Source organism: Ruegeria sp. YTSA168 (assembly GCF_059610045.1).
Genome location: NZ_JBXWMW010000002.1, coordinates 1 through 230,686, shown reverse-complemented (window position 1 = coordinate 230,686; position 230,686 = coordinate 1). Strand labels below are relative to the sequence as shown.

Sequence of the window (230,686 nt, the reverse complement as noted above, 5' to 3'; positions counted from 1 at the left end):
ACGGACGCCTGAAAAAGCTGAATGCAGACCACTCGCTTTACGGCGAGTTGTTGCAGATGGTTGCCGCTGGCAAGATCACGCAGGAAGAAGCGGACAGCCACCCACGCCGCAATGCCTTGCGCTCGGCGCTGATGGGGGACCGGATTTCTCTGACTGACGTCAATGCGATCAGCCTGAAACCGGGTGATGTGGTTCTCTCCTGCTCGGATGGGCTGGATACCCTTTCGCAGCCTGAAATCCGGGATATCCTTCAAGGTGGCAAAAGCCGCGATATGCGCGGTGTCGCCTCGGATCTGTTGAACGCGGTCGAGGCGAAAGGAAAGCCGAAACAGGATAACACAACCGTTGTCGTCTACGCTCATGTCCAGGAGGGCATGAGCAGTATGCTGCGGGGAAGCCAATGGGCGTTTCACAATACCGGCGGCAATGGGAATACGCTTAAATATGCAGCTATTGGTCTGGGCGCATTGGCCGTTGTTGCTGCTGCTGGCGCATGGTTGCTGCGGCCTGATCCAGTCGAAGTCACGCCAGAGCCTGAGCCCGCCCCAAATCCGCCATCACAAGAGGAACGCAGTATCGGTGACAGCACAGTCGATGATGATCCAATTGTTTCCGACCCCAGTATCGAGGGGGAACCCTTAACTGAGCCGGAAGCGCAGGTGCCCGAAGCTGAGGGTGCAACCCCAGAAGAGCCCCCTGCACCCGAGGAAACGCCCCCACAACCCACCAAGCCATCTGCGCCTGAAGAACCAGAAAGCACAGTGCCGGTGGAGCCGGAAACGCCTGCACAGCCTCAGGAAGAGGATGATGTTCCAGTCGAAAACCCTGAGGGCGAAGGAAGGTAGTTCTGACCGTGTCGGTACATTTGCCAAAAGGAGAAACCTTTGCCGGTTACGTTCTCGGGGACGTATTGGGGCAGGGGGGCTTTGGCATCACCTACCGTTCGCGCAACCGCGAAACCGGCGAGCGGTTTGCGATCAAGGAGTATTTCCCCGCTGACTATGCAGATCGGGGTCCCGACAACGCTGTCTCGCCCACGTCCGAGGGGCGGCAGTCGTTCCACATGGGGCTTGAGGCCTTTCTGCAAGAGGCCAACCTTCTGCGCGATCTGCCTCAGCAACAGGGCCTGATGCGTGTGCGGGCCGCATTCCGCAAGCATGGTACGGCCTATTGCGTGATGGAGTACATTCACGGCGATCCACTGGATCGAATGCTGGCGCGCATGATTGAGGCCCGCGGATCAGTGCCGCCCGATCTGGTCACCACATTCCTGCATTCCATGCTGAATGCTTTGGATGCCGTGCATGATGTCGGTGTGGTTCACCGCGATATGAAACCGGCAAATGTCATGATCCGCAAAGACGGGCAACCCATCTTGATCGACTTTGGCGCGGCCCGCCTGATGGGAAAATCCAACGGTCTGGCGTCGATGTTCACCCGCAAATACGCCGCGATTGAGCAGTTTCCAGCGGACAAAACCGGATTGACTGGCAGCGTTCAGGAAGGACCCTGGAGTGATTTGTTTGCCCTGTCGGTCATCCTTTACGAAATGGTCTCGCAAAGCCTTCCGCCCAACGCCGAGGAGCGTTGGAAAGAAAAGCGGGCGACAGGCCGCGATCCTTACGTCCCCGTGCGTCACAACCTGAAACGCAACCGCGTTCAGGAGAAATATGACGACGCCTTGCTGAATGCTATCGATCTTGGCTGTAGGTTGCTGCCGCGTGATCGCATCCGCACAGCGCGTGACTATGCCCGGCTTGTGGGCATCGACCTGCATGGAGCGGCGCCGGGCCCAAGCCGACCGAAGCCAGAACCCCGTGCAAAACCTGCTAGCCGCCCGAGGCAGCGCTCCAAGAAAAAAGCCGGAGGCCGCAAGGCTTCTATATTTGTGTTGCTATTGATCCTGATCGTGGCAGTGACCGTCATTGCATATGGAATACTGACGTGAAAGTTGTGACTTTAACCCGTTCCCTTTGTCTTACAGCTGCCTGGCTGGTCGCGACGGTCTGTGCTGCCATTGCACAAATCGCGCCGGATATCGTGGCTGAAACGGACAAGGCCGTCGGGCGAGCCGTCGTGGATCTCAGCGGCGGGCAAGCGACTGGTTCGGGTTTTGTCCTGTCGGAACTGCCCGAAGGTGGCGGTTACTACTACATCACCAACCATCATGTGATTAACGGCGGCCTGAACATACAGGTCGGGTTCAAACAGGATGACCGGGTTTTTCTGTATGATGCAAAGGTCCTGCATGCCTCGCGCGAGCTGGATTTGGCCGTGCTGCGGATTGTCCCGCAGGAATCCAGCGGACATCGGCCCGGCTTTCTGTCTCTGCGAGAAGGCAAAGCACTGAAGGGTGAACAGGTGGCTGCCATCGGCTATCCCGGCTCCTCGGACCAGATCAATGCCGGGCGGGATATGTTGCCTTTTTTTGAAACAACAGTGACTCAGGGGGCGATCAGCAAGGTTGCTCCGGGGTCGTTCAATGAAACGGGGCGAACCCTCGAAATCGTACAGCACACCGCATCGGTCAACCCCGGCAATTCTGGCGGCCCCCTGATCGACTATTGCGGATCGGTTCTGGGGATCAACACGGTCATCTCGGTTTGGAACTCAGATGGTCGCACGCCAACAAACAACACATTCTGGGCCTCGTCCGCAAACCCAATATCCGGTTTTTTGCGGGATGCGGGCATACCCTTTAACGCGCACCAGCAGGAATGTGATCCTGACAACCCGGACTTTGTGGGCGGTGGCGCGAAAGACAACGGCCTGCTGATCATCCTGGCCGTGTTGGCTGGCGCCAGTGCGGCCGTAATCGGCGGCATCTATTTCGTTGTCTCGCAAAGCAAAAGCGGCGGCGGATCGAATTCTGCACGGGGGGGTGGATCGGCGAAATCCTCAGGAAGCGCCATTCTGGCCGTCAGCATGGATGGAAAATCCGAACGGTTCAGCGCCGCCCAACTCCAATCGGGTGTCACGATCGGGCGCGCCAGCGAGAACACGCTGACCATCACCGATCGCAACCTCAGCCGCCGCCACGCCAGCCTGTCCTTGCGGGGGCGCAAGATGATGCTGACCGATCTGGGCTCGTCCAACGGCACCAGGGTCGATGGCCGCCGTCTGAAACCGAATGAACCGGTGCAGATCAACACCAAATCGAAAGTCGAGCTTGGGGGGGTTGCGCTTGTCCTCAAACGCCCCTGATACGGTCCTGTCGATCCGCAACCTTGGGATCGAACGCGCGCCCGGTTTCTTCGTGGTGATCGAAGAGCTGGAGCTGAGCGCGGGCGAAACCATCGTTCTGGATGCGGTCAGCGGGGCGGGCAAAAGCACCGCGCTGGGGCTGATTGCCGGGGCGCTTCCGCTGACGGACCTGCCGGATATGCTGCATGTGATCGACGGAGTGACCGTCACACCTGAAACCCCAAGGGCCGAGTTTGCCGGGCCGGATAAACTGGGCTTTGTGCTGCAAACCAATACGCTGGTGCCGTATCTGAGTTTACAGGAGAATATTGAACTGCCCGTGCGTGTCGCGGGGCAGGTGCCAAATGTCGAATGGCAGGATCACCTGATCCGCGCTATGGGGCTAAGGGACCTGACCGCCCGCAAACCGGGTCAGTTATCGGTGGGTCAACGCCAACGCGCCTCGGTCGCGCGAGCCTTGCTGGGACGACCCGCGTTGCTGTTACTGGACGAGCCGGTTTCCGCCCTCGATCCCGCCAATGTAGCCGAGGTCGAAGGGTTGATCGTACATCTTGCTGCCGAGGCCGGGTCGGCCGTCGTGCTTGCCAGCCATCAGGCGCAAACGGGTGAGTTTGCGGATACCCCACGTGCCGATCACCGACTTCTGGATCATCAGGGGCAATCCTATTCGATCTTCTCAACAGCGGGCCGCGCGGCGGCGAGGGTGGCGTGATGGTTCGGATACCAGCCATGTTGGCCCTGCGCGAATTGCGCCATGACTGGCAGTCGGCATTGTGTTTTGTCGCCGCGCTGGCGGGCGTTCTGGGCCCGCTGCTGATCATTCTGGCGCTGAAGAACGGGATCATCGGCACCATGGTAGGCCGATTGATCGAGGACCCGTCGAACCGCGAAATCCTAGCCATCGGGGCCGAGCAGCATGATGCAGCCTTCTTCGCCGCCCTGGGCGCGCGGCAAGATGTCGGGTTCATCGTGCCTGCTACGCGCTCGATCAACACATCAGCCAACGCGGTGCGACATGAGGCGCAGCGCAAGTTGGAGCGTGCGGTGCCTCTGATCCCCTCAGCTGCGGGTGATCCGCTGATCGACGGCGAAGCGGTTGCGCCGGGTCGCGTGTGGGTCTCGGACAAGCTGGCGCAGGACCTTTCGGTCTCGGCCGGGGATACAGTTGACATGATCATCGGGCGCGAAGTGGATGGGCAACGCGAAAACGCCCGCCGCGATCTGCAGGTGATTGGCGTATTGCCCCCCGAAATTTGGCCGCGTCCTGCCATCTTTCTGTCGCTGCCCGATCTTCTGGCGGTCGAGCGGTTTCGCGACGATCTGACCTCGAACCCCGCAAACTGGACCGATCCGGTTGCCGAGCCCGAAACCTATGCCAGCTTTCGGCTTTATGCGCGTTCGCTTGAAGATATCGGAACCTTGTCGGCCCATCTGGCTGAACAGGGGCTGCAATCGCGCCCTCGGGCTGAAAACGCAGCCCTGTTACTGTCCTTCCGGCGCAATCTGAACATCCTGTTCACAGCTATTGCTGCACTCGCCATGTTTGGCTTCTGGGCGGCGATGTCCGCCAATCTGCGCGGGATGGTCGAACGGCAGCGTGTCATTTTCAGCCTGTTTTCCATGCTAACCATGCCCGACCGACAACGCTGTGTGATCCCGGTGGTCCAGAGCCTTGCGTTGGTGCTGGGCGGCGTGATTGCGACGCTGATCATCATCCTACCCTTCCTGCTGGCCATCAATGCCACGTTCGAAACCGCCCCGGGCGAATCCGTTGCGCGCCTCTATGCGGGCGATGTGATTGCGACGCTGGTTCTTGGCACCGTGACGGCAGTGACCGCCGCGATCTGGGCGGTGTTTGCCGTGCGTAATGTCGAACCTCAGGAGGTCTTGACCCATGCCTAAACTGACCCACCTCGCGCTCGCTTCACTGATTGGTCTTCTGACCCTGTCCGCAACCGCGCAGGCGCAGGAGATCACTTGGCGAGAGAAATACTTTAATCCACAGCCTGCCGATGGCGACCTGTCCCTGCCCATGCCTTGCGGCGGGGCGATGACGTTCCGCAAGGTGGCAACGCCCAACACCGATGGCGTCATCGGCGATGTCTCGGTCGTGTTGGGGCAGGAGGGCAGCGATCAGCCTTATCTGAACGGATTGCGCCGAGCATTTGTTTCTGGTGCCTTTGCCGATCCCGAAGGCGCGGCTAAGGGCTATTTCTATATGGCCAAGTATGAGCTGGCGCAGGCGCAATGGGATGTGGTCATGGTTGGCTGCCCCGACAAGGAACCGCGTCGCCGGGGTTTTGTCCCGGCGGTTGGACAAACCAAGCTGGACTATCAGCGCTTTGCGGAAACCTACACGCTATGGCTGATGGAAAATGCGTCCGACAGTCTGCCCCGCGTCGATGATACGCGGGCCTATCTGCGCCTACCCACCGAAGAAGAATGGGAATACTCCGCCCGTGGTGGTTTGGCGGTGGATCAATCCCTGTTCCGTGCCCCCTTGCCTCCGGTGCCCGAAGGTACGCCGCAGGATGAATACATCGCCCATGGCGGTACGGCCTCCGCCGGGGGTAAGCTACAGGTCGTGGGCTCATTGCGTCCCAACCCGTTGGGTCTGCATGATATGCTGGGCAATGCAGCCGAGATCGTTGGGGATCCTTTTGCTCTGGTCCGCCACGGGCGCCTGCATGGTCAGGCCGGTGGCTTTGTGAAACGCGGTGGCGATGCGCGGACGCCTTTGGCAGACATCACATCCTCGACCCGGTTCGAGGTTCCGCCCTTTGACATCCTGTCCAATACCGCCTCGGCGGATCGCTTCACCGGTACCCGATTGGTACTGCAGGGCCTGGCCATCACCTCGGCGGATCAGGATCAGGCGCTGAAGGACGGGCTCGCCGAACTGGCGCGTCCGGATGAAGGACTGGCCTCGGCCGCAAGCGAACAAGAGGCGATGGAGTTGCTGGATGAGATATCCGCGGAAACCCTGTCGGATCGAACCAAGACGCAATTGGCGGTGATCAAGGACACGCTGAACAGGGGCCGGGTTGAGCGCAACGCACAAAGGGATCAATCGGTCAGGCTGATCCTGACCTCGGGCGTTCTGGTCTGCGGCCAGGCGCTGCGCCGCTATCTGAACGCTCTGATCTCAATGCTGACAATCCAGCCCGAGCTTGACGCCATCGAACGCGAGGCGCGCGCCGCCGGGGATCAGGAGTTGTTGAAGGAAATTGAGATCGCCCGACAAGAGGCCGCCGCAAAACTCAGGGAAATCGAAGAGAAAGCAAAGGCGGATGTGGTTGAATATGCCAACCTGATCGAAGGGTTGGTCGATCAATACTCGCCCGTGCTGCTACGCAAACAGATCGATTTCATCTACCCCACCGAAGAAAGCCGGGGACGTGAGCGGGCAAACTGTCTGGCGCTGGTGCAGGATCATATCGGCGCGCGCAGCGTCGCGGGATATTCGGATTTGGATCAAATAGCGGACGATATTCAGGGGCTGGCCCTATCGTTCATGGAAGAATGACTTGGAAAGGTTGAAGAATGAGGGATGTATTGAACAAATCGCTGGAGGTTCTGGTTTGGATCACCACCGCGCTGTCGATTATCTTTTTCTGTTTCACCGCTGTGACCATGCTGCGTCTGTCGCCGCTCGGTCCGGATACAACCACGATCATCGCCGCTTTCCTGACGGTGGTGTTCGGGATCACATCGTCGCTGGTATTTGCCGGTATCTGCTTTCAGATCATGGATATCCGCACCTTTAGCAAGCACAGCGCCATCAGCCTGAAAAACCGGAGGTAAGGACACCCATGGAACATTCGGTACTTGGCCTGAAACCCGGCAGCGTTCTGCAGGATACGTATGAGATCAAATCCCTGCTGGGCGAGGGCGGCATGGGGGCCACATTTCGTGGCCTGAACCGGGCCAGCGGGCATGAGGTGGCGATCAAGGTCATGACGCCCAGCTTTGCCAAGAACCAAAAAGCGGTTGATCTGTTCCGGCGCGAGGCGAACCTGCTGCGTACCGTGCGCAGTGATGCCGTGGTGCGGTTCGAGACCTCGATGCTGGACAAGGATGGCCGTCTGTTCCTGGTGATGGAATTTGTGCCCGGTCATCCGTTGGCGCACTACCTGAAAAAGGGGGCAAGGCTGTCCTCGGACGATGTGTTGAAACTGGGTCTACGCCTGTCGCAAGGGCTTGAGGCCATTCACAAGCTGGGCATCGTCCACCGCGATGTGGCCCCGGATAATGTGATGATCTCACATGATGATATCAATCAGGCCAAATTCATTGATTTCGGCTTGGCCTCAGACAGTGTTGGCACGGACAAATCCATCATTGGGGACAGTTTTGCAGGCAAGCTGCGCTATTGCGCGCCGGAACAGTTGGGCCTGTTTGGCAATGAGGTGTCTACCGCCACGGACGCCTATGCGCTGGGGCTGGTTCTGATGCGAACCTCAGGGCTGGAGCTACCGGGTGAGGGCAAAGGGTTCGCAGCGGTCGAAGACCGGAAAGCAGACGTCAAGATCACCGATCCCAAGGTCGCCCCTGGTTTGAAATGGGCGCTGGAGCAGTTGCTGAAAGCCAACCCCAAAGACCGCCCTTCGGACCTGCCCGGATTGTTCCACAAAGCCTTGAGCGGTGAGGTGAAAAAAACGCCCTCGGCACGGGCGACCCCCGCCAAGGACGCAGCACCGTCGGATAAGACCTCAGGCGGCAGCAATATGCCCATGATCGCCGCAGGTGTGGTGGCGCTGGCGGTCATAGCAGGCGCTGCGTGGTATTTTCTTGCAGGACCCGGTGGTCAGTCGGCCAAGGTCAACGAGTCCGTTGTCGTTGCGCAAGAGGCGGTCGCCGCAGACAACCCGCTGACCGCAGCGCGCGATCTGCTGGCGGCGGGTGGCGCACAGAACCTTGATGCCGCCCTGGGCGCGCTGATTGCCATCAGCAATGATCAGGAACTTTCGGAACAGGACCGGGCGGACGCCAATATCCTGATTGCCGAAATGTATGACCCCGAGACCCATAGCACTGTGACTTCCCCTTTCCCGCGCCCCAACGCCTCGGCGGCGCGGCGGTATTACCAGCGTGCGGCTGATCTGGGATCAGACCCGGCACGCGAGGCCCTGAACAGGTTGGGCGAGTGAGGAAACGGATATGATGTTGAAACGGATACTCCTTCTTGTAACGGCACTGGCGCTGGCGGGGCCGGTTCTGGCGCAGTCGAAATCACCATTGCCGATCGAGGGCAAAACCAGCCTGTTCCAGCGCGTGCTGATCCGCGAGCGGATCGAGGCGCGAACAGAGCCTGAAAGCGAAGCTCCTGGCAAAGCCCTTTCGCCGCTGCAGGTATTCTTTGTGTATGACCGCGATGGCGACTGGATGCAGATCGGGGCCACTGATCGGGGGGAAGACCTGATGTGGGTGCCTCAGGCCGCGACGGTCGACTGGAACCAGAACATCGTTGCGACGCTGGAAGGCAGTGACAATGTGAGCCGGGTTTTGTTCTTCAACGATATCGACCCGATTTACGACATCATCGAAAGCGAAAACCCCGCCAATCTGGCTGCGGATGCGCGGGATGAAGCACTGGCGGCCGAGCAAGGCGGCGAACCGTCGGAAACCGTGATCGCCCTTGGCCCGCGTGAGACGATCGATCAACGGCAGAACCTGTACGTGATGCCGATCCTGTCGACCGAAGAGGCGGTGTTCGATATCGGGCCCTTCGTTAACCTTCTGCAAGTTGCCGTCGCCAGCGCAAATGCGCCGAACCCACCAGCCGCCCCAAGTGGTCAGGCTGCGGGTGACCTTAAAACCGGGGTGGTCTTTGTCGTCGACACGACCATTTCCATGGAACCCTATATCCGCGCCACCCGCGATGCACTGCAGGAAGTGTACCGCGAGGCAGCGTCCTCCGACGCCGCCGATGCGGTTAGCTTTGCCCTAGTGGGTTATCGTGACAGCCTGCAAGCTGCACCCGAGCTAGGTTATGACGTCAAGACCTTTGTGGATTTGCAGCAGGGGTTGAATGTCGAAAACTTCCTGGCCGGGATCGACCAGATGCAGGAGGCAAAGGCCAGCAGCAAGAATTTCCGCGAAGACAGCTATCGCGGGATTGAACATGCGCTACAGGATATGGATTGGAGCGACTTTGGAAGCCGGTTCATCGTTCTGGTGACCGATGCAGGTCCGCGCGAATTTGATGATGAATACTCCTCGACCGGTCTGAGCGCTGAAAGCCTGAACCGCCTTATTCGCGAGCGGATCGGGGGCGCCATGGCCGTCATGCATCTGCGCACCGCGCGCGGAGCCAAGGATCACCCCTCGGCCGAGGCGGCCTATAAACAACTAACCGCGTTTCCGAACTCGGCGCCGCTGTATTTTCCCATCGAGAACGGCGATCCCACCATCTACAAGGACACGGCCCGCCAATTGGGTCAGTTCGTGGCGCAACAGGCGTCATCTTATCGCGGCAGCGACGGGGACGCCCTATTGGATGAAGATGCAATCGTCGATGAGGCCGAAGGCGGGCTGTTCAGCGGGCTCAACACCGCCAGCCGCACGATGCAGCTGGCCTATCTTGGTCGGACCGAAGGCGCGCAAGCACCCGATCTGTTCGAGGCTTATGTCGCCGACCGAGATTTCGACCGCACCGGTTTGAAACCACTGTCTATCCGTCTGCTGATCTCGAAAGCCGACCTGAGCAATCTGGAAGAAGCGTTGCGGATCATCGTGGATCAGGCTGAACGGAACGTGGTGAACCCTGATCAGTTCTTTACCCAAGTTCTAGGTGTCGCCGCTGATATGAGCCGTCGCCCTGATCAGGTGTCACGCCAATCCGATCCAAGCCTGGCCGTGGCAGTGGCTTTGGACGAGTATCTGGCCGATTTGCCTTATAAATCACAGATTATGGCCATTACCGAAGACGATTGGGTTCGTCTGCCCATTTCTGAACAGCAGACCATCGTCAATGGCCTCTATGACAAGATCGAACGCTATCGTCGCTACAATGAATCGACGGATCAGTGGGTCGACTATCTGGGGGCAGGGCCGCAGGCGGGCAATCTATTGTATCCCATGTTGTTGGACGATCTGCCCTAGAACAGGTGAACAATCCAATAAAAACCGGGGCCTCGGGATACTTCCGCTGCCCCGGTTTTTTTTATTCTGCGACCTTAGTTTTTTCAGCACTCTTTTTAAACTGTTGGTCATAAAGCCTGCGGAAGCTGCCGTTGCGGGCGATCAGCTGATCCAGATTGCCTTGTTCGACAACGGCCCCGTCCTGAATCACCATGATATTGTCCGCTTCAAGAATCGTGGACAGACGGTGCGCGATGACGACCACTGTCATGTCCTTTGTCAGCGCATCCAGCGCTTCGCGCACCAAGTTTTCGGATTCTGCATCGAGAGCGCTCGTGGCTTCGTCCAGCAACAGAATCTCAGCCTTACGCAAAATCGCGCGCGCAATAGCCAGACGCTGTTTCTGACCCCCGGAGAGGAAGGCACCGTTCTCACCGACCAGAGTATCATAACCATTCGGCAGCTCGGAAATGAAATCATGTGCGTGTGCGGCACGGGCCGCGTCAAAGATTTCCTCATCGGTTGCATCAGGCGCGGCAAAGCGAAGGTTCTGCATCACCGTCGTCGAGAACAGGAAGGTATCCTGGCCCACGTAAGAGATTTTCTTGCGCAGCGACGCAAAACTCGCATGGCGGACATCATGGCCATCGATTTCGACTGTGCCTTCATTGGGGTCGTAAAACCGCATGATCAATCCGAAAATCGTAGACTTGCCACCCCCGGACTGGCCGACCAAAGCAGTGGTTTGCCGCGCTGCAAAGGTTACGCTCATATCTTCGATCACTGAAATTGAGCCCTGATAGCCAAAGGTCACATTGCGCAGCGCGATCTCACCTGGACCGTCCGGAATATCCTCTGCGTCGGGACTCTCGGTCATCGTGTCTTCTTGATCCAGCAACCCGAATACCAGGCTTACGCCAACCATCGCTGCTTCGATCTGAACGCGCATCTTCGACAGGCGTTTAGCTGGCTCATAAGCCATCAGTAACGCGGTGATGAACGACATCAGTTGACCTGCAGTGGGTTGCTCAGCCCCAGCAATTCCCAGTGTGCTGACGATCAGAACGCCCGCAATAGCCAGACCGGCCAGAAACTCCATCAACGGGCTGGCAATCGCTTGCAGGCGTGCAATATCGTTGGAGCGTGCCTCGACCTTTCGGATCGCGGTATCCATTCGTTTCGTCATCAACTCTTCGAGCGACAACACTTTTATCACTTTGATTCCAGCTGAGGTTTCTTGGAGCACGCGGATAATCTCAGCAAGCGATGTGAATTCCGCTTGCATGATCTTTCGCACACTTTTCAGCAGTTGACGAACTCCGAGCAATGCTATCGGACCGACAATCAGAAACATAACTGACAAAAGTGGCTGCTGATAAACCATAACAGCGATCAGACCCACGAGTGTGAGCAGGTCTCGTACAAAGCCGGTTACGAGCACATCGATCAAAGTACGGGCGGCTTGTGCACCGTGCGTCGTTCGCATCAAAAGTTCTGATGATTCGTTTTGGCCAAAAAAATCGACACCGTGCCGAAGGAGTTTACGAAAAACTTTATCTTGCTGCGCAGCAACAATCCGATTTCCAGCCCGGGCGAGGTAAATCGCCTGAATATAGGTTGCCGCAGCTTTTAACAGGAACAAGCCAACAACTGATAGTGCGATAATCGGAGCCCACCCACGCATCTCCGGGCTGGTCATGGCATCGACGATGTACTCCATCATATAGGCCGCGCCCGCAGTGGTGGCAGCGACCAATATCATCGCCACGATTGCGATCCCGTACATCCAGCCTTGTGCATAGAAGCTTTCGCCAATCAGGCGGCCCATATAGCCGGACCGCCACTTGTTCCAGGCGCGCTTAATCATTGCATTCTCCAGATCATGAAACCATGCGCTCGCTCAGATAACCTAAAATCATTTTGGCCAAAAGGGCAGATACCCAAGCGTGACAGAGTGACCTTTCAATTGGTCGCGTATGGACGACGACAACGCGCCATCGGTTAGGCGTGCACAGTTAGGCACGATCCAGGCACGATGCAACAGCAAGCAGAACAAATGGAGGCAATTCGGTACTTCGATAGCCCTGATCCCAACGGTTACATCCTTGAGGGATATCAGAGTTTGTGCAACTGAGCGGATATTTGCCGCCGGGGCAGGGCAGGCAGTTCGCACAGGTTTAGCCTGCGTTTATCGCTTGTGATTGTTATACTTGGCCCTTAGAACCCTGCCAGATTTCGTTTAGGTAAGCCGCCCGTGTCGATTAGAGCCGTCATTCTAAGCCTTCCAAAGGACGTTGATCGGCGTAACGCATGTCAGACGGAATGTACGCAGCTGGGACTACCGCACTCAGTTCTTCGACGCAATCTACGGCGATCAACTGTTCGACGCGGATGTATCGCGCATTTACGATGCCAAAAGGAACCGGCGCGCGTTCAAGCGTCCGCTCAGCCGCAATGAAATAGCCTGCGCCTTGGGCCATCTGAAAATCTGGCAAGCAATCGCTGAGACCGAAGATACCCTGACCCTTGTGCTGGAAGATGATGCGACATTCATTCAGAACCCGATGCAATTTCTGGATGCATTGTCCAAGTCATCGGGGCGCTATCAAGACGTTATGATCAAACTGGACGGCGTGGCAGGGAGTGGCGAGCAGGTTTTGGGGACGGTCGCAGATCAGAGCCTGGTCCTGTCGGATCGGCTGCCTCCTAGAACAACAGGCTATATCATTGGCCGCACGGTGGCGACACATCTGGCGGCTGTCCATGCCCCGTTTGCGCGCCCCGTTGATATCGACCTCAAATTCTACTGGGAACACAAAGTGCCAATTCTGACCTTGGCGAACCAAATGGTTGCAGAACGCGGAACTTTTGACAGCACGATCGAGGCCAACCGCAACAGCAAAAAAAAAGCGGTTCCTCTCCGGGGCGCTTTCTAAGCAATGCGCTCTACCAGATCAGATATAGCTACGGGCGACTCAGTCATCCCCTCAAACCCACCGAAATTGCGGGGCTCGCACCCCTGCTAAACAGCCAAAGCGGCGCTCAGGACAGATCATGAAAGAAAATCTTGTTGTTGTCCGTGCAGGCGGAAAATCCTTGCATCCCCGCTGGCAAGAGATCGCGTACGAAGATCGCAACTATGATCTGCTAATCAGCTTTTTCTCGGATGAGGCATTTGCGGCGTTCAAGCCCGAACCAGGGGGCGATGCCGTTTTGGTCAAAGGCGGAAAATGGGACGGCCTGTTTCTGACGCTTTCGAGCCGAGACCTTGAGGCATATGATTACGTCGGGCTGCCAGATGACGATCTGGATATTGCTGCCGAGGATGTGAATGCTCTGTTCGACACCATGGATGCCCATGGGTTGAGGATCGCGCTGAGCCTCCCCAACTGAACTGGTCCACCGTTATGTTTAGGAAACGGAGGAGCACGAATGGCAAACAAGAGACCGAAGCCCGAAGAGATTGTCTTGAAGTTACGGCAGGTTGAGGTTCTGCTGGGTCAAGGCATGTCTCGTTTTGATGCGATCAGGCTGATCGGCGTTGTTGAACAAACCTATTGCCGCTGGCGAAAGAAATGAGCCGTTGAAGGCACCATTGGTTCGAGCCCAACGGCGAATGCGGAATGGGTGTAGATCAGTTGAAAGAACTGAAGCGGCTTCAGAAAGAGAACGAGCAGCTAAGACGCGCGGTGTCTGATCTGACTCTGGACAAGCTGATTCTGACGGAAGCCGCAAAGGATGAAGGGCGTCAAGGAAACCATCCAGTGGATGTTTTTCAGCCCTGAACGCGAAGCCCTATTGAGCCCCGCTCGTCGTCGTGCCTGCATCAGCCATGTACGCAACCAGCTGAACGTTTCCGAGAGACGCGCCTGCCGCGTGCTTGGGCAACACCGGTCCACGCAACGGCACGTCGCACAAGGTCGCGCAGACGAAGACCGGCTGGTGGCCGACATGATCGAGCTGACCCGTCAATACGGCCGATATGGCTATCGCAGGATCGCAGCGCTGCTGAGAGAGGCTGGGTGGTCTGTCAGCGACGGACGGATTGAACGGCTTTGGCGACGAGAGGGGCTGAAAGTGCCAGTGAAACAACCGAAGAAAGGACGGCTCTGGCTGAACGATGGCTCGTGTGTCCGGCTTCGACCAGAGCATCGCAACCACGTGTGGAGCTATGACTTCGTTCATTGCCGAACTGACGATGGCCAAGCCTTTCGGACGCTGAACATCCTTGATGAGCATAGCCGGGAGTGCCTGGCGATTAGAGTGAAGCGCAAGCTGAACTCGACCGATGTAATCGATGTCCTGACAGACCTGTTCATACTTCGAGGAGCACCCCGTTTCATACGTTCAGACAATGGGCCGGAATTTGTCGCCCAGGCTGTCCGAGACTGGATCGCCGCCGTTGGCGCCAAGACGGCTTACATCGAACCTGGCAGCCCGTGGGAGAACGGATACTGTGAAAGCTTCAACGGTAGGTTCAGAGACGAGCTGCTCAACGGAGAGATCTTCTACTGCTTGCGCGAAGCTCAAATCCTGATCGAACAATGGAGGAGACATTACAACACAAAACGCCCACACAGTGCTCCGGGCTATCGCCCGCCAGCGCCCGAAACCATCATCCTGATGGATCAAAGGCCGATGATGCACCAAGACCGCTTACTTCTGTGCCTGGCTCTCGCTCTATCAACGACCTGATGTGACTTGGCGGGTGAGACACTTCACCGTTTGGTCGAATTGTTAATCATTCCGTCTACCGTGATCTAAAGAAGCGCTTGAGCCGACGCTGATGCGCGTCAAAGTATTGCCACAACTCGACCTTAGATTGCGGCGAGAAAAGTACTCGACCGCACCATATGATTCGTAAAGCAACACTTAGATGAACCCCTTCTCTTGTCAGATGCCGATACAACACTGTGCTACCGCCAGTTTCGAACTGTGCCTCTGCAGTAACCGGGGTCGATTTCTAACCTGAAACCGATGCCGCGTTAACACACTGGTATTGCATTCCCGCGCGCAAACCAGCCATCTAGTGAAAAACATATAACAAAGTAAGACTTCGAAAGCAGTAAAATGTTCACCTACGTAGCTCCTCCCTCGTCCTCGTCGCCTCTTAGTGCCATTCAGGGCAACTATGTTTTTGGCGATGGGAATCCAAACACAGTAACGACCATCACATATAGTTTTGGCGAATATCTGGACACGGGTGATTGGACACCAACGCTCAAGGCCCAGTTCAGAATGGCGTTGAGCGCGATTGAAGCGGTGGCAAACATAAACTTTGTCGAGATAAGCAATACCGGCAGCGCGGACCTCATCGAGGTTGTGGCGCCCAGCTCGTTTTTTAGTCGCCCGACGACACTGGGCTTTCACCAAGTGCCTGGCCCTGGGGGCGGCGCGCCTTTGTTCGGCGCATTCAATACAGATTACTGGAATGCTGCGAATGGGTCGCCGGGCGGTTACTTCTTCACGACAATCCTGCACGAGATCGGTCATGCTTTGGGGCTGGGGCACCCCCATGACAACGGGCTAGGTACGACAGTTATGGCTGGCGTGACCAACCCCTTCAACTCCTTTGGTGTGTCGAACCTGAACCAGGGTATTTTTACCGTCATGTCCTATAATGACGGATGGACCAGCCAAAATGGAATTCTACCGGTATCCGCAACCTATGGTGGCTCTACCGGATTGGGTGCGTTGGACATTGCCGCCCTGCAAGCCATGTACGGCGCCAACACGTCGACCAACTCTGGCAACAACACCTACACGCTGGCATCCTTTAACACCGCGGGTACCGGCTATCAGGCCATCTGGGATACCGGTGGGATCGATACATTGTCCCACACAGGCGCCAACAGCGCTGTCCTCGACCTTCGTCCAGCAACGCTTGACTACACCGCAACGGGTGGTGGCGCGGTTTCGCTTGTCTATGGTATAAAGGGCGGGTTCACTATCGCGCATGGCGTCGTGATCGAGAACGCGTCCGGAGGATCCGGTGACGATGCGATCGTCGGTAATACTGCGGTGAATGGGCTATCTGGCAACGGGGGCAACGATACCTTCTATTCTGTGTCCAATGGCTCCAACAACAACGTGATCAATGGCGGCAGCGGCAATGACACGATCCATGTCGCTGCAGGAACTGGTGCCGACATAGTCGACGGTGGGGCCGACGACGACATCGCTATCGTATCCAGCAATGCTGGGTCATTCACTGGTGGCACAGGCATTGATACGATCCGCTTCATCAGCGCCACGTCTGGCTATCTGTTTCTAGACAACGGGGCAACTTTCGGGTTCTTGAATGTTATCACCCGCGTCGTGTTCACCGTTTACAATGATGTGGAACTATTCGAGTTCTCCAATGTTGGGCAAGCATTCACGCAATCGCAAGTGATGCAAGCCATGCAGGTCAGCGACGTCGAAACCAACGGGACAGTTCTGCAACACGCAGCGCAGGGTATTTATGTCTTGGACGGAGGAACCGACAATATCGCTTTGACCTATAATGGTCAGGTCATGGGACAGAACTCTCTGGCAGGTTGGAACGCCGTTCAGGCAGAAGAAACCGCTTCTGGCTATCGGGTGCTATGGCAGAACGTAGATGGCAGTTATTCCGAGTGGTTCCTGAACAGCCAAGGCCAGTTTGTCAGCAATGTGGTTGTCGGAAATGTTGTTGATCTGGAAGCCGTATATGGCGCGGATATCAATGGCGACGGCACGATTGGCCATACGACCACGACCGTCGAAAATACCGGATCCATCACGCTTCAGAATTCGACGCAAAACGGCTACATCATCGACGGCAACAAAACGCTGAGCCTGAACGGTCAAAACATTGGCGAAAATACTCTGCCCGGTTGGTCCGCAGTGCAGGTAGAGGCCTTTGGTGATGGCTACAAAGTACTGATGAAAAACATAAATGGCACCTATGCTGAATGGGAGCTGAATAGCGCTGGTGAGTACGTCGCAGCCACGCTGATCAACAATGTTGTGGATGTCGAAACCTTCTACGGCGCCGATATCAACGGCGATGCCAATATCGGCCATGTCCTCCTCGCTAACATTGATACCAACGGGGCCGTAAACCTGGCTGTTTCAACGCAAGATGCTTATGTGGTGGATGGCACCAAGACATTGACCCTGAATGGTCAGAAGATCGGCCCCAACAGCATCCCCGGCTGGCAGGCCATACAGGCAGAAGCGTATTCAGGTGGATATAAGGTTCTGCTTCGCAACTCAGACGGCACGTATGCCGAATGGACGCTGGACAGTACCGGAGCTTACGTCAGCAGCGCGATCGCAGGTAACGTATACGACCTTGAAACATTCTATAGCGTAGAGCTGAATGGTGACAGCACAGTGGGTCATGTCACGACAACTGTCGAAAACGCCGGCACCGTCACACTTCAGAGTTCGACGCAAACCGGCTACGTCATCGATGGCAACAAACCGCTGACTCTGAATGGCCAAAATATCGGCCCGAATACACTGCCGGGTTGGACGGCTGTACAAGTAGAGGCCTTTGGTGATGGCTACAAAGTACTGATGAAAAACATAAATGGCACCTATGCTGAATGGGAGCTGAATAGCGCTGGTGAATACGTTGCAGCCACGCTGATCAACAATGTTGTGGATGTCGAAACCTTCTACGGCGCTGACATCGACGGCGATGCCAATATCGGCCATGTCCTCCTCGCTAACATTGATACCAACGGGGCCGTAAACCTGGCTGTTTCAACGCAAGATGCTTATGTGGTGGATGGCACCAAGACATTGACCCTGAATGGTCAGAAGATCGGCCCCAACAGCATCCCCGGCTGGCAGGCCATACAGGCAGAAGCGTATTCAGGTGGGTATAAGGTTCTGCTTCGCAACTCAGATGGCACGTATGCCGAATGGACGCTGGACAGTACCGGAGCTTACGTCAGCAGCGCGATCGCAGGTAACGTATACGACCTTGAAACATTCTATAGCGTAGAGCTGAATGGTGACAGCACAGTGGGTCATGTCACGACAACTGTCGAAAACGCCGGCACCGTCACACTTCAGAGTTCGACGCAAACCGGCTACATCATCGATGGCAGCAAACCGCTGACTCTGAATGGCCAAAGTATCGGCCCGAATACACTGCCGGGTTGGACGGCTGTACAAGTAGAAGCCTTTGGTGGTGGCTACAAAGTACTGCTGAAAAATACGAACGGAACCTACGCCGAATGGGAGCTGAATAGCGCTGGTGAATACGTCGCAGCCACGCTGATCAACAATGTTGTGGATGTCGAAACCTTCTACGGCGCTGATATCAACGGAGACAGCGCAACTGGCCATACAACAACAACGGTTGAAAATGACGGCGCTGTTGCGCTGCAATTGTCTACGCAAACAGGCTATATCGTCGACGGTAACAAAGCCTTAAGCCTGAACGGTCAATCGGTGACACCCAACACATTGCCGGGCTGGAGCGCCATTCACGCCGAAGCCTTCGGAAGCGGGTACAAAGTTCTGCTTAAGAACACTGACGGCACCTATGCCGAGTGGACATTGAACAGTGCCGGACAATACGAAAGCGCTTCAATTATCAACAACATAGTGGATTTCGAGACATTCTACGGCGCTGATCTCAATGGCGATGCCACTGTTGGCCATACGACAACTGTGATTGAAAGCAACGGCAGCACGACGCTGTCTGTATCCACCCAAACGGGTTATATCATTGATGGCGATAAGACACTGACCTTGAATGGTCAGGTTGTCGGCCCCAACAGCTTGCCCGGCTGGGAAGCTATTCACACCGAAGCGTTTGGCGGAGGTTTCAAGATTCTGCTGAAGCACACGGACGGGTCTTATGCGGAATGGACTTTGGATGGAAACGGTGGCTACTTGAGCGCAGAAATCATCCCTAATGTGATTGATGTGGAAAATTTCTATCAATACGATATCAACGGTAGCGGAACGGTTGGCTACGCTCTGCCCAAACTAGCTCAACAGCAAAAGACAGCGCCGGCACTGGCTGGGTTCGGCGAAGCCGACGAGATTCTTTTTGCCGACATTCAGAATGACCCGTCGATGCAGATCGAGCAGGATATAGCTTGGATTTCCCCGCAGAGCGCTGACAACTTGGGCACGAATCTGACACCAATCGGAACCGCCAACGTTGCCGAGTTGGGTTTTGTGGATGGACTGCTAGACGACGACGTCTTCTTGATTTGAACCAGGTAGTGGAGAGCATACGCTGGCTATGCCTCTCCAATTCCTGCGCTAAACTAGGTGTTTAGTCCCGGCATCTGGTGGATCGGATTGACAATGAATCGACCCGGTTCTGAAGTCGAGATTTTGCAGATGTATTCGTACGGCGTGAGTCCGCTTAGTGTCTTCAATCGACGAGCGTAATTGTAGGCATCGAGGAAGTCAGTCAGATGCGAACGAAGTTGGTCGTGGCTCTCGTAGCGATACCGCTTGACGGTTGCGTCCTTGATGGTGCGGTTCATGCGTTCGACCTGACCATTGGTCCAAGGGTGGTTCGGCTTTGTCAGGCGATGCTCGATACCGTTCGCGTCGCAGATCATATCAAAGCGCATAGGCCGGGAATGGATTGTGTTCCTGTTTCGGGGCTATTCGGCGCGCAGGATACCGTTGTCGGTTAGGATAGTGTGGATACGATAGGGCACCACTTCAAGCAGGTGCTCCAGAAACTCCCAGGCAGTTTTCCTGTTTGCCTTGCCCACCAGCTGGGCCACGGCAAACTTGCTGGTGCGGTCAATGGCCACAAAGAGAAAGAGCTTGTCTTCAGCGGTCCGGAGTTCGGCGATGTCGATATGGAAGTAGCCGATTGGGTACCGCTTGAACTTCTGCCGTTTCGGCTTGTCTCCGCCCATGTCGGGCAGGCGTGAAATGCCGTGCCGCTGCAAGCAGCGGTGCAATGAAGATCGTGTCAGATGAGGAATAGAGGGCTGAAAAGCACAGAGGCAATCATCAAGCGGCAGCAAAGTATGACGCCGGAAGGCAACAATCATCGCCTCTTCATCTTTACTTAGCACAGTCGAGTTCGGCTCCTTTGGGCCTGTCTTTCTATCCTCGACCGTTTGACGCTTTCGTCACTTGGCAACGGTCTTCACGTTGATGCCAAGCTCGCGGCTCAGCTTAGCGTTCGAAGCTTGCGATCGCTGTATTGTTGCTCGGATGGCGTGCGTTGTCGTGGCGCAGCCGTGACGTATCTGTCCCATAAGGCATCCTTCCGGCTTTGTTGCACAAACGCGGTTGTGACCGGAACTCCCCTTTCCCCGGACGGATTTATCCTACGGGCTCTGTGACGGGTATGCCAAGAGCAGTGCAGCAGTTGAGCACAGCAACCTGCCGCTCGAAGTCCCTCGCCATGAGGCTTTGCCACAGCAACTTGATACAATGCATTTTGGTTTCGACGCGGCTCCAGCGATGGTATCCGCTCCACCGTTTCCAGATGGTTCGAACGAGATAGCGTGAGGCACTGATCGCATCGTTCCGGGCGATGGCTCCAGGGCTCGTAGGCTTCCACGGCCTGGCACTCTTATGCGGTGGTATGACCGGGTGGGCACTGCGGGCGGCAATCGCGTCATGACATTTGCGCGTGTCGTATGCCCCATCGGCGGTCACTGATCCGATGTCCTGATCTGGTTCAGTGGTTCGGTTCCCCCGCGATGGGGCAGGCTCACATTCAGCGTATTCTGGCGACGGCACAGTGTACTGTAATCGGGCACATCCCAATCCAGGCCGACCATCTGCAACAAGTTCTGAACGAAGCCGGTTGTTTGCCTCAAGGGCAACCCAAACAGAACTTTCATGGTTAGACAGGTCTGGATCGCGGCATCGCTGAACTTGCATTGGCGGCCGCGCCTGCCAGTCGGGGGCGGCGTCCTAGCCATCTCGGGATCAAACCAGATCGCCAACGATCCGCGCTGCTTCAGGCTATCATTGTACGACGACCAGTTCGTGGTCTTGTATTTCGTGGGGGCCCAACTGCTCATGCCTTCCGGCTATCTTGCTGCATTCATACAGTGAATCCCTGACGGGATTTGTGCAACAAAGCCGATGTAAGAACAAAACGTTTGTTTGTCTCACGCACATGGGCAACGAGCTTGTTGCCAAAGTTTGACATATGCAGCAGGTCAATCTCAGCGGTCAGTTCAAGTTGCCTGATCTGATCAAGTTGTTCGTGAGTGCAATTTGTCAGTAGTTGAAAGCAGCTATAGATCTCTTCCAGCGAGACATCCTCGCGGTTATGTTCTGCAGCGTCTTCTCGCGCCAGGTTTTCAGCTGCCACGCGATAGTCTTTGAAATGCTCCGTGACCTGCCTCACAGATTCGTGCGTTGACATGAAGTCGAACGCGTCAACCGGGGACGCACAATGCCGAAACAAGACAGTATCGAAGATATCGACGGACAGAAAATGATAATTCTTAATCTTTTCAAAAATTTCGCTGCCAGAGGACACGTTAATAGCCTTTTTGAATTTTTCTGTACGCAGAACTTTCCCGTGCTGTTTGGGCTGCCTGCTACGATTTCCGTCTCGCAAGTGGTCAGACGCGCTTAACAATTTCTTGAAGCGTTGCCAAGTTGGCGCCACAAGGATAAGTGGACCATCGCTTGTCCATTTAGTTGACCAGCTAAGGTATCAAGACCCAAGTAAAGGGCGACTTCCGGTGGCAGAGGAACAATGCGAATTTTGTTGCCGAGGTCCAAAACACTGAGAAACGCGGCATCTTTCGTTGAGGCCCGAACCGCCAACTTGGGTTCAAGCTTGGCTCTGAAAAAATTCAGAATATGTGATGAAAATCCACTAAGTCTTCGCCCTGTCTCGGGCGTAGCCTATCGGCACAGACATTGCCCAGCCAAGAGCGATGTAAGACGTTAGCGTTACGTTACAGCATGACTGGGCAATTGGCGGCGCGCGTTAGCTCTGCGCTTCTTCCTGCAAATAGGCCAGCAGGTTCACGATGTCTTCGTCCTTCTTAAGGCCTGGGAATTGCATTTTGTTGCCCGGGACCGTACCGCGTGGGTCGGCGAGGAAGCCGGACAGGGTTTGGGCGTCCCAGGTAATGCTAGAGTCCTGAAGCGCTGCTGAGTATTTAAACCCGTCAACCTGTCCCGCTTGTGCCCCTAGAACACCAAACAGCGAAGGGCCAACACCATTGCGCCCTTCTTTCAACTTGTGACAGGCGCTGCATTTACGAAACACTTTCTTGCCAGCTTTCGCATCCCCCTCGACGGCCACCGCTGCAACCTCGGTTGTGGCCACAGGTTCTGCATTGGCGTGTTCACCATCCAGTTCGAACATAAGCCGCGCAGTGACAGGGACGGTGCGGGTGATACCTGACAGATCGGCCAGCTCCATCAGCTTGTCGATCCCGGCATTCACACCAGCATCTTCAGTACTGATAAAGACCATATCGTTGGTTGTGACCAAGACTGATTTTTCCGTCAGGCGGGCCACGAACAGTTCAGCGTCAAATTCAACATCCGTCCCAGCCAGCGACAACACTGCCTCGCTGTCGACAGTTGTGGTTTGCCCAACGTCAAGGGCGGTCAATGCGCCCATGTCGACCTCAGCCGTCAACGTCGCGCTGCCTGCCTTGCGGAAGACGTACTCGACCATGCGTTCGTTCCGGATATCGATATTGGTCTCGACCGAGGACAGGTTGATTTCAATAACGGCCTGACCATCCGGGCTGACCATCCCGCTCAGCGACGTGAAGCTGTTGATCTCACCCACCGTGTCTTTCTTGATGCTGCCATAGGCCAGGTGCGAGCCGTCCTGCACCAAGGTCCAGCCTTCGGCCAGGGCAGGGCCTGCAATAATTGCCGACGCGATCGTGACCGCATGTATCAGATGTTTCATTTCATTCCTCCTCGGGTTATGCCAGTCCTGAGCGCGCGGGCCCGGTCCGTGAACATGAAACACACACAGGTCGCATTTTATTCGATGGCGGGTGAAACAAGCTCGGAACAGGCGGTCAGAACCGCAGTGCAGACGCATTCCAAACGCGTCTGGCGTTTTGCTTTGGCGCTGTCGGGTGCGTCGGATGTGGCCGATGATCTGGTTCAGGCCACGTGTCTGCGCGCGCTTGAGCGTCATCATCAGGTGACATCGCATGATCGACTGGATTCGTGGCTGATGACCATCTGCCGATCAATCTGGCTGAACGAGGTTCGATCTCGCGCCGTGCGCAGGGCACAGGCGCTGTCGGTGACGCCCGAATCCGAATTGGTTGCAACAGGCCCGGATTCAGAAACGAATATTTTCGCCACTGAAGTGTTTACCCAAGTGATGCAGCTGCCAGAAGCGCAGCGGGAAACGGTTATGCTGGTTTTTGTCGAGGGCTACAGCTACCGCGAGGCCGCCACGTTGCTGGACGTTCCCATCGGCACAATCATGAGCCGGCTGTCCAGCGCCCGGCAAAAACTGAAAACCGTAATGCAGCAAGATGCGGCAAGCGCCGCACAACGGAGTGGCAAATGACGTTTTCCGACGAGACGCTTCTGGCGTATCTGGAAGGCAATTTGGAAGAGGCCGAGGCCGGTCAGATCGAGCAGGCGGTCGAAACGGACCCAGAGCTTGAACAGCGTCTAATGGCGCTGGATCCGTTTGCCGGTATGGTGCAGGGGGTTTTTGAAGCTATTCCTGCGCAAGCGCCCGAAGTGGTTCTTCCTGAACCTGCCGCTCAAACCTCCGGGCCTACTGGTATGGGTTTGACGCGGCTTGCCGCTGTTGCGGCCAGTGTTGCGATTATTGCCGCATCTGCGACCTGGTGGACCATGCGACCCGCACCGTTGGGCTGGGCGCAACAGGCCGCAATTTATCAGTCACTCTACGTGCCCGACACAATCGCTCCGCTGGATGCGTCGACCGAAACTTTGGACAAGCAGTTTGCAATGGCCGAAGAACAACTAGGCCGTTCGTTGAATCGAGATACGTTGGAGGCGTTGCCGGGGCTTGAGTTGAGGCGGGCGCAGGTTTTATCGTTCAAGGGTAAGCCGCTGATCCAGATCGTGTTTGCAGATGAACAAGGGCAACCAGTGGCCTTTTGCGTGATCCGGCAAGGACCTGACGCCGCGAACAAACCAGCCAAATCGGCGGTGCTAAGCGGTTTGGCCACGGTGACATGGGCTCAGGATGGATATGGCTACATGCTTTTGGGCAGCAATCCACAAACCGATCTGACCGGTGAACTGGATGTTCTGTCCCGGACATTTACGGGTTAGAAAAATCCACTTGTGAACCGCCCGAAATGCCCAAAGAATGCGGGCATGAAGTCCAAGTCTGTCATACCGCTGCCCGAGGAAGAGGTCGAAGAGGCCACACCGCCAAGCATCTATGACTCTGATCCATCCGACGAGGATGACCTTTGGTTTCTCCCTCCTGAGGATGAGGACGCAGCAGAGGATTTTCTGCCTCCCGGCCCCCGGCAGGACAATCGGGTTTTGTTCGACCCGCGCGATTGGCGGGCCGCCCAGGCTACACTGTCCGCAGAGTTGGCCGATCTGGCCCTGACCTTTGGCGCGCTGGATGAACGTTTGCGGGCGGGACCCGATGGGTGGACCCACCGTCTGGCATTGATGGACGTCTCGGATCTGGGCTGGTGGACAGGCGACCGGATCGGTGTCGACCGACTGGCCCTGTGGACAGGCTTGCGCATTGGGGCGACCAGCGATGACGCACAAGCCCTGTACCGGGCAGGGTGGGCCGTGCGCCGCCTGACCTCGGGCGCGGGTCCGTCGGTTGGTGGATGGCAGGCCGGGTTAGGCGCATTTCTGGACCGAATGGCGCAGGGGATCGAAGAGGTTCCGGAGGCTGTAGCTGATCTGGCCGAGGTCATGGAAAATGTCGAAGGCCTGCATCCGGTAACACAGGCCGCAATTGCCTTTCACGCCTGGCGCGCTGTCTCGGACGGGATCGGGCAAGATACCGAAGCCGCGATCATCGCCGCACGTCATGCGGCCTCGATGGGTCGTGGCGGGGCCATGTTCATGCCGCTGGCCCTATCCGGGCCCGGCGCACTGCGCGGGATGGGCGAACCCGAAGAAAAACTCGCAGCATGGATCACCGGGGCTAGGCAGGCAGCCTTGGCCGCATTGCTGCATCTCGATCGCGTCAATGCGTGGGAGGTACGGGCCCGCGAAGCGACAGAAGGTTTATCAGGTCGCACCCCGCCCCTGTTGACTGATGTGCTGACCGCATGGCCGATGGTCTCGGCCCCATTGGCCGAAGAATTGACGAAAGCATCGCGTGCAACAGTACAACGCAATATCGACCGGTTCAGCCGCCGCGGCCTTCTGCGCGAAGTGACAGGTCAGGGGCGGTATCGCGTCTGGACAGCAGCGCTGTGATCCGGCAGCCGTACTTGCCGGAACGTGGCCACTGCGCACCGTGACAAAGACAATTTCGGTTCTAAGCACGTGGTTATTACAGGCAACATAATGTCGCTGAAGGGCTAGGCATATGGGCCGAACCAACCGTAGCCTTACAGTCAAGTAGCGCTGTTTTGGGCGGTGCCCCAGCAGGGCTTCTATCGGAACACAGCGACAGGTGCCGGGATGTCAAACGCTTATAAACTGACCCAGGAACAGTCTGACCAGTATTGGCAGGATGGGTTTCTGTTCCCTCTTTCGGTCTTTTCCGAAGACGAAGCTGCAGAGTTCCGCGCAGAACTGGAACAGATCGAAAAAGACTGGCTGGAAGCAGACCTGCCATTGCCGCTGAACACCTATAAGCGGGTCAACGCCCATCTGGTGATTCCCCTTGCAGCCCGGATCGCACAAGACAAGCGCATTCTGGACGCGGTCGAAGGTGTTCTGGGCCCAGATATCATGATCTGGTCCGCCGAATTTTTTATCAAGGAACCAAAGACCAAGCAAACGGTTGGCATGCATCAAGACCTGACCTATTGGGGCATGGGCGAAACGCCTGATCAGGTGACGGCCTGGATCGCGCTGTCACCCGCCACCGTTCAAAGCGGGTGCATGGATTTTGTCCGCACTAGCCACAAGAACCCGATCCTGCCGCATACCGACACCTATTCCGAGACAAACCTGTTGTCGCGCGGTCAGGAGGTGGCCGTCGACGTTTCTGAGGACGAGAAAACTCATATCGAACTGAAACCCGGCCAGATGTCATTGCATCACGGGCTGACAATCCATGGCTCGGGCCCAAACGCGTCAGATGACCGACGGATCGGGTTGGCGATCCGCTATCTCAGCCCCGGAGCGCAGCAACTGGTGGCAGATCGTGACTATGCCATGTTGGCACGGGGATCGGATGCGCACAGCAACTTCGTACCCGTCCAGGCCCCGGACGCGCTGTTCTCGCCCGAAGCTCTGGCGCTGTATGGACAAGTGCGGTTGGACCAAAGCAAAGCGTTGGCCGAAGGGGCGGACAGCTCTGTTCCGCTTTATTCCAAGATGTAAGCTTGAAGGGTCAGGCACTTAGCGCCCGACACCAACATAGGTCTCAAAACCGGATTTCAGCGCTTTGCTTTCAGTATAGATATTGCGCAGATCGACCATGCGAGGTGTGTTCATCGCTTCTGCCAGATCCGTCAGATTCAGCGCCCGGAATTCATTCCATTCAGTCAGCAGTACGACCACATCGGCGCCTTTTGCTGCGGCATAGGGATCATCGGACCATTCGACGCCAGGTAACAGGGCCTCACCTTCGGATTTACCCTGCGGGTCCACCACACGCACTTTGGCCCCACCGCCGATCAGGGCCGGGACGATGGTCAGCGACGGCGCATCGCGCATGTCATCGGTGTTAGGCTTGAACGTCACACCCAGCATCGCAACGGTTTTACCGTTGAAACTGTCGCTACAGGCTTCGCGGATTTTCTCGATCATGCGCTTTTTGATCTCATCATTCACGCGAATGACGGTTTCGGTGATCTGCATCGGATACGCATGCTCTTGACCGATCCGCGCCAGCGCGGCGGTATCTTTGGGAAAGCACGACCCGCCGTAGCCCGGACCGGCATGCAGGAATTTGTTGCCGATACGACCATCCAGGCCAATGCCACGCGCGACCTCTTTCACGTCGCCGCCGACCCGTTCGCAAAGGCCCGCGATTTCGTTGATGAAGGTGATCTTGGTCGCCAGAAACGCGTTGGCTGCGTATTTGATCATCTCAGCGCTTTCCAGATCGGTGGTCAGGATCGGGAAGTCACGCAGATAGAGCGGGCGGTAGATTTCGGCCATTACCTCAGCCGCGCGGTCGCTCTCAACGCCAACCACAACGCGGTCTGGGCGCATGAAATCGTCAATCGCCGCGCCTTCGCGCAGAAATTCCGGGTTCGAAGCGACATCGAAATCCGCATCGGGATTGGCTGCTGAAACAACCGAATGCACCTTGCGGTTTGTGCCGACTGGTACGGTCGATTTGGTGACAATGACGGTGTAACCTGTCACGGCCTGCGCGATCTCTTCCGCTGCGGCCATCACGTAGGTCAGATCCGCATGACCATCGCCGCGCCGTGTCGGCGTGCCCACGGCGATGAACACCGCATCTGCACCATCGACGGCGGCAGCCAAATCGGTGGTAAAGCTCAACCGCCCAGCGGCCACGTTCTTGGACATCAACACATCAAGGCCCGGCTCATAAATCGGAACGTCGCCAGCCTTTAACATGTCGATCTTTGCTTCGGCTTTGTCGACGCAGATCACGTCATGGCCAAAATCCGAGAAACACACGCCCGACACCAGGCCCACATAGCCAGTGCCGATCATCGCAATACGCATTCTTAAAAATCCTTCTCACCAATTACCGCCTGCGGCGCGCATACAATCAAAGAAACTGCGAAGGGTTTCAATGCCTGACTCGGGCCTGCGCCTGCATTACACAGTTTCTTGCTGGTTTTTGAGACAGAATCAGACGATGCGACCCTGTGGAGCACAGAAGGGTGGGACGTATCTGGTCAAATTCCTGTTGGAACACGAGCGTGAATGCATGGTTTCAAGTTGCGCGCGCCATCGTTTGGCACGAACCGCTTGCGTTGAATTATTTAAGAAGCACGCGAAACAAACCCAAATCTCTGTCTGTATTATCGCAATCTAACGGACATTGAAAAACGCCGCGAATCGTTCTGCAACAGCAACCGGACAAGGTGCACCCAAACATCGGGGCCTTGTCCGATCGGTCTTAGACGGACTGGAACACTGGCGCTTGCGCTCCCTTATCTGGTCTGCGCGCCAGTGGCTTCAATCAGAACCAGCGGCCTATGGCGGTAACTGTCGGCGAACGTGTCGAAGCGTCAGAGGCGGTCGACAGCACTTGGTAGCTGACCTGAGATGTGGACGGCGCATCAAATCCAACAAAGCGCGATGTGGCTCCGCCGCTGCCGCTGAGGGCAGGGGTATCAGCGAATGTGGCCGGAAAGGCCCAGGTGGCTGCGGCGTTTGCAAACAGCGCACCTTCGGCATTTGTGCAATCCGTTGCAGGCAACACGGCAGTACAGATTTGCGTGCCGTCAGCAAAGCGGATGTAGTCGCCATTTGCAGTGCTGCCCCGTTCGATCACGGCCCCTGTGGGGGTGCCCGAAACCTCGGAAACTGTGCCCAGCAGATTGCCCGGACCATAACCGTAATCTGCGCGCATCAGGCGTCCGGCGGTTGTGTCGTCTGCGCTGGTCTGGACCGCCGCGCCCGTGGCCGTTCCGGTGGCCGGATCAATGCTCAGCGCGTCAGTCCAACTGCCGCCATCCGGGGATACCTTGATCGAAAAACCCGTGCTGCCGTTCAAACCCATCTCGGCATGGCCAGTCCAGTTGGACTGAAACAACAACGATGCGGTGTCAGAGGCACCGGATTTGTTGATTTTCAACTGATGCCCACCGCCATCATGGCTCAGCAATGTGGCCGCGCTGCGCACGGACAGGCGATTGGTGGCATCTGAACTGGTGCCCACACCAACACCATCCAGATTCTGCGTCGGGATAGGAGGGGTGATCCAAGCCCCACCATCCCAGACTTTCTGCTGGCCAGCCGCTAGGTCCCAGGCGCGCCAACCCGTCTCTGGCGTGACGAAATTCCAGCTATTGTCCAGCCAAGCCGCCAGCTCTCTGCCATGACCGGCCCAGTCGCCGGAAGGGCTTGCACCCAGTGCATGAATCTCACCCTGTTCCGGCACAGCCGGTGGCGTGGTTGCATCTGTCGAAGCGACAGCCAGCTGCACCACAAGATCCAGACGGCGCAGCGCTTCGTTATGGGTGACATGCTTTTGCGCCTGCGAGGGTTGCAGGAATGGCAGGTTCAATCGGGGTGAGTTCTGTGACACGGGGCGCGTCCTCCTGTAGCTGTCGGTCCGACATTTCTATTGCGCGCCACCCTGCCGCGATGCACATGAATCCTGTCTGACCGGGCAGATCGCCCGATTTACCCTGCGTTAGGATTTTGTTTCCATATTGGAAATAATAATGCCGAATTCGGCACATCGCTCATAAATCCGAGGTCGCGCGCGTGATACCTCGTGCTACGATCTATGTTCAATTGCGCGCGTAGATATCTTCGTACCGGATGATGTCATCCTCACCCAGATAGCTGCCGGTTTGCACTTCGATCAGAACCATGGGCACTTTGCCCGGGTTCTCCATCAGGTGAACCGCACCCAGCGGGATATAAACTGACTGGTTTTCCGATACGAGCTGCACCTCATCATCAATCGTCACCTTGGCCGTGCCCTTGACCACGATCCAATGTTCCGAGCGATGGTGGAGGGACTGCAGGCTTAGTGCGGCGTCGGAGTTTACGTGGATACGTTTGACCTGGAACCGATCATCGATCACAAGGCTTTCAAACCAACCCCAAGGACGGTGGTCGACGGGCAGCGATTCCGCCTGCCTTGCACCTTTGGCCTTCAGCGCACTCACCGCCTGTTTGACATCTTGCGCCCGGTCCATACTTGCCACCAGAACCGCATCGGGCATGGCGACCGTGATGACGTTTTCCAAACCCATGGCAACTACCTCTTGCGCCGGGGATTCTGAACGGATCAGAACGTTCTGGCAATCGATGGTTGTAACCTCTCCGGTCGTGGCCACATCGCTCGGGTCGGGTGCGCTCAGCTCATGCACGGCGGTCCAGCTGCCTACATCGGACCAACCATCGGCGTAGGGGACAACACTCAGATTTGCCGCCTTTTCCATCACCGCGTAATCAATCGAAATGTCATCGACCTTGGCCCAGGCGCTGGCATCCAGGCGCAAAAATCCCAGATCGCTTTGGGCCTGTTCCACCGCTTGCCGGACAGGTTCAATCAAATCGGGCGCGTGTAGTTCGAAGGCAGCGATGATGTCACGTACAGCAAACAGGAAGATGCCCGAATTCCAAAGATAGCTGCCATCCGTCAGCATCGCCTTGGCGCTGTCCAGATCAGGTTTTTCAACAAACCGATCCAGCGGAATGGCCGCGCCCGAAGCGTCTGGCGTCTGGCTGAGTTTCAAATAGCCATACCCGGTTTCAGGCCGGTCGGGCGTGATCCCAAACGTAACCAGATCTCTGCGTGCAGAAATCGCTTCGATTCCGCATGCAACGGCGGCGTGAAAGGCGGTTTTGTCGGGAACCACATGATCAGACGGGGCCACCAGCATGATGGCCTCTGGGTCACTGTCGGATAGCTGCAGGGCAGCCGCCAGAACGGCAGGCGCAGTGTTGCGCCCTTCGGGTTCGATCAGGATCGGGCCAGGACCAACACCCACGCCCATCAACTGTTCGGGCAACACAAAGCAGAAGGCTTAATTGTTTAGAATCAAGGGTTTGACATAGATTGCGGCCTTCGGTCCCCTGAGCCGCACCGCGCAGTCCTGCAGCAAACTGGTCTCACCCACCAACGGCACAAACTGCTTGGGATAGCTTTTGCGGGACAGGCGCCACAAACGGGTCCCTGACCCACCGCAGAGAATGACGGGATAGACGGTATTGATGATGCGCATGCCTTTGAGCTTCAGCTATCTGAATGTATCGCCTTAATCGCCGTTAAGGGGATGGGCCAGTGCCTACTGAGCCGCTTTTCCCGTGGCAACGATGTCGTTCAGATACTGGCTCAAATCGCCACGCAAATCGTCGCGCGCCAGTGCAAAGGCCACAGTAGCCTGCAGGAATCCGGCTTTTGAGCCGCAATCAAAGCGCTGACCGTCGAACTTGTAACCAAAGACTGGAACACCGTTCCGGATGTCTTCTGCGATCGCATCGGTCAGCTGAATTTCGCCACCGCTGCCGGATTTCATTGAGTTCAGATTATAAAGCACCGACGGGCCCAAAACATAGCGCCCTATTACGGCAAGGTTCGAAGGCGCTTCTTCCGCTTTGGGCTTTTCCACCATACCGCGCGTGCGCACCACCGTGCCCACATTGTCACCCACGTCCAGCACACCGTATGAACTTGTTTTTTCATGCGGAACTTCCATAGCAGCAACCATGTTGCCACCGGTTTCCTCGTAGGCTTCGATCATCTGCTGCAGGCAGGGTTTGTCGGCTGCAATAACGTCGTCTGGCAACATCACGGCAAAGGGCTCGTCTCCGATCAGACGACGCGCGCACCAGACGGCATGCCCCAGGCCCAACGCTTTGTGCTGACGGATATAGGCAATGGCCCCGCTTTCCATATTGGTCGCGTTCAGCGTCTCCAAAAGTTCATCTTTACCCTTGGCTTTCAGCTCTTGCTCCAGAACCAGGTTGTGATCGAAATAGTCCTCAAGCGCAGATTTCCCGCGCGAGGTGACAAAAATGAACTCTTTGATCCCGGCGGCGCGCGCCTCGTCGATGGCATATTGCACCAGCGGGCGGTCAACCAAGGTCATGATTTCCTTGGGAACAGATTTTGTCGCAGGCAGGAATCGTGTTCCCAGCCCCGCAACAGGAAAAATCGCTTTGGTGACCTTGCGTGTCATGGTGCCTCTCAAATCGTAAACATGCCGGTAGATTGCAGCCTGACCGGTGTATCCTCATAGGCTGCGCAACCGGATCAATCAATAACGCCCGAGAATTCGGGAACTAATAGGTCAAATCGTGCCATCTAGTGGAGGCAGAGTCAAAATCCGATCTTCAATCTGGCTGAATTGTCACGCACTGTTCACCGAACGGGCAAAATCCTGATCACTGTCAGTTTTTCAGACGTGATTTCATCGTTTTCTCGGGGAAACAGGTGGGGTCTTGGCCCGTGGCCTCCTGCCATCGCCCGATTGATCGGCGGGTTTTGAACCCCGGCAGCCCGTCGGCGCCGCCGACATCGTGTCCCTGTTGTTCCAGCGCTCGCTGCATTGCTGCGATGTCTGATCGATAGAGGCCCCCGACCGCGCCCCAACGGCCCCGGAAATCTCCGACACCATACTGAATCCGGTCTCCGACATGGCCCACAAACAGGGCATAAAGATCGCTTTTGTTGTACTCCTTCAGCACGTAGAAATTTGGTGTCACAAGAAACGCCGGACCGTTGCGACCAGCAGGCATCATCAGATAGCCCTCACCCTTGAGTTCGTGGTTTGGGAAGGGTTTGCCCGAAACGCGACTGACACCCAATGCGGCCCAATCCTGTATGGCACGCCCTTGGTCTGGTCCTTCAAGCGCACAGGATAGCGAGGTTGGCACCGTCACCTCAAACCCCCAGTCGCGACCTTCAACCCAGCCGTGCCGGTCCAGATAGTTCGCAATCGACGCGATTGTGTCGTCGGCAGACCCCCAGATATCGGCCCGACCATCCCCGTTTCCATCCGCAGCATAAGTCAGAAAGTTGGTCGGCATGAATTGCGGCTGCCCCAAAGCTCCGGCCCAAGAGCTTTTCATTTCGCGCACATGCCCTGCCTCGGCGATTTGCAGCGCGGCGATCAACTCGGTTGTGAAATACTCAGATCGCGTGCTCATGAACCCTTTGGTCGCCAGAACCTGAAACGCATCATGCAGAATTGGAACCTGACCATACCCGCTTTCGCGACCCCAGATCGCCAAAATGATGCGAGCTGGGACCCCCGTTTGCGCCTCGACACGAGACAGGGTAGCCGCATGGCGGCGCGCCATTTGCCGACCCACAGATGTGGCCCCCTGAACCGACCCCGCATTAAAGTACCTCCCGGGAGAGCCAAACTCTGCCTGCCTTTGGGCTTTGGGTGTCTTCGCTTTGCTTCCAGGAGGGATAAGGTCGGGCAGGTCCCAATTCAGCGTAACGCCGTCAAAGGCCGCATTCATCGTCTTGCGCGACACACCCTTGGCGCGAGCCTGCGGCCAAACGGTCTGATCCAGCCAGGACTGGAACTGCCGTTCAACTGATGCACGATCCTGCGCGGCCGCGCCACTGGCCAAGCATAGGCAAAATAGAAGAAAAAGCACCTTGCGCATCTGAAATCACCTGCTCTGAGCCTGTTTAGGCAATTTGTTATCATTTATGCCAAGGATGACTGAAACCCGCATCAAAATCCATGGCATTGAACCACCTCCGCGACATGCCGCCTTGCATTCGAAAAAACCTTGAGAAATGCGCGGTCTCTGCCGATAGTTGTGACCAGGATAAAATCAAAAGAGGGCAGGCATGACCACGAACAGAACGTCCCTTGTGGCAAATGTGGTTCTGACGGCCCTCGGAATTCTGGCCACGTCGACCCAGATGGCGGGGGCCAGTGACAGCTTCATGGACCCCCAGGGCCCTATTGCGGCAGTGCAGAAAACGCATCTTCTGCGGGCAACAGCGCTGATCCTGATCGCCGTTATCCCTGTTCTGGTTTTGGTTCCAACGATCGCACTGCGCTATCGACGTCGAAAAGGCGGGAACGCGGCGTACAGGCCCGATTGGGATTTCTCCGCCCGGCTTGAGATGCTGATGTGGGGCATTCCGGTGGCCATTGTCGCTATCCTGTCCTTCTATCTGTGGAAAACCACTTATCGGCTCGACCCGTATTCAGCCCCATTCGGTGATGAGCCAGCCGTGCGAGTGCAGGTTGTTGGACTGGATTGGAAATGGTTGTTCATCTATCCCGATCTTGGCATCGCCACAGTCGGTGAGCTTGGAATTCCCACCAAACAACAGATCGCCATGACACTGACCACCGATACGGTGATGCAATCTTTCATGATCCCAGCTTTGGCCGGGCAGATTTATGCGATGCCGGGCATGACAACCAAGCTGCATCTGGTTGCGGACCAACCCGAAGTGATGCAAGGCGAAAACACCCAGTATAACGGGCGCGGCTTTACCAAGCAGAAGTTCGAAACCCTTGCGATGAACCCTGATGATTTCAAAGCCTGGGTCAACAAGGTCCGGCAGAGCGGTATCCTGCTGGACCCGGAAACGTATAAAACCCTTGCCATGCGCACGGACCGGGATGAGGTTCAGGCAGCGCTTGGCACGCCAGAGATGCCTGACCGTGCCTTGTATTTCAAACTGGATGACGGGGATCTGTTCCATACCATTCTCCACCGATACCATGGCGGCAAAGCGCTGCCACTGGATCAGCAACCCGGAACAGTTGCATATGGGCAGGAGGTCGACCAATGACATCAGAAAACGGTTTCTTTGGTCGCCTGAGCTGGGATGCATTGCCCATCACCGGCCTGATTCAGGACTCCAACGCAAACGAAATTGTAGCCAATGCCGCCGCAGGCATTGTCATTGTTGGGGCGATCGCCGTGGTTGGTCTGCTGACTTGGTTTCGGCTTTGGGGGCCCTTGTGGCGCGATTGGCTGACAAGCGCTGATCACAAGAAAATCGGCATCATGTATATCGTCTTCGCCATCGTTATGCTCGCGCGGGGCGTTCTGGAGGGCGTTGTCATGCGCGCCCAGCAAGCCGCCGGACCGGGCGAGGGTTTTCTGGAGGCCGAACACTTTGCCGAGCTGTTCAGCACCCATGGCACGATCATGATCTTCTTCGTCGCCGTGCCGTTTGTGTTCGGAATCGCCAACTATGTTGTTCCGCTGATGATCGGCGCGCGCGATGTAGCCTTTCCTGTGATGAACCAGATCAGCCTCGGCCTGACGGTATCATCCGGCATGATGCTGATGGTGTCGCTGGTTGTCGGGCATTTTTCAACCGGAGGCTGGACGGCTTATCCACCCTATACTGGGGCCGCGTTCAACCCAGGCGTCGGGCCGGACTATTGGATTTGGGCCATCGTTGTCTCAGGGATCGGAACAACGCTGACGGGGATTAACTTCGCCGTCACAATCTACAAGCTGCGTGCGCCGGGGATGACGTTCATGCGGCTACCGATGTATTGCTGGACGATCATCTGCAGTTCTATCCTAATCGTCTTTGCGATGCCGCCCTTGGGCGTAGCGGCGCTGTTGCTGGCCGCTGACCGCTATCTGGATTTCCATTTCTTTACCAATGACCTTGGCGGTAATATGATGAACTACGCCAACCTGTTCTGGCTTTTTGGCCATCCCGAGGTCTATTTGCTGGTTCTGCCCGCCTATGGCATCTATTCCGAGATCTTCTCGACCTTCTCGGCCAAACGGCTTTACGGCTATACCTCACTGGTCATCGCCACAATGTCGATAGCCGTGCTGTCCTTCACTGTCTGGTTGCATCACTTCTTCACCATGGGGCAAAGCGCGCTGATCAATGCGGTATTCGGCATCGCAACCATGCTGATCGCCATCCCAACCGGCGTGAAGGTCTATGATTGGATGGCTACCCTCTGGCGTGGGCGCATTCGGTTTTCGGTGCCCATGCTATATGGTCTTGCCTTCTTGATGCTGTTTGTCATCGGTGGCCTCAGCGGTGTGATCCTGGCCAATCCAACCATTGACTACCAAGTGCATAACACTCTGTTCCTGGTGGCTCATTTCCACAACGTCCTGTTGCCGGGCGTTCTGTTCGGCTTGCTCGCCGCCTACAATTACTGGTTCCCCAAAGCCTTCGGGTTCCGCCTCCACGAAGGCTGGGGCAGGGTGACAGTCGCACTCTGGACGGTTGGCTTTATGCTGACATTCATGCCGCTCTATTTTGTTGGCCTGATGGGTATGCCCCGCCGGTCCTACAGCTGGGAAGACCCGAGTTTTCACCCCTACATGATCGTCGCCGTGATCGGAGCATTGGTCATCACGGCAGCGCTGTTTTCAGTGCTGGTGCAGCTATGGGTCAGCATCCGCAACCGCGACAAAACCCGCGTTCCCGTTGGTGATCCATGGGATGCGCGCACGCTGGAATGGTCTATCCCAGCACCACCGCCACCCTATAACTTCGCCATCATCCCGCAGGTAACTGACCGAGACAATTTTGCTGCCGCCAAGGAGCGCGGCGCGGCCTATCCGACGCCGGATGCCTATGAGGATATCGAAATGCCGCGCAACACCGGAATTGGCTTCATCCTGTGTGTGGCCAGCGGCATCTGGATGTTTGCGCTGGTCTGGTGGATCTGGTGGCTGGCTGCTCTAATGACGGTGGTGATGATCCTGGCGTTCATCCTCTGGACTTTCGACACCAGTACCGAAATCACCATCCCGGCCGAAGAGGTGCAGCGCGAGCATGAAGCCTGGCTGGCACTGGTGCACAGCGAAACCGCCATAGATCGCGACCACGAGACGGCCCCGGAGAACCGCGGCCTTGCTCGCCCCGACATGGAGGTGGTGACTTGAAACGCGCGCCAACTCATAGCTATCCGGGCATCAATCTGGGCGATCGCCATGCCAGCGCTCACAAGGCATCCGAGGTCGTGACCTTCGGCTTCTGGGTCTTTTTGATGAGCGATCTGGTCTATTTCGGCCTGATGTTCGCCATCTATATCACCATGATCGACGCTCAGGCAGGCGGGCCTGGCCCACATGAGCTGTTCGACCTGACCAGCATCTTTGCGCAAACCATGATCCTGCTGACCAGCAGCCTGACCGTTGGATTGGCGATGCTGGCCCTGAAATACAATCTGCCACGACCACGGATCATCCTGTGGTTTGGGGTGACGCTCCTGCTGGGGATCAGCTTTCTTTTTCTGGAGATCCGAGACTTCATCGCCATGGCCGAAAAGGGCGGCATCCCGCAGCGTAGCGGGTTCCTTTCGGCCTTCTACGGCCTTGTGCCGCTGCACGGTCTACATGTTGCGGCGGGGTGCCTGTGGTTGATTGTGCTGGGTATCCAACTGCGGGTTATGGGCATGACCGATGTCGTCAAATCACGTGTGGTCAGGCTAGCGCTGTTCTGGCACTTCCTTGACCTGATCTGGATCGGCATCATCACGATCGTCTATTTCGGAGGGTTAACTTATGGATAAACGCTCTGAAATGCATCGGCGCGAGCGGCGGCGTTACGTGATCGGCTATGGCGGTTCGCTGCTTCTGACTTTCGCGATGTTCGGCGTGGCCTATCTCTGGGGGATCGAAACGACCGGTGTTTATCTGACCATCGGCCTGCTTGCGCTCGCTCAGCTGATCTTTCAACTGATCTATTTCCTGCATATCGACCGCAGACGCAGCAGCCGAGAGGATTTGGACCTGATCCTGTTCTCAACCCTTGTCTTGCTGATCATCATCCTCGGCACGGTCTGGATTCTGGGCAATCTGGCGATCCGCATGCACATGCATCCGATGTAAGCGAGGCGGCCCGTCGGCTATCGGGTTAGCTCCAACCCTAGCCACAAGGCGCCCCAGCACAGGACAAGGCTGATCATGATATTGCCCGCCGCCAGTGCAAGCGTGCGTTCGCGGCGCAATTCCAGCGTTTGATAAGCAAAGCTTGAGAATGTGGTGAACCCGCCGCAAAAGCCAAAAACCAGGCGCTTCTGCTCTTCCCCCATCTCAACGGGACCGCCCAAATAGCCGATCCAAAGGCCCAGCAGCAGGCTGCCCATTACATTCACGATCAGGGTCGATAGCGGCAGTGCGTGGGTGATCCTCAATGCAAGCCAATGGCGCAGCACTGCGCCCAGCCCGCCACCCAGGCCAAACATTGCATGCAGGTAGAGATCAGTCATTACTGGGCCTTCCTGCATGAAACCGCCGGCCGAGCGCTTCGCCTGCCAAGGCTGCGGCCAGACCGAACACTATCTCCAACCCTGCAGCGGCAGATGCAGTCCAAAACGCAACTTCGGCCAAACGCTCAAGCTCGGCCACGAAAGAAGAAAAGGTCGAAAGGCCGCCACAGAACCCAACTGCACCCAGATGCAGAACATGGGCATGAACCCGATGGCGGACGGCATAGAGCCAGCCCAGCACGAAGCACGCAAAGACATTGATGCCAAAGGTTGCCGTCAACAAAGGCGCGCCGGGGATCTCGAATGCAAACGCCTCGCGCAGCAACGACCCAAACGCACCGCCGATAAACACAGAAAGAAACATAAGGGCTTGTTCGTGTCGTCCGCGTTTGGTGTCTGGTCTCGCCAAGTTAGCTGCCCTTTAATGTGGTCTGATCCGAATACCGCCTGCGAAACGCAGGATCAATCAACGCCTTAACAAGGTTTCACATACGCGTCCGGTTTGATTTCCATGAGCCGAAGGGCTTGCAATCGAAAGCCAAACGGTTTCACTTTGGCTTCAACACCTTTGGTACATACTTCACCCACGGAGATCAGAAATGGTTGTACGCAGGCTTTATTACTTTCTGAGTTTCGTCTGTCTGCCCTTGGTGGCTGTCTGGGGCTTTTTCTGGTCACCGGCGCATTGGCTCCTGGTTCTGCTGATCCCTTACGCCGTGGTTGGGATGTATGACATGCTGACCACCAAGCACAACGTGCTGAACAACTACCCCGTTTTGGGGCATTTCCGCTATATGCTGGAATTTGTCAGCCCCGAAATCCGCCAGTATTTCGTCGAAACCAACGAAAGCGGGCGACCGTATAATCGGATCATTCGCAGCCTTGTCTATTCCCGCGCTAAAGGCCAGGTCGACACACAGGCGTTTGGCACTCAATATGACATCACGACCGTGGGCTATCATCGCTCCAACCACTCTCTGGCCCCGAAAGAAGTGGATAAGAGTGAAGAACGGGTGATGCTGGGCGGACCGCAATGCGAAAAGCCCTATAACGCATCACGCTTGAATGTTTCGGCCATGAGCTTCGGCGCGCTCAGCGCCAATGCGATCCGGGCGCTGAACGGCGGAGCCAAGGATGGCGGTTTTGCGCATAACACCGGTGAGGGCGGATTGTCGCCGCATCACCTTGCCGAGGGTGGAGATATCATCTGGCAGATCGGTACCGGCTATTTTGGCTGTCGTACTCCCGACGGAGGCTTTGACAAAGATTTGTTCGCCGAAAAGGCCAAGAAGGATGTTGTCAAAGCAATCGAGATCAAGCTGTCCCAAGGGGCTAAGCCCTCGCATGGCGGCGTTTTGCCCGCCGCAAAGGTTGACAAAGAGATCGCCGAAATCCGTGGCGTGCCCGAGCATCAGGACGTGATCTCACCACCCATTCATTCGGCTTTCGACGGTCCAACCGGGTTGATGGAGTTTGTACAGCACTTGCGCGAAATGTCAGGTGGCAAGCCCATTGGTTTCAAACTGTGCATCGGGCAACCATCCGAATTCATGGCGATCTGCAAAGCAATGCTTGAAACCGGTATTCTGCCCGACTTCATTACCATCGATGGCGCCGAAGGAGGGACTGGCGCCGCCCCGGTCGAGTTCACCAACCGCCTAGGCTTACCTGTAAATGAGGCGGTGGTCTTTGTGAACAACTGCCTGCTGGGGGTTGGGTTGCGCGACAAGATCCGGATCATCTGCGCAGGCAAAGTGGCCACAGGTTACGACATGGTCGAGAAATTCGCCCTGGGTGCGGATATGTGCAATGCCGCCCGTGCGATGATGTTTGCGGTAGGCTGTATTCAGGCGTTGCATTGCAACACCAACCGATGCCCGTCAGGCGTAGCCACCCAGGATCCGATCCGGGGCAGGGCGGTCAACGTTCCGCAAAAACGCCAGCGGGTGCACCGATATCACGATGCCACACTCGAAAGCTTCCGGGAACTGCTTGGCGCAATGGGCAAAGCCACAGTCTCGGACCTGCACCCCGGCGATATCCGCCGTCGCATGGCAGATGAGACTGAGCGTTCCTATGCCGAAATCTACACTTTCGTTGAAGAAGGCGCGCTTTTGTCTGGCACCGCGCCGGACAACTACACAGCGGATTGGAACCGCGCATCCGCGGCGCGTTTCTAACGGCGTCAATTGATGGTCGAACTGGACTGACTGTTGGCGTGCGTATTGATCCGACGCACGCTCCATTCCACTGAATCTCGCATTGCTCGACCCAGCGCAAGGTCAAACGCATTGATCAGATCCGGTGTCTGATCGCTAGCTGAAACCACGTTTTCCTGGAACGAGCTGGAGGCGATAATCTTGTCCTCAAACGCATCGACAATCTTGATGTTCATCCGAACGTCAACGCGCACGGTTTTCGAGTTCTCAGTCTCGGCTGTCACGATGCCCTGAAACTCACGCAAATCCGGGACGATGATATAGTCTGCGCGTAAGCCTACGGTAGACCGCCCGACTGCGGCCACCTTGCCTGAGTTCTCATAGCTTTCGACCAACAGAGCCTGCACAATCAGCGGTGCGCGATCCACCCACCGGGCGCGAGGCAGATACTGAACCTGTAGCGGTGTCGGCTGAACCGCAATCTGGTCGGTGTTCACCGCCGCAGTTGCAGTTGGTTCTTCTACGACGATCTGCATCTGAATACGCGGCAACGAGGACGCAAACGTACTTTTGGGGGTCAAAAGATACAGGTCATTGGGTTTGGATGCTTGTTTTAACGTACCCAAACCCGCGCAGCCACCAAGGGCTACCGTCATCAGAATAAGAAAGTAAGGCCTGATCATTGACGGAACTCCGATGCTTGGGTGCCCAACAAAAAGCGTGCCGGGTCGCGCTCAACCTTGTCGACAAGACGGTCAAGACTGATGACCAACCGCTGGGATTCTTCAACAAAGCGCACGAATTGCGGCAATCCGACCCGCAGGAAATCTGAAACCTGTCGGCGATTGTCCCGGACAATGCCATCGACGGTTGCCATCAGTTCTTTCGCCGAATTCGATGCACTCAGGACATCGTCCGAAATCTGGTCGATCTTAGCGGTGATACCTGAGACGGTCTCAGTCACCTGATTGGCGGCGCGGCTGATATCCTGCGCAACCGGGGCGACCTGCGTTTCGATGATGCGGTTGGCCGAGTCAAAGGCCCGTTCAGCCGAGGCCAAAGCCCCTTTGGTCGAATCCATGGCCGATGTGATTGAGCCCAGCGTTGTATTGGCATTGGTGACCGTTTCGGTAATCACGCCCAGTGACACGCTGGCTTCTTCCGACAACCGCGTCAGATGATCCGCAAGGTTCGACCCGCGCTGTATAAACGGGCGCACATCTTCTTCGATGGTCCGGTTCGTTGTTGCCAGTGTAACCTTCGCCTCTTCCAGCGCTTCTTTGGCAGTGTCGGACGCTGATTTGACGGATTTCAGCGTCTCGCTACCCGTCTGTAACGTGGATTCCGCGGCACTGATCAACGGGTCCAGCTTTGTTGTGAAATCGCCGATTTGCTTGGCGGCCTCTCCGATATTGCCTGAGACGGATTCAAAATCTGAAAGTGTCTTGTCCAGCCGCCCGGTGGCCGAAGCCAGATTGGCCAGGATATCAGACACTGCCTTTTGGTTCTTCTCATCAACGATGGCGTTCAGCTCTTGCAGCAGGCTGACGGCCTCGTCCAGAACCTTGGGTGCCCCTTCGAAAAGCGATTGAATGGTGCTGCGTTTGCTTTTGATGACGCTATTGTTAGACAACCGTTCTGCCGTGCTGGACCCGCCGGTCAGTTCCACATATCCAACCCCGGTCACGCCCAGAGATTGCAGCTGCGCTATGGTCTCTTTTGTAACTGGGATATCGGCATCAACCTCGATCCGGACCCGAACTTTCGACGGGTCGTCCTCATCAAGGTTCAACGAGATCACCTGCCCGACCGGAAGACCATTGTAGCTTACGCCACCAGCCGCAGACAGGCCCGACACATTGTCGAACAACACATCATAGTAGGCGTATTGGCGCGTCACTTCGAACTTCGCGAGCCACAGGAAAAAGCCAAAGGCACCCAAAATACCCGCAAGAGTAAACGCACCGATCAGAATGTAATTCGCTCGGGTTTCCATCGCCTCTACCTGTCCTGCCCTTTATCTTGCGCCGCGCGGGCGCGGGGGCCTGTGAAATACTCCTGCACCCAAGGATGATCGACCTTGGTCATCTCTTCTATCGGACCTTCAACCAGCACACGCTTTTCTGCAAGCACGGCGATCCGGTCGCAAATCGCATACAGACTATCCAGATCATGCGTCACCATGAAAACCGTCAGCCCTAGCGCCTGCTGTAGTTCTCGGATCAGATCATCATAGGCGGCGGCCCCTATCGGGTCCAACCCAGCTGTGGGTTCGTCCAGAAACACAATCTCGGGGTCCAGCGCCAAAGCCCGCGCTAACGCCGCCCGTTTGCGCATGCCGCCTGACAATTCCGATGGGAACTTACCGCAACTCAACTGCGGCAACCCTACAAGGCTGATCTTGAGGCCACCCAGCGACTCCATCAGTTTTTCGCTGATCCCCGTATGCTCGCGCAGCGGGGCCATCACGTTCTGTAAGACAGTCAGAGATGAAAACAATGCCCCATCCTGAAACGCCACGCCCCAATGGCGTTCGATGCGCCTGCGATCCTGTTCAGGGCCGTTCAAGACATCAACGCCCAGAACCTCGATACTGCCAGCAGCAGGTTTGTTCAGCCCCACGATAGTCCGCAACAATACGGATTTACCGGTACCCGAACCGCCAACAATGCCCAGAACCTCGCCGCGCCAGACGTCAAGGTTCAGATCGTCGTGAACAACCTGAGGGCCAAACTGATTGCGCAATCCGCGCACACGGATCACGGCCTCTCGCTGCGTGTCTGCCGGCGTTGAATGATGCTGCACCGTACCGTCCATCTCAGATCCCCAACTGCGAGAAGAAGATCGAGAACAGGGCGTCAATTGCAATCACCATGAAGATCGACTGAACCACCGACGCGGTCGTGCGCTGCCCGACACTTTGCGCCGATCCTTTGACCTGCATTGCCTGCCAACAGGCAATCACACCAATGACCAGAGCAAAGAACGGCGCCTTGATCAGACCGATAGCAAGTTGCCAGACCCCCGTGCTTTCGTTCAGGCGGGTCAGGAACATGCCCGGGCTGATCCCCAGATCAATCCAACTCATCAGCGCGCCACCGAACAAGCCGGCCATATCGGCCACGAACCCCAATATTGGCAGCATGATCAACAGGGCCAAAACGCGCGGGATCACCAGCACTTCTATCGGGTCCAGACCCAGGGTGCGCATGGCGTCAATCTCTTCCTGCACCTTCATCGAGCCGATTGAAGCGGTAAAGGCCGATCCGGACCTGCCTGCGACGATGATCGCGGTCAGCAGAATGCCCAGTTCGCGCAGGATCGAGATCGAAATCAGTTCGACCACAAAAATCTCGGCCCCAAACTGTTTCAACTGCGTGGCTCCTTGAAAGGCCAGCACTACACCGATCAGGAACCCCATCAGCGCAACAATCGGCAACGCCTTGAGACCGGTTTCCTCCATATGGGTCACAAGCGCGGCGCGGCGCAGCCGCCACGGCATCACGACAGTTCGGGCCAGACGGTGCAGGGTCAGCCCCAGGAACCCGAGGATCGACATTGTGTCCTGCAAAGCGCCGTATGTGCCGCGACCCACGCTTTCGACCCAATCTGCAAAGGTTCTGGGCGGGTCCAGCCGACCGGGCTGTTTGGGGATGCTATGTGACACTGTATCGATCAAAGCGGCGTGGGCAGGTTTGAGGCCCAGAAACTGGAGCCGGGCGCCCTGCGCGGTGAACCGCTGCGACAGGTCGGCCACCAGCCAGGCACCGCTTGTGTCCAATGCCTCGATCTCGGACAGGTCGATTGTCACATCACCCCCAACGGCTTGAATAGAACCAAAGTCACGTTCGACATGTTCCACCGACTGCGTCAGCAATGCGCCCGAAACATGCACAACCGTGCGGCCGCTTTCCTGCGAAGACGATATCTGAGGCGGTGTCATGCCTGCATGTGACGGAAAAAGCGGATCTGCTGCAACGGGTTTGTACGATTGTGCCCCGATTTGAAGGATTGGGATGGCGCACGTGTGACACTGGTTGGCGCCAGTGGATGAATTTCCCGAAGGTGAGTGACCTAATTCACTTGTTTCAACCGAGGGTAATGGTATCTTCATGGCCGTAATTGTTTGTTGTTATTCGGTTGTGTTTCATGTCTGACCATCAAGCCAATGTAGATGTCGAAATCGGATCCGAACGTGGGTTCGGATTTGTCTTTACGGCAGTCTTTCTGATCATCGCACTCTGGCCCCTCTGGGGCGGCGGTACCGTGCGGTGGATACCCCTTGCTATCGCGGGGGCCATTCTTGCGGTAACCTTCCTTGCTCCGCAGGTTCTGACCAAGCCCAATCGGCTTTGGTTCAAATTTGGAATGTTGCTGGGGGCCATCGTGGCGCCCATCGTCATGTTCCTGGTTTTCATCACGACATTTGTGCCCTTTGGACTAGTGGCGCGCCTGTTGGGAAAAGACCTTTTGTCTGAGAAATTAGACAGTTCCGCAGAAAGCTATTGGGTTGTTCGCAAGGATCAGCCCGGCAGTATGAAACAACAGTTTTAAAGAAGGGAGTACCAGACGTGACATTCGTTTCCGAGCTCTGGTCATTTATGAAGATCAGAAAAAAGTTCTGGCTGCTGCCCATCCTTGTGGTGCTGGGCATCTTCGGTGGCCTGATCGTTCTCAGCCAAGGTTCGGCAATCGCGCCGTTCATCTATACGCTGTTCTGATCCATGACGTACATTTTGGGCATTTCCGCGCTGTATCATGACAGCGCCGCAGCACTGCTGCGCGACGGCAAGATCATTGCCGCCGCGCAAGAAGAACGCTTTACCCGCAAGAAACACGACCCCGGATTCCCGGAAAAGGCGATTGAATACGTTCTGGCCGAATCAGGGATCACCCTAGCCGACGTGGACAATGTTGTCTTCTACGACAAACCGTTTCTAAAATTTGAACGCCTGATCGAAACCTACATTGCGGTGGCGCCACGCGGTTTCAACTCGTTCCGAATGGCGATGCCGGTCTGGCTGCGGGAAAAACTGTTTCTGAAAGATCTGTTGAACAAACAGCTTCGCAAGATCGATCCCGATTTCACCGTCGACAAGATTTTGTTCTCGGAACACCACGTCAGCCACGCGGCCAGCGCCTACTATCCGTCTCCCTTCGACGAAGCGATTGTACTGACGGTGGATGGTGTTGGCGAATGGGCCACCACGACCGTCGGGATCGGGCGCGGGAGCGAGCTGACCATGGTCAAAGAGCTGCATTTCCCGCACTCGCTGGGCCTGCTCTATTCTGCTTTCACCTACTACACCGGCTTCAAGGTGAATTCCGGTGAGTACAAGGTCATGGGTTTGGCCCCTTACGGCGTGCCGCAATTCAAGGACTTGATCCTTGAGCACCTGGTTGATTTGAAAGAGGACGGCTCATTCCGCCTCAATCAGAAGTATTTCAACTATACGGCCGGTCTGACCATGACCAACAAGGCGCTGGAGGATCTGTTCGGCCAACCGGTGCGCAAGCCTGAAACCGACCAGCTGACGCAGTTCCATATGGACATCGCCGCATCCGTGCAGGCCGTGACCGAAGAGATCATGCTGCGCATCACCCGCAATCTGGCGCAGGAACACGGCATCCGAAATCTGTGTATGGCAGGTGGCGTGGCGTTGAACTGTGTGGCCAATGGCAAAATCCTGCGCGATGGCGCGTTTGACAATGTCTGGGTGCAGCCTGCTGCCGGTGATGCCGGCGGGGCACTGGGGGCGGCCTATGCAGCCTGGCACCAGGAGCTGGGCAATCCGCGTGCAGCCACATCGGGCGATCAAATGCAAGGCTCCTACCTTGGCCCGCGTTACGAAGATCACGCAATTTCCGCAGAACTGAGCCGCGCAGGCGCCAAGTTCACCACCTATGAAAACGGTGAGTTGGTCAATCAGACGGCGCAAGCATTGGCGGATGGCAAAGCCGTCGGTTGGTTCCAGGGGCGCATGGAATTCGGACCACGTGCCTTGGGCGCGCGCTCAATCCTGGGCGATCCACGATCCGAGTCGATGCAGAAGACCTTGAACCTGAAGGTCAAATACCGCGAAAGCTTCCGCCCATTTGCGCCATCTGTTTTGCGCGAAGACGTAGCCGACTGGTTCGAGCTGGATGGCGACAGCCCCTATATGCTGATCGTGGCCGATGTTCAGGACAAAATCCGCCGTAAGATGACGGATGAGGAAAATGCCCTGTTTGGCATCGACAAGCTGAACGTCAAACGGTCGGATATTCCGGCTGTGACGCATGTGGACTATTCGGCCCGTATCCAAACGGTGCATGAAGACACGAACCCAGCGTATCACGCGCTGATCTCAAAGTTCAAAGACCTGACGGGTTGCTCTCTGGTGGTGAACACCTCGTTCAACGTGCGGGGTGAGCCAATTGTCTGCACGCCCACCGATGCGTTCCGCTGTTTCATGGGCACCGATATCGAGGTCTTGTCGATCGGCAACTGCCTGTTGCGCAAAGAAGATCAGGACCCCGCGCTTAAGGAAAACTACGAGACCAAGTACGAGCTGGACTAAACCCTTGCGAGGCTAGCCGTTCCGCGACACAGTCCGCACCTGAAACTCGGGTGCGGATTCGGAGTGCGCGACATGGGCCAGGCCGGAAAAGTTCTGTTCATTATCATTGATCAGCTGCGGGCGGATTGTCTGTTCGGTGCGTTGGCGAATCATGTTGATCTACCCCATCTGCGCGCGTTCATGGATGTTTCTGTGACGTTCAAACGTCACTATTCGGTGACAAATCCCTGTGGCCCATCGCGCGCTTCATTGCTGACCGGGCAATATGCGATGAACCATCGATCTGTCCGCAATGGCACCCCATTGCGGCACGACATTCCCAACATCGCCACCGAGATGCGCAAAGCAGGCTATATGCCAATGCTGTTTGGCTACACAGACACCTCGGCAGACCCGCGGGTTCATGATGCAAACGACCCGGTGCTAAAATCCTATGAGCAATCAATGGAAGGGTTTCTTGAAGTCGTCGAGATGCGGCTGGAGGAATCCTATCCCTGGCGGGCGCATCTGATGAAACAGGGCTATGCGTTCGACACCTATATGGATGTCTATAAACCGGTCTCGCCCTCTGGGGAGGCGCCAAAGCTGAATGACCCTGCGCTCTATCGTGCTGAGGACAGCGATACCGCCTTTCTGACCGACGCTTTTTTGGACGGCATCGCGCCTTACCAAAATCAGAACTGGTTTGCGCATCTAACCTACATCCGCCCGCATCCACCGCTTGTCGCCCCGGCACCCTACAATCGGATGTATGACCCTGACACTTTACCTCTGCCAAAGCGGTTCAAGACGCCCGAAGCCGAAAAAGCACATCACCCGTTCTTTGGTCCTATGTTGGACTTTCCGACACCTACCGATTTCGTTCACGGCTTTGACGACATCGCACCGACGGACAAGAACATACAGACCTTGCGGTCGATCTACTTCGGGCTGGCCACCGAGGTCGACCATCACATCGGCCGCGTTGTTCAGTATCTTAAAGACAGTGGGCAGTATGACGACACGCTGATCGTTATCACCGCCGATCATGGCGAAATGCTGGGCGACCGTCACAGCTGGGGCAAGATGACGGTCTATGATGCAGCCTACCATACACCGCTGATGATCCGGATGCCCGGCAACCAGGCCCAGGCAGGTGTCGAAATCACTGTACCGACAGAATCCATCGACATCACACCAACGATCCTCCATTGGGCGGGGCAACCAATCCCAAATGAAATGGATGGGCGGTCTCTGATCCCGCTGCTACGGGGTGAGGCGCCTGAAGATTGGCGGGATTATTCGTTCAGCGAACTAGATTTTTCCGAGCCTGAAAACCCGACCCTATGGCAACAACGTCTTGGCACCGGAAACAGCGATTCCTGTCTGGGTATCCTGCGCGATGATCGCTTTACACTGGTCGAATTTGCAGCCGATCTGCCGCCGCTTTTGTTCGATCATCAAGGAAAAGGCGAGTTTGAGAACGTGGCAGAAGACCCCGCCTATGCCGCTGACCTTGCACACCTGTGTAGGCAGATGTTGCGCCATCGGATGCGGAACATGGACCATACGCTGTCACTGCATTCCAATACGCCCGATGGGCCCAAGATGCGCACACGGCATTGATCCCCTCTACACCTGCTGTTCATCAGGTGATACGGGTAGGATAGGGGAGGGTGGATTTGCGCATCACCGAACAACGGATAAAGGCGATGACAACCGCCGGGCTGAATCTGATCGGCCAGGCGCTTTCCATCTATGACAGCCAGTTGCGCTTGGTCCTTAGCAATCGGCGGTTTCAAGAAATGTTCGACCTTCCCGATGCATTGGTGCAACCCGGCGCCTTGTTTCGGGACACGATCTATTTTCTGGCGAGCCGTGGAGAGTACGGTGATGAGGGCAGTGTCGAAGACATGGTCGATCTGCGCGTCGAACAGGCACTGGCGTTCGAGCCCCACTATATGGAACGCAAGCGCGCAAATGGTCAGGTAGTCTCGATCGAAGGCGCACCGCTGCCTCAGGGCGGTTGGGTGGCGGTCTATACGGATATCACCAGCGCAAAACGTGCCGAAAACCTGCTGCGCGCGCGGTCCGAGGAATTGTCAGGTCAGTTGCTCACTCATGCCGAAGAGCTTTCGACCACCAACCGGCAACTGGCCGCTACCATCACCGCGCTGGAAGAAGCCAAACGTGAGCTAACCGAGATTGAGGCCCGCACCCGTCTGACGACTGAGATGATGCCGGCCCATATCGCACACCTGAACAGCGAGGGGCGATATGATTATTCAAACCGGCGGCTCAGCTCTGTCATGCCAGGGCGGCCATCCGAGATTTTGGGCCTTCACATATCCGAGGCTTTGGGGGCAAGCGCCTTTGCCCGGGTCAGTGATCATCTGCAAAATGCCTATAACGGAAAAACATCCGTGTTTGAATTCACCGAGGATCAGGATTCGCGCCGCATCCGCGTGTCTTTCACACCGGACGGGGCAGGGGGCGTTTATGTGATGTCAGTGGATATCACCGAAGAAACCCAGGCCCGTGTCGCCCTGCAACAAACCCGCCGCCGTGAAATGGCTGCACAGATGACAAATGGCCTGGCGCATGATTTTTCCAATCTGCTGACAATTATCCTGGGCATGCAATCCCAGCTCGACAAGATGGAGTTACCCGACGACGCCCATGCGCTGATCGCAGCGACCCAAAAAACAGCGCGGCGGGGTGGGCAGTTGTTGAACCGAATTGCTGATATGACAGGCCATCGAACACCTCAGCCGAAAGCCACCGATCTGCGCCGCTTGCTCGAGGACTTGCGGCTTGTGGCCACCCCGTCTTTGCCGCGTGGCGTTGGGCTATCGGTCGTGAATACTTTGCCGGATCAGGCGCTTATGCTTGATCCAGGGATGCTTCAGGATGCGCTGTTGAACCTTGTTCTGAACGCGCGTGATGCCTGTGGCACAACCGGGCAGGTGACGATCAGCGCACATGCAATCGGCGATATCTGGATCGAAATCACAGTTTCCGATACCGGTTCTGGCTTTTCGTCTGAGGCATTGGAGAAGGCTTTGAACCCCTTTTTCACAACGAAAGGCAGCGATGGATCGGGCCTTGGTTTGCCGATGGTATATGACACCGTGAAGCTGGCAGGTGGTGACCTGAACCTGCGCAATACACCCTCAGGCGCATCGGTGATTTTGCGCTTGCCCTACCGCCCCGCGCCACCCGCGCAAGAGGGGCTTGTGCTATTGGTTGAAGACAGCGACGATCTGCGCGGCCAATTCCGGGACATGCTGATCGACCTCGGTTTTTCGGTAATCGAGGCAACATCTACAGATGAGGCTCTGGCTCTGACCGAGAACGTTGAAGGGATTGTCATGGTGCTGTCCGACATTCGACTTGAAGGCACGGCGACGGGGCTTGATCTGTTATCTCAACTCAAATCTCGCTTGCCCTGTATACTGATGACATCATTACCATATACCGATCCTCTGCACCGACAGGCATTGGCCATGGCACCCGTACTGAGCAAACCATTTTCCAAGGCACAGTTATCCGCCCTTGTCCGAACCGAGGCCGCCTGATGACCCAGCCGTTGGTAACCATATTGGATGATGAACCTGAGATTCGGCACATCCTGACATATGCTTTGGAAGAGGCTGGGTTCCGCACCCAAAGCTATTCCCGAGCCCGCGAATTCGAGGCCGCGCTGAACCAGATAACACCTGACGTCTGCTTGGTGGATCTTTCCCTGCCGGATACGGATGGCCTGGCCTTGGTGCATCGATTGGCACTGGAACAAGGTGCGGCCGTGATCATTGTGTCGGGCCGCGCGCAAGTTCAGGATCGCGTGACCGGGCTGGAATTGGGAGCGGATGACTACATCACCAAACCCTTTGATCCAACAGAGGTTGTGGCGCGTATTCGCGCGCGGTTACGCACGCCGCGAAGTCAAACCTCGAACACCAATATTGCCGAGTTTAACGGGTGGGCAGCATATTTTGATCGGTATCTTCTGAAGGACAAATCCGGGGCCGAAATACCATTCAGCCACGCCGAAGGAGAGGTTTTACGCCTGTTTCTGGAAAGCCCCAAACGCCTGATCAGCCGTGCACAAATGCAGGATTCTCTGGGTGGCGCAGCTGGGGACAGCTTTGACCGCGCCATGGATGTGCGCATCTCAAGGCTACGAACCAAGCTTGGTGAGGACCCCAAAAACCCGCGCTTGATCAAGACGATATACGGGGCGGGCTACATCTTTCTTGGCGATGTCGCTTGGAAATAGGCTGCACACTGGTTGGCCGATCGGGTAGCCCCCGCTACTCTCGTAAGGCCTGGTCTTTGATCTTCACAACGGGCTGTAGGATATAGTCCAGCACCGACTTCTTGCCGGATAAAATATCCACCTCTGCGATCATACCTGGAATGATTTCAACGGCAATTCCTTGCCCGTCGAGCATGGTATTGCTAGTGCGAATCTCAACGACGAACACCTCTTCATCATTTCGCTCAGACCGGGTGATGGTATCTGCGCCGATGCGCAGGATTTCACCGTCCAACCCACCATAACGAGCAAAGTCATAGGCTGTGATCTTCACCTTTACCGGCTTGCCCGCACGCAAGAAGGCGATAGCCGGGTCAGGTTCGTCTTCACGGCCGTTTCGTCAATAAAGACAACACGCTCAGGCAGGGCGGCAATGGCAGGAAGCCGGTGCCTGAACCAATCGGCGCGCTGCTGCATTACCTTCGCGCGACGGCGTTCGGTGGCGACCAGCGACTTTTTTGCACGTGAACCCGAGCCGGGACAGCTGGTTGGCGATGGAAGAATGGTGCACACGCACGCCCTCTGCATCGGCCAGCGCATCGCGCAACTCAAAGAGCGTGATGTCGGGGTCCTGTGCGGCCAGCTCTTCAAGGAAAGCCTGATGCGGTGCCAGCTTCCCCTTGCCGCGTGGCGGACCCTGGGGTGTCGGTTCTACATGACCCTTGGTTCGCACCTGTCGTGCCCACCGAGCACCCGTGGCGGGTGATACCTTCAGACGCAACGCGGCCGCACGCCCGCTTAACCCTTCTTCAATGTATCTCAGAAACGACGCCCGAAGCGCCAATGGCAAAGGTGCTGACATAATCCATCCTCCCAAACAGGATGAATCACAAATCGGCCCTCATGTGAATCCCACGCGATTCAGGTTCAAACCGAAACGCTTTAAAGAGAAAATGGGACGGTCGGGTTCTCTTCTGATATCCTCAATATGCCGTCCTCCATTGGTTCAAAAAGTCAATGACCTTAGGCTCCCGACTCATTGATTTACAGCCAGAATAGGACTGTAGCATCGAGAGCGATGGCCGAGAGGAATACCTTCGGGCATCTGTCATATCGGGTGGCGACGCGCCGCCAATCCTTCAGGCGTCCGAACATTATCTCAATGTGGTTGCGTCGTTTGTAGCGGCGCTTGTCGTATCGGACAGGCTTGTCGCGTGACTTTCGACCTGGGATACAGGGCTTTATTCCCCTGCCATTAAGGGCTTCACGGAACCAGTCTGCGTCATAGCCTCGATCTCCCAGCAGCCAGTCAGCCGATGGCAGCCTATTCACCAAAGCTCTGGCCCCCATATAATCGCTGACCTGCTCGGCGGATATGAAAAAGCGGATGGGGCGTCCGAGACTGTCGGTAACGGCATGCAGTTTCGTATTCATGCCACCCTTGGTGCGTCCGATCAGCCTGCCACGCCCCCTTTTTCAACCGCAGGCTGGAGGCCGTGCGGTGCGCTTTGAGGTAGGTTGCGTCGATCATGATGGTCTTATGATCGGTTCCCTGCGCAGCCAGCCCGGTCATGATCCGAGCGAACACACCCATATCGCTCCACCGCTTCCACCGGTTGTACAGCGTCTTTGGCGGCCTATATTCGCGAGGCGCATCCGACCAACGTAACCCATTGCGGTTGATGAAAATAATCCCGCTCAGTACACGCCGGTCGTCAACCCTCGGCTTGCCGTGGCTCTTTGGAAAGTAAGGCCGAAGCCGCGACATCTGCTCGTCGGTCAACCAGAATAAATTGCTCATGTTATACCCCTGAAACTCGCGGGTATGAATCACGCAGGCGGGATGGCGACAACCAAATTAATAGGTCCGGAACCTAGAGTTCGAAAGCTACGCAGGGACCACCGACGCAGGCTCTGGCTCGACCTATGGGCTGTTTGCCAATCGTCTGGGCTCGATCTTGACGGCGGTCTCGCTGTCGACCGGGGCGGTTGCTGCCGATTATGACTATGACGCCTTTGGCGTGCAGAGCCAGACCGTCACCACCATCGAGCAGCGCTATGGCTATACCGGCCGTGAGCACGATGCCGAGACCGGCCTGATCTACTACCGCGCGCGCCACTACGACCCGGCGACCGGACAGTTCCTGCAACGCGACCCGATTGGGTTCGCGGCGGGGGATCTGAACCTCTACGCCTATGTCAGCAACGATCCGTACAACTGGACCGATCCGAGTGGGTTGACATCAAACAGCGAAGCCCAAGTGCAAAAGAAGGGCGAACAGGCCATTCGCAAAGGCGTGATCGGGAGCGTCGCTGCAGGCACCGCCAATCTGGCTGCTCGGATCAATCAGGCGCTGTCCTGCGCGTCTGCTGGGGTCAACGCGGCGCACGGGAACTATGCGGATGCGGCGGCGGATGGGTTCGATTGTCTGACGGGCGGGAAGAAAGGTACAGCAAATGCACTTCCGAAACCGCCACGGGGAGCCCAAAATAACTGATGCTGCGTCTTGCCTTGACGTCGACCTTGTTGCGCAAAATCGACTTGCACCGAGTCCGTTTTGCAAGGGGGATGTCGCGAAACCAATGCGGAGTCGAATGAGGCTTGCCCGTTTCGGGCGATGCTGCAAATGGGCGTGCACTTGATGTCGTTTCGCAAAACCTTGACGTGCAGGCGCAATAAATTTGTGCGGCGGACTGCCAAGTTGAATGCACATGCAGTGCTTCAAATAAGCTCAACTGAAAGGAACTAAGATATGCAAAAGGTAATGATCACAGCCGCCACAGTGTTCGCGCTTGTTATGAGTACCGGAGCGTCCATGGCCAGCCCATCGTTCGGCCACGGTCAGCGTGGGATTGCAAAGCACAGTATCTCAACAAATACCCAAATCGGGAATGTCGCCAAGAATGCAGATAAGTACAAAGGTACGACTCAAATGGTTGGTTCAAGCCCAAGCACGTACTTGCCCGAATTTGAAGTCATCGAGATGGATGAAGATGGTTCTATGACCTTGATTATTGGTATGGATTCGGATGTGCACATAGATGAAACTATGTTCTATGGCGACTACTCAAGCTTACTAAATAACAGGATCTGTGAATTGCACTCGGACGCGGCAGGATCGTGTTGATCCAGGCATGGATGCCCTATGAAAACGCGATGTGCTATCAACTCAATGCCATGCCCCGGCTGCCAACGTCGGGGCTTGGTAGTACTCGTCTCTGAACACCAACAGGTCAGCATATTCTCGCTGAGGAAAGAATGCGCTGAAATCAATGCTGGTCCGAGCCAGACTATCCGCGCAGCCGCGCAATACTCAGATACTGGGCTAAATTCAAACGGCTTAAAGTTATTGAGAAAGAGTTCGCGTTGGGTGCCAAAGGCAAGGATGGCGAAGCCGTATCTGAGACCTTCCGCTTCTTGCGTCACGCACTGACCATAGGCTTTGCCATCACACGCGCCAAGCCGACATTTGCCTGACAAAGAACGCCCGGCTGCAAGATACGCGGAATCGGGCGTTCAATTGATGCGTTTTCTCAAAACCTTGACCCGCCAGCGCAATCAATTTGACCAGCAGCGCATCACATTGATTGCACACACAGCGTAACAATCACGCTCAGTTGAAAGGCGGTCAAAGATGAAAAAGGTAATGATCACAACGGCTACGGTCATTGCACTTGCCATAGGCGCCGGAACGTCCATGGCTGGCCCATTGAGTGATCACGGCCAAATCAACTTTGCACCGGATGTCCGCTCATCTGTTTCGCAAGCCAGCAACTACGTCGATGTAAATGCCAATCGCAGTGTATCCACGTACAGCGATGAGCAACGATATGATCAGGACATTCTTTCTGGCGAGGTCGCAGGCGGACAGCTGTTTGGCGGGTTGGAGATTGGTACCAGCATCCTGACATCTAGCGTCAGCTCTCGCTTGGCCAACGCCAATGTTTCAGCCGACGCCTTCGACACCACCCTGAGCGCGCTTTGGGTTGCGGACAGCCAGTTCTATATCGACGGGCAGTTTCGGTATGGGGAATTCGACAGCAGCATCGGTTTGAATGGCCAGGATGCATTGTATGTCGACGGCAGTGGCTATCAGATATCTGTTGAACTCGGTAAGTCGTTCACGCTGCAGAATGAATGGACGCTGACCCCACAAGTGCAGGTCATGTACAGCGATATCAACTTGGACAATGTCGCAGATCGGGCTGCGGTTGCGCGGATCGGCTCCTTGGCGGATGATGACGCATTGACGGCTCGGTTAGGACTGCGTGCTGAACGTAGCTTTGCAGATAACTCGCTGCTTTATGGTCAAATCGACCTCTACCAGGGGTTCGGCAATGCACCATCGGTGGCGTATGGCGAGGACAGCGCAGCCATGAGCATAGGTGGCATTGCCGCTCTGTCAGATCACTCGCAGCTTTATGGTGAAATCACCGATGAAACCGGATTGGGCAGCAATTCGGGCGACCATAACGTCAGTTGGAACATCGGTTATGAGCTCCGGTTTTAAGGCCTTTCCCGCCAAGATCTGCCAATATGAGCGGCAATCCCGTATTTGGATCGCGCTCAATAATAACGCCTGCATTGTTGTGTTCATTCTCAACCCACGCCTGTGGGTTATTGGTGAACCCTTCGGTTTCCAAAGAGAGAATATTTGCGTGATGACCATAATGTGCGTTCTGCGCTGCCGTAGCCAGGACTCCGAGACCTGTCACGGGTGCCGTGCTATTCGAGAAGGTAAGCGGCACCTCGGCATCTATCATCGCTTGCTCGAAGCTAGGCACGACATGTGACATGACATCGTGCTTCCAGAATGCTTCTGCCAAGGTGGTATCGGTCAGTTCCCGTTTGGTGATTTTCTCTGACCGGGATGCTCGCATCCAATTAACAAGGACATTGTATGCCTCAATGATGAAATCATTGGTCATCGGTTGACCTTGCTTGCCGTGCAGGCCGAGCGCCTGAACGATTTCTGCCGCTTGATCAAAGTTCCATGGCTTAAAGAACGGGACAGGGGCGCCGCCTTGATTATCTGGCGGTTGCTCTTCCCATGAGCGATTGAACGCATCTAGCGAATTGCTAAACCGTTCCGCCGCCAACATTGGGATAAAATGCGCCTCTAGCCAAAGTTATTCCGCTTGATCAACCTATTGTTGCTTTGAAGGTTTTTCAATTCCTCTCGCATGATCTCGGCCTGCAATTTCTCGCGTTCCGCATCGATTTGGCGTTGCTTTCCATTAAAAAGCGTATCTATCGCACCGCCGATACCCTGCCCGATCAGTTCACCTGATCTGGACAGGGGCGGGGCAGGGGTCGAAGCTTGCGGTACACCGCCGGTTCCACTTGCTCCCCGCAACAATGTCAGGGGGTTAAACCCTGAGTTTTGTCCCGCATTGCGCGTTAACCACGGGAAATCCATGACCCATTGACGCTGACGCTTCCAAGCATCCGAAGCGGATTGATTTGCTTGATCGTTAGCTAGCTGTTGGGCCCGAACCGTAGAATCTGCGTTTTTATCGCTGTTACGCTTTCCGAACAATCCGCCTATTAACGCGCTAAAGATACCCATTACAGGAGCTTTCGCGAAAGCAGATCGGCACCAACACCGAGCAATAGCACAATAGCTGCCGTGACTTGTTCTTGCCCAGCATAAGTGCTAACGCTGGCAATGAACGACCCCGCAGCCGTGCCAAGGCGATGAATGCCGGGTTTCAGCATTTCTTGAACAATAAAGTTTCGCATTTTCTTCCCTTTCACGTTAGGGCAGAAAAAGTCGCATAATATAGATTATGTTTAATTAATAATGGTACGCCGGAAAGGAACAATCTAGAACCTTCCGAATGCGTCCGGCTTTGTTGCACAAATCGGTGTGTGAGTGCACCTCCCCTTTCGCTGGCCGGATTTAACCGTAGGAGATTCGCAATGGCTGAACTGCTTAAAGAAGCTGCACGGTATCAGGCTGGCATCGTGCATCAAAGAACCGGTGAGACAGTTGACTATCGTGCGGTGGTGCTCGATCACCCCGCGACAGGCAGATACCTTATCCAGCATTCGCACGTGGCTGTGCCTGTCGAAGGGGGTAAACCTCACCCAACCCATCGGCAAGCGTGGCGTGCAAAAAGCAATAGAGGACGTTCGGACGGCTATTGGGATTATGCGAGGGGAGAATCGTCTCGTACCACATGGATGGCGCTATACAGCCGCGCGCCTCTTGGCTAAGGCGGGTTGCACCGACGCAGAAATCCAATCCGTCACCGGACACAAGACATTGGCGATGGTCCAGAAATACCGCGCTCAAGCAAATCAAAAGGCAAACTCAAGACGTGCTCAAGAAAAGAGGGAGAGGTGAAACGAAACAGAAACAGAACGTGAAAGTGCGAAACTCGACAATTCAGACAAAGAGGCCAGAAGAGCAAAATGGAAGAAAATCTAGTTAAATCTAAATGGTGCGGGTGGAGGGACTTGAACCCCCACGCCTTGCGGCGCCAGAACCTAAATCTGGTGCGTCTACCAATTTCGCCACACCCGCAACCGGGCACATTTGTGCCGGACTGGAGCGCTCAATAGCAAAGCTTCCTTCGGAGCGCGAGAGGTAAAATTCACCCCAACCCAAGATTTTGATCAAGAGACCCCACGCGTTTTAGAAACCCTTGGGCCAGATCGCCAGAAAGGCATCAGCCTCAGGATGTTTCCGTTCATATCCTATGGGTACTGGAAGGCTGGTTTGTCATCCTTAGATTTGCGCACCCAAAACCCAGATATCCAGTGCCAATTCACCTGATCGGACCGCTATTTTTCAACCAACAGGAAAAACGCGCTTACGTTGTATCGATCGGACCATGGTGTGCAAAACAAATTCAGCTGACTTCGTCGGTTCAAGTTTTCTGCGTTTGCGCAATCAGCCCAAATCCAAATACCTCGCAGAACAGCACTAGCCGCACCTGAACTTTGTATAGATACAAGGCATTTACGGATTTGCGAAGACCGCAATGGGTTGTTTGGCAATTGCCCACCGCACGGCACCTGCGCAATATTCAAACCACAAAACACTACGTGCCCGTTAACCATTCGCCTCAAGGTTGAGGCATTCCTATGCACGTCACTTCATATTTACGCCACAATTCAAGCACCAAAATATCTTATTCGCGTCAAAATAACACCGCCTTGGCCGGGCTTCTTGGTCAAAGGAGTTAATGAGTCCTTTTTCGCCATTTTGGCACCTGTACGAGTCTTCCGCTCAACTCCAGTAACAAGGGTCTTTGATGTGACCAGCATGAATAACTCCGCCGCTGCCGAGCAAGAGGCCGTTTTCTTCGCTCGCGAAAGCTTCATCGGTGAGCTGAAGTCTCTGAACCGGGATTATCCCGATACAGGCTTCGGTATCTCCCTTCGCACCCATTCGGGTGAACACTACCTGTTAGCAAACGCACGTATGCCCCTGCCCGCAGTAAAATCGGACGGGTTTCCAACCGGCCGGCGTTTGGCCTGCCTCGAAAATGGTGATCGCTTCCGCGCAATTGAGGTGCTGGCTGATTCCCATGCGTATGAAACCATCTCTCCTCGGGACGAGGCAGAAATTCTGGGCAATGCCCTGGATCTGATCGCCCGTATCGACACCCTGACCAACATGCCCGCAGGCCGCGTTTCGCAGGCTCCGCAAATCGCTGCGACTGGCACCGGAGGCTAACACATGGCGCGCAACGACCACCTTTTGTCTGTCGGAAACGAGGCACTTGCCCCGATGACGTCGGCAATGTCGTTATTAACGGCTCAGATCGACCAATTGACAGAAGTGGCCGATGCGCGGTCAACGGCCCGACTTGCGACGTTGAAAACGCGGATCGAGAATTTCTCTGCCAGCATCACCATGGTTGGGCAGGTCAAAGCGGGTAAATCATCGCTTGTGAATATTCTGGCTGGTCGCCCTGCCCTGCTGCCTTCGGATGTGAACCCGTGGACCTCGGTTGTGACCACGCTGAACATCAACACCCGCACGCCGGGCGATACGCGGTCCAAGTTTACCTTCTTCGAGCAAGAAGAATGGGACAACCTGATGGTTGGCGGTGGACGTCTTGGTGAACTGGCCAATCGCGCCGGCGCGGATGATGAGATGGAAGACATCCGCCGTCAAGTCGCTGAAATGAAAGCCAAATCAGAGGAACGGCTGGGCAAGCATTTTGATCTGATCCTGGGGCAAAGCCACCAATACGACTATTTCGACGAAGAGCTGATTCAGCGCTATGTCTGTCTGGGTGACGAAGACGACCCGGATATCGACCCCAAGACCGGCCGTTTTGCGGATGTGACAAAATCTGCAGAACTGTACATGGACATACCGCAATATCCGATCTCGCTGAAGCTGTGTGATACGCCCGGTGTGAACGATACCTTCATGGTGCGTGAGCAGATCACCCTGCGCAGCCTGCGTGGATCCGAAGTTTGTGTCGTGGTACTGGCTGCAAGTCAGGCGCTGACCACGATGGACATGGCGCTGATGCGGATCATCGCGCAGTTCGAAAACCGGCAGATCGTTTTGTTCGTGAACCGGATTGATGAACTGGCTGATCCGGTCAATCAGGTCCCAGAAATACGCGATCGCATTCAGGAAACCCTGAAGCAGAACAATATCGATGCAAATACCAGCATCGTGTTTGGCAGTGCCCTGTGGGCCGAAGCCGCTCTGACCGGGAATCCAGACATCCTGACCGATGAATCCCGAAAGGTGCTGAACACCTTCTATCTGGCCGCCGGTTTTGGCGATCAAGCAGCGTCTTTGGATAAAATCTGGGCGCTCTCCGGGCTTCCTGATTTGCTGCTGGCGATGAACGAACGGATTGCCGATGGCGCAGGCGCGCGGCTAGTGGATCGCGTCCGCCATCGTGCACGCAATATTGCAAGCCAGATTCGCGCAACGGCCGTTGCGAAAACCCTGTCCGGCAACGAAGGTGTTGTCCGCGATCTGGGCGGCGCATCCCCGGAAGAGGCGATCTCCACCGTCTCCGATGAATACGACAAGAAAGCCGCTGAGCTGACCGCCGCGTTACGCGACAAGGTGATTGAGCGCTTGAATTCGGCCGAAGCCAATTTTGTCAAACGTGCAACGGATTCGCTGATTGCGCATCTTGAAATGAATGGGGAAGAAGGCACCTGGCAATATGATCCCGCGGGTCTACGGACCTTGCAAAAGGCCGCCTATTTCAGCTTTGCCCGGTCGATGAAGAAAGAGGCGGGCGCGCTTTATGCTTCGGCAGCGGCGGATGTCGAAGCGCTTTATCATAAGCTTCTGGGCAACCATCTGGGTGAATTCAGCATCGAAGCGCCCATTGTGCCGCGCGTCCCGCCCCCCTTGGGAATCGGGCGCACCATTGCATTGGACTTGCAAAGCACATGGTGGCGCAGATGGTGGCAAAAGCGCAAAGGATTCGAAGCCTATGCCGCTGACTACACGAGGCTGATCGCGACCGAGGCGAATTCGATCACCAAGGACATCGAGGAAAATCAGGTCGCAGCGGTTCTGGAAAACGTACGTGCCGGGCTGTCTGATTTTATGCGCGAACAGAAAGAGACATTGCTGAACATCTCGGCCTCGGCCGAAAAAGGTGGCAACCAAGCTCCTGCTATGGCGGCGAATCTGCAGTTGCAGAAGTCGCGCGACGAAATTCTGGGCGACATCCTGAAAAACCTTAGCAACGAAGCGGCGTAAGTAGAAAAATGGCAAAAGACACACAAAACCGTTTCGTTTCTCCCCAGGCATGGGAACGGATTGAGCACTGGTCACGCCGGAAGCCCGTTTTCGCCCTTATGGGTGAATTCAGCGCCGGGAAATCCACCCTGATGAACTTTCTGTTGCGCACCCATACGCTGCCAACACAAGTCACGGCGACGCAATTGCCGCCCGTCTGGTTCAGTTGGGGCAATCAGTCAGCCTATGTGAAGCGCCATGATGGCAGTAAAGAACTGATCGATCTGGACCAGCTTGAATCCGTGGGCGTGAACGATGCGCAGTTCATTCGCATTTTTCTTGAGGCCGATATTCTGGAAGCGGTCGATCTGATCGACACACCCGGTATTTCCGATCCGAAAATTTCAACCGATGTCTGGCAGCGTGCGGTTGGTCAGGCCAATGGCGTTTTATGGTGTACCCATGCGACGCAAGCCTGGCGCGAAACCGAGCGTGCAACCTGGGTCTCCTTGCCGGAACGGCTGCAACACAACTCATTGCTGTTGGTCACCCGCGCGGATGCGCTGGGTCAGAAAGACCGGCAAAAGGTGCTGCGCCGCGTAAATCGCGAGGCGGGCCATCTGTTTAATCGCTCGATCTTGTTCTCGGCCCGCGATGCGATTGAGGCCCGCGACAAGACCGGTGATGCCGAGATGTGGGCGCGTAGCGGTGGCGGCAAGATGATCGACAGCTTCCTGGAGATCACCGAGAATATCATGGATGCCCGGGCCGACCAACTTGCGCGGTATCAGATCGACAAAGGCCTGTCAGGCGAAACCAAGATACAGCCCTTGCGGCCTGCAAGAAACTCTGAGGCCTCCAATGCCTCGCGACCGAATGCCGAGACACCCGCACCGCTCAAGCTGGTGAACCCGGTGGACGAGGCGGAGAGTGACGCCTCGGTTGTCACCAGCTTCCCGGTGCGACCTGCCCGTGTTGAACGTCGCGCCGATGAGGACGAACGTCCGCGTATCGATCCCGCCGAGGCGGATCGTTTGCGGGCCGAAATGACCCCGGAGCCCGAGGCAAGCCCAGAGGTTTCCGAGACGCAGGATGACGACCTGCGCGCGTTTTTTCGCGATACCGCCAAAGATCCGTTGGAACTGGACGCGGTCCCGAAGCCGACATCTGAAATCGATGATTACGACCTTCTGGATGACGAAGACACTGATGACGAGGTCGAAAACATCCTGATCGTATCAGATGCCGAAGTTGGTTCGGTGGACGCGGCTGATGACCCCTCCTCTGACGATGTGCTGGCATCGCTCAGCAACACGCTGAATGGGACGTCTGAAACCTCTGAGGAACCCGCAGTTGAAACGCCGGAAGCCGACATTCGGGATGCTGAGGTTTCCACCTCTTCCATCGCAGCCCTGATGGCAGAACAGCAGGGAGCGCCGTCGGAAGACTATGAGCCCGAACCCGAAACACATGGTTTGGTCGAGCTCTCTCCGATCACGGCACCCGCAGAATCAACCGAACCACAACTGGTTGAACTGGATGCACTGACGGAAGATCGCTCCGCTCCGATTAGCGCTTACGCGATGTGGACCGAGGTGACCAAGAACGAAATCTTGCCGGATGACCCAAGTGAGCTGATGCGGGTGTTTCAAGCGTTCCTCAAGGAATTCGACCAAATCGCGTCAGAGCATACTGAAAAACAAACCAAAGAAGCGTTGCGTTCGATCCCCAAATCCAACGAAAACAGCGGGATGGAATGGCATGTCTTGTAATCGAAACCAAATCCGGGTAACCGGCTATTAGCGAAGTAAAACAGTTAGTTACATGTCGATATATGATGCGTTGAACGCTGCTATTGATACAATACCCGACTGCCTTGCAGCCGGGTATATCGACATGGAAACGGGGATGTTGCTGGGGACCTGCATCAAGGGGTCGGACGACACGATTGATCTGGATGAACTGGCTATAGCAGTGGCCAACCTGTTTCAGGGGCGCGGCGTTTCCGCCTTCGAAGCATTGTTGCGCGAGGCGGATACAGACTCTGACGCCGATGGGTTCGGCGAGATCGCGGTGTTTTCAAACGACCGGCTGAACATCTTCCTGCGCACGCGGGAATACCCCGATCATGTGGTCTGCTATATCTGCCGCAACAGTGCGAATGTGGGTCTTGCGTTGACGAAATCACATCTCAGTCTCGCGCCCGTTGCGGCCGCGGTTTGAGCCAGAGTGATGAGGATCACGGTATGATGGATACAGACATACTCGCGATGCTCGAGGATATTGGGCGCAACTCGGTTGCCAGGTTGTCGCCGTCTGTGATGATTGTCGGCGACACGCCCGAGGCGCGCCGGACCGAGGTTCTGCGCGTGATCCGCAGTACGATTTTGCCACGCCGCCTGGAATTCACCGCTGCCAATGGCGACTGTCTTGCACTAGAAGTGAACAGTTCGCGCGTGACGGATGTGTTCCGCGTTATGTCCGGCCCCGTCCCAGATTTCGAAACGGCACCGCGTCCAGAATTGATTGACAACCTGGCACAGCTTGTCTCGGATATCGCCCTAGCCCCCGCCCCGCTCGAGCTGCTGTCTCTGAAACCCGACAACGTGCTCGAAGCGGATGACGTGGGTGTCACCCTGCGTGAGATCCGAACCGCCTGCGCCGCAATTGAACTGGCCGCGGAGCCCACAATTTCGGTCGTGCCGGAAACACAGGAGCCGGTGCCGGAAACATCGGAAGACGCACCAGAGGCTGATGGTAATGGTTCGCTGGCACAGGCGTTCTTTGACGGGACAGATAGCTTTGCTCTGGGGCGCGTTTTAGCTGCTGCCAAGGATGGCGCCTTGGTACTGGCCGCTGAAGATTGCGCGCCAGATGCCAAACTGCATCCCAATCAGGATTTGTTGACCCGCTTTGCAGCCGATCTGGCTGGCTGGGACAAAGATACCAAGACAGGGTTGGGCTTACCCCAACTGATCGTAATGCGCCCTTCCGGTGGAAAGGGTGCAGGACTGGCCGTTGTCAATGACGGTCAAAACATCGCCTTCGCTGTACACGAGGCGCGCAAACTGGGGGCCGTGGTCAACTTGTGGACCACGTTGCAGGAGGCAGAAGAATGACTGCCTTCTATGTTTTTAAACCACCAAATTTTTTGAGTAATGTGTTGTTAGGATACCCAGTATGAGTGAGTCCAATCGTCGTGAGTTAATCCGCATAGCCGAGGACATGAATGAGACGAGCAATGACGAAACCCGTCAGTTCATCTCGCGTATTGTCGGCGATCTTTCAAATCTGAAACCGTCCATTGCCTTTGTCGGACAAATCAAGGCTGGTAAATCCCGCCTTATCAATGGCTTCACAGGTCAGGCCGAATATTTGCCATCTGATGTGAACCCGTGGACCACGGTGATCACCGATATGCATTTCGGGCACCCTTCGGGGCGGACCGAAGGGGCCGAATTTCATTTCTTCGACAACCACCAATGGCAGTCGCTGATCGCCGAAGGTGAAGAGTTGCGCAACATGTTCCCGGATGACGAGGACAGCTATAAGCGCGAAATGATCGAAGAGCAGGTCGAGGCGATGAAAACCCGCGCGCAGCGGCGTCTGGGCGACAGCTATGAACAGCTTTTGGGTCAACACCATGATCTGGAACAGCTGAATTCCGACGATCTGGCCCGGTATGTCTGCGCCGGCGACGACCCGACCGAGGACGGCCCTTTGGATCCCGGCAGTGACCGGGGGCTGTACAGCGACATCACCCGCAAGGCTGAGGTCTATTTTGACATCGGCCATTTCCCGTTCCCGTTGACGGTGACAGACACGCCGGGTGTTAATGACCCTCTCTTGATCCGCGAAGAAATCTCGCGCCAGTACCTGAAAGAATCCGATTTCTTTGTGGTGGTTCTGTCGGCGCATCAGGCGCTTTCTCGTGCCGACCTGAAACTGTTCCGCCTGATGCAAGCGCTTGAACTTGGTCAGATCGTGGTTTTCATCAACCGCGTGGATGAACTCAGCGATGGCGCAGAGGACGCGACAAAAGTACGCGCCGATGTGCTGGACGGATTGGAACAGGCCCTGGGCAACTCGGATATCGACGTGCTGATGGGCAGCGCGCAATGGGCGCATTATGCGCTGACAGGCGATGAAACAGGTGTTAACCACGACCATGTTTTGTCCTGGTTGCGGGCGCATCCGGAACAGATGCGACAGTATCTGGACGGTGTGAAAGAGATCAAGCAGGGTCCCGGCCCGATCAGCCGCGAGGCGGTGTTGCGTTTTGCCGCCATGATCGCCTCAGGCTTGCCAGACCTACGCCGTCATGTGACGCAGGCCCTGATCGAAGGACCGCATGACGAACAATTGCGTATGGCCTGGCAACACCTGAACAGCTTTGCCCAGGCCGAACTGGAACGGTCGCAGGCTGATCTGCGAGTCCTCGAGGCTGATGCAGAAGAAACAGCTGTCAGCGTCGAGAAAAACGACAAGACGCTTGAGGATCTGCGCGCACTGATTGCCGAGAAGAAACAGACTATTACCCATGAAATGGACGAGGTTTTGTCCAATCTGCGCGGGGTAATGGATGACACCGTTTCCGAGGCCGTCTCGGCTGTTGTGCGCGGTCCTGAAGGAAAGTCTCCCTTGCTGGCCAAAGGGGATACAGAACTGAACTTCACGCCTTTAAGGGATCGCATGCGGGAACTGGTTCAAGGTGCCTCGCAAGTGGTGCGGCAACGGGTTCTGAGCGAGCTTTACACAATCGACATGCAAAGCAACGCGGCGTTGCGGGCCCTACCCGGCTGGCAGGAACCGGTGGATAATCGCATGAACACCAGCGCCGTGCGCTGGTTCCGCCCGGACACCACGGCGCTAACCCGTGGCATCACGGTCGAACTGCGTGTAAACTGGTTGTCGAGGCTGATCTCGCGCAACAGCGTTGTCTCGCGCGCGGAACGGATGATCACGCAGGAATTCGAGCTGATGGGTGACGATCTGATCGACACTGCGCGTGACGATCTGCTGGAACGGCTTAACACCGTGTTGGATCATTATCTGGCCTTGCTGGCAGGCCATCTGCAGCATCGCGCCGGGACAGACGATACCAACGCAAAGGCGATAGCACAGGACGCGCTCGACCGTGCACGCCGTATCAGTGATGATCTTGGGGCTATCTTTGGCACCGGACATCAGGAAGACAGACTGGCAGAGGCTGCTGAATGATTGAATTTCCAGGGACCGAGCAGGAAGTGCGTCAACTCGAACGCTTCCTGACCGCGACAGAGAAGATGGAGGCGGACGCCGCGCTAGAGGATCTGCGCGCGCGCGCATTGGCGCATGCCGAACGTCTGTCGAATGCGGTGAACATCGGTTTCGCAGGGGAATTCGGCGCAGGCAAATCCAGCCTTGCCAATATGTTGGCTGGTGCAGATATCCTGCCCACTGGTCCGCAGCATCTAAAATTGCCTTTGGTCATCGTTGCTTATGCCGAAACGCCCGAAACAACAGTGGGCTGGTGGAATAAAGAGCCCAAGACCTACTCGGGTATCGCATTGGAAAAGGCAGCCGCTGATGAGCCCGATTTTATCTCAGTTGGATTGAACACCCCAGCGCTCAAAGAAATCTCGCTGTTCGATCTGCCCGGATCGGGGGCGCTAGACGATACATATAAGCAGACCCTGGACCTGCTCAAATTCGTGGATTGTGCGATCTGGTGCACCAACGGCACAAACGCCTGGCGTGAAACAGAACGGCATTTGTGGGCGCAGGTACCCGCTGAGCTGCGCCAGAATAGCCTGCTTGCAGTGACCCATGCAGATTTGCCGCCTGTTGAAGAGGCAATCGACCGCGTTCTGGCACGTTTGAAAAAAGAAAAAGACGGGATGTTCCGTGCTGTTGTCCCGATTGGCACACCCGTGGCTGTTCGCGCAATGGCGCAAGAACCCGAGCCGGATTTTGCTCTGTGGGAAACCTGTGGTGGCCAAACACTGGCTGAACACGTGCTGGAAGTTGCATCAAGCCGCCGCCAAAGTGATCTGGACGCCGCGCGAAAAGACATCGAACAGGAGTTCCTGCCTTTCCTTGAAGCTCTGAAAGAGTCTGAACCGAAAGCATCCGGAACAGAAAACGCGGATATGCAATCGACCTTGGGCGCGGCTCTACCCCCGTTGAACAATCCCATCCTAGAAGACTGGCTTGCCGCAATCGCGAGCATCTATGAGGATCTGCGAGAAAACGCGGATATGGAACCAGCGACGTTCTTGCAAAGCTGTCAGGAAATTGTCGAGGATTTTGCCGAGCGTCTGGAACAGGGCGGCGAAATCGACCCCGAGGCCGACTGGATTCCGGCTGAATTCGAGAAGGCCACAGACCTTCTGTTGTTGCTGCAATTCGAAAGCGGCAACGCACCGCTGAAAGATGCCATCAGCATCCTGGCTCAGTTGAGCGACAACCTGGCCTGGGCAGGTAGCACTGTAGTCACGGCGCAGACAAAAACCGGCACCTAAACGACTCCCGTGAAGATTGAGCTGCATCGCAGCGATTCGTTGTCGCCCAAATCCGATTCTTAACAGTTTCGGAATCGTCGACCAGAACGCTCCAATCCGGGTAAGAAGCTTTGGATTGACGATCTTAAAAATCAATATCTTGATCTCTGAAATATAGGAAATCAATATATTGATATACGTCCGAAACGATCCATAGTGAAGCCATCGGGCGGCCCCAATAAAGTCTAATTTGAAACGTCTAACCGTTCTCAAGTGACCTGCGGTTGTTTTGGGTTGTAAGTTTCGGGCGGTTTGCCCGGTTGTTTTACCGCAAAAATGTGTAGAACGGGCGGATTGAAATGAGCCACAACCAGGCAGTCGGTGCATCGCACGACGAACCACATATCGAAGGATTGGAACCCGGCGCAAAGCTGTTGCGCGGACAGTACGAAATCCTTCGCTTTCTCAGCAATGGTGGGTTTGGCATTACCTACCTTGCGCGGGATAGCCTTGAGCGGGATGTGGTGATCAAGGAATGTTTCCCGGGCGCCCTGTGCCGTCGCAATGGCGATCTGGTTGAACCAAATGATCCCGCCCTCAAAGAAGACTTGCGCGCCATTATCGACCTGTTCATTCAGGAAGCACGCAACCATGCCCGCCTGGTACATCCCAACATTGTCGATGTGCATCAGGTCTTCGAAGACAACGATACAGCCTACATCGCCATGGACCTGATCCGTGGATGCGATCTGCTGGACTATATGGAAAACCCCGACACAGAAAGCGGCCCGGACTTCATCGTCCAGGTAACCGAAAAGATGTTGTCGGCGGTGTCGTTCATTCACCAAAGCGGTATGCTGCACCGGGATATCTCGCCCGACAACATTCTGATTGATGAAAACGGCGATCCCGTCCTGATCGACTTTGGCGCGGCCCGCGAGCAAGCAGCAAACAAATCCGCAGCCTTGTTGACCCTGCGGGTAATCAAAGACGGGTATTCCCCCCATGAGTTCTATGTGCGTGGGGCGGAACAGGACCCGAGCAGTGACCTCTATGTACTGGCAGCCACGCTTTATCACGCGATCAGCGGAGAGCGCCCGGTTGATGGCCAGTCCCGCCTAAATGCGTTCAACAACGGCCAGGACGATCCGTATGAACCGCTGACCGGCCGCTTCGAAGGCTACCCTGATGGCTTCCTTGAAGCGATCGACAAGGCGATGGAGGTTCACGCTACGGATCGACTGCAAACTGCCCTGGACTGGCTGCGGATGTTCCGTGGCCCAGGTGTGATGTTCGATACGTTTGCTTACCGCCCCATCTCGGTCATCGTGGGCATGGATCGCAAGGACAAAGAAGAAGAGAAAGAGCGGATCAAGGCTGAGACCGAGAATGCCGAAGCCGTCGTCACCGCACTGCTGGCGGGGAATTCGGATATCGCGCTTGGCAATGACGACAAAAAAGAAGACGAACTGGCCAAGTTTACCGCAAAGGAAGACGGGCCGATCGCGGTCGACACCGTCGTTCAAAGCGGGTCGGGCGGAAATGGCAAACTACTGGTGGGCGTGGCTGTCGTAGCCTTGGCCATTGCCGCAGGTGGCTACTTCGTTATGTCCGGCGGCGATAAAGCGCCCGAAACAACCGCAACGGCGTCAGTGGCAGAGCCAGCAGTGACCGCAGCTGCTGCACCGGAAACCGCCGCTACACCTGCAACAGAAGACACTTCAGAGGCGCCTGTCGAGCAGGCAACCTCCGTTCCTGCGGAACCGGCTGCCACAGAAGCAGCCGCCGCAGAACCGACCACAGATGCTGCAAAAGAAAATGCAGCCGCAGTTGACACAACCAACACAGAACTAGCAGCCGCCGAAGCCGACACAGCACCCGAAGTTGCAGCCCCTGCCGAGCTGGCGGATCCTGGTGAACTTGTTCAGGATCAGGTCGCCTTCGCGCATTGGGATGTCGACATCCCCTTCACCGTCTCGCGCCGCCGTGCGGTTACCGGCGACACATTTGCCGTGACCGCCGTGAACTCGGGTCAAGACATGTCAGTTATTGGCGACTGGATTCAACGCGGCGCGACGATGTTCACGCTGAACGGTGATCAAATCCGCTCTGACGCATCATTTGCTGGGCAGGTTCTGGACGGCTTCAAGGTTGACCCAGACGGATACATCCGCGTTGCGGCGCGGTACCGCGTGCGGGGTGAGACCCGTGTTCAGAACGGTTTGATGGCGCTGCCCGCAATCCGTGCGGTCGGGCTGCAGAACGGCTATGAATTCACAGTGCGCAGCGATGGGACCGACGGATGGCAAACCGTTGTTTCCAGCGTGCCTGGACAGGCTGCGGGCGATCTTCGTGATGGGGATGTGTTGCTGAGTGAAACACAAACCGGAACAAGCCTGAACACCGCCGAAAGCCTGGACGAAACACTGGCTGCACTTGTGTCCGAGAACAAAACCGAAGCGCGGTTTTCCGTTCTGCGCGGCGGGGCCGAAACAGCTGCGACGATGCCGCTTGCACAGGAGTGATCAGACCGGTTCGCAAAAATTCTGCCAGCGTTGTGTTTGCTGAGAATGGCCCAGTCTCGGGCCGAACTGACGGGGACCGGACCGTCGCAGAGAGTTAAGAGTTCTTGTGGTCTTCCAAATGATAAGTGCCGCTGCGCCTATAGCGCAGAGGTAAGTTCCAGCCCCAACGCACGTAGTTCGCGTGCCGTTCAAATGAAGGTGTCGACGCCATGTTCAAATACAAAAGCCCTCTGAGCCGGCTTCTAGAAGGCGCGGGCAAAACAGAAGAAGAAAACGCTACCGAAAGCGTGGCACCTGCCGAGGAAACTGCAGAACCCATCGCCGATTTCAACGCCCTGCGCGAAGCGCTGGCTGGTGGCAATGCGACATCCGAAACCTATGAGGAATCGGATGAGTTGATGCCCGAAGAAAAGATGCCGGACTTCGCAGAAGAGGCCACGGTTGAAGCGCCCGAAGTCGAGGCCGAAGAACCTGTCGAGCAGCCGGTTCAAGAAATTCAAGCGGCCGAGGTAAAGATCGATGAACCAGCACCTGCCGAAGATGATCAGGTTGTAACACTGCGCCTTGGCGCCGAAAACGCTGTTGATGTCATCGGCGAGGCGCCCGAAGCACCCAGTGCACAGGTAGCAGATCCAGCCCCGGCAGCGCCGATCGAAGACGCAGCGCCAGCAGCAGAGATCGCAGAAGAGGTTGCAGAACCTGCACCGACACCTGCGGCAGCGCCTGCCACGGATCGCCGGTCGCGCGTAAAAACAACCTTCCTGGGTTTCGAACGTGCCGATACCCATGTACAGGACGTGATGGAGTCTGCCGAACCCGTCACCAAGACGGAAACCGCGCAGGGAACCTTCCCGGTCGGCTGGCTGGTCGTGACCGGCGGGCCTGGCCGTGGGGCCAGCATAACTCTGACCGAAGGCCTGATGCAGATTGGCCGGAATGACGATCAGGCAATCCAGCTTGATTTCGGCGACACCGGCATCTCTCGCGAAAACCACGCCGTGATCGCCTATGACCCCGAAGATCGCAAATGCTATCTGGGTCATGGTGGTAAGGCAAACCTGGTGCGTCTGAACGGCAAACCCGTTCTCAGCACCATCGCCCTGACCAACGGTGATCTGATCCGTATCAGCGAAACCTCGATCCGGTTCATGGCCTTCTGTGATGACGGTTTCGACTGGAGGGATTCGTAACTGATGTTGGCGACTCCGGCATATGACATTGCCCTGATCCTGAATCAGGGTCAGCGCGACTCGCAGGAAGATGCTGTCGCCGCGCGGACCTTTGACGCCGTCGATGCGGGCTATATTGCGGTCGCCGACGGCATGGGTGGTCACGAAGCGGGCGAGGTCGCCTCGGAGCTGGTGATCAACGCCTGGCGTGATGCGCTGGATGACGAGTTGGATGTTGAAACACTGTCCGAACGCGCGCTTGTTGATGCGCTGCCTCTGGCGGCAATGCAGGCCAATGCATCCATTGCCAGCCACAACGAAGAAAAGGGCCTGGGCTTTAACATGGGCTCAACGCTGCTGGGTGTGCTGCTGCTGGGCCATCGCGTCTATTGGATTTCGATCGGTGACAGCCCGTTCTATCTGTTCCGGGACGGCGCGCTGTCGCAAATGAACGAAGACCATTCGATGGCGCCTGCGATCGATGCACAGGTTGCACAAGGGAAACTGACCGAAGAACAGGCCCGTGCGCATCCGGATCGCAATCAGCTGACCTCGGTGGTCATGGGCGGCGCGATCCCAAAGGTAGACTGCCCCGAAGATCCGCTGAACCTGACCGCTGCCGATATCGTAGTTCTCGGCAGCGATGGGTTGCAAACCCTTACGGACAGCGAAATCCAAGGCGTGCTGTCTGAACATCAGGACGCGTTGGCGCAAGACATCGCCGACGCCTTGCTGCAGGCCGTTCTGGCCAAGGCCAACCCCGATCAGGACAACCTGACAATCGCGGTCGCGAAACCAAACAAATCATAACAGGCAAAGCAACCAGACCATGAGAAAACACCTTATCATATCCAGCCTTGCACTTGCCGCTGCCACCGGCGCGGCCTGGGCGCAGGAGGCGTGTTCGACTTATGAAATTCAACGTGGCGACAGCCTGCGTGAATTGTCCATCCAGGTCTATTCGACCGAAGATTTTCGCGTCATCTATGACGCCAACCGCGACGTTATCGGGACCAACCCCAACATCATCCGCGTTGGTGATGTGCTGACCATGCCATGTCTTGAAGATATCGGTCGTGCATCGGTTCTGGTCGATACCGAAGAAGGGCGTCTGGCGACTGAAATGGCCGCTGAACTGGTAAAAGCAGCCGAAGAACGTGCAGCCAAAGCCATTGCCGATGCCGAAGCACGGGTGGCCGCCGCCGAAGCCGAAGCCCAAAAAGCCAGCGAAGATGCCGTGATCGCCGCAAAGGCTGCAGCTAAGGAAGAGATTGAAGCCGCACGCGCCGAAGGGGCCGCGCTGATCCGTCAGGCACAAACTGGCGAACGGCCCGAGATCCGAGACCGGCAGCTTCTGCTGATCACGGGCGGTGGTTTCATGCCCTTCACCGATGAATCGCTGCCGAACCGCGGGCTGTACACCCACCTGGTGGAAACCGCGATGCTGCGGGCCGCGCCCGAGCAAGGTTACAAAATCCAGTTCGTCAACGACTGGTCCTCGCATCTGGACCTGTTGATGCCGACGCTGGCGTTTGACGGCACGTTCCCATGGTCCCGCCCAAATTGCGAACAGGCAGAAGCTCTGTCTGAAAGTGACCGGAACCGTTGCGAAACCTACAACTTCTCAAACCCGTTCTACGAGGTTGTGGATTCCTTCTTCGCACGCGAAGGCTCTGGCTACGAACAGACGCTGAGCTATGCGGATTTCGCCGGAACAACGATCTGCCGCCCCGAAGGCTGGTCACTGTCGCATATGGATGCCGTCAGCCTTTACGAGCCGGTTATCACCTTGTTGCGCCCGGTCGACCCGGATGATTGTTTTCACGCTGTGATAGAAGGCCGCGCCGATATCGTAGCCATCGAAGCTCATCTGGCGGAAGAGGCTATAGCGCGCCTGGGATACCAACACCGTATCATCGAGAACCCCAACCTGGCGGCGGTAAAGTCGCTTAACGTCATGACCCATAAAGATAACCCTGATGGGGAAGCGATCCTGGAGACGCTAAATCAGGGACTGGCAATCATGCAGCAATCCGGAGAGTGGCGCGATATCGTTTCGACCGCTCTGCGACATCAAATGGAAAATGGATAAGGCCCGGCACGGCCTAAGAAACCTACAAGTCTGGAGGAAGTGGACATGTTTGAATTCAATATTAAGAAAGTGGTGATGTCGGCCACTGCCGTCACTGCGCTAAGTGCTGGTGCAGCCGCCGCGCAGCAGGCCTGTACGAATTATACGGTTGCAGATGGCGACACAATGGCAACCATTGCCATCGCGGCATACGGCACTTCGAACTATCAGCCCATCTTCAACGCAAACCGTAACATCATCAGTAACCCGAACTCGCTTGAGCCTGGCCTGGTATTGGCCCTGCCCTGTGATGATGGTAGCCTGCCCAACGGTCAGTCTGCACAAGAAATCATTGCAGCGGAAGAACAGCGTGCAGCCAATGTTAAGCGTTCGAACGTTTATCAGCCGCCAATCAAACTTGTAACTGGCAACGGCTGGGCACCGTTCGCAGATGAAACGCTGAATGGTGGTGGTGCAATCACCCGCCTTGGAACCACGGCTCTACAACGTGGCGGCAACGCGGTCGATTACTCGGTCAGCTTTGTGGACGATTGGAATTCCCATCTTGAAACGCTGCTACCCCTTGGAGCGTTTGATGTATCAATGGCGTGGAACATGCCCGACTGCACCAACCGTACATATGAGTGGTCTTGGGAAACTGAGGTTCGTTGTACTCAGTTCGACTCATCAGTACCTGTCTATGATATTGTCGTAGGTTTCTACAGCATCCCGGAAAGTGAATACGCCAGCGCAACAACCTTTGATGAGTTGAAAGGCGCAACCATCTGCCGCATGGATGGCTGGTTTATCCACGACCTGGAACAGGAAGGCCTGCGAGATGGGGAAAGCATTTCGCTGATGCAACCGATTACTGCGCGTGAGTGCCTTGATGCAGTTCTGACCGGCACTGCAGATGTTGCAACATTCGAAGTTCAGCTTTTCTCGGACACAATGTCTGAAATGGGTTTGAACCAGAATGACCTTGTCGAAAACTCGTATGTAACGAGCTTGTCGTCACTGCGTTTCATCGCACATCGCAGCAACCCATTCGGCAAAAAGTATCTGACAATGCTGAACAAAGGCCTGAATGAAATGCGTGAATCCGGCGAATGGTATGCGATCGTTTCGGACACGCTTCGCGAACACAATGAAAAACTGATTGCAGCTTCGAACTGACCCTCGGTTCAGCTGACACTATGGGGCCGATCCGATGATCGGCCCCTTTTTATTGAGCGACAAATTGATCCAGCCGCCCAGACAACCCTTCGGGTGGCAGCAACCGGGCGATCTTGCGCAACAATCGCTTGCCACCCAACCGCAGCCACTGATTTTGCCGAAGCACCCAATAGGCGGAAGTTTTCGCCCCCAGCGCAGCCAGTTCCTGCCGCGATACGCGGAACGCCTGGTGGCCTGATATCTCATACGGATGCAGATAGATATGGGGTGCCAATCCGTTGGTGGTTGCCTGAGCAATCAGATCCTTCGCCACCTTATCTGGTGCAAGTTTCAGATAGGTACCGCCCAGACGTATTTGCGGCCCCCTGCCCTTGTATTGAGAGGAAAACAGCGGCAGCACGCGCAGCTTTGACAGCTGCATCTTCTGCGCAAAGTCCCGACATTGATCGGGCGATCCAAAGAAAGACGAACTGTCATAGTCGAAATGCCGTTCGATCAACCGGTATTGTTCAGGCGTATCCCGGTTCACATGGAACTTCGGAGCACGAAAGCCTTTGACCGGGGCATTTGCGGCTGTTTGCAGATGATCTTTCGCGCGCGCCAGCATGGTATCGACGGTCTGCGCCGACTGTCGGTTCATGCTGTCGTGATAGTGATAATGGCAGGCAATTTCATGCCCCTGCCCCGCGATACGCGCAATCAAATCTGGGGCATGTTCCGCAACCACGCCTGTGCAGAAAAAAGTGGCCTTGCGTCCGCCGGGGCCACCGTTTTCCTGTAAGAATCCTTCAATCAGCTCATAGCTCTGCCACAGGGCGTCTGCGCGCAATGGACCGGTTTCCCAGATACCAAGATCGCGCTTCAGGTCGTGCGCGAAATCCTCGAAATCTATGCTCAGATACACGCGGTCACGCCACTGCTTTGCTGGGGCTTTCCTCTTTCAACGCCTCGCGCAGCACGACGAAATCGCCGATGACCAGCGCATCCACACCCGAAGCCGCGAAGGTCGCGCAGGCATTGAGCGGCGAATAGACAATCGGTTCCTGAATGTTGAACGAGGTATTCAGCAGGACCGGCACACCAGTCTTTTCACCGAACTTCGTCAGCAAGGCGTGATAGATCGGGTTGGCCGTTGGCGAAACCGAATGTACCCGCGCGGTCTGATCCGTGTGGGTGATGGCCGGGATGTCTTTTGCCCGGTCGTCACGTACACGGGCCACGATGTTCATGTAAGGGCTGGTTTGGTCGATCTCGAAAAAGTCCGCGGCAGCCTCTTCCGCAACGCTGGGTGCGAAGGGGCGGAAATGCTCACGCTTCTTGATCTTAGCGTTGATGTCGTCGCGAATGCTGTCTTTGCGCGGATCAGCCAGGAAAGACCTTGTGCCCAAAGCCCGTGGTCCGAATTCGGCCCGACCCTGGAACCAGGCGATGATCTTGCCATCTGCCAACAGGTCCGAGACCTTTTCGAGCAGCTCATCCTGTGGCAGCGCGATTTGAGGCTGCGCGCAATAGTCGTTCAGCGCCATGGTGATCGACGCCTCATCCCATTCGGCCCCCAGATAGGGGTTGCGCACCGAGGCCATGTCGATCTGATCATGCGGAATACAGGCCAGCGCCGCCCCAACAGCACAACCGGCATCATGTGGTGCGGGCGGGATGATGATCTCATCAAACGTGCCGTTCGAAATCAACGTGCCATTGGCCGTAACATTCAGCGCGCAGCCGCCGGAGATAACCAGTTTGCGCAGGTCAGGATTGGCTTTACGGACCGGCTCCAGCACGTGGTGCAACGCGTCCTCAAACGCAGCCTGAACAGACGCGGCCAGGTCGATATGGCGTTCATTCGGTACTGTACCAGGCTCACGCGCTTTACCGAACAGCTCTTCCAAACGGGGGTGGAAGACACCGCGCAGCGCCGAGTGATAGTCGCACAACGTGGTGTTAACCCGGTAGCCGCCATTGTCTTCCAGCAGCAGGATCTCTTTCAGGATCGCATCGCGGTAGATCGGTTTGCCATAGGGGGCCAGCCCCATCATCTTGTATTCGCCTTCCAGCATCTTGAAGCCCAGGAAACCGGTGAAAGCGGAATAGAAGTGACCCAAAGAATTTGGCCAGCGGTGATCGGCAATCTGCTCACGCTTGCCATTGCGCATCGTGGTCACGATGGTCGAGCTTTCTTCGCCGCCACCGTCGTAAGACAGCGATACAAAACTGTCCCAATCGCGCATGGCCTCGGCATACAGTTGGTGGGTCAGGTGGTGATTGATGTAATGCAATTTGAAATCGCAAGGCCCATGTTCCGAGGTCAGAATCTTGCGGATTTTGAAAAGGTCCATCCAGCCGCTGTCCTGCGGCGTTTCTCCACCACTGCTTGACGAGAACAACGCGCCGATTCGCGCGGTCACGCCTTTGGCGGCTGATGGGCTTTGCAAAATCTTGCGGACCGTGCCCATACCTCGCCCGGCCATGCGCCAAGGCTGCCAATACACGGCGACCTCATCAATATCCGCGAATTTCAGAGCGCCGATCCGAAGCACTTCCGAGATTGCATGATGGGGAAAAGCACCGTCATTCTTGACCCGAGTCAAACGCTCTTCTTCAACTGCGGCAACCAGTTTTCCGTCCAGAAACAACGCCGCTGCGCTGTTGTTCATCGTTGCCAAACCCAAAATTACTGACATAACCTAAAACACCCTTGGCCAAATAAACTGCCGTTAACGCGCACACCGTAACGGCCTTCGCGTTCGCTGTGCAAGGATGTAGATCACACAAGCGTGGTAGAAAATACGTAAGTCTGCGGAAACTGGCTGAACGGCCTGAAAATCAAGGCATTTGTTTAAGGTTAAGTGCAATACACCGCAAATATGCCTTTGAGCGAACTGGTTTTGAACTGCGAACAATCGGTTCATTTTACCGAATCCGTTTACGATTTTATCCTGCACTCGGCCAAACAAGGCGCTGTCGGAAAAGAGTGTTTACAAGACCCCTGTTCGGTCTGATAGGTTGCAGCCGTTGAGTTTGGCATTTGGTTTGGTTTTTGATTTTCAGGTTAGCGTATGTTCCCAATCCGCCAATGTTCCAACCCGTTCGATTTCGCGGGATTATGGAAAGAGCGTAGCAAGAACAAAGTGTTATGACGGGCACCGCCCCGAAAACTGCCTTTTGAAGGCGGCGCATCCTGATGAACAAGACACCAACCCGATTTACGAGGTACAAGGGATGAAGATTCTGTCGTTCAAATCTGGCCATGATGGAACAGTGGCGGGAATCGATTGTACGAGCAAAAGTCTTTTGTTCTCGTATGAGGCCGAAAAGAACAGCTTTCCCCGCTACACGCCGGTCACTCCTGACACGTTCATTGATGCCGGGCTTTGGTTCAAGGATCTGCCCGAGGTTCTGGCACTCAGCGGCTGGTCCAGCAGCGGGATGGATCATGTCACCACCTCGGGTGCGGGGTATTTCGGCATCGGCCAGGGCTCGGAAAGCGTGGGCAAACGCACCTTCTTTGGTAAAACAGTCGACTACTACTCTTCGACCCACGAACGGGCACATATCTGGTGCAGCTACGCGCTGTCGCCCTTTGCGCAGGGCGAGCCCTGCTACGTGCTGTTGTGGGAAGGCGCCTTGGGCGATTTCTATGAAATCGACCGCGATCTGAACATTCATCACCGAGGCCAAGTGATGACCGCACCGGGCAGCCGATTCGCGTTTCTTTATGCTCTGGCCGATCCCGAGTTTCCCATTTCGGGCGGCGAGATGCGCCCGTCGGACCCAGGTCGCCTGATGGCCGCCTGCGCCTTCGGCGAGGCTGGTCCGGTAGATGAAGATGAACAATCGTTTATCGATCAGATCCTGTCGGTTGATCTGGCGACGCACCCCTTGCGCAAAAGCTCGTTCGTAAACTCCCCGTTCTTCAATATCGGCACCGACAGTCAGAGGCTCAAGAATCTGGCGACCAAACTGTCAGATGCCATATTCTCGCGCTTTCACCATTTCGCCGAGGAGAACCTGAAAGAGGGTTTGCCGCTATTGATCGCCGGCGGCTGCGGCCTGAATGGGAATTGGAACGCACAATGGGAAAACAGCGGCCTGTTCCGAGAGGTATTTGTACCGCCGACCACGGGAGATTCGGGTTGCGCAATTGGCACGGCGGTCGATGCAATGCGACACTATACGGGGCAAGCCAAACTGGAATGGTCTGTCTATTCTGGTCAGTCTTTCTCTGACGACAAGGTTGAGTTGGAGGGGCTGAAGGCCTCGGAACTGAATCTCAAGACCGTCGCGCAAGCGCTTTACGACGGTAAGATCATTGGATGGACGCGAGGCAATTGCGAAATCGGACCGCGCGCGTTGGGCAATCGGTCGATCCTGGCGGCTCCGTTCAAGGCGGAGACGCGCGCCAGGCTGAACCGGATCAAGGGACGCGCAGAAAACAGCCCCGTTGCCCCGTCTTGTTTGGAAGAGGACACGGCGCTGCATTTCGCGATGAAGGGCCCATCGCCCTACATGCTTAGCTTTCATCAGGTGACTGACCCGAAACTGGCAGCGGTGACCCATGTGGATGGCTCGGCCCGCGTGCAGACCGTTCGGCGCGACCAGAACGCGTTTTTCTATGACCTGCTGGCCGAATTTAAATCGATCTCGGGCACCGGAGTTCTGTGCAATACTTCACTGAACTTTCGAAATTCGGGGTTTATCAACACCTCCAGCGATCTTGCGCATTATGCGCGGCAGGTCGGGCTGGATGGTTTTGTAGCAGGAAACACGTTTTACGAGGTTGTCGACGGTTGAAAGTATCTATGTTCGGGCACCCGGACAAACAGTTCAATTCCGAGTAATGTGATGAAGAGTAATGAGTTTGTGTTCAGCACGTATCAAGGGAGGCCGGCAATGAGAACGGCCGATACTATTCACGTAGAAAAACCAGATATCATGTGGTGCGCGGTGATTGTGCTGCTGGCCGTGGTTTTGTTCTTTGCCGCAACACCGTGGGGTATTGGGGTCCGTCCGGATTCGGCCTCTTACCTTGGGTTTCCATTCTATTTTCAGGGGCATTCGCCAGGATATATCTGGGCGATCGACATCGTCGAAAGTCTTGGGATGGGTCCATTGACAGCAGCCACCGTGGTCAACCTTTCTTTCCTTTGTCTGAACGCCCTGATGACATTTACACTGGCGCGCGGGCTGGGGGCATCCCGGCTGATCGCCGGTTTTGCGGCGCTTTTGATCGTAACGTCTCCCTTGGTGTTTGAACTACATGTAACCGTCCTGTCCGAAGGGATGTTCATCTTTCTGATGCTGCTGACACTGGCGCTGCTGAGCGTCTATGCTGGCACGGGTGCTGTGCGGTTTCTAATCCTGGCCGGGCTTGTGTCGGTTCTCGTGTTCCTGACGCGATTCAACGGCGCGCCTATCTGGGTTGTTGGGGTTTTGACAGCTCTCTTCCTGGGACCGCAGGGTGTAAAACCCCGACTACTGCATGCAGGAGCCTTTCTGGCCGCGGTGATCGCCCCGCTGATGTTGTGGTCGTATCTTGAGGCCGCCGCCGGAGGATCGGGGCTTGGACGGGAATTTGCGTTTCTGGGCAACGCGACATGGGCCATTCTGATACAGGGCGCAAACTCGATCTGGGTGTCGTTCTTCCCAAATGTGGTGCCCGATATCCTGAAGATCGCTGTCAGCCTGGTTCTGATCGGTCTGCTGATCTGGATCGTCTGGTACGAAACCATAACTCGTGTTGTCACACGCGCGCCGGATGCGGATCACCGATGTGCGGCGTTTCCACTATTGGCGACTGTCTATATCTTCGGCCATTTCGCGCTGCTGCTTTTGTCGATCCTGATCGAGCCAAATCTACCGTTGAAACCCTCGTATTTTGCGCCAGTCTATGTGCTGCTGATCATCATGGGAGCCCACTACTGCGCATGTTTTGTGGTAGGCGACGGCCTACAACGCTGGACCGGGCTGGCTCTGATAGGGCTCGGTGCATTGGTTCTGATCTCAAATATAGCCAGAACCGGAAACCTGATTACCGAGTTCCGGGAAGAGGGCATCTTTTTCGCAGGACCGAAATGGTATCAATCGCCGCTGGCGGCTGAGATTAGCAAACTGGACCCCGAGACATTTGTGTATTCCAACGCGCCAGACGTGGTTCATCTGGTCACCGGGTACAAAACCACCTGGTTGCCGATGAAATTCAACCGACGCACGGGGTTCGAAATCCCCGAACGCCCCTACGCCAAAACGCTGGGTGAAATGCGGGAAGGTTTGGCAAATGGAACGGCCGTTGTTGCCTATTTCGATGATGTGACGTGGCGGTTCTACCTGCCCACACAGGACGATTTGACGCAAGAACTGAACCTGACCGAGGTCATCCGTACAACAGATGGAACTCTTTTGAACACGTTGGGCAATTAACGACGTGCCGACGGGCCTGCGCTGCGGTTACACTTCCTCAACTGAACTAAGCTGAGGGGCGCGTCATGCTTATGACGAAAGCCGAAAATGAAGTTGGCACCAACGAAGCGCTCTGGCCGCGGGGGCTTGAGATTGCGGTGATCCTGCCCTGCTATAACGAGGCGGTCGCCATTGGTGAAACCATCGCGCAATTTCGGGCGGCCCTTCCGGACGCGACGATCTATGTTTTTGACAATAACTCGACCGACAACACCACGCAGGTCGCACGTGAGGCGGGCGCCGTGGTTCGCACCGAAAATCTGCAGGGCAAAGGCAATGTCGTCCGTCGGATGTTCGCGGATGTCGAGGCCGATGTCTATGTGATGGCCGATGGGGATGCGACCTATGACAGCGCCGCCGCGCCACAGCTTGTTCAGCTGTTGGTATCGCAGAACCTGGATATGGTGAACGGTGCGCGCGTGAACAAAGAGACTGAGGCGTATAGGCGGGGCCACAAGTTCGGCAACGCGCTGTTCACCGGCTTGGTCAAGTTCTTCTTCAGCGACAAGATCAACGATTTGCTGTCAGGCTATCGTGTATTCAGCCGTCGCTTTGTCAAAAGCTTTCCCGCTTTGTCGAACGGATTTGAGATCGAAACAGAACTGACGGTCCATGCGATGCAGATGCGTATGCCCATTGGCGAAGTTCAGACGAGCTATTTCTCGCGCCTGCCGGAATCAACCTCGAAGCTTTCGACCTTCAAGGATGGTTGGCGCATTCTCAAGATGATCAGCCTGTTGATCAAAGAAGAAAAGCCGATGGTCTTTTTCATGTCACTGGCTCTGATCTTCTTTCTGCCGTCGTTGTCAGTGTTCCTGTCGGTCTTGAACGAGTTCCTGCAAACCGGGATCGTCAGCAGGTTCCCATCTCTGATTGTGGCAGTTGCAGGGTTTGTGGCTGCAATGTTGTCGGTTGTCTGTGCCTTGATCCTGGATTCATTGGCGCGCGGACGGCGCGAGATTCGGCGCCTGTCCTATCTGCAATTCCCCGGTGTCACTCAGACAAAGGCATCCAAAGACTGACTTTGGGCGCGGTGCAGGTTCAGCCCAGAAGCTGGTCGTAGATCTTGCACACGCCGTCGATGTGAATGGCCATCCCGAAATTCTCTCGGGCATAGCGTTGGCCGGCGTCGATGATCCACTCCTTCAGCGCTGTGTCACTGTGCATCCGTTTGACAGGTTCGACAAACGCCTCGGCGTCGAAGGGATCAACGAGAAACCCGTTCTCACCCTCCACAATCGCCTCAACATTGCCGCCGTGCCGCGTGGCCACCACAGGGGTACCCAGATACATGGTTTCGATCAGTGTGCGCCCAAAGGGTTCGTCCAACGCGGTGACCAGATTGGCGTCCATCGCGGCCATGTAGCCGTCAATCGGCTGGCAGAAACCCATGAAATGAATCTGACTGTCCATCCATGCCTCGGATGCCAAGTCTTTACAGGTTTTCTCCAGTTCACCACCCCGTTCACCGACGCTGCCGAACAGCAGGCCGTGCACCGGCACATCGGGCATGGCCTTTTGAATCGCGGCGACCGCTTTGACAAAATGATCAGGGCGTTTGCGCGGAACATAGTTTCCAAAATACCCCAGTAACAGTGTCTCGGGCGGTAGATTCAGTTCGTCCAACACGTCCTGCCGTGCTTGCGCAGGATCGGGTGGGTTGGGGTTAAAATCGAACGGGCTACGGATTACGGTGAATTTCTTGTCCACAGACCGCACCGGCTTTCTAGGCTTTGAGAAATGCGAGACGCTGATGATATGGTCCGACAGGACCGGGGCCAGCTTATTGATCCCAAAGGCAGTTGGGTCCTGGCGGTGGTGCCAGATATGTTTGCGACCCGACAGTTTTGTCGGCAAGGCCCAGTTAGAATGCATGCGGCCTTCGTTCGTATGGACGATATCCGGTTTGATCCGATTCAGAACCGAGATGAACCCCGGAACGCTGGACATCAAATACTTTGCGGGCCCGCAATCCCCGTCATATTTGATCTGCCCCGGCGACATAAGCGCCGGTTGCTTTAACACCTCATAATCCAGGCCCAGTGATTTGGCGTATTCCCCCGCCAGACCATCCTGATAATGAACGATGATATAGGGTTCGTATTTCGATCTGTCCAAGCCCGCGGCCAACTTCATGGCAGAGACATGGCTGCCACCGATGACGGTGTCCCCTTCAAAAGGAAACAGGATTCGTTTGGTCATTTGTTTTCTCGTTAATCTTAAATCACTGATGAATCGGGGTCTTCAAACGTGGTTTCATATTGTGTGGGCGATCCCCTATTGCCGCGCCAGATGAGATCGGATGGCAAAGATGCACCCTGTCGTCCAGACGATGTTGAAAACCACATGGGACAGAGCGACACCCTCGATCCCCAAAACATAAAGCAACGGTATGAACGACAGCGCAAATATGCCGGTCGCCACCATTGTCGTCTGCACCAACGCCCGATCCAGGCCCATGCTCAGCATGGTTGGATTTAACGACAGCCCGCCCAGATAGATCACCGCCGCAAACATCAGGATTGTCATAACAGGAGCAGCGTCCGCAAATTCAGACCCGAACAGCAAGATCGCCAGATCAGACATTTTCCACGCCAGCGGGATCGAAATCACCAAAGACACGCTCAACATTACCAGCGAAACATAGCGCACAAGTTTCCAGAACCTGGTGTACTCCTCCGCGGACCAAAGTCGCGTCATCTCAGGGTACAGGACCTGCCGGATCGGGCCGCCGATACGCACGATATTCGTCATGATACGTTTACCGACTTGATAGAAACCAACCGAGGTGACATCCAGCAGCGCCCCCACGACCAGCACGTCAAGCCGTTGGGTCGATTGCCGCAACACAACGTTGAAATTCGAATTCCACAAAAACCGCAGGAACCGGGGGTTCTGCTTTAGCGCCGTTCTGAGGCTCAGCCCCATGAAGCTTTGAACACCTCGCCGTTTCAGCTCGCGCAGCGCAAGGCAAAAGGCAACAAGACCGGTCAAAACCTGATGCATCAGCATCAGGGCCAAAAACGCCCAAAGCCCCAAATCCAGCAGGAACACGATGATTGTGCCCACAAGGCGCAAACCGGCGACCACCATGTCTGACACAGCCAGCAGGTCGAACCGGTCATGCACTCGCAGCACCGCAATACCAGTGGGCCGCAGCGACAGGAACAATCCCAGGGCAACAAGAACGATATAGGTTGATCCGCCATCTTCGGGCAGGCCGATCAGCGGGGCTACAAACGGGGCCAGCACGATGGCGACTGCACCTGCCAGAATGCCCCCTAAAATGTCTATGACAACAGACAGTTTGATCAGATGCGCAAAGCGGTTGGTGTCTTCCTCGGTCAGCGCGTCGCTGCCGTATTTGATCACGGCCTGCCAAGGTTCCAGCCGACACAAGCGGTCCAGTACTTGCACATAGGCATCAACCAAAGCCAAAATCCCCACCGCAGCAGGGCCCACCGCACGTGCGGTGATGATCAGGGTCGCCAACCCAAATACCGCGATGAGTATCTGGGACAAGAACAGCCAGGACATGTTCTTTGCAAGCCGCCCAATCAAGGATTTGGCATCAAAGCGGGTCATAGTTTTGATGGATGTTCTAACCGGGTTTTGCCCCGGGCACCTGAACATAACATGGTGCAAAACAACCTTGGCACTCGTCTCAGGTCAAATACCTTTCGTCACTCACTAAACTTCAAAATTTGGCGATTCCAAACTGTCACTAGTTCTATCATTTTGTTTTTTGGACTTGTATCCTTTTACGAAAGCGCAGTTTGATATCGAAATCCAGCCCTGTTTTTGGAATCCTGCTTTCCACATGGGGAGTTTACAATAGGGGCCGGGGAATGCAGAGGGGAAAAGTCGCGAAGACTTGCCTTTTTGGTGCGAACGCGTTTGGTTGCGATTTGAGTTTGGGTATTGATTAACACCATATGGAACAAGCAAAAGTTCTCATACACATTGGCTACCACAAGACCGCGACCTCTGCGTTGCAGAAACAGCTGTTTTCGGCAGCTGATGGGCCATTTGCCACCCCGCCGGATGAGCCAAAATATGTCTTGTCGAACAGATTCGTATTGCCGCAGCCTCTGACATTTGATCCGGAAGCGGTTCGTGAACAATACGCTGATTTCCTAGATACTGCGCATGGATCAGGGAAAGTAGCCGTGTTCTCGCATGAGCGGTTTTCGGGCTATCCGGCAACCGGAGGATTCGACAGCCCGATGATCGCCGACCGCCTGAAGAAGACATTTCCGGATGCGCATGTGCTGATCGTCTTCCGCGAACAGCTATCCAGTATCCTTTCCATGTACAGCCAGTATATCACCGATGGTGGGCATAAATCGTTCAAGCGATACATCGCTCAGGTCGAGCCGATGATGCGCCGCGTGCCCATGTTCAGCCCGGAATTCTATCACTACCACCGCCTGTTCAGATATTATCAAACGCTGTTCGGAGAAGACCGCGTGCATGGGCTGACCTATGAACAATTCGTCCGGGATTCGGACGCATTTGTAGCTCAGCTTTGCGGCGGATTGGGTGTTTCTGCCCCGAAACAGCGGTTCGACCGTACCAATACCAAACGGTCACAAAGTTTTCAGGTGCTTCAGCGGGTCGTCAATAGGACGCTCAGCAGAAACCAGCTCAGCGCCGGAGCATTTCTTCCTTTGCCGAACGCATCCCGTAGGTTCGGTAAGCTTAGCAGCCCACTCAGCCGGATTTTTCCAACCGCTCTGGACAATATGATTGAACGGCGCACGGCCAAATATGCTGCTGAACAGTTTGATGGGGCCTTCGCCGAATCCAACTTAGCTTTGCAAGAACTCACAGGCCTGGACCTTGGCCAATACGGGTATCAGATGCCTGATCGCCAAACAAACTGACCCTATTCAGACCCCTGAAAAAGCAAATGACCAGCACCCCAAATGCTGGTCATTTTTTCGAGTGAGTGATAGTGCCCGAAGGCGCCACCGGTAGTTATCTCAGGTTGCACCTAACTTACCAAAGCTTGAGGGCCGCGGATATTAGGGGAATCCCGTAGGTTTGCTGATTTTCGCAAAAATACCGATTATCATGTTGTAAATAATCAACTATTTCAACATTCCGCATGACTTTACGCGCGGGTCAGATATTCACTCGGAAGATGAGTAGAGCTGTTGGTCGGGTCGCAGCAGTCCCATTTTGCGCAGCAGAATGGTGTTGATACGCCGGACATCAAAAACAGCCTCAGCCCGGCTGCGGGAGGCCTGCCCCATCTGCGGAATCAACTCGGGGCTTTTCAGAAATCGTGCCATGGCTTGGCTCAACGATTGCGGATCACGCATCGGAACCACAAAACCGGTCTCTGCTTCGATCACCGGGTCGGCGCATCCAGGCGCGTTTGTCGTTACAACCGCGCGCCCTGTCGACATCGCCTCCAGGATCGTGCGTGGTATTCCTTCGCGATAGGCCGATGGCAGCACAAAGACCGAGCAATTGCGCAGGTAAGGTCTGACGTCATCTGTTTCGCCCAGATACTCCACCACACCTTCGCGCTCCCATTGATCGATTTCTGCCTGCCCCACGGAATCTGGGTTGGCATCCATCGGGCCCAGCAACTGGAACCGGGCCTGCGGGTAATCCTGTTTCAAAAGCCGGGCGGCTTCAACGTAGTCGAAAACACCCTTCTCTTTCAGCAAGCGAGAGATCATCAGAAAGACCGGCGGGCCATCTGATGGATCAGACGGAGCGTATTTATTCAGATTGACACCCGACCCTGGCACAACGCTCAGCCGCGTACCCTGCCCGACCATACGACGGTCTTTGAACTCCTGTTCGTCAACCGTGTTATAGACCAGCAGTTCATCCACACCCCGCAAAGACAGTCGGTACATATTGGCCGACAGGGCGCGGACGGCACAGCGTTTCAGGCTGGTGTTCTGCGCATTGAATACATAGCCTAGGCCTGTGCACATCGCGTATTTTTGCGGAACCCCAGCCAGGCGCGCGGCCAGACAGCCATAGATGATAGGCTTCATCGTATAGGCAAAAACGGTATCCGGTGCGAAATCGGCAAAGATCTGGCGCAAGCTGAGTAGCGTTTTCAGATCCGCGATCGGGTTCATCCCGGTCCGTGCCAAAGGAAAATGTACGAATTTGACTCCGATCCCGCGCAACGCCTCTTCACTGGGCGCGTGACGTTCCGGGCCGCAGGCGATCACCTCCGCGCGCATCGACAACTCGCGCAGCAGATCATAGCGGAAATTGATCAGGGACGAGGTCAGATTGGCCACAACCGCGATCTTGCGCATCGGAACGTCTTGTTCAGCTGTCATGGTATTCACACTTTGCAACACGGCACACTCCGATCCACCGATGTAAGGATCGGGCTGGTCCTAGTTGATTTGGTGCTAAAATAACTCACCCGGTGAAACCTTCGCTGTGTCAGTGCGTAGAATGGGCCTTAGGCCACATCGTCAATTGTTTCGTCCCACTCTGCAAGGATGTTGTCGGGGGCCAGCCAGACCCTGCTTTCCAGATCCGCATCGCGCATCTTCTGCAACAGATCGGGCGATGCGGAGAGACGCAGAACGGCCTGCGCCAGACCATCCACATCCTCGGGCGGAACCAGCAAACCGTTTTCTTCGTGTCGGATCAGTTCGCGCGGACCATAGGGACAATCGAACGAAACCAAAGGCAATCCTGTGACAGTGGCTTCGGCCAGAACATTGGGAAAACCTTCGTAACGCGATGAAAAAACCAAAATGTCGGCATTATCCATCCATTCCCCCGGCGCAGCACTGGAACCGGGCATTGAGATGACATCCCCAAGCTGCAGCCTATCCCGCTGCGCCTCCAGCGCTTTGCGCGCGGGACCTTCGCCATAGATGGTCAGCCTTACGCTGGGATTGCCCGCCAGAATTTGCGGCATGGCATCAAGCAGTAAATCAAATCCTTTTTGGTGATCCAGACGCCCCACCGCAACAAGATTAGACGATCCCGAGCCCAGATGTTCACGCGCACCGGTGGGCAATGCGCACGGGTTTGCGATAATCCGCGCCTTACGCTGTATCGCGCGCGGCAAATCCTCGCTGGCGCGCTGTGTCTGCATCACAACCGTCCGGGCCCGCCGTGCAAGCAGGTTCTGAGCGTGACGCCAGACCGGATTGGCGGTCTGCGCGCGCGGGTTGTTTCGTTCGGATATGATCACCGGGGTCGCACGATCCAGCGTCGCAATCAAGGTCAGCACGTTGATCTTGGTCAGGAAGCTGACGATGACATCTGGGGCAACCTGCTGGATCACTGATCGGATGTGGCGCAGCCGATCCAGTTGCCCGCCACCCGCCTGCGCCACGTGAAGCGTAACCTCATCGGGAAACGGGAAATACGACCCACCGGGTGGCATGGTCAGACCAGCCACGTGAACCTTGTCCCCACGCTCGGCACGATGCGCGGCCAAAATCGATACGATCTTCTCCGCTCCGCCCGCGCCAAATCCACCCTGAATGATAAGGATCTTCACGCGGTGTTATCCTGACATCTTCTTGCGCGGTTCTTCAGTCTCGCGCAGGGGCTGTGTCAGAGGCTGTTCGCTGGGTCCCGGTCTGTTGAGTTCATGTTCGATAATAGGGCGATTCAGGTCTTTGGATTGCAGGAAGATACGACCGATGTATTCCCCCAAAATACCCAGGAACATGGCGTTCAATGTCATCGACAACAGCAGCAAGATGGTGGTGGTCGCAAAACCAGCTGGCCATTCGGCACCAAAAACCAGCTTGGCAATCAGATAACCTACCATCAGCAGGAACATCGACAGACCGACCGTCAGGCTTATCATCGACGCCAGCCGTAGGGGCAACAACGAGTGGTTGATCAACCCGTCAACAGCCAAAGACAGCATCGCGCGGAACGGAAACTTGGATTCACCGGCGGTACGCGCCACTCGGTCATATTCAAATCCAACCTGGTTGAAACCCATACCGCTGATCAGACCCCGGACATAGGGTGAGCGGTCATCGACCCGGCGCAGCTCCTCCAGAATTCGGCGGTCGGTCAGACGGAACTCCCCGGCATTGCGTGGCAGATCATCATCGCTGATCATGTCTATCAACGCATAAAAGGCGCGCCGGGCCCAGGCCACCAACGGCCCATCCGGCAGGCTGCGGCGAATGCCATAAACCACGTGATTGCCTTGACGCCAAAGATCCAGCATCTGTGGAATCAACTCGGGCGGATCCTGCATGTCACAGTCCAGCTGCACCGCACACGCTCCGTTGGCCGAGCGATAGGCCGTCAGGACCGACGCCTGATACCCCATGTTTCGCGCAAACCGAATGACGCGAACGCGCGAGTCCTCTTTGGCGATCTCGGACAGCAGCTCGAATGTGCGGTCTTCCGAATGATTGTCGGTAAAGATGATCTCGGGCTCATACCCGTCGAGCCCTTCGAACACTTGAACGACCCGGTCATAGGCCATCCGCACGTTGTCTTCTTCGTTGTAAGCCGGGATAAGGATGGAAACGAGTGTCATGAGACGGATCCTGTCAGTGTCGCATCTGCTGAGCGCATAGCCCATTCGACCGTCTGTTTCAGCCCGTCTTCCACATTGGTTTCGGGCGCCCAGTCATAGCTGGATTGCATCAGGCCGGGATGGTTGATCAAATCGATCGGCGCCCCAGCGGGAGAGCCAAACTGCAGCAAATCCTCAGGTGCGTTCGAAAAACGCTGCACTATCTTGGCCACATCCCGCACCTTTGTCGCCACGCCGGTGCTGATATTCACGACCGGGCCGGCGGCCTTTGGGTCAGACCCCAGCATCAACAACCCACGCACGGCGTCAGATACATAAAGCAAATCGCGCGCATCATCTGGGCGGCCGATCTGGGCGGGTTTGTTGGTCAGCAAGCTTTCAACCAAGTAAGGCACCAATTGCTGCCCGGTTTGACCGGGACCATAAGTCAGCGACAAGCGCGCCGTCACCGCTGGAAATGGCAGGCGGGGCTGCAACATCGCAAGATACTTTGTGCCAGTCAGCATCGAGGTGCCATAGCTGTCACGCGGCTTTTCACACTGCGTTTCGAGATAGGGAACCGGGTTGTCCCCATATTCCGCAATGGTGCCCAAACGCACAAATGCACCGGGGGGTGTTTCACACTCTGCCGCAGCACTCAGAACTGACAGAATGCTGTCGACATTTTCATTTAGGCTATCGGGCGCATCACTCAGATCCGGACTATTCGGAATGCGGGTATTTGCAGCCGCGTGAAACACCAGATCAGGCTGGGCCTCGTGAAACGCGCGCGCGACTGCGGCAGTGTCGGTCAACGCTACCCGAGCCAAATGGATATTCGCAGCCACATCAGCCAACCGATCAATGCCTGATCCCGGGCGGACCAATGCGGTCACCTCATCCCCACGAGCAACGCAGGCCCGCACCAGATGCGAACCGATAAAGCCGTTTGCGCCGGTGATGAGCACACGCATCATAACTACTGCGCGCCCCGGTAATGCGAGACCGCCTCTTTCGGTTGCAGGACCGCATCGGACTTACGCCCAAGGAAAAACACGCCACTGGCCCCGTCAACACGATAGGGTTCAGGGATCAAGCGATCCAGATATTGCGCCCAGAAGACACAAAGCTTGGCAATCTTGCCCGCCGTGCGAGACCGGAACAGACCCCGGAACAGGTAGTCGACAGACCACATGAACTGCACCCCCGGACCCGCGCTGGCGCCCGAATCGATCCGATCGAACGCGCGGAACAAATAACGGTGGCCGCTTTCGGTGAAGCGGGTGAAATCATAGGCCCCTTCGTGGACCTGCTGCAGAAACGGGGTTTCTGCATAGATCAACCCACCTGGTTTGAGCACGCGATGAATCTCGGTCGCGACCTGGCGGGGGTCCAGCACATGTTCCAAAACCGCCTGAACGATCACGCCATCAAATACGTCATCCTGCATCGGGATGTCATGGGCATCGGCAACGAACTGGATGTTTGGCGACTGGTAGATGTCGAAGGCAAAGATTTGAACGCTGGGGTCATCGTAGAGTTTCCCCATCCCCTGCCCGACGCTACCGCCGCCCACGATCAGAACACGCGGGTTTGGGTTCAGTGACTTAATTTCAGACAGGAACCGATCCACATTGCGCAAGGTCACCTGTTTGATGGGCGATGCCAGCCGTTTTAACAGCTTCACCGGCCCGCGATAGCTGCGCCGGTGAATCTGCGATTCCACTTCGATATCCGTGGGCTTGGGTGGCTCGATGACCGAGGTTTCATAGTTCACAAAGACCGGTACCCCGCCATTGACGGCACAGGGGCCGGTGCCCTGTTTGAAATCATCCCGGATCAGATCCCGGATCGCCTCGGTCGGGGCCAGTGGCATCAGGACGCCTCCCGCGAGAGCCCTGCGACATGAGGCTGCAGGAATTCTGTCAGCTTTTCATGCATGAAGTCGATCTGTGCCTGAACCAAGCCATGATGGCACGCCAGCAGAACACCACCGCGCATCACTTCGTCCGAGACCGGATAACCCGCCGGGTCGGTGCGATATTCAACACCTTTCATGGCCGGTTGCCGCAGGATGTTGCCGGTAAAGACCGGACGGGTCTGAATATCAGCGGTTTCCAGGAAGATCTGCATCTCGCGGCGCGTAAACGGCGCGCCATCGCGGATCGTGACCGGGAAAGACAGCCAGCCAGTACGCGAACCGGGCAGCTGACGGGGCAGGATGAACCAGTCTTCATACTGCTTGAAGAACTCCAGATGAGCCGCGAACGCCTCTTCGCGTAGACGAATATTGGTATCCAGTTTGCTCAGCTGTACCAGGCCAAAGGCAGCACTGATCTCAGACGGTTCAAGATTGAAGCCCAACGCTTCGAACAGGAACTTGGCATCATATTCAATACCATCCAATTGTACATTGAACCGATTTTCGATGGCCTCAGATTCAACAAACAGGGACGAGCTGCGCCCCCAGGACCGCATCAACAGCGCCTTGCGCGCCAACTCGTCATCGTTGACACACAGCATGCCGCCATTGCCAGCCCCGTTGATCACGTGGCTGCCATAAAAGCTGGTGGTCGAAACGTCGGAATACACGCCCGTGCTGGTGCCATCCATCTGCGCGTCCAGCGTGTCGGCGCTGTCTTCGATCACTTTCAGACCATGCGCATCCGCCAGTTCGCGGATTTTGCGCCAGTCCGGCAGGTTGCCGATCAGCGAAGGGATCATCATGGCCGAGGTGTTCGGCGTGATCATCCGTTCGATCTGATCCACATCGATATTATAGGTGCCCACGGCGGCATCCACGAAGGCCGGAATCAGACCCTTGCGCACTAACGGTGCTACGGTGGTGGCAAACGTCAGGGCGGGCGTAATGACTTCACTGCCTTCCGGCAGGTCCAGAATCTCAACCGCCAGATAGTTTGCAGACGAGCCCGAATTGGTCATGATGCCGTGGTTCTTGGCAAAAAGCTTGGCAACCTTGGCCTGCATCTCGCGCACCTTGGGCCCCATTTGGGTCGATGTTTTCAGAACCTCGACAACGGCGTCGATCTCTTCCTGGCCATGGACGGTTTGCCCGTAGTTCACTCTCATAAAAGGCGCTCCTTAAAAATACGCAGCTTACTGTGCGGCGACCGGGGTCGCGTCATGTGTGTCAGATGCTGTCAGGGTTTCGAAGTATTCGATTTGTGTCGCGGTGACCTGCGCCATGTTCTTCCCCGCTGCATGGGCTTTGTACCAATCCGCAGTCAGGTTGATGGCCCCTTGCAGCGTCAACTGAGGGCGCCAGTTCAGGCGAGTTTGCGCTTTGGTACTGTCCAGGCGCAGGATACCGGCCTCATGCGGGGCGTGGGCAACCTGATCGGGGAAACTGAACATAGGCGCCCCATCGCCCCAGGCCCGTTGGATCATGTCCGCCAGTTGGCGCACATCCACGGTGCTGGACACATCCGGACCAAAATTCCACGCCCCGGCATAAGGCGCACCGTCGGTCAGCATCTTTTCAGCCACGCGCAGATAGCCCGAGACAGGCTCAAGAACATGCTGCCAGGGGCGCACGCTGGCGGGGTTGCGAATGACAACCGGTTCACCCTTGCCCCAGGCGCGGATGATATCGGGGACAAGACGATCCTCGCCCCAGTCACCACCGCCGAACACGTTCCCGGCGCGCACCGTCGCCAGCTGCGGACCGTTCGGGTCAGAAAAGAAGGAATGCGCATAGGACTGGGCGACAAGTTCGGTCGCCGCTTTGGATGCGCTATAGGGGTCTTTGCCGCCCAGCGGATCGTTTTCGCGATAGCCCCAGACCCACTCGCGATTGTCATAGCATTTGTCACTGGTGATCACGATCACAGCCTTGAGCGACGGCATCTTGCGCGCAAGCTCCAGCACATTGGCGGTGCCCTGCACGTTGGTGGCAAAGGTCTCTGCCGGTTCCCGGTAGGATTTGCGCACCAGAGGCTGCGCAGCCATGTGGAACAGAACCTCGGCATCTACTCCCTCCAGCGTGCTGGCAAGGACATCAGGCTCGCGAATATCTGCAAACCGGCTGTCGGTGGCCTGGGCCAGATCACAGCTGTCATAGAAGTTTGGGCCAGGCTCGGGTGGCAGCGACAATCCGGTCACCTGTGCGCCAAGCCGTTGCAGCCACAACGACATCCAGCCGCCCTTGAACCCGCTATGACCGGTCACAAGGACACGGCGGCCATTGAACTGACCACCGAACATCTGATGCTGATGTGCAGTCATTTTGCCCTCAGATTGCAACCGGGTATTCGGCTGAAGATTGATCGCCGAACTGCATCCATGGAGGCGTTTCCTCTTCGCTCAGCGCGTTCAGCGCGTTGCGATCACGGATCGTATCCATCGGATGCCAGAACCCATCATGACGGTAGGCCATCAGTTCTCCGTCCCGGGCCATTTGTGACAGAGGCGACTGTTCCAGCGGCTCGTTGTCGTCAACCATGTAGTCCATGACCCCCGGTTCGAACACGAAATACCCGCCATTGATCCAGGTCTCGCGGCGGCGCACTTTTTCGGTGAACGCATCGACCCGGTCGCCCTTAAGTTCAATGTTGCCGAACCGCGCAGGAGGCTGCACCGCTGTGACAGTAGCCAGCTTCCCGTGGGATTTGTGGAAATCGATCAGAGCGTTGATATCAATGTTGCCCAGACCGTCTGAATAGGTGCACATGAATGTCTCACCCGGGTCCAGCCATTCCTTCAGACGACGAATGCGCCCGCTGGTCATGGTGTGCGCGCCGGTGTCAACAACCGACACATTCCAACCACCCGGTGCCGACGGCACCAGCTTCAGCTCACCTGTATCCAAAGCAACCGAAATGTTGTTAGCGATCAGGTGATAGTTGGCAAAAAACTGTTTCAACAAAAGGGCTTTGTACCCTGCGGCGACAACAAAATCGCGATGGCCGAAATGGCTGTAAATATCCATGACCCGCGCGATAATCGGTCGTCCACCAACCTCAACCATTGGTTTCGGAATCGCAACCGTTTCTTCGGCCAAACGCGATCCCAATCCTCCTGCCAGAAGTACTGTTTTCATCTGTGCTACTCCCTCAAAATACCTTTAACTAAACTTCAATGTTACATCGGGGTTAAGGCGGATTGCCTGTTGTTGCTGGGGCGGGGTGGGTGGTGCATTCGTATCAATCTGCCACTCCCGCGCGCTTGGAGTATATCACACCTTTTCCGTAGCGGTTACTTAACCCGTCTTTTGGCACCACAGCGTAGCCATTTGTTTCCGCATAGCGCAACAATGGTGCCTCAAGCGTGGAATCATATCCCAAAAGGAAAGCGGAGGGCGGATTGGAATCAAACAGGGCCACAAGATCATCTGCCCCGGCCATGACATAGTGCTGTGCCAGATCCGGGTCGGTATAGGGCGCGATGCGATATGCGAAGGGACCCGTGGCCAGTTCAGCATAGACCGGCAAATGGGCTTCCAACGGATATAGCGGCATCAAGGTCGCTACCGGGCCATCCGGGATCGCGCTGTCCGCGACCACGTCCTGCAGTGCCTGCGCGCCTTGCGCAATGCGGGCGGCTGTAAAGCTATCGGGATTCGCAAGCTTCAGCAGCCCTGGTGCCAGTCGCGGCGCGCCCAGCAACACCATCAATGCGAAACCCGCCGTGCAAAGAGGTACAATAGCCGCAGATTTTTCAGCGGGAACAAGGCGATAGATCAAAGCAGCCAGAAGTGGCACAGCGATCAGCGGCTGGATAAAATATTGAGGAAATCCCGGAGTCGGTACAAAGCTAAACATCGCCGTTATGCCCAGCAGGGCCAGAACCGTTATGATCTGACCTGTTCCATGGCTAAAATGCAGAGCTGTGTTTCCAGCCAGTACAGCAATGAAGAACAGCGCCATCAATCCGATCAAGGCCGCACCCCCAAACCAGGTTGCATAGGCCAACAGGACCTTACCACCGATCCCCATGGCCAGCCCCGGCTCGGACCCGGCGTTCGCCTGCCAATAGGCTACATGCGGGCCGGTGTGAAATTTAAGTATATGCGCCAGAAAATCCGAAGGGTCAGAGGCCAGATACCAGAACAGGGGAATGGCCCCGATCAACCCGCCGATCAGCACTGGCAGAACGACCCCACGCAGTCGAGCCGCAAAGGGCAGATGCCAAGGCAGCAGGAATGCGGCGATGGCAACCGGTGGGATGAACATCGCGGCACTGACCTTCATGCCCGCAGCAATCGACAGACAAAGGCCGGACAGCACCAACCAAAGGAAACCCGGACGATCCTTGAGGGTCTGAACTATAAACAGGCCAAGCCCCCATGCAGCAAAGGGCAAAGGCAACAGGTTGTTGCTGGCGGCCATACCGGCCTGGGCTTGCAGTGTTTCATTGACCACAAGAGCGACAACAAAGAACACCGCCAGAAGGCGCGAGCCGGAGATCCGCCAGGTCGCCCAGCCGATACCCGAGGCCAGCAACAACCAGGCGCAGAACTGTCCAGAACGGGCCGAGGCTAGCAGGCCATCGCCTCCGAACAACAGGTAGAAGCCCCTGTAATACCACGCAGAATTCGGAACGTGGTTATAGAAGAAATCGCTGTAGAGGCTCCAATAGCCCAAAAGTTCAGCTGGGGGTACGAACATCAACTCGTCCCGACGCAGGCCGTATCCCATGATACGCCCGTAAAGTGCAGCAAACAGGACGACCAAGACGCCAATAGTTGCAAACCGTGCCAACATGCCACCAGCATAGCGCCGGGTGACACGGGCGTCCTGATCAATATTCAGACCGGGGTCGACGGAGTGGGTCATTACACCCCTTTCTGCGGGCTGGGACGCAAAGCGCGTGAGATCAGGACATAAGACAAAACAACAGTCGGCCCGAGTGCAACGGCCTGTGCCAGATAGGCATCAAACCCAATCTGCAAAAGACCCGACAATAGCGCCGCGTTGAACGCATAAACGATGATGTAGGACACTGCGTAATGCGGCAGCCGCCCATAGCCCTGAACATAAAAAACGAACCGACCATGAACCTGAAAGTTCCAAAGAACCCCCACACCGAATTGGATGGCCAGCGCCACCTGAGGGTGGGCTCCAAACCACACCAGTACCGAAAATACGGCATATCCAAACAGCGTGTTGATCACACCGGCCCCGATAAACCGCAGGATCCGGTCCCACCCGTGCCGGGTGGGGGTGATCACGCCAGATTGACTCAGTTCTGACATTTTAAGAAACGCTCGCAAGAGCCCTTATTTACTCGTAACACACACGGCTTGGGTCAAAGCCGACACATCAATAACTTCAGACAATACCCTTAATGGCCACCGACGGTTTCCAAAGCATCGGATTTTGCAAAGGTGCCGACCATCTTTTCGGTTGGGATCGCGGTGATCTTCGACTTGGTTCGAGGTTTGATCAGATCCTTGGTTTCAATCGGACGCAAACCGTTGACACCATAACCCGGCACCAGCTCTTTCAGCAGCTTTTTAACGCCTAGATCATCGCCATCCAGCGCAGCCTGTTCCAGCTTGAGGATCATAGCACGCAAACGCGCGACCGAGACACCTTCGGGGATCGCCGATGCCACACCCGGGATGCCGCTTTCGCGATGCTCCTCGGTCACATCGAACAGTTCCTCATACAGCTTTTCGCCTTTGCGGATACCAATGAACTTGATGTCGATATCCTTGTAAGGAACCAGACCGGCCAGACGGATCATACGCTCGGCCAGATCAACGATTTTCACCGGGCGACCCATGTCCAGAACAAAGATTTCGCCGTGGCTGTTTTCCAGGTTCAGACCTTTGGCTGCCGCAACCAGCGTCAACTGGACGGCCTCACGAATGGTCATGAAATAGCGTTCCATCTTCGGGTCGGTGACCGTCAGCGGGCCGCCTTCCGAAATCTGGCGCTGGAACAGCGGGATCAGCGAACCCGACGAGCCCAGAACGTTACCAAACCGGACCGAAAAGAAGCGCGTGGCCTCATCAGTGCCATTGGTTACACGGTCCTGCGCCTGAGCGTAGAACTCCGCAACACGCTTGGTTGCGCCCATGACGCTGGTGCTGTTCACGGCCTTGTCGGTTGAAACCTGCACCATCGCAATGGCACCCACGTTGCGCGCGGCATCGGCCACGTTACGCGTGCCGATCACGTTGGTCAGAACACCTTCACAAGGGTTCAGCTCGACCATCGGCACGTGCTTCAGCGCGGCCGCGTTGAACACCAGTTCGGGACGATGACGTTGAAAGATTTTGTTCACACGGTCAGCACTACGAATATCGGCAACATAGATGCGGCGCGGGACTTCGGGGAAGTTCTGACTCAGGTCCATGTCGATCGAATAGGCATTGTATTCCGTGTTTTCGATCATGACGATTTCCGCTGGCTCGAACGAAGCGATCTGACGGGTCAGTTCGCTGCCGATCGATCCGCCGGCCCCGGTGATCAGCACACGGCGATCCTTGAACATCTCTCGCAGCATCGAACGCTCAACCGCCTTTTGCGGGCGATCCAGGATGTCTTCGGGGTTCACCGTGCGGATACCGTTGCTTTCGGTGCCCAGTTCTTCAAGACCGGTCAGACGTGACACGGTAATACTGTTGGCTTCGGCCCAGCGGGTCAGTTTGCGGATGCCATCGCTTTCAAAATGGGTGACCGGCTCGGTCAGCAGAATACGCTGAGGCAGGTTGTCATCAAACTTCAGCCGCTCGATCACGGCGTCCGAATCCAGCAGCGAGCCGATGATCTTCACGTCGTGAAAGTACAGGCCTTGCGTGTTGCGCGCGTCATCGATGATGCCCACGGGCTCATATTTGGATTCCGTGTTGCGCAGCGAACGAACAAAAAGGTCGCTGCTGGCGCCAGTGCCAACAAGGATCACCGGGATTTTGCCATTTTCACTTGCGGTGCAGCCCTGAACCTTGCGCTTGAACTCGGTGCTGCGGGCAATGATGCGCAGGCTGCCCAGTGCAGGCACGATCAGGAAGAATTGAATGACATAGACAGCAAGCGGAACATGCGAAGTGACTGCAGCCGCCATGCCAAACAGGGCCAGCGTTGCGACACAGAAGAACGAAGCGCGCACGATCAGCGCCACATCACGTAGCGACGTGGACCGGGTGTGACGCTTATAGATGCCCGACATCGGCAGGATCGCCAGTGCGATCAGGCAGGACATCAGAACCAACGGGATCAGTGCCGCAGCCGCAGCCGCAGGCAAAGCGCCTCCATTCGCCAGCACCACAGCCATCACAACGGAAACAGCCGAGGCGACAACATCGCCAATAACCAAGCGGCGGTTTGCGCTCAGCTCAATAAGTTTTTGCTTCAATGTGGATCCGATGTCGCCCAGTTTCAGATCGGGTTCGATCGCAGTATCTTTAACAGACCCATTCTTGAGCTTAACCAACTCACGCTCATACATACTCAGTACTCCGGCGTACAAATTGCCCACTACTACCCGACTCAGCTGGACAGATCGAAAACAGACGATCAGCCGTCAAAGCCGCACTCACGCGCCAGCAGAAACCACTTGCTGGCAAGTTTGATTAATTTTGTAAGGTCCCCCTAGACCGGCTCAGGTTTGAAAATCATCAGACCTTGCGCCACAACCCTTTCTCACTCGTACAAACCAAACTACAATGTTTAGCAGCCAACGTGACCGCTAAGGTTTCAATATGATTAAAATCTAGCATAGCCAACACCGGAGCAAAACGCTTTTTTCACCTTTCCGGCATCGTTCGACCAAAGAAATGTCTTATTTGCCAATGTTCGCACAGCATTCGGTCTGTTTGAGAACTTTTTGTAAACATCTGATCGAACGAGACGCGCTACGCGATTTGGCGCCTTTGTTTCCAGACCGGAAACGCAATGTGACTTATGACACACAACAAAACTCAATTGATTCGAGCCATTTCAAGCGGTTTGGCACTGCTCCAGGCGTCGGTGATGCCGGGATCGATTTCGGCGATGCGGGCCATGTCTTCGGCGTAGAACTCGGCCAGGCGCCGCGACAGATCGTCTGACAGTGGCGGATACTGAACCTGACGGGCGACAGCATTGCGCAAGGACCGAACCGGCCACGTATGCCGAACAGGATCAATGACAGAACGAACCGGTCCCAGGATTTTGCGCAGCGGCAAAGGCACCATCGCAGCGTTCTTGTCCTTGACCTTTTTCTTCACCGGCGCTTCCAGTTTACCGGGCAGGTTGAGATGCGCGCGTACCTTTTCCAGGTTCCCGGATGGATTGCGACGAATATCCTCATAGGCCAGCAACAGGATTTGCTCGGCCGGGAACAGATCATAGAACCGCGCCACATGATGTGCATAGCGCCCATCAGACAGGAACCGTTTGTCCGCCGCACGCGCCGGATTTAGGTAGTCTTCGATCCGGTCCGAAACCTCTCCACGGCGGAACAGCATGCAGTAATCCGAATAGGCGCGCTGAACCGGATCACGCATTTGCAGGATCAAACGCGCATCTGGCGCAAAATCCCGAATGCGCTGCGCGGCCTCAGGTACTGTCAGATAAGAATTCGACTTCTCACCGATTAGCGCAGCCTGTTCACATCCGTCGAACTGATCCCGATACCAACCCAAACCTTTGTCGTATTCACGAGAAAAGAAGTGTAGCTCGGGCCCGGGCATATAGATGGCCGGGGTTTGTGTCAGCGAATGCTGCAACCACGTAGTCGCACATTTTGCAGCACCTATGATCAGAAAATCGACGGGTCTGTCAGCGGGCAATGTCATCATGAAACTCGTTAACTAAACTTCCCAAGGGCCTGAGCCCGAATACATTTAACACTCAATTCGACGTAATAACCGTTTTCCTGACGACCTCGATCGTATCACCCGGTTGCACCGGATCGGTTCCCTTTACACGCTGCGTTTGAACATTTCCGCCGCGAGTGACGATGAACTCGATCGTTGTCTCGCTGGCAATGTCATCCTCGCTCAGATAACCGGCGGCGGCCAGTTCACCATGCAGGGTCGACGCGGTTTGCAGTCGGGTCTTCAGCGATGCCAGTTGGCTTTCAACCTCATTCAATTTCACCAAAGCATCCGAACGCGCCGTGTCATCAAGTTGCAACTCATCTCGCTGCGCACGGTTGAGGTCCTGACGCGCGACCAGTAAGGCGACCTCCTGATCAAGGCGCTTTGACTCCAGATCGTTCAGCGCATTGGTCATCGCGGTAACACGGTTCGACGCGGTCAGGCCCTTTTCCCTCAGAGAATTCAGATTCTCCAGTTCTTTCGATACGTTAGCGATCTGCGTGTCGCGCAACTCAAGCTGTTGTGTCAGGCTTTCGATCTGTTCTTTCAGCAGCGCCTGCAGATCCCTGATCCGTTCGCCCTGCCCTTCGCGCGCGGCCAATGTGGCCTGTAGGATTTCGCCTTCCAGCCCTTCGGGCGCGTTTGTCAGATCAGCGCCTTCGTCATCGCCTTCCAGAACGGACAGATCCGCAATCAGTCGCTGGCGCTGTTGTTCCAGCTCATCAATCTGCGTCGCCAGCAGGCGAATCTCACCACCCATCCGCAACACCTGGATATCATTGCCCGTTGCCAGTTGAATCGGCGGGCGGATTGGCCCGCCGGCCAGCGCCAGAATCTGTTGCGCAGTCATACCCACGTGGAAATCGTATGCGCCTGGGGAATTCACGTCGCCCAGTACATAGACCGGCAGATGGCCAATCACCTCCAGCGCGATGCGCGGCGGTTCAACCATGCCGATTTGACGGCGGAATTTCAACTCCAGCGCCGCTGCCAGCTCTGCCGGGGTGTGCCCCTCGGCTTCGACCTGGCCGACAAGTGGAATCATCAAATCACCATCACCGGTGATGGTGTATTCGCCGGTCACACCGGTCCAGCTTATGTAAGTTGTGGACTCCGCATCCCAGCGCATCGCCTTCAGAGACAGCCGATCCTGCGGCAGCAGGCGATATCCCTCGGCCCAGACGGTGCTCGCCGCCAGAGTGAACATCACCAAAATTACTTTGAAACAGGCTTTCAAACCTCTGTCTCCCAACTCACTAACTCTACGATCTGTACTACAAACCAACTGGTGGTTCTGTGATCTTCGATACACAAGAAACGCAAGCTTTTTTAGCGGTACGTCAAAAAATGATTGGGCCCGGATCAGACATGCACAAGCCCACAATCTCAAGCTAAGCACTCCTGTACAACGTGACAAGGGAAACGGCCCGTCGTTACGGGAATCCCGCGCGCTGCCGCAAATCCGAAACAATGCTCTGCGACCCACCAAACCGTTCACGGAATTCGCTGTGATGCCGGCACCAAATTCCCGACTTTCTACGCAACCGGCTTGATTCGATCAAAGCGCCGCAGACTTCTTGCAAAACACATCCAATTCGAACAGATTGAGGCAGTCGCTGCCCGGCTGATCTACTTATTGCCGCTGGCGGGTGATTTGTTTGTTGATTTCAAGTGTTGCGGTGCGCCGCGTGTGTTCTGAGTTGGATTGAACTGTGAATAGAGTACCCGAAATTCTGCTCTGCCTCCTGTTGGGTCTTGTTTCTCTGCCCTTCTTCCTGATTGCATGTCTGATTGTCGCAACCTCTGTCGGGTTGCCATTGATGTTTTCCCAGCGCCGCTGTGGTCTGGGCGGACGCGAGTTCCATCTGTTCAAACTCCGCTCGATGTCCGAAGAACGCGGCCCGGATGGCGCGCTTCTGCCCGATGATCAAAGACAAACCCGTGCCACAGCCCTGATCCGCCGCTTACGTCTGGATGAAATCCCGCAATTGCTGCTGATTCTGCGCGGTCACATGGCGCTGGTGGGTCCGCGCCCCCTGCTGCCCGAAACCATCGAAAGCTTTGGGCCCGAGGGGCAGTATCGCTGTTCGGTTCGGCCCGGCCTGACCGGTTGGGCGCAGGTGAGTGGCAACACAAATCTTAGCAACTCCGAAAAACTCAGCCTTGATCTGTGGTATGTGGCACATCGGTCTTTAGCGTTGGATCTGCAGATCATGTCAGAAACCGTTGGCGTTGCGCTGCGCGGCGAGAACCGTCGCACAGACCGGATTAAGGCTGCCGCGGATTGGTTGCAGCAACATCCGCCACAAAAATCTTCGTTCCAGGGGTCACCCGCATGAAAACTGTATTTGTCGGGGCTGTCGAAACCTCACACGCTGCATTGGTGTCGATATGTGCTGCGGGGCATGCCCCCGACCTGGTTATGACATTGCCGCCCCATCTGTCACATCGGCATTCCGATTTTGTTGATCTAAGCGTTGTGGCCAATCGCTACGGCGTCCCCGTTGAACATATTGAGAAGACCAATGCCCCCGAAACCATCGCACGGATTGAGGCCCTAAAGCCCGACCTGATCATGGTTATCGGCTGGTCGCAAATCTGCGGCCCAGCCTTTCGCGCGATCCCCAAGCTGGGGTGCATCGGCTTTCATCCCTCGGCCCTGCCGAAGCTGCGCGGGCGTGGGGTTATACCCTGGACCGTGTTGCTGAGGGAACGAAACGTCGGATCGTCTCTGTTCTGGCTTGGCGAAGGTGCCGATGATGGGCCCATTGCGGCTCAGGCGCGCTATGCCGTTGATCCAAACACCGTCACTGCGCGCGAGCTCTATGATCGCTCTTTGCGCGCCATCTCGGGCCTGCTGCCCCCGTTGCTTGAGCAGATTGCCGTGGGAGACATACCGCGCGAACCTCAGCCCAACGCAGGGATGAGCATTTGCGCGCGTCGTCGGCCCGAAGACGGCCTCATTGACTGGACGCGTTCGGCCGAAGAGATCGAATGCCTGATCCGCGCCTCTGGTCCGCCCTATCCAGGGGCATTCACGCAGGGCTCGGATGGTCGGCAGATTGTAATCACAAAGGCCAAATTCTCGGAACCTGACGGTTACTATATCGGCCTCCCCGGTCAGGTGCAGGACATTGATGGCCAAAACTTCACCGTCGCCTGCGGGGATGGGCGCAGCCTTGATATTCTGGAATGGTCCGGGGCGGATATTCCCCCGGCCATACATTCGAAATTGGGAAAAACGTCATGATAACCACCGATCTCATAAGCGCCGGGGCCGGACCTGCCTTGGTCATCGCCCCTCACCCCGATGATGAGGTGCTGGGCGCGGGTGGTACAATCGCCCGGCTTGCCGATGCGGGCCGCGAGGTACATGTGGTTGTGGTGACACGTGCAAAGCCACCGAAATTCCGGGATGAGGACACCGAGGTCACCCGCGCTGAGGCGCGTAAGTCCCATGACTATCTGGGCGTGACGCAGACGCACTGGTTAGATTTCACCGCGGCTGAGCTATCGGAACAGCCGCATTCCGATCTGAATGGCGCTTTGGGCAAACTGGTGCGTGATCTGGGGGCCGACCTGATCCTTGCGCCGCATCCGGGCGATATTCACATGGATCACCAACTGACATTTCTGTCCAGCCTCGTGGCGAGCCGTCCGCATCAGGACAAATACCCGGCGACCATTGCAGCCTACGAGACGTTGTCGGAAACCAACTGGAACGCGCCGTATCTAACCCCGCCTTTCGTGCCCAATGTATTTGTAGATATCTCGGACACGCTGGAACGCAAGCTTACGGCTTTTGCGATGTTTGAAAGCCAGGCCAAACAAGCCCCGCACGAACGGTCGGTCGACAGTCTGCGCGCGTTGGCGACCCTACGCGGTGCAACCGTTCATCGGCATGCGGCCGAAGGGTTTGTTCTGGTCCGAACCGTAGTCTGACAGGAGAGTTCGAAATGGCATCTTGGCCCATATACGATCAGGAACAGATTGATGCGGTTAGCCGGGTTCTGGCGTCGGGCAAAGTCAACGCCTGGACCGGACCGGATGTACGTGCGTTCGAAGATGAATACCGCGCCTATACGGGTTCTGCCCATGCCATCGCCATGGCCAACGGCACGGTGACACTGGATGCGGCACTGCATGTGCTGGACCTCGAGCCCGGCGACGAAGTGATCGTCACGCCCCGCAGTTTTATTGCCTCGGCCAGTTCCGTGATGCTGGAGGGTGGAGTACCGGTTTTCGCGGATGTCGATCCGGTCACCCAGAACATCACCGCCGAAACCATCGCGCCGCTGATCACGTCGCGCACACGCGGGATCATTCCGGTGCATCTGGGCGGCTGGCCCTGTGATATGGATGCGATCATGGATCTGGCAAAAGCGCATGATCTTTGGGTGATCGAGGATTGCGCGCAAGCCCATGGCGCGATGATCGGTGACCGCCACATGGGCACTATCGGCACATTCGGGTCGTTCTCGTTCTGCCAAGACAAGATCATGACCACGGGCGGTGAAGGTGGATTGCTGACAACCAATGACGATGAGCTTTGGTCGCGAGTCTGGAGCTACAAGGACCATGGCAAGGGCTATGACACGGTGTTCAACACCGATCATCCCCCAGGGTTCCGCTGGCTGCATGATTCCGGGCCCGGCACCAACCTGCGCATGACTGGCCCATCGGCGGCTTTGGGCCGTGTTCAACTGCAACGTCTGAACGATTGGCGCGCGCATCGCACGGCCAACGCCCGAATATTGGGCGAAGCGCTGGCAACCTGCCCCGCCTTCATCGTGCCAATCCCACCCGACAGCATGACACATGCCTATTACCGGTTCTACGCCTTCGTGCGCCCGCAGGCCCTGGCCTCGGGCTGGTCGCGCGACCGCATTATTGCCGAGATCACGCAGGCCGGATTCCCCGCCTTCTCAGGCAGTTGCTCTGAAATCTACCTTGAAGATACGTTCCGCAAACATGGGCTTGGCCCCGCTGAACGCCTGCCGGTGGCGCGTGAGTTGGGCGAGACCAGCCTGGCGTTTCTTGTTGATCCCGGCTGGTCGCAAGAAGACATCGCGCGTCTTGCACAGGTCATCGTTGACGTAGGCAATCAAGCCCTGGCAGGGCAAAAGGCGGGATAAATGATCCTGCACGTGGTCACAGATTTCTCAACCCAGGGCGGCGCGCAAGCGATGCTGGCGCGGCTGCTGGCGCATTCCGGCGAACGCGCGGTTGTGGTGGCGCTGACTGAAGTGTCCGACCGTTGCCGCGCAATGGCGGGAAATGAGAAGGTCGAATACATCTCGCTGCGGGCCCGGTCGCCTTTGTCTTTTCCCCGTGCCATCTGGCAGATCGCGCGGTTGATCCGGACCCATAAACCCGATGTGGTACTGTGCTGGATGTATCACGCCATGGTTGTTGGCCTGATCGCGCAGGTTTTGTCACTGCGACATGCGCCAGTGATCTGGACCGTTCGGCAGGCTTTGGATGACCCCGCCGCCTTTACCCGCAGCACCCGGATCGCCGTGCGCCTTTCACAAAAACTGTCGCGGTATTGCGATGGGATCATCTACAACTCGACCCGAGCGTTGGAGCAACACGGCAAATACGGATTTGCACAAAACAATGCTTCGGTCGTGCCGAACGGTTTTCTTTTGCCCGACGCACCAACCCCCAGACCTGGCCCTGCGCGCGTGATTGGTCTGGCCGCACGGTTTCATCCGCAAAAGGATTTTGAGACGTTTTTCCGCGCTTTTGACATCGCGCGCCAAACGATCCCAGATCTGACCGCCCGGTTGGCCGGGGATGGTGTGACAGCCGAGAACGAAGCCCTTCGCGCACTGATGGCCCAGGCCGGCGTTCCCGAAGACAGCGTGACGCTTTGCGGTGATCTGCACGACATGACCACGTTTTATAACAGCATTGATCTTCTCGTTCTGTCCTCGCGCACCGAAGGTTTCCCAAATGTCATAGCCGAAGCAATGAGCTTTGGCCGCCCTGTTGTAACTACTGACGTCGGAGACGCGGCAAAGATCGCAGGTGATATTGGCTATGTCGTACCTGCCCGTAATGCCAAGGCACTAGGTCAGGCCCTGACAGATGCCGCGAACTGGAGCGCCGAAACCTACGCGCAACGCAGCGCGGCAGCCCGGCAGCGCATCGCCTCGCAGTACTCACTTGCCGCGATTGCAGCGTCATACGACGCGGTTTTGTTCGGCAATGCACCAAAGGCCGGGACGTCGACCGCCCCGCATACCGGATAGGAAGACAGGGCCATGTGCGGCATCGCCGGATATCTTGCATTCAACCCAATCGGTCGTGACGCAGGCACCGCCGCATTGAAACAGATGTGTGACAGCATCGCGCATCGCGGCCCCGATGCGGATGGCATGTTCGTAGACCCCGAAACAGGCGTGGCCTTGGGGCATCGCCGTCTGGCCATTGTCGACCTTTCTGAGACCGGCGCGCAACCCATGAGCTCGCCCAGCGGTCGCTACTGCATTGTTTACAATGGGGAAATCTATGGCTTCCTCAACCTGCGCCAGAAGTTGATCGATCTGGGCGTAACGTTCCGGGGCACCTCGGACACCGAAGTTTTGCTGGCCTCAATGGACCAATGGGGCGTGCGCAAAACTCTGGAACTGGCCCATGGCATGTTCGCCTTTGCCGTGTTTGACCGACAACAGAACCGGGTTATCTTTGCACGGGATCGGCTGGGTAAAAAGCCACTTTATCTGGGCGTCAAGGGTGGCAATCTGCTGTTCGGCTCGGAACTCAAAGCGCTACGCGCCCATGCGGCTTTTGGCGTGCCCGAGGTCGACCGCCGCGCGCAGGAGCAATATGCGCGCTATGCCTTTATCCCGGCCCCTCTGACGATCTACCGCGATGTGATGAAACTGCCGGCGGGCACGATGGTTGAGGTTCAGCTGGATGCACCCCCATCCTCTGCTGAGGATTTGGTTACTGGTCTGCACAGGTTCTGGGATCTGCGGGATCGGGTCGAAACCTCTCGGGCTGATCGTTACGCAGATGAGGCCCAAGCACTAGAAGGCATCGAAGAAGCGCTGATGTCGGCAGTAGGTGAGCGTATGGTCGCCGATGTGACCGTCGGCACGTTCTTGTCCGGCGGCATCGATTCCAGCCTTATCACAGCGATGATGCAGCAGCAATCCGAGCGCAAAGTCACCAGCTTCACCGTTCGTTTCGACCATGACGCGACAAACGAGGCTGATCACGCTGCCGCGATTGCCAAACATCTGGGCACTGACCATCATGAGGTCACCGCGACGCCCGAGATGGCGTTTGATCTATTGCAGACGCTGCCACAGGTCTATGATGAGCCCTTCGCCGATCCCTCGGCCTTTCCGACGCTACTGGTATCGCAACTGGCCAGCGAAAAGCTGAAGGTGGTGATGTCAGGTGATGGTGGAGACGAGTCCTTCGGCGGTTATGAACGCTATGCCCGCATGATGGCAATGGAGCGGATCAGTGCGAAACTGCCCGGTCCAGCGGCCTCGGTTCTGGCGGCCTCACCTGCGGCTGTGACGCAGGCAGCCGCAACACTTCTAAAACCGTTGGCTCCGGCCTCGATGCGGGATCAGATCACGCCCGATCGGTTGTCGAAAGTAGCCGCGATTGCCCGCCACCCGGATTTCCGCAGCCGGTATGATGCGCTGTTTACCTTGTGGACCCCTCCATCTGCATCCGATCAGGGCCTGTTCCGATCACATTCGTTGCCGCATGGACTCGGCCCCGTTGATACGATGATGCTGCTCGATTCCGAGCTCTATCTGCCCGAAAGCATTCTGGTCAAAGCCGACCGTGCCTCGATGTCAGTCGGGCTTGAGATCCGCGCACCACTGTTGGACTACCGCGTGGTCGAGGCCGCTTGGCGCGCGCCAGATACCCTGCGCTATGATGGTAAATCAGGTAAAGTCGCCCTTCGCCGCCTGTTGGACAAACGTGTGCCGAAAGCGTTGTATGACCGGCCAAAACAAGGCTTTGGCATCCCGCTTAATGATTGGTTGCGGGGGCCGCTGAAATCCGTTGCCAATGATGTCTTTGCCTCAAACAGCGGTACTTTGGATGCAGTCGACCGGGCGCAGCTGAACAAACGCTGGTCCGAGCATCTGTCAGGCCGCCGCAACTGGGGTCCACATTTGTGGGTGGTGCTGATGTACCATTTCTGGCAGCAGGAATGGATGGCCTAGAGCACTTCCATTTTCATTGAGTGGTCACGCTATCACCAATGTCCCGAGAGCGCGCAGCGCGGCAGGGTATTGGTGATTCAATATGAACTGGAAGTGCTTCATGGCAGCAGATCACCTGCCAGAACACTCAGATATTCCTCAAGATTTGACCAGCCATCGCCATCGCGGTCTTTCCAGCCGTCGCTGCGGTCATCTGGGTCCAGACCTTCACGGGCCTCTTCCCATGCGTCCGGCAACCCGTCCAGATCGCGGTCATTCAGAGCGGATATCTCGGGTAGATCAGGCCAACCTCCGGCCTCATCTGGGTGGTCGATCCTGTGCCCGTCACAGCCCCGGACATTTTCGATGATCAATCGGTCCAGGCTGTCCAACTCTTGATCCGGCCCTGAGCGCGCACCAACGTTGTTCAGCACATGCTCCAATACGCCCGAGACAGGTTCCGGCGTGAGCGACAAAGGAAAGGCGGGACGAGAGACAACACTGGCTCGGGCCGCAACATCCACCACACGCCCCTGTTTCGACCTGTCGCAAAGCAGGTCCAACCGATTGTCCAGATAGAGGTTATCGTCAGCAAAAACCTCAAGCTTATTATTAGGCTCGACCGGAAACACTTCAATCGCAGCAGGGCGCGGGCGGTTTCTTGTACTCGGCCCGGGCAGAATTACGTTGCCGACATAGTTGATCCATGTATCGCCATAGAGGTTCCGAAATTCACCAAATTGCGACGAGGCGTCATAAAACACGTTGTTCACGATATCGACGGGGCCCAGAGCGGTGGAAGATACATCGGGGTTGCGGTCGCGGTTATGGGCAAACAGGTTCCCCGTAAGGGTGATCCGCCCACAGTCTGAGACCGCCCCATCCTTGGAACAAATCAGAGCGCCTTTGGAATGCCGCCGCTCTGTATGGCTCGATTTGTCCAGACCATAGGCTAGGATCGTATTGGCGATGGTGATGTCATGGCTGGCATAGCGTTCACTGCCGATCCCAAGGTTTTCATCCACGCCAAATGCGACCGAGACATGGTCGACATAGACATCCGTGCTGCTTTCAATGCCCAGCCCATCAACACTCGGCGAGGGTTTCTTGCTGGGGCCTGGTCTAAATTTCATAAAGCGCAGCAACACGTTATGTGAATCGTACACCATCAGCGGTGATGACTGCACATTCCCCACGCGCAGCTGTATCCCCTGCCCCGGTGCAGTTTGCCCGGCAATATAGGTATTGGGCGAAACACGCAGCTGTTTATCGACGACGATGGTGCCAGACACGGCAAACACACAGACTCGCCCGACACCCGGATGCTGCACGCATTCGCGCAGGCTGCCACGGCCGGAATCGGCCAGAGTGGTCACGTAATACACGCTGCCGCCACGCCAGCCATTGGCGTATTTTCCGTACCCCACGGCTCCGGGAAACGCGATCTGCCCTTTGTCAGACTCATCTGCCACCGCGCCTGTTGTGAAAGGCATAGTCGCCGTGAGAAAACTCAGAAACGCGAGGTGAAAACTGCGAAAAACATGCATGCTGGACCTAATCATGTCGAAACCGAAATACGAAACACAAGGGATTGTTCAACCCTCCGGAACAGACCCTAGCGCAGCTTGTCGGGTATAACACCCCAAACCTGTCGCATCGGCGCTTTCCGGCAAAGAATTGATCGAATTGAAAAACTCCTGTCACTTCGCGGCAAATTCACTGTGGTTTGGCACCAACCAGCGCGAAGGAGCAAGGATTCCGGCCTTTCCCTTTCACATCGTATCGGTGCAGGATGCCCACACGAATTTCCAGGCGGAGCCAGCACGTGATTTCAAGTGAGACATACCGGCATATGTTGGCCTTCGCAGTTGTAGGGTCCCTGGCATTTTTCGTGGATGCCGGGGTGTTTACGGCCTTGGATACGCTGGGCGCGGGCACGTTTCTGTCACGCTGCCTGTCCATCCTGACATCGGTGACCTTCACCTGGTATCTGAACCGAACGTTTACATTTAAAACCCAAGCCCCACCCAGTTTCATCGAATTTCTAAGCTATCTGGGCGGCATGCAGTTGGGCCTGATCACCAACTTCACCACGTTCTTCGTCGTGCTCTACGTCTCAGAGTTCGCGAATGCATATCCGATCATCGCGCTGGCGATTGCAACACTGGCGGGGATGACGATCAACTTTCTGATTTCCAGAAAGATTTTGCAGAAATAACCAAGCCGCGATAAAAGTCAGGTATTACCGCGCAGTTGCACCAAATCTACTTGAATACGCTGTTTATCGGTTGGACTAAATTTATCAGTTGGGGAAACCCGTTCGTGCTCAAAAACTTCTTCCTCATATGCCTCAGTACGCTGATCAGTCTGGCTGTGCTTGAGGTGGCATTGCGCCTGTTTGACCCCTTGGGCTTTCAACCGCATATCAGCCGCGATCTGGCAAATGTTCCTCTGGTCAATGACGAGAATTATTTCTGCATAGGTGGGCCAAAGCGTCTGATCCCGCATCCTGTGGTGTACTCACGCGAAACGCCCAATCAGTCTTATTTTGAGTTCCGCAACGATATCGCCACATTCGTCAAGATCAACGAACAGGGCTTTCGCGGTGTGTTCGACCCAGGTGATGAGCAAGAGCGTGTGATCGTGCTTGGGGATTCTTTCATTCGCGGCAGCTTATCTGACGAGACGGAAACCATCCCTGCCTTTTTGTCCGGATGGTCGGAAGATACGCATTTTGTCAATCTGGGTACCGGCGGCCACGGCACGCTGCAACACGCGCTGACCTATGATGAGTTCAAAAGCCAAGTACCGCACGAAACGGTGCTATTGTTCATATTCAATCGCAACGATCTGGTCGATAATGTGCGGTTTCGGAAATGGCAGCAGGCGCCCAAGCCAAGCTCGCGTGAACCCACAGCCACACAGCGATTGAAACGCGCCTTTGCAAAGCTCTACGTCGGCAAACTGGTGCTGAGTTTCAAAAGCGCGTTGTTTGATCAGAACCTGTACCCGTCGGTCCCGACCGATATGGAAGAGGCGCTTTTGCTTCAATCCCTTGCGGACCTTTCGCAGTCAGTCGCGGATCAAGGCGCAGAGTTGATTGTGTTTTCTCTGCCCGATATCTCGGAATTCCTGGGCAAGGATACGATCACCTTCCGGGATGACCCGGTTGGGTATTCTGACGCGGTGCGTCGCCTGATTGCGGGGGCCGCCGAACAGAATGGATTTGCCTATCTGAACCTGAAACCGGGCCTTGTCGCGATATCCGAAGATCTGAACCGTCCGACAGCAGAACTGTACGGCACACCGGACCACCATCTGCAAGAGATCGGCAGTTTCGCTGTGGCAAATTTGGTGGCACAGTTCCTTCAGGACAACAGCGTTGCCGCCTTTACCCCGGATGCTGAATTTGTGGATCGCATGCATGTCGATCCAGCCAATGTAGCCTGCCCCTAAGCCTCATCCGCTTCACCCAGCAGTGCAAATTTGCGCCCATGCAAAACGATATGCAGCGGGTATTCCGGCAGATGCATCGAGTGCAGGCGGCGCTTGAACTCCTCAGCGCCGATATCCAACGGCAATTGCTGCATGGCGGAAAGCTCTTTCATCCTGCGTGCCTCACCGCGCCAGGCTTCGTCGCCCGAGGCTTTGATTTGATCTGTCAGGAAGGATTCGCCACCGGTTGCGATCCCACCGATCACCTCCTGCAACAGGTGATAAAGATACAGATGCGTGCGCGCCAGAACAGACCGCAATCCATCCTTTGGCAATATCGGAAACCGCAGCGCTTTTATGATCGCGCCGTTATCGACTTTGGTGTTGATCAAATGGGCCGTCACACCGTATTGATCCGCCCCTTCATATAGCGCGAAATTGATACACCCACTGCCCGGGTATTCCGGCGGAGCCGGATGGAAGTTGATCGCAGCAACCGAGGCCGCGTCGATCATTGCCTGATCCAGAATAAAGTAGCTGCGAAAGCAAAAGATATACTCACCCCGCCAGTCCCGTACCCAGTCGGGCAGGCCATGCCCGAGACCTTTGGATTCAACATAACTGACGTCAAAGCCTGCATAGTTCAGAAACTGCAGCGCCTTTTGCGTGCCGTCACAATCCTCGCGGCCAAAGAACAGGACTTTGGCGCCACTGGTATGGGTCTTTTGCTGAGTTTCGTTCGTCATCACGTCCACGCGTCCAAATCACGCCCCGCCATTATTGGGGTCTGGTTGGTCGAGACTATGACATACAAAAATCGCCTGCTCTAGGGCAGGTTTGGAAAGGCCCGCACCGATGTGGCGCGGGCCTGTTCGTTTAGTCAATGATGGCGTTCAGCGTGACGCTGGGGCGCATCACTGCTGCCGCCTTTGCCGGGTCGGTGTGATAGTATCCACCCAGATCAGCTGCAGCACCTTGGGCCGCTGCCAGTTCAGCCAGGATCTGCTCTTCTTTGGCCGCCAGTTCTTTGGCAACCGGTGCAAACTCTGCGGCCAGATCGGCATCGTTGCTTTGCGCAGCTAGCGCGTCCGCCCAATAGCGGGCGAACCAGTAGTGACTGTCGCGGTTATCAGGCTGTCCGACTTTGCGGCTGGGCGATTTGTTGTTGTCCAGAATGCCCTGCGTTGCAGCTTCGGCGGCCGCGCCCAACACGCCCGCCTTGGTGTTGCCCTTGCTATCGGCCAGGAAGTTTAGCGATTCACCCAAGGCGCAGAATTCACCCATGGAATCCCAACGCAGGTGGTTTTCCTCAACCAACTGCTGCACGTGTTTCGGGGCCGAGCCGCCAGCACCTGTTTCGAACAGACCGCCGCCATTCATCAGCTTGACGATCGACAACATCTTGGCCGAGGTGCCCAGTTCCAAAATCGGGAACAGGTCAGTCAGGTAATCACGCAACACGTTGCCTGTGATGGCAATCGAGTCGTTGCCCGCAGTAATGGTTTCCAACGACTGACGGGTCGCCTCTCGCGGGGCCATGATCTGGAACTTGTCGGCCACGCCCGCCGCCTCGAGCACGGGTTTGACGTATTTGATCAACTCAGCGTCATGGGCGCGGTTGGTATCCAGCCAAAAGATCGCCTCGGACCCCGTCAGGCGCTGACGGTCCATCGCCAGTTGGATCCAGTTCTCGATGGGGGCTTTCTTGACTGTGCAGGACCGCCATATATCGCCCGTTTCGACGTCATGCGAATGCAGCACCTCGCCATTGGCCAGAACGATGCGGATCGTGCCATCGGCAGGGGCCTGGAATGTGGTCGGGTGTGAGCCATATTCCTCGGCCTTCTGAGCCATCAGACCAACATTGGCCACAGCTCCGGCAGTCGCCGGGTTCAGCGCGCCGTTGGCTTTGAAGAACTTAATGGATTCATCATAAACCGGCGCATAGCAGCGGTCGGGGATCACGCAGTTGGTGTCGCCTTTGGCACCGATCTCGTCCCAGCCCTTGCCGCCCGCACGGATCACCGCAGGCATCGAGGCATCGATGATCACGTCCGACGGAACGTGCAGGTTGGTGATGCCTTTGTCGCTGTCCACCATATACATGGACGGGCGGTCGCCCTTGATCGCGTCGATGGCCGCCATGATGTCAGCATTGCCCTGAACACGCTCCAACAGATCACCCAGACCCGAGTTTGGATTCACGCCCAGTTCATTCAGCTCGGCACCGAATTTCTCAAACACCGGGGCCAGCCACGCCTTGACCGCATAGCCAAAGATGATCGGGTCGCTGACCTTCATCATCGTGGCCTTCATGTGCAGCGAGAACATGGTGCCGTCTTTCTTAGTGTCTTCGATGGCCTCGGCGAGGAAGGCGGACAAGGCTTTGACCGACATGAATGTTGCGTCGGCTACGGTGCCTTCGGCCAGCGGCCAGCCGTCTTTCAGAACGGTGACACTGCCGTCCTTGCCGACAAATTCGATCTTCGCATCACCGGCCTGAGCCGCCGTGATGGTCGCCGATTTCTCATTTGCGTAGAAATCATTGCCCGGCATCGAAGATACTTTGGTTTTGCTGTCCGACGCCCATTCCCCCATCGAATGCGGGTTCTTCTGAGCATAGTTCTTCACCGCCCGCGCCGCGCGGCGGTCGCTGTTGCCTTCGCGCAGAACCGGGTTCACGGCCGAGCCCTTGATTGCGTCATAGCGCGCGCGGATCGCTTTTTCTTCGTCGGTCGAAGGCTCTTCGGGGTAGTTCGGAATGTCATAGCCCTGCGACTGCAGCTCTTCGATTGCCGCCACCAACTGAGGGACAGACGCCGAGATGTTCGGCAGCTTGATCACGTTCGCATCGGGTGTTTTTACCAGCTCACCCAGAGCGGCCAGATCGTCGGTGATGCGTTGAGTGTCTGTCAGGTTTTCCGGGAAGGTCGCCAGAATACGGCCCGCCAACGAAATATCCTTGGTGCCAACGCTGACACCCGCCGCCGATGCGAACTTGCGAATGATGGGCAGAAACGAGGCGCTGGCCAGCTCAGGCGCTTCGTCTACAATGGTATACAATATGTCGAAGTTCGATTTATCTGCCATATTCTTTTACCTTTTTTAAGCCTTTCGGGGCGTGCGATCCAAGAGTTAGGCCACATCAGTGCGGCGCGGGAGGGGTCGGCGTAAGCTAACGCCCCTGGGTGACTCTGTTTTGACAGGGCCTCCCTTAAATGACCTTGGAAAGGGAATCAATCATCTAAGAAGGCGCGTTTTGCCACGGGTTGGAGCAGCCAAGAATAGATAAGTGGTCAAAGCTCGGGCGCGGGCAGCCACTTGAGCCTTAGATCTTTGTGTTCCAGATATTGGTCAATCAACGCGTCTAAGGTCTGCCTTGGGACATCTTTAACTTCACCGTCAGCATTGTTCAAAAGTCTCTTCATTTCGATAACACCGTCAATGTCCGCAGTTTCAAAGTATACATGAAAAGTGTGCCGTGCGAGGTCGCGACGGCCCAATCGTTCAAGAGTATTTGCTCGAACAACAGAACTTAGCATCAATTCGAAATCTGCCGAACCAAACAACATCCATTCAAATCGGTCAATCAAACTGATCTCAGCGATTTCCTGGGATACCAAGTACTGGACGAATTTTTCGACGAACGCGAGACCTTCGCGATCACTTCCGATGTTCAGATGAATAAGCGCATAAGGCAGCCACTGATCTTCAGTATCGGCATCCAAGGTTTGAATGGCGTCTGCCGCGCGAAGAGCTGCTTCTAAGTCCTTTGTGTGAACAATGTGGAGTGCGCCCAACTGCGAATGCAGCCATGACTTATCCGCCCAGCGATCACGATTCCCTTCCAAAAACTCAAGCGCCTCCTGAAACGCTTCGCGCTTGAAGAGGATCCCAGCTAACCGCTGTCCGGCTTTGTCGTGGTCGGGATCAATTTTGAGGATCCGTTCGTACCCCTCAATTGCATCACTCTGATTGCCATTTTTTTGGTCGAACTTGGCCTTATTAAATAGGACATGCGTGCTGTCAGGAGCAATGCGCATCGCTTGCGCATAGTCACTTCGCGCCGCGTCCAAGTTCGTCATAGCCGAGTGTGCGTAAGCTCTCGCAACCAAAACCTTCGCGTCGTCAGCGCGCAAGCGAAGCGCATGGTTGTCGTCTGCAATAGCCAGTTCATATTGTCCGTTGCAGTAGTACGCCCAACCGCGTTCCCTAAGATAGGTGACCAGTTGTTCGGCTGTAACGTCTTCCGATTCAATAAGTTCGGTGCACGCCTTGATGACGTTCGATAGTTTTGCCGAGTTACTTTGGCAAACTGAGGCCAAATCCGAAGCGCTGAGCGCTGATCTGGAAGGTCCACCAAACGACAAAATAAGTGTCGCTACGATGATAAGCAAAGCAGCAAGACGAACGTGCATACAATCTCCTATGTAACAGCAATACACACTTTAAAGTGGTATTCAGCTGTCACTACACAAGAGAAAACCGCCCAACTGTTCCTCAGCGATGCAGAAAGGTCACAATTACTTACCTAAACCTCAGCCCGGACTCAGGATCAAACACCATCATGCGTGCAGGGTCGACCGAGATGCCGATGCGCTCACCCGTGGTGCTTCGCTGGTCATCGCGTTCTTCAACGATCAGTTTGTCGCCATTGGGTGTCAACAGATAGGAGTAGGACACACCTCCCAATGCTTCGGTGAGGTCGACAGTGCAAGTTTCGGCGGAACGGTCGATGTGGATATGTTCAGGACGCATGCCCAGAGTCACATTGGACAGCCCAGCGGGCACTGCGGCCGAAACCGGCAACGGTCCGCTAAGTGCCGGGTGCGTAACATGGCCGTCGGCGTAGTCACATTCCAGAAAGTTCATCGCGGGCGATCCGATGAACCCAGCCACAAAGCGGTTGTCGGGATCGCGGTACAGGTCCATCGGGGCGCCCACCTGTTCGATCCGTCCGTCTCGCAGCACGACGATCTTGTCGGCCATGGTCATCGCTTCGACTTGATCGTGGGTTACATAGATCATCGTAGCGCCGATTTCCTGATGTAGACGAGCGATTTCCACGCGCATCTCAACCCGCAACTCGGCGTCTAGGTTCGACAAAGGCTCGTCAAACAGAAACACCTCGGGGCCGCGCACGATCGCACGCCCAATGGCCACGCGCTGACGCTGCCCCCCGGACAGGGCCTTGGGTTTGCGTTTCAGATACTGGTCCAGCTTCAGAATATTCGAGGCTTCTTGTACTTTCCTGTCGATCTCACCCTTGGCCACGCCGTTCATGCGCAGGCCAAACCCCATATTCTCAGCCACCGTCATATGCGGGTACAGCGCGTAGGTCTGAAACACCATTGCCACGCCGCGCTTGGCCGGATCCATATGGGTCACCTCGCGTGCGCCGATATGGATTTGACCTTCAGACGTTTCTTCTAGCCCCGCAATCATCCGCAACAACGTGGACTTGCCACAGCCTGATGGCCCGACAAACACACAGAACTCTCCATCTTCGATCTGCAGATCAATCCCGTGGATGACCTGGGTCTGGCCATACCGTTTGATCGCCTGGTTCAGAGTTACACCTGTCATGTCCCTTGCATCCTGTCGTCCAGAGTGTTCGGGCGGGTCTCGGGGAACCGCCACGCCTGTGCCTCGGCCCCGATCTGTTCGGCGACGCGCCGAACCCGGGGAACCCAGGCTTCCAATTGTTCGAAATTCATTCGATCGGTTGAGCCAGTCACAGAAATCGCGCCCAGCATACGCCCACCGGTGGTGAGGATCGGGCAGGCGATACAGATGATTCCGGGCTCATGTTCTTCGTCATCGACGGCAAAACCGCGCGCGCGAATACGGTCGAGATCAGCACGCAGAGCTTGCTCCGAAGTCAAAGTCTTGTCAGTGAAACGATGATAGCTTTGCTGTGACACTGCTTTGTTCAGCGCGTCCTCACCCAGAAACGCCATCATCGCCTTGCCGACGCCTGTGCAATAGGCGGGACCAACCTTGCCGGCCTGCGAATACATTTCGACCGGCTGTGCCGCATTTCGTTTATCGACATACAGGACCTGGCTGGAATCGAGTTGGGCCAGATGCACTGTCTCACCTGTTTCCCGGCTCAGCGCATCCAGAAATGGCCGCGCGATTGGGGCCAGAGAGCTTTGCGTCCAGGCCACATGGGCCAAACGAACCAATCGTAAACCGGGCGTATAGGTCTGCCGATCCGGGTCATAGGACAGCATGCCCTGATTGGTCAGGCTTTGCAAAAACCTATACAGCGTCGCCTTGGGAAAATCGCTGCGATCCAGCAGTTCCGCAAACCGAACCGGGCGTTCGAACGACGCCACCTGATCCAGCACATCACATGCTTTGCCTATTGTTCCGTCACCTGCCACGGGTGCTTGATCTCCTCCGTTTGACCCTCCCCATCCTCACGAGGGTCTTGACAAGACTAGCCGAGTCGATGTGTAGTTTTCAATATATAAAACTAGGTTTCAATATATGGAACCCGAATGGAAGCTTAAGGGAGGAAACCATGCATTCCATGTTCAAGCGCACTGCGGCTGCTCTGGCGGCCAGTGTGGCACTTGCTGCGCCCGTTGCGGCCGAGCTCACCGGCGAGCTGCGGATTTTCCTCGATACATCGAACCCGGCGCCGCGTGCGACGATGGAAGCGATGATCGAGCGGTTTGCGGCCGAGCACCCAGGGCTCGAGATTGAAACCACCGTGATCGACCGCGAAGCCTACAAGACTCAGATCCGAAACTTCCTGACGGCGGACACACCGGACGTGGCCACATGGTATGCCGCTAACCGGATGAAACCTTACGTCGAAGCAGGCCTGTTCGAAGACGTCTCGGACCTTTGGGCCGAGCCTGAGATTGCGGATAACCTAGCCTCGACCAAAGGCGCGATGACCATCGACGGCAAACAATGGGGCGTGCCCTATACTTACTACCAGTGGGGTGTTTACTACCGCAAAGACATCTTTGATGAGCTGGGCCTGAGCGAGCCGACCACCTGGGAAGAAGAACTGGCAAACTGTCAGAAGATCGTCGATTCCGGCCGTGCCTGCTATACCATCGGCACGAAGTTCCTTTGGACCGCTGGTGGCTGGTTCGACTACCTGAACATGCGCACCAATGGCTATGACTTCCACAACCAACTCGCCAATGGTGAGATCAGTTGGGAAGACGACCGGGTCAAGCAGACCTTCGCCAACTGGAAGCAGTTGATCGACATGGGTGCCTTCATCGACAATCACCAGACCTATAGCTGGCAAGAAGCCCTGCCCTTCATGGTCAACGGAGACGCCACCGCGTACCTGATGGGCAATTTTGCCGTAGCACCGCTGCGCGAGGCAGGTTTGACGGATGATCAACTGGACTTCTATCAGTTCGTTGCCATCAACCCCGATGTCGAACTGGCTGAGGACGCGCCGACCGACACGTTCCACATTCCGGCCAATGCCTCGAACAAGGAAGCCGCGCGCGAGTTCCTGCGCTTCGTTGTTTCGGCGGATGAACAGACCGAGATCAACAATGGCGCAAACCTGGGTCAGTTGCCGGTGAACGCGCAATCAACGGTGGATGACGACAAGTTCCTGCAGCAGGGCTTTACCATGCTGTCGTCGAACAGCCCCGGTGGCGTTGCTCAGTTCTGGGATCGTGACGCGCCTGCGGAAATGGCCAAAGCGTCGATGGAAGGCTTCCAGGAATTCATGGTCAAACCCGACAACGCTGACCGTATCCTTGCCAAGTTGGAACGGGCGCGCCAGCGCATCTACGACAACTAAACCGATCGGGCCGGGCTAAGACCCGGCCTACCCAATACGCAATCGCAAGGCGGGCTTCAGCCCGCCTTTACCCCACCAAACCCGGAATGTCGCCATGACCATCGCCGCAGACACCCCAGAACAGGAAAGCTGGTTCCACCGCAACCAACAGCGCATTGCACCGTGGTTGTTTCTGGCCCCGGGTCTGCTGTTCTTCATGGTCTATGTGATCATCCCGGTTTTCCAGTCCTTCAACCTGTCGCTTTATGAGTGGGACGGTTTGGGCGCGGCCGAATATGTCGGCTTTCGCAATTACGAGGACCTGTATTGGGAATGGGTTGATCGGGATGCGTTTTATATCTCGCTGAAGAACAACCTGATCTGGTTGCTCCTCTATCTGGCTGCGATCCCTGCGGGCCTGTTTATCGCGCTGTTCCTGAACCAGACAGTCTGGGGCATCCGACTGTACAAGTCGTTGTTTTTCTTTCCTTTCGTTATCTCACAGGTTGTCGTCGGCCTTGTTTTCACATGGTTCTACGACCCGACATTCGGCTTGTTGAACGAGTTTCTAGGCTTCTTTGGCATGGGCCCTCTCAACGTGCTGGGCGATGAGAGGTTTGTAACATACGGCATCATCTTCGCAGGTCTCTGGCCGCAAACCGCATACTGCATGATCCTCTATCTCACCGGCCTGAACGCTGTGGACCCTGAACAGATTGAGGCTGGACGGCTGGACGGCGCCAAAGGTGGGCGGATGCTGTGGCACATAATCCTGCCGCAACTGCGCCCGGCCACCTTTATCGCCTTTGTCGTCACCATCATCGGCGCGCTGCGGTCGTTCGACCTGATCTCGATCATGACTCAGGGCGGGCCGTTCGGATCGTCGCGCGTGCTGGCCTACTATATGTTCGAGGTCGCCCTGTCGGAATACGGTTTCCGTATGGGTTACGGCGCCGCCATCGCGGTGATCCTGTTCCTGATCATGCTCTGCTTCATCGCCTACTTCCTGTGGTCGATGTACCGCGAAGAAAAGGGGCACTGAGATGTTTCCCAAACCCATCGAAAAACAACCCCGCGCGGCGCAGATCACCTATCAGGCCATGCTACCATTGGCGCTGCTATTGTGGCTAGGGCCGCTGCTGGCGGTAGCCTTGTTCTCGGTCAAACCCGCTGCTGACTTTACGAATGCCAACTACTGGGGAATGCCATCCAGTTTCGAAGGCGCGTTCAACTATGGGCAGGTCTTCTTCAACTCGGACATGCCACGCTATCTGATGAACTCGTTCCTGATCACGGTGCCAACGGTGATCGGGTGTGTCGCGCTCAGCAGCATGACCGGCTTTGCGCTGGGGATCTACAAGTTCAGATCGAACCTCTGGATCTTCTTCATGTTTGTTGCAGGCAACTTCGTGCCTTTCCAGATTCTGATGGTACCTGTACGTGACCTGACGCTGGAGCTGGGTCTCTACAACACCAAAACCGGCCTTGTGCTGTTCCACATCGCCTTCCAGACCGGGTTCTGTACCCTCTTCATGCGCAACTTCATCCGCGCGCTGCCCTTCGAACTCATCGAGGCGGCGAGGGTTGAAGGCATCAGCGAATGGCGCATCTTCTGGTACGTGGTGCTGCCGCTGATGAAGCCGGCGATTGCAGCGCTCAGCGTGTTGATCTTCACCTTCATCTGGAACGATTACTTTTGGGCCGTGGTATTAACCCAAGGCGCTGAAAGTCAGCCTGTCACCGCAGGGATTACAAGTTTCAACGCGCAATTCCGCGCCGCCTATCAATTGATGAGTGCCGGTTCCATCGTAGCGGCCCTGCCGCCGGTGGCCATGTTCTTCCTGATGCAAAAACACTTCATCGCGGGTTTGACCCTCGGTGCCGTAAAATAACGTCAAACCAAAGGTTTGCCTCAATGACAAAGATCGCCTTCATTGGTGCGGGCTCCACGATCTTCATGCAGAACATCGTGGGTGATACACTACTGACCCCTGCGCTGGCCGATAGCCATTTCGCGCTGATGGATATCAATCCCGAACGTCTGGCTGAAAGCGAATCCGTGGCCCGTGCTATGATCCGCTCGGTCGGCATGGGCGCGACCGTTTCAACGCATACCGATCGCCGTGCCGCGCTGGACGGGGCCGATTTTGTGATCACCGCCTTTCAGATTGGCGGGTACACGCCCTGCACGGTCGCCGATTTCGAGATCCCCAAACAATACGGCCTGCGCCAGACTATCGCTGACACACTGGGTGTTGGTGGAATCATGCGCGGATTGCGTACGGTTCCGGTCCTATGGGATGTCGCTCGCGACATGATTCAACTCTGTCCCAACGCGACACTGCTGCAATATGTGAACCCGATGGCGATCAATACATGGGCGCTGGCCAAGCAATTCCCGATATTGAAACATGTGGGGCTTTGCCACTCGGTCCAGAACACGGTCGAGGAACTGGCCCATGACCTGGACCTGCCCAAGGATGAATTCCGCTACAAGGTCGCAGGCGTCAATCACGTCGCGTTCTTCCTAAAACTGGAACATCAGGGCCGCGACCTTTACCCTGCTCTGCGACAAGGATATGCCAGCGGGCGCTTGCCCAAAGCCCCGCTTTTGATGCCGCGCTGCCCAAACAAGGTGCGGTACGAAGTCATGGATCACCTTGGTTACTTCTGCACCGAAAGCTCCGAGCATCTTGCCGAATACGTTCCGTGGTTCATCAAGGACGGGCGCGAAGATCTGATCGAGCAATTCTCGATTCCTCTGGACGAATACCCCACCCGCTGCGTCGAGCAGGTTGCAAGCTGGAAAGAACAAGCCAAGACACTGACCGATGGTCGGGATATCGAAGTCTGCCGCAGCCATGAATTCGCCGCCGATCTTATGAACGCCATCGTCACTGACACGCCCTATGTGGCCTACGGCAACTTGCCCAATACCGGCCAAATCCCACAATTGCCCTTGGGTGCTGCGGTGGAAACCCCCTGTTTGGTAGACAGCAACGGCGTGCAGCCATCGGTGGTTACCGATATCCCGCCTCAATTGATCGCCCTGATGCGGACCCAGATCAACGTCCAGGAACTGACGGTGCGCGCACTGGTTGAGCAAAACCCAGAACACATCTATCACGCCGCCATGATGGACCCGCACACCGCCGCCGAACTGGATTTGCGGCAAATTCGCAGCCTTGTCACCGATCTGCTGACCGCCCATGCCGACTGGCTGCCCGATTGGTGCCGCCCGGCCCGCGCCGCTTGAAAGGCCCCGCATATGACGAAGAAACGCCGTTCACAGCATTGGTACGGAAAACTCGACAAGGATGGCTTCATTCACCGATCGTGGATGAAGAACCAAGGCTTTCCCGACCACGCGTTTGACGGGCGTCCAGTTATTGGCATCTGCAATACATGGTCGGAGCTGACCCCCTGCAACTCGGGCCTGCGCGATCTGGCCGAGGGCGTCAAACGCGGTGTGTGGGAGGCCGGAGGCTTTCCGGTCGAATTCCCGGTCATGTCGCTGGGTGAAACCCAGATGAAACCCACCGCCATGCTGTTTCGCAACCTGCTTGCGATGGATGTCGAGGAATCGATCCGTGCCTATGGCATCGACGGTGTCGTGCTGCTGGGCGGGTGTGACAAGACCACACCGGGGCAGTTGATGGGCGCGGCGTCAGTCGATCTGCCCTCAATTGTCGTCAGTTCAGGCCCGATGCTGAACGGTAAGTATCGCGGTCAGGATATCGGCTCGGGTACCGATGTGTGGAAGTTTTCCGAAGCCGTGCGCGCAGGGGAAATGACCCTGCAAGATTTCATGAACGCCGAGTCTGGCATGTCGCGCAGCGCCGGGGTCTGCATGACAATGGGCACGGCCTCAACCATGGCCTCACTGGTCGAGGCGATGGGCATGTCTCTGCCCACCAATGCTGCCCTGCCCGCCGTCGATGCGCGCCGCATGGCGCTGGCGCATCTGACCGGCAAGCGAATTGTCGAGATGGTGGACGAAGACCTCAAACCATCGGACATTCTGACCAAGGAAGCATTCGAGAACGCCATTCTGGCGAACGCGGCGGTCGGTGGTTCGACCAACGCTGTGGTCCACCTTTTGGCGCTGGCGGGCCGCGTCGGCGTTGACCTGACGCTGAAGGATTTCGAGATCGGATCGGAAATCCCATTGCTGGTAAACTGCATGCCTTCGGGCAAATACCTGATGGAAGACTTCTGTTACGCAGGCGGCGTGCCGGTTGTTCTGAACGAACTCAAATCCTTTTTGCGACCGGCCAAGACAGTTTTGAACAAGGATATCTCGGCCCATTACGATGGGGCTGAATGCTTCAACACAGACGTTATCCGCCCCTTCAACGATCCGGTAAAACCTGCCGCAGGCTTGCGTGTCCTACGCGGCAACCTTGCGCCCAACGGGGCCATCGTGAAACCCTCGGCGGCCACCGACGCGCTGCTGGAGACCGAGGCCGAGGCTTATGTGTTCGAGAACATCGAAGACCTGAAAGCCAATATCGACCGCGACGATCTACCGGTGACACCCGAGACCATTCTGGTCCTGAAAGGCTGTGGTCCCAAGGGCTATCCCGGTATGCCCGAGGTTGGCAACATGCCGATCCCGGCGAAGCTGGTGAAACAAGGCGTGCGAGACATGATCCGCATTTCCGACGCGCGCATGTCGGGCACCGCCTATGGCACCGTCATCCTGCATGTCAGCCCCGAAGCGCAGGCCGGTGGCACATTGGCGCTGGTCAAAACCGGTGACCGCATCCGTATCTCGGCCAGCCAGGGCGAGATGGATCTGCTGGTTGATGAAGCGGAACTGGACGCCCGCCGCGCGGTATGGCAACCGGATAATCCGCATTACACGCGCGGATATGCAAAACTCTATATCGATCACGTGCTGCAAGCCGATCAGGGTGCCGATCTTGATTTCCTTGTCGGCAAAGATACCCGCCTTGTGACCAGAGAGAGCCACTGATGACCCAACCCGCGACATTCCACGATTTGAACGGGGCCTCGGTCTATATCACCGGCGGCGGCTCGGGTGTTGGCGCCGCCCTGACCGATGGGTTTCTGGCCCAAGGCGCGAATGTGGCCTTTATTGGCCGCTCTGATGCCAGCGGATTTGTCGAAGAGATGCGCGACAAACACGGGCGCGCACCGCTGTTCATGCAGGGCGACATGACCGATACCGAACTGCTGCACACCACGATGCAGAAGGCAGCCGAGACACATGGTCCCTTGGACGTTCTGATCAACAACGCGGCCAATGACAAACGCCACTCGCTGGAAGAGTCCACCACCGAATTCTGGGACTGGATGATCGAGGTGAATCTGAAGGCCTACTACTTTGCGTGTCAGGAGGCGGCACGCCAGATGCAGGGCAAGGGCGGCGCGATCGTCAATTTCAGCTCGATCAGCTATATTATGGGCAATGCGGGCTATCCGATCTACACAACCTCGAATGCCGGCATCACCGGCATGACACGCTCGTTGGCGCGCGAATTGGGGCCACAAAACATCCGCGTGAACGCTCTGGCCCCAGGCTGGGTCCTGACTCAGAAACAACTGGATATGTGGGCCACGCCCGAGGACCTGGCCGCCCATTTGGACCGCCAGTGCCTTAAAGAACATCTGACACCGGAGGACATGATTGCTCCAACGCTGTTTTTGGCCTCAAACGCAAGCCGCGCCATGACGGGTCAGTGTATGGCAGTCGATGGCGGCGTGGTGGTATCGGGGTGAGGATATGAAGGCGGAGTGGATTGCTGTCGACTGGGGAACCTCCCATCTACGGGCTTGGGCCATGCAGGGCGACAGGGCCGTGGATCAAGCGCAGTGTGACAAGGGCATGTCGCGCGTGGCCAAAGGTGAGTTTCAGGCTGCACTTCTGTCACTGGTCGAACCATGGTTGAGCGATGGTCCGATCGATGTCATCGCCTGCGGCATGGTCGGCGCACGCCAGGGTTGGGTTGAGGCCCCTTATGTTGCCGTACCCTCAGAACCGGTGCCCAGTGTCCCGGTGCGCGTGCCGGACACAGATCCCCGCATTCGCGCCTTTGTTGTACCCGGCCTGAAACAGACGGCACCACCAGATGTCATGCGTGGCGAAGAGACACAAATTGCCGGTTTTGTGGCTGCGCGACCCAATTGGGATGGGGTTTTGTGCCTGCCCGGCACGCACACCAAATGGGTGCAGCTTAGCGCAGGCGAGGTTGTCAGCTTTCGCACCTTCATGACCGGAGAGATGTTTGAACTGCTGGGCGGGCACTCCGTGCTGAGGCACTCGGTCGGTAAGGGGTGGGATGACGCGGCCTTTGCCGAGGCGCTGGCAGACACGCTGTCAAAGCCCGAAAACCTTGCCGGGCGTCTGTTTGGTCTGCGTGCTGCAGATCTGTTGCAGGGGCAGGACGGAGCCATTGCACGTGCACGGCTGTCTGGCCTGTTGATCGGGGCCGAACTGGCCGCCACGCGCGCCTATTGGCTGGGGCAGCAACTGGCCATCATCGGTGCAGATCAGGTCGCCAATATCTATGCTCAAGCGCTGCAAACACAGGGCGCATTTGTCGAAACCGCCGATGCCACCGAGGTCACCTTGGCCGGATTGGCCTTGGCCCGCAGCCTGACGAGGCAAACCGCATGAGCCGCCCTATCATCGCCATTCTGCGCGGATTGCAACCGTCGGAGGCCGAAGCCGTTGGCCGCGTTATCATCGACGCCGGTATCAACCAGATCGAGGTTCCGCTGAATTCGCCCGATCCGCTGGAGAGCATCAGCCAGTTGGCCATGTCCTTTGGGGACAAAGCAGTGATCGGGGCCGGAACGGTTCTGACTGTCGAACAGGTCGAAGATGTCGCACGCGTCGGCGGCAAACTGATAGTTTCACCAAACTACGATGCCGAAGTGATTGCGCGCAGCGTAGTATTGAACATGCAAAGCTGGCCGGGCGTCTTCACCCCCACCGAAGCTTTTGCGGCGCTGAAGGCAGGTGCGACGGGGCTGAAACTGTTCCCTGGCGTGATGGCCGGGACAACGGGCCTGGCCGCATTGCGCCCTGTGTTGCCAAAGGGAACGCTGGTCTACGCCGTCGGCGGTGCGGGACCTGAGAATTTTGGTGACTGGATTGCCGCCGGTGCGGATGGGTTCGGCATTGGCTCGGCGCTCTATAAGCCGGGCATGGGCCTCTCTGAAATTGCCGACCGCGCACAGCAGATCGTCAACGCCTATGACTCGGCCATCGGATGAGTCAGGTATTTGACAACCGCCCCTGTGATTTGGGAGAAGGGCCTTTATGGCACCCGGAACGGCAGCAGCTTTTCTGGTTTGATATCAACAACAAACGTCTGATGACCCGCGAGGGGGATGAACAGAACAGCTGGGATTTCGCGGAACATGTGTCGGCAGCGGGTTGGGTAGACAAAGATACCCTTCTGATCGCATCGGAGACGGGATTGTGGCGGTTTTTGCTGAAAACGGGTGAGAAGAAGCTTGTATGCCCATTGGAAGCTGACAACCCGGCAACCCGTTCCAATGATGGGCGCGCTGATCCGTGGGGCGGGTTCTGGATCGGAACCATGGGCAAACAGGCAGAACCACATGCCGGGTCGATCTATCGGTTCTGGCAGGGTGAGTTGCGCCGTCTGGTTCCAAACGTCACGATCTCAAACGCGATCTGCTTCGCGCCCGACCGCTCTTGTGCGTACCATGCTGACACGACGACACAGCAAGTCATGCGTTGGGGGCTAGACCCTGATACAGGCTGGCCTGAGGGTGAGGCTTCGGTTTTTCTGGATTTCCGTAATGAGGCCCTGCACCCGGATGGTGCAGTTGTCGACGCAGCGGGCCATATCTGGATCGCACAATGGGGCGCGGCGCGGGTTGCGTGCTATGATCCTTCGGGGCAGTTTCAGCACGCGGTAACATTTGACGCCGCGCATACTTCGTGTCCCGCCTTTGGCGGCGACGATTTGAGCACGCTTTTCTGTACAACCGCCCGCGAGGGGCTGAGTACTGAGGCGCTTGGTGACCAACCCACAAACGGAATGACCTTTTTTGCCCCGAATGTCGGGCAAGGTCAGGCAGAACACAGAGTCCTTCTATGAAACCCGAACTTGGCGTTTGCTACTACCCCGAACACTGGCCCGAGGCTGTTTGGGCCGAAGATGCCGCGCATATGATTGAGGCCGGCCTGCGCTGGGTCCGGATCGGCGAGTTCGCCTGGAGCCGGATGGAGCCACAACCCGGCAATCTGCAGTTCAACTGGCTGGATCGCGCAATCGAAACGCTGGGGGCGGCGGGGCTGAAGGTGGTTTTGGGCACTCCGACGGCCACCCCACCCCGCTGGATGCTGGACAAACATCCCGACATGCTGGCTGTCGATCCGCAAGACCAACTGCGCAAGTTCGGCTCGCGCAGACATTACTGTTTCAGCCATGCGGGCTATATCAACGAATGCACCCGTATCACCCGGATCATGGGCGAACGCTACGGTCGCAATCCACATATCGCGGCTTGGCAGATCGACAATGAATATGGCTGCCATGACACAACGCTTAGCTACAGCACCCCCGCCCTTGCCGCGTTTCAGCGCTGGCTGGCGGATCAGTATGGCACGATTGAAGCGCTGAATGAGGCGTGGGGCAATGTGTTCTGGTCGATGGAGTACAACCGCTTCGACCAGATCGAACTGCCCAACCTAACCGTGACCGAACCAAACCCGGCGCATGTGCTGGCCTTCCGTCGTTTTAGCTCGGATCAGGTTGTGGCGTTCAACAAGGCTCAGGTGGATGTGCTTCGGCCGCTGACCGATGCGCCCTTGTTGCACAACTATATGGGCCGCGTGTTGGAGTTTGATCATTTCGATGTGGGGGCCGATCTGGATATCGCCACCTGGGACAGCTATCCGATCGGGTTCCTGTCGGACCGGCTGGAAGATGATCTGGACCACAAGACCAGATATCTGCAACAGGGTGATCCCGATATGCAAGCCTTTCACCATGACCTGTACCGCACAGTCGGACACGGGCGCTGGTGGGTGATGGAACAACAGCCCGGCCCGGTGAACTGGGCCCCCTTCAACCCTGCCCCCCTGCCCGGCATGGTCCGCCTCTGGTCGCTTGAGGCCGTGGCGCATGGGGCCGAGGTTGTCAGCTATTTCCGCTGGCGGCAGGCCCCCTTTGCGCAGGAACAGATGCATGCGGGCCTGTTGACTTCTAACAACGCAGATGCGCCTGCGATGGCCGAAGCGCGCCAAACAGCCAATGAATTGACAATGTTGGGCGCGGTGGAACAGCAACAAGCGCAGGTTGCCATCCTGTTCGACTATGCCTCGGACTGGGCCTGGACAACACAACCTCAGGGGGCTGGGTTTGATTACTTCCGGCTTGTGTTCTCGGCTTATCGTGCGCTGCGGCGTGCAGGGCTGTCGGTCGATATTGTGTCGGCAAAAGCCATTCCAAAGGGCTACAAACTGATCCTGGCACCGGGTCTGGCGACAGTAGAAGGTGATCTGGAACAGCGCCTGACCAATGCCTGTGAGTTGGCCATTCTTGGCCCGCGCAGCGGCGCGATTACCCATGATTTTCAGATCCCAACAACCGGACGACCCGGACTGGCCGGTCTGAATTGCGACGTCGCACTGGTCGAAACTCTTCCGCCCAACATCAACCGCCCCGTGACCGGAGGCGGCACCGCGCAGCATTGGATCGACCGGCTGACAGGCAGCGCCCCGGAAGTGCTGAGTTTCGAGGATGGAACACCCGCCATAAAGGGTGAAGGTGGTCTGTGGTATTTGGCCGGGTTCCCTGACCCAGAGCTTTGGGACCGCATCTTAGCAATGGCCGCTGAGCAGACCGGCCTGATCCTAACGCCCATGCCGGAAGGGCTGCGCCGCCGCGACACCTCAGAGCATACATTCCTGATCAACTACAACCCCAATGCGGTAGGATGGAACGGGCACGAAATCGCGGGTTGCGATGTGGCGATCCTGAAACGCATACCGCCCGAACAGAGCTAAATCCATTCGGGCGGCAGCAGGTTTGCTTAGGCCCCGCGCCTAGTCGTTCTGCAGGCTGTTGGGGTCAAAGACCCCACCAAACCCACCGTTATTCGACGGCTCACTTTCGGAATCAGAGCTTTCATCACCACCCAGCGTGTTAGGGGCAAAGACATTCCCAAAACCACTGTTGTTTGACGGTTTCGGTGCGGTTTGCGTGCCGCCTTGCTCGGCCTCTTCGGCCTCGCGCTGCTTGCGACGCTCCTCGCGTTCCTGACGCAGCTTTTGGATACGCTGTTCAGCCTCCAACTGCTTTTGCGCACGCACGTCGGCGATACACTGACCCGGATCATAGGCGGTGGCGGTGCCAACCACAGTGATCGTCGCCACCGCAAACACCACAACCAGAACCGCAGCCATATTCCCCGAGAAGAAGCCGGGCAGTTTGATCTTGCCTGCCAGCTCTTCCACCGTGGCCTCTTTGCGCGCTGCTGCGACCAGTTCCTGACGTTTCAGCTTCGCTTCGTTCAGCAAGGCGAAGAACACGGTCAACGCCACGATGATAAAGGCCAGAGCCGAGATCGCGGGCGTGATACCATAACGCACCTTCTGAGCCAGTTCGATGGTCAGCGTCGGGTATTCACCAAAGGTGAATGTGGTGGTGTTGTAATTCTCGAACGAAGCGAGGAACGCCAGCACCGCCGCCGAAGCAATCGCCGGGCGCATGAAAGGCAGCAGGATCTTGCGAAACGCCTGCGCATGGCTGGCGCCCAGGTCCAGTGCGGCCTCGGTCAGCGCAGTGTCATAGCGCTGCAAACGCGCCACCAGCACCAGCATGCAATAACTAGCGATAAAGGTGGATTGCCCGATCACTGTCAGGAAGATGCCATTGGACAGGAAACTATCCGCGCCCAGCCCCAGCATCCGGTTGATCCGATCCCAGAAAACCAGTGTCGAGATACCCAAGACAACACCCGGGATCAGGATCGGCGCGATGATGACCGTGTAATAGGTCGCCCGCAGCTTGGGCCAGATCTGCGTTAGCATCAACGCACCCGCCAGACCCATTGCCACCGACAGTACAACAGTCCCGGCCCCGATGATGAGCGAGTTCTTGATGCCATTCAGGATGCGTTGATCCTGAAACAGCTCTCCGAACCACTGGAAGGTCAGGCATTCCCACGGACTCATCCTTGGGAAACTGGGAGAGTTAAAGGCAGTGACCGACATGATCACCAGCGGCCCCAACAGGTACAGGAAGAAGATGACCAGATAGACCCAGATGCTTATGCGGAGGAAGGAGTTATTCATTTCCCGATATCCCCCATATTCACCTTGAACAGGCGCATCACGGCCAGCACGAACAGGATACAGGTCACCAGCAGCACGATGGCGTAGGCAGCCCCTTGCGGCCAGTCATTGTTGTCGTTGAATTGCTGATAGATCAGTTGCGTAAACCACAGGCTAGACGGCCCGCCCAAGATTTGTGGTGCGGCCAGCGCGCCCGCGCTCAGCATAAAGACCATCGTACAGCCCGAACTGATCCCCGGCTTGGCATAAGGAATGACCACTCGCCAGTGAATCCTCCACCACGGTGCACCCAGATCACGTGCAGCTTCGATCTGGTTTTTATCCAGGCTTTCTATCACGTTATACATCGGGAAGATCATCAACAGGATGTAGGCGTAGCCAAGCCCTGCATAGAGCGCGATGTCGTTGCGGATGAAGTCAAAGGGAACATCCCAAATGCCCAGCCCCATGAAAAGGGTATTCAGCACGCCGGTTTCTCCGAAGATGATGCGCAGAGCGAACGCGCGCAGGATCTCGTTGATCCAGTAGGGAATGATCAGCATGATCGCAAAGATGCGGATGTGATTGCCTTTGGTTTGACCCAAATAATAGGCAATCGGATAGCAGATGATCAGGTTAAAGATCGTCACGCAAACCGCCGCCAGCAGCGTGCGGAAAAACACCCTTAGGTCAACTGCGTTGTAATCCTGGCTGCCACCTTCTGGCCCGTAGATCAGATATTTATAGTTCTCCAGCGTATAGACGTCCTTTGGCCCACCAATCTCGGGCGGGGGCAAGTTTGGACGGAAAGAGAAGTCCAGCATAGATAGCTGGGGCAGGATGATCAGGCCGATGGTCCAAAACAGGACCAGACCCAGGATCATCAAACCCATGCCGGTGCCATTGCGGTTGAAGAATTCCCTCAGAAATTGGGGCATTTGTCTGACCCTTTACTCTGCCGCCAGTTCACCCGCCGGAACCAGAACCGCATTGCGGGTCTCGTATTCCAACGTGATCATCTGGCCAGTGTGGTCTTCGAAGGACTGCCCGAGGTTGGGTAGCGAGACTTTAATCTCTTTGCCCCCATCCCCTTCGGTGAAGATGTTGAAGACATTGCCTTCAAACTCTTCGTGTTTCACCTGCGCAGTGACAAAGTGATCTCCGGTGCTGCCATCAGGCGCGATGGCAAACGCCTCGGGCCGGACGAACATCATTGCGTCGTCACCCTCTTTCAGTTTGCCCTGATTGGCGGTAGAGATGCGCGCCACCAGATCGCCGGACCGGTTGGTCGCGATCATCGCCTCATTGCCCATGACCTGCTTGATCTTGCCGCGGAACACATTGTTTTCCCCCACAAAAGAGGCCGCAAAGGCGGTGTTGGGATCGTTGTAGATGGTTTTGCCATCCGCGATCTGGTCGATCACTCCCGCACGCATCACGGCGATATTGTCCGACATGGTCAGCGCTTCGCCTTGGTCATGAGTGATGTAGATAAAGGTAATGCCGACGCGTTGTTGAATTTCGCGCAGTTCCGTCCGCATATGCTGGCGCAACTTAAGGTCAAGCGCAGAAAGCGGTTCATCCAGCAGCAGAACATCAGGTTCCGCACAAAGCGCGCGTGCAATGGCCACCCGCTGACGCTGACCACCGGAAAGCTCGCTGGGCAGCTTGTCGCCCTGCCCCGGCAACGCGATCATATCCAGCAGCTCATCAGCGCGCTTGCGGCGTTCCGCGGCGCTCGCGCCGTTGATTTCCATCGAAAAGGTAATGTTCTCCCAAACCTTCATCAGCGGAAACAACGCAAGGTTCTGAAAGATCAGTGCGGTCGGGCGTTTATTGGGACCAATGCCCCGCATGTCATTGCCACCGATCAGAACCTTACCTTCGCTAGGGTCCAAAAACCCCGAGACCGCGCGCAGGATCGTGGTCTTGCCACAGCCCGAGGGGCCAAGGAACGAAAAGAAATCGCCCCCGTTGATGTTCACATTGGCATCACGCACGGCGACAAAATCACCGAAACGGATCCACAGGTTTTCCAGATCTACTCCGACCCCTGCACTCATGTTAGATATCTCCGACTGGCGCGCGTTGTGCTGGCACGCGGATAGGGCCTGAGGCGCCTTTGCGACGCTCAGGGTTTAGTCCCTCGCCCAATGGCGAGGGACCAGATGTTACGCGATCAGGCGCTTTTGAACTTGTTGACGAACTCGGTCCGCGTTTCCGCATACCAAGGTGCTTCGGCCGGCCACGGGTTGAGGTTGGCCAGCGAGTCACCTGGATAGGCTTCCGCAAAGTTCTTCTTGTAGGTGTCACCCGAATACTGGTCAGCACCCAGAACAGGCGAATTGTAGCCGTGGCTGTCAATCGCAACGCCCGCCGGTTTCGCCTGATAGGCAAAATCGATGAAGGCATAAACCTGTTCAACGTTCTGCGCACCGGTCGGCATCGAGATACCGTCGACCCAAGCCATCGCTCCCTCGACCGGGGCTTGATAGTGCACAGGCTCACCTGCGGATTTCAACGCCAGCGGCGGGCCGTCCCAAGTTTGGCCAACGACCACACCTTCGTTCAGCAGACCGTTCTTTTGGGTGTCGGCGTCGTTCCAGATCAGTTTGATCCGATCCTTGCGCGCAACGCACCAATCGGTGATCTGACCCCAGACCTTGCGCATGGTGTCTTCGTCGCCATAAGCGGCCCAGACCGAACCAGGCTCCATCTCGCCCGCGCGCTCCATGTAGAGACCTGCACCCAGCATCATCGAATGCGCGCGACCCATGGTTTTGCCCGCGTTCGCTTCGGACCAGACATCGCCGTATGATGGCGCGTCACCTTCGGGCAACCACAGGTCAGTACGGTAAGCAATGCCTTCGGTGCCCCAGATATGCGGCAGCCAATGCGCGCCGCTGTCGCCAAAGTTCCACGCATCGGTACCGATCTTCGCCATCGCCGGGTTCACCAGATCAACCGGCACCTTGTTCATGTCGAACGGTTGCAGCAGCTCCAGCGGTTCCCACTGAAGCGAGCGGTTGTTGGTGGGCGACACGATGTCAAAGCCCTGGCCTTTGGTGGCCTTCATCTTGTTGATGATTTCTTCGTTCGATCCGATACCGGTATAGTTCACCTTGATCCCGGTCAGCGTTTCAAATTCCTGAATAAAGCTGGGCGGCAGATAGTCCGACCACATCAGAATGTTGATTTCGCCCGACGATGCCAGCGCGCTTTTGCTGTAAAGCGGGGCCGCCAAAGCAGCAGCACCTGCGCCTTTCAGCACCGTGCGTCTGGAAAGAGTTTTCCGATCGACCATTTTGTATCTCCCATGGTTAGCCGTTGGATTTTTTTGTTTTGATTGCAGGCTAGACCTTCGCGGCAGAGCTGTCTGCTCGAAAGTGACAGTTGGCAGTTTTGATGAGTCCAGTTTGCAATCATGTCCGGCTTCTTTCGTCGACATGTTTCAAAATATGCCAGACGCATCCACCTTAGGCCGGGTTTGTAAAAGGACCAACAACATACTTGTACCAAATAACAAATGGTGATCTGCCCAGCTAACAGTTCGCATTTCGATTGGCACCTATCGCATTGGGCAAGACCAGTCGAACACCAAAAGACGAGATGAACCCCACCAAAGCAGCTTAGAGGCGGCGCTATAATGTTGATATATATACGATATTATGGCGATCATTGCCTGGTCGCCAACTGGCGCTCCGCTCTGTCGTGGAAACCAGGACCCGCTCGAACAACGCTATACAGCAAACTCTTACCTCGCCAGCGGTCTGCGAAAGGCAAAGACATAATCCGAAACGTCCGGCGCCTGATCACTATCTGATCGTCGAACAAACGAACCGAATCTGGCATTATGAAATCCAGCTACGTGGCCCCTCGGGGGAACGCCACGGCCAGTTTAGGCGCTGTGCCGTCTCATTGACATGCCGTTATGGAATAGATGCACCTTGTGTGGCGCCGCCGTCACCGATACGGATTGACCACGCAGATTGCGCTGTATGCCGGGCAGTTTGGCGATGAATGACTCGATCCCCTCGGATTTCTCGAAATAGAGCAATGTCACCTCACCCAGGGCTTCGGTGAAATCCACGGTTCCGGTCAGGATCGGAGTCTCCTCGGTCAGCACAAGGTCTTCGGGACGCACGCCGATATTCACCTCTCGCCCTTCGTCACTGGCCTCAGTCGGGATCGACGAAACTGCAGTTCCCCCTGACGCCAACGCAATCGTGGTTGTCGCTCCAGTGCCGGTGATCCGCCCGGGAAGCAGGTTCATCGAGGGCGATCCAATGAACTGCGCGACGAATTCATTGTCGGGTGTCTCATAAAGTTCCAGCGGCGTACCAACCTGCGCAATACCCTTGTTTGCGAGAACAACGATGCGACTGGCCAAGGTCATCGCCTCAACCTGATCGTGGGTCACATAGATCATGGTGCTGTCGGGCATCGCCTCTTTCAGACGTGCGATCTCGATCCGGGTGGCCACACGCAGCGCGGCATCAAGGTTCGAAAGCGGCTCGTCAAACAGATAGACCTTGGGGTCCCGCACAATCGCGCGGCCGATGGCAACGCGCTGGCGCTGGCCACCTGACAAAGCCTTGGGCAGACGATCCAGAAACGGTTCAAGCTGCAAAATCTGCGCGGCACGCTCGACCGAGGCATCAATTTCCGACGCGGGCATCTTGGCGATCTTCAGGGCAAATGCCATGTTTTCGCGCACCGTCATATGCGGATAGAGCGCGTAGCTCTGAAACACCATGGCAATGCCGCGCTGCGCTGGCGGGACATCGTTCATGACCTGCCCTTCAATCTCAAGCGTGCCGCCAGTGATTTTTTCCAACCCGGCAATCATCCGCAGCAGCGTTGATTTCCCGCAGCCCGAAGGACCGACAAAAACGATCAGCTCGCCTTGATCGATATCCAGATCGATATGTTTCAGGACATCAATCGGGCCATAGGATTTGGCAACATCCGTCAGTTTGAGTTCAGACATGGTTTACCCCTTTTCCTTGACCATCAGGCAGAATTGCGCTGCATCCAGCGCGATCTGACCTTCGCCCTCGACCGCGCCCAGATCCTGACCAATGGCGCGCCAATGGCCCTGAGGCAGCGATATCTCCGCAGCATCCGATCCCAGGTTGAAGGCACAGAACACCTGTTCAATCTCATTTTCACGCAGGAAGGTCAGAACCGTTCCGACTTGCTCCATCTGTGTCTGTGCGCCGGTCGCCAGGGCCGGATGCGCGTGGCGCAAAGCAATGGCACGGCGATAATGGTTGAGCATCGATTGCGGATCAGCCTCTAACCGGTCAACAGCCTGTTCGGCCTGTGCAGCGCTGACCGGCAACCAGGGCTCGCCTGCGCTGAACCCGGATTGCTCATCCTGCGACACCCAGACCATCGGCGTGCGGCACCCGTCACGCCCTTTGTATTCAGGCCAGAATTCGATGCCATAGGGGTCCTGCAACTTCTCGAACGGAACATCCGCTTCGTGCAGTCCCAACTCCTCGCCCTGATACAGGCAGGCCGAACCGCGCAAACACATCATCAGCACCGCATATTGCCGGGCGGCAGCCTCACTGAGGTCCCAGCGCGACGCGTGGCGCGCAACATCGTGGTTCGAAAACGCCCAGCAGGGCCAGGCATCCCGCGCCTTTGCGGATAATTGGTCAAAAACCTGCTTGGCATAGCTTGCCGTCAGCACCCGTTTCTCAAGAAACTCGAACGCGTAGCACATGTGCATCCGCTTATCGCCGGTGGTGTATTCTCCCATAATCTCAAGCCCACGCTGCGCGTCGCCGATCTCACCCAGACAGGCACGGCCCTCGTATTCATTCGTCAAGGCGCGCAGGCGTTCCAGAAACGCGATGTTTTCCGGCTGGCTTTTGGAATACAGATGGTTTTGGTGATTATAGGGGTTTACGGCCGGCGCGATCGAGGCATTGCGTTGCTCGATCGAAAGGGCTGGGTTGTCCCGCAGCTCTTTGTCGTGAAAGTAAAAGTTGATCGTATCCAGACGGAAGCCATCAACCCCCAGTTCCAACCAGAACCGTGCCATATCCAGCAGGGCATCCTGCACCTCACGGCAATGGAAATTCAAATCGGGCTGTGAACTCAGGAAATTATGCAAGTAATATTGCAGACGGCGAGAATCCCATTGCCAGGCTGAACCGCCAAAGATCGACAGCCAGTTGTTCGGCGGCGTCCCATCGGGCTTGGGGTCGGCCCAGACGAACCAATCGGATTTAGAATTGTCTCGGCTGGCACGGCTTTCACTGAACCAAGGGTGCTGATCCGACGTATGCGACAGGACCAGATCGATCATGACCTTCAGTCCCTTGGCATGCGCCTTGTCCAGAAGCTCCTGAAAATCAGCCAGAGTGCCAAACATCGGATCCACGTCCCGATAGTCACTGACATCATAGCCAAAATCCTTCATCGGAGATTTGAAGAACGGCGATATCCAGATCGCATCCACGCCAAGCGACGCGATATAATCAAGCCGTTGCGTGATGCCTTTAAGGTCACCAATACCGTCGCCATTGCTATCCTGAAAGCTGCGCGGGTAAATCTGATAGATCACCCCACCGCGCCACCACTCGGACGACACTTTGGTTGCTTTGGAAAGTTCTGCGGTGTTCTGCACGTTCATCAGACGCCTCTATTTGACAGATCCGGCCAACAGGCCCCGGACCAGGTATTTTTGCATTGCGAAGAAGACAGCCAGCGGAACGGCAATCGATACAAAGGCCGCCGTGGCAAGAATTTCCCAGTTGCCGCCGCGTGTTCCCAGCAGTTCGACGATGCGGTTGGTCATCACCGTCGTCTGACCTGATGAGTCTATCAGGAACACTTTGGCAACCAGCAGATCGTTCCATGTCCACAGGAACTGGAAGATCGCAAAGGATGCCAGCGCTGGAAAGCTCAGTGGCAGGATGAGTTTGGTGAAAATCTGGAACTCAGTCGCCCCATCCACCCGCGCGTTTTCGATCAGATCGCGTGGCAATCCGGCCATGTAGTTGCGCAACAGGTAGATCGCCAAAGGCATCCCAAAACCGGTATGGGCCATCCAAACCCCCAGGTACCCTTTGCCGATCCCGATATTGAGGTGTAGTTTCAGCAGCGGGATCAAAGCCAGCTGCAACGGCACCACCAACAGACCAACAACGGCAGCGATCAACAATGCCCGCCCCGGGAAATCCATCCAAGCCAGCGCGTAAGCCGCAAAGGCCGCAACTAGGATTGGGATGATCGTCGCCGGTATCGTCACCGTCAACGTATTGAAAAACGCCTTAGCCATGCTGTCGGCACTGTTCGCGTTGAACAGAACATGGGCATAATTCTCGGTCGTGAACTCGGGCGGCAAGGTGGTGGTCACAAACACTCGGGGACCGCGATTGCCAAAAAACGCCTCTGTGTTCTCCATCCGGTAGTCGCCGTTGGCCTGAACCGTTATTGTCCCTCCGCGGCGCAGCTCAGCCGTTTCGCCGGGGGCAAAGGCATCGATGGCCCGAGAGTTGACCCCCCATCTGCTGATGTCCGAGGCCTTCTCACCGTCAAAAACATTGCCTTCGATGACATACATCCCGTCGGTTGAGACCTGCGTGTCTGGCCCGGCAGCGCGTAGGGTCAGGTTCTGTTCTGACGGAAACAAAGCCCGCCACCAGCCGCTGCTGGCAATCTGATCCCCCGTTCGGAAAGACGAGATCAACAAGCCCAGCGTTGGGAACACCCAAAGCACGACAAGAAACACCACCGAGGCATGTACAACCCAGCGAAGGGCTGGCCGGGTTCCCGCAATATCGCTCATATCCCCAACCTCCTACTGCATTTCTTTGCGCGCATTGCGCACGTTCCAGACCAAAATCGGAGTGACCAGCAACATGATCACCATGGCCGAGGCCGACCCCACGCCCCAGTCATTGGCACGGAACATCTTGTCGTACATGTAATTGGCCAGCACCTGCGTCTCCCACTGACCGTTGGTCATGGCAAAGACGATGTCAAAGACCTTGAGAACCACGATTGTAATGGTGGTCCAGACAACCATGATCGTGGTTTTGATCTGCGGCACTTTGATCTTGAAGAAGATCTGGAACGGGTTGGCCCCGTCCAGAATCGCGGCCTCGATGGTTTCCTCCGGGATGCCGCGCAGGGCGGCGGACAGGATCACCATGGCAAAGCCGGTTTGAATCCAGACCAGAACAATCATCAGAAAGAAGTTGTTCCAGAAAGGCAGCGTCAGCCAAGTGTGCGTCTCGGCGCCACCGAAGAAGATATAGATCGCATTCAGCACGCCGATCTGGTCCTGATCGACCGGGCGCGCATCGTAGACCAGTTTCCAGATCACCGAGGCCCCAACGAATGAAATTGCCATCGGCATGAAGATCAGCGATTTGGCGACATTGCCCCAGCGGATGCGATCCGTCAGCTGTGCGACCAGCAAACCAAACGCGGTCGACATGGCCGGAACCACGATCAGCCACAGCATGTTGTTGCGCATTGCCTCCCAGAACTTGGGTTCGGCAACCATTTGCACATAGTTATCAAATCCGGCCCATTCATAGCCTCCACCCGCGACGCGGTCGGTCAGCGACAGGCGTAGGGTTTCGACAACCGGATAGGCCAGATACACACCCAGCGCGAGCAAGGCGGGCAGCAGAAACAACCAGGGCCGGATCATGTTGGCGCGGTTGATATTGCGCCCAGCATTTGGACCGCGCGCTGGAAACAGAAATTTGTCCAGCACTTGGTTGGATAGGTAGAAGTAGCCCACACATCCCGACACACCAATGGCGATCGTCAGCAGGCCTTGTATTGCCGGATGCATGCTATCCTCCCTCGCGGCGACAGGCATGGGCACCCCGGCGTGCGGGATGCCCAAAGGGTTGTCAGATTATTTGATGGCGTCCCAGGAGGATTGAATCTCACCCGTGACTTCTTCGGCGGATTTGCCGCCTGTATAGTCGACCATGCCAGTCCAGAACGTGCCTGCGCCAACAGCACCTGGCATCAGGTCCGACCCGTCGAAACGGAACGTGGTCGCGCCCAGCAGGATATCCCCCAAACCGCGCAGGGTATCATCCTTATAAGCTTCTGTATTTACGCCTTTATGCGGTGTCAGAAAGCCGGTCTGCGCCATCATGATCTCATGCGCGATGGGTTGTTTGAGGAACTCCATGAACGCGGTTGTCGCGTCGGAGGGGTTGCTTACAGCCATCAATGTCCCGCCACCCAGAACCGGGTTACCCAGGTCCTTGTCAGCAAAGGCCGGCATGTAGAAGAAATCTGCATCCAGACCGAATTCGACATCTTCCGGAAAGAAGGCCGGAACGAAGGACGCTTGACGATGCATGTAGCATTCAGGCGGTGAGGCAAACATACCCTTGGGGCTGTCGCGGAAATCGGTTGAGGCAACCGCACCTGCACCGCCGGAGACTTTGGCATCATCGCGCGCAAACCAACCGAATTCGTCGATTGCAGCGATGACACGAGGGTCGTTGAACGGAATCTCGTTGGTAACCCATTGGTCATAGACTTCCGGCGGCTGGGTGCGCAGCATCATATCCTCAACCCAGTCGGTCGCAGGCCAGCCAGTTGCGGCGCCGGACCCCAGACCGATACACCAGGGCGTTTCACCATCTGCAACGATCTGTTCGGTCAGAGCCTTGAGTTCTTCCATGGTCGTCGGCACTTCATATCCGGCATCCTCGAAGTTCTCGGGGTTGTACCAAACCAGAGACTTGACGTTCACATTGTAGAAGAAGCCGTACATCTGGTCGTTGCCATCAGCGTCTTTGTAGGTACCCAGATCGACCCAGGACTCACCCGCGGCGTAGTTGTCACCGACCCAGGCAGCCATGTCGTCGCCCAGGGGGGACAACTGTCCTTTCGACGCCATGATCGAAGCCAGGCCAGGCTGCGGGAACACTGCAACATTGGGGGCCGAACCAGCCTCGGCATCGATGACAATCTGCTGTTCGAAACTGTCCGAGCCGGTATAGATCACATCTGCGCCCGTCGCCGCTTCGAAATAGGCGGTCATGTTGTTGAAATAGCCATCTTCCGGCGTAAGCCAGGGGCCCGAGACGGTAACGGTCTGGCCGCTCAGATCCGGCGCTGTTTCCGCCCAGGCATTGTAGCTGTCCCAATTGAACGGGCCTTCGCCCGGCGTAAACGTCAGATCAGCCTGCGCCAATCCCGCCCCCGCACTCAGCGCCAGTGCCGCAGCACTGGCGTAAAACGACTTCTTCATGATGTCCTCCCACAGCTTATCAAGCTTTTAGTTGTTCGGGCCCGACCCGATCCGCGACGTATCTGCCACGCGTTCCGACACGAGAATCACGGCAATATAGCTTCCTACCGCAATCCAAAGCGCTTTGGATAGATGTAAAGTTGCGCGTTTACGCTTCAAAGTCAACGATTCCGGGGGCTCTTGAAATTTTCGTTCAATAACCTTTACTTTTATGGCGTATTTTATGAGTATGACGAAACGCAACAGATGAGTTTGAGAAACTCAAAGCGCTTGCAGAATATGAGCACCTTATGACGCTAAAAGAACTTTCGGATATGCTTGGGCTTTCGCCGACCACTGTCAGTCGCGCCCTGAACGGCTATCCGGAAGTGAATGAGGCCACGCGCGCGCGCGTTCAGGCAGCAGCGTCCAAACATGGCTATCGCCCAAACAGCCGCGCCAAGGGCTTGGCAACCGGCAAATCCATGGTCATCGGCCATGTCATCCCCAGTTCGTCGCAGCACGAGATGGTGAACCCCATCTTCGGGGATTTCGTCGCTGGCGCCGTGAAAACATATGCCGAGCATGGCTATGACATGATGTTCACCAATGCCGATGACACCTCGATCGAAGAAGCATATCGCAGCCTGTTCCAGCGCGGTGCAGTTGATGGCGTGGTTTTGCAGGGCCCCAAAGTGAACGAGTATCGAATCTCGGTACTCAGCAAGATGTCAGTTCCGTTCATTGTGCATGGCCGTTCGACCGGTGTTGACCTGCCCTATGACTGGATTGATGTGAACAACAAAAGCTCGTTCCTACGGGCAACCCAATTCTTGCTGGATCTGGGTCATCGGCGCATCGCACTGATTAACGGCCTTGAAGACATGGATTTCGCCCAGCGCCGCCGTGATGGCTATCTCGCTGCGCTGGCGCAGGCAGGTATTGCACCTGATCCTGATCTAATGCGCAGCGCCGAGATGACCGAAGTCTATGGCCACCACGAGACACGCACGATGCTTGACCTTGACGATCCACCAACCGCAATCCTGATTTCTTCGATGATTTCTGCGATAGGCGTTCGGCGCGCGATTGACGAAGCGGGCTTGCAAATGGGCCGCGATGTATCCGTCATCGCCCATGACGATGACCTGTCCTATCTCAAGAATGGACAGGATGTTCCGATCTTTACTGCCACCCGCTCCTCTGTTCGCAAGGCCGGGGAAATAGCGGCCAATATGCTGATCGAACGCATCAAATCCCCTGATGCGCCGACCAAAACTAGATTGCTGGAAGCTGAACTGGTAGTAGGCAGATCAACAGGCCCGGCGCCCAACAGGGACTAGCAATGAAATATACCCGTACTGACTTTCCCAAAGACTTCCTCTTTGGCGTGGCAACCTCTGCCTATCAGATAGAAGGCCACGCTCAGGGCGGGGCTGGCCAGACCCATTGGGATACATTCGCCGCATCCCCCGGCAATGTTGTGCGTCAGGAAAACGGCGATCTCGCGTGCGATCACCTGAACAGGTTCCCGGAAGACCTCGATCTGGTGCGCGATGCGGGATTTGATTGCTACCGTTTTTCCACCAGCTGGGCCCGTGTGCTGCCCGAAGGGCGCGGAACAGTGAACCAGGCCGGGCTGGATTACTACGACCGGCTAACCGACGCCTTGCTAGAGCGCGATATCCGCCCATGCGCAACGCTTTATCACTGGGAATTGCCATCGGCCCTTGCTGATCTGGGTGGCTGGCGCAACCGCGATATCGCCGGGTGGTTTGCAGATTTCACCGAGATCATCATGGGCCGGATCGGGGATCGCATGTATAGCGTCGCCCCCATCAACGAGCCCTGGTGCGTCAGCTGGCTGAGCCATTTCGAAGGCCACCACGCCCCCGGCATGCGCGATATCCGAGCTGCCGCCCGCGCTATGCATCACGTACTGCTGGCCCACGGTCGCGCCATTCAAGCAATGCGCGGGCTTGGAATGTCCAATCTCGGTGCGGTGTTCAATCTGGAATGGGCCGAACCCGCCGATGACAGCCCAGAGGCGCGAAAGGCCGCGGATCTGTATGATGGGATTTATAACCGGTTCTTTCTGGGTGGTGCGTTCAAGAAGGCCTATCCGGCGAATGTTCTGGAGGGGCTCGCGCCTTATTTGCCGACCGGATGGCAGGACGACTTTGACACCATCGGCGCACCTGTCGATTGGTGTGGGCTGAACTACTATACCCGGAAGCTGATTGCCCCGTCTGATACCACCTGGCCCAGCCTGAAAGAGGTTCCCGGACCTTTGCCCAAAACCCAGATGGGATGGGAGATCGAGCCGGCCGCCCTCACCCGCTTCCTGACGCGCACCGCACAGGAATACACCGGCAACCTACCTCTGTTTGTAACCGAAAACGGCATGGCCAGCCCTGAACGGGATCAGGATGATGACCGAATTGACTATTTGAACCAGCATCTTACTGCGGTTCAGAGCGCATTGGAGCAAGAGATCCCAGTCAAAGGTTATTTTGTCTGGTCCCTTCTCGACAATTACGAATGGGCCTTTGGGTATGAGAAGCGGTTCGGTCTGATCGATGTGGATTTCGAGACGCTGGAACGCAAACCCAAAGCCTCATATCTCGCCCTAAAAGCCGCGCTGGCCAAAGGGAATCCTGTTGCCCTGCCACTCGCGCAACCAGCGGGGGCAGTCCACGAGCATTGGAATCTGGTGGCCGATATCGGTGGCACCAATACCCGGCTTGGGGTTGTCGAGAACGGTGCACTCACCGAATTGCGCAAGCATCCAACCGGCACCCTGCCCGACCTGCTGGAAGCGTTTCACAGTCTACGTGATGACGTCGGAACCGACCCTCAGGCAGTTGTTGCCGCAGGTGCGGGCCCCGTTCAGGATGGCGTTATCCAGCTGACGAACGCAAATCTGGATTTGTCCGAGGCCGAACTGGTTAAGGCCACCGGCGCCCGGCACACCTATGTGATCAACGATTTCACCGCCGCTGCCTGGTCAGTGGCGGAGGTCACGGACAAGGACGTCGCCGTTCTACAAGGCGCGAATACCCCTCCGCCTGGTACCCGACTGGTGGTCGGACCCGGAACCGGGTTGGGTGTTGGCGCATTGCTCTATTCCGAAGGACATTATCACACCGTCTCGGGCGAAGGAGGCCATGTCGGCCTTGCGCCGCGCCACCGGGATGAGGTTGATATCTTTGATGCGGCCCGGCGTATCGCACCCGAATGCTTCTTTGGCGACAGCCTGAGCTTGGAGGCCGAGATGTTTCTCAGCGGCACCGGACTGCCAATCTTGTACCGAGCAGTGGCGATGGCGGCGGGTCAAACCAATATCTCCGCGCGCCCGGCACGGGACATCCTGCAGGATGCACGATCCGGTACTGATCCGCACGCAGTCCAAACCGCAGCGCTGTTCACAACGCATCTGGGCGCTCTACTAGGGGATATGGCCGTCACATTGATGCCGATTGGGGGCGTCTTTTTGGTCGGCGGCGTGGCGGAAAAAAACCGTTGGCTGTTCGGAGACAGTTTTCTGGATGCCTTCAACAATGGTGGCCGGTTCAGCGAGCTGCGGCGCGGAATGGATCTCTATGTCTCCGAACAGGTCGAATTTGGCATTGTTGGCGCTAACAACTTCTGCAAAAATGCCCTCATGCGGTAGAACCGCCTGACAATTCTCAATGAAGGAACGCGGGATGATCCTGTGCTGCGGAGAAGCGCTGATCGATATGATCACCGAGCCTACAGTCTCGGGTGCCCAAGGGTATGTACCCCATTCTGGAGGTGCAATTTTCAACACGGCGATCGCGTTGGGGAGATTGGGCGCGCCTGTTGGCATGCTGACCGGCTTGTCGTCCGATATGTTTGGTGAACAATTGGCAGAAACGCTGAAAGCGAGCCATGTGGATACATCCCATGTTATCACCAGCGACCGCCCAACCACTTTGGCGTTTGTGAAACTGGTCGATGGACACGCGTCGTACAACTTTGTTGACGAAAATACTGCCGGGCGCATGCTACGGCCTGAGGATTTGCCCGACCAATTGCCTGCGATCTCGACCCTGTATCTAGGCGGTATCAGTCTTGCCTGCGAACCCTGCGCCGATGCTTATGCTGCCCTGCTGAGCCATCACGGGGCGGATCGGGCCGTGATGCTGGACCCCAACATCCGACCGGGATTTATTCAGGATCAGACCAGATACCGCACCCGTTTGAATGCCATGATTGCGCAGACTGATATCCTCAAAGTCTCGGATGAGGATCTGGACTGGATCATTCCGGGGCCCGAATCCCATGCCGAGAAAGTGCCTTTGTTGCTGCAAGCCGGGCCCTCGGTTGTGATTGTCACACGTGGTAGCCAGGGGGCCTCAGGTTATCTACGCAATGGCTCGGAAACCACGATACCGGTTAAAGCGGTTCAGGTTGTCGATACGGTGGGGGCGGGTGATACGTTCAACGCTGGTGTACTGGCCGAACTTCACCGTTCTGGGCATCTGACCAAACCCGCGCTGCGCGATCTGACAACAGAGAGCCTGCGCGCCGCTCTAGCGTTGGGTGCAGATGTTGCAGCAGTCACCGTGTCGCGTGCCGGGGCCAACCCACCCTGGGCGCATGAGCTTTAGTCCCAAAAAGGGAAGTCACATGAAACGTTCCGACATCAACCGCATCAAGACCGATGCACAAGCCTTTATCCAGTCTTTCGGGTTCATCCTGCCCCCATTTGCCGACTGGTCCCCGGATCAGATGCGCAGCGCCAAGGCCGACACGATCCGCGCCCGGGGGCTGGGATGGGACATCACCGATTACGGGCAAGGCAAATTTGATGAGCTTGGCCTGTTCCTGTTCACCCTGCGCAATGGGGATGAGAATGATCTGAGCCAGGGCCGCGGAATGCTCTATGCCGAGAAACTACTGATCTCGCGCGACAAGCAGCTGTCGCCAATGCATCGCCACATCGTCAAAGCCGAAGATATCATCAACCGGGGCGGCGGCGATCTGGTGATGGAGATCTATGCCTCGGACCCCGACGGCAGCGTCGACCGCGACACACCAGTTGTGGTTCCCAGTGATGGATGCGACATCACCATCACTCCTGGTGAGTTGCTGCGCCTGAAACCCGGCGAAAGCGTAACATTGATGCCCGGTATCTGGCACGCCTTCTGGGCCGAGCGCGGGGATTGCCTAATCGGCGAGGTCTCAACCGTAAACGACGACCGCACCGATAACGTCTTCGAACAACCCATCCCGCGCTTTGCCACGATCGAAGAAGATACCGAGGCCGAATTCCTGCTGGTTGCGGATTACTGATCCACCCCGTATCTGACACGAGCCTCTCAGCGATTGCTTGACAAGCGTGTCTTGTCCAGAATAGCTGGCCTGTGATGGTTCCCGCTACTTTGATTGCGGGATGAAAATGGGAATACGGTGCGGCCCCGGGACACCCGGGTCAGGCCAAATCCGTGACTGCCCCCGCAACTGTAAGCGGTGAGCAACGCCAAATCACCACTGGCCCGAAAAGGCCGGGAAGGTTGGCCAAGCAACGACCCGCAAGTCAGGAGACCTGCCATCACCTGTGAAACCAACCCGGGACGGGGCGTCCTGGAAGGAGGATTGATGGCAGATTTGCGCCCTTACGGGACCGGTACTTTCTATGCGGGCATTTTGCGCGTTGAGGATAGCCGTGGACAAAACACCTGACCATTTTGTGCTGATCTGCTCGACCTGCCAGGGAGAGATCGAAGCCCGCGCGGCCCAAAACGCCCTGGACGCTTCGCTGCCCGAGGGCGTCGCAACCCGACTGATCCCCTGCATGGCAGGATGCGAACGCCCCATGGCCATAGGCTTGCAGGCCGAAGGCAAGGCGCAATACCTGTTTGGTGATATTCAAAGCACCGCCGATCTGGATGCAATCGCCACCTTCGCCCATCAGTTCCGCGACAGTGAAAGCGGCTGGACCAGCGCAACAGATCGCCCCCCCGCCTTGTTGTTCAAAACGCTCGCCCGCCTGCCCCGTCTTCCCAAAAGGGGTAAGGCATGAGCTTTCTGGTCGCAGAAAACCTAGAATACTACGCGTTGAACGGCGATGCGCTGTTACAGGGTGTCTCATTCGCACTAGAAGAGGGTGCAATCCTTGCGATCGCGGGTCCCAACGGTGCTGGGAAAACGACACTGCTGAACCTGCTCTGCGGGGTCGAGCGTCTTGCGCTGGGGGATGTACAGATCAACGGTCAAAGCCTGCGCAAACTGTCTGCACAAGAACGGGCCCGGACCATCGCGGTTGTTGGCCAGCAGGAATTGCCCGACGGTCGCCTGAAGCTACGCGACTATGTCGCGCTGGGTCAGATCCCCATCCAAAGCGACCGTTCGAGCGAGGAACACAAAAGAGACCTAGAGCGCGTTCTACGCACAACCGAGCTGACCCATCTGGCGGATAAGCCGATTCAAAGGCTCTCGGGCGGGGAACGTCAGCGCGCCCATATTGCGCGTGCATTGGCTCAGAACCCCTCGTTGTTGTTTCTGGACGAACCCACCAATCATCTGGACCCGGATGCCAAGGGGCATATGCTGTCGCTGGTGGCCGCCCTGGGTGTGACGGTCGTGATGATCGTGCATGACCTTGTCATGATCCCCGAGTTTGCCAGCCATGTCGCGCTGATGAAATCCGCACGCATGACCGGATTTGGGCCGGTCGAGCAAATCCTGACGCCAGATCATGTGCGCGACACGTTTGGTGTTGACTACCTGTGCTTCCAGCACGACGGGCGCGTGATCCCGGCGCTGGATATCCGGAAACGAACGCTTTCATCTTAACAGGAGAGATTGATGAAACAAAAACTTTGGTCAGCTTTGATGATCACCGGCTTGGCCAGCAGCGCGGCAGCCCATGAGGTAACCGTGGACAATTGCGGCGAACCGCTGGTGTTCGAAACCATGCCCGAACGGCTGGTGGTGCATGATATGAACATGACCGACATGGCCTTTGCGCTTGGCCTACAAGACCGGATCGTTGGTTTGACCGGAATCACCGGCTGGTACAAGACCAGCCCAGATTTCGACAAGCTGCGCGGCGACATCCCCGAGCTCGCACCAAAATACCCAACCGTCGAAAACCTGGTCGCGGCCGAACCCGACCTGTTCTTCGCGGGCTGGTACTACGGCATGAAGCCCGGCGGCGACGTGACGCCGGACACCCTGGCCCCGTTCGGCATCAAGACCATGATCCTGACCGAAAGCTGCGTGCATCTGGACAAAGACCGCCCTGAGGCCAGCATGGACCTGCTGTTCAACGATGTGCTGCGTCTGGGTCAGGTCATGCATGTCGAGGAGAAGGCCGAGGTACTGGTTGCAGGCTGGAAAGAACAGCTGGCTGCCATCGAAGCCAAAACCGCCGATCTGGCCAAACCCCGTGTCTTCCTGCTGGACGGTCCAGCGGATGCGCCCTTCACCGCTGGCAAATTCGCCATCCCCGATGCGATGATCGCAGCGGCTGGCGGCGAAAACGTCACCCATGACATGGAGACCAGCTGGGGCCGTACCTCGTGGGAGGCGGTTGCCGCGTCGAACCCGGAATTCCTGGTGCTGCTTGACTATCAGACCGGCAACGGGGCAGAGGATACGTTCACGTTCCTGCAAGAGCACCCAGTGATGTCCCAAACAGATGCGGTCAAAAATGAACGCTGGATCGGTCTGCGTTACGAAGAGTTGACACCGGGACCGGCAAATATCGACGCGATCCAGAAAATGGCGGATGCGATGCACCCGATGGCGACCAACTGATATGGTCCATACGGGCCGGATAGTTGTGCTGGGGGCGGCCGTTCTGACCGCGCTTTTGCTGCTGTCGACGGTTTATGGCACCACCCCGATCCCCGTGGCCGATGTCATTGCTGCCATCGGTCTGGGAACTGGCCTGTCCGAAGGCGAGATGTCGCCGCTGCATCGGATCGTGTTTGATCTGCGCCTGCCCCGTGCGCTGTTCGCCGCTGTCATCGGTGCCGGGCTTGGTGTTGTGGGCGTGGTTCTGCAAACCACCACGCGCAACGATCTGGCCGATCCTTTTCTGTTCGGCCTCTCGTCGGGCGCGGCTGCGGGCGCTGTGCTGGTTATCACGGTCACGGGCGATGTACTGGGCTTCTGGACCTTACCGCTGGCGGCTTTCTGCGGCGGCCTGATCGCATCAGGCATCGTGCTGGCCCTGGTCCAGGGTTTGCGCACAAGTGCACCGGAAAAGCTGATCCTGGCGGGGCTTGCCGTGTCTTTCCTGTTCTCCGCCATCACCAACTATCTTATCTTTGCCGGCGACAGCCGCGCCGCCCATTCTGTGATCTTCTGGATGCTGGGCGGACTGGGCCTTGCGCGGTGGGAGACGTTTCCACTGGTCGTGATCGGGCTGGCCCTGATCCTGGGCTATGCACTCTATCGCAGCCGCTGGCTAGATGCCCTTCTGACCGGAGATTTCACCGCCGCGACGCTTGGCATTCCTGTACAGGGCCTGCGCTTTCGCATGTTCTTTGTTGCGGCCCTGGCCACGGCAAGCTTCGTGTCAGTCGCGGGTGTCATCGGCTTTGTCGGCCTGATGGTCCCTCATATCGCGCGTGGAATAGCGGGAACACTTCACCGCAACCTGCTGATCACCTCGGCCATCGTGGGCGCCATCCTTCTGACCGCCTCGGATATCGTGTCCCGATTGCTGCTAGCACCTCAGGAGTTACCGGTCGGCATCGTGACCACCTCTATCGGGTCGCTTTTCGTATTCCTGTACCTGTTCAAATCAGCGCGAAACGGTTGACCCTAATGCGTTCCACGCGGGACGAAAAACGGATCGATCATAATGGTTTCGCTCTGCTTACCGGGCTCTGCCAGCCTGCGTTCAAGCAACGCAATGACCTGATCAACCGCATCATCAATCGGGTTGTTGACGGTGCTGAGATCGAAATTCGGCCAACTTGCCATTTCGATATCGTCAAACCCGATCAGTGAGAGGTCACCCGGAACATCCAAACCCAGCTCGCGCGCGGCGGTCAGCGCACCGATCGCGCTGGCGTCGTTGGCACAGACCAACGCGTCCAGCTTGTGCTCGGTAAGCAGTTTCAGCGCAATCTCGTGCCCGGTCTCAACCGTGAAATCCCCTGTGGCTTCGGCAATCAGGTTTAATCCTGCTTCGTCCAGAACCCCGATCACACCCGATCTACGCTCGACCGATGACGAGAAACTGGGCGCGCCGCCCAGATACCCAAACCGTGTGCGCCCCTTGTCGATCAGCACCTGAGCTGCAAGCCCCGTACCGTCGGCATTGCGGCAACAGACATTATCGACACCCGGCGCCTGGACGATTCGGCCTGTGGAAATCATCGGCACACCGAACTTTGTGCACCGCGTGACCAATGCACGCGGCATGCTGCCACCACGCAAGATCAAAGCGTCCAAAGGATAACGCAAAACCTGCTCGATCGCGTCTTCTGCACGCTGATCCCCGCCATCAATGAGAATCGGCCATTTGTTCAAAGCGTTCAGTTTTCCGACCAAAGCGCTCACGAATTCGGAATCATATGTGCTACGCATATTGCCGACAAAGACAGCCACCAGATGCGAGCGCCCATCCTTCAGCCCGGCAGCCAATGCATTTGGTTGATAGCCCATTTTATGGGCCACTTTCTCGATAATTTTTCTTTTTCTTTCATCAAGATACGCACCCGGCGTAAAGGCGCGTGAAACCGCTGAACGCGACACACCAGCCGCATCTGCAACGGCTTGCGCGGTTACCCGGCGGCGCCTATCGGCTGGTTTGTCATGATCCTGAGCCACGCCCAACCTGTCCTTCGAATTGGTGGAATTTGTCAATATTGCTAGGAATCTTTCATCGAACTGTCACACGTTAACAGTATGTGAGCACGTGTGCAGATTTCGGACGCTCTCCACGATGTGATCGAATGCTGTGCAACACCAACACCGCAGGGGGGACCTGCACCACAATCTGGCATCGAATTGCCTACAAGCTCTTTATTGAAAGAGCTCGACACCGAACCGGAGAACCAAAATGACCAACCTTAAGTTCTGCGCAACTGCTGCCACCGTCGCCTTTACCGCGACCGCAGCCTTTGCCGAAACCGAAATCACCTGGTGGCACGCAATGGGCGGCCAGCTGGGCGAGACCGTCAACAAAATTGCCGAGGATTTCAACGCCTCGCAGGACGAATACAAAATCACTCCGGTCTACAAGGGTAGCTACGAAGAAACGCTGACCGCCGGTATCGCTGCATTCCGCGCTGGCGAACAGCCCAACGTCATGCAGGTGTTTGACGCCGGTGCTGCCACCGTGATCGGTGCAAAAGGTGCGACTATCCCGGTTCAGGATCTGCTGGCTAACAATGGCGTTGATTTCGACATCAATGACTACATCGCTGGCGTGCGATACTTCTACGCAGACAGCGATGGCAAGATGATCGGCATGCCGTTCAACTCGTCAACACCTATCATGTACTACAATGTAGATGCGCTGGAAGCTGCGGGCGTTACACCCCCCAAGACATGGGAAGAGTTCCAGTCAACCACCGCACCGGTGCTGAAAGACGCAGGCTATATCCCGCTCAGCCAGTCGCACCTGCCCTGGATCTTCACCGAAAACTTCATGTCGCGTCACAACCTGCCGTTTGCGACCAACAACAACGGCTATGACGGCACCGACACCGAAATCCTGATCAACAACGACGCCATCAAGGCCCATTTCCAGGCGGTGAGCGACTGGAAAGAAGACGGGTTGTTTGAATGGTACGGCACCGGCTGGGGCGACAACGCCAAGCCGTTCGAAGAAGGCAAAGTTGCCATGTGGCTGGGGTCTTCCGGCTCGTTTGGGGGCCTGCTGCAGAAAGACCTGCCGTTTGAATTCAGCGCAACCGAGCTGCCTTATTGGGAAGCCGTAACAGCCGAGCCGACACAAACGTTCATCGGTGGTGCGGCCCTGTTCGCCATGGCGGGCAAATCGGATGAAGAAAACAAGGCGACAGCCGAATTCTTCAACTTCCTGACCGCGCCTGAAACCCAGTATTTCTGGCATCAGGAAACCGGTTATGTGCCGATCACCGAAGCTGCATACGAAGTCGCCAAAAAAGACGGCCACTATGACCGCTTCCCGGCAGCCGAAGTTGGCGTCAACCAGCTGTCCGCCAAAGCAGGCGACAACACCAAAGGCTACCGCATGGGCTTCTATGTCCAGATCCGCGACATCATGAACCGCGAATATGGCCGTATCCTGACCGGTGAAACCGACGTGGAAACCGCCTTCCAGAACATCGAAGCAGAAGCCAACGAATTGCTGGCCCGCTTTGCAAAGACTCAGGGTTAATCCCTGGGATCACCCCCAGGATGGTCGCGCCTTCGGGTGCGGCCATCCCCCTTTTCTGCAACTGGAAGACCTATGAAACGCGCGGGTTTTGATAATGTCTGGCTTCCTGTGGCTTTGCTGCTGCCACAGTTGATGATCATCGCCATCTTCTTTTACTGGCCTGCGGGATGGGCGCTGCAATCGTCCTTCTTTCTGCAAGACCCGTTCGGATTCGGGTCAACCTTTGTCGGGGCCGAGAACTATACGTCGTTGATTGGCAATGATCAGTATAAACGCATTGCCTGGTTCACGATTGTCTTCTCGGTTCTGGTTACCTTCTTCTCACTGGCCATCGCGCTGCTGCTGGCCGTCAAGGCCGATAAGGTCCTGCGCGGCGCCAAGACCTATCGCACCTTGCTGATGTGGGTCTACGCCATCGCGCCTCCGGTTGCCGGATTTCTGGGCATCCTGTTTTTTGACCAAAGCACAGGCCCGATGACCAAGTTCTTCCAGATGTTTGGCTGGGATTTCAAACTGGGCGTTGACTACAACGCCACCGCGACCGCGATGATCATCGTATCGGTCTGGAAGCAAATCCCTGTCAATTTCATCTTCTTCCTGTCGGGCCTACAATCGATCCCGCGCTCGGTGCGCGAGGCGGCGATGATCGACAACCGCTCGGCCACCGGGCGGTTCTGGCAGGTCACCTTCCCGCTACTGGCCCCCACCGCGTTCTTCCTGCTGATCATCAACATCACCTATGCGCTGTTCGACACCTTCGGTGTGATTGACGCGCTGATGAAGGGTGAGCCGGGCAATAATCCGATGACGCTGGTCTACAAGGTCTATCTGGACGGGTTCCGAGGCAATGACCTGGGCGGCTCTTCCGCGCAATCCGTCATTCTGATGGGTTTGGTTCTACTCCTCACCGTCTTTCAGTTCCGGCTGGTTGAGCGCCGGATCCACTATACCTGAAGGGGCGAACAATGGCTGACACAACCCTTGAGACGACCGAAACCACCCGCCGCCCCCGCAAAATCCGTTGGGAGACCATCGGTGATCACTTTGTGCTGATCCTGGGCTCGTTGCTGATGATCCTGCCGCCCCTGCTGGCGCTGACCACCGCCAGCCATGATGCGGTGACCATCCATCGACAGGGCATTCAGATCGGCCTTGGCGACGATCTGGGCAAGAACTTCCACGCCGCCATGTTCGAGAAAGGCGGATTTACCCAAACCGTCGACGGCACGCTGATGCTGATGAACTCGTTCATTCTGGGCATCGGCTTCGCAGTCGGCAAGATCATCATCTCGATGATGGCAGCCTATGCCATCGTCTATTTCCGCCTGCGCTTTGCCACGCTGGCCTTTTGGGTGATCTTTACCACCCTCCTTCTCCCGCTTGAGGTACGGATTCTGCCCTCGTATGAGGCGATCCAGAAGCTGGGCCTGACCAACACCTATACCGGTCTGATCGTCCCGCTGATCGCATCGGCCACTGGTACTTTCTTTTTCCGACAGTTCTTTATGTCCGTCCCTGAGGAACTGGCCGAGGCCGCCCGGATCGATGGTGCAGGTCCGTGGAAGTTCTTTGTCGACATCCTCGTCCCGCTCAGCCGGACGATGATCGCCGCGATCTTCATCATCATGTTCGTCTTTGGCTGGAACCAGTATCTGTGGCCAACGCTGATCACGACAGACGAAAGCTTCTTTACGCTGGTCCGCGGTATCAAGCAGATCGTGCTGACCTACACTGACAGTCAGATCCCTGAACACGGGCAGGCTTTGGCACTGGCGATCGTCGCAATGATCCCGCCGGTGGCCATCGTCATTTTCTTCCAGAATTGGTTCGTCAAGGGCCTCACAGAATCCGACAAATAAGGAATACGCGCATGGCTCAGGTATCATTAGAGGGCATCCGCAAGGTCTATCCCAACGGCTTCAAAGCGGTTGAAACCACCAGTTTCACCATTCAGGACGGCGAGTTCGTCGTTCTGGTTGGTCCGTCGGGTTGTGGTAAATCCACCCTGCTGCGGATGATTGCAGGGCTGGAGGATATTACCGAAGGGACGCTGAAAATCGGCGACCGGGTGGTCAACAACGTAGACCCGGCGGACCGGGACATCGCGATGGTGTTCCAGAACTACGCGTTGTATCCGCATATGACTGTCCGAAAGAATATAGGCTACGGGTTGAAGAACCGCGGCACGCCCGCGTCCGAGATCGCCGCCAAGGTCGAAGACGCCGCCAAGATGCTGAATCTGACCGAGTATCTGGATCGCAAGCCGGCGCAACTGTCGGGTGGTCAGCGTCAGCGCGTTGCGATGGGCCGCGCAGTTGTGCGCGATCCGGCGCTGTTCCTGTTTGACGAACCGCTATCCAACCTTGACGCCAAGTTGCGCAACCAGATGCGGATCGAAATCAAGGCCCTACAACGCCGCCTTGGCACGACGGCCGTCTATGTGACCCACGATCAGGTCGAAGCCATGACCATGGCCGACCGCATCATCGTTCTGAACGCTGGCCAGATTGAGCAGATCGGCACGCCTTCTGAAATCTATCACAACCCGGCCTCGACCTTTGTCGCCTCGTTCATGGGTGCGCCGCCGATGAATTTGATTGAGGCGCAGGTCGATCAAGGCCAGGTGCGGATCAACGGCTATGACGGGATCATGACCGCGCCCGCCTCGGCCAACGGACCGGTTACACTGGGCATCCGACCCGAAGATATCGAGCTGGAAGGTCAGGGTTCCGTGCCGTTTCAGGTGGATATCCTTGAAGAACTGGGGGCGCATCGGTTGCTGCACGGTCAGCTTGGCGGTCAGCCCTTCACGGTTCTGGTCAGCAAAGATCACGCGGCCCAAACAGGCGAAACCCAGATCACCCTGAAACCCGACGCGCTGCGTCTGTTTGATGTGGAAACAGGAAAAGTCATTTGATCACAGACGTTTTGGATGTGCTTCCCGCTGTAACACCGGATCAGCGGTTAAGTATATTGTCCGCCCCGCGAACCGCTGCGGCGCATCGGGAGTTGCTGCGCGATATTCCAGCGATGAATGCGCTGCAGCTTGGCGGGCAGGCGCAGATATCCACTCTGCCCGCGCAGTTCACCGTGGCTGCATGGAATGTGGAACGCTGCCTATTCCCCGAGGCGACCGCCGCGCATCTTGGTCGGATCAGCCCCGATGTTGTTCTCCTGTCCGAGGTCGATCACGGCATGGCGCGCACATCGCAACGGCACACGACCGAAGCGATGGCAGATGCCCTTGGAATGGTCTACGCCTTTGGGGTCGAGTTTCACGAACTCGATCTGGGCGGCCCGACCGAGCGCCATTTCTGCAAAGACGACTTCAACGCACTGGGATGGCATGGCAATGCGATCCTGTCTTCGGTGCCGTTTGAACGCGCCGCCCTGTTTCGGTTGGACGATCATGGCCACTGGTTCTCTTGCGATGAAGGTGCCGCAGATCCCGACCAGCCGCGCGTCGGTGGCCGTATGGCCATCGCTGCTGTTCTGCCTACGGAAAACGGCCCGGTTTGCGTCGTGTCCACCCATCTGGAAAGCAACGCGGATGCCGCCCATCGCCACACGCAGTTCGATATCCTGCTTAGGGCAATTGACAGCTTCGCGCCGGGCCTGCCGGTTCTGATCGGTGGGGATTTGAACACCGGCAACCACCTGCCTCCGGATTTCAACTGGCAGAACGAGAGCCTTTTTGGTCTGGCCGGGACGCATGGTTACGATTGGGGTTTCACAGCCGACGGAACGACCACCCGCCCCAGCCTGATCACCCCACACCCTCAGCGTGTGATGAAGCTGGATTGGTTGGCAGGCCGCGATCTGAGCTGTGAAGAAAAGGGGCTGTTGACCTCAATCTCAGACGAGGGAACGCCGCTTTCCGATCATGATTGCGTCTGGTGCCGCGCGGCGCTGACGTCGGTCAGGTCACATGAGCCGGACCTGACTTAGCCCGGCTCTCTTGCCCGCGATCAACCCAGAATGCCCGGCAAACGCAGCCCATGTGCGCGGGCGCAATCCTTGGCGATGTCATAGCCCGCATCTGCGTGACGCCACACGCCCGAGGCCGGGTCATTCCAAAGCACCCGCTCAAGACGTTTGGCGGCTTCGTCGGTGCCGTCAGCACAGATCACAACGCCCGCGTGCTGGCTGAACCCCATCCCTACGCCACCGCCATGATGCAGGCTAACCCAGGTCGCGCCCGAAGCAGTGTTGACCAGCGCATTCAACAAAGGCCAGTCCGACACGGCGTCCGAGCCATCCTTCATCGCCTCGGTCTCGCGGTTCGGTGAGGCGACTGAGCCACTGTCCAGATGGTCGCGCCCGATGACGATGGGTGCTTTCAACTCACCGTTGCGCACCATCTCGTTGAAGGCCAGCCCAGCCTTGTGTCGATCACCCAACCCAATCCAGCAGATACGTGCTGGCAGACCCTGGAAGGCGATCCGTTCCTGCGCCATGTCGAGCCAATTATGCAGATGGGTGTTCTCGGGGAACAGTTCCTTCATCTTGGCGTCGGTTTTGTAGATATCCTCGGGGTCGCCAGACAGCGCACACCAGCGGAACGGACCAATACCGCGGCAGAACAGCGGGCGGATATAGGCTGGCACGAAGCCGGGGAAGGCAAAGGCATTCTCCAGACCCTCATCCTGCGCCACTTGCCGGATGTTATTGCCATAGTCCAACGTCGGTACGCCCGCGTTCCAGAAATCGACCATCGCGGCCACGTGCTGTTTCATCGACGCGCGCGAGGCTTTTTCAACCGACTTGGGGTCGCTTTCGCGCTTGTCCTTCCACTGCGCCATAGTCCAGCCGATGGGCAGATAACCGTTGACCGGGTCATGCGCGCTGGTCTGATCGGTGACGATGTCGGGCCGCATGCCACCGACCTGCATTCGCGCGTAAATTTCGGGAAAAATCTCGGCGGCATTGCCCAGCAGTCCGACCGACTTGGCCTCTCCCGCCTTGGTCCAGCGGTCGATCATCTCCAACGCTTCATCCAGCGTCTCGGCCTTATCGTCCAGGTATTTGGTGCGCAGGCGGAAATCGATACTGTCCGGGTTGCACTCGACCGCCAGACAGCAGGCCCCGGCGAAAACGGCGGCCAGCGGCTGCGCGCCACCCATACCGCCCAGACCCCCGGTCAGAATCCATCTGCCGGTCAGATCGCCATCATAGTGCTGACGCCCGGCTTCGGCAAAGGTCTCATAGGTACCCTGCACGATGCCCTGTGTGCCGATGTAAATCCACGAGCCCGCGGTCATCTGGCCGTACATCATCAAACCCTTCTTATCGAGCTCATTAAAATGATCCCAGTTGGCCCAATGCGGCACGAGGTTCGAATTCGCAATCAGCACCCGTGGTGCGTCCGAATGGGTCCGCACAATGGCCACCGGTTTGCCGGACTGCACCACCAGTGTCTCATCTTCCTCAAGGTCCTTGAGGCTGGCCACGATAGTGTCAAAATCCTTCCACGTCCGCGCCGCGCGCCCGATGCCGCCATACACCACCAATTCGTGCGGGTTTTCGGCCACGTCCGGGTGCAGGTTGTTCATCATCATCCGCAGCGGAGCTTCGGTCATCCAGCTTTTGGCATTCAGCTCCGGGCCGGTGGGCGGAAAGATATCACGGGTGTTTTTGCGAGGATCAGTCATGCGGCAATCTCCAATGCAGTGTCCTGGATCGCATCCAGTAGGTCTTTGAGCCATCGGCGCAGCCGACTGGCTTTTTGGGCGTCATAGGTCCACGGGGCCGTTTCGGCGCTGAGATAGGTGGATTGAGCCAGTTCCATCTGAATGGCGTGCACGCCCTCGGTAGGGCGGCCGTAGTGCCTAGTGGTCCAGCCCCCTTTGAAACGCCCGTTCAGGACGGTGCTATAAGGTGATGAAGCGACGAACTCATGCGCGATGGCCTCAATTGGGGGGGCACAGGTTGTGCCGTCATTTGTGCCGAGGTTCATATCAGGCAACACCCCGTCGAACAGGAAGGGAATGTGGCTGCGGATCGAATGGCAGTCATAAAGAACAGCGACCCCATGGATCGCCTTGACCCGCGCCATTTCGGCCTCAAGGGCGGCGTGATACGGCGCGTGGAATTTGGTCAGCCGGTTTTCGATTTCCGCGTCAGATGGCAGCTGGTCCCAGAGTCCGTGGCCATCAAAATCGGTCAGCGGGACCAGAGTTGTAGTGTTTTGACCGGGATATAGCGACGCACCAGACGGATCGCGATTGGCATCGATCACATAGCGATGGAACGTGGCGCGCACCGTCGTGGCACCGGGAAGCAGCCCCTCATAGAGCGTGTGAATATGCCAATCCGTATCTGCCAGCGTCCGGCCCCGATCATTCAGATTCGCCTCAATTTCGGGCGGCACATATGTACCGGTATGGGGCAAGCCCAAAACGATTGGGCCCGTGCCTCGGGATATCTCAACCGGGTCGCTCATGCGCCCAGCCCTGGCATGTCGACGCCCGTGTTATGGGCAATCTCGCCGCTGGCAATCAGGGCCGACGCCGCCTCGATATCCGGAGCGGTATAGCGGTCATCGCCCAAAGGCGGCACAACCGCGCGCAATTGAGCCATAACACCCTGCAAGGTTTCGCTGGTGGGCAGCGGCGCGCGGAATTCGACCCCTTGCGTCGCACACAGCAGTTCGACCCCTAGAATGCGCTCCAGATTGGTCACCATCTGCCCCAATCGCCGCGCGCCATGGGCGGCCATGCTGACGTGGTCCTCCTGATTGGCTGAGGTCGGCGTGCTATCCGTCACGCAGGGGTTGGCCAGATGTTTGTTCTCGCTCATCAGGGCCGCCGTTGTCACCTCGGCAATCATCAAACCCGAGTTCAGCCCCGGATTGGGCGTCAGGAAGGGCGGCAGATCAAAGCTGAGCACCGGGTCCACGATCAACGCAATCCGACGTTGGGCAATCGCCCCGATCTCGGCGACGGCCAGCGCAATCATATCGGCGGCAAAGCCCACCGGCTCGGCATGGAAGTTGCCGCCCGAGACGATCAGCCCGGCGCCGGTCAGGACCAGAGGGTTATCGGTGGCGGCATTCGCCTCAATCTCAAGCGTTAACGACGCCTGGCGCAGCACATCCATTGCGGCCCCAACAACCTGCGGCTGACAGCGAATGCAATACGGGTCCTGAACCCGCGTATCGCCCTCGCGGTGGCTTTCGCGGATCACCGATCCAGCCAATAGCGCGCGCATGGTTGCCCCTGCTTCGATCTGGCCGCGATGGCCGCGCAGAGTGTGGATCTCGGGCTGCAAAGGCGCAGTCGATCCCATGATGGCATCGGTGGTGAGCGCCGACGTCACCAATGCGCTCTGTGCCGCCTGCCACGCACCAAACAGGCCCGCCAGCGCAAAGGCGGTCGAGAACTGGGTGCCATTGATCAGCGCCAGACCTTCCTTGGGGCCCAGTTCCACGGGCGTCAGACCGGCAGCCGCCAATGCAGGACCGCCGGGCATGACCTTGCCGCCAAACTCTGCCTCACCCTCGCCCATCATGACCGCCGCCATGTGGGACAGCGGCGCCAGATCCCCGGACGCGCCGACCGACCCCTGCGCTGGGATCACCGGGGTTACGCCCTTATCCAGCATCGCCTCCAGCAGATCGATCAGCTCCAGCCGCACACCGGACGCGCCACGCCCGAGACTGAGCAGTTTCAGCGCCATCATCAATCGCGCATGCGCCCGCGCGATGGCAGGCCCCACGCCACAGCAATGTGACAGGATCAGGTTGCGCTGCAGGGTCGCCGTATCCTCCGCTGCAATCTTGACGCTGGCCAGTTTGCCAAAGCCGGTATTGACCCCGTAAACCGCCGCCTCACCCGCAGCCGCATCGGCAATGCGGGCATGAGCGGCTTCGATATCTGGCCGGCACACCGGATCCAGCCTGACAGCGCATTCTTCGCGATAGACCTGTTCCAGCTGCGCCAGTGATACAGCGCCGGGCGTGAGTGTCAGGGTGGTCAATCTGCACCTCCGATGATGCGGGCATGAAGCGGGTTAAATCCGATACGATAGGCCAGTTCGGCAGGGTGGGTCACATCCCAAACGGCAAGATCGGCGCGCAAGCCGGGGGCAATCTGGCCACAGTCTTTCAGCCCCAAGGCACGGGCGGCATGGGTGGTTACACCCCGCAATGCCTCTTCGGGTGTCATGCGAAACAGAGTGCAAGCCATATTCATGGTCAACAGCAACGAGGTCATCGGAGCCGAGCCAGGATTGCAATCCGTTGCCAGCGCCATCGGCACATTGTGTTTACGCAGCAGGTCGATGGGTGGAGCCTGCGTCTCGCGCAGGGTGTAGAAGGCGCCAGGCAGGATCACACCGACGGTGCCCGCCTGGGCCATGGCGAGCGCCCCCTCTTCGTCAAGATATTCAATGTGATCTGCCGACAGAGCACCATATGAGGACGCCAACTTCGCCCCGCCTAGATTGGACAACTGCTCGGCATGGAGTTTGATCGGCAGGCCAAGCTCCTGCGCCGCATTGAATAGAGGCACCAGCTGGTAAGGTTGAAAGGCAATGCCCTCACAGAACGCATCCACCGCATCCACCAGCCCTTCGGCTTGGGCCGCACGCAGCGTCGGGATACAGACCTCGGCAATGTAGGCGTCGGGGCGACCGTTATATTCTGCTGGCACAGCATGTGCGCCTAGAAAACTGGTCACAACCCTCACTGGACGATGCTGCGGCAATGCACGGGCGGCGCGCAGCATGTTCAGTTCGGTGTCTCGATCCAGCCCATAGCCTGATTTGACCTCAATTACCGCCACACCTTCGGCCAGCATGGCGTCCACGCGCGGCAAGGCCTGCGCTATTAGATCGGCAACGCTGGCGGTACGGGTTGCAGTCACGGTCGAAATGATACCGCCACCCGCGCGCGCAACCTCTTCATAGCTGGCCCCGTTCAGGCGCATCTCAAACTCAACCGCGCGATGGCCGCCATGCACCACATGAGTGTGACAATCGATCAGCGCAGGGGTTACCAATCGACCTTCGAGCGCGCGCTGTGGCAGTCCCGCGTAAGCGCCAGGCACATCCGCTCGCGGACCAACCCAAGCGATTTTTCCCGCCTGAACGGCAATCGCGGCATCGTCAATCAACCCATAGGCATCAGCGCCTGACATCGTCGCGGCACGCAAATCAGTCAAAAGATGATCCTGGGGCTGCATGGGACTCTCACATCACAATTTCTCTCTTTTCCAGTATATGCATTTATGTTTATTGTCTATCCATATTTGGGAGAGTCTCATGACCGCCGTTTTCGCACAGAACGCCTTGCTGGATACGGGCTGGGCCCGAAATCTGAGGGTGCAGATCAAGGATGGACGGATCAGAAAGCTAACGCTGGACACCACGCCGCAAGCTGGCGATTCGTGTGTTGACACCCTGCTGCCTGCGCTGTCCAACCTGCACAGCCATGCGTTTCAACGCGCCATGGCCGGGATGACAGAATACCGGCTAGCGGGGCGCGACAGCTTCTGGACGTGGCGCGATCTGATGTATCGCTTTACTGCACATTTGAACCCGGATCAGGTTCAGGCCATCGCAGCGCTTGTCTATCTGGAGATGCAAGAGGCCGGATATGCGGCGGTGGGCGAGTTTCACTACCTGCACCATCAGCCGGATGGGCAACCCTATGACCACGTGGCTGAGCTAAGCGACCGCATCATGGCCGCCGCCCTTGAAACGGGGATCGGCCTGACTCACCTGCCCGTGCTCTATACCTATGCGGGCGTTGGAGAACGCCCCTTGGAGCAAGGTCAGAAACGGTTTGGTAATGATGTTGATCGGTTCTGCGCACTGGTCGATCAGGCACGAGCAGCGGCCACGAACCTGCCCGATGATTGCCGGGTTGGCATCGCGCCACACTCTCTGCGCGCCACCAGCCCACGTGATCTGACAGAGGTCTTGCGGGCACAAGGCCAAGGCCCAATTCATATCCACATTGCCGAACAGCCCAAAGAAGTGGCCGAAGTGCAAGCCGGGCTCGGCGCACGCCCGGTCGAATGGTTGCTGGCCAATGCCCCGGTCGATACCACCTGGTGCCTGATCCACGCCACCCAAATGACCGAAGGCGAAACACTGGCCATGGCCCGGTCCGGCGCTGTGGCTGGGCTGTGCCCGGTGACCGAGGCCAATTTGGGCGACGGGCCTTTCAACGGCCCCAGCTATCTGGCCGCAGACGGCGCGTTTGGCGTTGGGTCGGATTCGAATGTGCTGATCTCACTGACCGAAGAATTGAGGACGCTGGAATACTCGCAACGCCTGCGCGATCTGTCTCGCAATGTGCTGGTGACAGGCGAAGGATCGGTCGGGCAGTCGCTGTATTCCAATGCCGCCGCAGGCGGGGCGCAGGCGCTCGCCCGTGATTCAGGGCAGATCGCACCGGGTAATCTGGCCGATCTGGTCGCTATTGACAGCCAGCATCCGTCGCTTTGCGCGCTGCGGCCTGATCAACTGCTGGACGGCTTGGTATTTGCCGCCAAAGATCATGTTATCACTGACCTGTGGTCCGCTGGCCGACATCAGGTTCAAAGCGGGCGGCATGTTCAACGTGACAGGATCATTGCGAACTATCGCAACGCGATGCGCACTCTTCTGGCAGCACTTTAGGCAATTGACGGCCAAATTCTTTGCCTATGCAAATATACAGACATAAACTACTTATGAACACCACTAAAGGCCAAGCAAGCTGTGAGCGCACAAAAGAACATGGGATTTCAGGATATTCGGGATGAGGTGTTGAGCCGCATTCAAACACGCATCTGGCCACAGGGCAGTCTGTTACCAACCGAACTGGAACTGGCGGCCGAGTTTGGCTGTGCCCGCGCCACCGTCAACCGAGCCTTGCGCGAACTGGCCGATGAAGGCATCATCACGCGTCGCCGCAAAGGTGGTACCCGTGTTGTGACCACCCCAGTGAAACAGGCGAAGCTGCCGATCACCGTGGTACGCCAGACCATCGAGGATATGAATGCGGAATACCGCTATGCTCTGGTCAGCCGCAATATGATCAGCTGCCCGCCCTGGCTGCAGGCAAAGCTGGGGCTGCAAGAGGGGGCACAGGTGTTGCATCTGAACTGCATGCACCACGCAGACAACCGCCCGTTTCAGTTCGAAGAACGCTGGATCAACACGGATACGGTGCCGCATGTGATGGATCAGGATTTTCTGACCGTCGGCCCCAATGAGTGGCTTTTGTCCGAAATTCCATTCTCGGATGCGGAAATCGCGTTCTCTGCCGTGCCTGCGGCAGGCCAGCTACAGGAGTTTCTGTCGGTGCCGTCGGGAACGCCGCTGTTCCAGCTGGAACGCACCACGTGGTTTCAGAACAAACCCGTGACCTTTGTCAGAATGACATTTCACCAAGGCTATCAGATGCGAACGACCTATTGACGCCGGTGCAGGATTCAGACCCCGTAACGGGCAAGGAACATATCAACCGCGTGCAAGGCAACCTCGTCTATTTCTTCCTGACTGAACTCTTTCTGGATTCCAAAGGCGGCACGTAGCCACAAGCGTACCTTACAAAGTTCAGCAAACTGTTCTGCGGCAATTTGAATATCCTCGATCGCCAACTCGCCCTTGGCCACGGCCTTATCCAGATACTCGGCCATCCTGCGCTGCCCGTTTTGCGGCCCAGCCTCATAAAACGCCCGACCCAATTCAGGAAAACGATCACGTTCAGCAACGCAGACCCTAAAAACTTGCTGGTTAAAATCGGAAACAAAAAAGGTTATCAACTGAGTGGCTGCGATAGTCAGAACCTCGCGCACGGGTTTGGTTTCATCAACCATCGCAATCACACGCTCGGCCATCCGACGGCATTCGGTCTGCGCCACTTCGACAAACAAAAGACGCTTGTCCGGGAAATAGCTGTATAGCGTAGCCTTGGATACACCCGCCGCCCGGGCGATATCGTCCACACTGGCTCCTTCAAACCCATCCGCCATAAAAACCTCTCGGGCCCCGCTGAGTACCTGTTCAAATTTTCGGCCGGTGCGCAGGATCGTAGCGGTCTGGGTCATGTCGTCTCCTAGTCTGAAGTGCTCCGAGCTTATAAACCGTTCGGTTTAGATACAAGGATTCTCGGTATGCTCAAGTGAATTGACCTCACAATTCTGTTGAATCACCTCTTTGCACGACCCGCTTCACCAAGGTCGGCCAACAAAATGTCCGCACTTGCGACGCGCCAAAACCATGTTAGGACAGGCTATGGTCGAGATATTTCTGCGCACCCTGCCCTTTTTTGCGATCATTGGCCTGGGCTACTGGGCCGGGCGCAGCCGGTTTTTCAGCGCCGAGGCCACGGCTTATCTGACCAAATTTGTGTTCTTCTTTGCCCTCTCGGCAATGCTGTTTCGCTTTGCCGCGACTCTGCCATTTGCCGAGATTTTCAATGGTCGCCTGATCATTGGCTATCTGATCGGTACGCTGGCCGTTTATCTGATTGCAACCCTGATCGCCTGGTTCCGAGGCCTGGATATCCCCACCGCGGCGGTCGAGGCGCAATGCGCCGCTATCGGTAATGTTGGGTTTCTTGGCCTGCCGATGCTGGCCCTGCTGCTGACCGAAGCTGCAATTGGCCCTGTGATGCTGGTTCTGGCCGTTGATCTAGTGGTATTTTCGTCGCTCATCGTGATCCTGATCCATGGGGGGCGCGACGGTAAGCTAACCCCTGCCACGCTGCGGCTGATCGGTATCGGGTTGCTGAAAAATCCCATGATCGTGTCGATTTCCGCCGGTCTGATCTGGTCGGCCTTTCAGGTACCAGTCCCCGGCCCGCTGAACGATTTCCTGACCATTCTGGGCGGCGCGGCAACGCCCGGCGCGCTGTTTGCAATCGGGGCGTCTCTGGCTGGTAAATCCGCCGAGCGCATTCAGGTTGCTGCCTGGTTGAGCTTTTGCAAATTGGTTATCCACCCGGCCTGCGTCGCGATTGCGGTGCTCTGGCTGGTGCCCATCGACACGTTCCCGGCTGCCGTGGCAATTGCCGCCGCCGCCCTGCCAGTGGCCGGCAATGTCTACATGCTGGCCGCCCATTATGGCGTCGCACCCCATCGCGCCTCTGCCGCGATCTTGTTGTCGACCGTAGCCAGCATCCTGACCGTACCGCTTGTGATTGCCTGGGTCACCGCGCCCTGATCTTCATTCCTAAAAAATACGCGCGCCAAACGCGCCCGGACTTTACGTGAAGCCCTTGGGTCGTTAGCCATGAGCCGACCCTAACGTGAGGAAAAGACCAGATGGAAACCGTTTCGGAAAACGCTTGTTTCGGTGGCGTGCAGGGCGTCTACCGCCACGCTTCGACAGCCTGCCAATGTGATATGACCTTTGGCCTGTTCCTTCCAGCCGAGGCAAAGGACGGCCCGGTTCCGATCCTGTGGTACCTATCCGGCCTGACCTGCACCCATGAAAACGCGATGATCAAAGCCGGGGCACAGGCCTGGGCGGCTGAACAAGGGATTGCCGTGGTCTTTCCTGACACCTCGCCCCGTGGCGAGGGCGTGGCCGATCACGAAGACTACGATCTGGGTCAGGGCGCCGGGTTCTATGTGAATGCAACGCAATCTCCATGGGCCCCGCATTTCAACATGTGGGACTACGTAGCCGAGGAACTGCCCGCCCTTCTGGCCGAGAATTTCGCCATCGACATGGATCGTCAGGCCATCACGGGCCATTCCATGGGGGGCCATGGCGCCCTGACGCTGGCGATGAACCTTCCGGGTCGGTTCCGCTCGGTTTCAGCCTTCGCTCCGATCTCGAACCCGACCGGTGCGGATTGGGGTCGCAAACAGCTGGCTGCTTATCTGGGTGAGGATGAAGGGCTTTGGAAAAAGCACGATGCGTCCCTGATGATGAGAGAGGTTGGGTTTGACGGCCCGGTCCTGATCGATACGGGCGCCAATGATCAGTTTATCGATCTGCTGCGCCCCGAAGCTCTGGCAAGTGCCATTGCTGAACGCCGCCAGCAGGCCAGCTATCGTCTGCAACCGGGCTATGATCATTCCTATTTCTTTGTCTCCACCTTCATGGAAGACCACATCACCTTCCACGCCGAAGCACTGTACGGAGAGTAACGCATGAGCAAATATGACTATGACCTGATCATCATCGGGTCGGGCCCTTCGGGGCGGTCTGCGGCAATCCAGGCTGGTAAGCTGAAGCGTCGTGTGCTGGTGATCGACCGCAAGGACCGGCTTGGTGGTGTTTCGGTCCACACGGGCACAATCCCTTCGAAAACCCTGCGCGAAACAGTTCTGAACCTTTCTGGCTGGCGCGAACGCAGCTTCTACGGCCGCTCGTACCGGGTCAAAGACCAGATCCGCGCCGAGGACCTCAAGGCGCGTCTGCACATGACACTGGATCATGAAGTTGACGTGTTGGAACATCAGTTCAACCGCAACCATGTGGAAACCCTGAACGGGCTGGCAACATTCACTGGCCCGCACGAGATCGAAGTCGCAACGGATGCGGGTGAAAAAACCCGCCTGACTGCAGCCAAATTCCTGATCGCCACCGGAACCAAGACCTATCGCCCCGACTATGTACCGTTCAACGGCAAGACCGTTGTGGATGGCGATGATTTTCTGGAAATGGCAGAGATTCCACGCTCACTGATCGTGATCGGTGCCGGGGTGATCGGTGTGGAATACGCGACCATGTTCTCGGCCCTGGACGTGCGGGTCACGCTGATTGAACCCCGCGAGAGCTTTCTAGATTTCATTGACAGCCGCCTGATCCATGAATTCACCCATCAGATACGCGAAAACGGTGTCGATCTGCGCCTCGGCTCTGCTGTTGAGAAAATCGAAGATGCGGGTGAACATGTCGAGGTCACGCTGGAGAACGGCCGCCATGTCCGGGCCGAAATGCTGCTGTTTGCAGCCGGTCGCATGGGCGCAACCTCGGCGTTGAACCTGGATGCAGTCGGGCTGGAAACCGATCATCGCAACCGGATCAACGTGGATCGCAAGACCTATCAGACCGACGTGCCGCATATCTATGCGACAGGTGACGTGATCGGGCATCCGTCACTCGCCTCAACGTCGCTGCAGCAGGGCCGTGTCGCTGCTTGCCACGCGCTGGAAACGCCGACGCTGCCGGAAAGCCCTTGGTATCCCTATGGCATCTACTCGGTGCCCGAGATTTCCACATGTGGCATGTCCGAAGAGGAATTACAGGAGCGCGGCATTCCCTACGAGGTTGGCGTGGCGCGATTCCGCGAAACCTCGCGTGGGCATATCATGGGGTTGGAACATGGCATGCTGAAGATGCTGTTCTCGCTGAAAACCCGCCGAGTTCTGGGGGTGCAGATTGTGGGTGAAGGGGCAACAGAGTTGATCCATATCGCTCAGGCTGTGCTGAACCTGAAAGGCACAGTTGACTACTTTGTCCAGAACACCTTCAATTACCCAACGCTGGCCGAAGCCTACAAGATCGCCGGTCTGGACGCGTTCAACCGGATGCCGATCCCGGAGGAGTTCAAGGTAAAGAAAAAACCCGCAGCCAAAGAGGCCAAGAAAGCGTGACAACGCTCTATATCGATGGCGATGCCTGCCCTGTGAAGGCCGAGGCCGAGCGGGTCGCAACCCGCCACAAGGTTCCGGTGGCTCTGGTCTCGAATGGCGGGCTGCGGCCTTCGGCGAACCCGTTGATGCAGGTGGTCATCGTCTCGGAAGGGGCCGATGAAGCTGACAAATGGATTGCCGAGCGTTGCGGGCCGGGCGATGTGGTGGTGACATCTGACATCCCGCTGGCCGCGAAATGCGTTGAAGCTGGGGCCCGCGCGCTGCGCCCCAATGGTGAGGCCTTCACCGCCGCCAATATCGGCCAGCAATTGGCCATGCGCGACCTGATGGCCGATCTGCGCGCAGCCAACCCTTTGGGTGCAGGCGGCGGCGGCAAACCCTTTGGCAAAGCCGACCGGTCCCGGTTTCTGGACGCGTTGGAACGGGAACTCAGGGCAGCAAAACAGGCATAAGGCTCCCGCCCGTCGGCGACGCATCACAGATGCATCTTCTCCAGTTGGGCCAAGCAGCGCTGCGCGCTGCGGTTGGTGCTTGAACTTAAGCGCCTGCCTTGGTTCAGTCGGCGCGCGGCAGGAACTCAGCACAGGATCACAACATGTCAATCCAAGCAGTCATTTTTGATATCGGCAATGTCCTGATCGAATGGCAGCCCGAGCGCTATTATGACCGCGTGATCGGCGAAGACCGCCGTCGGGCCATGTTCGAAGAGGTCGATCTGCACGGTATGAACGATCTTGTGGATCAGGGCTATCATTTCACCGATACGATCTACGACTGGGCTGAGAAATACCCCGAATGGCGCAATGAAATCCGCATGTGGCACGACAAGTGGATCGAGCTTGCCGCGCCTGAAATCCCACATACGGTCCGGTTGCAGAAGGCGTTGCGCGCCAAGGGCGTGCCGGTGTTTGCATTGACGAATTTCGGGGTGCAGAATTTCGACTATGCCACCACAATCTACCCGTTTCTGAACGAGTTCGATCGGCAATACGTCTCGGGCCGTATGAAGATGGTGAAGCCTCATGTTCCGATCTATGAGCAAGTCGAAGCCGATTGCGGCCTGCCGCCCGCGTCACTTTTGTTCGCAGATGATCGGATCGACAATATCGAAACGGCACGCGCGCGCGGATGGCAAACGCATCACTTCAAGGGTCCAGAAGGCTGGGCCGATCGACTGGTGGCCGAGGGGTTGTTGACCGTCGACGAAGCCCGTTAGGCCGGTGCGGGTGCCGCGCTCCGGTTCTCACGGATCGGCAGGTGGACAATGGCGCTGAAGGCTCCGACCGCGACGCCGATCCACCAAACCATGGTGTAGTCACCAGAGACGTCATACATCCGTCCGCCCAACCAGACGCCAAGGAACCCTCCGATCTGGTGGCTGAGGAAGATGAAACCGTAAAGCGTGCCCATGTAGCGCAACCCGTAAAGATGCGCGACGAGGCCCGAGGTCAGTGGCACCGTTGCCAGCCAGAGCGAACCCATGACGATTGAGAAGATGATCACGGACATCGGCGTAATCGGCATTAGAATAAACGCCGCAGCCGCGATGGTCCGCGCAGTGTATATCCCGGCCAAGAGATATTTCTTGGGGAAATAGTTCCCGGCCCATCCAGCCAGAAGCGTGCCTCCGATATTCGCAAGTCCCACCAGTGAAATTGCTACCGCGCCCAAGGCCGATGTGGTGGTTATGCCAAGTGAATGCAGCATCCCCCCTGGCTGAATCGGGCCGCACATCTCGGTCACGAAGGCGGGGAAATGGGCGGTTATGAAGGCCAGTTGATAGCCGCAGCTGAAAAAGCCCAGAAAGATCAGCGCGTAGGACGGATCACGGAACGCTTTGCCAAGGATCTGGCTCATGCTTTCTTCCAGCTCGGCTTTGCTGACCGGCTGCGGGGCTCGCATGAACGGCAACGTAAGAACGAGGGCAAGGACTGCCACAGCGAACACGATGAACACCTGTTGCCACGGCAGGAAGGTGAGGAGCCATTCCGCGGTTGGTGCGCCGATCACTTGGCCGAAACTGCCAGCCGCGGTTACAATCGCCAAAGACATGGACCGGTTCTTGTCTGATGAGGCCCGACCGACCACCGCAAGAACCACACCAAACCCGGTGCCTGCGATGCCAAATCCCACCAACCAGGCATACATCTGATGCCCAAACGGGGTGATAGACCAGGCCGACAAAACCATGCCTGCCGCATAGGTCAGCGCCCCAAGAATGATTGCCTTACGATCCCCAATCTTTTCGGCGATCGCGGCGAAGATAGGTTGTCCGATGCCCCAGGCGAGGTTCTGAATCGCAATCGCAAGTGAGAAGTCGGTGCGCAGCCAGCCAAACTCATCCGCGATCGGGATCTGGAACACCCCGAATGAGGCACGCACAGCGAAACTGACCGTGATGATGATACATCCGACGATCAGAATGGGATTTATCAGGCGGGCAGAATGCGGCATGGGAGCCTCGGTCAATTAAATGTTTGCCGACGGTACAGGATTCACTCTGGCCGTCAATTCAACAGATTTGCGGTCGCAGATAAGGAAAATTGATGTATCGGCAGAACTGCTTGCTTTTCAAGTCGCCGTCTCATCGGTAAGGCTCTGACCTATGACGAATTTGATCTCGCTTTACGACACCCGCATCGATGCCGGAGAACTAACCCGCGACGATGCGCAAGAGGCTGTGTTGCCGCATTTCGAGCGGATCCGCGCAGCGCTGGCAACCCCCGTGAAGCGAGGATTATTTCGCAAAGCACCGCCTGCCCCCAAAGGGCTCTACCTTTGGGGTGGCGTGGGGCGTGGCAAATCCATGTTGATGGATATGTTCGTTGACAGTTTGCAAGATATTCCAGCCCGGCGTGTGCATTTTCATGCCTTCATGCAGGAAATCCACGCAGGGATGCACAAAGCGCGCAAGGACGGCGTTGAGGATGCGCTGGCACCGGTGGCGCAAGATGTGGTCAAATCCGTCCGGTTGCTGGCCTTTGATGAGATGCAGATCACCGATATCACCGATGCTATGATTGTCGGACGCTTGTTCGACATGTTACATGACGGCGGCGTGGTGGTCGTGACGACATCGAACCGGCATCCGGATGATCTGTATAAGGACGGGTTGAACCGACAGCTCTTCTTGCCGTTTATCGCGCATATCAAAGAGCAGCTGCAGGTGTGGGAGCTGGTCTCGCCCACCGACTATCGCCAGAACCGGTTGGAGGGTGCTCCGGTCTATTTCACCCCGATTGGCCCCGAGGCCCGCCAGAGTATTCGCGCGGTCTGGACTGATCTGGCTGGTGGTTCGGCTGATCCTTTGGTGTTGCAGGTCAATGGGCGCGCGGTCGAGCTGCCTCAGTTCCGCAATGGAATTGCCCGTGCGACCTTTTATGATCTGTGCGGCCGGATGTTGGGACCTGCGGATTATCTGGCGATTGCCGAAGCGGTGAAGGTTTTGGTGCTGGAAGACATCCCGCGCCTGTCGCGCAACAATTTCAACGAAGCCAAGCGCTTTGTCACTTTGATCGATGCGCTCTACGAGGCGCGGGTGCGGTTGATCTGTTCTGCCGCAGCAGAGCCCCAGATGCTGTATGTCGAGGGGGAAGGCACGTTTGAATTCGAACGCACCGCCTCGCGCCTGAGGGAGATGCAGGCGGAGGATTGGGGGGTTTAGGGGGCTCTGCCCCCGCCGCCCTTGGCGGCTCCCCCGGGATATTTCTGGCCAGATGAAGCCCTGCGAACAGATGCCCTTAAACGTTCTCGCGCAGGATATGACCGGCAAGATAGAGCGAGCCGCAGATTAAAACGCGGGCCTGTGGGTCCTGATTTACGATGGAGTTGAGCGCATCGCCGACGCTGTTCGCCGTTGTGGCGGTCAGATTGACTTTTGCGGCGGCAGCGGCGGTGTCTTGGGCGCTTAGCGTCGCTGTTTCGCCGGGGATCGACACGGCGGTCAGGCTGTCCGCCTGCGCGGCCAGCGGCGCGAGATAGCCCGTGACATCCTTGGTGTTCAGCATACCGCAGATCATATGGGTCGGGCGTTTCGGCAGCTTCGCCAATACCTCCGCCAGTGCGATACCGGCGGCGGCGTTATGGCCACCATCCAGCCACAGCTCGGCCTGTGGTGCGGCCTGGACCAGAGGGCCGGTTTTCAGCCGCTGCATGCGGGCGGGCCATTCGGCGCGGGTGACGGCGGCCTCATAGGCGGCATCGCCAAGATTGAGATGGCGCAAAACCGCCAGCGCCGCGCCCGCGTTCTGGATTTGATGTGCGCCCAGAAGGTTGGGCAGCGGCAAGTCGCGAAGGCCGGTTTCATCCTGATAGATCAGGCGGCCGTTTTCCTCCTGCACATGCCAATGCTGGCCACAAGCGATCAGCGGCGCGCCGAGGCGGGCAGCGGTCTGTTCGATGACCTCCATCGCTTCGTCCGGTTGCGGACCAACGACACAGGGCACACCGCGCTTGATGATCCCGGCCTTTTCGGCGGCGATCTTGGCCAGCGTGTTGCCCAGAAACTGTTCGTGGTCGATGGAAACCGGCGTGATCACCGTTATCGCCGGAGTATTGATCACATTGGTGGCATCAAGACGTCCACCCAGTCCGACCTCAAGCAACGTGTAGTCGGCCTGCGCGCGTGCAAAAGCCAAAAGGGCCGCACAGGTGGTAATTTCGAAATAGGTGATATTCTCACCGCTATTGGCGGCGTAGCATTCATCCAGCACTGCCGTCAGATCGGATTCCGAGATAAGCGCGCCCGCCAAACGGATCCGTTCGTGAAACCGAGCCAGATGCGGCGAGGTATAGGCATGGACCAGCAACCCGACCCCTTCGAGGCCCGCGCGGATCATGGCCTGGGTTGATCCCTTGCCGTTGGTGCCTGCGATATGGATCACGGGTGGCAGTTTGGCTTGCGGATTGTCCAGCGCATCCAGCAGACGCCAGACACGATCCAAGGTCAGGTCGATGATCTTGGGGTGCAGCGCCATCATCCGGTCGAGGATGGCGTCTGATGTTTGGGGGGTCATTTCTGATCCGTATCGTCAGCTGGCGCGTCTGCCTTGGCCTCGTCCGGTTCCGGCGCTGGCAGATCGCCCCGTATCGCCGGGGGTTGGTTCATCAGCATCCGGGTAATGGTGATCAGCTCATCCCGCATTTCGGTTCGTTTGGTCACGCGGTCCAGCATACCGTGGTCCAGAAGGTATTCAGCGCGCTGGAAGCCTTCGGGCAGTTTTTCACGGATCGTTTGCTCGATCACACGCGGCCCGGCGAAACAGATCAGCGCGTTGGGTTCCGAGATATGCACATCGCCCAGCATCGCATAAGACGCGGTCACCCCGCCGGTTGTGGGATGGGTCAGCACAACGATATAGGGCAGGTTCGCCTCTTTCAGCATTTCGACCGCAACTGTGGTGCGGGGCATCTGCATCAGGCTCAGGATACCCTCTTGCATCCGCGCGCCACCCGCCGCGGAAAACAGGACCAGCGGGCGTTTCAGTTTCACTGCCTCTTGCGCGGCGGCGATGATGGCATTGCCAACATACATACCCATCGACCCGCCCATGAATGAGAAATCTTGCGCTGCCGCCACAATCGGCGTGCGCCCGATCTCGCCAACCGCAACCAACATCGCCTCTTTCTCGCCCGTCTTTTTCTGCGCCGCTTTCATGCGATCGGGATATTTCTTCTGATCACGGAAATGCAGCGGATCGTCCTTAGGCGCAGGCACGTCGACCTCGGTGAAGATGCCACCGTCAAACAGATGCTTGAATCGGTCGCGCGGGGTGATCGCCATGTGATGGCCGCACTGAGTGCAGACATTCTGGTTTTCTGCCAGCTCGCGATGGAACAGCATGGTTCCGCATTCCGAACACTTGTGCCATAGGTTTTCGGGCACCTCGCGGCGCGAGAAGATCGAGTTGATCCGGGGACGGACGTAATTTGTGATCCAGTTCATATCGGAACCTTGGCTTGTGCGGCTTTGACGTCAAATAAGACGCAACGGAAGGAAATGCAATCAACGCCTGAGTGCAATCCGCGCGGTCAGCCAGCAGACCAGCATCGTTGCGAAATCCACGAACAGCCATTGGCGCAGCGTATCGGTCTCTGACATCTCATAGGGCAGCAGATAGAGCGCCAAACCACTCAGCGAATCCGGCAACGAGATAAACACAAGCGCGATGAGATTGTTGAAGAAATGCAAGGCGATGGCCGGACCCAATGTGCCGGATCGCGCTGTCAGGTCCGAGGCCAGAAGGCCAAACACACAGGACCAGACAGCCACGATGAGTGCGTTGTCTCCGGCCAATTCGGGGGCATAGTGGCCAGCCGCAAACAGGGCCGAGGGCACGCCCATCCAGATCAGGGGCGATTGGAACCTGGCCGCCAGCGATTGCTGGATGTAGCCGCGAAACAGGATCTCTTCGGCGCTGGTTTGAATCAGAACCGCACAGGCAGCTACGGGCAACAGGATCAGCCAGACCGGCAGCGCCAAATTCTGGATCAGCGGCTCGCCCATCCCATAGGGAGGCAAGGCAATCATCACCAACCCCAATATCAGCAGGGCCAGAAACACGCGCCCGAACTGCTGTAGGGCCAAATTGCGTGACCCGAGGATGTGACCTAGAGATCGGTGCTGCATTACCCGCGCCGCCACCGCGACACCCACGATTAGAAACCCGAAGCTGACCAGCAGTAACAATGTGCCTGCCGCAGTCGATCCGCGAAAGAACCCCTCAGCCTGAACGGGTGGGATCAGTCCGGCAACGAGCGCGAAGATCACCGAATTCAGCGCCATGTACAGCACAGCAACGATGACCAGACCGGCCAAAAACCGCCAAAGCTCGGGCCGGGCACGCGCATCAGCAACCAGTGCCTCATGGGCTGCATACACGCCGGAATCAGGCGTCATTGGCAGCACTTTCGCCCGAAATCGCCTGAGCTACCTCCGGGAAGATTTCCGATGGGGTCTGGGCGGTGTTGATCCGCGTTGCCAACGTAGTCAGATAGCCCGCAACCGTTTGCAACAACTGAACCGCAACTGTTGCGTCGTTTTCAATCACGGCGCGCAGTTCCTCGGCCCCGATGCGCAGGAACGTACAGTCTGACACCGCAGTTAGGTCCAGCTGACGGGGTTCGTCTGTGATAATCGACAAGTCCCCAATCAGACGCCCGGGTTCGACAACCGAAATGGTACGACTGCCACCATCTTCATCGGCCCAGTCCAGATTGGCCGTGCCCTTGATGCACAGATAGGCCGCATCAGCCGCCTGCCCGCGTGAGAATATCTGCTGCCCCGCCGTCACGTCGAACCATTGCGCAGAAAACGCCAACAGCCGTTGGTTGCGCCCATCGATACCAGAAAACAGTTCGGTTGACGAGATGATCTTGAGCTTACGGCTCAGATCGACCGAACTACTTTCCTCATGTTTGGTTTGGGTACGCGCGACACCGTCAATCCGGCCATCTTTGATCTCAATAAACAGGTCATAGGCTTCGGGATGCGCAAAGTGATCTTCCATGAAGATCATGATCGACTCGGGCAGCAACTCGCGCAGTTTCAACCGTGTTCGCAGGCGGCTTTCTGAATCGTGGCTGGCCAGTGCCTTGTCGAGGATCAGAATGTCGGGGCGTTTGATGCCAGCCCGGGAAAAGGCTGCGCGTTCCTGGAAAACAGTCGGCAGGTTGTTTCCGCCCAGACCCGACGGCAGATCATAGATGATGGCCGCAGCTTGACGCCTGAGGCCCGCTTCGTTCATGGCTTCAGCGACCACATCCTCGATCTCATCCGCGTGGGCACCTGCGGTCAGAGACACCCGCCCATAAAGCGCGTTTTCCATAACCGGAAGCATTGGAACATACGTCTCTGGAGACAATGGCAGGAACATCCCGTTCATTGCCCCGCGCAACGTCTCAGCCTGTCCCTGTCGGATCGCAAGGATCTTACGCTTGTATTCATCGGGAAAGTCAGGGCCGATTTGCTCTGCCGTCAGCAGGAAAGGCACCGTCAGCAGCAAGGCATGTTCCTCATCACTGAGCTCTGCATCGCCTTTGGACTTGCGTCGCTGTTCGATGTCCAGCCACCGATGATACATCTCTTTGCTCATTCCCAACCGCAGGAACAGCGGGTGATCGGTGCCGTCGCGCCCAAATGTGCGACTTAGCGTATCGAGAACCGCATTCGAGATATTCAACGCCTCTTCCGCCAGATCATGCGACCTAAGCATGGACAGGAAATGCCCGTCGCTGGCCAGGCTCTCGGGTGAGATATGACCCGTTGGCGCCGCATAAAGCAGGTTGCCACCCAGCGGGACCGTAGGATTGAATCGCTCTGGATCGAACCGGTAGACATGCTGGTCCAACCCCTTTTCCCGCAGCCGGGTTGCAATGGTTTCCCGCAGGTTGACGATCTCTTGCGCGAACCTGGGATGCAATTGGGGGTCGAGACGAGAGCCGAGTGTGCGGCGGAACATGAACTCGTCAATGCCCATCGCCTCGACCAGTTGGAACCACCAGTCGCGGATATCGTCGATATCGTCCAGCCCTGCCAAACTAGGATCAATCCACTCATCGCTCAGCAAGTCTGTCGGGTTGCCCGAACGCGCGGATTCGATCTGTCGGCGGGTCGGGGCCTTGACATCAGCCTCATCGACCTGAGGGCGCGTTCGCAAGGGCATCATCAGGTTGTCGCCCAACGTGCCATCAAATAAATAGGGCCGCGAATAGGCATAACCAATGCGCGCCGCGATTACCGCCTGATGCATGTCACACAGATCATGCCCGGCCATGATCACCTCACCCTGAACCGGCAGCACCTCTCGTGTCAGCAATTGGCCAAGCGCTGTACGCTCCGCCGAGTTGGTCGACTGGATCGCCACCCGCGCACCTTTCGGGATCTTCAGGTCAAGGTCTTCAAGAATGGTTTTGCCATCGCCATCCCGCACGGTCACATTGCGCAGTTCGATATCACCATTCAAATGCGGGATCGTCTCGGGTTCACCGTCAAATAGCTCCTCCGGGATCATGTTGTCCGGGGCAAAGCGCTCGGTCACGATTTCCCAGCGCAGCGACATATCCTGCACCTGATTGTAGTAGGTCAACAGATCCTTCCACGGGCCGCTCAGGTCTTTGTACGCCCCAAGCGCCGCAACCAGAGCACCCACCGTGATCTCGCCTTTGATCGCCAGATAGCCGCCAGCAGAATAAAACAGAAACGGCGTGATCTGAGTGATCAGATTGTTGAGGAACTTCATAAAGAACTTTTTGTTGTAGATCTTGAGCCGGATCTCGAACAGGGTCCCCAACCGATGGCTGAATTGCGCCAGACGATAACGCCAGCCGCCATTGGTCCGCAGATCGCTGATGCCGGCGGCACTTTCGCCAATCTCAGAGCTTAGGCTGCGCACTTCCTGAATGCGGTCCTTGTTCAGCAGGTTGATCTGGCGTTGCAGCTTGGGGATCAGCCAGGCCTGCAAAGGGATCAACGCGATACTGGCCAGCCCGAACCAGACGCTTTGCATGAACAGGAAAGTCACGATTGTCATCATCTGACCGAATTGGAACACGGGCTGTGCGATGGCATCGCCCATCAGCCCGCCCATCGGCTCGGCCTCGGATGTGATCATCGATACCAGCTCTCCCTGGCTGGTGGTCGCAAAATACGACTTTGGAAAGCGCATCGACCGGTTGATCAGAGTGAATCGCAGGCGTCGCAGCATCCGTTCGGCCAGAACACCCTTCATCGTGTTGATCCGCATTTTCATCACACCGCTGGTGATGACTGTCGCCAGAAAGGCGAAACACAGGATCAGCAGATACTGCACCTGGGTGAAGGTGATCCCCCAGACGGCAACCGTATCACTAGGCGCACCGATGGCATCGTTGATGATCTGCTTGGGCAGCTCAAGCGAAGCATAGAGAAACGGAAAGGACAGAACCGTCAAACCCAGCAGCACAAGCTGCTGCTTTTTCGAATATTTCCATATGAATGAAAACAGAGTGGGTTCCATGAACTGGCCTTATCTGTGCTTAATCTGTTGCGCGGAGGTTCCGAGGAAAACCCACCCTCAGCCCGGTGCCAGACGGTAAGCATTGACCCGGCTGATTACAAGAATGCAACGGGTCTTTGTCGCACCGAGTGCAGGTCGGCACAGGCCGGTCTTCAGAATTTGGTGATAATTCACCCCCATAATGCCATTCCGGGTTTGTCCCCTACACCGTCTTTGACTAAAGAGGTGCAACTTGGGACGATAGGACAATGGGCAGGATTCTGGATCGCTACATACATCGCAAGACTGTGCAGCGATGGCGCAAAGCGGCGGAGCAGGCGCAGGATGCGCCGCAATCGGCACTGCGCCTGCAACGCGATCAAGCGCGCGGGTTGCGGGCCAGCCTGAACAAGTTGCTTCATATCGCAGATAGCCGACTGACCCGACCTCAGATCGGGTCGGCACAGTTTCCAAAACCTGTTGGCACCGACTGGGCCTGGCGGCCCGATTTGTGGCGTGGACCGCTGGCTCAGCCTGGGCTTGCCTCAGCCCCGCGCAAGGCGGATATCGACGGGCAGGTGACCCTGTTTCACGATTGTCCCTGCACCCAGATCGCAGTGCGCCAAATCCGCAACCGCGATGAAAGCGATCTTGCGCCGTTCAGCCTATCGGTCGAGGCGTTCAATTTTGAAGGGACATTCCTGTCCCTGTCGATTGAATTACCAGCCAACGCCGCGCGTGATCTGACCAAACAGCACCTGCTGCGACTGGATGCGCTGGTGAAAAGCGAGCAGGACACTGGCATTTTCGCGCGGCTCAATATCCAACACGGCCCCAATACCGAACAGGTATTGCGACAGATCGATCTGTCAAAAACGCCCAGCGCTGTTGATTTTGATCTGGCCCATTTGCCTCTGAACGAACGGCGGATCGAGAAGATCTGGCTGGATGTGATTTTTGAGAACCCGCGCATGAACCGCATTCTTCTGCGCGATCTGACCCTGTGCCGCCGCCATCGCGCCGATTTATGAGACGCCAGACCATGACGCACCCCAGATTGATCCCCCTTCGGTTTGAAAACGGCCTGTGGCAAGGCCATCTTGAGGCCGAAACAAAACCAGATGTCGAAGTTCGCTATTTGGGCGAGCCCCTGCCCGAGGTCACACTGACTGAGGCCCAGGGCGGCTGGGACCTAACCGTTCCCGTACCCTCCACGGCCCTGTCTGAAGGGGTGCACAGCTTTGTCATCGTCGACACAGCAACCACGCAGAAACTCGGGGACTTCACCGTGATTGCCGGCGAACCCGCCGCAGATGATCTGCGGACCGAGGTCGAATTGTTGCGCGCCGAGCTGGAAATGCTCAAACGCGCTTTTCGCCAGATTTGCAGGGCCGGTGACTAACCGCCAAGAGACCGTCAACCTATCTTTTTAGCCTTATTCGTGCATCATTGACCCGTTTGGATCACGAAGGATGCGAATGTGGATCGCAACAGCATTGTAAAAGTTGCCGCATTGATGGTGACGGGTTTTGGCATCGGTATCGATTTCACCGGCGCCCTGATGCTGGTGCCCGCAATCGAAAACAGTTTCGACGCTGACATTACCAGCACGCAATGGGTGCTGAATATCTACGCCCTGTTTTTTGCGATGACCATGGTCGCCGGGGGCCGCCTGGGCGATATGTATGGCCATCGAAAGATCATGCTCATCGGCCTGACGATCTTTCTGTTTGCATCCGTGATGTGCTTTGCCGCCCCCAGCCTGGACTTTCTGATTGGCGCACGGGCCCTGCAGGGGATCGGCGCGGGTTGTGTCTGGCCTTGCACGCTGGCGTTTGGGGCCACCAAAGTCTCACGCCCGGAACATCGCGCTCTGGTGATGGGCTTGATCCTGGCCGGTGTGACCACGGGCAATGTCTTCGGCCCCATGATCAGCGGGCTGGCGGTTAGCTTCGGAGAATGGCGGTATTTCTTTCTGGCCAACATCGTCTTTTCCTGCATCTCCATGGCGACAGCGCTGCTGCTGATGCAGCGCGAGACTCAGCACAAACAGGGTGAACATATCGACTACGCCGGTATGGGCATCCTGTCATTTGCCGTGCTGCTGTTGCTGTACGGGTTGGATGTTGGTGCCGATTGGGGCTGGACCTCGGTCCCGCTGCTGCTTTTGTTCTTCGTCAGCGCGGTTTTGTTCTTTCTCTTCCCCAAGGTCGAAAAACGCGTGGTCGAACCGCTGTTGCTGCCTCAGATGATGCAGAACAAACAGTTTCGGATCACACTGGGGCTGAACATGTTCAACGTATCTGCCGCCTTTGTCGGACTGCTGTATTTCCCACAATACATGCAAAAGGTTCTGGGGTGGTCGACCCTCGAATCTGCGCTTGGGTTGGCGCCGCTTACCCTGTTGCTGGCGGTGGGGTCGGTGGTTTCCGGCACGCTCTACAACGATTTCGGCCCCAAACGGTTGCTGTTCTGGGGGTATCTGATCGCCACGATTGGCGCGGCCAGTATCGTGGTTCTTCCTGCCAGTTTCGGATATTTTCAGATCCTGCCCGGCATGGCCATGATCGGGCTTGGGGCAACACTGACGGTTGGACCATCTGGAACGGCTGCGGTCTGTGCCGTCAAACCCGAACGCGCCGGGCTTGTGGGTGGGTTAAGTTTCATGACTCATCTTGTCTACGGCGCCATCTCGGTCGCCTGCGCCACGGCAATCATGTATGTGGTGTCTTTGTCCAGCCTGCGCGACACGCTAATGGCGGCCAAAATCACCCTGTCTGACGCCGATCAACGCGCCATCAATGGCGGAACGCTGAACACAGACTCCGCCCGCGCCGTATTGGCAAAGCTGAACACCGATCAGGTCGAAACCCTGAAATCCGCCATTGCCAGCGCCTTTGACAGCGGCATGAACGTGGCCTTCGTCTTTTCCACGATCTCGGTTTCCGTGGGCATCTTGCTGGCGCTAATGCTGGACGAAAGCAAGCTGCACAAGATCGAGGACTAACCCGATCGCGCCCTGCCCCGGGCACAAGGTACGAAGCAACCGGATATTAATTTGTTCTACGCTTGCAGGTTTTTTTTGCCAGAGCATTGCGCAAGTCGCCCACAGAACCGAAGGTGCGACTATGTCAACGGAATTAGAGTTCTCCTTCGCTACGCTCACCGGTTCGGCAAGACGGCACATCCGGGTATTTCAGGTTCAGCAATTTCTTGATCGGTTTGCGATGGGTTTGACGGTTGCCGTTGTGGCACTGGCGTTGACCGATCGCGGCATGGACCTCTTCCAGATTTCGCTGCTTTTCGGGATCTACTCACTTACGACCCTGGCGATGGAACTCCCGTTCGGCGGGTTGGCCGACAACATTGGGCGAAAGCCGGTCTTTCTGGCTGCAGTCGTCGCCAGCATGATATCTCTGGGGCTCTTTCTCTCGACAAGCAATTTCTATGTTCTTGCGCTTTCATTTGCCTTTATCGGGTTTGGACGCGCATTGCGGTCGGGCACGCTCGACGCCTGGTTTGTGGAAACTTTCAAAACCGTGGCGCCGAACGTGGATGTTCAACCCGCTCTTGCAAAAGCGCAATGGGCCAACGCCATGGGCTTGGCTGTGGGGGCTGTGTTGGGGGGATTGCTGCCTGACCTCTTGGGTTCGGTGGCACAAGGTCGGGGCGTAAGTGTCTATGACGTGTCTTACGCGGCGAGCTTGGCAGTGATGCTTGGGGTATTCGTCTACACCCAGTTCTTCATTGTGGAGAAACCGCGCCCTCTGAACCCTCAGGTACTGAAACAGGGTTTTGCAAGCGTGCCCTTGGTGATCAAAGACGCGGGTCTTCTGGCCCTGCGGCATCCGGTCTTATCCGTGCTGTTGGCAGCACTGGCATTTTTTCTGATGGCGACCAACCCGGTCGAGGTGATCTGGCCGACACATGCAAAACCCATGTTGGAGGCCGACTATGCCAATACGCTCATTGGTGTCCTGACCGCTGCCTATTTCTTCTCAATCGCATTCGGCGCGTCGCTGTCTCCGTACATCAGTCGGATTTTTGGGCGTCGGCACGCAATTACACTCGCAGCATCTTTTGCCTGCATGGCGGGTGTTCAGATCGCATTGGCGTTGCAAGGCAACATCGTCGGTTTTGTAGCGGTGTTTATCCTCTATTCCGTTCTGCTTGGTGTGTCTGAAACGCCAGCCAGCAGCATTCTGCATAGATGCGTAGAGGATCATCAGCGATCTACAATGCTGTCACTGAAATCGCTGATACAGCAACTCGGGGCAGCTTTGGGCCTGATCTTGGCCGGAGCCATCGCAGAGCTCTACTCAACACCCACAGCCTGGATGGTCGGCGCCGTGTTTCTTGCCATAGCCGTTGTCCTGATCGGCATCCTCGCCAAACGGCTTGCCTCCGAGTGTGAATAGCGGCCATCCCTGCGTCGTGCAGCATTCAGCAGACAGGGTTCACAACCGCCATTCAACTGTGCTGATCGCGCATCCAATCAGGCACGATCAGCAACAGTTTTGACAGCAATTGCGCCGCCCAAGGCTCCTTTAGACAAGCGCCTTACTGAGACGGCCCGTTGGGGTTGAACGCAGACAAGCCCTTGAGGATATCGATGGCATAGGCCAGCTGATAGTCCTCTTCCCGCAGCTCGGCTGTTTCTTCGGCCTTGGCGCGATCTTCTTCGATCTGGCGGATTTCATCCTCGCTCAGGCTGTCATTGTCCAGGCTACCGCGCAGCTGCGCCTCGGAGCGGGTGAAGCCGTTTTCCTCTTCTTCCTCCACTTCGGGTTGCGGGCGTGGTTGCTCGACGATGATATCCGGGCTGACGCCAAGCGCCTGGATCGACCGACCCGAGGGCGTGTAATAGCGCGATGTGGTCAGACGCATCGCACCGTCGCCACGCAGCGGCATCACCGTCTGGACAGAGCCTTTGCCAAAGCTCTTGGTGCCCACAACGATCGCACGACGATGGTCCTGTAAGGCACCCGCAACGATTTCCGAGGCCGAGGCCGAGCCACCATTGATCAGCACCACGATGGGCTTGCCTTCGGCCAAATCGCCGGGGGTGGCGTTGAACCGCTCACCATCTTGGGGATCACGACCGCGGGTCGAAACAATTTCGCCTTCGTTCAGGAACGCATCCGACACCCGGATCGCCTGAGTGAGCAAACCGCCAGGGTTGTTCCGCAGGTCCAGCACAACGCCGTTGACCTTATCGATCCCGCCAGCTTCGGCGATCTGTTCCTCAAGACCCGCTTGCAGGTTCGGGAAGGTCTGATCGTTGAACGTGGTTACACGCAACACAACGCTGGTGCCTTCGGTACGGGCGCGCACAGCGGTCAGTTTAATCGTGTCGCGGATGATGGTGACATCAAAGGGCTCGGGCTCTCCTTCGCGGACAACAGTGATGATGATCTCGGAGCCCACAGGCCCGCGCATCAGGTCAACCGCCTTGTCCAGCGTCAGGCCTAGAATGCTTTCACCATCCACATGCGTGATGAAATCCCCAGCTTCGATCCCAGCTGCGGCGGCAGGCGTATCATCGATGGGCGAGACGACTTTGACAAAGCCTTCCTCTTGCGTCACCTCGATGCCGAGGCCGCCAAACTCACCCCGTGTCTGCACGCGCATCTGCTCAGCGTCGTCGGGCGACAGATAGCTGGAATGCGGATCCAGCGATGTGAGCATGCCGTCGATCGCGGCCTCGATCAGTTCCTCAGGCTCGACCTCTTCGACATATTGCGCGCGGATGCGTTCGAAAATATCACCGAACAAATCCAGTTGCTGATACACATCGGCCTTTTTCTCGGCCTCTTGCGCCAGCAGCGGACCGGCGATCTGGGTGGTTGCGATAATCCCTGCCACGGTTCCGGCCAGACCGGCCATCACAAATCTCTTCATACTCGTCTATCCATCCTTGTTGGTCCGAAACCACGATTCCGGGTCCACGGGGCTATTGTCTTCTCTTACCTCTATATAGAGCGTTTCTGACCGGTCAGTTCCAGTGCCATCACCACTTGTTGACAAAATAGCGCCGATTTCGGGCGTCGCGCCGGGCATCAGCCCAACCGGTGTACCTTCGGGGATAACCTGTCCGATATCGCCGTATACCTCCTGCAAGCCGGAAAAAACGAACAGAAGTCCGGGCTGAGGTTCCAGAATGATCAAGTTTCCAAGATCCAGCAATGGCCCACGATAGCGGATCGTCGCTGCAGTGGGCGCTGTGACCAGCGCACGGGGCCGTGTGCCCAAAACCAATCCGAGGCGGGTGACACCCGCCGCATCGGTTTCCCCTGCGCCGTGCAGCAAAATGCCCTGAACCGGAAGCTGGACATCGCCTTTGCGGCTGGCCACGCTTGCATCGGTCGCAGCAATCTCGCCTTCCGAGATTTCGGACAATCCGCTGGCGAACCCATCCAGCGTTTCAGTGGATGAGATCAGGATTGCCGTCTTGATCGGGTCTTCGACGAAACGCTTTGGCAGATCGGTACGATCGGCAATCGCCTCGCTCAGCCGGGTTCGGGCGGATTGGACACCGCTCAGGCCCTCGGTCAGGGTCTCAGCAGCGCCCTGTTGCAGCAGACGCAGAGTCTGAACCTCTTGCAGATCACGCGCCAGATCTTCGGCCTTGGCGTTCAGGCCCGGCGTAACTTCAGACAGCATCATGCCCGTCCGCGCTGCGCCCAGAGGGCCTGAAGGATGCAGCATCAGAACCGGCGGTGCCGTGGTTTCGATCGTCTGCAACACACCCAACAGCTGCGCCACCTCCTTTTCCCTTGTGCGCAGTTCAGCCGATAGCTGAGCCTCACGCGTTGCGGCCATGCGCAGGCCATCGCGCATCGCAGACAGACCAGCCTCGTAGGCCTGGATCGTCTGGGTCAAAGCACGCACCCTGTCCCGGGCGCTGTCCGCTTCGGTCAGCGAGATGGAGGCCTGCTCCAGCATCTCCGCCGCGTCAAGCGCCGCCTGAGACGGGTTCTGTGCTATCGCCTGACCAGCCAGAAACAATGCTATGGCAGCTGCCATTACCCTCATGAGATCAAGCTTTCGCCCGTCATTTCTGGCGGCTTGGGCAGGTTCATGAGGTCCAACAATGTTGGCGCCAGATCAGACAAGCGCCCGCTGCGCAACACGGTCCCTTCGGGACCCCCAACCAAGGCTACCGGAACCAAGTTCAGCGTATGCGCGGTATGCGGTCCGCCAGTTTCCGGGTCGACCATTACCTCGCAATTGCCATGGTCTGCTGTGATGATCATCGCGCCACCGGCCTTGTTCAACGCCTCGACCACCTGCGCCAGTCCATGATCCACCGCCTCACAGGCTTTGATCGCGGCCTGCAAATCGCCGGTATGGCCCACCATATCCGGGTTGGCATAATTGGTGACGATCAGGTCATACCCCGCCTCGATGGCCTCAACGAATTTTTCAGTCACCTCGGCCGAGGACATTTCGGGCTGCAAATCATAGGTCGCCACTTTAGGCGATTTGGGCATGAAACGGTCCTCACCTTCCTCGGGCGCCTCTTTGCCGCCATTCAGGAAGAAGGTCACATGCGGGTATTTCTCGGTCTCGGCAAGCCGGAACTGGCGCAAGCCCTGTTTGGCCACCCATTCGCCCAGCGTGTTTATGATAGCGCGTTTCGGGAACACTGTGGTCATATAGGCGTTGTGGCTATCCGAGTACTCGACCATCCCCAACAGCGCCGACAAAATCGGGCGCGGACCGGTATCAAAATCAGCAAAGCCCAGCTCGCCAATGGCGCGCAGGATTTCCCGCGCACGATCGGCGCGGAAGTTCAGGCAAAAGAACCCGTCGCCATCTTTGACGCCCTCATACCCATCCAGAACCGTCGGGATGATGAATTCATCCGTTTCAGATTGGGTATAGGCCTCATCCACCGCCCCATGCGCCGTGCCGGCCGCGCGGCCTTGCCCTTTGATCACGGCATCATACGCCTGTGAGACCCGCTCCCACCGGTTGTCGCGGTCCATGGCAAAATAGCGCCCGCTGACGGAGACTATACGAGCCCCTTCAGGCAGGCGATCCTCCAGCTCTGCGATATAGGTCAGGGCCGATTTCGGGGCCACGTCGCGCCCGTCGGTCACAGCGTGCAGCGCCACAGGAACACCGGCATCTGTGATCGCCTTGGCCGCTGCTAAGATATGGTTCACATGCCCATGTACGCCGCCATCCGAGGCCAGACCCATCAGATGCGCCGTGCCGCCTGCGGCTTTCGCCTTGGCGATAAAGGCCTGCAACGCGTCATTGTCGAAGAAGGATCCATCCTCAATCGCCAAATCAATCTGCCCCAGGTCCATCGCGACAACGCGACCGGCACCGATATTGGTGTGCCCGACCTCGGAATTACCCATTTGCCCGCTGGGCAGGCCCACATCCGGGCCGTGGGTGATCAGCGTAGCATGAGGACCTTTCATAATCGCATCAAAGGTCGGCGTCTCAGCCAGATAAGGCGCATTCGCCTGCGTGTCTTCGGACAATCCCCAACCATCCAGAATGCACAAGACTACGGGTTTGGGCGTGGCCATTTCGATCTCCGGTAACTGCTCTTGCCCCATCTTCTAGCCTCTGGTCGCCGGGGGGTGAACCGCCTTTGCAGGAATTGGTGCAGATTTAATCAAACCGTCAGCGCAGAAGAACCTTACGTCAGGTCCTCTTGTGTGATCAGGGCCGGGCCGCCTAGTCTCGGGTCCTGAGGAAGAGGACAGTCATGCAAACAGGACTTTCGGGTTTTGCCCTGATCTATGTGTTGGCGCCCGCCGCACTGATGCTATTGGCGCGGCACTGGGCTTTGGCCGGGCGTATCGGGCCGATTGTTCTGTGTTACATGGCCGGGCTAGCCTTGGGGGTTTCCGGGCTGCAACCCGAAGCCGCACAGCAACTTAGGGAATCCGTGATCGAAGCAAGCCTGGGACTGGCCCTACCCCTGCTGCTGTTTGGCGTCAACCTGCGAGCCTGGGGCCGCGTGGCCGGGTCTGCGTTGCTGTCCATGGCACTGGCTGTTCTTGCGGTTGGGCTTGTCGCCACAGGGCTGTTCTTTGCCTTCAGCGCCACAGGCACCGAACAGGCCGAGCAGCTTTCGGGTATGGCAGTCGGTATGTATACCGGCGGTCTGGCGAACATGGGCGCGATCAAACTGGCGTTGGATATTCCCGAGGGCCGCTATCTGCTGTTTGCAACGGTCGATACGGTCGTCGGCGCGGCCTATCTGTTGTTTGTGCTGACCCTTGCGCCTGCGGTCTTTGGTCTGTTCCTGAGACCCTTCACTGGCGACCGTGATGCAGACCAATCGCCAGAAAGCGAGGCGACAAAGCCAAATCTGTACTTGCATGGCATCATCGCCTTTCTAGCAGCGTCGCTTTGTGTTGCGGCCGCGTTGATCTTTGCGCAGGCCATCAGCTTTGCCGCTCAGCCCGTAGTGATCGTTATACTACTGACAACACTGGGCCTTTTGGGATCACTCACCCCATCGCTGCATCAGAACCGGGCCGCGCCTGAAATGGGTATGTTCCTGCTTTATATATTCTCATTCAGTGTTGCCGCGTCCATGGATCTGGCGAAGCTACAGGACATGGATCTGACCGTTCTGGGGTTTGTCCTGATCGCCACATTCGGCAGTTTCGCCCTGCACGCGCTGTTCGCCCGGATCGCGGGAATTGACCGGGACACATTCCTGATCACATCGGTTGCCGCCGTCATGTCGCCCGCCTTTGTCCCCATGATCTCGCGCAGTTTACGCAACCCCGCGATCTTGATGTCGGGCATGGCAACCGGCATTCTGGGTTTTGCCATCGGGAACTATCTGGGCATTTCACTGGCGCTGCTTCTGGCCAGAGGGGGATAGGATTTGGATCATCAGAAACTGCCTGCGGCGGGTCGCCCCGAGGATGAGATACTGGATCAGCTCAAATCCTTTGCCGAGGATGACCCGAATTATCGTGAGGGCCGCACGTGGAGCCTTGTCTACCATCTGGATGACGATCATGACGTCTTCACCGCCAAAGCTTACAGCGCGTTCTCATCGGCCAATGGGCTGAACCCCGCCGCGTTCCAAAGCCTGAAACGCATGGAAACCCAGATCATCTCGACCATGGCCGGGTTGCTGCACGGCGGGCCGGATACCTGTGGCGTGGTCACGGCAGGCGGGACGGAAAGTTGCCTTATGGCGGTCAAAACCTACCGCGACATGGCGCGCAAACAGCGCAAGGTGACACGGCCCAACATGATCCTGCCAAAGACCGCGCATGTGGCTTGGTTCAAGGCGGCCGAGTATTTCGGCGTCAAAGCACGCCTGCTGCCGATGACGCCGGATCCGGCGACTGACATCTCCCGGCTGGGCCGCATGATCAACGCGGGCACTGTGATGATCCTAGGGTCGGCCCCCGAGTACCCTCATGGCACGATCGACCCAATTGCCAAAATGGGGGAGATCGCCAAATCCAAGGGCATTCCCCTGCATATCGACGCTTGCGTCGGCGGGTTGATCCTGCCGTTTATGGAGCGGAACGGTGTTGACTTGCCCGACTGGGATTTCCGCGTTCCGGGGGTGACATCAATCTCAGCTGATCTGCACAAATACGGCTATGCCGCCAAAGGGGCCTCGACCATCCTTTACCGCAATCTCGACCTGCTTAAGCATCAGATGTTCATCTGCCAGGACTGGCCAGGAGGGGTTTTTGCCTCACCCGCCCTGCTGGGCACCCGGCCTGGTGGGGCCTATGCTGCCGCCTGGGCCGTCATGCAGAAACTGGGGGTCGAGGGCTATTGCCAGTTGGCCAAAGACACAACCGAAGCCGTCGAAAAGCTGAAATCGGGCATTGCAGCGATGGACGGCTTGCGCATTCTTGGCAATCCCCAAGGGCCCTTGCTGGCTTATGGCTCAACCGACCCGAATCTCAACATTTATGCAGTGGCGGATCAGCTGGAACGCGCGGGCTGGAGCATCAATCGCGTCCAGAATCCCGATGGCATCCACTGTATGGTCACCGCCAAACACCTGCATGTGGCGGATGAATATCTGGCTGATCTGGCACAGGCGGTTGCCACCGTGCGGGCAAATCCCGATCTGGCCAAAACCGGCGGCGCCGCGACCTATGGCATGTTGGCCCATGTTCCCTTACGCGGGATGGTCAAATCCAAAGTGCTGGATGTATTCGCCGAGATGTATCGCGCAGGGGGCGGTGGTCTAAATCTGGACGATGGCAAAGCGCCGAACCTGCTGGAACGCGGCATGGTGCGCTATGTGCAATGGAAAGCGCGTCGTAGTTAGAGCCCGACAATCAGGATTGTCGCTCCATCTGCTCCAGCATCTTCTTTGCGCGTTTGCATTGCAACTGATCCCGCAGCGGGCTGTCCGGGTCGATATCCTTATGGCAAACCACGCATTTATCCGCGCCCGAGATTGCATTCAGGCCACCGCAGCTGCCTTTGATGGTTTTACCCATCAACATCACACCCAGTGACATGCCAACCATGACAAGTGCCAGAAGAACAAAGGCTAGAATGAAAGTGCTCATCTCGGTTCCTACCCGTCAGTCGGTTCCCAACGCGTCTTTGAACGCGCTGCTATGGACCGTAATATAGGCATCATCGCCGCCTGTCACATCCCGCGAGATGAAATACACGGCAAGTTTATGCTGTTCTGCCAGCGCCAGCCCATTTTCCTGCCCCAAAGCCAGCATGGCTGTCGCCCAGGCATCGGCCATCATGGCGTTTTCCGCCAGAACGGTGACCGAGGTTGTCCGATGTGTGATCGGACGGCCCGTGACCGGGTCGATGATATGTGAATAGCGCACGCCATCTTGTTCAAAGAAGTTCTTGTAGTCGCCCGAGCTGGCCATGCCACGATCATTCAGCGGAACGATCAGTTGCACGGTTTGCGATCCGGCCTCAGGCTTTTCGATACCAATCTGCCAGGCCTCGCCTTTGTCATTCTGTCCCTTGGCAACCAGATCACCACCAATCTCGACCAGATAATCCTCGATCCCCGCGGCGCGCAACGTTCCTGCCACTGCATCGATGCCGTACCCCTTGGCAATTGCGGACAGATTGATCCCCACGGCTGGATCGGATTTCGCCAAAGTGCCGGCAGCGCTGTCCAATGTCAGCAACCGAGCCTGACCAACACCGCTTAGTGCTGTTTCGATATCTTCGTCGGATGGCACCGGATCTTCGGGTTTGCGTGGTCCGAAGCCCCACAATTCAATCAGCGGGCCGAGTGTAACATCAAAGATCCCGCCTGTTTTCTCATGCACGTCGTTGGCCGCTGCCATGACCAACGCAAACTCGTCCGACACAGCCACAGGGTCCGTGCTGGTCGAGGTTGAGAAGGTCGAGACTTCGGAATTCGGATCCCAGTTCGACATTTTTGCATTAACCTGAGCCAGAGACTCTTCGACCGCTGCGGCCAATGCCGCCTCATCCAAATCCTCGCCAATCGCGGTGATATTGAAGGTTGTGCCCATCGTCTCGCCAGACAGGTGAACAACTTCGGGTTCCTTGTCGAACAGGCAACCGGTCAGAGCGGTTGCAAGGGCCAATGCTGGCAACAGACGCATGGGGTGGTCTCCGGGAAAATCAGTGCCCGGCATATGCCAGCCACCTGTGCCAGAGTCAAACCGGCTTCACAGTTTCAGCGGCAAAAAGCCCAGCATCAAAAGGCCAACGCCAGCAGGCACCCCAAACAGCCACGCGCGCCTTTGCCACCCTTCGGGCTGCTGTTTCCAGGCCAGGCGGAAATTGTGCCCGCAAACGACCACGGCAAAGAAAATCAGCGCTGCAATCGGTGGTGTCAGATAAAGATCGCTCACGTCTTCGGGCTCCTGTCCAAGTCCGGTTTTTCGCCTTTCAGGCAATTGGACCCTATACAGGTCGTTTAGCTGCGCTAAGGTGAAAGGGAAAGACACACAATACCCCGGAAGGAGAATGCCTATGGCTCCAACCTCGTATCAGTCCCCCTCGCGCGGCGACAAGGCTGACAAGTCGACCTACAGCCAGTCGACAGAATCGAACCTGTCGCATGCGCAGACAACAGTGGCCAAACTGTTGACAGGTAAAGGAGGTGATGTGTTTTCCGTACGCCCGAATGAGACGATCCATTCCGTGGTCAACACGCTCAAGGAAAAGCGGATCGGGGCGGTTCTGGTGACGGATCAGAACGGGGCGCTGCAGGGTATTCTGTCGGAACGCGACATTGTGCGCCGCATGGCCGATACGCCCGGCCAGACCCTGCCCCAATCGGTCGAGGACCTGATGACACGCGATGTCAAAACCTGTTCGCCCGATGATTATCTGAATGACGTTCTGAAAACGATGACCGAAGGCAGGTTTCGTCACATGCCCGTCCTGCGCGACGGCACTCTGTGCGGTGTGATCACCATCGGCGATGTGGTGCATTTCCGGTTGCAGGAACTGGAATACGAAGCCCTGCGTATGAAGCAGATGATCGTGGGCTGACCGCACTCAGGTCGCGGTAAATCGCACCCCGCCCTGAAACACCTCAGCCGCTGTCAGGCGATCGGTGACAAAAGCGCCGGTGTCGATGGATATAATGCCGTTCTCCGCCCGCGCCTGATCAACAATGGTGTGCCCATGCAGCACCCATTGACCATCCTCTCTGGGCTCGCGCGACAGCATCGGATGCCCCCACAGGCAAATATCGCGCGGTTGTGCGTCAACGGGATGGCGCGGGTCCAGGGCTGCATGAACAACAGTGACATTGCCGCTGGTCCAGGTCAGGGGACGATCCCGGAGCCAGCTTAACAGATCCTCACCCATGACCTGCTGCAATCTCTCTGCAATCTCGACCGCCGGTTCGCCTAAAATGGCCTCGGCCACGCCGGTGATGCCAAACGAGGCGAGCGTTTGAACACCTCCGTTTTGCAACCACAGGCGGCTGACCCGTTTTGGATCGTCAACAAAGCGCAACAGCATCTCTTCGTGATTGCCCAGCAGGCAGGTGACCCGCCCGCCCGAAGCTTCGCTGAGATGCCGCAGCTGATGCAAGACCTGAGCGCTGTAGGCACCGCGGTCAATATAGTCGCCCACGAAAACCCAGGGGCAACTGTCGTCCAACCGGGGCAGCAAATCCTGCAACAAATCCAGCCGTCCGTGTATGTCACCAATGGCGACAAAGGGCTGGTCCGGTGCTATTTCGGGCATGGCGGGCGCCGACGCTTGCGCGTCGCGCTGACGAAACAGCCCTTTGATCCAATCCCTAATCATCACACGCCTTCCCTACCCCGGCCCGCCCTTGGCGACAATCGGCAATTCCCGGTGGCGTTTCGGCGTGCACCTAATCGACCAGCTTGGCCGAATAGCCGCAAAATGGGAAAATCTGCTTGACCTTGCGCTGGGGAAAGTATCCCTGATGCGCAGAGTTTTATTGTGTTCGAGGGTTTCATGAAACGTGTTTTGATCACCGGTACCGCAGGGTTCATTGGCTTCCATCTGGCAAAGCTGCTGCTGTCAGAAGGGTTCCGGGTGCATGGCTATGACGGGATGACCGACTACTACGACGTCACCCTGAAACAGCGCCGCCACCAGATGCTGATGCAAACCCCCGGTTTCACCGCGACCGAGGCGATGCTGGAAGATCACGAACAGCTGATGAAAGTTGCCGACGACTTTCAGCCCGATATTATCGTTCACCTCGCCGCACAAGCCGGGGTCCGTTACAGCCTGGAGGAGCCACGCAGCTATATTAACTCCAACGTTGTAGGTACATTCAACGTGATGGAGGCCGCGCGCATCCACCAGGTCGATCATCTTCTGATGGCTTCGACTTCATCGGTTTACGGTGCCAACGAAGAGATGCCGTTTACCGAGGTCGAAAAGGCCGATACCCAGCTGACCATCTACTCGGCCACCAAAAAGGCCAATGAGGCGATGGGCCATTCCTATGCGCATCTGTGGGACCTGCCGACAACGATGTTCCGGTTCTTCACTGTCTATGGCACTTGGGGACGGCCTGATCTGGCGCTCTATAAGTTCGTGGACGCGATTCTGGATGACCGTCCGATCGACATCTATAACCACGGCGACATGTATCGTGATTTCACAAACGTGGACGATCTGGTTCGGGGCATCCGATTGTTGATCGATGTGCCGCCCGTGCGGCCCGAAAGCGCCGATCAGATTGAAGAGGGGGACAGCCTGTCCCCGGTTGCGCCCTATCGCGTCGTCAATATCGGCAATGGCGACAAGGTGCGCCTGATGGATTTCGTCGAAGCCATTGAAGAAGCGATAGGCAAAGAGGCCATCCGAAACTATATGCCTATGCAGATGGGCGATGTCCCCGCCACATGGGCCAATACCGATCTGCTGCAACGGCTGACTGGTTACCGTCCGCAAACCGATTTCAAAGACGGGATCGCCCGGTTTGTCGCGTGGTTCCGGGACTATCACGGCAAATAGAGACTGAGACCTGGATGCTGCAAACGAACCCCGATGCCCGCAAGATCGCTGTCATTGGATTGGGCTATGTGGGCCTGCCTTTGGCGGTGGCCTTTGGCAAGATCAGCCCGGTCATCGGGTTCGACATCAACCCGGACCGCATCGACGCGCTGCGCGCTGGTCACGATGCCACGCAAGAGGTTGAGCCCGAAGATTTGACCGCAGCCGCCGGTCTGACCTTCACCACAGATGTCGCAGATCTTGCGGACTGTGACACCTATATTGTCACCGTTCCTACTCCGATCACAGCGGGCAAGCAGCCGGATCTGTCACCCCTGCTCGCGGCGTCGGAATCCATGGGCGGAGTCCTGAAACCCGGCGATCTGGTGATCTATGAATCAACAGTCTATCCCGGCGCGACCGAGGAAGATTGCGTCCCAGTGCTGGAACGTATGTCCGGCCTGCGCTTCAACACGGATTTCTTTGCGGGCTACAGCCCGGAACGCATCAACCCCGGCGACAAGACCCATCGGATCGCGGATATCTGCAAGGTGACATCGGGCTCGACCCCCGAAGTGGCTGATCTGGTCGATGCGCTGTATGCCCGGATCATCACCGCCGGAACCCACAAGGCCGAAAGCATCCGCGTGGCCGAGGCTGCAAAGGTGATCGAAAACACCCAACGCGATCTGAACATTGCGCTGGTGAATGAGCTGGCGATGATCTTCGGCCGGATGGGTATTGATACCGACGCCGTCCTGCGCGCCGCAGGCACCAAATGGAACTTCCTGCCCTTCCGCCCCGGTCTGGTCGGCGGCCACTGTATCGGCGTTGATCCGTATTACCTGACCCACAAGGCCGAGGCCGTTGGCCATCATCCTCAGATCATCCTGGCCGGGCGGCGGCTGAACGATCGGATGGGCAGCTACGTGGTATCTCAACTGGTCAAACGCATGACGCGCAACGGCATCAACGTCGGCGCGTCCCGCGTTCTGGTCATGGGGCTGACCTTCAAGGAAAACTGCCCCGATCTGCGCAACACACGCGTGGTCGACATCATTGAGGAATTACAGAGCTATGGCATCAGCGTTGATGTCCACGATCCCCATGCCGACCCCGCCGCAGCGGAAGCTGAATACAGCCTCTCGCTTTTAAGTTCCCCTCGGGACGGAACTTACGACGCGGTCATTTTGGCCGTGGCGCATCAGGAATACAAAGACGCTGATCCGTCAACATTCCGATCTTACGGTAAATCCAACAGCGTGGTGTTCGACATCAAGTCCTGCCTGCCAAGGGACGCGAGTGACTTGAGGCTCTGACGCGGTCTGAATCCAACAAAAAAAGCCGACGCATGATGCGTCGGCTTTTTTTGTCTCTTACCCGCCGAAATCATCGAGCATGATGTCTTCGCGGTCCACACCCAGATCCAGCAGCATGTTGATGACCGACTGGTTCATGATTGGCGGTCCACACATATAGAACTCGCAATCTTCAGGCGCGGGGTGGTTCTTGAGGTACTCCTCGAACAGGACGTTATGAATAAAGCCAGTATAGCCTTTCCAATCATCCTCGGGCTGCGCGTCTGACAGCGCCACATGCCATTCGAAGTTGTCGAATTCTTCGGCCAGTTGGTCGAAATCCTCGACAAAGAACATCTCTTTCTTCGACCGCGCACCATACCAAAAGCTGATTTTGCGATCGCGGTTTTCCAGACGCTTGAGTTGGTCAAAGATATGGCTGCGCATGGGGGCCATGCCCGCGCCACCGCCGATGAAGACCATCTCTTTTTGGGTATCGCGGGCAAAGAACTCACCAAACGGACCCGAGATCGTCACCTTATCACCCGGTTTCAGGTTGAAGATATAGGACGACATCTGACCCGCCGGTATACCCTCTGAACCCGGAGGCGGCGAGGCAACCCGGACGTTCAGCATGATCATGCCTTTTTCATCCGGGTAGTTGGCCATTGAATAGGCGCGTTCGATTGGTTCGTTCACAACCGACTCATATTGCCACAGATTGAAGCGATCCCAATCTTCGCGGTATTCATCCTCTACGTCGAAATCGGTGTATTTCAACTGGTGCGCAGGCGCTTCGATCTGGATATAGCCACCCGCGCGGAAGTTCACATCCTCGCCTTCGGGCAGGTCCAGAGTCAGGGCCTTGATGAAGGTCGCCACGTTCTCGTTCGAACGCACGGTGCATTCCCATTTCTTGACGCCAAAGACTTCTTCGGGGACTTCGATATCCATGTCCTGCTTGACCGCAACCTGACAGGACAGGCGATCACCGCATGCAGCCTCGCGTTTGGTGATATGGCTTTCTTCGGTCGGCAGGATCGAGCCGCCACCGGAATGCACCTTCACCCGGCACTGGGCGCAGGTGCCACCACCGCCACAGGCCGACGGGACGAACAGCTTTTCAGCCGCCAGGGTTTGCAGCAGCTTGCCACCCGCCGGGACCGATACGGTTTTCTCACCGTTGATGGTGATGTTCACGTTGCCTGTGGACACCAGTTTAGACCGGGCCGCCATGATGATGGCCACCAGACCAAGAACGATCAGGGTAAATAGAACGACGCCTAAGCCAAAGGTTTCCATCCGCCCCTCCTTACAGTTTCACGCCCGAGAAGGACATGAAGGCCATCGCCATCAGCCCTGCGGTGATGAAGGTGATACCCAGACCCTGCAGACCATCGGGGATGTCCGAGTATTTCAGCTTTTCGCGAACGCCCGCCATCGCGGTAATCGCCAGCGCCCAGCCAAATCCCGAAGACAGGCCATAGGTGGTCGCCTCGGCAAAGTTGTAATCCCGTTCCACCATGAACAGCGACCCACCCAGGATCGCGCAGTTCACCGTGATCAGTGGCAGGAAAATCCCAAGCGCGTTGTAGAGCGGCGGGAAATACTTGTCCAAAACCATCTCAAGGATCTGAACCATGGCCGCAATCACGCCGATATAAGAGATCAGGCCAAGGAAGGTCAGGTCCACATCCGGGAACCCGGCCCAGGCCAGCGCGCCCGGTTTCAGCAGGTAATTCAGCAGCAGGTTGTTGGCAGGCACGGTGATCGCCTGCACAACCATGACCGAGATCCCAAGACCCAGCGCGGTCGAGATTTTCTTCGACACGGCGATGAAGGTACACATCCCCAGAAAGAAGCTGAGCGCGAGGTTTTCGACAAAGATGGCCTTTACGGCCAGTGAGATCAGACCTTCCATCAGTGGGCCTCTACCTGCTGAATTTTGTATTCACGCTCTTCCACCTGGTTCGGCTTCCATGTGCGGAAGGCCCAGATGATCAGACCGATGATGAAGAACGCCGAGGGCGGCAGTAGCAACATGCCGTTGGGCACGTACCAGCCGCCGTTGTTAACGGTCTCCAGAATGGTGACACCGAACAGCGACCCGGCACCGAACAGCTCACGAATGAAGCCGACCAGCAGCAGGATCAGGCCATAGCCCATGCCGTTGCCCATGCCGTCAATGAATGACGCCACCGGAGGGTTCTTCATCGCAAACGCCTCGGCGCGACCCATCACGATACAGTTGGTAATGATCAGACCGACAAAGACCGACAGGGTTTTCGAAATCTCGAACGCATAGGCCTTGAGTATCTGGTCCACCAGGATCACCAGCGAGGCGATGATCACCATCTGCACGATGATCCGAATCGAGCCGGGGATCTGGTTGCGCAGGCACGAGATGAAGAAGGACGAGAACGAGGTCACGAAGATAACCGCCAGCGCCATCACCATCGACACCTGCAGCGACGAGGTCACCGCTAGTGCCGAACAAATGCCCAGCACCTGAAGCGTGATTGGGTTGTTGTCGACAAGCGGGTCGACCAGCATCTCTTTCTTGGTCTGGGACATCAGAACTCTCCTGCTTGCAGTTTGGCCAGGAACGGAGCGTAGCCCGCGTCACCCATCCAGAATTTCACCAGGTTATCGACACCAACCGAGGTCAAAGTTGCACCCGCCAGCGCGTCGATATAGAAGTCGGGTCCGGCGGCCGGCTGGGATTTCGACACAGTGATTTGCAGATCACCATTGTCGTCTCGCAGCTTCTTGCCATTCCACAGAGCCTTCCAGCGCGGGTTGTCCACCTCGGCCCCAAGGCCGGGGGTCTCACCGTGCTGGTAGAATTGCAGGCCGTAGATATCGTTGCCGTTATTCTCCAAAGCGATGAAGCCATAGAGTGTGGACCAAAGGCCGTAGCCGTGCAGCGGAAGGATCACCTTGTCCAGACCACCCGCGTCGTCACGCAGCAGATAGATCACGCGGTATTTCGACTTGCGGCCAATGCCCGCTGGATCATCGTCCAGCGCGACGCTCAGCTCAGGATCGCTGGCAGCGGCAATGTCGTCGAAGGTGGCCGGGTCGAACTGGTCATCGACGAAATCACCGGTGGACAATTCCACAACATGCGGCTCGAACGCGGCAAAGGCTTCGGTCACGTCGATGCCAGGCTCAAAGACACCTGCCACCTGCAAAACGTTGACCTGCTTGTCCTTCAGACGGTTGGTCTCTTGCACCGGGCGCAGGCTGACGGCGGCGGCGGATACGACCATCGAGGCTACAAGGCAGACTGCGACCGCGATGAAAATCGTCTTGCCGACTGAGTCTGGCGAGGCCGCCAGAAACCGGGCAATCGCGCCTTTGGGTTCTTGAGGTTGCGGATCAGACATGGCGACGCGCCCTCCGTTTGATGTTGGCTTGCACGACGAAATAGTCGATCAGCGGAGCAAAGACGTTGCCGAACAGAATGGCCAGCATCATGCCTTCGGGGAAAGCCGGGTTGATGACGCGGATCATCACAACCATGATACCGATCAGCGCGCCATAGATGTAGCGACCCATGTTGGTGTGGCTGGCCGAAACCGGCTCGGTCACCATGAAAGCCAGACCAAAGGCATAGCCACCGATGACCACATGCCAGTACCAAGGCATCGCGAACATCGGGTTCGTGTCCGAACCGATCAGGTTCAGCAGCAATGTGAAGCCAATCGTACCTGCCAAGCAGCCAACAATCAGGCGGTAGTTGGCGATCCTAGTGGCCAGCAGGAAGGCCAGACCGATCATGCAGGCCAGCGTTGAGGTTTCCCCGAAGCTGCCCTGGATCGAACCGAAGAAGGCATTCCACCATGTGATGCCATCAGCCGCCAGCGCCTGAAAGCCCTGCGACGCGGAGACGGACAAAGCAGTCGCGCCCGAGAAGCCATCGACCGGCGTCCAGACCGTGTCACCGGACATACTGGCCGGATAAGCGAAATACAGGAACGCACGACCAACCAGAGCCGGGTTCAGGAAGTTCTTGCCGGTTCCGCCAAAGACTTCTTTCCCGATCACGACGCCGAAAATGATGCCCAGAGCCACCTGCCACAGAGGCGCGGTTGCGGGCATGATCAGCGTGTACAGCATTGAGGTGACAAGGAAACCTTCGTTGACCTCGTGGCCGCGCACGGTGGCAAAGATGACCTCGAAGATACCACCTGCGACAAGTGTCACGATGTAGATCGGTAGGAAATAGGTCAGCCCGTGCATCACATTGGCAAAGATGCTGCTGGGGTCCAGCGAGATGCCAAACATCTGCAGCAGGGCAATCCGCCATCCGGTGGCCGATTCAGGCCCCAACAGCGCAATGGCCGAGTTCGCCTGATAGCCGGTATTGTACATCCCCCACAGGATACAGGGGATCGTCGCAATCACGACGTAGGTCATGATCCGCTTCATGTCGATATACGACCGCGCATGCGGTGCGACAGTGGTGACAGTCTTCGGAGTGTAGATGAAGCTTTCAACCATCTCGTAGATGGGGAAATACTTCTCGTACTTGCCGCCCTTGGCAAAGTTCGGCTCGATCCGATCAAAGAAGCTGCGCAAACCCATGTGGCTCAGCCCTCCTTTTCAATCTTTGCAAGGCAGTCGCGCAGCGCCAGCCCATATTCATATTTTGCCGGACAGGCAAAGCCGACAAGGCCCAGATCCTCTTCGTCCAGCTCCAATGCGCCCAACGCCTGAGCGGTGTCGGTGTCCATCACCAAAAGCGCGCGCAACAGTTGCGTTGGCAGGTAGTCCTGCGGCATCAACCGCTCGAACACGCCGGTGGGCACCATCGCTCGGCGACCCCCATTCAGGTTCGATGTCAGCGGAAACAGCTTTCTCGACAGGGCGGACCCAAGCACGGGCTGGACAGAATACTTCGACGGCATCGGACGAATCCATCCCAGCGGGATCTGATCGTGGTCTTCGCGAATGATCGACAGCTGCCGCGCGAACCGACCCAGGTAGGCGGTTGGCCCCTCGGCCTGTGTCCCCGAAAGGATCGAGCCCGAGATAATCCGGGGCGTGCCGTCGACATTGACCTCATCGCGGGTCAGATCATCAGTCGATGCACCCATGACCGTGCGGATCAGCCGCGGCTGCCGCGCACCTGGGCCGCACAGCGCGATGACAATATTCGGGTCCAGATGCCCGGTCTGCATCAGGCGACCGATGGCAATCACGTCCTGATACCCGACGGTCCAAACCTGTTTGTCACCCGCCAGCGGCTCAAGAAAGTGGATATGCGTACCGGCCAGACCTGAAGGGTGCGGGCCTGCGAAGGCAGCGGCTTCGACACCGGCTACATCCGCACCGGGGATACTGTCGCCGTCCTTGTGGCACAGATATGTCTTGCCCTCGGTCAGCTTTGCGATGGCCGCAAGACCCGTAGCAAAGGCATCCCCCGCATCTGCGATGATCGCTGCGGCATCGCCGGCCAATGGCTCGGATTCCATCGCGGTGACAAAGATGGCTGCCGGCTTGGTGCCCGGCGCGGGCATCTTAGAATAGGGTCGTGTTCGGAATGCCGTCCACAGACCAGCCGCGCATAGCTTCTCGGTCACACCCTCGGCAGTATCCGCATTGCCAACGCCTGAGAAATCGACACCAGCATCATTGGCGTCCGACACTTCGATCACCACGCTTTGCAGCACACGCCGCGCGCCGCGATTGATGGCGACGACCTTACCGGTCATCGGGGCTACCATCATCGCCTCGGGCGCATCCTTATGGCAGAACAACGGCGTGCCGCGTTGAACCGCATCGCCTTCCTGCACCAGCATACGCGGCTTGAGCGCCAGATAATCTGCGCCCAGTGCGGCCACGGTTTTGAATTCCGGCCCTGGATGGATTTCCTGCTCAGGTGCACCCTGAACCGGCAATTCCATCCCTTTTTTCAGTTTGAAAGTTTGCATGTCGCTACGGTCTTCCAAGCCTCTTTTCCTACGCCGACTATCTTGCCCGCTGGTTCAGGGACAAGATAGCGCGAACCACATCATTTCAGGGGGACGATTGCGCCAAATCCCCTCTGCAATCCGCCAGCGTTCCTTCGATCAGGGACCCTTTACGCGCGCGGGACGCGAAACGCAAACCTGTTACCGCCGAAAAACCGATAACCGCTTCACTTTCTGAACAGGCCGCCATCTGGGCCGCAATCTAGCACAAAAAAAGCGTATCGCGCCTGATTTGTATCCGGTGTAAGCAACCCGAATGAAAACACCCGGTTTGTTCGAAATCTTTCTGGCGGCCACACCTGGCCTTGAAGCACCGCTTTTTGACGAAGCGGTTGAGAAAAGATTCGCAAATGCGCACCGCGTGGCGGGCGGGGTCAGTTGCCGGGGTGATTGGTCCGAGGTCTGGCGCGCCAATCTGTGTCTGCGCGGCGCCAACAAGGTCCTGGTGCGCATCGGCAGTTTCCCAGCGGTTCATCTGGCGCAACTGGACAAGCGCGCGCGCAAGTTTCCCTGGTCCGAATTCTTGCGTCCCGACATTCCTGTGAAGGTTGAAGCAACCAGCCGCAAGTCACGCATCTATCACGCCGGTGCCGCGCGCCAGCGGATCGAGCGCGCGATCACCGAAACACTGGGCGCATCCCTATCCACGGATGCTGATCTGCGCGTGATGCTGCGGATCGAAAAAGATGTTTGCACACTGTCTCTGGACACATCCGGAGACCCCCTGCACAAGCGCGGGCACAAACCCGCAGTAGCCAAGGCACCGATGCGCGAAACCATGGCAGCGATGTTTCTGCGATCCTGCGGTTTTGACGGATCTGAACCGGTGCTGGACCCGATGTGCGGTTCGGGCACATTTGTGATCGAAGCGGCAGAAATCGCCCTTGGCCTGCAGCCCGGTCGATCCCGCCGGTTCGCATTCGAAGATCTGGCAGGCTTTGATGCCACCGCATTTGAAGCGCTGCGCCAGACCGGCCCGACCACCGAGACAACTCTGGCCTTTCACGGCTCGGACCGCAATGCCGGCGCAATTGAGGCCGCCAGCGCCAACGCGGCACAGGCAGGGGTCTCAGATGTCACTCAGTACGCCCAGCGCTCTGTCAGTGACATCAATCCCATCGGCGATCAGACCGGCCTTGTGATCGTGAACCCACCTTACGGTGCCCGTATCGGCGACGAAAAACGTCTGCGTGCGCTATACGGCAGCCTGGGCAAAACCCTGATTTCTCGCTTTCAGGGCTGGCGCGTCGGGATCGTCACCAGCAACCCCTCCCTTGCCCGTGCCACACGCCTGCCCGACCTGTCAGCCGGCCCCGTGGTCGATCATGGCGGCACCAAAGTGAAGCTCTACCAAACCGACCCCCTGACCTGAGCGCTAGATAAAAATGTGCAACGTCTCAGCGAGGATCATCACGTAGCGGCGCATAGTGCGGCTTAGCCGGACGGTAGCCGATCAATGGCACGCCCTCCAAGTCTTTGATCGTTATTCGTTCCTTCCCCTCAAGCTCATGACCTGAGGGAAACACGCACACCTCACGAGGATTGACAAAGAAGCTTGCAACAACACCTGCTGGTTCGTCAAAACGGTTGGTAAGCGCCACGCCTTGGAGCTGTCCATTGCGAACGGCGACACGGATTGGGAAGGCAACCTTGTTGCCGCTCACCACAAACTACACCTGATGGAACAACAACTTCTCAGGGGCGACGAGTCCGAGAAAGAGACTTGGAAAAGATATGATTGGGAGTTCCACCAAGCGATGATCGCGGCCTGCAAGTCCAAGAACCTTCTGTCTCTGCACTCGATCATCTACGACAAGTATCTGCGGTATCAGATGCTCGTCCTGACCTATCGCGGCGAAGAGGCCGTCAAGGAACACAAAGGTATGTTCGATGCCGCATTGATCAGAGACGCGGACATGGCTAAGAAGCTGTTGGAAGATCACATCCGAAATGGCCTCGCTCACACCCTAGAGGCTATGTAGGCTGCCGTCCTCGCTTAGTGCCGTGAAGTCATCAGTTTAAACCACAGCGAATTGCAAAAGAGCCTGTATCTTAACTGCAAAGTTCGTCAAATGGGCCTCAGAGTTTGCGACACATCCTTTCGCCCGGCTCAGAATCCCCCTTGCACCCCCACCCCACCGCGTATAGACCCGCGCCACGGTCGGAGTGTAGCTCAGCCTGGTAGAGCACTGTCTTCGGGAGGCAGGGGTCGGAGGTTCGAATCCTCTCACTCCGACCAATAAAAAACGTTCAAGATCATAATCTTGCCGTTTTGCTATGACCTCCTTTTAACGAAGCTCTTCGTGCCAGCTTGGCACGGAACACCGACAGAGGTCTGAGAAAATGTCATATTCGCAGCTTGATCCCGAAAGCGTTATGCTCGCTCATCAACCTGAATTTCGACTACGTAAGCGCCCCGAAAACCAAATCTGGGAAATCGTGTATGGGAACACCGCCTGCAAGGACCTACGGGTCCTGCGAGCCGCGCTTATGCGCGCCCGGAAGAACCGCTACACTGCTTAAGCCCACGGTCTATATCCTGACATAGAAAACGGGCGCATTGCGCCCGTTCAGAGTGTAACCGGTATTGTCTCAGCCCGGGCCCGCACCCGCCCGCGAATGCTCATCGGTCGGCACAAGGATGGGCCATGCGGCGGCGTTCAGGGCATCCCAGTGATCGGGGTCAACCTCGATCCCCTGCTCCAGCGCGTGATTATAATTGGCAGCAAACTGCGCGGTCGAGATTTCATGGCGCCGTAGCTCTGGATGTTCAACCTGACGTGTCACCGCGTCCGCCAGCAAGGTGGGCTGGTTGGTGCAGATGATCGTGGCAGTCGAGATCTCTTTGCTGTCATCGGCATTGTCGACCCGCCAATAATGCGGGAAGATTGCACCGCTTTCAAAGCTGGCCCCATGCGATCCGGCCCGATCCTTCCAATAGGCCGAGATATACACACCCTGTTGTGCAACCAGCGACAAGCTGCGCAGGATCAGCCCCGGATACCGGCAATTGGCCAATTCGACGATCGCAAAGCCGGTCTTGTTGGCTTTGGAGTGCATCAGGTAAGCGGCCAGTGAGCCATGTTCGCAGACGTCCGCGCCTCCGGCATCTAGAACGGCGATGTCGTCGTTTTCGAACACCAGCCGGGGGGTCGCGCCACCCTTGGGGGCCAGTGGCGGCAGCGTGACGCGGTCGAACCCGCCCAGACCTGCCATTTGCGACCATGCGACCAGTTGGGCTGCGTCCTCGTAATCTCCGATCTCGTACCCGGCCCCTTCATAAGCGCGGGACAGGGCGGCAATCATTTCGTTGCGGGATACTTTCATGCTGCAGCCTCCTCGATCTGCGGCTTCAGCGGCAGGAACCAGCTTTCATAAGTGTGGCCAATGTCATCGATCAGAGGCGCGCCCTGGTACATCGTGTTGCACACCCACAACTTTGAACGCGGGTCGAACTTGCTGACGCCAAAGAAGGCCAGTTTGCAGCGCAGCAAATCCATGGGACGCACGTCCCGGTCCGCAAGGTTGGCGCGTATTTCCGCGTATTTGTGTTTGCTCATGGTCTGGATGCGCCGGACAATGCTTTTGAGCGCCGGGCGACGCAGCAGGAAGTGGATTACATCGCTGTCAGGATGTTCCTCAAGGTCTTCCAACAGCACGTCATAGCACGCGCGGACACGGCGACCGATGGGCAGCGGCATCTGCTTTTCCACCCCGGGATCGGCACCGGCAAAACCCAAACGCGGTTCCAGCTTTTCTTCCGAGCGATACCAGAACGCGTCTGAATGTTCGGACTTCGAAAAGTCGATGACCAGCGCCCAGTCATAACGGTCTTCGATCAGGGCGCGCAGTTGGGCGGTGGTCATGTCCGGGTCGATGACAGGGTTCGGGATGACGGCAAAGCTGTCCTCCAGATCATTCACCAGTTCGGGATGGATTTCCAAACACAGCGCATGGATCAGTTCCTGTGTCTCAAGGCTCCAGGCAGCGCGGGCGTGATTGGACAAAACCGACCAGGTTTCCAGCGCCTCGCTTTGGACAAAAAGCCAATCGCGCACCTCGGCGAGCTCCGCGATCAGAACCCGATTGTGTTCGATCTGTTCCTCATCCCCGGTGCGGCTTTCGGCAAAATGCTGCTCGGCCCGGTCGATCAGGTCATGGAACAGTTTGATCCGCCAATCGGTGGGCGTCGCCTTGTGCAGAACCTGCGCCAGCGCGGTTTCACGCATTTCGATCCACTGGCTCAGCTACTCGCCGTGGTTCACCAGATATGGGGCCATGCCCAGACCGGTCGAATTACCAATGCCAAAGAACCGTTTCAGCCGGTCGTCCAGCGCAACAGCAGTTTCGGGCGCGCGGGCTTTGGCGATATGATCCACCTGATCCAGGCTGAACTGACGCAGCATATAGCAAATGAACATCTCGGGCGCGAAGGGGCGGTTGAAGTCGGCGAATTTGACCCGCACCTTGTTCCAATCGGCCATGCCAAGCTTGCCGCTGCCGTAAACCGCGGTGGTGCGATAAAGATAGCCCACATCAGCGATCCGCTCGGCATCGGGCTAACGCCCCGCGCACAATTCATCCAGCACATAGCTGAACAGGCGCGAACTGCGGTTGGCACGCGACAGGCTGAAAACGCGGGCATCGACGCGCCCGGCCTCTTGCTTGGGGACATTGCGGCGCATGTCTGCCAACCAGATGTCATCCACCTCGCCCTCGCACAGGGCCATGGTCAGATCCCAGGTCGTGGCAATCACGCGGTCATTGCGGTCTTCGTCAGACAGGTAGTTCGAAAACAGCACAAAGCTGAACACATCATTCGGCGTTTCGATGCGATAGATCGCGGTACCGTAACCGTCATTGTCCAGATCAAAGCACTGGCGGTCGATGGACCATTCCTCTTTCATGATCCGGCGCACCAATGTGCGCATAAAGCTGAGTGTCGACGAATGCAGCGACCCAAGCCGGGCAAGGTCCATGACCTCGGCCTCGGGGCGCATTCTGTCGGAGATTGCAGCAAGCATTTTGACCCTCCTACGTCTGAATTGCGTTGAGGGAATGTTTCGCTGGACTCCGGTTCTAAGTAAAATTTGAAGTTTTTGGGGATTTATTTGTGCTATTTATAAATCGTACCCAACCTGCACCGTATTGTTCGGAAACAGCGCTGAAATCTTGTGAGACTGCGTTTGAAGATATCTCAGAACCCCTTGCGCAGCCCCGGAAAAAGGGCGCGCGGCGGCACTTACAAGGCACAGGTCGCGATAGAGGTCAGGCTCGGTAAGCGTTCGGTACACCAAAGACGGGTTCAGATAATCCGGTGACGCCAGAGCAGGCAAAGCCGACACCGCCCCACCCTGTTCGACAATACCCACCAGCGCCGCAATGGTCAGGACGTTGAATTCGGGTTCAGTCACAGAGTCGGGCAGCCCGGTCACGCCAGCCGTTACCCGGCTGATCCCGGTGTCAGACGCCATCCCGACAAAGGACTGATTACTAACGTCAGCCCATGTCAGTCGATCCTTGCGCCGGGCCAACGGGTGATCCGCCCGGCAGATCAAGCCCATCCGATCCCGGATAAAGGGTGCGTATTGCAGCGCGTTCGAACCCGACCAGTTGTTGACGATGCCAAAATCCGCTGTCCCGCTCTGAACCTGCGCTTCGACCCCGCGCCCGTTGTCGTCCTGAATGTGAATGGTCACATCAGGCGCGATGATCGCGTAGTCCCGGATCATCTGCGGCAGTATCCGGATTGCCACCGATGGCAACGCGGCGATCCGAACCCGGTTGCGCTGTTTTCTGGCGCTGGACCGCGCCGACAGAATGGCCGCATCCAGATCGTTCAGAATGGTTTCGGCCTTGTGCAGAAACTCTTCCCCCTGCCTTGTCAGAGAAACAGAGCGTGTGGTGCGTTGCAGCAGCGCCGCCTCAACGTTTTCTTCAAATTGCTGAACGCTGAGAGTCTGCGCAGGCTGCGATAGGGCCGACTCTTCCGCCGCCTTGCTGAACGACCCACATTTCGCCACCTGAACGAAGGCACGAAGCTGCTTAAACGTAACATTCTTTGACACTGGCCCGGACATAAGCAGTGTCTAAACGAGTTCCGCAGCGGGTGCCCGCGAAATCGTCGTTGCTCGTGGATTTTTGAAAAACACCAGAACATGCTGAGTTGAGGCACCGCTGCCCCGTTTGGCTGAATAGCAGGCGTCAGATGTCAAACCAATGTGAGGGGAGGCGCTACCCGATTACCTCGACCTAGTCTCAGATAGGGCTAGGCGACACAACTCTAGTTGGATGTGTCGCAAACTCCGACGCCCAGTTGATGAACATGCGTGATCTGACGCTTGTTGCCCTCGAATATTTTTTGAACAGGTTTCAACATGATCTCATTGAAAGGCTGCCACTTCCCCAAAGATGAAGTTTTCTACGCGTGTACTTCTATCTGCGGTACACGGTGTCCTATCGTGACTTGGAAGAGATCATGGCTGAGCGCGGCGTGCAGGTGGATCATGCCACTCTCAACAGGTGGGTTGTAAAGCATTCACCGGTGATCGCAGCGAGAGCGCAATCAAAGAAACGCTGAGCTCCTGGCGCATGAGCGAGACATGTGTACGTGTTCGCGGCAAATGGATGACTACACCGATTTGAAAGCCGAAAGGGAAACTACTCTCAAAATTTATCCTTGTAAATCTTCCATTGAATGGAATAAATGCAGGGTATGATTGAGCGCAGTGACAAAAAATCAGTTGAAGAATCTCTGGAGAACCAGGCGGGCGTAGTCCTGCTTGGGCCGCGGCAAGTTGGGAAGACAACGCTCGCACAGGATATCGCTGAAAGCCGTGATGCTGTCTATCTTGATATGGAGAGATCTGCTGATCGACAGGTACTCGAAGAGCCCGACCTTTATCTCGATGAACAGGTTGGCCGCCTGGTGGTGATTGATGAGGTTCAACTTATGCCGGACCTGTTCAAGGCCTTGCGTGGTCAAATTGACCGGCGGCGAAGGCAAGGGCATCGGGCTGGTCAATTCCTGTTGCTCGGGTCGGCCTCGAACACGCTTCTGCACCAAAGCGCAGAGTCCCTGGCGGGACGTGTCAGTTACCACGAGCTGACGCCTTTCACCTTGTCGGAAACCGGAGCCGGCGCGCTCTCCGCACTCTGGCTGCGGGGTGGGTTTCCAGACAGCTTCCTGGCAAAGAACGACCGGACCAGCCTGGCGTGGCGCGAGAATTTCATCCGCACCTATCTGGAACGCGATGTTCCGGCTTTCGGGTTGCGCATTCCGGCAGAGACATTGCGTCGGTTCTGGACAATGCTCGCCCATGAGCAAGGCGGGTTACTCAACGCGGCAAAACTCGCTGGAAACCTGGGAGTCTCCGGCCAGAGCGTTGCGCGTTATCTTGACTTGCTGGTTGACCTGATGCTGGTGCGTCGCCTACCGCCCTGGCATTCCAATGCCGGGAAGCGTCTGGTCAAGTCTCCCAAAGTTTATATACGCGATTCTGGTCTAGCCCATGCGCTTCTTGGGATCGAAACACAGGAAGACCTGCTGGGGCATCCAGTTGTCGGTGGCAGTTGGGAAGGATTCTGTATTGAAAACCTGATTGCTTCGGCACCGCGCGGAACAGAAGCAAGCTTCTATCGCTCTTCAGCGGGGGCTGAGGTGGATCTGATGTTGAAACTTCCCCGCGGCGCCCTCTGGGCCATTGAGATCAAGCGGACGACATCGGCGAAAGTAACGCGTGGGTTTCACATCGCGACAGAAGAACTGGACGTCTCGGAACGTATCCTTGTCTATGCAGACGACAGAGAGGTTCCGGGGCAAGGAGGCGTCAGGGCGATGCCCCTCATAAACGCTATGGAACGGCTGGCCTCTGCATAGACCTGAGAGGGGCAGGGCCTGCGATAGCGTGCCTGAACCTGGACGCGGGCGGATTTCGGGTGGGATGCAGCGAACGATCAATATGTCTGTCCCGAAGGTCACGCCCTGAAACAGGTCCGCCGAAACTATTCCGACCCAAACCGAGGGCCAACCGGTAAGGGCGAGTTGGGTAAATGGCTCGATCAAGAGGATCCCCAACCCGTCCGTTTGCAAATTCCGAACCGATTCAATGAGGCGTTCAATAACAACTGGGGCCAATCCCGGTGACATTTCGTTGATCGGCAAATGGCTCAGGGCGCTGATGCGTTCGTGGACTGGTTGCGGGTTGAAGCGGCATCCAGCAACCAATCTGAGAACAATGTCGCCGGTTCCGAAACCGCTGCGCGATCCGGCCTGACGATGAAGTAGCCATAGTCCGACAGCGCGATATCTGACAGCGGATGAAGCTTGCCTGCCGCCAACTCATCGCCCACCAGATCATCCATCAATGCGATCCCTTGACCGTTGATCACCGCCTGAACCCGCACATTGGGATCGGGCACGATCAGCACGTCGCACCGCGCTTGCGGCGGCAGGCCCGCAAGCTCCAACCATTCAGACCAGGCGTTGCTGTCTTCGCGATCGCGCAGCAGTGTCAGTTCTGTGACTGCCTCCCTGATCCCCAGCCGTTCCACCCGGCCCGCAACATCGGCGTTGCCAACCGGAAAGGGCGGCATCGGCATGAATGGTGTCACGGTGCCATCGTTCCAATTCCCGTTGCCCCACCTGATTGCAAGATCCACATCCTGCATCTCGACTTGTGAGAACTCGATCATCGGCTGAATGCGAAGCTGCACGTCCGGGTGTGTTTGCATGAAGGTCATCAGGCGTGGCGACAACCAGCGCGCCGCGAAATAGGTCGAAACGCCAACTGTCAGAGAGCGGGTCGAGGCCCCCTTTAACGCCTGAATTTCAGCTTCGATCTCGTCGTATCGCGTCTGGCAGATCGCCAACAGTTTCAGACCTTCTCCGGTCAAAGTGACGCCGCGCGTTGTGCGCTGGAAGAGGTTCAACCCCAGATCGGCCTCAAGCGTCTTGATCTGATAGCTGATCGCGCCCTTTGTCATATTGAGCGCCTCCGCCGCCGTCGAAAAGCTGGAATAGCGAGCGATCTCGGCGAAAAGCCTCAGCAGATCATGGTGATGAAAACGGGCAGACATAATTTAGCGTATAATTTATTTATACGCAGAGAACAGAATTTTTCGATTTCCAATTATATTTTTATGAACATCATCTACGTTCAGAGCCAAAAGAAGAGAGATGGCGTTGGAGCCTTTGAACGCAACTGCAGGTATGTCAGCACCTCAGGGTCGCCGCAGCAGCGCGCGCCGTGGCCGTCTGTCTCGTCACAACGCACGTTGCGAGAGCACGCCGTTCACCGGCCGCAAGATACCTGCATACGATTTGCTGGATGAAACGGCATTGGCCCGCATCGAAGATCAGGCCGACTGGATATTGGACAAGATCGGTGTCGAATTCCGTGGGGACCAAACGGCGCTGGATCTCTTCGCCCAGGCGGGCGCGCGGGTTGACGGTGAACGTGTAAGGTTTGAACCGGGTCACGCCCGCGCGCTGTGCGCCACGGCCCCAAGCGAATTTCAGCTACATGCCCGCGACCCGGCCAAAACCGTAACGCTTGGCGGCGACAACGTTGTGTTGATGCCGGGATATGGCTCGCCTTTTGTCAGCGATCTGGCAAAGGGTCGACGCTATGCGACACTGGAGGATTTCCGCAATTTTGTGAAACTGGCCTATCTTGCGCCCGCCATGCACCATTCCGGCGGCACCGTGGTCGAGCCGACAGATATCCCGGTCAACAAGCGCCATCTCGACATGATGCTGGCGCATCTGACCCTCTCGACCAAGCCTTTCATGGGCTCTGTCACGGCACCCTCACGCGCGCGGGACAGTATCGAGATGGCACGCATCGTCTTTGGCCGTAACGTCATGGACCGGCACGCGGTGATGCAGGCCAACATCAACGTCAACTCACCGCTGATCTATGATGACACCATGTCCTCAGCTCTGCGCATCTATGCAGAGGCGGGCCAGTGTGTCTGTGTCTCTCCCGCGATTTTCGCCGGCGCCATGGGGCCACTTTCTCCGGCTGCGGTGGCGGCACAAACGCTAGCCGAAGCCATGTTGGGCATCGCGTTGGCGCAATTGGTGCGGCCTGGTTGTCCGGTGGTTTTCGGGTCATTCCACTCCAGCATGAACCTGCGGACAGGCGCCCTGACCTTTGGATCGCCCGAGGCGAACATGACCACTATGGCCCTGACTCAAATGGGCCGGAGGCTTGGCGTGCCGGTGCGCTCTGGCGGAGGGCAGATCACCGCGTCCAACGCCCCGGACGGACAAGCCATGCAGGACAGCACCGACGCGATGTGGTCCACGCTGCTATCAGGTGCGCATCAGGTCTGGCATGCAGCAGGCTGGCTCGAAGGTGGGCTTGTGATGTCCTATGAGAAGTTCATCATGGATCTCGACCATTGCGGCGCGATGCTGAAACTTTTGCAGGGCTTCGATACCGATGACGAGGCATTTGGCCGGGATGCCTACTATGAGACGGGTCCAGGCGAAAATTTCCTGTCCACCAGTCACACCCTGCGCCACTACACGACGGCGAATTTTGAACCACAGATATCTGACGCCGGCCCATTCGAGACCTGGTCTGAAAATGGCGCACTTACCGCTGATCAGCGCGCCACCGCGCGGTGGCATCAGATGCTGAACGACTATCAACAACCCGACATGGAACCCGGCATTCAGGCAGCGCTTGAGGACTTCGTATCCGGGCGCAAGGCGCGGATGCCGGACGAATGGTACTAGAAAGGAACACCCATGACCGAAGAGCTTAGCCGCACATCCGCCCTTGCCTCACGCCACATCGCGCTCGGCTCGGGGCTGGAGGATTGGAACGGAATGGGCACTGCCTGGACCTACGACACCGATCCCAATGACGAACACGACGCGGTGCGCGAACGCGCGGGCATGTTCGATATGTCGCCTTTGAAAAAGGTATTCGTACGCGGGCTGGACGCGATGGCGGTTCTCGATCACCTAACAACGCGGGATCTGTCCAAGGTTACACCGGGCAAGGCAGCTTACCTGTGTGTTCTCACCGATCAGGGCGGCATCGCCGACGACGCGATCGTGTCGAACAACGGCGGTGACGAATGGATGATCGTGCATGGGTCTGGCGACACGATGGCGCTGCTGGAGGCTTCGGCGGAAGGGCGCGATGTTCAGGTGCAGTTCACCGATGATCTGCATGATCTGTCGGTGCAGGGACCTGCCTCGTTGGAGATTCTCAACGCGCACACGGATATCGACCTGGCCGATCTGGCCTATTTCGAACACGCACCAGCAGCGCTTTTCGGCCATCCTTGCCGGATTTCACGCACCGGATACTCCGGCGAACGTGGCTACGAGATCTTTGCCGATGGCGCGGTGATCGCCGACATCTGGGACAAGCTGGTCGAGGCAGGCGTCATGCCCTGTTCCTTCACCGCGCTCGACAAGGTGCGGATCGAGGCGGGCCTGCTGTTCTACGGCTACGACATGACCCAGGACAACACCCCGTGGGAGGTCGGCCTGAGCTTCACGGTGAGCAGTGCCAAGGGTGACTATCGCGGCAAATCGGCGGTCATGGCGGCGAAAGGCGCCGAGAAGGTCAACAACGTTTGCCTCGACATCGACCACCCGGACATGGTCGCAGGCGGAGAAACCCTGATGTTGGATGGTCAGGAGGTCGGCGTAATCAACAGCCCCTGCTATTCGCACCGGATGGGCAAATCGCTGGCGCTAGCGCATGTAGATCCTGACCTTTCGGCTGGAACAACGCTCATGGTGTCGGGCGACGGTCTGGAAACAACGGCCACAATCACTTCAAGCCCCGTCTATGATCCTCAGAAATCGCGGACGCATAGCTGACACGGTCTGCACATTCCCGCGACGGGCGACACTCTGATCGACCGTTGCATCACTGGAATTGATTTCGACTGAACAGCGAAGAGCAAATCCGCCAATCATGAATGACGCAGCAGCGGGCAAAATGGGCTCGTTGTGGTCACTTTCTAAGCCCTGAACGAAAGGGGGTTTTCGCGACCCCACGCCCACTTTTGATGCGCTGGCCCAGGACATCAAATTCAATTCCAGGCGCTTGTTCATGGATGAGACAACGCATCCAATCATGGTTCAGGGTAACGGAAAGACAAAAACCTGCTGCGCCTGTATGCGCTTTACCGTGATGATCGCCCTTTTGGAGGAAATCTACCTCCCGTCGTGGTCTACTCGCATCGCGCTGGACGTGGGATGGAACACATCCACGAAATACTGGCAGGTGTTTCCGCGGTCGCACAAACAGATGCCTACAGCGGGTATGGGATGCAAACCATCCAATGGACGGTTTGCATCGTATCACTTACCCATCAGACCCTGATCAATCGTAACCACCGACCAGGCCAAATGTGTCAAAGTCTGTGTGCAGCGTGTTAGAAGCCAGCGTCAGCGCTTCTCCGTGCCGTTGGATCAGTTCCGCCCGACGGGCCTGATCGCGGGTTGACTCAATAGCACCCCAGATCGCCGCCAGTGTTTCAGCCGCGTCGCGCAGGCGGATCAGAGTATCCGCATCTGCTGCTGCCGACGCAATCACAGAGGCGGATACTTTGCCGACCCCGGCGACAGTATGGGCGCCGCCGCTGGTATAGCCCTTGGGGATATCACCCTTGCAGTTGATGACTTTGCGATAGCGAATGGCCGACAGGATCTGATCGACCGCCTGCTTCGCCCCTTCAACGCGCGAGGTATGCTCGGTATCCGCCGCCGCATGGGGCAGCAGCTCCAATCGGCCCGGATAGGCGTCGATCAGCGGACGGTAAGGCACCATCGGACCAAACAGGCTGCCATCTTCTGCGATGAACAGATCGGCATCGATAGCGGCATAGGACACTTTGCCCGAAGCCATCGCATCGTTCAGCGCGTCTGCATCGACAACCTCGCCACGGTCGTAGTTGACCAGTATTGCGCCGTCATTCAGGGCATTCAGAACCGACGCGCCAACAAGCCCCGCATTGGCAAAGACACCATCCGCACCCTTGGCACCAAGACCGGTATGGGGCGACAACACATCCGCGCCTGCGGCGGCCTCTTCCGGAGTTGCGGCGTAGATGAAACCTTCGCTTTCAATCCACTGACGGTGCCGCGCGCGCGCATATATGGCGACGGTCATGCCGAAGGCTTTGCCCAGCTTGGCCACTTCGCGGCCGATATTGCCGTAGCCGATCACGCCCAGTCTTTTGCCTTCCAGCTTTTCGGTCGGGTAATCGCGCAGGTGCTTGCCGGTGTCAAAGTCGCCGTCAACGACACGCTTGTGCATCTCGTCAACCTTCAGATCGGGCAGAACACGCAGCAGAGCCTTCATCGCGGTCTGTGCCGTCGCGCGGCTGTTGAAGCTGGGGGTGTTCATCAGCGGGGCAGAACCGCCGGTACCATCCCCGCCGCCCCAGCAGGCACAGGCCATATTGCCGGTTCCAGCACCGATACGCACGCCCCCTTCAGGGAAGGTTGCATTCTCGGGAAAGAAGGTCGCCGCCGCGATGACCGCATCATATTGATTGCCGCAGCACGCTGCCGACAGTTCCTCATGTGTGGACAGGTCTGGCAGGTAAAAGAAATGCTGGCCAGCAGGCAAATCGGACCCATCCCAGCCGCCATAGGTGAAGGTTGCGCCCTGCTCCTCAACATAGGCCTTGACCGCCGAGGCATCCGGCTGCCCGTCGGCACCAAATTTCAGGCCAACCAGATCCGCCACCAGAATGCGATAGGCGCGGTTCGGATCGTCCTGGCGCAGATCCGCACCACCTGTTGTCGAGGCGTCGAAGGTGATGCCTTGCGCCGCCAGCTCCTCTTCCAGCACCACGACCTTGGCACGGTGATAGGCATAAGAGATGTTGTCCAGCAGTCGCACGATATCCTCGGGCTCACGAATGCCACCGATCCAGGCGCGATAGTCGCCAGGTGTGCCGGGGAAGGCATTTACGTAGCGGGCTGCGTCCAGGCCTGGTTCATAGTCGCCATTTGGATGGGTCAACCCCTCGTAGCCCAACAGTTGTTTCGACCGCGCGATGATGCGTGCGTGGATGGCGGGATCGATGATGCCCGGATCATTCACCGCCAGCAAGGTCACCGCCGCACCGCGTTTCTGTGCATCGCCAACACCGGCAACCAGCAGGTCCTGACCGGCGAGCCACGTATCAATCTGCGCGCGGTTGGCGGCAGAGCGCTGGTTCATCACATCAACCGAGCCAAACATCTTTTCGACGCGCAGCAGACCATAGGTCGTTTCAGCAAAAGCCAGCGACGAGAATGTGTTGATCACTCCGCCAGTCATCTTGTCCGCCGCGGCGTCATAGAACGGGCCAAGACCCACTGTCTTTTCACCGGTCAGCGGCTTTTTGGCATCGGTCGGAACAACCAGTTTCAACTGGCGCGCAATCGCCCAGGCCGGGTTCTTCTGGTTGTCTTCGATCAGCTGCATCGCTGCTGGGGTGAACGATGCCAGGAAGTAACCCGAAATCCCACCGATTGCTTTCTGGAACGGGGTGAAAATGTTGCATTTGGCCATGAAGGCCTCGACCACGTTCTGCGGCCAGGGCATCCCGCCCAGCATTGAAGTTGCATCAATCATTGCATGCCGGTTCGCCGGATCGCGGTCCAACCATTCCAGAAGCGAGGTGACTTCTTCTGTTGTATATGTGGTCGCCCCTGTGGTTTCGTGCCCAACGCCGACAAAAAGGGTGATGCCCATGGCCTCCAGCTCGTCCGCTGACGGGATCGTGCCTTCGGCGCCCGCGAAGACGACCTTGTCTTCGTGCCCGTTGGCGGCAAATCGCTGCAATTCCAGGATCTGTGTGCCCCAGCTTTGGCGAAAGAACCCGCCCTTGGTGGCTTCGTCCGATTCCGGACGCGGGGTGTCGACGAACAGTTTCTGACCATCCAGATTCGGGTTCATCAGATGCATGATCGCGACGGTGAAGCCGCTATGGCCGCCGCCAAGGCCCACAGCCATAGGGTTTGTTTTGGGGAAACCAAAATACCGATGGATATGGAACATCATGTCCCGCAGGATTGCGTCCGCCGGATAGCCGCGGTGCATCGAACGGCCGATTTCTGCGGTTGTGAACGGCCCAAGATCGTCGCCGGTGTCGTCAAGCTTGCGATAGGTGGCTTCCAACCAACGGTCAAAGTCGAAACGGTTTTTGCGCCCTTCAGCCTCATCCTGAATCACGTCAGTGATAGGCCCGACGCCGAAGAACGGGTTGATCGTCCGAGGCGGAGGTCCGCTCTGTGTCGCTTCGATGGAGATTTTGCGCTGCGCTTCAAGTTCGCTCATGGTCTATCCGGCTCATTTCAACTTCATCCGATTTGCGCGCATCGTACACTCTTGTTCACTATGGGAAACATCAAATTGCGAAGTTTTGGCGCCGCCAAACGGCAAATTCCAGTAAAATACGCTTACAACATGCAGATTTTCTAGGCTCAGTTATTAGGACAGGCGCGACATCACAAAGGTGCCTGGTTAGTTGGCCATACAGGCATATGGACACGTGAGCATGTAAGATCGTCCAGTCCGGCGACAAATGCACAGGCCAGGTTCTGTTGCAAAGCTTATTGAAGTTCAGAATATTACATCTGGCCAGTAATGTTAAACGACCAGATCTTTGAATTGTTGAAAGGGACGGTTTCCTGGTGTGAATTGACTTTTGCGGATCATGTTAACCAGTTCGATACCGGCTAGGGCAAATGCAGCTGAATCGAAAGCCTTGAAACCCAATATAGGCCTGATCCGGCGCTTGATGAATCGATGGTCTTGTTCAATGATGTTATTGAGGTATTTCCGCCTCACCATCTCGATTGGTACTGGGCAGCCAAAGCCCTTCAGCATCTTGTTTATGGCTTTGATACCAGCTGTGTTGGCCCCGCTTTTGTCGATGACAATCTTCCGTGGCAAACCGTTCACCTCAAGCGCACGAGCGAAGAACTTCGTCGCTGCAACTTTGTTCCTGCGTTTGGATAGCATGAAGTCCAGGGTTTTACCGTGTTTGTCGATGGCGCTTCAGTTCTTTCAATTGCACCGTGCCCATTCCACCATACTTCTTCCAGCGGTAATAGGTTTGTTCAGTCACACCAATCTGTCTGATCGTATCAAGACGCGGTATTCCTTGTCCCGTCAGAACCTCAACTTACCGCGACTTCGTGACAATCTCTTCTGGCTTCGGTCGCTTGTTTGTCATGGGTTTCCTCCGTTTTCCTAAACATAGCGGAGGACCTCTTCAGTGGGGGAAAACCAAAACCAGATCTCAATTCCGTCACATCGGACGCGGGCGCATACTGGCCTCTAGAGTAGACTTTAGGTTCTGCGTATCGATTGGCTTATAGAGTAAGGGCAGGTTCGCCTCTTTACACAACTCCGTCAGTTCAGCTGATCGATTGGCTGAAACAATACAGGCTGGTAACTTCCCGAATCTTCCAGTCAACGCCATGACGGCGTCAGTTCCTGTTTTCCCGCCACTCAGTTGAAAATCAGCGACGATCACATCAGGCGAAATATCAATTTCTTGCAGTAGCTCGAGCGCCTGGCTCTCGCTCTCACATTCCAGAACATGTAGTCCCCAAGCTTCCATCGTCATGCTCAAGGCGCCACGCAAACTTTCGTCGTTTTCAATCAGCAATGCGATTTTCGAGGCAAGAACACTGGAACCCGGTTTACTGGCATCCGTCGGGCTTTGTTGCTGCGGAGCCATGAGTTCGGCTGACGGTACACCGATCGAAAAACCAGTTCCGCGGCCAAGTTCCGAACGAAGATGAATGGGATGTTTCAGCAATTCGCAGGCGCGTTCGACAATTGCCAACCCCAAGCCCATCCCTTCGGCTGCGCTGGCGTCAGAATTCAGACGCCGAAACTCTTGAAAAACAGAATCTTGATGATGGGACGCTATCCCGATACCGGTATCCCAGACTTCGATCAAAAAGCCGTCCCCGCGCCGCCGCACACCCACCAGCACTTTACCCGTTTCAGTGTAGCGGATCGCATTCGACAACAAGTTTTGCAGAATCCGGCGCAGATATGTGGCGTCACTTCTGACCAATGCATTGGTTGCGACGAACCGCAAGTCTAGCCCTTTGGCCTGGGCCACAGGTCCAAATGCGTCTTCCATCTGCAAGAAAAGTTCTTTGATCGAAACGGTCGACATGTGCACTGATACGCGCCCTGAATCCAGCTTGGAAATATCAAGCAAGGCTTCAAGAATGTGCTCGACGCTGTTTAGCGCGCTTTCGGCTTTTGCAGCGACAATGCCAGCTTCGGATCTGCCTAATCCGCCGCCCAATGCTGCGACATAGAGCTTCGCAGCCGACAACGGTTGCAGCAGATCGTGACTGGCTGCAGCAACAAACCGGGATTTTGATGCATTCGCACGCTCTGCCTCGTTCAACGCATCTGCAAGCTCCATCGTGCGTGATGCCACACGTTGTTCCAGCAGTTCCTTGGCTTCGTACAATGCCTGTGCTGACTGGCGTTCGGCAGTCACATCGGTAAATGAAATCACAAAGCCCCGGTCAGGCATTTCCTGCGCAAACACAGCAAGAATCTTTGATCCGCCACTTTGCATCTGAAACTGCAACGGGGGCCGGTTGGTCGGATGATTGACCCAGGCGAGCAGGTCTGTGTCGGCAACGCCGCCTTCCAAGCTTATTGTCGTGCTGAGACGGTCAAACAGGGTTTTGAACTGCGCCCCCATCTGGAACTGAGAAATGGGAATGACCAGCAACTCGCTGGCGCGGTTGTTCCAGCCGACCAGTCTCAGCTTGTTGTCGAAAATACAGACACCCTGATCGATATGCTCCAATGTGGCACGGATCAGGCGCGCTTGATCGTCCAGTATGCGATCCCGTTCCTTCCGCTCAATCCGCATGATGTCCGTGACATCCGTTTGCAGAATAACGGTCCCACCGTCCGGTGTGCGGTGTTCAGATACCTGTGACCAGCGATTGCCACTTAGCCGAACGTTAAATACCACGTGCTCATCAGCGTGACGCGCCAACCTGCGCTGCGCCCATTCTTCGGTTGTTACTGTATCCGGCAGGGACAGGTACTTGGATCGGCTGACCAACTCGACATACTCGGTGAAACTTAAGCCTGGCAACAACCGATCCTGAATGTCTGGCATATGCAGTCCGAAACGGCTGTTACACAGGACCAGCTCTTCTTCGAGGTTGAACAACGCAAACCCTTCTTGCACGGTCTCGATCGCGTTGGTCAGGTTTGCCCGCGCGGCTTCGGTTTCCTGATTTGCCGTGGCCAGCCGGGCATTCGAGTCGTTGAGCAACTCCAGCGCCCGTTCCAAATCGTCCGTACGGGCGCGCACCTCCTGTTCCAGCATCGCCGCCCTTTGAAACTGTGCGTAGGCTGCACCGGACTCATCCGTAGACTCTTCAACCCGCCGCATAAGCGCCGCCACGATCTTCAGGAGCTTTTCGTTTTGGCGCGCCAGCGAGTCAGCAGGATTGGTGAGAGCCTCAATCATCGCCTACCCTTCGTCAGGGGGGTAGATCGCAACCCCGGTCAATGTTTGATTTACATGGATCGAGTTGAATTGCTCGCCATATGTAGAAAACCCAACCACGTGGTTCTCGCGCAGAACCCGAGAGATGGCCCCGGTCATTTGCTTCTCCTGCGCCTCAAGACGGCGCAAAATGCAATCACAGCCCAAAATAGTATCTGGCACTTGATCCTGCATCAGCAGTCCAATCTCTTCCTCAAGATGTTCCACCATATCTCTGGGTTCAGCCAAGGTTAGAACCAAACCCTCATCAATCGCGGAAAAGAACACCAGGTCACCGTTTTCGTCGACCCTTTGAATGGATCTTACATGATGCTGTCCACCGATCTGTACCACCACCGGATGGGCCGCAAAAGTAAACGTTGTCAGCTGTTCAGGATCTTTGCCAAGGATGCGAGCGTATTCTCGCGCGGCGGGTTCCGCGTTGATTTCCTGTACAATGCGCTTCACCGGGTCAGCCTTTGTTACGACCATGCGTTGGGCGCTGGGGACAAAATGATCAGTTTTGAAGACCTTGATCGGACAACGCGTGCGCAGCTGGCAAAGGACGGCCGCATTTTGCAACGCCTGCCCATCCGACAGCACATATGTGCTTTCAAAGCGCGTTCCGTCTCCGGCGGAGCCGCCGAACAGGGGCACCGGGCCCAGGCCAACGGCAAGCTCTGAGGTCAGCGCATCTTCCCTGGTGGACAGACCGTCGATCATCAGAAACGTGAACTCGTGCCTCCAATCCGGCGCGGCAGTCATCATCTGGTTTCGATTCCTGATCATCTCATCAATGATGTCCTCAGACGAAAAGTCATCAAGATCGGGAACTAATACAGTGCGAACTTCGAAATGACTCTGGGGAAATCCAATCGCGACAATCAGATCTTCACTATAACCGCAATCGGCAAGCTCACCAGCAGTGGTGCAACCGACGACGGGTGCTGGTGCAAAGACTGCCCGCGCTTCCGAGATCACTGTGTCTGCATCCGTGCTGGCACTTACGAACAGGACGACCAGAGAAAGCGAGTCACAGTCAAATGCCCCTGCCAGCACAGAGATCGCTTGATCTGTGCCACAGAGGACAAACTCTGTTCTCACAATACCTGGCGAACGGGTCTGGGCCGAAGCCCACCCAACAGCTTGGTCCATCGAGCCATCCTCCCTAAAAGGCGCGACTTTATCTGAAAGTATGCAGTTTGGCCCTATTCTTGCAAGACGCTCACAAACGATGCCTTATTGGCGATCAATACGGCCTGGGTGCGGCTTTGCACGCCGAGTTTGCGCATGATAGCAGTAACATGTGCCTTAACAGTCGTTTCCGCAATCGAAAGATCATACGCAATCTGTTTGTTCAACTTGCCTTCACAGATCAGCTGCAAAATCCGCGATTGCTGGTTCGTCAGAGTTGCTAGCTTGTTAACAGCATCGCTATGTTCATTATCCTCATTCGCGTCGATCAGGGCACATCCGTCGGGTACGAAGACATCTCCGGTCTGTACCGTTTCAATTGCGGCGCGAAAGACTTCGCGTTGACTATGTTTGGGAACATACCCTGTGGCACCGGCACTAATAACCTGACTGATAATCCGGGGCTCTGAGAGCGAAGACACAACAATAATCGGAACATTTGCGACGGATTTGAGGCGTATAAGCCCGTCAAGCCCATTGACGTCGGGCAAGTTCAAATCCAGCATGACTGCGTCCGGCTTAAACCCTTTTGCAATCAACTCGATCGCATTTTCCAATCGGTCTGCCGTATGAATTTCGCCAATCCGTGCAACACTTTGCAACGTCATGGACAACGCGTCGCAGAACAGCGGGTGGTCGTCTACGATCAGAACCTTCTCAAAATCGTTTTTTCTGGTGGCTTCAGCAAGCATGTGTTCTGGCCTCTGCAATCGAATTGCCCCAACCTAATCAATCCTATCAAGTTGACCAGACCACGCCTACTGTCGGAAAGTCGTACAAATGAGGAAACGCGCGCCATTCCTGACGCGCGTTTTTTGGTTTTCCTGACCAGCTATTAATTCGCCGAGGCGAGCTCTTTCGGCAGACGGAAGGTCCATAACGTGCCGCCCTGGTTCAGATAGTTGACCTTCTTGGCCACTTCGCCGCCCCAGAGTGGAACCGCACCGCCCCAGCCGGAGATGACCGAGACATATTGCTCACCGTCCTGTTCCCAGGTCACAGGTTGACCAACGATGCCCGAGCCGGTCTGGAACGACCACAGCTTTTCACCGGTTTCGTCATCCAATGCGATGAATTCGCCCTCGGGGGTGCCGAAGAACACCAACCCGCCTGCTGTCGACATCACACCTGACCAAAGCGGAGCATCGTTCTTGTATTCCCATTTCCATTCGCCAGTGTCTGGGTCGATGGCCTTGAGCGAGCCAATATGGTCTTCATAGTTCGGCTTGATGGTAAAGCCCGCGCCCAGATAGGCGGCACCCTTTTTGTAAGTGATGGGCTCGTTCCAGATATCCATGCCCCATTCATTCGAGGGCACATAGAAATTGCCGGTGTTTTGTGAAAATGCCATCGGCATCCAGTTCTTGCCGCCCAGGAAAGATGGCGAGGCAAAGATCACTTCACCCTTCTTACCATCAGCAGCTGACGCAGGATTGCCTGGTCGATTGCTTTCGTTAAAGATCGGGCGACCGGTTTCATCAATGCCATCGGCCCATGTGATATCCTTGACGAAAGGCGTAGCCGACACAAAGGCGCCATCCTCACGATTCAGGACGTAGAAGTATCCGTTCCGATCGGCCGTGGCGTATCTCTGGTTACCTTCACGGTCAGTATAGGCCACCACTTCGTTCACACCATCATAGTCCCAACCCTCTCGGGGCGTGGTTTGATAGTGCCATTTGATCTCGCCGGTTTTCGGATCGATTCCGATACGGCTGGCGGCATAGAGGTTGTCGCCTTTGTTGCCTTCGGTCGGGGTGCCCGCGTCGCGCAACCAACTGTTCCACGGTGCCGGGTTGCCTGCGCCAAAGACCAAAGTATCGGTATCGGCGTCATAAGATCCGCCCAACCAAGTCGCGCCACCGCCGGTTTTCCACATGTCACCGGGCCAGGTTGCGTTCAGCTCGCCGGTCATGGTGCTTTCTTCGCCATTCAGCGTACCCATGTGACCTTCGATCACCGGGCGTTCCCAGACCAAATCGCCGGTATTTACGTCACGTGCCTGCACCGCACCGATGATACCAAACTCGCCACCGGAGTTACCGGTGATCACTAGCCCGTCCACAATCAGCGGAGCCGCCGTGTAGGAATAGCCCGCCTTGTAGTCCGCGATCTTGTCGCGCCAGACCACATCGCCCGTGTCCTTGTTCAGCGCCACGATCCGTGCATCCAGCGTGCCAAAGATCACCTTGTCGCCATAGATCGCAGCGCCGCGGTTGACCACGTCACAGCAAGGCAGAATGCCTTCGGGCAGGCGTGCATCATATTGCCAGACCTCTTTGCCAGTCTCCAGATCAATGGCATAAAGGCGAGAATACGACCCGGTAATATACATCATGCCGTCATAGATCAGCGGCTGTGTCTCTTGCCCGCGCTGCTTTTCACCACCCAGACTGAAGGCCCAGGCCGGCAGCAGATTCTCAACATTGTCTTTGTTCAACATGTCCAGCGGGCTGTAGCGCTGTAGGTGACGTCCCATGCCATTTGTAACGATCTGATTGGTGATCGTTTGGTCATTGGCCAGATCGTCTTCGGTAACTTCTGCATAGGCCGCACTTGTCGCTATGACGCTTGCAACCACCGCCATTATAAACCGGCTCATCGGTGTCCTCCCTAGACTTGTGTCTTTCCTCCACGCCGAATCTCCGACGCGTCGGGATTGTTGGCGAGGGTATTATTCGCGGGTCGGGCCATCAGTGAAATTGCACAATGGTCGTAGGAGGCAGATGCCGAATTTCAACTAGATTGACGCAACTTTTTTTGTCTGGAGGTTGCCATGTTGAGGTTCTTTGCGTGTTTTCTGATCGCCCTATTCGGATTTAAAACAAGTGCGCCAGCCGCGCCGCTGGACGGGCAAAAACAAATATACATGCTGGACAGATCCGATCACAAGATACTGATCGGCGATGTAAATTTCTCAGAATTCGAAGGGGTTGTTTCGTACACCATCGATTTAAGCACAGACCCGTTCGCCGAACATTTCCTGTCGATGCGACCGTTTCGGTGTCTGGAGGGACCGGACAAGCATTGGTGTCACGTGCCCTATCCCTATGTCCTGCGGCGTCAGGTGTCGCACACAGATCTGACGGATCTGGAATACGATCTGTTGTTCATTCACAAAGGCGCAACCGAGTATGGCATCGATATGTGGAACGGCATTTACTATCAGCTGCGAATTGACGGCGACCGCCTTGTCGGCACCCTGCATGAGATGGATATGGGTCTGCTTTCGGCACCACCAGAAAGCGGGAATCTAAGGCCTGTTTCCAAGCAGGATATTCACGCATCCGATCCAGACAATCACTGGCTGCCACAGCTCGTGATCGAATGAAGACTTAGAACAACGGAGCATACTTCCATTCATCTGCATCGGGCGTAACTTCGTTGGGATCATATCCGGAATCTTGAAGACGCTTAGCAATTTTCAGCCCGTCTTGTGCAGCACTATCCACATAAGCACGCCCCAGTCGTTCATCTTGTGGCACACCATGCCCCCGCAACAGATTGAGCCCGTAGTTAAACTTGCCGACCGGATCGCCAATATCCGCCGCCCGCTTATCCCATGCAGCGGCGGCATCGGGGTTATATCCTCCACCCAGCCCGTTGTTGTCTAACTGGCTCATCCAAGTCATCGCGCTGGCATATCCCGCTTCAGCACAGCTTGTGAAAAGTGTGCGCGCCATTTCATGCCGACCAGACTTGGTGATGTAATAGCCGGTGGCACAGGTCGCCATATCCGTAACACCATTTTCGATGTTACTCATGACACGGCCAAAGCCACTGTCCTGTGGATTAAGCGTCCCGAACTCATCCTCGACGGTTTGTGCCGTAGCAGAAGTGCCGAGAAACAGCAGGCAACATGCAATGCGGATCATGATCGAACCCTCCGATTAGAAGGTCAGTCTATCGCATCGGGACATGCATTTCATCCCCGCTATGGTCGTAGATGGGCTACCGCCCCGCTCGTTTCATCCCACGCGCCGGATCATAACCCCAAAGTGCGAGGCAAAGAAACACAAGCCCAGCCAGCATCGTCCAACCCAACGCCGGGCCGTTGAATTCGCCATACAACGCAAAACGGATCAATTCGACCGCGTGTGTAAACGGATTGAAAGCACAGATATCGCGCAACAGAGCTGAACTCTCAGCCATCTTCCACAGCGGATAAAGTGCTGACGACAAAAAAAACATTGGGAAGATGACGAAATTCATCACCCCTGCAAAATTCTCCAGCTGTTTGATCGCTGAAGACAGCGCCAGCCCCAAAGCGCCCAGCATCAGCCCGGCAACAATCAGCGCAGGAAAAACCAGCAGATACCCGAACCAAGGCATGTCAATTCCGTAAATCGCGGCGACGACCAAAAAGGTATAGACCTGCAGGATCGAGATCGTGGTGCTGGCCAACAACCGACAGAATAGCAGCCACCAGCGTGGCAATGGGCTTGTCAGCAGCAACCGCATCGAACCCATTTCGCGGTCGTAAACAAGGCTAAGCGAGCTTTGCATCCCATTGAACAGCATGATCATGCCGCAAAGCCCCGGCACAATGTAAATCTCATAGGTGATATAGGTCTGATAAGGCGGCGTGATCGACAGGCCTAACGCCGCGCGGAACCCCGCCGCGAATACGATTAGCCACACCAATGGGCGTACAAGCGCTGCGATGAACCGACTGCGTTGCCTCACGAAACGCAGCGCCTCGCGGATCAAGATCGCGTACAGAGCAACAAACGCGCCTTTCATTCGGTCGAGCCAGTCATGGACAGAAAAACCTGTTGCAATGGCGCGTCCCCTGTCAGATCCCGACAGATACCCTGATGCAGCAACTGACCCCGGTGCAGCACAGCAATTTGATCATCGGGCTTAATCTCATCGGTCAAGTGAGTGGCCCAAAGTACGGTCAGACCGCTATGTGCAGACAAATCATGCACCTGTGCCGTGATCGAGCTACGCGCCGCCGCATCCAGCCCAACGGTTGGTTCGTCCAGCAGCAGGACTGAAGGCTCGTGGATCAAGCACCGTGCGATCTCAAGACGTCTGCGATGCCCGCCATTCAGGTCGCGCGCCCGCTCAGCCATACGTTCGCGCATGCACAGCCGGTCAAGCGCGTCAACAATTCGCGCCTCGGCCTTGCGACCCGAGAGCCCATGCAGCGCAGCAAAGTAGCTGAGATTTCTGTGAACGGTCAGATCCAGATCCAGGGTTGGCTGCTGAAACACCACGCCGATCTGCGCCAGCGCCTGCCGAGGCTGTCGAGACATGTCGAACCCGGCAATCTCGATGGTCCCCTGCGACGTGGTGAACAAACGGGTAAGCAGCGAAAACAATGTGGATTTACCTGCGCCATTGGGGCCCAAAAGCGCGCAAAACGCGCCCTGTGGAACGTGAAAACTCACATCATCAAGGGCACGTTTTTCGCCATAGTCATAGCTGACATTCCGGACTGAAAGCCCTGTCACTTAATGGTAATCTCCAGCCGTTGTGTTTCACCGGTGCTACCTGGCACTTTCAGATAGTAACTGCCCGGCTTGATGGCGACAAAGCCTATTTCCATCTCGCCTGCCTCGTCAAACTCGATTGAATCGACACCAAGTGGTCGGATTTCCAGCCCTTCAACCACAATCTCATCGACCCAGATCGCACGGAAGAATTCGGGTCCGACAATGGCAAGTTCCTGACTTCCGTCGCCCTGAATCTCGAACTCGTAATAGGTGCCGGATTTCAACTCCCAAGGCGCTTCAGACAATGGGACGCCAGCAGACAAGGTGATTGGCGGCAGGTCCTCTTTATTTTTGGCTGACAGCAAACCCGCGAGGCCAAACCCATCATCATCGTCGTCATCATTTGCCAAAGCCGCCGTCGGCACAGCCAAAGCCAACATCGCGACCAGCGTTGTTAGTCGAACCATCTTAAATCTCCCTGTTTTGCTCAATTGGTTGGGCGGAAAGCCGCGCCCCATGGGAACCGGCCGACCTTGATCGTCTTGATCGGTTCGCGTTTGGCAACGTCGATCACAGTCACGTCGCCGGACACGCCATTGGTGGTGAACAACAGCGATTTGTCCGCGTTGAAATCCATGTGCCAAACCCTGCGCCCGACCAGAATGTAGTCTTCCACCTCGTAGGTTTCGGCATTCACCGCCGCCACGTGGTTCGACGGCCCAAGGGCGACAAAGGCGATCTCATCATCGTTCGACAGCTCGAATCCGACGGGTTGCACCCTGTCAGGGTGTACACCTTCAACCTCAAACTCGATCTTGGCTTTTTCCGTCTGCGAGACGACATCAAACACTGTGATCGTGCCTCCGATCTCGGAACTCACCCACAGCTCGGCGCCATCCTTCAGGAATTCCGCGTGGCGCGGGCGCGAATCGACCAACGTGTTGGCAAACAACTCACGCGTTTCCGCGTCGATCCAATGTGCCATATTCGTCGTCTCGGACGTGGTAATGGCAATCTTCCCATCCGGTGAGACGGCCATACCCTCTGGCTCAATCCCAACATCAATCTGGGCGATCACTTCGCGCGACTCGGTGTCAACGACAGTTGTTATCGCGTCATCTTCGTTAGCAATATACAAATGCCGATCATTAGGATGCAGCACGAATTGTTCCGGGTCTTCACCCGATGGCAAATCATGCAGGATCTCACCGGTCTCAGGGTCCATAACCTGCACGGCATCGCTGTCGGATGCGCAGATATAGAGGACCGAGTAGTCCTTTGAGAACGTAATGCCCCGCGGGCGCTCTCCTGTCTCGATGGTTCTGATCACCTCAAGTGTTTCAATATCGATTACACTTAGTGTGTCGTCTTTCTCGTTGCTTATCCAAATCTCATCCGCAGCCGCCGGAGCGCAAAGCGCGGTTGCTGCAAAAAGTGCTGCTAGTCTCATCCGTATCACTCCTTGAATGCCTGGCATTGGCTTTCGGCTTGATCGATTCCCAACGTGTCCAACTCGGTACGTTGGTGCAAAAATCCTTCAAGCGGGGCCATGGCCACCACGGCCCGATCCGTCACCAGAGGGATCGGTTGGCGCAACTGACCATTCCAATGGCGAAAATTCATCGCACGGCCCTTGAAACCCGCCAGTTCGAAATCGTCCGACAGAATGTACGCCCGCAATGTTTCCGGATCGTCAGAATTGGTGCGCGTGACGGCTTCGCCCAAAGACCGGTGTGCAGCCCAGGCGGCGTAGTCCTTCGGCCTCATTGCCCGGCCGGACTGGTCAAAGAACCGATTTTGCATCTGCGCCGCACCCCATTGTTCAACCACTCGAGACCATGTGACGGGCTGCAAACCTTCGGATCCGGCCACGGGCCGTGCCTCCCATGTATTGAATGCGATGTAACGGCCGAAATCATCCAATTCATCCGCGACCAACAAAACGTCGTAATCACCAAAATCCTGGGTAAACAATGGCACTTCCTGCGCGGCGTTGCGGCGCAGATCGGCGTCAAAAACCCATGTTTTCTCTGCTTTTAGATCCAGCCGAAACTTCTCAAGCGAACGTTTGATCGCGGCTGCAAATGCCTGATCACCCGGATGTACCCCGGACACCAGTACCAGCCTCTGCCACCGGCGCTTAACCAGAAACTGTGCCAGCGCATCGGTTCTCATGACATTTGAGGGCAACGTATGCAGCAGATTGGCTCGGCATGCCTCATCCCGGATCGACAACTCGGGGGCAGAAGCGTTGAACAAAACGGCCGCTGCCGCCTCGGGCAAATCCGCAACCTCAAGCTGCGCCTGAGCAGGAGCGTCCAGAATCAAATAAGGGGTTCTGCTCAGGGCCTGCCGTGCAGCGGCCAGCCAGTCACCATCCTCGGGCACGGTTTGGACATCCAGAGTGTATTTGTGACCCAGAAACTTTGCCGTTGTCAGATTGTCTGCAAGCCCTAGCTCGGCCCCGGATACACCCAGATCTTCCGGCAAAGGGTCCAGATTGGACAGAACCGGCGGTCTGGTTGTCTGAAGCTGCAGATATGTGACCGAGATTTCCAGCTCGGCCATGGCCATACCGGGCAGCAGGGTTAACACCGCGAAAACACGGAATATCCTGAACATGTATGGGCCTCCTCCCTATCGGCCAGACTAAAGCAGGCCGCACCCCCGAGCGCCTATTGGACCTTAGTCGAAAATCGGCGCGGATGTGCAACCAAGGTCGAATTTCGCGGCGATTCTGCTTGGGCTATGACCGGAGAAAGCATCAGAAGGAGGAGAAGATGCGTCTTGGATTTTATGGTGTAGTGCTTGGCGCTATCACCGCCGGAGGCATGGCGCTGGCCCATGGCGACGTCGCGCCGCAACCGGTGAACACGGATGTTCTGCCCGACGTGAGCGAAGAGTGGCTGATCGAAAACCCCTATCGCGATCAGGGGGAAGAGGTTTGGCAAGCGGCCATCGAAATCGGAGACTCGGGCTACAACCAGAACTGTGCCCGGTGCCATGGGCTGGGCGGTGTCTCGGGCGGACTGGCCCCGGACCTGCGCTATCTCGAAGCCGAAGAATATGGCGACGAATGGTACATCGAGCGCTTCCGCGAAGGCTATACACAGAACGGCATTACCAAAATGCCCGCTTTCGGAGACCTGCTGGGTCAAAAAGCGGCCTGGGCGATCCGGACCTATATTGAAACCCGTCCCGATGACGGTGCCTTGGATGATCATTCCGAACGGCTTAAAGAAATCAGGGATATCCTCGCCGGAATGGCGGATGATGGCGATGCAGATGCAAGCGCATTGCAGGCAGAGCTAGACGAGATTGCCAGTTCGATCGAAACAGGATCGGGCGCGCCGGTTGCAGACAGTGTCGCCTTGCGCGCCGCTATTCTGATCTCGGGTGACAGCCCTGATTTCGCAGAGGCCGCCGAACAACTGACTATCGGATTGTCTGCCGCGCAATAGCACGGCAGACTGAGGCACATGTTCAAATCGCTCTTCTTATTCTCCCTGTTAGCTGCCGCCCTTTCAACCGGGTCGGCTCTGGCCAGATGCGAAGATCATGTGCCTCTACCTAAACCTCAAAATGCCAGTCGGGATATTGTCGGCGCCGATCTCGATACCATTGTCGAGCGCGGCTATATCGACTTTGCCGCCTACGAGGACTTCCCCCCCTGGTCGTTTGAAAAAGATGGCAAGATACAGGGCGTAGATATCGAAATCGGGAAGCTGATCGCCGAGGATCTGGGGGTCGAACCAAGGTTTAATCTGGTTGCCGCTGGGGAAAACCTCGAAGCCGATTTGCGCAACTGGATCTGGAAAGGCCCGCTGATCAATGGTCGCGTGGCCAATGTGATGCTGCATATCCCCTATGACAGTGAATTCGCCTGCCGCGTTGAGCAGGTTGTCTTTACCGGGCAATATCACGACGAAGAGATCGCCATCGCGTATCGCCGCGATGCCTACCCCGAAAACCCCCCGGTCCCGGCCTATTTCCGGTTTGACACGGTGGCCGTGGAAAACGACTCGATTGCGGATTTCTACCTGTCATCTTTTCCGGGTGGCCAGCTTTCACAAAATCTGCGCAGGTTCCCAACCGCAGAACAGGCGATGGCCGCCCTGGCCCAGGGGGAAACGATGGCGGCCATGGGCCCGCGCGCGCAACTGGAAGCCGGGCTTACGCAGGATCTGGACATCCATACGCCCCCGCTGCCGGGTTTTGCTGTCAGCACCTGGACCAGCGGCGTCGCCGTTCATTTTGCCTATCGCGGTCTCAGCTACGCGATCGATGACGCCATTTATGCTGCTTTGCAAGATGGGCGAATCCAAAAGATCTTTGAAACCCATGGCTTAACCCACACCCCTCCGAAACTTCGCTGACTACTCCCAAGGTCGAATAGGCAGCACGCCAATCACCGCGTAGCGTAGCAGGAAATTTGGAGGGAGTGACATGGAGCTACAGGATAGCCGCGTCATAGCAGCACCAAGGTCCAAAGTCTGGGATGCGTTGTTGTCTGCAGAAGTACTGAAAGATTGCGTACCGGGCTGCAAAGAAATGTCAGGCACGGCCGCTGACGGTTTTGAAGCAACCGTGGTGCAGAAGGTCGGGCCGGTCAAAGCCACCTTCAAAGGCTCGGTCACATTGTCTGACATGGTCGATCAGCAAAGCGTCAAGCTATCAGGTGAGGGCAAAGGCGGTGCGGCCGGGTTCGCCAAGGGTTCTGCCGATGTCACCCTGTCTGACGCGCCTGAAGGGACGTTGTTGGCCTATAGTGTCGATGCCCGTGTGGGTGGCAAGCTGGCGCAACTGGGTGGTCGGATCATTGATGGCGTGGCCAAAAAGATGGCCGATCAGTTCTTCGAGAATTTCCAGAGCGCGGTCGAAGTCGAACCGGCAGCAGCGCAGGACGAGGCCCCGGCGATACCGGGTGAGCCAGATCAAGAGACCGAGGAAAAGAAAGGTTGGCTCAAGCGCGTTCTTGGCGGTTGAGCCGGAAGTTTTAGGGAGGAAAATCTAATGAAAATCTCGATGACCGTGAACGGTACTGCTGTGATCGGGGAGGTTGAGGGTCGGACGTTGTTGTCTGGTTTTCTGCGCGAT

Annotated in this window: 198 protein-coding genes, 2 tRNA genes, 9 pseudogenes and 1 riboswitch (1 of these 210 cut by a window edge); of the genes and pseudogenes, 111 read left to right on the top strand and 98 right to left on the bottom strand. The window is 56.9% G+C overall.

Annotated elements, in window-relative coordinates; all coding sequences use genetic code 11:
• The 9 genes in view from AC2FFE_RS04825 to AC2FFE_RS04785 are tightly spaced (at most 17 nt apart) and all read left to right on the top strand, a layout consistent with a single transcriptional unit that may run on beyond the window.
• Window positions 1–845, top strand: partial view of a PP2C family protein-serine/threonine phosphatase gene (locus AC2FFE_RS04825; protein WP_496818094.1) — the 3' portion only. Its footprint begins 385 nt before the window's first position; only the last 845 of its 1,230 coding nucleotides appear in the window; its start codon lies beyond the left edge, outside the window; the stop codon is at window positions 843–845.
• A gap of 8 nt (window positions 846–853) precedes the next feature.
• Window positions 854–1,948 carry a serine/threonine protein kinase gene (locus tag AC2FFE_RS04820; protein WP_496846032.1) on the top strand — a complete coding sequence of 365 codons (1,095 nt, stop codon included), beginning with the start codon at window positions 854–856 and terminating at the stop codon, window positions 1,946–1,948.
• Window positions 1,945–3,204 (top strand): trypsin-like peptidase domain-containing protein, encoded by a 1,260-nt coding sequence (locus tag AC2FFE_RS04815; RefSeq protein ID WP_496846031.1) that lies wholly within the window; start codon window positions 1,945–1,947, stop codon window positions 3,202–3,204. Before AC2FFE_RS04820 ends, AC2FFE_RS04815 begins: the two co-directional genes overlap by 4 nt.
• Window positions 3,185–3,916, top strand: coding sequence for an ATP-binding cassette domain-containing protein (locus AC2FFE_RS04810; RefSeq protein WP_496846030.1), 732 nt, complete (start codon window positions 3,185–3,187; stop codon window positions 3,914–3,916). The genes AC2FFE_RS04815 and AC2FFE_RS04810 overlap by 20 nt, the downstream gene beginning before the upstream one ends.
• Window positions 3,916–5,106, top strand: coding sequence for an ABC transporter permease (locus AC2FFE_RS04805; protein WP_496846029.1), 1,191 nt, complete (start codon window positions 3,916–3,918; stop codon window positions 5,104–5,106). Before AC2FFE_RS04810 ends, AC2FFE_RS04805 begins: the two co-directional genes overlap by 1 nt.
• Window positions 5,099–6,730 (top strand): formylglycine-generating enzyme family protein, encoded by a 1,632-nt coding sequence (locus AC2FFE_RS04800; protein WP_496818099.1) that lies wholly within the window; start codon window positions 5,099–5,101, stop codon window positions 6,728–6,730. The genes AC2FFE_RS04805 and AC2FFE_RS04800 overlap by 8 nt, the downstream gene beginning before the upstream one ends.
• Before the next feature lie 17 nt (window positions 6,731–6,747).
• Window positions 6,748–7,008, top strand: coding sequence for a hypothetical protein (locus AC2FFE_RS04795; protein ID WP_170535048.1), 261 nt, complete (start codon window positions 6,748–6,750; stop codon window positions 7,006–7,008).
• 8 nt (window positions 7,009–7,016) lie between these two features.
• Window positions 7,017–8,354 carry a serine/threonine-protein kinase gene (locus AC2FFE_RS04790; RefSeq protein ID WP_496846028.1) on the top strand — a complete coding sequence of 446 codons (1,338 nt, stop codon included), beginning with the start codon at window positions 7,017–7,019 and terminating at the stop codon, window positions 8,352–8,354.
• Window positions 8,355–8,364: 10 nt separating this feature from the next.
• Entirely contained in the window at window positions 8,365–10,308 is a 1,944-nt protein-coding gene (locus AC2FFE_RS04785) for a vWA domain-containing protein (RefSeq protein WP_496846026.1), read from the top strand.
• A 61-nt stretch (window positions 10,309–10,369) separates the two neighbouring features.
• On the opposite strand, the gene AC2FFE_RS04780 is transcribed toward AC2FFE_RS04785, so the two are convergent.
• The gene (locus AC2FFE_RS04780; protein ID WP_496818103.1) at window positions 10,370–12,154 is read right to left on the bottom strand and encodes an ABC transporter ATP-binding protein; all 1,785 of its coding nucleotides are present in this window, start codon (window positions 12,152–12,154) and stop codon (window positions 10,370–10,372) included.
• Window positions 12,155–12,581: 427 nt separating this feature from the next.
• Here AC2FFE_RS04780 and AC2FFE_RS04775 point away from each other — a divergent pair, with 427 nt between their 5' ends.
• The 4 genes and pseudogenes from AC2FFE_RS04775 to AC2FFE_RS04760 all read left to right on the top strand — a co-directional run bounded on the left by AC2FFE_RS04775 (window position 12,582) and on the right by AC2FFE_RS04760 (window position 19,494).
• Window positions 12,582–13,223 carry a glycosyltransferase family 25 protein gene (locus tag AC2FFE_RS04775; protein ID WP_496818104.1) on the top strand — a complete coding sequence of 214 codons (642 nt, stop codon included), beginning with the start codon at window positions 12,582–12,584 and terminating at the stop codon, window positions 13,221–13,223.
• Between the two features lie 118 nt (window positions 13,224–13,341).
• Window positions 13,342–13,680, top strand: a complete 339-nt coding sequence (locus AC2FFE_RS04770) for a hypothetical protein (RefSeq protein WP_496818105.1) — start codon at window positions 13,342–13,344, stop codon at window positions 13,678–13,680.
• A 39-nt stretch (window positions 13,681–13,719) separates the two neighbouring features.
• Window positions 13,720–14,982: pseudogene (locus AC2FFE_RS04765) on the top strand (IS3 family transposase).
• A 375-nt stretch (window positions 14,983–15,357) separates the two neighbouring features.
• On the top strand, window positions 15,358–19,494 hold the full coding sequence (locus AC2FFE_RS04760; protein WP_496846025.1) for a M10 family metallopeptidase C-terminal domain-containing protein: 4,137 nt from the start codon (window positions 15,358–15,360) through the stop codon (window positions 19,492–19,494).
• Window positions 19,495–19,547: 53 nt separating this feature from the next.
• Here AC2FFE_RS04760 and AC2FFE_RS04755 read toward each other — a convergent pair.
• From AC2FFE_RS04755 to AC2FFE_RS04740, 4 genes and pseudogenes are all read right to left on the bottom strand, one after another.
• Window positions 19,548–20,507, bottom strand: a pseudogene (locus AC2FFE_RS04755) (IS481 family transposase).
• Window positions 20,508–20,574: 67 nt separating this feature from the next.
• A pseudogene (locus AC2FFE_RS04750) lies at window positions 20,575–21,284 on the bottom strand (transposase).
• A gap of 23 nt (window positions 21,285–21,307) precedes the next feature.
• Window positions 21,308–21,883, bottom strand: a complete 576-nt coding sequence (locus tag AC2FFE_RS04745) for a hypothetical protein (RefSeq protein WP_496818107.1) — start codon at window positions 21,881–21,883, stop codon at window positions 21,308–21,310.
• A 327-nt stretch (window positions 21,884–22,210) separates the two neighbouring features.
• Window positions 22,211–23,155: a c-type cytochrome gene (locus AC2FFE_RS04740; protein ID WP_496818108.1), complete on the bottom strand. Its 945-nt coding sequence runs from the start codon at window positions 23,153–23,155 to the stop codon at window positions 22,211–22,213.
• A 54-nt stretch (window positions 23,156–23,209) separates the two neighbouring features.
• Here AC2FFE_RS04740 and AC2FFE_RS04735 point away from each other — a divergent pair, with 54 nt between their 5' ends.
• The 4 genes from AC2FFE_RS04735 (at window position 23,210) to AC2FFE_RS04720 (ending at window position 26,721) form a co-directional block, all read left to right on the top strand.
• Window positions 23,210–23,776: an RNA polymerase sigma factor gene (locus AC2FFE_RS04735; protein WP_496818110.1), complete on the top strand. Its 567-nt coding sequence runs from the start codon at window positions 23,210–23,212 to the stop codon at window positions 23,774–23,776.
• A complete protein-coding gene (locus tag AC2FFE_RS04730) occupies window positions 23,773–24,519 on the top strand; it encodes an anti-sigma factor (protein WP_496818111.1) in 747 nt (248 codons plus the stop codon). The genes AC2FFE_RS04735 and AC2FFE_RS04730 overlap by 4 nt, the downstream gene beginning before the upstream one ends.
• Window positions 24,520–24,564: 45 nt before the next feature.
• The gene (locus AC2FFE_RS04725; RefSeq protein WP_496846024.1) at window positions 24,565–25,644 is read left to right on the top strand and encodes a helix-turn-helix domain-containing protein; all 1,080 of its coding nucleotides are present in this window, start codon (window positions 24,565–24,567) and stop codon (window positions 25,642–25,644) included.
• Window positions 25,645–25,851: 207 nt separating this feature from the next.
• Entirely contained in the window at window positions 25,852–26,721 is an 870-nt protein-coding gene (locus AC2FFE_RS04720; RefSeq protein WP_496846022.1) for a phytanoyl-CoA dioxygenase family protein, read from the top strand.
• Window positions 26,722–26,739: 18 nt separating this feature from the next.
• On the opposite strand, the gene AC2FFE_RS04715 is transcribed toward AC2FFE_RS04720, so the two are convergent.
• The 5 genes and pseudogenes from AC2FFE_RS04715 to AC2FFE_RS04695 all read right to left on the bottom strand — a co-directional run bounded on the left by AC2FFE_RS04715 (window position 26,740) and on the right by AC2FFE_RS04695 (window position 33,630).
• Window positions 26,740–28,044: a UDP-glucose dehydrogenase family protein gene (locus tag AC2FFE_RS04715; RefSeq protein ID WP_496846021.1), complete on the bottom strand. Its 1,305-nt coding sequence runs from the start codon at window positions 28,042–28,044 to the stop codon at window positions 26,740–26,742.
• 463 nt (window positions 28,045–28,507) lie between these two features.
• Window positions 28,508–29,578, bottom strand: a complete 1,071-nt coding sequence (locus AC2FFE_RS04710) for a DUF2793 domain-containing protein (protein ID WP_496846020.1) — start codon at window positions 29,576–29,578, stop codon at window positions 28,508–28,510.
• Between the two features lie 208 nt (window positions 29,579–29,786).
• A pseudogene (locus AC2FFE_RS04705) lies at window positions 29,787–31,223 on the bottom strand (mannose-1-phosphate guanylyltransferase/mannose-6-phosphate isomerase).
• A 72-nt stretch (window positions 31,224–31,295) separates the two neighbouring features.
• The gene (gene galU, locus AC2FFE_RS04700) at window positions 31,296–32,189 is read right to left on the bottom strand and encodes a UTP--glucose-1-phosphate uridylyltransferase GalU (RefSeq protein WP_496818116.1); all 894 of its coding nucleotides are present in this window, start codon (window positions 32,187–32,189) and stop codon (window positions 31,296–31,298) included.
• Between the two features lie 211 nt (window positions 32,190–32,400).
• Complete coding sequence (locus tag AC2FFE_RS04695; RefSeq protein WP_496818117.1) at window positions 32,401–33,630, bottom strand: lytic murein transglycosylase; 1,230 nt, start codon at window positions 33,628–33,630, stop codon at window positions 32,401–32,403.
• Window positions 33,631–33,820: 190 nt separating this feature from the next.
• Here AC2FFE_RS04695 and AC2FFE_RS04690 point away from each other — a divergent pair, with 190 nt between their 5' ends.
• The 4 genes from AC2FFE_RS04690 to AC2FFE_RS04675 are packed head-to-tail and all read left to right on the top strand — an operon-like array spanning window position 33,821 to window position 37,815.
• On the top strand, window positions 33,821–34,783 hold the full coding sequence (locus AC2FFE_RS04690; protein ID WP_496818118.1) for a cytochrome ubiquinol oxidase subunit II: 963 nt from the start codon (window positions 33,821–33,823) through the stop codon (window positions 34,781–34,783).
• Window positions 34,780–36,867 (top strand): cbb3-type cytochrome c oxidase subunit I, encoded by a 2,088-nt coding sequence (locus AC2FFE_RS04685; RefSeq protein WP_496846019.1) that lies wholly within the window; start codon window positions 34,780–34,782, stop codon window positions 36,865–36,867. The genes AC2FFE_RS04690 and AC2FFE_RS04685 overlap by 4 nt, the downstream gene beginning before the upstream one ends.
• Window positions 36,864–37,496, top strand: a complete 633-nt coding sequence (locus AC2FFE_RS04680) for a cytochrome c oxidase subunit 3 (protein ID WP_496846017.1) — start codon at window positions 36,864–36,866, stop codon at window positions 37,494–37,496. The genes AC2FFE_RS04685 and AC2FFE_RS04680 overlap by 4 nt, the downstream gene beginning before the upstream one ends.
• Window positions 37,489–37,815, top strand: a complete 327-nt coding sequence (locus AC2FFE_RS04675) for a cytochrome o ubiquinol oxidase subunit IV (RefSeq protein WP_496846016.1) — start codon at window positions 37,489–37,491, stop codon at window positions 37,813–37,815. Before AC2FFE_RS04680 ends, AC2FFE_RS04675 begins: the two co-directional genes overlap by 8 nt.
• A 17-nt stretch (window positions 37,816–37,832) precedes the next feature.
• Here the strand turns inward: AC2FFE_RS04675 and crcB are convergent, their stop codons facing one another.
• Both crcB and AC2FFE_RS04665 read right to left on the bottom strand, forming a co-directional pair.
• Window positions 37,833–38,195: a fluoride efflux transporter CrcB gene (gene crcB, locus AC2FFE_RS04670; RefSeq protein WP_496846015.1), complete on the bottom strand. Its 363-nt coding sequence runs from the start codon at window positions 38,193–38,195 to the stop codon at window positions 37,833–37,835.
• Window positions 38,188–38,604 carry a fluoride efflux transporter FluC gene (locus AC2FFE_RS04665; protein WP_496846013.1) on the bottom strand — a complete coding sequence of 139 codons (417 nt, stop codon included), beginning with the start codon at window positions 38,602–38,604 and terminating at the stop codon, window positions 38,188–38,190. The genes crcB and AC2FFE_RS04665 overlap by 8 nt, the downstream gene beginning before the upstream one ends.
• A 190-nt stretch (window positions 38,605–38,794) precedes the next feature.
• Here AC2FFE_RS04665 and AC2FFE_RS04660 point away from each other — a divergent pair, with 190 nt between their 5' ends.
• Window positions 38,795–40,375, top strand: a complete 1,581-nt coding sequence (locus AC2FFE_RS04660) for an FMN-binding glutamate synthase family protein (protein ID WP_496846012.1) — start codon at window positions 38,795–38,797, stop codon at window positions 40,373–40,375.
• A 5-nt stretch (window positions 40,376–40,380) separates the two neighbouring features.
• Here AC2FFE_RS04660 and AC2FFE_RS04655 read toward each other — a convergent pair whose 3' ends face one another.
• Genes AC2FFE_RS04655 through AC2FFE_RS04640 form a run of 4 tightly spaced genes read right to left on the bottom strand, consistent with a single transcriptional unit; the run spans window position 40,381 to window position 44,297 of the window.
• Entirely contained in the window at window positions 40,381–41,037 is a 657-nt protein-coding gene (locus tag AC2FFE_RS04655) for an ABC-type transport auxiliary lipoprotein family protein (protein WP_496846011.1), read from the bottom strand.
• On the bottom strand, window positions 41,034–42,350 hold the full coding sequence (locus AC2FFE_RS04650; protein WP_496846010.1) for an MlaD family protein: 1,317 nt from the start codon (window positions 42,348–42,350) through the stop codon (window positions 41,034–41,036). Before AC2FFE_RS04650 ends, AC2FFE_RS04655 begins: the two co-directional genes overlap by 4 nt.
• 5 nt (window positions 42,351–42,355) lie before the next feature.
• Entirely contained in the window at window positions 42,356–43,171 is an 816-nt protein-coding gene (locus tag AC2FFE_RS04645; RefSeq protein WP_496818126.1) for an ABC transporter ATP-binding protein, read from the bottom strand.
• 1 nt (window position 43,172) lies between these two features.
• The gene (locus AC2FFE_RS04640; RefSeq protein ID WP_496818127.1) at window positions 43,173–44,297 is read right to left on the bottom strand and encodes an ABC transporter permease; all 1,125 of its coding nucleotides are present in this window, start codon (window positions 44,295–44,297) and stop codon (window positions 43,173–43,175) included.
• 206 nt (window positions 44,298–44,503) lie between these two features.
• On the opposite strand from AC2FFE_RS04640, the gene AC2FFE_RS04635 reads away from it, so the two are divergent.
• The 6 genes from AC2FFE_RS04635 (at window position 44,504) to AC2FFE_RS04610 (ending at window position 51,172) form a co-directional block, all read left to right on the top strand.
• Window positions 44,504–44,908, top strand: coding sequence for an SxtJ family membrane protein (locus AC2FFE_RS04635; RefSeq protein WP_496818128.1), 405 nt, complete (start codon window positions 44,504–44,506; stop codon window positions 44,906–44,908).
• Window positions 44,909–44,925: 17 nt separating this feature from the next.
• Window positions 44,926–45,075 (top strand): DUF5989 family protein, encoded by a 150-nt coding sequence (locus tag AC2FFE_RS04630; RefSeq protein ID WP_496818129.1) that lies wholly within the window; start codon window positions 44,926–44,928, stop codon window positions 45,073–45,075.
• A 3-nt stretch (window positions 45,076–45,078) separates the two neighbouring features.
• Window positions 45,079–46,914, top strand: a complete 1,836-nt coding sequence (locus AC2FFE_RS04625; protein WP_496818130.1) for a carbamoyltransferase family protein — start codon at window positions 45,079–45,081, stop codon at window positions 46,912–46,914.
• A gap of 72 nt (window positions 46,915–46,986) precedes the next feature.
• Window positions 46,987–48,519, top strand: coding sequence for a sulfatase-like hydrolase/transferase (locus AC2FFE_RS04620; protein WP_496846008.1), 1,533 nt, complete (start codon window positions 46,987–46,989; stop codon window positions 48,517–48,519).
• 56 nt (window positions 48,520–48,575) lie between these two features.
• A complete protein-coding gene (locus tag AC2FFE_RS04615; protein ID WP_496818298.1) occupies window positions 48,576–50,471 on the top strand; it encodes a hybrid sensor histidine kinase/response regulator in 1,896 nt (631 codons plus the stop codon).
• A complete protein-coding gene (locus AC2FFE_RS04610; RefSeq protein ID WP_496818132.1) occupies window positions 50,471–51,172 on the top strand; it encodes a response regulator transcription factor in 702 nt (233 codons plus the stop codon). The genes AC2FFE_RS04615 and AC2FFE_RS04610 overlap by 1 nt, the downstream gene beginning before the upstream one ends.
• A 34-nt stretch (window positions 51,173–51,206) precedes the next feature.
• Here AC2FFE_RS04610 and AC2FFE_RS04605 read toward each other — a convergent pair whose 3' ends face one another.
• The 3 genes from AC2FFE_RS04605 to AC2FFE_RS04595 all read right to left on the bottom strand — a co-directional run bounded on the left by AC2FFE_RS04605 (window position 51,207) and on the right by AC2FFE_RS04595 (window position 52,952).
• Window positions 51,207–51,509 (bottom strand): beta-barrel domain-containing protein, encoded by a 303-nt coding sequence (locus tag AC2FFE_RS04605; protein ID WP_496846007.1) that lies wholly within the window; start codon window positions 51,507–51,509, stop codon window positions 51,207–51,209.
• Between the two features lie 60 nt (window positions 51,510–51,569).
• The gene (locus AC2FFE_RS04600) at window positions 51,570–52,013 is read right to left on the bottom strand and encodes a helix-turn-helix domain-containing protein (protein ID WP_496846006.1); all 444 of its coding nucleotides are present in this window, start codon (window positions 52,011–52,013) and stop codon (window positions 51,570–51,572) included.
• Between the two features lie 182 nt (window positions 52,014–52,195).
• A protein-coding gene (locus tag AC2FFE_RS04595; RefSeq protein WP_496846005.1) for an IS5 family transposase occupies window positions 52,196–52,952 on the bottom strand; the annotation gives its coding sequence in 2 pieces (ribosomal slippage) (window positions 52,196–52,622 and window positions 52,621–52,952; 759 coding nt in all).
• A gap of 157 nt (window positions 52,953–53,109) precedes the next feature.
• Between AC2FFE_RS04595 and AC2FFE_RS04590 the strand changes: the two genes are divergently transcribed.
• The 3 genes from AC2FFE_RS04590 to AC2FFE_RS04580 all read left to right on the top strand — a co-directional run bounded on the left by AC2FFE_RS04590 (window position 53,110) and on the right by AC2FFE_RS04580 (window position 55,662).
• Complete coding sequence (locus tag AC2FFE_RS04590; RefSeq protein WP_496846004.1) at window positions 53,110–53,649, top strand: RHS repeat-associated core domain-containing protein; 540 nt, start codon at window positions 53,110–53,112, stop codon at window positions 53,647–53,649.
• Window positions 53,650–53,904: 255 nt separating this feature from the next.
• Window positions 53,905–54,279 (top strand): hypothetical protein, encoded by a 375-nt coding sequence (locus tag AC2FFE_RS04585; RefSeq protein ID WP_496846003.1) that lies wholly within the window; start codon window positions 53,905–53,907, stop codon window positions 54,277–54,279.
• Between the two features lie 507 nt (window positions 54,280–54,786).
• A complete protein-coding gene (locus AC2FFE_RS04580) occupies window positions 54,787–55,662 on the top strand; it encodes an autotransporter domain-containing protein (RefSeq protein ID WP_496846002.1) in 876 nt (291 codons plus the stop codon).
• Here AC2FFE_RS04580 and AC2FFE_RS04575 read toward each other — a convergent pair.
• Complete coding sequence (locus tag AC2FFE_RS04575; protein ID WP_496818140.1) at window positions 55,628–56,254, bottom strand: hypothetical protein; 627 nt, start codon at window positions 56,252–56,254, stop codon at window positions 55,628–55,630. The two genes, AC2FFE_RS04580 and AC2FFE_RS04575, sit on opposite strands and share 35 nt — an antisense overlap.
• Window positions 56,255–56,271: 17 nt before the next feature.
• Window positions 56,272–56,721, bottom strand: a complete 450-nt coding sequence (locus tag AC2FFE_RS04570; protein WP_496846001.1) for a hypothetical protein — start codon at window positions 56,719–56,721, stop codon at window positions 56,272–56,274.
• 353 nt (window positions 56,722–57,074) lie between these two features.
• Here AC2FFE_RS04570 and AC2FFE_RS04565 point away from each other — a divergent pair, with 353 nt between their 5' ends.
• Window positions 57,075–57,371: a hypothetical protein gene (locus AC2FFE_RS04565; RefSeq protein ID WP_496846235.1), complete on the top strand. Its 297-nt coding sequence runs from the start codon at window positions 57,075–57,077 to the stop codon at window positions 57,369–57,371.
• A complete protein-coding gene (locus AC2FFE_RS04560; RefSeq protein WP_496846227.1) occupies window positions 57,265–57,501 on the top strand; it encodes a tyrosine-type recombinase/integrase in 237 nt (78 codons plus the stop codon). Before AC2FFE_RS04565 ends, AC2FFE_RS04560 begins: the two co-directional genes overlap by 107 nt.
• 95 nt (window positions 57,502–57,596) lie before the next feature.
• Here the strand turns inward: AC2FFE_RS04560 and AC2FFE_RS04555 are convergent.
• Window positions 57,597–57,681 (bottom strand) — tRNA-Leu (locus AC2FFE_RS04555).
• Between the two features lie 744 nt (window positions 57,682–58,425).
• On the opposite strand from AC2FFE_RS04555, the gene AC2FFE_RS04550 reads away from it, so the two are divergent.
• The 12 genes from AC2FFE_RS04550 (at window position 58,426) to AC2FFE_RS04495 (ending at window position 74,257) form a co-directional block, all read left to right on the top strand.
• Window positions 58,426–58,839: a hypothetical protein gene (locus tag AC2FFE_RS04550; RefSeq protein ID WP_496818142.1), complete on the top strand. Its 414-nt coding sequence runs from the start codon at window positions 58,426–58,428 to the stop codon at window positions 58,837–58,839.
• A gap of 3 nt (window positions 58,840–58,842) precedes the next feature.
• Window positions 58,843–60,855, top strand: a complete 2,013-nt coding sequence (locus tag AC2FFE_RS04545) for a dynamin family protein (RefSeq protein WP_496845999.1) — start codon at window positions 58,843–58,845, stop codon at window positions 60,853–60,855.
• Between the two features lie 131 nt (window positions 60,856–60,986).
• The gene (locus AC2FFE_RS04540; RefSeq protein WP_496845998.1) at window positions 60,987–62,606 is read left to right on the top strand and encodes a P-loop NTPase family protein; all 1,620 of its coding nucleotides are present in this window, start codon (window positions 60,987–60,989) and stop codon (window positions 62,604–62,606) included.
• Between the two features lie 52 nt (window positions 62,607–62,658).
• Window positions 62,659–63,057 carry a hypothetical protein gene (locus AC2FFE_RS04535; protein ID WP_496818145.1) on the top strand — a complete coding sequence of 133 codons (399 nt, stop codon included), beginning with the start codon at window positions 62,659–62,661 and terminating at the stop codon, window positions 63,055–63,057.
• A gap of 23 nt (window positions 63,058–63,080) precedes the next feature.
• The gene (locus tag AC2FFE_RS04530; RefSeq protein WP_496818146.1) at window positions 63,081–63,953 is read left to right on the top strand and encodes a hypothetical protein; all 873 of its coding nucleotides are present in this window, start codon (window positions 63,081–63,083) and stop codon (window positions 63,951–63,953) included.
• A gap of 61 nt (window positions 63,954–64,014) precedes the next feature.
• Window positions 64,015–66,054: a dynamin family protein gene (locus AC2FFE_RS04525; protein WP_496845997.1), complete on the top strand. Its 2,040-nt coding sequence runs from the start codon at window positions 64,015–64,017 to the stop codon at window positions 66,052–66,054.
• Complete coding sequence (locus AC2FFE_RS04520; protein WP_480864736.1) at window positions 66,051–67,337, top strand: dynamin family protein; 1,287 nt, start codon at window positions 66,051–66,053, stop codon at window positions 67,335–67,337. Before AC2FFE_RS04525 ends, AC2FFE_RS04520 begins: the two co-directional genes overlap by 4 nt.
• Window positions 67,338–67,675: 338 nt before the next feature.
• Window positions 67,676–69,841 (top strand): serine/threonine-protein kinase, encoded by a 2,166-nt coding sequence (locus AC2FFE_RS04515; protein ID WP_496818148.1) that lies wholly within the window; start codon window positions 67,676–67,678, stop codon window positions 69,839–69,841.
• Between the two features lie 209 nt (window positions 69,842–70,050).
• Window positions 70,051–71,031, top strand: a complete 981-nt coding sequence (locus tag AC2FFE_RS04510) for an FHA domain-containing protein (protein ID WP_496818149.1) — start codon at window positions 70,051–70,053, stop codon at window positions 71,029–71,031.
• 3 nt (window positions 71,032–71,034) lie between these two features.
• Window positions 71,035–71,820: a PP2C family protein-serine/threonine phosphatase gene (locus AC2FFE_RS04505; protein WP_496818150.1), complete on the top strand. Its 786-nt coding sequence runs from the start codon at window positions 71,035–71,037 to the stop codon at window positions 71,818–71,820.
• 19 nt (window positions 71,821–71,839) lie between these two features.
• The gene (locus AC2FFE_RS04500) at window positions 71,840–73,102 is read left to right on the top strand and encodes a substrate-binding periplasmic protein (RefSeq protein ID WP_496818151.1); all 1,263 of its coding nucleotides are present in this window, start codon (window positions 71,840–71,842) and stop codon (window positions 73,100–73,102) included.
• Window positions 73,103–73,147: 45 nt separating this feature from the next.
• Window positions 73,148–74,257 (top strand): peptidoglycan-binding protein LysM, encoded by a 1,110-nt coding sequence (locus tag AC2FFE_RS04495; RefSeq protein ID WP_496818152.1) that lies wholly within the window; start codon window positions 73,148–73,150, stop codon window positions 74,255–74,257.
• Between the two features lie 49 nt (window positions 74,258–74,306).
• Here AC2FFE_RS04495 and AC2FFE_RS04490 read toward each other — a convergent pair whose 3' ends face one another.
• Together AC2FFE_RS04490 and AC2FFE_RS04485 are read right to left on the bottom strand one after the other, a co-directional pair.
• On the bottom strand, window positions 74,307–75,161 hold the full coding sequence (locus AC2FFE_RS04490; protein ID WP_496845996.1) for a polysaccharide deacetylase family protein: 855 nt from the start codon (window positions 75,159–75,161) through the stop codon (window positions 74,307–74,309).
• A 4-nt stretch (window positions 75,162–75,165) separates the two neighbouring features.
• A complete protein-coding gene (locus AC2FFE_RS04485; RefSeq protein WP_496818155.1) occupies window positions 75,166–76,938 on the bottom strand; it encodes a carbamoyltransferase family protein in 1,773 nt (590 codons plus the stop codon).
• 538 nt (window positions 76,939–77,476) lie between these two features.
• On the opposite strand from AC2FFE_RS04485, the gene AC2FFE_RS04480 reads away from it, so the two are divergent.
• The 3 genes from AC2FFE_RS04480 to AC2FFE_RS04470 all read left to right on the top strand — a co-directional run bounded on the left by AC2FFE_RS04480 (window position 77,477) and on the right by AC2FFE_RS04470 (window position 81,735).
• Window positions 77,477–79,048 (top strand): carbamoyltransferase C-terminal domain-containing protein, encoded by a 1,572-nt coding sequence (locus AC2FFE_RS04480; protein WP_496818156.1) that lies wholly within the window; start codon window positions 77,477–77,479, stop codon window positions 79,046–79,048.
• 99 nt (window positions 79,049–79,147) lie between these two features.
• Window positions 79,148–80,674: a glycosyltransferase family protein gene (locus AC2FFE_RS04475; RefSeq protein ID WP_496845995.1), complete on the top strand. Its 1,527-nt coding sequence runs from the start codon at window positions 79,148–79,150 to the stop codon at window positions 80,672–80,674.
• 65 nt (window positions 80,675–80,739) lie between these two features.
• A complete protein-coding gene (locus tag AC2FFE_RS04470) occupies window positions 80,740–81,735 on the top strand; it encodes a glycosyltransferase family 2 protein (RefSeq protein WP_496818159.1) in 996 nt (331 codons plus the stop codon).
• A gap of 19 nt (window positions 81,736–81,754) precedes the next feature.
• Here the strand turns inward: AC2FFE_RS04470 and AC2FFE_RS04465 are convergent, their stop codons facing one another.
• Complete coding sequence (locus tag AC2FFE_RS04465; protein ID WP_496818160.1) at window positions 81,755–82,915, bottom strand: glycosyltransferase family 4 protein; 1,161 nt, start codon at window positions 82,913–82,915, stop codon at window positions 81,755–81,757.
• Between the two features lie 75 nt (window positions 82,916–82,990).
• On the bottom strand, window positions 82,991–84,298 hold the full coding sequence (locus tag AC2FFE_RS04460; RefSeq protein WP_496834239.1) for a lipopolysaccharide biosynthesis protein: 1,308 nt from the start codon (window positions 84,296–84,298) through the stop codon (window positions 82,991–82,993).
• A gap of 350 nt (window positions 84,299–84,648) precedes the next feature.
• Between AC2FFE_RS04460 and AC2FFE_RS04455 the strand changes: the two genes are divergently transcribed.
• The gene (locus tag AC2FFE_RS04455; RefSeq protein WP_496818162.1) at window positions 84,649–85,599 is read left to right on the top strand and encodes a sulfotransferase; all 951 of its coding nucleotides are present in this window, start codon (window positions 84,649–84,651) and stop codon (window positions 85,597–85,599) included.
• Window positions 85,600–85,848: 249 nt separating this feature from the next.
• On the opposite strand, the gene AC2FFE_RS04450 is transcribed toward AC2FFE_RS04455, so the two are convergent.
• The 13 genes from AC2FFE_RS04450 to AC2FFE_RS04390 all read right to left on the bottom strand — a co-directional run bounded on the left by AC2FFE_RS04450 (window position 85,849) and on the right by AC2FFE_RS04390 (window position 101,179).
• Window positions 85,849–87,030 carry a glycosyltransferase family 4 protein gene (locus AC2FFE_RS04450; RefSeq protein WP_496845994.1) on the bottom strand — a complete coding sequence of 394 codons (1,182 nt, stop codon included), beginning with the start codon at window positions 87,028–87,030 and terminating at the stop codon, window positions 85,849–85,851.
• Window positions 87,031–87,158: 128 nt separating this feature from the next.
• Entirely contained in the window at window positions 87,159–88,217 is a 1,059-nt protein-coding gene (locus tag AC2FFE_RS04445; RefSeq protein ID WP_496818164.1) for a glycosyltransferase family 4 protein, read from the bottom strand.
• A 6-nt stretch (window positions 88,218–88,223) separates the two neighbouring features.
• The gene (locus AC2FFE_RS04440) at window positions 88,224–89,225 is read right to left on the bottom strand and encodes a glycosyltransferase family 2 protein (protein ID WP_496818165.1); all 1,002 of its coding nucleotides are present in this window, start codon (window positions 89,223–89,225) and stop codon (window positions 88,224–88,226) included.
• Window positions 89,222–90,178: an NAD-dependent epimerase/dehydratase family protein gene (locus tag AC2FFE_RS04435; RefSeq protein ID WP_496818166.1), complete on the bottom strand. Its 957-nt coding sequence runs from the start codon at window positions 90,176–90,178 to the stop codon at window positions 89,222–89,224. The genes AC2FFE_RS04440 and AC2FFE_RS04435 overlap by 4 nt, the downstream gene beginning before the upstream one ends.
• A gap of 5 nt (window positions 90,179–90,183) precedes the next feature.
• A complete protein-coding gene (locus AC2FFE_RS04430; RefSeq protein ID WP_496818167.1) occupies window positions 90,184–91,080 on the bottom strand; it encodes a class I SAM-dependent methyltransferase in 897 nt (298 codons plus the stop codon).
• A complete protein-coding gene (locus AC2FFE_RS04425; protein WP_496818168.1) occupies window positions 91,080–92,294 on the bottom strand; it encodes a DegT/DnrJ/EryC1/StrS family aminotransferase in 1,215 nt (404 codons plus the stop codon). Before AC2FFE_RS04425 ends, AC2FFE_RS04430 begins: the two co-directional genes overlap by 1 nt.
• A gap of 27 nt (window positions 92,295–92,321) precedes the next feature.
• On the bottom strand, window positions 92,322–93,449 hold the full coding sequence (rfbG, locus tag AC2FFE_RS04420; RefSeq protein WP_496818169.1) for a CDP-glucose 4,6-dehydratase: 1,128 nt from the start codon (window positions 93,447–93,449) through the stop codon (window positions 92,322–92,324).
• A gap of 7 nt (window positions 93,450–93,456) precedes the next feature.
• Window positions 93,457–94,263, bottom strand: coding sequence for a glucose-1-phosphate cytidylyltransferase (rfbF, locus tag AC2FFE_RS04415; protein ID WP_480547977.1), 807 nt, complete (start codon window positions 94,261–94,263; stop codon window positions 93,457–93,459).
• Window positions 94,264–94,366: 103 nt separating this feature from the next.
• Window positions 94,367–95,998 carry a hypothetical protein gene (locus AC2FFE_RS04410; protein ID WP_496818170.1) on the bottom strand — a complete coding sequence of 544 codons (1,632 nt, stop codon included), beginning with the start codon at window positions 95,996–95,998 and terminating at the stop codon, window positions 94,367–94,369.
• Complete coding sequence (locus tag AC2FFE_RS04405; RefSeq protein ID WP_496818171.1) at window positions 95,998–96,417, bottom strand: GtrA family protein; 420 nt, start codon at window positions 96,415–96,417, stop codon at window positions 95,998–96,000. Before AC2FFE_RS04405 ends, AC2FFE_RS04410 begins: the two co-directional genes overlap by 1 nt.
• Before the next feature lie 89 nt (window positions 96,418–96,506).
• Window positions 96,507–98,618 carry a polysaccharide biosynthesis protein gene (locus AC2FFE_RS04400; RefSeq protein ID WP_496845993.1) on the bottom strand — a complete coding sequence of 704 codons (2,112 nt, stop codon included), beginning with the start codon at window positions 98,616–98,618 and terminating at the stop codon, window positions 96,507–96,509.
• A 472-nt stretch (window positions 98,619–99,090) separates the two neighbouring features.
• The gene (locus AC2FFE_RS04395; protein ID WP_496845992.1) at window positions 99,091–99,948 is read right to left on the bottom strand and encodes a sulfotransferase family protein; all 858 of its coding nucleotides are present in this window, start codon (window positions 99,946–99,948) and stop codon (window positions 99,091–99,093) included.
• Window positions 99,949–100,003: 55 nt separating this feature from the next.
• The gene (locus AC2FFE_RS04390) at window positions 100,004–101,179 is read right to left on the bottom strand and encodes a polysaccharide biosynthesis/export family protein (RefSeq protein WP_496846226.1); all 1,176 of its coding nucleotides are present in this window, start codon (window positions 101,177–101,179) and stop codon (window positions 100,004–100,006) included.
• A gap of 505 nt (window positions 101,180–101,684) precedes the next feature.
• Between AC2FFE_RS04390 and AC2FFE_RS04385 the strand changes: the two genes are divergently transcribed.
• From AC2FFE_RS04385 to asnB, 6 genes are read left to right on the top strand one after another with little or no spacing between them, the layout of a single operon-like run.
• Window positions 101,685–102,311 carry a sugar transferase gene (locus AC2FFE_RS04385; RefSeq protein WP_496845990.1) on the top strand — a complete coding sequence of 209 codons (627 nt, stop codon included), beginning with the start codon at window positions 101,685–101,687 and terminating at the stop codon, window positions 102,309–102,311.
• Entirely contained in the window at window positions 102,308–103,222 is a 915-nt protein-coding gene (locus AC2FFE_RS04380) for a methionyl-tRNA formyltransferase (RefSeq protein ID WP_496845989.1), read from the top strand. The genes AC2FFE_RS04385 and AC2FFE_RS04380 overlap by 4 nt, the downstream gene beginning before the upstream one ends.
• A complete protein-coding gene (locus AC2FFE_RS04375) occupies window positions 103,219–103,914 on the top strand; it encodes a PIG-L deacetylase family protein (RefSeq protein ID WP_496818177.1) in 696 nt (231 codons plus the stop codon). The genes AC2FFE_RS04380 and AC2FFE_RS04375 overlap by 4 nt, the downstream gene beginning before the upstream one ends.
• Before the next feature lie 14 nt (window positions 103,915–103,928).
• The gene (locus AC2FFE_RS04370) at window positions 103,929–105,107 is read left to right on the top strand and encodes a DegT/DnrJ/EryC1/StrS family aminotransferase (protein WP_496818178.1); all 1,179 of its coding nucleotides are present in this window, start codon (window positions 103,929–103,931) and stop codon (window positions 105,105–105,107) included.
• Window positions 105,108–106,229: a glycosyltransferase gene (locus AC2FFE_RS04365; RefSeq protein ID WP_496818179.1), complete on the top strand. Its 1,122-nt coding sequence runs from the start codon at window positions 105,108–105,110 to the stop codon at window positions 106,227–106,229. It begins immediately after the preceding gene.
• A gap of 12 nt (window positions 106,230–106,241) precedes the next feature.
• A complete protein-coding gene (gene asnB / locus AC2FFE_RS04360) occupies window positions 106,242–108,176 on the top strand; it encodes an asparagine synthase (glutamine-hydrolyzing) (protein ID WP_496845988.1) in 1,935 nt (644 codons plus the stop codon).
• Between the two features lie 98 nt (window positions 108,177–108,274).
• On the opposite strand, the gene AC2FFE_RS04355 is transcribed toward asnB, so the two are convergent.
• Entirely contained in the window at window positions 108,275–109,648 is a 1,374-nt protein-coding gene (locus AC2FFE_RS04355) for a pectate lyase family protein (RefSeq protein WP_496845987.1), read from the bottom strand.
• 332 nt (window positions 109,649–109,980) lie between these two features.
• Between AC2FFE_RS04355 and AC2FFE_RS04350 the strand changes: the two genes are divergently transcribed.
• Window positions 109,981–110,373: a GtrA family protein gene (locus AC2FFE_RS04350; RefSeq protein ID WP_496845986.1), complete on the top strand. Its 393-nt coding sequence runs from the start codon at window positions 109,981–109,983 to the stop codon at window positions 110,371–110,373.
• A 104-nt stretch (window positions 110,374–110,477) separates the two neighbouring features.
• Window positions 110,478–111,611, top strand: coding sequence for a hypothetical protein (locus tag AC2FFE_RS04345; RefSeq protein WP_496845984.1), 1,134 nt, complete (start codon window positions 110,478–110,480; stop codon window positions 111,609–111,611).
• On the opposite strand, the gene AC2FFE_RS04340 is transcribed toward AC2FFE_RS04345, so the two are convergent.
• The 5 genes from AC2FFE_RS04340 to AC2FFE_RS04320 all read right to left on the bottom strand — a co-directional run bounded on the left by AC2FFE_RS04340 (window position 111,608) and on the right by AC2FFE_RS04320 (window position 117,979).
• A complete protein-coding gene (locus tag AC2FFE_RS04340) occupies window positions 111,608–112,336 on the bottom strand; it encodes a formyltransferase family protein (protein WP_496818185.1) in 729 nt (242 codons plus the stop codon). The genes AC2FFE_RS04345 and AC2FFE_RS04340 overlap by 4 nt on opposite strands.
• A gap of 130 nt (window positions 112,337–112,466) precedes the next feature.
• Window positions 112,467–114,680 (bottom strand): NADP-dependent isocitrate dehydrogenase, encoded by a 2,214-nt coding sequence (locus AC2FFE_RS04335; RefSeq protein WP_496818186.1) that lies wholly within the window; start codon window positions 114,678–114,680, stop codon window positions 112,467–112,469.
• A gap of 206 nt (window positions 114,681–114,886) precedes the next feature.
• Window positions 114,887–116,008: a tetratricopeptide repeat protein gene (locus AC2FFE_RS04330; protein ID WP_496845982.1), complete on the bottom strand. Its 1,122-nt coding sequence runs from the start codon at window positions 116,006–116,008 to the stop codon at window positions 114,887–114,889.
• 109 nt (window positions 116,009–116,117) lie between these two features.
• Window positions 116,118–117,176 (bottom strand): ABC transporter ATP-binding protein, encoded by a 1,059-nt coding sequence (locus AC2FFE_RS04325; RefSeq protein WP_496818189.1) that lies wholly within the window; start codon window positions 117,174–117,176, stop codon window positions 116,118–116,120.
• Window positions 117,173–117,979, bottom strand: a complete 807-nt coding sequence (locus AC2FFE_RS04320; RefSeq protein ID WP_496845981.1) for an IclR family transcriptional regulator — start codon at window positions 117,977–117,979, stop codon at window positions 117,173–117,175. The genes AC2FFE_RS04325 and AC2FFE_RS04320 overlap by 4 nt, the downstream gene beginning before the upstream one ends.
• Window positions 117,980–118,119: 140 nt before the next feature.
• On the opposite strand from AC2FFE_RS04320, the gene AC2FFE_RS04315 reads away from it, so the two are divergent.
• From AC2FFE_RS04315 to AC2FFE_RS04270, 10 genes are all read left to right on the top strand, one after another.
• Window positions 118,120–119,379 (top strand): ABC transporter substrate-binding protein, encoded by a 1,260-nt coding sequence (locus AC2FFE_RS04315; protein ID WP_496818191.1) that lies wholly within the window; start codon window positions 118,120–118,122, stop codon window positions 119,377–119,379.
• A gap of 94 nt (window positions 119,380–119,473) precedes the next feature.
• Window positions 119,474–120,400 (top strand): carbohydrate ABC transporter permease, encoded by a 927-nt coding sequence (locus AC2FFE_RS04310; protein ID WP_496818192.1) that lies wholly within the window; start codon window positions 119,474–119,476, stop codon window positions 120,398–120,400.
• Window position 120,401: 1 nt separating this feature from the next.
• A complete protein-coding gene (locus tag AC2FFE_RS04305) occupies window positions 120,402–121,250 on the top strand; it encodes a carbohydrate ABC transporter permease (protein WP_496818194.1) in 849 nt (282 codons plus the stop codon).
• A gap of 23 nt (window positions 121,251–121,273) precedes the next feature.
• Window positions 121,274–122,614 carry an alpha-glucosidase/alpha-galactosidase gene (locus AC2FFE_RS04300; RefSeq protein WP_496845980.1) on the top strand — a complete coding sequence of 447 codons (1,341 nt, stop codon included), beginning with the start codon at window positions 121,274–121,276 and terminating at the stop codon, window positions 122,612–122,614.
• A gap of 12 nt (window positions 122,615–122,626) precedes the next feature.
• Complete coding sequence (locus tag AC2FFE_RS04295) at window positions 122,627–124,336, top strand: IlvD/Edd family dehydratase (protein ID WP_496845979.1); 1,710 nt, start codon at window positions 122,627–122,629, stop codon at window positions 124,334–124,336.
• Entirely contained in the window at window positions 124,336–125,103 is a 768-nt protein-coding gene (locus tag AC2FFE_RS04290) for an SDR family NAD(P)-dependent oxidoreductase (protein WP_496845977.1), read from the top strand. Before AC2FFE_RS04295 ends, AC2FFE_RS04290 begins: the two co-directional genes overlap by 1 nt.
• A gap of 4 nt (window positions 125,104–125,107) precedes the next feature.
• Window positions 125,108–126,001 carry a 2-dehydro-3-deoxygalactonokinase gene (locus AC2FFE_RS04285; protein ID WP_496845976.1) on the top strand — a complete coding sequence of 298 codons (894 nt, stop codon included), beginning with the start codon at window positions 125,108–125,110 and terminating at the stop codon, window positions 125,999–126,001.
• A complete protein-coding gene (locus tag AC2FFE_RS04280) occupies window positions 125,998–126,603 on the top strand; it encodes a 2-dehydro-3-deoxy-6-phosphogalactonate aldolase (protein WP_496845975.1) in 606 nt (201 codons plus the stop codon). Before AC2FFE_RS04285 ends, AC2FFE_RS04280 begins: the two co-directional genes overlap by 4 nt.
• Window positions 126,600–127,460 (top strand): SMP-30/gluconolactonase/LRE family protein, encoded by an 861-nt coding sequence (locus AC2FFE_RS04275; RefSeq protein ID WP_496845974.1) that lies wholly within the window; start codon window positions 126,600–126,602, stop codon window positions 127,458–127,460. The genes AC2FFE_RS04280 and AC2FFE_RS04275 overlap by 4 nt, the downstream gene beginning before the upstream one ends.
• On the top strand, window positions 127,457–129,373 hold the full coding sequence (locus tag AC2FFE_RS04270) for a beta-galactosidase (RefSeq protein WP_496845973.1): 1,917 nt from the start codon (window positions 127,457–127,459) through the stop codon (window positions 129,371–129,373). The genes AC2FFE_RS04275 and AC2FFE_RS04270 overlap by 4 nt, the downstream gene beginning before the upstream one ends.
• A 39-nt stretch (window positions 129,374–129,412) precedes the next feature.
• On the opposite strand, the gene AC2FFE_RS04265 is transcribed toward AC2FFE_RS04270, so the two are convergent.
• The 9 genes from AC2FFE_RS04265 to AC2FFE_RS04225 form a co-directional block, all read right to left on the bottom strand.
• Entirely contained in the window at window positions 129,413–130,663 is a 1,251-nt protein-coding gene (locus AC2FFE_RS04265) for an ABC transporter permease (RefSeq protein WP_496818203.1), read from the bottom strand.
• Complete coding sequence (locus AC2FFE_RS04260) at window positions 130,660–131,580, bottom strand: ABC transporter permease (RefSeq protein ID WP_496818204.1); 921 nt, start codon at window positions 131,578–131,580, stop codon at window positions 130,660–130,662. Before AC2FFE_RS04260 ends, AC2FFE_RS04265 begins: the two co-directional genes overlap by 4 nt.
• 12 nt (window positions 131,581–131,592) lie before the next feature.
• Window positions 131,593–132,705 (bottom strand): ABC transporter ATP-binding protein, encoded by a 1,113-nt coding sequence (locus AC2FFE_RS04255; protein WP_496818205.1) that lies wholly within the window; start codon window positions 132,703–132,705, stop codon window positions 131,593–131,595.
• Window positions 132,706–132,821: 116 nt separating this feature from the next.
• Window positions 132,822–133,946, bottom strand: coding sequence for an extracellular solute-binding protein (locus AC2FFE_RS04250; protein WP_496818206.1), 1,125 nt, complete (start codon window positions 133,944–133,946; stop codon window positions 132,822–132,824).
• A gap of 594 nt (window positions 133,947–134,540) precedes the next feature.
• Window positions 134,541–135,632, bottom strand: coding sequence for an ABC transporter ATP-binding protein (locus AC2FFE_RS04245; protein ID WP_496845972.1), 1,092 nt, complete (start codon window positions 135,630–135,632; stop codon window positions 134,541–134,543).
• A 3-nt stretch (window positions 135,633–135,635) separates the two neighbouring features.
• Complete coding sequence (locus tag AC2FFE_RS04240; protein WP_496845971.1) at window positions 135,636–137,291, bottom strand: alpha-amylase family glycosyl hydrolase; 1,656 nt, start codon at window positions 137,289–137,291, stop codon at window positions 135,636–135,638.
• 9 nt (window positions 137,292–137,300) lie between these two features.
• Window positions 137,301–138,449: a carbohydrate ABC transporter permease gene (locus AC2FFE_RS04235; protein WP_496845970.1), complete on the bottom strand. Its 1,149-nt coding sequence runs from the start codon at window positions 138,447–138,449 to the stop codon at window positions 137,301–137,303.
• Window positions 138,450–138,461: 12 nt separating this feature from the next.
• Window positions 138,462–139,469 carry a carbohydrate ABC transporter permease gene (locus AC2FFE_RS04230; RefSeq protein WP_496845969.1) on the bottom strand — a complete coding sequence of 336 codons (1,008 nt, stop codon included), beginning with the start codon at window positions 139,467–139,469 and terminating at the stop codon, window positions 138,462–138,464.
• 66 nt (window positions 139,470–139,535) lie between these two features.
• Window positions 139,536–140,894 (bottom strand): ABC transporter substrate-binding protein, encoded by a 1,359-nt coding sequence (locus AC2FFE_RS04225; protein ID WP_496845967.1) that lies wholly within the window; start codon window positions 140,892–140,894, stop codon window positions 139,536–139,538.
• 290 nt (window positions 140,895–141,184) lie between these two features.
• On the opposite strand from AC2FFE_RS04225, the gene AC2FFE_RS04220 reads away from it, so the two are divergent.
• The 9 genes and pseudogenes from AC2FFE_RS04220 to AC2FFE_RS04180 all read left to right on the top strand — a co-directional run bounded on the left by AC2FFE_RS04220 (window position 141,185) and on the right by AC2FFE_RS04180 (window position 149,673).
• Window positions 141,185–142,216, top strand: coding sequence for a LacI family DNA-binding transcriptional regulator (locus AC2FFE_RS04220; RefSeq protein ID WP_496818209.1), 1,032 nt, complete (start codon window positions 141,185–141,187; stop codon window positions 142,214–142,216).
• Between the two features lie 2 nt (window positions 142,217–142,218).
• Window positions 142,219–143,520: pseudogene (locus tag AC2FFE_RS04215) on the top strand (GH1 family beta-glucosidase); the annotation flags it as partial.
• A 66-nt stretch (window positions 143,521–143,586) separates the two neighbouring features.
• Window positions 143,587–144,546, top strand: coding sequence for a glucokinase (locus AC2FFE_RS04210; RefSeq protein ID WP_496818300.1), 960 nt, complete (start codon window positions 143,587–143,589; stop codon window positions 144,544–144,546).
• Window positions 144,547–144,580: 34 nt separating this feature from the next.
• Window positions 144,581–145,507: a carbohydrate kinase family protein gene (locus tag AC2FFE_RS04205; protein WP_496846225.1), complete on the top strand. Its 927-nt coding sequence runs from the start codon at window positions 144,581–144,583 to the stop codon at window positions 145,505–145,507.
• Window positions 145,508–145,526: 19 nt separating this feature from the next.
• The gene (locus AC2FFE_RS04200; RefSeq protein WP_496845965.1) at window positions 145,527–146,192 is read left to right on the top strand and encodes a D-lyxose/D-mannose family sugar isomerase; all 666 of its coding nucleotides are present in this window, start codon (window positions 145,527–145,529) and stop codon (window positions 146,190–146,192) included.
• A gap of 58 nt (window positions 146,193–146,250) precedes the next feature.
• Window positions 146,251–146,467: riboswitch (cobalamin riboswitch) on the top strand.
• 98 nt (window positions 146,468–146,565) lie between these two features.
• Window positions 146,566–146,922 carry a DUF1636 family protein gene (locus AC2FFE_RS04195; RefSeq protein ID WP_496845963.1) on the top strand — a complete coding sequence of 119 codons (357 nt, stop codon included), beginning with the start codon at window positions 146,566–146,568 and terminating at the stop codon, window positions 146,920–146,922.
• A complete protein-coding gene (locus AC2FFE_RS04190; protein WP_496845962.1) occupies window positions 146,919–147,695 on the top strand; it encodes an ABC transporter ATP-binding protein in 777 nt (258 codons plus the stop codon). Before AC2FFE_RS04195 ends, AC2FFE_RS04190 begins: the two co-directional genes overlap by 4 nt.
• Before the next feature lie 12 nt (window positions 147,696–147,707).
• Complete coding sequence (locus AC2FFE_RS04185; protein ID WP_496845961.1) at window positions 147,708–148,661, top strand: ABC transporter substrate-binding protein; 954 nt, start codon at window positions 147,708–147,710, stop codon at window positions 148,659–148,661.
• Between the two features lies 1 nt (window position 148,662).
• Window positions 148,663–149,673, top strand: coding sequence for a FecCD family ABC transporter permease (locus tag AC2FFE_RS04180; protein WP_496845960.1), 1,011 nt, complete (start codon window positions 148,663–148,665; stop codon window positions 149,671–149,673).
• A 2-nt stretch (window positions 149,674–149,675) separates the two neighbouring features.
• On the opposite strand, the gene AC2FFE_RS04175 is transcribed toward AC2FFE_RS04180, so the two are convergent.
• Entirely contained in the window at window positions 149,676–150,689 is a 1,014-nt protein-coding gene (locus AC2FFE_RS04175; RefSeq protein WP_496834242.1) for a LacI family DNA-binding transcriptional regulator, read from the bottom strand.
• 232 nt (window positions 150,690–150,921) lie between these two features.
• On the opposite strand from AC2FFE_RS04175, the gene AC2FFE_RS04170 reads away from it, so the two are divergent.
• From AC2FFE_RS04170 to AC2FFE_RS04150, 5 genes are all read left to right on the top strand, one after another.
• The gene (locus AC2FFE_RS04170; RefSeq protein WP_496845958.1) at window positions 150,922–152,226 is read left to right on the top strand and encodes an extracellular solute-binding protein; all 1,305 of its coding nucleotides are present in this window, start codon (window positions 150,922–150,924) and stop codon (window positions 152,224–152,226) included.
• Between the two features lie 72 nt (window positions 152,227–152,298).
• Window positions 152,299–153,180, top strand: a complete 882-nt coding sequence (locus tag AC2FFE_RS04165; RefSeq protein WP_496818217.1) for an ABC transporter permease subunit — start codon at window positions 152,299–152,301, stop codon at window positions 153,178–153,180.
• Window positions 153,181–153,191: 11 nt separating this feature from the next.
• Window positions 153,192–154,085, top strand: coding sequence for an ABC transporter permease subunit (locus AC2FFE_RS04160; RefSeq protein ID WP_496818218.1), 894 nt, complete (start codon window positions 153,192–153,194; stop codon window positions 154,083–154,085).
• Window positions 154,086–154,096: 11 nt separating this feature from the next.
• On the top strand, window positions 154,097–155,143 hold the full coding sequence (locus AC2FFE_RS04155) for an ABC transporter ATP-binding protein (RefSeq protein ID WP_496818219.1): 1,047 nt from the start codon (window positions 154,097–154,099) through the stop codon (window positions 155,141–155,143).
• Entirely contained in the window at window positions 155,143–156,174 is a 1,032-nt protein-coding gene (locus AC2FFE_RS04150) for an endonuclease/exonuclease/phosphatase family protein (RefSeq protein ID WP_496846224.1), read from the top strand. Before AC2FFE_RS04155 ends, AC2FFE_RS04150 begins: the two co-directional genes overlap by 1 nt.
• A gap of 20 nt (window positions 156,175–156,194) precedes the next feature.
• Here the strand turns inward: AC2FFE_RS04150 and hutU are convergent, their stop codons facing one another.
• Genes hutU through hutI form a run of 4 tightly spaced genes read right to left on the bottom strand, consistent with a single transcriptional unit; the run spans window position 156,195 to window position 161,408 of the window.
• A complete protein-coding gene (gene hutU / locus AC2FFE_RS04145) occupies window positions 156,195–157,877 on the bottom strand; it encodes a urocanate hydratase (protein WP_496845956.1) in 1,683 nt (560 codons plus the stop codon).
• The gene (gene hutG / locus AC2FFE_RS04140) at window positions 157,874–158,668 is read right to left on the bottom strand and encodes an N-formylglutamate deformylase (protein WP_496845954.1); all 795 of its coding nucleotides are present in this window, start codon (window positions 158,666–158,668) and stop codon (window positions 157,874–157,876) included. The genes hutU and hutG overlap by 4 nt, the downstream gene beginning before the upstream one ends.
• On the bottom strand, window positions 158,665–160,203 hold the full coding sequence (gene hutH, locus AC2FFE_RS04135; RefSeq protein ID WP_496845953.1) for a histidine ammonia-lyase: 1,539 nt from the start codon (window positions 160,201–160,203) through the stop codon (window positions 158,665–158,667). Before hutH ends, hutG begins: the two co-directional genes overlap by 4 nt.
• Entirely contained in the window at window positions 160,200–161,408 is a 1,209-nt protein-coding gene (hutI, locus tag AC2FFE_RS04130) for an imidazolonepropionase (RefSeq protein ID WP_496845952.1), read from the bottom strand. Before hutI ends, hutH begins: the two co-directional genes overlap by 4 nt.
• 79 nt (window positions 161,409–161,487) lie before the next feature.
• Between hutI and AC2FFE_RS04125 the strand changes: the two genes are divergently transcribed.
• The gene (locus AC2FFE_RS04125; protein WP_496818226.1) at window positions 161,488–162,852 is read left to right on the top strand and encodes a formimidoylglutamate deiminase; all 1,365 of its coding nucleotides are present in this window, start codon (window positions 161,488–161,490) and stop codon (window positions 162,850–162,852) included.
• An 81-nt stretch (window positions 162,853–162,933) separates the two neighbouring features.
• A complete protein-coding gene (gene hutC / locus AC2FFE_RS04120) occupies window positions 162,934–163,635 on the top strand; it encodes a histidine utilization transcriptional repressor HutC (RefSeq protein WP_496818227.1) in 702 nt (233 codons plus the stop codon).
• 14 nt (window positions 163,636–163,649) lie between these two features.
• On the opposite strand, the gene AC2FFE_RS04115 is transcribed toward hutC, so the two are convergent.
• Entirely contained in the window at window positions 163,650–164,267 is a 618-nt protein-coding gene (locus AC2FFE_RS04115) for a TetR/AcrR family transcriptional regulator (protein ID WP_496818228.1), read from the bottom strand.
• A gap of 187 nt (window positions 164,268–164,454) precedes the next feature.
• Between AC2FFE_RS04115 and AC2FFE_RS04110 the strand changes: the two genes are divergently transcribed.
• The 5 genes from AC2FFE_RS04110 (at window position 164,455) to AC2FFE_RS04090 (ending at window position 168,987) form a co-directional block, all read left to right on the top strand.
• On the top strand, window positions 164,455–165,384 hold the full coding sequence (locus AC2FFE_RS04110; RefSeq protein WP_496818303.1) for an AEC family transporter: 930 nt from the start codon (window positions 164,455–164,457) through the stop codon (window positions 165,382–165,384).
• A gap of 101 nt (window positions 165,385–165,485) precedes the next feature.
• A complete protein-coding gene (gene fghA, locus AC2FFE_RS04105; protein ID WP_496845951.1) occupies window positions 165,486–166,319 on the top strand; it encodes an S-formylglutathione hydrolase in 834 nt (277 codons plus the stop codon).
• 3 nt (window positions 166,320–166,322) lie between these two features.
• The gene (sthA, locus tag AC2FFE_RS04100) at window positions 166,323–167,771 is read left to right on the top strand and encodes a Si-specific NAD(P)(+) transhydrogenase (RefSeq protein ID WP_496845950.1); all 1,449 of its coding nucleotides are present in this window, start codon (window positions 166,323–166,325) and stop codon (window positions 167,769–167,771) included.
• Window positions 167,768–168,223: a YaiI/YqxD family protein gene (locus AC2FFE_RS04095; RefSeq protein WP_496845949.1), complete on the top strand. Its 456-nt coding sequence runs from the start codon at window positions 167,768–167,770 to the stop codon at window positions 168,221–168,223. Before sthA ends, AC2FFE_RS04095 begins: the two co-directional genes overlap by 4 nt.
• A 143-nt stretch (window positions 168,224–168,366) precedes the next feature.
• Window positions 168,367–168,987 (top strand): HAD family hydrolase, encoded by a 621-nt coding sequence (locus AC2FFE_RS04090; protein ID WP_496845948.1) that lies wholly within the window; start codon window positions 168,367–168,369, stop codon window positions 168,985–168,987.
• Here the strand turns inward: AC2FFE_RS04090 and AC2FFE_RS04085 are convergent.
• Window positions 168,984–170,225 carry an MFS transporter gene (locus AC2FFE_RS04085; protein ID WP_496818233.1) on the bottom strand — a complete coding sequence of 414 codons (1,242 nt, stop codon included), beginning with the start codon at window positions 170,223–170,225 and terminating at the stop codon, window positions 168,984–168,986. The genes AC2FFE_RS04090 and AC2FFE_RS04085 overlap by 4 nt on opposite strands.
• A 151-nt stretch (window positions 170,226–170,376) precedes the next feature.
• Here AC2FFE_RS04085 and zapE point away from each other — a divergent pair, with 151 nt between their 5' ends.
• Window positions 170,377–171,435 (top strand): cell division protein ZapE, encoded by a 1,059-nt coding sequence (zapE, locus tag AC2FFE_RS04080; protein WP_496845947.1) that lies wholly within the window; start codon window positions 170,377–170,379, stop codon window positions 171,433–171,435.
• A gap of 76 nt (window positions 171,436–171,511) precedes the next feature.
• Here the strand turns inward: zapE and AC2FFE_RS04075 are convergent, their stop codons facing one another.
• Genes AC2FFE_RS04075 through AC2FFE_RS04060 form a run of 4 tightly spaced genes read right to left on the bottom strand, consistent with a single transcriptional unit; the run spans window position 171,512 to window position 177,766 of the window.
• Entirely contained in the window at window positions 171,512–172,786 is a 1,275-nt protein-coding gene (locus AC2FFE_RS04075) for a bifunctional folylpolyglutamate synthase/dihydrofolate synthase (RefSeq protein ID WP_496845946.1), read from the bottom strand.
• Entirely contained in the window at window positions 172,783–173,715 is a 933-nt protein-coding gene (gene accD / locus AC2FFE_RS04070) for an acetyl-CoA carboxylase, carboxyltransferase subunit beta (RefSeq protein ID WP_496845945.1), read from the bottom strand. Before accD ends, AC2FFE_RS04075 begins: the two co-directional genes overlap by 4 nt.
• 60 nt (window positions 173,716–173,775) lie before the next feature.
• Window positions 173,776–174,669 (bottom strand): CPBP family intramembrane glutamic endopeptidase, encoded by an 894-nt coding sequence (locus AC2FFE_RS04065; RefSeq protein ID WP_496818237.1) that lies wholly within the window; start codon window positions 174,667–174,669, stop codon window positions 173,776–173,778.
• Window positions 174,659–177,766 carry an ABC transporter transmembrane domain-containing protein gene (locus tag AC2FFE_RS04060; RefSeq protein ID WP_496845943.1) on the bottom strand — a complete coding sequence of 1,036 codons (3,108 nt, stop codon included), beginning with the start codon at window positions 177,764–177,766 and terminating at the stop codon, window positions 174,659–174,661. The genes AC2FFE_RS04065 and AC2FFE_RS04060 overlap by 11 nt, the downstream gene beginning before the upstream one ends.
• 248 nt (window positions 177,767–178,014) lie before the next feature.
• On the opposite strand from AC2FFE_RS04060, the gene AC2FFE_RS04055 reads away from it, so the two are divergent.
• The 4 genes from AC2FFE_RS04055 (at window position 178,015) to AC2FFE_RS04040 (ending at window position 182,163) form a co-directional block, all read left to right on the top strand.
• Window positions 178,015–178,776, top strand: a complete 762-nt coding sequence (locus AC2FFE_RS04055) for a DUF6478 family protein (protein WP_496818239.1) — start codon at window positions 178,015–178,017, stop codon at window positions 178,774–178,776.
• Between the two features lie 11 nt (window positions 178,777–178,787).
• Window positions 178,788–179,147 carry an Ig-like domain-containing protein gene (locus AC2FFE_RS04050; RefSeq protein ID WP_496845942.1) on the top strand — a complete coding sequence of 120 codons (360 nt, stop codon included), beginning with the start codon at window positions 178,788–178,790 and terminating at the stop codon, window positions 179,145–179,147.
• 78 nt (window positions 179,148–179,225) lie between these two features.
• Window positions 179,226–180,752, top strand: a complete 1,527-nt coding sequence (locus AC2FFE_RS04045; protein WP_496845940.1) for an MFS transporter — start codon at window positions 179,226–179,228, stop codon at window positions 180,750–180,752.
• Window positions 180,753–180,873: 121 nt separating this feature from the next.
• The gene (locus AC2FFE_RS04040) at window positions 180,874–182,163 is read left to right on the top strand and encodes an MFS transporter (RefSeq protein WP_496818242.1); all 1,290 of its coding nucleotides are present in this window, start codon (window positions 180,874–180,876) and stop codon (window positions 182,161–182,163) included.
• A gap of 142 nt (window positions 182,164–182,305) precedes the next feature.
• Here AC2FFE_RS04040 and AC2FFE_RS04035 read toward each other — a convergent pair whose 3' ends face one another.
• The 3 genes from AC2FFE_RS04035 to gpmI are packed head-to-tail and all read right to left on the bottom strand — an operon-like array spanning window position 182,306 to window position 186,291.
• A complete protein-coding gene (locus AC2FFE_RS04035; protein WP_496818243.1) occupies window positions 182,306–183,646 on the bottom strand; it encodes a S41 family peptidase in 1,341 nt (446 codons plus the stop codon).
• Window positions 183,647–183,652: 6 nt separating this feature from the next.
• The gene (locus tag AC2FFE_RS04030; RefSeq protein WP_496818245.1) at window positions 183,653–184,780 is read right to left on the bottom strand and encodes a murein hydrolase activator EnvC family protein; all 1,128 of its coding nucleotides are present in this window, start codon (window positions 184,778–184,780) and stop codon (window positions 183,653–183,655) included.
• Window positions 184,777–186,291, bottom strand: coding sequence for a 2,3-bisphosphoglycerate-independent phosphoglycerate mutase (gene gpmI, locus AC2FFE_RS04025; protein WP_496818246.1), 1,515 nt, complete (start codon window positions 186,289–186,291; stop codon window positions 184,777–184,779). The genes AC2FFE_RS04030 and gpmI overlap by 4 nt, the downstream gene beginning before the upstream one ends.
• Window positions 186,292–186,473: 182 nt before the next feature.
• Between gpmI and AC2FFE_RS04020 the strand changes: the two genes are divergently transcribed.
• On the top strand, window positions 186,474–187,607 hold the full coding sequence (locus AC2FFE_RS04020) for a DUF819 family protein (RefSeq protein WP_496845938.1): 1,134 nt from the start codon (window positions 186,474–186,476) through the stop codon (window positions 187,605–187,607).
• A gap of 3 nt (window positions 187,608–187,610) precedes the next feature.
• A complete protein-coding gene (locus tag AC2FFE_RS04015; RefSeq protein WP_496845937.1) occupies window positions 187,611–189,032 on the top strand; it encodes a pyridoxal phosphate-dependent decarboxylase family protein in 1,422 nt (473 codons plus the stop codon).
• A gap of 10 nt (window positions 189,033–189,042) precedes the next feature.
• Here AC2FFE_RS04015 and nqrM read toward each other — a convergent pair whose 3' ends face one another.
• From nqrM to AC2FFE_RS04000, 3 genes are all read right to left on the bottom strand, one after another.
• Window positions 189,043–189,279 (bottom strand): (Na+)-NQR maturation NqrM, encoded by a 237-nt coding sequence (nqrM, locus tag AC2FFE_RS04010; RefSeq protein WP_496845936.1) that lies wholly within the window; start codon window positions 189,277–189,279, stop codon window positions 189,043–189,045.
• Between the two features lie 15 nt (window positions 189,280–189,294).
• The gene (locus AC2FFE_RS04005; RefSeq protein WP_496845935.1) at window positions 189,295–190,320 is read right to left on the bottom strand and encodes an FAD:protein FMN transferase; all 1,026 of its coding nucleotides are present in this window, start codon (window positions 190,318–190,320) and stop codon (window positions 189,295–189,297) included.
• Between the two features lie 66 nt (window positions 190,321–190,386).
• Window positions 190,387–190,572 (bottom strand): hypothetical protein, encoded by a 186-nt coding sequence (locus AC2FFE_RS04000; RefSeq protein ID WP_496845933.1) that lies wholly within the window; start codon window positions 190,570–190,572, stop codon window positions 190,387–190,389.
• Between the two features lie 121 nt (window positions 190,573–190,693).
• Between AC2FFE_RS04000 and AC2FFE_RS03995 the strand changes: the two genes are divergently transcribed.
• Window positions 190,694–191,218, top strand: coding sequence for a CBS domain-containing protein (locus AC2FFE_RS03995; RefSeq protein ID WP_496845932.1), 525 nt, complete (start codon window positions 190,694–190,696; stop codon window positions 191,216–191,218).
• A 6-nt stretch (window positions 191,219–191,224) separates the two neighbouring features.
• Here AC2FFE_RS03995 and AC2FFE_RS03990 read toward each other — a convergent pair whose 3' ends face one another.
• A complete protein-coding gene (locus AC2FFE_RS03990) occupies window positions 191,225–191,986 on the bottom strand; it encodes a metallophosphoesterase (RefSeq protein ID WP_496845931.1) in 762 nt (253 codons plus the stop codon).
• Between the two features lie 177 nt (window positions 191,987–192,163).
• Here AC2FFE_RS03990 and AC2FFE_RS03985 point away from each other — a divergent pair, with 177 nt between their 5' ends.
• Window positions 192,164–193,177, top strand: coding sequence for an SDR family NAD(P)-dependent oxidoreductase (locus AC2FFE_RS03985; protein ID WP_496818255.1), 1,014 nt, complete (start codon window positions 192,164–192,166; stop codon window positions 193,175–193,177).
• 14 nt (window positions 193,178–193,191) lie between these two features.
• Complete coding sequence (gene tviB, locus AC2FFE_RS03980; RefSeq protein WP_496845930.1) at window positions 193,192–194,475, top strand: Vi polysaccharide biosynthesis UDP-N-acetylglucosamine C-6 dehydrogenase TviB; 1,284 nt, start codon at window positions 193,192–193,194, stop codon at window positions 194,473–194,475.
• Between the two features lie 57 nt (window positions 194,476–194,532).
• Here the strand turns inward: tviB and nqrF are convergent, their stop codons facing one another.
• Genes nqrF through AC2FFE_RS03950 form a run of 6 tightly spaced genes read right to left on the bottom strand, consistent with a single transcriptional unit; the run spans window position 194,533 to window position 200,393 of the window.
• Window positions 194,533–195,756, bottom strand: a complete 1,224-nt coding sequence (gene nqrF / locus AC2FFE_RS03975; RefSeq protein ID WP_496818257.1) for an NADH:ubiquinone reductase (Na(+)-transporting) subunit F — start codon at window positions 195,754–195,756, stop codon at window positions 194,533–194,535.
• A 10-nt stretch (window positions 195,757–195,766) separates the two neighbouring features.
• Entirely contained in the window at window positions 195,767–196,375 is a 609-nt protein-coding gene (gene nqrE, locus AC2FFE_RS03970; protein WP_039526851.1) for an NADH:ubiquinone reductase (Na(+)-transporting) subunit E, read from the bottom strand.
• Entirely contained in the window at window positions 196,375–197,028 is a 654-nt protein-coding gene (locus AC2FFE_RS03965) for an NADH:ubiquinone reductase (Na(+)-transporting) subunit D (protein ID WP_152460184.1), read from the bottom strand. The genes nqrE and AC2FFE_RS03965 overlap by 1 nt, the downstream gene beginning before the upstream one ends.
• Window positions 197,028–197,843, bottom strand: a complete 816-nt coding sequence (locus tag AC2FFE_RS03960) for a Na(+)-translocating NADH-quinone reductase subunit C (RefSeq protein ID WP_496818258.1) — start codon at window positions 197,841–197,843, stop codon at window positions 197,028–197,030. The genes AC2FFE_RS03965 and AC2FFE_RS03960 overlap by 1 nt, the downstream gene beginning before the upstream one ends.
• Complete coding sequence (locus AC2FFE_RS03955; RefSeq protein ID WP_496845928.1) at window positions 197,836–199,044, bottom strand: NADH:ubiquinone reductase (Na(+)-transporting) subunit B; 1,209 nt, start codon at window positions 199,042–199,044, stop codon at window positions 197,836–197,838. The genes AC2FFE_RS03960 and AC2FFE_RS03955 overlap by 8 nt, the downstream gene beginning before the upstream one ends.
• Window positions 199,045–199,049: 5 nt before the next feature.
• Complete coding sequence (locus AC2FFE_RS03950; protein ID WP_496846223.1) at window positions 199,050–200,393, bottom strand: Na(+)-translocating NADH-quinone reductase subunit A; 1,344 nt, start codon at window positions 200,391–200,393, stop codon at window positions 199,050–199,052.
• Window positions 200,394–200,688: 295 nt separating this feature from the next.
• Between AC2FFE_RS03950 and AC2FFE_RS03945 the strand changes: the two genes are divergently transcribed.
• Window positions 200,689–201,804, top strand: a complete 1,116-nt coding sequence (locus AC2FFE_RS03945) for a THUMP domain-containing class I SAM-dependent RNA methyltransferase (protein WP_496818261.1) — start codon at window positions 200,689–200,691, stop codon at window positions 201,802–201,804.
• Window positions 201,805–201,829: 25 nt separating this feature from the next.
• Here the strand turns inward: AC2FFE_RS03945 and AC2FFE_RS03940 are convergent, their stop codons facing one another.
• Window positions 201,830–202,096, bottom strand: a complete 267-nt coding sequence (locus tag AC2FFE_RS03940) for a hypothetical protein (RefSeq protein ID WP_496818307.1) — start codon at window positions 202,094–202,096, stop codon at window positions 201,830–201,832.
• Between AC2FFE_RS03940 and AC2FFE_RS03935 the strand changes: the two genes are divergently transcribed.
• Both AC2FFE_RS03935 and AC2FFE_RS03930 read left to right on the top strand, forming a co-directional pair.
• On the top strand, window positions 202,037–202,414 hold the full coding sequence (locus AC2FFE_RS03935; RefSeq protein WP_496818262.1) for an FCD domain-containing protein: 378 nt from the start codon (window positions 202,037–202,039) through the stop codon (window positions 202,412–202,414). The two genes, AC2FFE_RS03940 and AC2FFE_RS03935, sit on opposite strands and share 60 nt — an antisense overlap.
• Before the next feature lie 180 nt (window positions 202,415–202,594).
• Window positions 202,595–202,671, top strand: a tRNA-Pro gene (locus AC2FFE_RS03930).
• A gap of 353 nt (window positions 202,672–203,024) precedes the next feature.
• Here the strand turns inward: AC2FFE_RS03930 and AC2FFE_RS03925 are convergent.
• The 5 genes from AC2FFE_RS03925 to AC2FFE_RS03905 all read right to left on the bottom strand — a co-directional run bounded on the left by AC2FFE_RS03925 (window position 203,025) and on the right by AC2FFE_RS03905 (window position 206,500).
• Window positions 203,025–203,759 carry a DUF3726 domain-containing protein gene (locus tag AC2FFE_RS03925; RefSeq protein WP_496845927.1) on the bottom strand — a complete coding sequence of 245 codons (735 nt, stop codon included), beginning with the start codon at window positions 203,757–203,759 and terminating at the stop codon, window positions 203,025–203,027.
• Complete coding sequence (locus AC2FFE_RS03920) at window positions 203,756–204,661, bottom strand: hypothetical protein (RefSeq protein ID WP_496845925.1); 906 nt, start codon at window positions 204,659–204,661, stop codon at window positions 203,756–203,758. Before AC2FFE_RS03920 ends, AC2FFE_RS03925 begins: the two co-directional genes overlap by 4 nt.
• A gap of 18 nt (window positions 204,662–204,679) precedes the next feature.
• Window positions 204,680–204,967, bottom strand: coding sequence for a hypothetical protein (locus tag AC2FFE_RS03915; RefSeq protein ID WP_496845924.1), 288 nt, complete (start codon window positions 204,965–204,967; stop codon window positions 204,680–204,682).
• A gap of 24 nt (window positions 204,968–204,991) precedes the next feature.
• Window positions 204,992–205,456, bottom strand: a complete 465-nt coding sequence (locus AC2FFE_RS03910) for a hypothetical protein (protein WP_496845922.1) — start codon at window positions 205,454–205,456, stop codon at window positions 204,992–204,994.
• A 96-nt stretch (window positions 205,457–205,552) separates the two neighbouring features.
• A complete protein-coding gene (locus tag AC2FFE_RS03905) occupies window positions 205,553–206,500 on the bottom strand; it encodes a LysR family transcriptional regulator (protein ID WP_496845921.1) in 948 nt (315 codons plus the stop codon).
• A gap of 309 nt (window positions 206,501–206,809) precedes the next feature.
• On the opposite strand from AC2FFE_RS03905, the pseudogene AC2FFE_RS03900 reads away from it, so the two are divergent.
• Together AC2FFE_RS03900 and AC2FFE_RS03895 are read left to right on the top strand one after the other, a co-directional pair.
• Window positions 206,810–207,059, top strand: a pseudogene (locus tag AC2FFE_RS03900) (transposase family protein); the annotation flags it as partial.
• Window positions 207,060–207,138: 79 nt separating this feature from the next.
• The gene (locus AC2FFE_RS03895) at window positions 207,139–208,311 is read left to right on the top strand and encodes an ATP-binding protein (RefSeq protein ID WP_496845920.1); all 1,173 of its coding nucleotides are present in this window, start codon (window positions 207,139–207,141) and stop codon (window positions 208,309–208,311) included.
• Window positions 208,312–208,601: 290 nt separating this feature from the next.
• On the opposite strand, the gene AC2FFE_RS03890 is transcribed toward AC2FFE_RS03895, so the two are convergent.
• Window positions 208,602–209,510: a LysR substrate-binding domain-containing protein gene (locus tag AC2FFE_RS03890; protein ID WP_496845919.1), complete on the bottom strand. Its 909-nt coding sequence runs from the start codon at window positions 209,508–209,510 to the stop codon at window positions 208,602–208,604.
• A 100-nt stretch (window positions 209,511–209,610) separates the two neighbouring features.
• Here AC2FFE_RS03890 and AC2FFE_RS03885 point away from each other — a divergent pair, with 100 nt between their 5' ends.
• The 3 genes from AC2FFE_RS03885 (at window position 209,611) to AC2FFE_RS03875 (ending at window position 212,847) form a co-directional block, all read left to right on the top strand.
• Window positions 209,611–211,179 (top strand): trimethylamine methyltransferase family protein, encoded by a 1,569-nt coding sequence (locus AC2FFE_RS03885; protein ID WP_496845918.1) that lies wholly within the window; start codon window positions 209,611–209,613, stop codon window positions 211,177–211,179.
• Between the two features lie 12 nt (window positions 211,180–211,191).
• Window positions 211,192–212,283 (top strand): aminomethyl transferase family protein, encoded by a 1,092-nt coding sequence (locus AC2FFE_RS03880; protein ID WP_496818268.1) that lies wholly within the window; start codon window positions 211,192–211,194, stop codon window positions 212,281–212,283.
• A 288-nt stretch (window positions 212,284–212,571) separates the two neighbouring features.
• Window positions 212,572–212,847 (top strand): IS66 family transposase, encoded by a 276-nt coding sequence (locus AC2FFE_RS03875; protein ID WP_496818305.1) that lies wholly within the window; start codon window positions 212,572–212,574, stop codon window positions 212,845–212,847.
• Here AC2FFE_RS03875 and AC2FFE_RS03870 read toward each other — a convergent pair.
• The 7 genes and pseudogenes from AC2FFE_RS03870 to AC2FFE_RS03840 form a co-directional block, all read right to left on the bottom strand.
• On the bottom strand, window positions 212,792–215,743 hold the full coding sequence (locus AC2FFE_RS03870; RefSeq protein ID WP_496818269.1) for an NAD(P)-dependent oxidoreductase: 2,952 nt from the start codon (window positions 215,741–215,743) through the stop codon (window positions 212,792–212,794). The genes AC2FFE_RS03875 and AC2FFE_RS03870 overlap by 56 nt on opposite strands.
• Window positions 215,744–216,055: 312 nt before the next feature.
• Window positions 216,056–216,463 (bottom strand): annotated as a pseudogene (locus AC2FFE_RS03865) (IS6 family transposase); the annotation flags it as partial.
• Window positions 216,462–216,584, bottom strand: a pseudogene (locus tag AC2FFE_RS03860) (IS3 family transposase); the annotation flags it as partial. The pseudogenes AC2FFE_RS03860 and AC2FFE_RS03865, both read right to left, overlap by 2 nt.
• Window positions 216,585–216,719: 135 nt before the next feature.
• Window positions 216,720–218,936: a hybrid sensor histidine kinase/response regulator gene (locus tag AC2FFE_RS03855; protein WP_496818270.1), complete on the bottom strand. Its 2,217-nt coding sequence runs from the start codon at window positions 218,934–218,936 to the stop codon at window positions 216,720–216,722.
• 3 nt (window positions 218,937–218,939) lie between these two features.
• Window positions 218,940–220,109: an FIST N-terminal domain-containing protein gene (locus tag AC2FFE_RS03850; RefSeq protein ID WP_496845917.1), complete on the bottom strand. Its 1,170-nt coding sequence runs from the start codon at window positions 220,107–220,109 to the stop codon at window positions 218,940–218,942.
• Between the two features lie 53 nt (window positions 220,110–220,162).
• Complete coding sequence (locus tag AC2FFE_RS03845) at window positions 220,163–220,840, bottom strand: response regulator (RefSeq protein WP_496845916.1); 678 nt, start codon at window positions 220,838–220,840, stop codon at window positions 220,163–220,165.
• Between the two features lie 143 nt (window positions 220,841–220,983).
• Window positions 220,984–222,750, bottom strand: coding sequence for a PQQ-dependent methanol/ethanol family dehydrogenase (locus tag AC2FFE_RS03840; RefSeq protein ID WP_496845914.1), 1,767 nt, complete (start codon window positions 222,748–222,750; stop codon window positions 220,984–220,986).
• Between the two features lie 174 nt (window positions 222,751–222,924).
• Between AC2FFE_RS03840 and AC2FFE_RS03835 the strand changes: the two genes are divergently transcribed.
• The gene (locus AC2FFE_RS03835; RefSeq protein ID WP_496845913.1) at window positions 222,925–223,479 is read left to right on the top strand and encodes a hypothetical protein; all 555 of its coding nucleotides are present in this window, start codon (window positions 222,925–222,927) and stop codon (window positions 223,477–223,479) included.
• Window positions 223,480–223,483: 4 nt separating this feature from the next.
• Here AC2FFE_RS03835 and AC2FFE_RS03830 read toward each other — a convergent pair whose 3' ends face one another.
• From AC2FFE_RS03830 to AC2FFE_RS03805, 6 genes are all read right to left on the bottom strand, one after another.
• The gene (locus AC2FFE_RS03830; protein WP_496818275.1) at window positions 223,484–224,023 is read right to left on the bottom strand and encodes an SEL1-like repeat protein; all 540 of its coding nucleotides are present in this window, start codon (window positions 224,021–224,023) and stop codon (window positions 223,484–223,486) included.
• Between the two features lie 76 nt (window positions 224,024–224,099).
• Window positions 224,100–224,891 carry an ABC transporter permease gene (locus AC2FFE_RS03825; RefSeq protein WP_496845912.1) on the bottom strand — a complete coding sequence of 264 codons (792 nt, stop codon included), beginning with the start codon at window positions 224,889–224,891 and terminating at the stop codon, window positions 224,100–224,102.
• Window positions 224,888–225,607, bottom strand: coding sequence for an ABC transporter ATP-binding protein (locus tag AC2FFE_RS03820; RefSeq protein WP_496818277.1), 720 nt, complete (start codon window positions 225,605–225,607; stop codon window positions 224,888–224,890). Before AC2FFE_RS03820 ends, AC2FFE_RS03825 begins: the two co-directional genes overlap by 4 nt.
• Window positions 225,604–226,056 carry a cupredoxin domain-containing protein gene (locus AC2FFE_RS03815; protein ID WP_496845911.1) on the bottom strand — a complete coding sequence of 151 codons (453 nt, stop codon included), beginning with the start codon at window positions 226,054–226,056 and terminating at the stop codon, window positions 225,604–225,606. Before AC2FFE_RS03815 ends, AC2FFE_RS03820 begins: the two co-directional genes overlap by 4 nt.
• Before the next feature lie 20 nt (window positions 226,057–226,076).
• The gene (locus tag AC2FFE_RS03810) at window positions 226,077–227,039 is read right to left on the bottom strand and encodes a YVTN family beta-propeller repeat protein (protein WP_496845909.1); all 963 of its coding nucleotides are present in this window, start codon (window positions 227,037–227,039) and stop codon (window positions 226,077–226,079) included.
• 5 nt (window positions 227,040–227,044) lie between these two features.
• Window positions 227,045–228,211: an ABC transporter substrate-binding protein gene (locus AC2FFE_RS03805; RefSeq protein WP_496845907.1), complete on the bottom strand. Its 1,167-nt coding sequence runs from the start codon at window positions 228,209–228,211 to the stop codon at window positions 227,045–227,047.
• 158 nt (window positions 228,212–228,369) lie between these two features.
• Here AC2FFE_RS03805 and pedF point away from each other — a divergent pair, with 158 nt between their 5' ends.
• The 4 genes and pseudogenes from pedF to AC2FFE_RS03785 form a co-directional block, all read left to right on the top strand.
• Window positions 228,370–229,050 carry a cytochrome c-550 PedF gene (pedF, locus tag AC2FFE_RS03800; protein ID WP_496845906.1) on the top strand — a complete coding sequence of 227 codons (681 nt, stop codon included), beginning with the start codon at window positions 228,370–228,372 and terminating at the stop codon, window positions 229,048–229,050.
• An 18-nt stretch (window positions 229,051–229,068) separates the two neighbouring features.
• The gene (locus tag AC2FFE_RS03795; protein ID WP_496845904.1) at window positions 229,069–229,965 is read left to right on the top strand and encodes a substrate-binding periplasmic protein; all 897 of its coding nucleotides are present in this window, start codon (window positions 229,069–229,071) and stop codon (window positions 229,963–229,965) included.
• Between the two features lie 70 nt (window positions 229,966–230,035).
• Window positions 230,036–230,575, top strand: a complete 540-nt coding sequence (locus AC2FFE_RS03790; protein ID WP_496818283.1) for an SRPBCC family protein — start codon at window positions 230,036–230,038, stop codon at window positions 230,573–230,575.
• 27 nt (window positions 230,576–230,602) lie between these two features.
• Window positions 230,603–230,686 (top strand): annotated as a pseudogene (locus tag AC2FFE_RS03785) ((2Fe-2S)-binding protein); the annotation flags it as partial.

Coding starts and splice junctions, on each gene's coding strand:
- AC2FFE_RS04805 (WP_496846029.1), top strand. CDS start 3,916: ATGGTTCGGATACCAGCCATGTTGGCCCTGCGCGAATTGCGCCATGAC.
- AC2FFE_RS04800 (WP_496818099.1), top strand. CDS start 5,099: ATGCCTAAACTGACCCACCTCGCGCTCGCTTCACTGATTGGTCTTCTG.
- AC2FFE_RS04795 (WP_170535048.1), top strand. CDS start 6,748: ATGAGGGATGTATTGAACAAATCGCTGGAGGTTCTGGTTTGGATCACC.
- AC2FFE_RS04790 (WP_496846028.1), top strand. CDS start 7,017: ATGGAACATTCGGTACTTGGCCTGAAACCCGGCAGCGTTCTGCAGGAT.
- AC2FFE_RS04785 (WP_496846026.1), top strand. CDS start 8,365: ATGATGTTGAAACGGATACTCCTTCTTGTAACGGCACTGGCGCTGGCG.
- AC2FFE_RS04780 (WP_496818103.1), bottom strand. CDS start 12,154: ATGATTAAGCGCGCCTGGAACAAGTGGCGGTCCGGCTATATGGGCCGC.
- AC2FFE_RS04770 (WP_496818105.1), top strand. CDS start 13,342: ATGAAAGAAAATCTTGTTGTTGTCCGTGCAGGCGGAAAATCCTTGCAT.
- AC2FFE_RS04760 (WP_496846025.1), top strand. CDS start 15,358: ATGTTCACCTACGTAGCTCCTCCCTCGTCCTCGTCGCCTCTTAGTGCC.
- AC2FFE_RS04740 (WP_496818108.1), bottom strand. CDS start 23,155: ATGAAACATCTGATACATGCGGTCACGATCGCGTCGGCAATTATTGCA.
- AC2FFE_RS04735 (WP_496818110.1), top strand. CDS start 23,210: ATGAAACACACACAGGTCGCATTTTATTCGATGGCGGGTGAAACAAGC.
- AC2FFE_RS04730 (WP_496818111.1), top strand. CDS start 23,773: ATGACGTTTTCCGACGAGACGCTTCTGGCGTATCTGGAAGGCAATTTG.
- AC2FFE_RS04725 (WP_496846024.1), top strand. CDS start 24,565: ATGAAGTCCAAGTCTGTCATACCGCTGCCCGAGGAAGAGGTCGAAGAG.
- AC2FFE_RS04720 (WP_496846022.1), top strand. CDS start 25,852: ATGTCAAACGCTTATAAACTGACCCAGGAACAGTCTGACCAGTATTGG.
- AC2FFE_RS04715 (WP_496846021.1), bottom strand. CDS start 28,044: ATGCGTATTGCGATGATCGGCACTGGCTATGTGGGCCTGGTGTCGGGC.
- galU (WP_496818116.1), bottom strand. CDS start 32,189: ATGACACGCAAGGTCACCAAAGCGATTTTTCCTGTTGCGGGGCTGGGA.
- AC2FFE_RS04695 (WP_496818117.1), bottom strand. CDS start 33,630: ATGCGCAAGGTGCTTTTTCTTCTATTTTGCCTATGCTTGGCCAGTGGC.
- AC2FFE_RS04690 (WP_496818118.1), top strand. CDS start 33,821: ATGACCACGAACAGAACGTCCCTTGTGGCAAATGTGGTTCTGACGGCC.
- AC2FFE_RS04685 (WP_496846019.1), top strand. CDS start 34,780: ATGACATCAGAAAACGGTTTCTTTGGTCGCCTGAGCTGGGATGCATTG.
- AC2FFE_RS04675 (WP_496846016.1), top strand. CDS start 37,489: ATGGATAAACGCTCTGAAATGCATCGGCGCGAGCGGCGGCGTTACGTG.
- crcB (WP_496846015.1), bottom strand. CDS start 38,195: ATGACTGATCTCTACCTGCATGCAATGTTTGGCCTGGGTGGCGGGCTG.
- AC2FFE_RS04660 (WP_496846012.1), top strand. CDS start 38,795: ATGGTTGTACGCAGGCTTTATTACTTTCTGAGTTTCGTCTGTCTGCCC.
- AC2FFE_RS04655 (WP_496846011.1), bottom strand. CDS start 41,037: ATGATCAGGCCTTACTTTCTTATTCTGATGACGGTAGCCCTTGGTGGC.
- AC2FFE_RS04650 (WP_496846010.1), bottom strand. CDS start 42,350: ATGGAAACCCGAGCGAATTACATTCTGATCGGTGCGTTTACTCTTGCG.
- AC2FFE_RS04645 (WP_496818126.1), bottom strand. CDS start 43,171: ATGGACGGTACGGTGCAGCATCATTCAACGCCGGCAGACACGCAGCGA.
- AC2FFE_RS04640 (WP_496818127.1), bottom strand. CDS start 44,297: ATGACACCGCCTCAGATATCGTCTTCGCAGGAAAGCGGCCGCACGGTT.
- AC2FFE_RS04635 (WP_496818128.1), top strand. CDS start 44,504: ATGTCTGACCATCAAGCCAATGTAGATGTCGAAATCGGATCCGAACGT.
- AC2FFE_RS04625 (WP_496818130.1), top strand. CDS start 45,079: ATGACGTACATTTTGGGCATTTCCGCGCTGTATCATGACAGCGCCGCA.
- AC2FFE_RS04620 (WP_496846008.1), top strand. CDS start 46,987: ATGGGCCAGGCCGGAAAAGTTCTGTTCATTATCATTGATCAGCTGCGG.
- AC2FFE_RS04610 (WP_496818132.1), top strand. CDS start 50,471: ATGACCCAGCCGTTGGTAACCATATTGGATGATGAACCTGAGATTCGG.
- AC2FFE_RS04600 (WP_496846006.1), bottom strand. CDS start 52,013: ATGTCAGCACCTTTGCCATTGGCGCTTCGGGCGTCGTTTCTGAGATAC.
- AC2FFE_RS04585 (WP_496846003.1), top strand. CDS start 53,905: ATGCAAAAGGTAATGATCACAGCCGCCACAGTGTTCGCGCTTGTTATG.
- AC2FFE_RS04580 (WP_496846002.1), top strand. CDS start 54,787: ATGAAAAAGGTAATGATCACAACGGCTACGGTCATTGCACTTGCCATA.
- AC2FFE_RS04575 (WP_496818140.1), bottom strand. CDS start 56,254: ATGTTGGCGGCGGAACGGTTTAGCAATTCGCTAGATGCGTTCAATCGC.
- AC2FFE_RS04570 (WP_496846001.1), bottom strand. CDS start 56,721: ATGGGTATCTTTAGCGCGTTAATAGGCGGATTGTTCGGAAAGCGTAAC.
- AC2FFE_RS04565 (WP_496846235.1), top strand. CDS start 57,075: ATGGCTGAACTGCTTAAAGAAGCTGCACGGTATCAGGCTGGCATCGTG.
- AC2FFE_RS04550 (WP_496818142.1), top strand. CDS start 58,426: ATGAATAACTCCGCCGCTGCCGAGCAAGAGGCCGTTTTCTTCGCTCGC.
- AC2FFE_RS04545 (WP_496845999.1), top strand. CDS start 58,843: ATGGCGCGCAACGACCACCTTTTGTCTGTCGGAAACGAGGCACTTGCC.
- AC2FFE_RS04540 (WP_496845998.1), top strand. CDS start 60,987: ATGAACTTTCTGTTGCGCACCCATACGCTGCCAACACAAGTCACGGCG.
- AC2FFE_RS04535 (WP_496818145.1), top strand. CDS start 62,659: ATGTCGATATATGATGCGTTGAACGCTGCTATTGATACAATACCCGAC.
- AC2FFE_RS04530 (WP_496818146.1), top strand. CDS start 63,081: ATGATGGATACAGACATACTCGCGATGCTCGAGGATATTGGGCGCAAC.
- AC2FFE_RS04525 (WP_496845997.1), top strand. CDS start 64,015: ATGAGTGAGTCCAATCGTCGTGAGTTAATCCGCATAGCCGAGGACATG.
- AC2FFE_RS04520 (WP_480864736.1), top strand. CDS start 66,051: ATGATTGAATTTCCAGGGACCGAGCAGGAAGTGCGTCAACTCGAACGC.
- AC2FFE_RS04515 (WP_496818148.1), top strand. CDS start 67,676: ATGAGCCACAACCAGGCAGTCGGTGCATCGCACGACGAACCACATATC.
- AC2FFE_RS04510 (WP_496818149.1), top strand. CDS start 70,051: ATGTTCAAATACAAAAGCCCTCTGAGCCGGCTTCTAGAAGGCGCGGGC.
- AC2FFE_RS04505 (WP_496818150.1), top strand. CDS start 71,035: ATGTTGGCGACTCCGGCATATGACATTGCCCTGATCCTGAATCAGGGT.
- AC2FFE_RS04500 (WP_496818151.1), top strand. CDS start 71,840: ATGAGAAAACACCTTATCATATCCAGCCTTGCACTTGCCGCTGCCACC.
- AC2FFE_RS04495 (WP_496818152.1), top strand. CDS start 73,148: ATGTTTGAATTCAATATTAAGAAAGTGGTGATGTCGGCCACTGCCGTC.
- AC2FFE_RS04485 (WP_496818155.1), bottom strand. CDS start 76,938: ATGTCAGTAATTTTGGGTTTGGCAACGATGAACAACAGCGCAGCGGCG.
- AC2FFE_RS04480 (WP_496818156.1), top strand. CDS start 77,477: ATGAAGATTCTGTCGTTCAAATCTGGCCATGATGGAACAGTGGCGGGA.
- AC2FFE_RS04475 (WP_496845995.1), top strand. CDS start 79,148: ATGAGAACGGCCGATACTATTCACGTAGAAAAACCAGATATCATGTGG.
- AC2FFE_RS04470 (WP_496818159.1), top strand. CDS start 80,740: ATGCTTATGACGAAAGCCGAAAATGAAGTTGGCACCAACGAAGCGCTC.
- AC2FFE_RS04465 (WP_496818160.1), bottom strand. CDS start 82,915: ATGACCAAACGAATCCTGTTTCCTTTTGAAGGGGACACCGTCATCGGT.
- AC2FFE_RS04460 (WP_496834239.1), bottom strand. CDS start 84,298: ATGACCCGCTTTGATGCCAAATCCTTGATTGGGCGGCTTGCAAAGAAC.
- AC2FFE_RS04455 (WP_496818162.1), top strand. CDS start 84,649: ATGGAACAAGCAAAAGTTCTCATACACATTGGCTACCACAAGACCGCG.
- AC2FFE_RS04450 (WP_496845994.1), bottom strand. CDS start 87,030: ATGACAGCTGAACAAGACGTTCCGATGCGCAAGATCGCGGTTGTGGCC.
- AC2FFE_RS04440 (WP_496818165.1), bottom strand. CDS start 89,225: ATGACACTCGTTTCCATCCTTATCCCGGCTTACAACGAAGAAGACAAC.
- AC2FFE_RS04435 (WP_496818166.1), bottom strand. CDS start 90,178: ATGCGTGTGCTCATCACCGGCGCAAACGGCTTTATCGGTTCGCATCTG.
- AC2FFE_RS04430 (WP_496818167.1), bottom strand. CDS start 91,080: ATGCCACTGGCCCCGACCGAGGCGATCCGGGATCTGATCCGGGATGAT.
- AC2FFE_RS04425 (WP_496818168.1), bottom strand. CDS start 92,294: ATGAGAGTGAACTACGGGCAAACCGTCCATGGCCAGGAAGAGATCGAC.
- rfbG (WP_496818169.1), bottom strand. CDS start 93,449: ATGACTGCACATCAGCATCAGATGTTCGGTGGTCAGTTCAATGGCCGC.
- rfbF (WP_480547977.1), bottom strand. CDS start 94,263: ATGAAAACAGTACTTCTGGCAGGAGGATTGGGATCGCGTTTGGCCGAA.
- AC2FFE_RS04410 (WP_496818170.1), bottom strand. CDS start 95,998: ATGACCCACTCCGTCGACCCCGGTCTGAATATTGATCAGGACGCCCGT.
- AC2FFE_RS04405 (WP_496818171.1), bottom strand. CDS start 96,417: ATGTCAGAACTGAGTCAATCTGGCGTGATCACCCCCACCCGGCACGGG.
- AC2FFE_RS04400 (WP_496845993.1), bottom strand. CDS start 98,618: ATGTATGAGCGTGAGTTGGTTAAGCTCAAGAATGGGTCTGTTAAAGAT.
- AC2FFE_RS04395 (WP_496845992.1), bottom strand. CDS start 99,948: ATGACATTGCCCGCTGACAGACCCGTCGATTTTCTGATCATAGGTGCT.
- AC2FFE_RS04390 (WP_496846226.1), bottom strand. CDS start 101,179: ATGTTCACTCTGGCGGCGAGCACCGTCTGGGCCGAGGGATATCGCCTG.
- AC2FFE_RS04380 (WP_496845989.1), top strand. CDS start 102,308: ATGAAAACTGTATTTGTCGGGGCTGTCGAAACCTCACACGCTGCATTG.
- AC2FFE_RS04375 (WP_496818177.1), top strand. CDS start 103,219: ATGATAACCACCGATCTCATAAGCGCCGGGGCCGGACCTGCCTTGGTC.
- AC2FFE_RS04370 (WP_496818178.1), top strand. CDS start 103,929: ATGGCATCTTGGCCCATATACGATCAGGAACAGATTGATGCGGTTAGC.
- AC2FFE_RS04365 (WP_496818179.1), top strand. CDS start 105,108: ATGATCCTGCACGTGGTCACAGATTTCTCAACCCAGGGCGGCGCGCAA.
- asnB (WP_496845988.1), top strand. CDS start 106,242: ATGTGCGGCATCGCCGGATATCTTGCATTCAACCCAATCGGTCGTGAC.
- AC2FFE_RS04355 (WP_496845987.1), bottom strand. CDS start 109,648: ATGCCTTTCACAACAGGCGCGGTGGCAGATGAGTCTGACAAAGGGCAG.
- AC2FFE_RS04340 (WP_496818185.1), bottom strand. CDS start 112,336: ATGACGAACGAAACTCAGCAAAAGACCCATACCAGTGGCGCCAAAGTC.
- AC2FFE_RS04335 (WP_496818186.1), bottom strand. CDS start 114,680: ATGGCAGATAAATCGAACTTCGACATATTGTATACCATTGTAGACGAA.
- AC2FFE_RS04330 (WP_496845982.1), bottom strand. CDS start 116,008: ATGCACGTTCGTCTTGCTGCTTTGCTTATCATCGTAGCGACACTTATT.
- AC2FFE_RS04325 (WP_496818189.1), bottom strand. CDS start 117,176: ATGACAGGTGTAACTCTGAACCAGGCGATCAAACGGTATGGCCAGACC.
- AC2FFE_RS04315 (WP_496818191.1), top strand. CDS start 118,120: ATGCATTCCATGTTCAAGCGCACTGCGGCTGCTCTGGCGGCCAGTGTG.
- AC2FFE_RS04310 (WP_496818192.1), top strand. CDS start 119,474: ATGACCATCGCCGCAGACACCCCAGAACAGGAAAGCTGGTTCCACCGC.
- AC2FFE_RS04305 (WP_496818194.1), top strand. CDS start 120,402: ATGTTTCCCAAACCCATCGAAAAACAACCCCGCGCGGCGCAGATCACC.
- AC2FFE_RS04300 (WP_496845980.1), top strand. CDS start 121,274: ATGACAAAGATCGCCTTCATTGGTGCGGGCTCCACGATCTTCATGCAG.
- AC2FFE_RS04295 (WP_496845979.1), top strand. CDS start 122,627: ATGACGAAGAAACGCCGTTCACAGCATTGGTACGGAAAACTCGACAAG.
- AC2FFE_RS04290 (WP_496845977.1), top strand. CDS start 124,336: ATGACCCAACCCGCGACATTCCACGATTTGAACGGGGCCTCGGTCTAT.
- AC2FFE_RS04285 (WP_496845976.1), top strand. CDS start 125,108: ATGAAGGCGGAGTGGATTGCTGTCGACTGGGGAACCTCCCATCTACGG.
- AC2FFE_RS04280 (WP_496845975.1), top strand. CDS start 125,998: ATGAGCCGCCCTATCATCGCCATTCTGCGCGGATTGCAACCGTCGGAG.
- AC2FFE_RS04275 (WP_496845974.1), top strand. CDS start 126,600: ATGAGTCAGGTATTTGACAACCGCCCCTGTGATTTGGGAGAAGGGCCT.
- AC2FFE_RS04270 (WP_496845973.1), top strand. CDS start 127,457: ATGAAACCCGAACTTGGCGTTTGCTACTACCCCGAACACTGGCCCGAG.
- AC2FFE_RS04265 (WP_496818203.1), bottom strand. CDS start 130,663: ATGAATAACTCCTTCCTCCGCATAAGCATCTGGGTCTATCTGGTCATC.
- AC2FFE_RS04260 (WP_496818204.1), bottom strand. CDS start 131,580: ATGCCCCAATTTCTGAGGGAATTCTTCAACCGCAATGGCACCGGCATG.
- AC2FFE_RS04255 (WP_496818205.1), bottom strand. CDS start 132,705: ATGAGTGCAGGGGTCGGAGTAGATCTGGAAAACCTGTGGATCCGTTTC.
- AC2FFE_RS04250 (WP_496818206.1), bottom strand. CDS start 133,946: ATGGTCGATCGGAAAACTCTTTCCAGACGCACGGTGCTGAAAGGCGCA.
- AC2FFE_RS04245 (WP_496845972.1), bottom strand. CDS start 135,632: ATGTCTGAACTCAAACTGACGGATGTTGCCAAATCCTATGGCCCGATT.
- AC2FFE_RS04240 (WP_496845971.1), bottom strand. CDS start 137,291: ATGAACGTGCAGAACACCGCAGAACTTTCCAAAGCAACCAAAGTGTCG.
- AC2FFE_RS04235 (WP_496845970.1), bottom strand. CDS start 138,449: ATGAGCGATATTGCGGGAACCCGGCCAGCCCTTCGCTGGGTTGTACAT.
- AC2FFE_RS04230 (WP_496845969.1), bottom strand. CDS start 139,469: ATGCATCCGGCAATACAAGGCCTGCTGACGATCGCCATTGGTGTGTCG.
- AC2FFE_RS04225 (WP_496845967.1), bottom strand. CDS start 140,894: ATGAAGAAGTCGTTTTACGCCAGTGCTGCGGCACTGGCGCTGAGTGCG.
- AC2FFE_RS04220 (WP_496818209.1), top strand. CDS start 141,185: ATGACGCTAAAAGAACTTTCGGATATGCTTGGGCTTTCGCCGACCACT.
- AC2FFE_RS04205 (WP_496846225.1), top strand. CDS start 144,581: ATGATCCTGTGCTGCGGAGAAGCGCTGATCGATATGATCACCGAGCCT.
- AC2FFE_RS04200 (WP_496845965.1), top strand. CDS start 145,527: ATGAAACGTTCCGACATCAACCGCATCAAGACCGATGCACAAGCCTTT.
- AC2FFE_RS04190 (WP_496845962.1), top strand. CDS start 146,919: ATGAGCTTTCTGGTCGCAGAAAACCTAGAATACTACGCGTTGAACGGC.
- AC2FFE_RS04185 (WP_496845961.1), top strand. CDS start 147,708: ATGAAACAAAAACTTTGGTCAGCTTTGATGATCACCGGCTTGGCCAGC.
- AC2FFE_RS04180 (WP_496845960.1), top strand. CDS start 148,663: ATGGTCCATACGGGCCGGATAGTTGTGCTGGGGGCGGCCGTTCTGACC.
- AC2FFE_RS04170 (WP_496845958.1), top strand. CDS start 150,922: ATGACCAACCTTAAGTTCTGCGCAACTGCTGCCACCGTCGCCTTTACC.
- AC2FFE_RS04165 (WP_496818217.1), top strand. CDS start 152,299: ATGAAACGCGCGGGTTTTGATAATGTCTGGCTTCCTGTGGCTTTGCTG.
- AC2FFE_RS04160 (WP_496818218.1), top strand. CDS start 153,192: ATGGCTGACACAACCCTTGAGACGACCGAAACCACCCGCCGCCCCCGC.
- AC2FFE_RS04155 (WP_496818219.1), top strand. CDS start 154,097: ATGGCTCAGGTATCATTAGAGGGCATCCGCAAGGTCTATCCCAACGGC.
- hutU (WP_496845956.1), bottom strand. CDS start 157,877: ATGACTGATCCTCGCAAAAACACCCGTGATATCTTTCCGCCCACCGGC.
- hutG (WP_496845954.1), bottom strand. CDS start 158,668: ATGAGCGACCCGGTTGAGATATCCCGAGGCACGGGCCCAATCGTTTTG.
- hutI (WP_496845952.1), bottom strand. CDS start 161,408: ATGCAGCCCCAGGATCATCTTTTGACTGATTTGCGTGCCGCGACGATG.
- AC2FFE_RS04125 (WP_496818226.1), top strand. CDS start 161,488: ATGACCGCCGTTTTCGCACAGAACGCCTTGCTGGATACGGGCTGGGCC.
- AC2FFE_RS04115 (WP_496818228.1), bottom strand. CDS start 164,267: ATGACCCAGACCGCTACGATCCTGCGCACCGGCCGAAAATTTGAACAG.
- AC2FFE_RS04110 (WP_496818303.1), top strand. CDS start 164,455: ATGGTCGAGATATTTCTGCGCACCCTGCCCTTTTTTGCGATCATTGGC.
- fghA (WP_496845951.1), top strand. CDS start 165,486: ATGGAAACCGTTTCGGAAAACGCTTGTTTCGGTGGCGTGCAGGGCGTC.
- sthA (WP_496845950.1), top strand. CDS start 166,323: ATGAGCAAATATGACTATGACCTGATCATCATCGGGTCGGGCCCTTCG.
- AC2FFE_RS04090 (WP_496845948.1), top strand. CDS start 168,367: ATGTCAATCCAAGCAGTCATTTTTGATATCGGCAATGTCCTGATCGAA.
- AC2FFE_RS04085 (WP_496818233.1), bottom strand. CDS start 170,225: ATGCCGCATTCTGCCCGCCTGATAAATCCCATTCTGATCGTCGGATGT.
- zapE (WP_496845947.1), top strand. CDS start 170,377: ATGACGAATTTGATCTCGCTTTACGACACCCGCATCGATGCCGGAGAA.
- AC2FFE_RS04075 (WP_496845946.1), bottom strand. CDS start 172,786: ATGACCCCCCAAACATCAGACGCCATCCTCGACCGGATGATGGCGCTG.
- accD (WP_496845945.1), bottom strand. CDS start 173,715: ATGAACTGGATCACAAATTACGTCCGTCCCCGGATCAACTCGATCTTC.
- AC2FFE_RS04065 (WP_496818237.1), bottom strand. CDS start 174,669: ATGACGCCTGATTCCGGCGTGTATGCAGCCCATGAGGCACTGGTTGCT.
- AC2FFE_RS04060 (WP_496845943.1), bottom strand. CDS start 177,766: ATGGAACCCACTCTGTTTTCATTCATATGGAAATATTCGAAAAAGCAG.
- AC2FFE_RS04055 (WP_496818239.1), top strand. CDS start 178,015: ATGGGCAGGATTCTGGATCGCTACATACATCGCAAGACTGTGCAGCGA.
- AC2FFE_RS04050 (WP_496845942.1), top strand. CDS start 178,788: ATGACGCACCCCAGATTGATCCCCCTTCGGTTTGAAAACGGCCTGTGG.
- AC2FFE_RS04040 (WP_496818242.1), top strand. CDS start 180,874: ATGTCAACGGAATTAGAGTTCTCCTTCGCTACGCTCACCGGTTCGGCA.
- AC2FFE_RS04035 (WP_496818243.1), bottom strand. CDS start 183,646: ATGAAGAGATTTGTGATGGCCGGTCTGGCCGGAACCGTGGCAGGGATT.
- AC2FFE_RS04030 (WP_496818245.1), bottom strand. CDS start 184,780: ATGAGGGTAATGGCAGCTGCCATAGCATTGTTTCTGGCTGGTCAGGCG.
- gpmI (WP_496818246.1), bottom strand. CDS start 186,291: ATGGCCACGCCCAAACCCGTAGTCTTGTGCATTCTGGATGGTTGGGGA.
- AC2FFE_RS04020 (WP_496845938.1), top strand. CDS start 186,474: ATGCAAACAGGACTTTCGGGTTTTGCCCTGATCTATGTGTTGGCGCCC.
- nqrM (WP_496845936.1), bottom strand. CDS start 189,279: ATGAGCACTTTCATTCTAGCCTTTGTTCTTCTGGCACTTGTCATGGTT.
- AC2FFE_RS04005 (WP_496845935.1), bottom strand. CDS start 190,320: ATGCGTCTGTTGCCAGCATTGGCCCTTGCAACCGCTCTGACCGGTTGC.
- AC2FFE_RS03995 (WP_496845932.1), top strand. CDS start 190,694: ATGGCTCCAACCTCGTATCAGTCCCCCTCGCGCGGCGACAAGGCTGAC.
- AC2FFE_RS03990 (WP_496845931.1), bottom strand. CDS start 191,986: ATGATTAGGGATTGGATCAAAGGGCTGTTTCGTCAGCGCGACGCGCAA.
- AC2FFE_RS03985 (WP_496818255.1), top strand. CDS start 192,164: ATGAAACGTGTTTTGATCACCGGTACCGCAGGGTTCATTGGCTTCCAT.
- tviB (WP_496845930.1), top strand. CDS start 193,192: ATGCTGCAAACGAACCCCGATGCCCGCAAGATCGCTGTCATTGGATTG.
- nqrF (WP_496818257.1), bottom strand. CDS start 195,756: ATGGAAACCTTTGGCTTAGGCGTCGTTCTATTTACCCTGATCGTTCTT.
- nqrE (WP_039526851.1), bottom strand. CDS start 196,375: ATGGAAGGTCTGATCTCACTGGCCGTAAAGGCCATCTTTGTCGAAAAC.
- AC2FFE_RS03965 (WP_152460184.1), bottom strand. CDS start 197,028: ATGTCCCAGACCAAGAAAGAGATGCTGGTCGACCCGCTTGTCGACAAC.
- AC2FFE_RS03960 (WP_496818258.1), bottom strand. CDS start 197,843: ATGTCTGATCCGCAACCTCAAGAACCCAAAGGCGCGATTGCCCGGTTT.
- AC2FFE_RS03955 (WP_496845928.1), bottom strand. CDS start 199,044: ATGGGTTTGCGCAGCTTCTTTGATCGGATCGAGCCGAACTTTGCCAAG.
- AC2FFE_RS03950 (WP_496846223.1), bottom strand. CDS start 200,393: ATGCAAACTTTCAAACTGAAAAAAGGGATGGAATTGCCGGTTCAGGGT.
- AC2FFE_RS03945 (WP_496818261.1), top strand. CDS start 200,689: ATGAAAACACCCGGTTTGTTCGAAATCTTTCTGGCGGCCACACCTGGC.
- AC2FFE_RS03925 (WP_496845927.1), bottom strand. CDS start 203,759: ATGAAAGTATCCCGCAACGAAATGATTGCCGCCCTGTCCCGCGCTTAT.
- AC2FFE_RS03920 (WP_496845925.1), bottom strand. CDS start 204,661: ATGCGTGAAACCGCGCTGGCGCAGGTTCTGCACAAGGCGACGCCCACC.
- AC2FFE_RS03910 (WP_496845922.1), bottom strand. CDS start 205,456: ATGCTTGCTGCAATCTCCGACAGAATGCGCCCCGAGGCCGAGGTCATG.
- AC2FFE_RS03895 (WP_496845920.1), top strand. CDS start 207,139: ATGCAGGGTATGATTGAGCGCAGTGACAAAAAATCAGTTGAAGAATCT.
- AC2FFE_RS03890 (WP_496845919.1), bottom strand. CDS start 209,510: ATGTCTGCCCGTTTTCATCACCATGATCTGCTGAGGCTTTTCGCCGAG.
- AC2FFE_RS03885 (WP_496845918.1), top strand. CDS start 209,611: ATGGCGTTGGAGCCTTTGAACGCAACTGCAGGTATGTCAGCACCTCAG.
- AC2FFE_RS03880 (WP_496818268.1), top strand. CDS start 211,192: ATGACCGAAGAGCTTAGCCGCACATCCGCCCTTGCCTCACGCCACATC.
- AC2FFE_RS03870 (WP_496818269.1), bottom strand. CDS start 215,743: ATGAGCGAACTTGAAGCGCAGCGCAAAATCTCCATCGAAGCGACACAG.
- AC2FFE_RS03855 (WP_496818270.1), bottom strand. CDS start 218,936: ATGATTGAGGCTCTCACCAATCCTGCTGACTCGCTGGCGCGCCAAAAC.
- AC2FFE_RS03850 (WP_496845917.1), bottom strand. CDS start 220,109: ATGGACCAAGCTGTTGGGTGGGCTTCGGCCCAGACCCGTTCGCCAGGT.
- AC2FFE_RS03845 (WP_496845916.1), bottom strand. CDS start 220,840: ATGCTTGCTGAAGCCACCAGAAAAAACGATTTTGAGAAGGTTCTGATC.
- AC2FFE_RS03840 (WP_496845914.1), bottom strand. CDS start 222,750: ATGAGCCGGTTTATAATGGCGGTGGTTGCAAGCGTCATAGCGACAAGT.
- AC2FFE_RS03835 (WP_496845913.1), top strand. CDS start 222,925: ATGTTGAGGTTCTTTGCGTGTTTTCTGATCGCCCTATTCGGATTTAAA.
- AC2FFE_RS03830 (WP_496818275.1), bottom strand. CDS start 224,023: ATGATCCGCATTGCATGTTGCCTGCTGTTTCTCGGCACTTCTGCTACG.
- AC2FFE_RS03825 (WP_496845912.1), bottom strand. CDS start 224,891: ATGAAAGGCGCGTTTGTTGCTCTGTACGCGATCTTGATCCGCGAGGCG.
- AC2FFE_RS03815 (WP_496845911.1), bottom strand. CDS start 226,056: ATGGTTCGACTAACAACGCTGGTCGCGATGTTGGCTTTGGCTGTGCCG.
- AC2FFE_RS03810 (WP_496845909.1), bottom strand. CDS start 227,039: ATGAGACTAGCAGCACTTTTTGCAGCAACCGCGCTTTGCGCTCCGGCG.
- AC2FFE_RS03805 (WP_496845907.1), bottom strand. CDS start 228,211: ATGTTCAGGATATTCCGTGTTTTCGCGGTGTTAACCCTGCTGCCCGGT.
- pedF (WP_496845906.1), top strand. CDS start 228,370: ATGCGTCTTGGATTTTATGGTGTAGTGCTTGGCGCTATCACCGCCGGA.
- AC2FFE_RS03795 (WP_496845904.1), top strand. CDS start 229,069: ATGTTCAAATCGCTCTTCTTATTCTCCCTGTTAGCTGCCGCCCTTTCA.
- AC2FFE_RS03790 (WP_496818283.1), top strand. CDS start 230,036: ATGGAGCTACAGGATAGCCGCGTCATAGCAGCACCAAGGTCCAAAGTC.